The 227,533-nt window shown below is 58.3% G+C and carries 232 protein-coding genes and 2 tRNA genes (2 of these 234 only partly in view); 123 read left to right on the forward strand and 111 right to left on the reverse strand.

Translation table 11 applies throughout. The features are described from left to right. Positions 1-111: the end of an FAD binding domain-containing protein gene (locus EV660_RS05520; RefSeq protein WP_071480746.1), read on the forward strand. The gene continues 678 nt to the left of window position 1, outside the view; the window shows 111 of its 789 coding nt (coding positions 679-789); the start codon falls outside the window, past its left edge; it ends in the stop codon at positions 109-111. A gap of 116 nt (positions 112-227) precedes the next feature. Then, positions 228-929 carry a glutathione S-transferase N-terminal domain-containing protein gene (locus EV660_RS05525; protein ID WP_071480747.1) on the forward strand — a complete coding sequence of 234 codons (702 nt, stop codon included), beginning with the start codon at positions 228-230 and terminating at the stop codon, positions 927-929. A 49-nt stretch (positions 930-978) separates the two neighbouring features. Here the strand turns inward: EV660_RS05525 and EV660_RS05530 are convergent, their stop codons facing one another. The 5 genes from EV660_RS05530 to EV660_RS05550 form a co-directional block, all read right to left on the reverse strand. Beyond that, the gene (locus EV660_RS05530) at positions 979-1,578 is read right to left on the reverse strand and encodes an inner membrane-spanning protein YciB (RefSeq protein ID WP_071480748.1); all 600 of its coding nucleotides are present in this window, start codon (positions 1,576-1,578) and stop codon (positions 979-981) included. A gap of 50 nt (positions 1,579-1,628) precedes the next feature. Beyond that, positions 1,629-4,565 carry a hypothetical protein gene (locus EV660_RS05535; protein ID WP_071480749.1) on the reverse strand — a complete coding sequence of 979 codons (2,937 nt, stop codon included), beginning with the start codon at positions 4,563-4,565 and terminating at the stop codon, positions 1,629-1,631. A 124-nt stretch (positions 4,566-4,689) separates the two neighbouring features. Continuing rightward, complete coding sequence (locus EV660_RS05540; protein ID WP_071482115.1) at positions 4,690-5,979, reverse strand: O-acetylhomoserine aminocarboxypropyltransferase/cysteine synthase family protein; 1,290 nt, start codon at positions 5,977-5,979, stop codon at positions 4,690-4,692. A gap of 134 nt (positions 5,980-6,113) precedes the next feature. Continuing rightward, complete coding sequence (locus EV660_RS05545; protein ID WP_071480750.1) at positions 6,114-7,262, reverse strand: sulfotransferase family protein; 1,149 nt, start codon at positions 7,260-7,262, stop codon at positions 6,114-6,116. Between the two features lie 69 nt (positions 7,263-7,331). Next, positions 7,332-8,579, reverse strand: coding sequence for a lytic murein transglycosylase (locus tag EV660_RS05550; RefSeq protein WP_071480751.1), 1,248 nt, complete (start codon positions 8,577-8,579; stop codon positions 7,332-7,334). Between the two features lie 168 nt (positions 8,580-8,747). Here EV660_RS05550 and EV660_RS05555 point away from each other — a divergent pair, with 168 nt between their 5' ends. Continuing rightward, on the forward strand, positions 8,748-9,974 hold the full coding sequence (locus EV660_RS05555; protein WP_071480752.1) for a lytic murein transglycosylase: 1,227 nt from the start codon (positions 8,748-8,750) through the stop codon (positions 9,972-9,974). 14 nt (positions 9,975-9,988) lie between these two features. Here the strand turns inward: EV660_RS05555 and EV660_RS05560 are convergent, their stop codons facing one another. The 3 genes from EV660_RS05560 to EV660_RS05570 all read right to left on the reverse strand — a co-directional run bounded on the left by EV660_RS05560 (position 9,989) and on the right by EV660_RS05570 (position 12,569). Next, positions 9,989-10,297, reverse strand: a complete 309-nt coding sequence (locus EV660_RS05560; protein ID WP_071480753.1) for a DUF6525 family protein — start codon at positions 10,295-10,297, stop codon at positions 9,989-9,991. A gap of 3 nt (positions 10,298-10,300) precedes the next feature. Further along, positions 10,301-11,512, reverse strand: a complete 1,212-nt coding sequence (gene zigA, locus EV660_RS05565) for a zinc metallochaperone GTPase ZigA (protein ID WP_071482116.1) — start codon at positions 11,510-11,512, stop codon at positions 10,301-10,303. A 127-nt stretch (positions 11,513-11,639) separates the two neighbouring features. After that, positions 11,640-12,569 (reverse strand): class I fructose-bisphosphate aldolase, encoded by a 930-nt coding sequence (locus EV660_RS05570; RefSeq protein WP_071480754.1) that lies wholly within the window; start codon positions 12,567-12,569, stop codon positions 11,640-11,642. Positions 12,570-12,940: 371 nt separating this feature from the next. Between EV660_RS05570 and EV660_RS05575 the strand changes: the two genes are divergently transcribed. The 11 genes from EV660_RS05575 to EV660_RS05620 all read left to right on the forward strand — a co-directional run bounded on the left by EV660_RS05575 (position 12,941) and on the right by EV660_RS05620 (position 21,702). Then, positions 12,941-14,254, forward strand: coding sequence for a tyrosine-type recombinase/integrase (locus EV660_RS05575; RefSeq protein ID WP_071480755.1), 1,314 nt, complete (start codon positions 12,941-12,943; stop codon positions 14,252-14,254). After that, the gene (locus tag EV660_RS05580) at positions 14,251-14,820 is read left to right on the forward strand and encodes a hypothetical protein (RefSeq protein ID WP_071480756.1); all 570 of its coding nucleotides are present in this window, start codon (positions 14,251-14,253) and stop codon (positions 14,818-14,820) included. The genes EV660_RS05575 and EV660_RS05580 overlap by 4 nt, the downstream gene beginning before the upstream one ends. Positions 14,821-14,907: 87 nt before the next feature. Continuing rightward, positions 14,908-15,069 carry a helix-turn-helix transcriptional regulator gene (locus EV660_RS19045; protein WP_084634892.1) on the forward strand — a complete coding sequence of 54 codons (162 nt, stop codon included), beginning with the start codon at positions 14,908-14,910 and terminating at the stop codon, positions 15,067-15,069. After that, positions 15,066-15,350, forward strand: coding sequence for a hypothetical protein (locus EV660_RS05590; protein WP_071480757.1), 285 nt, complete (start codon positions 15,066-15,068; stop codon positions 15,348-15,350). Before EV660_RS19045 ends, EV660_RS05590 begins: the two co-directional genes overlap by 4 nt. Next, complete coding sequence (locus EV660_RS05595; RefSeq protein WP_157798932.1) at positions 15,350-15,577, forward strand: hypothetical protein; 228 nt, start codon at positions 15,350-15,352, stop codon at positions 15,575-15,577. Before EV660_RS05590 ends, EV660_RS05595 begins: the two co-directional genes overlap by 1 nt. Continuing rightward, positions 15,574-17,856, forward strand: coding sequence for a phage/plasmid primase, P4 family (locus EV660_RS05600; RefSeq protein ID WP_071480759.1), 2,283 nt, complete (start codon positions 15,574-15,576; stop codon positions 17,854-17,856). Before EV660_RS05595 ends, EV660_RS05600 begins: the two co-directional genes overlap by 4 nt. 408 nt (positions 17,857-18,264) lie before the next feature. Continuing rightward, entirely contained in the window at positions 18,265-18,612 is a 348-nt protein-coding gene (locus tag EV660_RS05605; protein WP_071480760.1) for a hypothetical protein, read from the forward strand. Further along, positions 18,609-18,749 carry a hypothetical protein gene (locus tag EV660_RS18570; RefSeq protein ID WP_157798933.1) on the forward strand — a complete coding sequence of 47 codons (141 nt, stop codon included), beginning with the start codon at positions 18,609-18,611 and terminating at the stop codon, positions 18,747-18,749. The genes EV660_RS05605 and EV660_RS18570 overlap by 4 nt, the downstream gene beginning before the upstream one ends. Beyond that, a complete protein-coding gene (locus EV660_RS05610) occupies positions 18,746-20,179 on the forward strand; it encodes a terminase large subunit (RefSeq protein ID WP_071480761.1) in 1,434 nt (477 codons plus the stop codon). Before EV660_RS18570 ends, EV660_RS05610 begins: the two co-directional genes overlap by 4 nt. 11 nt (positions 20,180-20,190) lie before the next feature. After that, positions 20,191-21,339, forward strand: a complete 1,149-nt coding sequence (locus EV660_RS05615) for a phage major capsid protein (protein WP_071480762.1) — start codon at positions 20,191-20,193, stop codon at positions 21,337-21,339. Between the two features lie 156 nt (positions 21,340-21,495). Next, positions 21,496-21,702: a hypothetical protein gene (locus EV660_RS05620; RefSeq protein WP_071480763.1), complete on the forward strand. Its 207-nt coding sequence runs from the start codon at positions 21,496-21,498 to the stop codon at positions 21,700-21,702. A gap of 91 nt (positions 21,703-21,793) precedes the next feature. Here the strand turns inward: EV660_RS05620 and EV660_RS05625 are convergent. Both EV660_RS05625 and ssb read right to left on the reverse strand, forming a co-directional pair. After that, positions 21,794-21,867 (reverse strand) — tRNA-Gly (locus EV660_RS05625). Between the two features lie 44 nt (positions 21,868-21,911). Beyond that, positions 21,912-22,394 (reverse strand): single-stranded DNA-binding protein, encoded by a 483-nt coding sequence (gene ssb / locus EV660_RS05630; RefSeq protein ID WP_071480764.1) that lies wholly within the window; start codon positions 22,392-22,394, stop codon positions 21,912-21,914. Positions 22,395-22,570: 176 nt separating this feature from the next. Here ssb and EV660_RS05635 point away from each other — a divergent pair, with 176 nt between their 5' ends. The 6 genes from EV660_RS05635 (at position 22,571) to EV660_RS05660 (ending at position 28,917) form a co-directional block, all read left to right on the forward strand. Then, positions 22,571-23,206 (forward strand): lytic transglycosylase domain-containing protein, encoded by a 636-nt coding sequence (locus tag EV660_RS05635; protein ID WP_071480765.1) that lies wholly within the window; start codon positions 22,571-22,573, stop codon positions 23,204-23,206. Between the two features lie 68 nt (positions 23,207-23,274). Next, entirely contained in the window at positions 23,275-24,516 is a 1,242-nt protein-coding gene (locus EV660_RS05640) for an aminotransferase class V-fold PLP-dependent enzyme (protein ID WP_071480766.1), read from the forward strand. Between the two features lie 26 nt (positions 24,517-24,542). Then, positions 24,543-25,961 (forward strand): cryptochrome/photolyase family protein, encoded by a 1,419-nt coding sequence (locus tag EV660_RS05645; RefSeq protein WP_071480767.1) that lies wholly within the window; start codon positions 24,543-24,545, stop codon positions 25,959-25,961. Between the two features lie 37 nt (positions 25,962-25,998). After that, positions 25,999-27,237 carry an SAM-dependent methyltransferase gene (locus EV660_RS05650; protein WP_071482117.1) on the forward strand — a complete coding sequence of 413 codons (1,239 nt, stop codon included), beginning with the start codon at positions 25,999-26,001 and terminating at the stop codon, positions 27,235-27,237. Positions 27,238-27,319: 82 nt separating this feature from the next. Further along, a complete protein-coding gene (locus EV660_RS05655; protein WP_071480768.1) occupies positions 27,320-27,778 on the forward strand; it encodes a TrgA family protein in 459 nt (152 codons plus the stop codon). Next, complete coding sequence (locus tag EV660_RS05660; RefSeq protein ID WP_071480769.1) at positions 27,775-28,917, forward strand: NUDIX domain-containing protein; 1,143 nt, start codon at positions 27,775-27,777, stop codon at positions 28,915-28,917. Before EV660_RS05655 ends, EV660_RS05660 begins: the two co-directional genes overlap by 4 nt. Here EV660_RS05660 and EV660_RS05665 read toward each other — a convergent pair. The 9 genes from EV660_RS05665 to EV660_RS05705 form a co-directional block, all read right to left on the reverse strand. Next, complete coding sequence (locus EV660_RS05665; RefSeq protein ID WP_269148139.1) at positions 28,902-29,504, reverse strand: nucleotidyltransferase family protein; 603 nt, start codon at positions 29,502-29,504, stop codon at positions 28,902-28,904. The genes EV660_RS05660 and EV660_RS05665 overlap by 16 nt on opposite strands. Next, positions 29,501-30,805: a branched-chain amino acid ABC transporter permease gene (locus EV660_RS05670; RefSeq protein WP_071480770.1), complete on the reverse strand. Its 1,305-nt coding sequence runs from the start codon at positions 30,803-30,805 to the stop codon at positions 29,501-29,503. Before EV660_RS05670 ends, EV660_RS05665 begins: the two co-directional genes overlap by 4 nt. Further along, on the reverse strand, positions 30,802-31,815 hold the full coding sequence (locus EV660_RS05675) for a branched-chain amino acid ABC transporter permease (protein WP_071480771.1): 1,014 nt from the start codon (positions 31,813-31,815) through the stop codon (positions 30,802-30,804). The genes EV660_RS05670 and EV660_RS05675 overlap by 4 nt, the downstream gene beginning before the upstream one ends. A 4-nt stretch (positions 31,816-31,819) precedes the next feature. Next, positions 31,820-32,530 (reverse strand): ABC transporter ATP-binding protein, encoded by a 711-nt coding sequence (locus EV660_RS05680; RefSeq protein WP_071480772.1) that lies wholly within the window; start codon positions 32,528-32,530, stop codon positions 31,820-31,822. 3 nt (positions 32,531-32,533) lie between these two features. Next, positions 32,534-33,076 carry a hypothetical protein gene (locus EV660_RS05685; protein WP_134013904.1) on the reverse strand — a complete coding sequence of 181 codons (543 nt, stop codon included), beginning with the start codon at positions 33,074-33,076 and terminating at the stop codon, positions 32,534-32,536. Further along, positions 33,069-33,860, reverse strand: coding sequence for an ABC transporter ATP-binding protein (locus tag EV660_RS05690; RefSeq protein WP_071482119.1), 792 nt, complete (start codon positions 33,858-33,860; stop codon positions 33,069-33,071). The genes EV660_RS05685 and EV660_RS05690 overlap by 8 nt, the downstream gene beginning before the upstream one ends. Before the next feature lie 113 nt (positions 33,861-33,973). Further along, positions 33,974-35,155: an ABC transporter substrate-binding protein gene (locus EV660_RS05695; protein WP_071480774.1), complete on the reverse strand. Its 1,182-nt coding sequence runs from the start codon at positions 35,153-35,155 to the stop codon at positions 33,974-33,976. 187 nt (positions 35,156-35,342) lie between these two features. Beyond that, positions 35,343-36,902 (reverse strand): glutamine-hydrolyzing GMP synthase, encoded by a 1,560-nt coding sequence (guaA, locus tag EV660_RS05700; RefSeq protein WP_071480775.1) that lies wholly within the window; start codon positions 36,900-36,902, stop codon positions 35,343-35,345. 40 nt (positions 36,903-36,942) lie between these two features. Continuing rightward, positions 36,943-38,172 carry a glycerate kinase type-2 family protein gene (locus tag EV660_RS05705; RefSeq protein ID WP_071480776.1) on the reverse strand — a complete coding sequence of 410 codons (1,230 nt, stop codon included), beginning with the start codon at positions 38,170-38,172 and terminating at the stop codon, positions 36,943-36,945. A 169-nt stretch (positions 38,173-38,341) separates the two neighbouring features. Between EV660_RS05705 and fabG the strand changes: the two genes are divergently transcribed. The 5 genes from fabG (at position 38,342) to EV660_RS05730 (ending at position 42,940) form a co-directional block, all read left to right on the forward strand. Further along, positions 38,342-39,079: a 3-oxoacyl-[acyl-carrier-protein] reductase gene (gene fabG / locus EV660_RS05710; RefSeq protein WP_071480777.1), complete on the forward strand. Its 738-nt coding sequence runs from the start codon at positions 38,342-38,344 to the stop codon at positions 39,077-39,079. A 182-nt stretch (positions 39,080-39,261) separates the two neighbouring features. Further along, the gene (locus tag EV660_RS05715) at positions 39,262-39,495 is read left to right on the forward strand and encodes an acyl carrier protein (RefSeq protein ID WP_071480778.1); all 234 of its coding nucleotides are present in this window, start codon (positions 39,262-39,264) and stop codon (positions 39,493-39,495) included. A gap of 286 nt (positions 39,496-39,781) precedes the next feature. Further along, a complete protein-coding gene (gene fabF / locus EV660_RS05720) occupies positions 39,782-41,047 on the forward strand; it encodes a beta-ketoacyl-ACP synthase II (protein ID WP_071482120.1) in 1,266 nt (421 codons plus the stop codon). Next, on the forward strand, positions 41,044-42,210 hold the full coding sequence (gene mltG, locus EV660_RS05725) for an endolytic transglycosylase MltG (protein WP_071480779.1): 1,167 nt from the start codon (positions 41,044-41,046) through the stop codon (positions 42,208-42,210). Before fabF ends, mltG begins: the two co-directional genes overlap by 4 nt. 286 nt (positions 42,211-42,496) lie before the next feature. Next, positions 42,497-42,940 carry a PRC-barrel domain-containing protein gene (locus EV660_RS05730; RefSeq protein WP_084634894.1) on the forward strand — a complete coding sequence of 148 codons (444 nt, stop codon included), beginning with the start codon at positions 42,497-42,499 and terminating at the stop codon, positions 42,938-42,940. A 49-nt stretch (positions 42,941-42,989) separates the two neighbouring features. Here EV660_RS05730 and EV660_RS05735 read toward each other — a convergent pair whose 3' ends face one another. The 3 genes from EV660_RS05735 to EV660_RS05745 are packed head-to-tail and all read right to left on the reverse strand — an operon-like array spanning position 42,990 to position 45,693. Then, the gene (locus EV660_RS05735) at positions 42,990-43,661 is read right to left on the reverse strand and encodes an orotate phosphoribosyltransferase (protein WP_071480781.1); all 672 of its coding nucleotides are present in this window, start codon (positions 43,659-43,661) and stop codon (positions 42,990-42,992) included. 12 nt (positions 43,662-43,673) lie between these two features. Then, positions 43,674-44,708, reverse strand: a complete 1,035-nt coding sequence (gene pyrC, locus EV660_RS05740; RefSeq protein WP_071480782.1) for a dihydroorotase — start codon at positions 44,706-44,708, stop codon at positions 43,674-43,676. A gap of 49 nt (positions 44,709-44,757) precedes the next feature. Continuing rightward, positions 44,758-45,693 (reverse strand): hypothetical protein, encoded by a 936-nt coding sequence (locus EV660_RS05745; RefSeq protein ID WP_071480783.1) that lies wholly within the window; start codon positions 45,691-45,693, stop codon positions 44,758-44,760. Between the two features lie 445 nt (positions 45,694-46,138). On the opposite strand from EV660_RS05745, the gene EV660_RS05750 reads away from it, so the two are divergent. Next, a complete protein-coding gene (locus EV660_RS05750; protein WP_071480784.1) occupies positions 46,139-47,161 on the forward strand; it encodes a hypothetical protein in 1,023 nt (340 codons plus the stop codon). Positions 47,162-47,165: 4 nt separating this feature from the next. On the opposite strand, the gene rsmA is transcribed toward EV660_RS05750, so the two are convergent. The 3 genes from rsmA to mnmA all read right to left on the reverse strand — a co-directional run bounded on the left by rsmA (position 47,166) and on the right by mnmA (position 50,201). Further along, the gene (rsmA, locus tag EV660_RS05755) at positions 47,166-48,008 is read right to left on the reverse strand and encodes a 16S rRNA (adenine(1518)-N(6)/adenine(1519)-N(6))-dimethyltransferase RsmA (RefSeq protein ID WP_071480785.1); all 843 of its coding nucleotides are present in this window, start codon (positions 48,006-48,008) and stop codon (positions 47,166-47,168) included. After that, entirely contained in the window at positions 48,005-48,970 is a 966-nt protein-coding gene (gene pdxA / locus EV660_RS05760) for a 4-hydroxythreonine-4-phosphate dehydrogenase PdxA (RefSeq protein ID WP_071480786.1), read from the reverse strand. Before pdxA ends, rsmA begins: the two co-directional genes overlap by 4 nt. A gap of 91 nt (positions 48,971-49,061) precedes the next feature. Beyond that, positions 49,062-50,201, reverse strand: coding sequence for a tRNA 2-thiouridine(34) synthase MnmA (gene mnmA, locus EV660_RS05765; RefSeq protein WP_071480787.1), 1,140 nt, complete (start codon positions 50,199-50,201; stop codon positions 49,062-49,064). A gap of 145 nt (positions 50,202-50,346) precedes the next feature. On the opposite strand from mnmA, the gene sciP reads away from it, so the two are divergent. The 6 genes from sciP (at position 50,347) to gluQRS (ending at position 58,277) form a co-directional block, all read left to right on the forward strand. Next, the gene (gene sciP, locus EV660_RS05770; RefSeq protein ID WP_071482121.1) at positions 50,347-50,625 is read left to right on the forward strand and encodes a CtrA inhibitor SciP; all 279 of its coding nucleotides are present in this window, start codon (positions 50,347-50,349) and stop codon (positions 50,623-50,625) included. A gap of 87 nt (positions 50,626-50,712) precedes the next feature. Continuing rightward, on the forward strand, positions 50,713-51,429 hold the full coding sequence (gene ctrA, locus EV660_RS05775; protein WP_071480788.1) for a response regulator transcription factor CtrA: 717 nt from the start codon (positions 50,713-50,715) through the stop codon (positions 51,427-51,429). Between the two features lie 91 nt (positions 51,430-51,520). After that, entirely contained in the window at positions 51,521-53,662 is a 2,142-nt protein-coding gene (gene ligA / locus EV660_RS05780) for an NAD-dependent DNA ligase LigA (RefSeq protein ID WP_071480789.1), read from the forward strand. Position 53,663: 1 nt separating this feature from the next. Then, entirely contained in the window at positions 53,664-55,754 is a 2,091-nt protein-coding gene (gene recG / locus EV660_RS05785; protein ID WP_071480790.1) for an ATP-dependent DNA helicase RecG, read from the forward strand. A gap of 332 nt (positions 55,755-56,086) precedes the next feature. After that, positions 56,087-57,439 carry a methylenetetrahydrofolate--tRNA-(uracil(54)-C(5))-methyltransferase (FADH(2)-oxidizing) TrmFO gene (gene trmFO / locus EV660_RS05790; RefSeq protein WP_071480791.1) on the forward strand — a complete coding sequence of 451 codons (1,353 nt, stop codon included), beginning with the start codon at positions 56,087-56,089 and terminating at the stop codon, positions 57,437-57,439. After that, positions 57,417-58,277, forward strand: a complete 861-nt coding sequence (gene gluQRS, locus EV660_RS05795; RefSeq protein ID WP_232727275.1) for a tRNA glutamyl-Q(34) synthetase GluQRS — start codon at positions 57,417-57,419, stop codon at positions 58,275-58,277. Before trmFO ends, gluQRS begins: the two co-directional genes overlap by 23 nt. Here the strand turns inward: gluQRS and hisI are convergent. Beyond that, positions 58,261-58,629: a phosphoribosyl-AMP cyclohydrolase gene (hisI, locus tag EV660_RS05800; RefSeq protein WP_071480793.1), complete on the reverse strand. Its 369-nt coding sequence runs from the start codon at positions 58,627-58,629 to the stop codon at positions 58,261-58,263. The two genes, gluQRS and hisI, sit on opposite strands and share 17 nt — an antisense overlap. A gap of 63 nt (positions 58,630-58,692) precedes the next feature. Here hisI and EV660_RS05805 point away from each other — a divergent pair, with 63 nt between their 5' ends. Beyond that, positions 58,693-59,151 carry an iron-sulfur cluster assembly scaffold protein gene (locus EV660_RS05805; protein WP_071480794.1) on the forward strand — a complete coding sequence of 153 codons (459 nt, stop codon included), beginning with the start codon at positions 58,693-58,695 and terminating at the stop codon, positions 59,149-59,151. 70 nt (positions 59,152-59,221) lie between these two features. Here EV660_RS05805 and EV660_RS05810 read toward each other — a convergent pair whose 3' ends face one another. Further along, positions 59,222-60,847: an alpha-D-glucose phosphate-specific phosphoglucomutase gene (locus EV660_RS05810; protein WP_244927316.1), complete on the reverse strand. Its 1,626-nt coding sequence runs from the start codon at positions 60,845-60,847 to the stop codon at positions 59,222-59,224. A 210-nt stretch (positions 60,848-61,057) separates the two neighbouring features. Here EV660_RS05810 and EV660_RS05815 point away from each other — a divergent pair, with 210 nt between their 5' ends. After that, positions 61,058-62,854 carry an acetate/propionate family kinase gene (locus EV660_RS05815; protein WP_071480796.1) on the forward strand — a complete coding sequence of 599 codons (1,797 nt, stop codon included), beginning with the start codon at positions 61,058-61,060 and terminating at the stop codon, positions 62,852-62,854. Between the two features lie 17 nt (positions 62,855-62,871). Here the strand turns inward: EV660_RS05815 and EV660_RS05820 are convergent, their stop codons facing one another. The 3 genes from EV660_RS05820 to purB all read right to left on the reverse strand — a co-directional run bounded on the left by EV660_RS05820 (position 62,872) and on the right by purB (position 65,662). Further along, positions 62,872-63,993: a FliG C-terminal domain-containing protein gene (locus EV660_RS05820; protein WP_084634895.1), complete on the reverse strand. Its 1,122-nt coding sequence runs from the start codon at positions 63,991-63,993 to the stop codon at positions 62,872-62,874. Between the two features lie 132 nt (positions 63,994-64,125). After that, positions 64,126-64,290 (reverse strand): hypothetical protein, encoded by a 165-nt coding sequence (locus EV660_RS18575; RefSeq protein ID WP_168800295.1) that lies wholly within the window; start codon positions 64,288-64,290, stop codon positions 64,126-64,128. 64 nt (positions 64,291-64,354) lie between these two features. Beyond that, positions 64,355-65,662, reverse strand: coding sequence for an adenylosuccinate lyase (gene purB / locus EV660_RS05825; RefSeq protein WP_071480797.1), 1,308 nt, complete (start codon positions 65,660-65,662; stop codon positions 64,355-64,357). A 246-nt stretch (positions 65,663-65,908) separates the two neighbouring features. Between purB and EV660_RS05830 the strand changes: the two genes are divergently transcribed. Continuing rightward, positions 65,909-66,529, forward strand: coding sequence for a 50S ribosomal protein L25/general stress protein Ctc (locus EV660_RS05830; RefSeq protein ID WP_071480798.1), 621 nt, complete (start codon positions 65,909-65,911; stop codon positions 66,527-66,529). A gap of 61 nt (positions 66,530-66,590) precedes the next feature. On the opposite strand, the gene hmuQ is transcribed toward EV660_RS05830, so the two are convergent. Continuing rightward, positions 66,591-66,920 carry a heme-degrading protein HmuQ gene (gene hmuQ, locus EV660_RS05835; RefSeq protein ID WP_071480799.1) on the reverse strand — a complete coding sequence of 110 codons (330 nt, stop codon included), beginning with the start codon at positions 66,918-66,920 and terminating at the stop codon, positions 66,591-66,593. Between the two features lie 118 nt (positions 66,921-67,038). Between hmuQ and pth the strand changes: the two genes are divergently transcribed. Genes pth through EV660_RS05850 form a run of 3 tightly spaced genes read left to right on the forward strand, consistent with a single transcriptional unit; the run spans position 67,039 to position 69,203 of the window. Beyond that, positions 67,039-67,725 (forward strand): aminoacyl-tRNA hydrolase, encoded by a 687-nt coding sequence (pth, locus tag EV660_RS05840; RefSeq protein WP_071482123.1) that lies wholly within the window; start codon positions 67,039-67,041, stop codon positions 67,723-67,725. Continuing rightward, positions 67,722-68,759, forward strand: coding sequence for a DUF2332 domain-containing protein (locus tag EV660_RS05845; RefSeq protein ID WP_071480800.1), 1,038 nt, complete (start codon positions 67,722-67,724; stop codon positions 68,757-68,759). Before pth ends, EV660_RS05845 begins: the two co-directional genes overlap by 4 nt. Positions 68,760-68,819: 60 nt before the next feature. Next, the gene (locus tag EV660_RS05850; protein ID WP_071480801.1) at positions 68,820-69,203 is read left to right on the forward strand and encodes a DUF2237 family protein; all 384 of its coding nucleotides are present in this window, start codon (positions 68,820-68,822) and stop codon (positions 69,201-69,203) included. A 1-nt stretch (position 69,204) separates the two neighbouring features. Here EV660_RS05850 and EV660_RS05855 read toward each other — a convergent pair whose 3' ends face one another. From EV660_RS05855 to dksA, 6 genes are all read right to left on the reverse strand, one after another. Then, positions 69,205-69,714 carry a helix-turn-helix transcriptional regulator gene (locus tag EV660_RS05855; RefSeq protein WP_071482124.1) on the reverse strand — a complete coding sequence of 170 codons (510 nt, stop codon included), beginning with the start codon at positions 69,712-69,714 and terminating at the stop codon, positions 69,205-69,207. Positions 69,715-69,779: 65 nt separating this feature from the next. Further along, on the reverse strand, positions 69,780-70,034 hold the full coding sequence (locus EV660_RS05860) for a hypothetical protein (RefSeq protein WP_134013902.1): 255 nt from the start codon (positions 70,032-70,034) through the stop codon (positions 69,780-69,782). A gap of 459 nt (positions 70,035-70,493) precedes the next feature. Next, a complete protein-coding gene (trpB, locus tag EV660_RS05865; RefSeq protein WP_071480803.1) occupies positions 70,494-71,720 on the reverse strand; it encodes a tryptophan synthase subunit beta in 1,227 nt (408 codons plus the stop codon). Between the two features lie 121 nt (positions 71,721-71,841). Continuing rightward, positions 71,842-72,426, reverse strand: coding sequence for a retropepsin-like aspartic protease family protein (locus EV660_RS05870; RefSeq protein ID WP_071480804.1), 585 nt, complete (start codon positions 72,424-72,426; stop codon positions 71,842-71,844). Positions 72,427-72,489: 63 nt separating this feature from the next. Further along, on the reverse strand, positions 72,490-73,656 hold the full coding sequence (locus EV660_RS05875; protein ID WP_071480805.1) for an FAD-dependent monooxygenase: 1,167 nt from the start codon (positions 73,654-73,656) through the stop codon (positions 72,490-72,492). 88 nt (positions 73,657-73,744) lie between these two features. Further along, a complete protein-coding gene (gene dksA, locus EV660_RS05880) occupies positions 73,745-74,167 on the reverse strand; it encodes an RNA polymerase-binding protein DksA (RefSeq protein ID WP_134047583.1) in 423 nt (140 codons plus the stop codon). A 244-nt stretch (positions 74,168-74,411) separates the two neighbouring features. Here dksA and EV660_RS05885 point away from each other — a divergent pair, with 244 nt between their 5' ends. The 6 genes from EV660_RS05885 to EV660_RS05905 all read left to right on the forward strand — a co-directional run bounded on the left by EV660_RS05885 (position 74,412) and on the right by EV660_RS05905 (position 78,971). Continuing rightward, the gene (locus tag EV660_RS05885; protein WP_071480807.1) at positions 74,412-75,254 is read left to right on the forward strand and encodes an AAA family ATPase; all 843 of its coding nucleotides are present in this window, start codon (positions 74,412-74,414) and stop codon (positions 75,252-75,254) included. A 1-nt stretch (position 75,255) separates the two neighbouring features. After that, positions 75,256-75,702, forward strand: coding sequence for a GNAT family N-acetyltransferase (locus tag EV660_RS05890; protein ID WP_071480808.1), 447 nt, complete (start codon positions 75,256-75,258; stop codon positions 75,700-75,702). After that, positions 75,699-77,048 carry a DUF2927 domain-containing protein gene (locus EV660_RS05895; protein ID WP_071480809.1) on the forward strand — a complete coding sequence of 450 codons (1,350 nt, stop codon included), beginning with the start codon at positions 75,699-75,701 and terminating at the stop codon, positions 77,046-77,048. The genes EV660_RS05890 and EV660_RS05895 overlap by 4 nt, the downstream gene beginning before the upstream one ends. 16 nt (positions 77,049-77,064) lie before the next feature. Next, entirely contained in the window at positions 77,065-77,229 is a 165-nt protein-coding gene (locus EV660_RS18580; RefSeq protein WP_168800294.1) for a hypothetical protein, read from the forward strand. A gap of 4 nt (positions 77,230-77,233) precedes the next feature. Then, entirely contained in the window at positions 77,234-78,418 is a 1,185-nt protein-coding gene (locus EV660_RS05900) for a vWA domain-containing protein (protein ID WP_071480810.1), read from the forward strand. Positions 78,419-78,572: 154 nt separating this feature from the next. Continuing rightward, positions 78,573-78,971: a DUF4168 domain-containing protein gene (locus EV660_RS05905; protein ID WP_071480811.1), complete on the forward strand. Its 399-nt coding sequence runs from the start codon at positions 78,573-78,575 to the stop codon at positions 78,969-78,971. A gap of 71 nt (positions 78,972-79,042) precedes the next feature. Here the strand turns inward: EV660_RS05905 and EV660_RS05910 are convergent, their stop codons facing one another. After that, positions 79,043-79,657, reverse strand: coding sequence for a peptidylprolyl isomerase (locus EV660_RS05910; protein WP_084634902.1), 615 nt, complete (start codon positions 79,655-79,657; stop codon positions 79,043-79,045). Beyond that, complete coding sequence (locus tag EV660_RS05915; protein WP_071482125.1) at positions 79,650-80,156, reverse strand: peptidylprolyl isomerase; 507 nt, start codon at positions 80,154-80,156, stop codon at positions 79,650-79,652. The genes EV660_RS05910 and EV660_RS05915 overlap by 8 nt, the downstream gene beginning before the upstream one ends. A gap of 140 nt (positions 80,157-80,296) precedes the next feature. Here EV660_RS05915 and EV660_RS05920 point away from each other — a divergent pair, with 140 nt between their 5' ends. The 4 genes from EV660_RS05920 to EV660_RS05935 all read left to right on the forward strand — a co-directional run bounded on the left by EV660_RS05920 (position 80,297) and on the right by EV660_RS05935 (position 82,684). After that, entirely contained in the window at positions 80,297-81,490 is a 1,194-nt protein-coding gene (locus EV660_RS05920) for a phosphoglycerate kinase (protein WP_071480812.1), read from the forward strand. Between the two features lie 6 nt (positions 81,491-81,496). Next, entirely contained in the window at positions 81,497-81,712 is a 216-nt protein-coding gene (locus tag EV660_RS05925) for a hypothetical protein (protein WP_071480813.1), read from the forward strand. 101 nt (positions 81,713-81,813) lie between these two features. Then, positions 81,814-82,110 carry an FtsB family cell division protein gene (locus tag EV660_RS05930; protein WP_071480814.1) on the forward strand — a complete coding sequence of 99 codons (297 nt, stop codon included), beginning with the start codon at positions 81,814-81,816 and terminating at the stop codon, positions 82,108-82,110. Between the two features lie 331 nt (positions 82,111-82,441). Then, positions 82,442-82,684, forward strand: coding sequence for a hypothetical protein (locus EV660_RS05935; protein WP_134013900.1), 243 nt, complete (start codon positions 82,442-82,444; stop codon positions 82,682-82,684). A gap of 15 nt (positions 82,685-82,699) precedes the next feature. On the opposite strand, the gene cueR is transcribed toward EV660_RS05935, so the two are convergent. The 10 genes from cueR to EV660_RS05985 all read right to left on the reverse strand — a co-directional run bounded on the left by cueR (position 82,700) and on the right by EV660_RS05985 (position 93,839). Further along, positions 82,700-83,083 (reverse strand): Cu(I)-responsive transcriptional regulator, encoded by a 384-nt coding sequence (cueR, locus tag EV660_RS05940; protein WP_071480816.1) that lies wholly within the window; start codon positions 83,081-83,083, stop codon positions 82,700-82,702. Continuing rightward, positions 83,080-85,560, reverse strand: coding sequence for a heavy metal translocating P-type ATPase (locus EV660_RS05945; RefSeq protein ID WP_071482127.1), 2,481 nt, complete (start codon positions 85,558-85,560; stop codon positions 83,080-83,082). Before EV660_RS05945 ends, cueR begins: the two co-directional genes overlap by 4 nt. 120 nt (positions 85,561-85,680) lie before the next feature. After that, positions 85,681-87,225: an FAD-binding domain-containing protein gene (locus tag EV660_RS05950; protein ID WP_071480817.1), complete on the reverse strand. Its 1,545-nt coding sequence runs from the start codon at positions 87,223-87,225 to the stop codon at positions 85,681-85,683. A 76-nt stretch (positions 87,226-87,301) separates the two neighbouring features. Beyond that, a complete protein-coding gene (gene bktB, locus EV660_RS05955) occupies positions 87,302-88,477 on the reverse strand; it encodes a beta-ketothiolase BktB (RefSeq protein ID WP_071480818.1) in 1,176 nt (391 codons plus the stop codon). Continuing rightward, positions 88,462-88,755, reverse strand: coding sequence for a hypothetical protein (locus EV660_RS05960; RefSeq protein WP_071480819.1), 294 nt, complete (start codon positions 88,753-88,755; stop codon positions 88,462-88,464). The genes bktB and EV660_RS05960 overlap by 16 nt, the downstream gene beginning before the upstream one ends. Positions 88,756-88,812: 57 nt before the next feature. Beyond that, positions 88,813-91,056 carry a ribonuclease R gene (rnr, locus tag EV660_RS05965; RefSeq protein WP_071480820.1) on the reverse strand — a complete coding sequence of 748 codons (2,244 nt, stop codon included), beginning with the start codon at positions 91,054-91,056 and terminating at the stop codon, positions 88,813-88,815. 135 nt (positions 91,057-91,191) lie between these two features. Beyond that, positions 91,192-91,614, reverse strand: coding sequence for a GNAT family N-acetyltransferase (locus tag EV660_RS05970; RefSeq protein WP_071480821.1), 423 nt, complete (start codon positions 91,612-91,614; stop codon positions 91,192-91,194). After that, positions 91,611-92,759, reverse strand: a complete 1,149-nt coding sequence (gene dapE / locus EV660_RS05975; protein WP_071480822.1) for a succinyl-diaminopimelate desuccinylase — start codon at positions 92,757-92,759, stop codon at positions 91,611-91,613. The genes EV660_RS05970 and dapE overlap by 4 nt, the downstream gene beginning before the upstream one ends. Beyond that, a complete protein-coding gene (locus tag EV660_RS05980; RefSeq protein WP_071480823.1) occupies positions 92,752-93,114 on the reverse strand; it encodes a hypothetical protein in 363 nt (120 codons plus the stop codon). The genes dapE and EV660_RS05980 overlap by 8 nt, the downstream gene beginning before the upstream one ends. 26 nt (positions 93,115-93,140) lie before the next feature. Further along, positions 93,141-93,839 (reverse strand): SGNH/GDSL hydrolase family protein, encoded by a 699-nt coding sequence (locus EV660_RS05985; RefSeq protein ID WP_071480824.1) that lies wholly within the window; start codon positions 93,837-93,839, stop codon positions 93,141-93,143. Positions 93,840-93,961: 122 nt separating this feature from the next. On the opposite strand from EV660_RS05985, the gene EV660_RS05990 reads away from it, so the two are divergent. The 3 genes from EV660_RS05990 (at position 93,962) to EV660_RS06000 (ending at position 96,675) form a co-directional block, all read left to right on the forward strand. Further along, the gene (locus EV660_RS05990) at positions 93,962-95,065 is read left to right on the forward strand and encodes a UDP-3-O-(3-hydroxymyristoyl)glucosamine N-acyltransferase (protein ID WP_071480825.1); all 1,104 of its coding nucleotides are present in this window, start codon (positions 93,962-93,964) and stop codon (positions 95,063-95,065) included. A gap of 67 nt (positions 95,066-95,132) precedes the next feature. After that, on the forward strand, positions 95,133-95,645 hold the full coding sequence (locus EV660_RS05995; RefSeq protein ID WP_232727276.1) for a flavin reductase family protein: 513 nt from the start codon (positions 95,133-95,135) through the stop codon (positions 95,643-95,645). Positions 95,646-95,715: 70 nt separating this feature from the next. After that, entirely contained in the window at positions 95,716-96,675 is a 960-nt protein-coding gene (locus EV660_RS06000) for an NAD(P)H-binding protein (protein WP_071480826.1), read from the forward strand. Between the two features lie 61 nt (positions 96,676-96,736). On the opposite strand, the gene EV660_RS06005 is transcribed toward EV660_RS06000, so the two are convergent. From EV660_RS06005 to EV660_RS06030, 6 genes are all read right to left on the reverse strand, one after another. Next, positions 96,737-99,442 carry a TRAP transporter permease gene (locus tag EV660_RS06005; RefSeq protein WP_071480827.1) on the reverse strand — a complete coding sequence of 902 codons (2,706 nt, stop codon included), beginning with the start codon at positions 99,440-99,442 and terminating at the stop codon, positions 96,737-96,739. Between the two features lie 102 nt (positions 99,443-99,544). Beyond that, entirely contained in the window at positions 99,545-100,510 is a 966-nt protein-coding gene (locus EV660_RS06010; protein WP_071482129.1) for a TAXI family TRAP transporter solute-binding subunit, read from the reverse strand. A 313-nt stretch (positions 100,511-100,823) separates the two neighbouring features. Next, complete coding sequence (locus EV660_RS06015; RefSeq protein WP_071480828.1) at positions 100,824-101,984, reverse strand: M20 aminoacylase family protein; 1,161 nt, start codon at positions 101,982-101,984, stop codon at positions 100,824-100,826. A gap of 64 nt (positions 101,985-102,048) precedes the next feature. Next, on the reverse strand, positions 102,049-102,729 hold the full coding sequence (gene scpB, locus EV660_RS06020; RefSeq protein WP_071482130.1) for an SMC-Scp complex subunit ScpB: 681 nt from the start codon (positions 102,727-102,729) through the stop codon (positions 102,049-102,051). A gap of 8 nt (positions 102,730-102,737) precedes the next feature. Next, the gene (locus tag EV660_RS06025; protein WP_071480829.1) at positions 102,738-103,520 is read right to left on the reverse strand and encodes a segregation and condensation protein A; all 783 of its coding nucleotides are present in this window, start codon (positions 103,518-103,520) and stop codon (positions 102,738-102,740) included. 51 nt (positions 103,521-103,571) lie between these two features. Continuing rightward, positions 103,572-104,177 (reverse strand): riboflavin synthase, encoded by a 606-nt coding sequence (locus EV660_RS06030; RefSeq protein ID WP_071482131.1) that lies wholly within the window; start codon positions 104,175-104,177, stop codon positions 103,572-103,574. A 177-nt stretch (positions 104,178-104,354) separates the two neighbouring features. Here EV660_RS06030 and EV660_RS06035 point away from each other — a divergent pair, with 177 nt between their 5' ends. From EV660_RS06035 to EV660_RS06045, 3 genes are all read left to right on the forward strand, one after another. Continuing rightward, positions 104,355-105,644: a capsule biosynthesis protein gene (locus EV660_RS06035; RefSeq protein ID WP_071480830.1), complete on the forward strand. Its 1,290-nt coding sequence runs from the start codon at positions 104,355-104,357 to the stop codon at positions 105,642-105,644. Positions 105,645-105,734: 90 nt separating this feature from the next. Continuing rightward, on the forward strand, positions 105,735-106,865 hold the full coding sequence (locus tag EV660_RS06040) for a polysaccharide biosynthesis/export family protein (RefSeq protein WP_311638432.1): 1,131 nt from the start codon (positions 105,735-105,737) through the stop codon (positions 106,863-106,865). A 13-nt stretch (positions 106,866-106,878) separates the two neighbouring features. Continuing rightward, a complete protein-coding gene (locus tag EV660_RS06045) occupies positions 106,879-108,876 on the forward strand; it encodes a capsular polysaccharide biosynthesis protein (protein ID WP_071480831.1) in 1,998 nt (665 codons plus the stop codon). A gap of 111 nt (positions 108,877-108,987) precedes the next feature. On the opposite strand, the gene EV660_RS06050 is transcribed toward EV660_RS06045, so the two are convergent. The 29 genes from EV660_RS06050 to EV660_RS06185 form a co-directional block, all read right to left on the reverse strand. Continuing rightward, positions 108,988-110,661, reverse strand: coding sequence for a ribonuclease J (locus EV660_RS06050; RefSeq protein WP_071480832.1), 1,674 nt, complete (start codon positions 110,659-110,661; stop codon positions 108,988-108,990). Next, positions 110,658-111,446: a type III pantothenate kinase gene (locus tag EV660_RS06055; RefSeq protein ID WP_071480833.1), complete on the reverse strand. Its 789-nt coding sequence runs from the start codon at positions 111,444-111,446 to the stop codon at positions 110,658-110,660. The genes EV660_RS06050 and EV660_RS06055 overlap by 4 nt, the downstream gene beginning before the upstream one ends. 17 nt (positions 111,447-111,463) lie before the next feature. After that, positions 111,464-112,210, reverse strand: coding sequence for a biotin--[acetyl-CoA-carboxylase] ligase (locus tag EV660_RS06060; RefSeq protein ID WP_071482133.1), 747 nt, complete (start codon positions 112,208-112,210; stop codon positions 111,464-111,466). Beyond that, a complete protein-coding gene (gene nuoN / locus EV660_RS06065; RefSeq protein ID WP_071480834.1) occupies positions 112,200-113,639 on the reverse strand; it encodes an NADH-quinone oxidoreductase subunit NuoN in 1,440 nt (479 codons plus the stop codon). Before nuoN ends, EV660_RS06060 begins: the two co-directional genes overlap by 11 nt. Before the next feature lie 11 nt (positions 113,640-113,650). Further along, a complete protein-coding gene (locus EV660_RS06070) occupies positions 113,651-115,192 on the reverse strand; it encodes an NADH-quinone oxidoreductase subunit M (RefSeq protein WP_071480835.1) in 1,542 nt (513 codons plus the stop codon). Continuing rightward, on the reverse strand, positions 115,192-117,156 hold the full coding sequence (nuoL, locus tag EV660_RS06075; RefSeq protein WP_071480836.1) for an NADH-quinone oxidoreductase subunit L: 1,965 nt from the start codon (positions 117,154-117,156) through the stop codon (positions 115,192-115,194). The genes EV660_RS06070 and nuoL overlap by 1 nt, the downstream gene beginning before the upstream one ends. Before the next feature lie 4 nt (positions 117,157-117,160). Next, entirely contained in the window at positions 117,161-117,466 is a 306-nt protein-coding gene (gene nuoK, locus EV660_RS06080; protein WP_071480837.1) for an NADH-quinone oxidoreductase subunit NuoK, read from the reverse strand. A gap of 69 nt (positions 117,467-117,535) precedes the next feature. Continuing rightward, a complete protein-coding gene (locus tag EV660_RS06085) occupies positions 117,536-118,147 on the reverse strand; it encodes an NADH-quinone oxidoreductase subunit J (RefSeq protein WP_071482134.1) in 612 nt (203 codons plus the stop codon). A 101-nt stretch (positions 118,148-118,248) separates the two neighbouring features. After that, positions 118,249-118,740, reverse strand: coding sequence for an NADH-quinone oxidoreductase subunit NuoI (gene nuoI / locus EV660_RS06090; RefSeq protein WP_071480838.1), 492 nt, complete (start codon positions 118,738-118,740; stop codon positions 118,249-118,251). 3 nt (positions 118,741-118,743) lie between these two features. Then, positions 118,744-119,781: an NADH-quinone oxidoreductase subunit NuoH gene (nuoH, locus tag EV660_RS06095; protein ID WP_071480839.1), complete on the reverse strand. Its 1,038-nt coding sequence runs from the start codon at positions 119,779-119,781 to the stop codon at positions 118,744-118,746. Positions 119,782-119,796: 15 nt separating this feature from the next. Continuing rightward, the gene (locus EV660_RS06100) at positions 119,797-120,156 is read right to left on the reverse strand and encodes a hypothetical protein (RefSeq protein WP_071482135.1); all 360 of its coding nucleotides are present in this window, start codon (positions 120,154-120,156) and stop codon (positions 119,797-119,799) included. Positions 120,157-120,215: 59 nt separating this feature from the next. Continuing rightward, on the reverse strand, positions 120,216-122,234 hold the full coding sequence (gene nuoG / locus EV660_RS06105) for an NADH-quinone oxidoreductase subunit NuoG (protein WP_071480840.1): 2,019 nt from the start codon (positions 122,232-122,234) through the stop codon (positions 120,216-120,218). Between the two features lie 2 nt (positions 122,235-122,236). After that, complete coding sequence (locus EV660_RS06110) at positions 122,237-122,668, reverse strand: DUF5333 family protein (RefSeq protein WP_071480841.1); 432 nt, start codon at positions 122,666-122,668, stop codon at positions 122,237-122,239. Further along, the gene (locus EV660_RS06115) at positions 122,665-123,171 is read right to left on the reverse strand and encodes a DUF3291 domain-containing protein (RefSeq protein WP_071480842.1); all 507 of its coding nucleotides are present in this window, start codon (positions 123,169-123,171) and stop codon (positions 122,665-122,667) included. Before EV660_RS06115 ends, EV660_RS06110 begins: the two co-directional genes overlap by 4 nt. Positions 123,172-123,174: 3 nt before the next feature. After that, the gene (gene nuoF / locus EV660_RS06120; RefSeq protein WP_071480843.1) at positions 123,175-124,473 is read right to left on the reverse strand and encodes an NADH-quinone oxidoreductase subunit NuoF; all 1,299 of its coding nucleotides are present in this window, start codon (positions 124,471-124,473) and stop codon (positions 123,175-123,177) included. 21 nt (positions 124,474-124,494) lie between these two features. Beyond that, positions 124,495-124,722: a DUF5337 domain-containing protein gene (locus EV660_RS06125; protein ID WP_071480844.1), complete on the reverse strand. Its 228-nt coding sequence runs from the start codon at positions 124,720-124,722 to the stop codon at positions 124,495-124,497. Between the two features lie 22 nt (positions 124,723-124,744). After that, positions 124,745-125,878: an NADH-quinone oxidoreductase subunit E gene (locus tag EV660_RS06130; RefSeq protein ID WP_071480845.1), complete on the reverse strand. Its 1,134-nt coding sequence runs from the start codon at positions 125,876-125,878 to the stop codon at positions 124,745-124,747. After that, a complete protein-coding gene (locus tag EV660_RS06135) occupies positions 125,878-127,101 on the reverse strand; it encodes an NADH-quinone oxidoreductase subunit D (protein WP_084634904.1) in 1,224 nt (407 codons plus the stop codon). The genes EV660_RS06130 and EV660_RS06135 overlap by 1 nt, the downstream gene beginning before the upstream one ends. Next, complete coding sequence (locus EV660_RS19005) at positions 127,098-127,223, reverse strand: hypothetical protein (protein WP_260162096.1); 126 nt, start codon at positions 127,221-127,223, stop codon at positions 127,098-127,100. The genes EV660_RS06135 and EV660_RS19005 overlap by 4 nt, the downstream gene beginning before the upstream one ends. Continuing rightward, complete coding sequence (locus tag EV660_RS06140) at positions 127,220-127,828, reverse strand: NADH-quinone oxidoreductase subunit C (protein WP_071480847.1); 609 nt, start codon at positions 127,826-127,828, stop codon at positions 127,220-127,222. Before EV660_RS06140 ends, EV660_RS19005 begins: the two co-directional genes overlap by 4 nt. A gap of 12 nt (positions 127,829-127,840) precedes the next feature. Next, a complete protein-coding gene (locus EV660_RS06145) occupies positions 127,841-128,374 on the reverse strand; it encodes a NuoB/complex I 20 kDa subunit family protein (RefSeq protein ID WP_184409747.1) in 534 nt (177 codons plus the stop codon). Continuing rightward, entirely contained in the window at positions 128,365-128,733 is a 369-nt protein-coding gene (locus EV660_RS06150) for an NADH-quinone oxidoreductase subunit A (RefSeq protein ID WP_221232249.1), read from the reverse strand. Before EV660_RS06150 ends, EV660_RS06145 begins: the two co-directional genes overlap by 10 nt. A gap of 232 nt (positions 128,734-128,965) precedes the next feature. Next, a complete protein-coding gene (locus tag EV660_RS06155; protein ID WP_071480848.1) occupies positions 128,966-129,748 on the reverse strand; it encodes a crotonase/enoyl-CoA hydratase family protein in 783 nt (260 codons plus the stop codon). Next, entirely contained in the window at positions 129,748-130,605 is an 858-nt protein-coding gene (locus tag EV660_RS06160; RefSeq protein WP_071480849.1) for a hydroxymethylglutaryl-CoA lyase, read from the reverse strand. The genes EV660_RS06155 and EV660_RS06160 overlap by 1 nt, the downstream gene beginning before the upstream one ends. Continuing rightward, complete coding sequence (locus EV660_RS06165; protein WP_071480850.1) at positions 130,602-131,243, reverse strand: glutathione S-transferase family protein; 642 nt, start codon at positions 131,241-131,243, stop codon at positions 130,602-130,604. Before EV660_RS06165 ends, EV660_RS06160 begins: the two co-directional genes overlap by 4 nt. Before the next feature lie 79 nt (positions 131,244-131,322). Then, positions 131,323-133,254: an acetyl-CoA carboxylase biotin carboxylase subunit gene (locus EV660_RS06170; protein ID WP_071480851.1), complete on the reverse strand. Its 1,932-nt coding sequence runs from the start codon at positions 133,252-133,254 to the stop codon at positions 131,323-131,325. Between the two features lie 130 nt (positions 133,255-133,384). Then, entirely contained in the window at positions 133,385-134,989 is a 1,605-nt protein-coding gene (locus EV660_RS06175) for a carboxyl transferase domain-containing protein (protein WP_071480852.1), read from the reverse strand. A gap of 11 nt (positions 134,990-135,000) precedes the next feature. Further along, on the reverse strand, positions 135,001-135,501 hold the full coding sequence (locus tag EV660_RS06180) for a lysozyme inhibitor LprI family protein (protein ID WP_071480853.1): 501 nt from the start codon (positions 135,499-135,501) through the stop codon (positions 135,001-135,003). Further along, positions 135,498-136,661, reverse strand: a complete 1,164-nt coding sequence (locus EV660_RS06185) for an isovaleryl-CoA dehydrogenase (protein ID WP_071480854.1) — start codon at positions 136,659-136,661, stop codon at positions 135,498-135,500. The genes EV660_RS06180 and EV660_RS06185 overlap by 4 nt, the downstream gene beginning before the upstream one ends. Before the next feature lie 135 nt (positions 136,662-136,796). On the opposite strand from EV660_RS06185, the gene EV660_RS06190 reads away from it, so the two are divergent. The 8 genes from EV660_RS06190 to EV660_RS06225 all read left to right on the forward strand — a co-directional run bounded on the left by EV660_RS06190 (position 136,797) and on the right by EV660_RS06225 (position 145,775). Next, a complete protein-coding gene (locus EV660_RS06190; protein WP_071482138.1) occupies positions 136,797-137,735 on the forward strand; it encodes a nucleoside hydrolase in 939 nt (312 codons plus the stop codon). A gap of 40 nt (positions 137,736-137,775) precedes the next feature. Further along, positions 137,776-138,711 carry a hydrogen peroxide-inducible genes activator gene (locus EV660_RS06195; RefSeq protein WP_071480855.1) on the forward strand — a complete coding sequence of 312 codons (936 nt, stop codon included), beginning with the start codon at positions 137,776-137,778 and terminating at the stop codon, positions 138,709-138,711. A 129-nt stretch (positions 138,712-138,840) separates the two neighbouring features. After that, positions 138,841-139,791, forward strand: a complete 951-nt coding sequence (gene lipA / locus EV660_RS06200; protein WP_071482139.1) for a lipoyl synthase — start codon at positions 138,841-138,843, stop codon at positions 139,789-139,791. A 138-nt stretch (positions 139,792-139,929) separates the two neighbouring features. Then, complete coding sequence (gene rpe, locus EV660_RS06205; RefSeq protein WP_071480856.1) at positions 139,930-140,628, forward strand: ribulose-phosphate 3-epimerase; 699 nt, start codon at positions 139,930-139,932, stop codon at positions 140,626-140,628. Then, positions 140,625-141,284 (forward strand): phosphoglycolate phosphatase, encoded by a 660-nt coding sequence (gph, locus tag EV660_RS06210; RefSeq protein ID WP_071480857.1) that lies wholly within the window; start codon positions 140,625-140,627, stop codon positions 141,282-141,284. Before rpe ends, gph begins: the two co-directional genes overlap by 4 nt. A 7-nt stretch (positions 141,285-141,291) precedes the next feature. After that, on the forward strand, positions 141,292-142,266 hold the full coding sequence (locus tag EV660_RS06215; RefSeq protein WP_071480858.1) for a TDT family transporter: 975 nt from the start codon (positions 141,292-141,294) through the stop codon (positions 142,264-142,266). 71 nt (positions 142,267-142,337) lie between these two features. Beyond that, positions 142,338-143,786 carry an IMP dehydrogenase gene (guaB, locus tag EV660_RS06220; protein ID WP_071480859.1) on the forward strand — a complete coding sequence of 483 codons (1,449 nt, stop codon included), beginning with the start codon at positions 142,338-142,340 and terminating at the stop codon, positions 143,784-143,786. 228 nt (positions 143,787-144,014) lie between these two features. Next, positions 144,015-145,775 carry a SulP family inorganic anion transporter gene (locus tag EV660_RS06225; protein WP_071480860.1) on the forward strand — a complete coding sequence of 587 codons (1,761 nt, stop codon included), beginning with the start codon at positions 144,015-144,017 and terminating at the stop codon, positions 145,773-145,775. 404 nt (positions 145,776-146,179) lie between these two features. Here the strand turns inward: EV660_RS06225 and tsf are convergent, their stop codons facing one another. The 3 genes from tsf to deoD form a co-directional block, all read right to left on the reverse strand. Continuing rightward, on the reverse strand, positions 146,180-147,073 hold the full coding sequence (gene tsf / locus EV660_RS06230; RefSeq protein WP_071480861.1) for a translation elongation factor Ts: 894 nt from the start codon (positions 147,071-147,073) through the stop codon (positions 146,180-146,182). A gap of 83 nt (positions 147,074-147,156) precedes the next feature. Further along, positions 147,157-147,936, reverse strand: a complete 780-nt coding sequence (gene rpsB, locus EV660_RS06235; protein WP_071480862.1) for a 30S ribosomal protein S2 — start codon at positions 147,934-147,936, stop codon at positions 147,157-147,159. Positions 147,937-148,217: 281 nt separating this feature from the next. After that, complete coding sequence (deoD, locus tag EV660_RS06240; protein WP_071480863.1) at positions 148,218-148,925, reverse strand: purine-nucleoside phosphorylase; 708 nt, start codon at positions 148,923-148,925, stop codon at positions 148,218-148,220. 97 nt (positions 148,926-149,022) lie between these two features. Here deoD and hisB point away from each other — a divergent pair, with 97 nt between their 5' ends. From hisB to dtd, 9 genes are all read left to right on the forward strand, one after another. Then, positions 149,023-149,610: an imidazoleglycerol-phosphate dehydratase HisB gene (hisB, locus tag EV660_RS06245; RefSeq protein ID WP_071482140.1), complete on the forward strand. Its 588-nt coding sequence runs from the start codon at positions 149,023-149,025 to the stop codon at positions 149,608-149,610. Between the two features lie 4 nt (positions 149,611-149,614). Beyond that, positions 149,615-150,253 (forward strand): imidazole glycerol phosphate synthase subunit HisH, encoded by a 639-nt coding sequence (gene hisH, locus EV660_RS06250; RefSeq protein ID WP_071480864.1) that lies wholly within the window; start codon positions 149,615-149,617, stop codon positions 150,251-150,253. Between the two features lie 60 nt (positions 150,254-150,313). Then, positions 150,314-151,216: a pseudouridine synthase gene (locus EV660_RS06255; RefSeq protein WP_084634905.1), complete on the forward strand. Its 903-nt coding sequence runs from the start codon at positions 150,314-150,316 to the stop codon at positions 151,214-151,216. A gap of 230 nt (positions 151,217-151,446) precedes the next feature. After that, positions 151,447-152,313 carry a 5-bromo-4-chloroindolyl phosphate hydrolysis family protein gene (locus tag EV660_RS06260; RefSeq protein ID WP_071480865.1) on the forward strand — a complete coding sequence of 289 codons (867 nt, stop codon included), beginning with the start codon at positions 151,447-151,449 and terminating at the stop codon, positions 152,311-152,313. Between the two features lie 44 nt (positions 152,314-152,357). Next, positions 152,358-153,536, forward strand: a complete 1,179-nt coding sequence (locus EV660_RS06265) for a toxic anion resistance protein (RefSeq protein WP_071480866.1) — start codon at positions 152,358-152,360, stop codon at positions 153,534-153,536. 127 nt (positions 153,537-153,663) lie between these two features. After that, complete coding sequence (locus tag EV660_RS06270) at positions 153,664-154,551, forward strand: DUF2927 domain-containing protein (RefSeq protein WP_168800293.1); 888 nt, start codon at positions 153,664-153,666, stop codon at positions 154,549-154,551. A gap of 44 nt (positions 154,552-154,595) precedes the next feature. Then, positions 154,596-155,702 carry an SPFH domain-containing protein gene (locus EV660_RS06275; RefSeq protein ID WP_071480867.1) on the forward strand — a complete coding sequence of 369 codons (1,107 nt, stop codon included), beginning with the start codon at positions 154,596-154,598 and terminating at the stop codon, positions 155,700-155,702. Between the two features lie 121 nt (positions 155,703-155,823). Then, positions 155,824-156,915: a TFIIB-type zinc ribbon-containing protein gene (locus tag EV660_RS06280; protein ID WP_071480868.1), complete on the forward strand. Its 1,092-nt coding sequence runs from the start codon at positions 155,824-155,826 to the stop codon at positions 156,913-156,915. Then, positions 156,915-157,361 carry a D-aminoacyl-tRNA deacylase gene (gene dtd, locus EV660_RS06285; RefSeq protein WP_071480869.1) on the forward strand — a complete coding sequence of 149 codons (447 nt, stop codon included), beginning with the start codon at positions 156,915-156,917 and terminating at the stop codon, positions 157,359-157,361. Before EV660_RS06280 ends, dtd begins: the two co-directional genes overlap by 1 nt. A 14-nt stretch (positions 157,362-157,375) precedes the next feature. Here dtd and EV660_RS06290 read toward each other — a convergent pair whose 3' ends face one another. The 3 genes from EV660_RS06290 to EV660_RS06300 form a co-directional block, all read right to left on the reverse strand. Then, on the reverse strand, positions 157,376-158,071 hold the full coding sequence (locus tag EV660_RS06290; RefSeq protein ID WP_071480870.1) for an HAD family hydrolase: 696 nt from the start codon (positions 158,069-158,071) through the stop codon (positions 157,376-157,378). Then, positions 158,071-159,111 carry an aldo/keto reductase gene (locus EV660_RS06295; protein WP_071480871.1) on the reverse strand — a complete coding sequence of 347 codons (1,041 nt, stop codon included), beginning with the start codon at positions 159,109-159,111 and terminating at the stop codon, positions 158,071-158,073. Before EV660_RS06295 ends, EV660_RS06290 begins: the two co-directional genes overlap by 1 nt. Positions 159,112-159,180: 69 nt before the next feature. Next, positions 159,181-159,447, reverse strand: a complete 267-nt coding sequence (locus EV660_RS06300) for an I78 family peptidase inhibitor (RefSeq protein WP_084634908.1) — start codon at positions 159,445-159,447, stop codon at positions 159,181-159,183. Between the two features lie 142 nt (positions 159,448-159,589). Between EV660_RS06300 and EV660_RS06305 the strand changes: the two genes are divergently transcribed. Beyond that, positions 159,590-160,237 carry an ImuA family protein gene (locus tag EV660_RS06305; RefSeq protein ID WP_071480872.1) on the forward strand — a complete coding sequence of 216 codons (648 nt, stop codon included), beginning with the start codon at positions 159,590-159,592 and terminating at the stop codon, positions 160,235-160,237. Between the two features lie 108 nt (positions 160,238-160,345). After that, positions 160,346-161,734, forward strand: a complete 1,389-nt coding sequence (gene rimO, locus EV660_RS06310) for a 30S ribosomal protein S12 methylthiotransferase RimO (protein WP_071482143.1) — start codon at positions 160,346-160,348, stop codon at positions 161,732-161,734. A gap of 3 nt (positions 161,735-161,737) precedes the next feature. Here rimO and EV660_RS06315 read toward each other — a convergent pair whose 3' ends face one another. Then, a complete protein-coding gene (locus EV660_RS06315; protein WP_071480873.1) occupies positions 161,738-164,077 on the reverse strand; it encodes a Tex family protein in 2,340 nt (779 codons plus the stop codon). Positions 164,078-164,217: 140 nt separating this feature from the next. Between EV660_RS06315 and proS the strand changes: the two genes are divergently transcribed. The 3 genes from proS (at position 164,218) to EV660_RS06330 (ending at position 167,422) form a co-directional block, all read left to right on the forward strand. Then, the gene (gene proS / locus EV660_RS06320) at positions 164,218-165,558 is read left to right on the forward strand and encodes a proline--tRNA ligase (protein WP_071480874.1); all 1,341 of its coding nucleotides are present in this window, start codon (positions 164,218-164,220) and stop codon (positions 165,556-165,558) included. A gap of 82 nt (positions 165,559-165,640) precedes the next feature. Further along, complete coding sequence (locus EV660_RS06325) at positions 165,641-166,786, forward strand: WD40/YVTN/BNR-like repeat-containing protein (RefSeq protein WP_071480875.1); 1,146 nt, start codon at positions 165,641-165,643, stop codon at positions 166,784-166,786. A 69-nt stretch (positions 166,787-166,855) separates the two neighbouring features. Next, positions 166,856-167,422, forward strand: a complete 567-nt coding sequence (locus tag EV660_RS06330; protein ID WP_071480876.1) for a hemerythrin domain-containing protein — start codon at positions 166,856-166,858, stop codon at positions 167,420-167,422. A 23-nt stretch (positions 167,423-167,445) separates the two neighbouring features. Here the strand turns inward: EV660_RS06330 and hisN are convergent, their stop codons facing one another. Next, positions 167,446-168,252, reverse strand: a complete 807-nt coding sequence (gene hisN / locus EV660_RS06335) for a histidinol-phosphatase (protein ID WP_071480877.1) — start codon at positions 168,250-168,252, stop codon at positions 167,446-167,448. Positions 168,253-168,374: 122 nt separating this feature from the next. After that, positions 168,375-168,743 (reverse strand): helix-turn-helix domain-containing protein, encoded by a 369-nt coding sequence (locus tag EV660_RS06340; protein WP_071480878.1) that lies wholly within the window; start codon positions 168,741-168,743, stop codon positions 168,375-168,377. Positions 168,744-169,111: 368 nt separating this feature from the next. Here EV660_RS06340 and EV660_RS06345 point away from each other — a divergent pair, with 368 nt between their 5' ends. The 6 genes from EV660_RS06345 (at position 169,112) to EV660_RS06370 (ending at position 173,971) form a co-directional block, all read left to right on the forward strand. Further along, positions 169,112-170,077 (forward strand): NADPH:quinone oxidoreductase family protein, encoded by a 966-nt coding sequence (locus EV660_RS06345; protein WP_071480879.1) that lies wholly within the window; start codon positions 169,112-169,114, stop codon positions 170,075-170,077. Between the two features lie 142 nt (positions 170,078-170,219). Continuing rightward, positions 170,220-171,005: a Bax inhibitor-1/YccA family protein gene (locus tag EV660_RS06350; RefSeq protein WP_071480880.1), complete on the forward strand. Its 786-nt coding sequence runs from the start codon at positions 170,220-170,222 to the stop codon at positions 171,003-171,005. 275 nt (positions 171,006-171,280) lie between these two features. After that, positions 171,281-171,784: a type III secretion system chaperone family protein gene (locus tag EV660_RS06355; protein ID WP_071480881.1), complete on the forward strand. Its 504-nt coding sequence runs from the start codon at positions 171,281-171,283 to the stop codon at positions 171,782-171,784. A 71-nt stretch (positions 171,785-171,855) separates the two neighbouring features. Beyond that, on the forward strand, positions 171,856-172,668 hold the full coding sequence (gene proC, locus EV660_RS06360; RefSeq protein WP_071480882.1) for a pyrroline-5-carboxylate reductase: 813 nt from the start codon (positions 171,856-171,858) through the stop codon (positions 172,666-172,668). Beyond that, positions 172,665-173,006: a tRNA-binding protein gene (locus tag EV660_RS06365; protein ID WP_071480883.1), complete on the forward strand. Its 342-nt coding sequence runs from the start codon at positions 172,665-172,667 to the stop codon at positions 173,004-173,006. Before proC ends, EV660_RS06365 begins: the two co-directional genes overlap by 4 nt. Positions 173,007-173,017: 11 nt before the next feature. Beyond that, positions 173,018-173,971: a 2-hydroxyacid dehydrogenase gene (locus tag EV660_RS06370; RefSeq protein ID WP_071480884.1), complete on the forward strand. Its 954-nt coding sequence runs from the start codon at positions 173,018-173,020 to the stop codon at positions 173,969-173,971. A 112-nt stretch (positions 173,972-174,083) separates the two neighbouring features. On the opposite strand, the gene EV660_RS06375 is transcribed toward EV660_RS06370, so the two are convergent. The 3 genes from EV660_RS06375 to EV660_RS06385 all read right to left on the reverse strand — a co-directional run bounded on the left by EV660_RS06375 (position 174,084) and on the right by EV660_RS06385 (position 177,351). Further along, positions 174,084-175,889: a M3 family oligoendopeptidase gene (locus EV660_RS06375; protein WP_071480885.1), complete on the reverse strand. Its 1,806-nt coding sequence runs from the start codon at positions 175,887-175,889 to the stop codon at positions 174,084-174,086. 62 nt (positions 175,890-175,951) lie between these two features. Further along, a complete protein-coding gene (locus tag EV660_RS06380) occupies positions 175,952-176,239 on the reverse strand; it encodes a DUF4389 domain-containing protein (protein ID WP_071482144.1) in 288 nt (95 codons plus the stop codon). Positions 176,240-176,259: 20 nt separating this feature from the next. Beyond that, positions 176,260-177,351, reverse strand: coding sequence for an anhydro-N-acetylmuramic acid kinase (locus EV660_RS06385; protein ID WP_071480886.1), 1,092 nt, complete (start codon positions 177,349-177,351; stop codon positions 176,260-176,262). Positions 177,352-177,415: 64 nt separating this feature from the next. On the opposite strand from EV660_RS06385, the gene tyrS reads away from it, so the two are divergent. The 3 genes from tyrS (at position 177,416) to EV660_RS06400 (ending at position 180,139) form a co-directional block, all read left to right on the forward strand. After that, complete coding sequence (tyrS, locus tag EV660_RS06390) at positions 177,416-178,666, forward strand: tyrosine--tRNA ligase (RefSeq protein ID WP_071482145.1); 1,251 nt, start codon at positions 177,416-177,418, stop codon at positions 178,664-178,666. 123 nt (positions 178,667-178,789) lie between these two features. Next, a complete protein-coding gene (locus tag EV660_RS06395) occupies positions 178,790-179,389 on the forward strand; it encodes a L,D-transpeptidase (protein WP_071480887.1) in 600 nt (199 codons plus the stop codon). 150 nt (positions 179,390-179,539) lie between these two features. Further along, positions 179,540-180,139, forward strand: coding sequence for a L,D-transpeptidase (locus EV660_RS06400; protein ID WP_071480888.1), 600 nt, complete (start codon positions 179,540-179,542; stop codon positions 180,137-180,139). Between the two features lie 110 nt (positions 180,140-180,249). Here EV660_RS06400 and trpS read toward each other — a convergent pair whose 3' ends face one another. Further along, a complete protein-coding gene (trpS, locus tag EV660_RS06405) occupies positions 180,250-181,284 on the reverse strand; it encodes a tryptophan--tRNA ligase (RefSeq protein ID WP_071482146.1) in 1,035 nt (344 codons plus the stop codon). Between the two features lie 79 nt (positions 181,285-181,363). On the opposite strand from trpS, the gene EV660_RS06410 reads away from it, so the two are divergent. Beyond that, on the forward strand, positions 181,364-182,038 hold the full coding sequence (locus EV660_RS06410) for a rhomboid family intramembrane serine protease (RefSeq protein ID WP_134013897.1): 675 nt from the start codon (positions 181,364-181,366) through the stop codon (positions 182,036-182,038). Here EV660_RS06410 and murJ read toward each other — a convergent pair. The 3 genes from murJ to EV660_RS06425 form a co-directional block, all read right to left on the reverse strand. Further along, on the reverse strand, positions 182,024-183,583 hold the full coding sequence (murJ, locus tag EV660_RS06415) for a murein biosynthesis integral membrane protein MurJ (protein WP_071480890.1): 1,560 nt from the start codon (positions 183,581-183,583) through the stop codon (positions 182,024-182,026). The genes EV660_RS06410 and murJ overlap by 15 nt on opposite strands. After that, positions 183,583-186,303: a [protein-PII] uridylyltransferase gene (locus EV660_RS06420; RefSeq protein ID WP_232727277.1), complete on the reverse strand. Its 2,721-nt coding sequence runs from the start codon at positions 186,301-186,303 to the stop codon at positions 183,583-183,585. Before EV660_RS06420 ends, murJ begins: the two co-directional genes overlap by 1 nt. Before the next feature lie 89 nt (positions 186,304-186,392). After that, entirely contained in the window at positions 186,393-187,586 is a 1,194-nt protein-coding gene (locus tag EV660_RS06425) for a penicillin-binding protein activator (protein WP_071480892.1), read from the reverse strand. 159 nt (positions 187,587-187,745) lie between these two features. Between EV660_RS06425 and rsmI the strand changes: the two genes are divergently transcribed. The 4 genes from rsmI (at position 187,746) to EV660_RS06445 (ending at position 190,926) form a co-directional block, all read left to right on the forward strand. Continuing rightward, positions 187,746-188,615 carry a 16S rRNA (cytidine(1402)-2'-O)-methyltransferase gene (gene rsmI, locus EV660_RS06430; protein WP_071482147.1) on the forward strand — a complete coding sequence of 290 codons (870 nt, stop codon included), beginning with the start codon at positions 187,746-187,748 and terminating at the stop codon, positions 188,613-188,615. Then, complete coding sequence (locus EV660_RS06435; protein ID WP_071480893.1) at positions 188,612-188,965, forward strand: YraN family protein; 354 nt, start codon at positions 188,612-188,614, stop codon at positions 188,963-188,965. Before rsmI ends, EV660_RS06435 begins: the two co-directional genes overlap by 4 nt. A gap of 90 nt (positions 188,966-189,055) precedes the next feature. Beyond that, positions 189,056-190,000: a glutathione synthase gene (gshB, locus tag EV660_RS06440; protein ID WP_071480894.1), complete on the forward strand. Its 945-nt coding sequence runs from the start codon at positions 189,056-189,058 to the stop codon at positions 189,998-190,000. After that, positions 189,997-190,926 carry an alpha/beta hydrolase gene (locus EV660_RS06445; RefSeq protein ID WP_071480895.1) on the forward strand — a complete coding sequence of 310 codons (930 nt, stop codon included), beginning with the start codon at positions 189,997-189,999 and terminating at the stop codon, positions 190,924-190,926. Before gshB ends, EV660_RS06445 begins: the two co-directional genes overlap by 4 nt. On the opposite strand, the gene EV660_RS06450 is transcribed toward EV660_RS06445, so the two are convergent. Next, the gene (locus tag EV660_RS06450) at positions 190,883-192,406 is read right to left on the reverse strand and encodes a YifB family Mg chelatase-like AAA ATPase (RefSeq protein WP_071482148.1); all 1,524 of its coding nucleotides are present in this window, start codon (positions 192,404-192,406) and stop codon (positions 190,883-190,885) included. The genes EV660_RS06445 and EV660_RS06450 overlap by 44 nt on opposite strands. Positions 192,407-192,566: 160 nt before the next feature. Between EV660_RS06450 and EV660_RS06455 the strand changes: the two genes are divergently transcribed. The 5 genes from EV660_RS06455 to EV660_RS06475 all read left to right on the forward strand — a co-directional run bounded on the left by EV660_RS06455 (position 192,567) and on the right by EV660_RS06475 (position 197,044). After that, positions 192,567-193,445, forward strand: coding sequence for an RNA polymerase factor sigma-32 (locus EV660_RS06455; protein WP_071480896.1), 879 nt, complete (start codon positions 192,567-192,569; stop codon positions 193,443-193,445). Next, positions 193,442-194,239, forward strand: a complete 798-nt coding sequence (locus EV660_RS06460) for a ChaN family lipoprotein (RefSeq protein WP_071480897.1) — start codon at positions 193,442-193,444, stop codon at positions 194,237-194,239. Before EV660_RS06455 ends, EV660_RS06460 begins: the two co-directional genes overlap by 4 nt. A gap of 74 nt (positions 194,240-194,313) precedes the next feature. Next, a complete protein-coding gene (gene coaBC / locus EV660_RS06465; protein WP_071482149.1) occupies positions 194,314-195,504 on the forward strand; it encodes a bifunctional phosphopantothenoylcysteine decarboxylase/phosphopantothenate--cysteine ligase CoaBC in 1,191 nt (396 codons plus the stop codon). Further along, entirely contained in the window at positions 195,501-195,968 is a 468-nt protein-coding gene (dut, locus tag EV660_RS06470; RefSeq protein ID WP_071480898.1) for a dUTP diphosphatase, read from the forward strand. The genes coaBC and dut overlap by 4 nt, the downstream gene beginning before the upstream one ends. Next, positions 195,968-197,044, forward strand: coding sequence for a HesA/MoeB/ThiF family protein (locus EV660_RS06475; protein ID WP_071480899.1), 1,077 nt, complete (start codon positions 195,968-195,970; stop codon positions 197,042-197,044). The genes dut and EV660_RS06475 overlap by 1 nt, the downstream gene beginning before the upstream one ends. Before the next feature lie 15 nt (positions 197,045-197,059). Here the strand turns inward: EV660_RS06475 and purS are convergent, their stop codons facing one another. Together purS and purC are read right to left on the reverse strand one after the other, a co-directional pair. After that, positions 197,060-197,299: a phosphoribosylformylglycinamidine synthase subunit PurS gene (purS, locus tag EV660_RS06480; RefSeq protein ID WP_071480900.1), complete on the reverse strand. Its 240-nt coding sequence runs from the start codon at positions 197,297-197,299 to the stop codon at positions 197,060-197,062. An 11-nt stretch (positions 197,300-197,310) separates the two neighbouring features. Next, complete coding sequence (purC, locus tag EV660_RS06485; protein WP_071480901.1) at positions 197,311-198,072, reverse strand: phosphoribosylaminoimidazolesuccinocarboxamide synthase; 762 nt, start codon at positions 198,070-198,072, stop codon at positions 197,311-197,313. 172 nt (positions 198,073-198,244) lie between these two features. Between purC and EV660_RS06490 the strand changes: the two genes are divergently transcribed. The 3 genes from EV660_RS06490 (at position 198,245) to EV660_RS06500 (ending at position 200,619) form a co-directional block, all read left to right on the forward strand. Continuing rightward, positions 198,245-198,556, forward strand: coding sequence for a DUF1476 domain-containing protein (locus EV660_RS06490; protein ID WP_071480902.1), 312 nt, complete (start codon positions 198,245-198,247; stop codon positions 198,554-198,556). A gap of 175 nt (positions 198,557-198,731) precedes the next feature. Beyond that, positions 198,732-199,763, forward strand: a complete 1,032-nt coding sequence (bmt, locus tag EV660_RS06495) for a betaine--homocysteine S-methyltransferase (RefSeq protein WP_071480903.1) — start codon at positions 198,732-198,734, stop codon at positions 199,761-199,763. Positions 199,764-199,917: 154 nt separating this feature from the next. Then, positions 199,918-200,619 carry a corrinoid protein gene (locus tag EV660_RS06500; RefSeq protein WP_071480904.1) on the forward strand — a complete coding sequence of 234 codons (702 nt, stop codon included), beginning with the start codon at positions 199,918-199,920 and terminating at the stop codon, positions 200,617-200,619. A gap of 268 nt (positions 200,620-200,887) precedes the next feature. Here the strand turns inward: EV660_RS06500 and EV660_RS06505 are convergent, their stop codons facing one another. Continuing rightward, positions 200,888-201,697, reverse strand: a complete 810-nt coding sequence (locus EV660_RS06505) for a ferredoxin--NADP reductase (protein ID WP_071480905.1) — start codon at positions 201,695-201,697, stop codon at positions 200,888-200,890. 225 nt (positions 201,698-201,922) lie between these two features. On the opposite strand from EV660_RS06505, the gene EV660_RS06510 reads away from it, so the two are divergent. Both EV660_RS06510 and EV660_RS06515 read left to right on the forward strand, forming a co-directional pair. Further along, positions 201,923-202,399 carry an Lrp/AsnC family transcriptional regulator gene (locus EV660_RS06510; RefSeq protein WP_071480906.1) on the forward strand — a complete coding sequence of 159 codons (477 nt, stop codon included), beginning with the start codon at positions 201,923-201,925 and terminating at the stop codon, positions 202,397-202,399. Between the two features lie 80 nt (positions 202,400-202,479). Continuing rightward, positions 202,480-203,088, forward strand: coding sequence for a COG3650 family protein (locus tag EV660_RS06515; protein WP_071480907.1), 609 nt, complete (start codon positions 202,480-202,482; stop codon positions 203,086-203,088). Here EV660_RS06515 and EV660_RS06520 read toward each other — a convergent pair. After that, positions 203,078-203,542 carry a DUF1499 domain-containing protein gene (locus tag EV660_RS06520; protein WP_071480908.1) on the reverse strand — a complete coding sequence of 155 codons (465 nt, stop codon included), beginning with the start codon at positions 203,540-203,542 and terminating at the stop codon, positions 203,078-203,080. The two genes, EV660_RS06515 and EV660_RS06520, sit on opposite strands and share 11 nt — an antisense overlap. After that, positions 203,539-204,513: an agmatinase gene (speB, locus tag EV660_RS06525; protein ID WP_071480909.1), complete on the reverse strand. Its 975-nt coding sequence runs from the start codon at positions 204,511-204,513 to the stop codon at positions 203,539-203,541. Before speB ends, EV660_RS06520 begins: the two co-directional genes overlap by 4 nt. A 59-nt stretch (positions 204,514-204,572) precedes the next feature. Here speB and EV660_RS06530 point away from each other — a divergent pair, with 59 nt between their 5' ends. Further along, positions 204,573-205,892: an NAD(P)/FAD-dependent oxidoreductase gene (locus tag EV660_RS06530; RefSeq protein ID WP_071480910.1), complete on the forward strand. Its 1,320-nt coding sequence runs from the start codon at positions 204,573-204,575 to the stop codon at positions 205,890-205,892. Between the two features lie 5 nt (positions 205,893-205,897). Here the strand turns inward: EV660_RS06530 and EV660_RS06535 are convergent, their stop codons facing one another. The 3 genes from EV660_RS06535 to EV660_RS06545 form a co-directional block, all read right to left on the reverse strand. Beyond that, on the reverse strand, positions 205,898-207,292 hold the full coding sequence (locus EV660_RS06535; RefSeq protein ID WP_071480911.1) for an aspartate aminotransferase family protein: 1,395 nt from the start codon (positions 207,290-207,292) through the stop codon (positions 205,898-205,900). A gap of 74 nt (positions 207,293-207,366) precedes the next feature. Further along, positions 207,367-208,059, reverse strand: a complete 693-nt coding sequence (locus EV660_RS06540) for a GntR family transcriptional regulator (protein ID WP_071480912.1) — start codon at positions 208,057-208,059, stop codon at positions 207,367-207,369. Positions 208,060-208,178: 119 nt separating this feature from the next. Beyond that, positions 208,179-209,402: an acyl-CoA dehydrogenase gene (locus tag EV660_RS06545; RefSeq protein ID WP_071482150.1), complete on the reverse strand. Its 1,224-nt coding sequence runs from the start codon at positions 209,400-209,402 to the stop codon at positions 208,179-208,181. Between the two features lie 136 nt (positions 209,403-209,538). Here EV660_RS06545 and radA point away from each other — a divergent pair, with 136 nt between their 5' ends. The 4 genes from radA (at position 209,539) to EV660_RS06565 (ending at position 213,440) form a co-directional block, all read left to right on the forward strand. After that, the gene (gene radA, locus EV660_RS06550) at positions 209,539-210,897 is read left to right on the forward strand and encodes a DNA repair protein RadA (RefSeq protein WP_071480913.1); all 1,359 of its coding nucleotides are present in this window, start codon (positions 209,539-209,541) and stop codon (positions 210,895-210,897) included. A 27-nt stretch (positions 210,898-210,924) separates the two neighbouring features. Further along, the gene (locus tag EV660_RS06555) at positions 210,925-211,476 is read left to right on the forward strand and encodes a CvpA family protein (protein ID WP_071480914.1); all 552 of its coding nucleotides are present in this window, start codon (positions 210,925-210,927) and stop codon (positions 211,474-211,476) included. 78 nt (positions 211,477-211,554) lie between these two features. Continuing rightward, positions 211,555-213,009 (forward strand): amidophosphoribosyltransferase, encoded by a 1,455-nt coding sequence (purF, locus tag EV660_RS06560; protein ID WP_071480915.1) that lies wholly within the window; start codon positions 211,555-211,557, stop codon positions 213,007-213,009. Beyond that, the gene (locus EV660_RS06565; protein ID WP_071480916.1) at positions 213,006-213,440 is read left to right on the forward strand and encodes a DUF1284 domain-containing protein; all 435 of its coding nucleotides are present in this window, start codon (positions 213,006-213,008) and stop codon (positions 213,438-213,440) included. The genes purF and EV660_RS06565 overlap by 4 nt, the downstream gene beginning before the upstream one ends. Positions 213,441-213,477: 37 nt before the next feature. Here EV660_RS06565 and EV660_RS06570 read toward each other — a convergent pair whose 3' ends face one another. Next, the gene (locus EV660_RS06570) at positions 213,478-214,053 is read right to left on the reverse strand and encodes a biotin transporter BioY (protein ID WP_071480917.1); all 576 of its coding nucleotides are present in this window, start codon (positions 214,051-214,053) and stop codon (positions 213,478-213,480) included. Between the two features lie 259 nt (positions 214,054-214,312). Between EV660_RS06570 and rpsF the strand changes: the two genes are divergently transcribed. The 5 genes from rpsF to EV660_RS06595 all read left to right on the forward strand — a co-directional run bounded on the left by rpsF (position 214,313) and on the right by EV660_RS06595 (position 217,317). Then, positions 214,313-214,684 carry a 30S ribosomal protein S6 gene (gene rpsF / locus EV660_RS06575; protein ID WP_071482151.1) on the forward strand — a complete coding sequence of 124 codons (372 nt, stop codon included), beginning with the start codon at positions 214,313-214,315 and terminating at the stop codon, positions 214,682-214,684. A gap of 14 nt (positions 214,685-214,698) precedes the next feature. Next, on the forward strand, positions 214,699-214,926 hold the full coding sequence (rpsR, locus tag EV660_RS06580) for a 30S ribosomal protein S18 (protein WP_025061827.1): 228 nt from the start codon (positions 214,699-214,701) through the stop codon (positions 214,924-214,926). A gap of 12 nt (positions 214,927-214,938) precedes the next feature. Further along, a complete protein-coding gene (gene rplI, locus EV660_RS06585; RefSeq protein WP_071480918.1) occupies positions 214,939-215,544 on the forward strand; it encodes a 50S ribosomal protein L9 in 606 nt (201 codons plus the stop codon). Positions 215,545-215,893: 349 nt separating this feature from the next. After that, the gene (locus tag EV660_RS06590; protein WP_100319262.1) at positions 215,894-216,184 is read left to right on the forward strand and encodes an ArsR/SmtB family transcription factor; all 291 of its coding nucleotides are present in this window, start codon (positions 215,894-215,896) and stop codon (positions 216,182-216,184) included. A gap of 86 nt (positions 216,185-216,270) precedes the next feature. Next, on the forward strand, positions 216,271-217,317 hold the full coding sequence (locus tag EV660_RS06595) for a YeeE/YedE family protein (protein ID WP_071480920.1): 1,047 nt from the start codon (positions 216,271-216,273) through the stop codon (positions 217,315-217,317). A gap of 226 nt (positions 217,318-217,543) precedes the next feature. On the opposite strand, the gene EV660_RS06600 is transcribed toward EV660_RS06595, so the two are convergent. Further along, entirely contained in the window at positions 217,544-218,749 is a 1,206-nt protein-coding gene (locus EV660_RS06600) for an aminopeptidase P family protein (RefSeq protein WP_071480921.1), read from the reverse strand. Positions 218,750-219,000: 251 nt separating this feature from the next. On the opposite strand from EV660_RS06600, the gene EV660_RS06605 reads away from it, so the two are divergent. The 13 genes from EV660_RS06605 to ccrA form a co-directional block, all read left to right on the forward strand. After that, positions 219,001-219,480, forward strand: coding sequence for a UPF0262 family protein (locus EV660_RS06605; RefSeq protein WP_071480922.1), 480 nt, complete (start codon positions 219,001-219,003; stop codon positions 219,478-219,480). Further along, entirely contained in the window at positions 219,481-219,939 is a 459-nt protein-coding gene (locus EV660_RS06610; RefSeq protein ID WP_071480923.1) for an arsenate-mycothiol transferase ArsC, read from the forward strand. Positions 219,940-219,942: 3 nt separating this feature from the next. Further along, on the forward strand, positions 219,943-220,341 hold the full coding sequence (locus EV660_RS06615; protein WP_071480924.1) for a ketosteroid isomerase-related protein: 399 nt from the start codon (positions 219,943-219,945) through the stop codon (positions 220,339-220,341). Beyond that, on the forward strand, positions 220,338-220,925 hold the full coding sequence (locus tag EV660_RS06620) for a GNAT family N-acetyltransferase (RefSeq protein WP_071480925.1): 588 nt from the start codon (positions 220,338-220,340) through the stop codon (positions 220,923-220,925). The genes EV660_RS06615 and EV660_RS06620 overlap by 4 nt, the downstream gene beginning before the upstream one ends. After that, entirely contained in the window at positions 220,922-221,809 is an 888-nt protein-coding gene (locus EV660_RS06625) for a carbon-nitrogen hydrolase family protein (RefSeq protein WP_071480926.1), read from the forward strand. The genes EV660_RS06620 and EV660_RS06625 overlap by 4 nt, the downstream gene beginning before the upstream one ends. Positions 221,810-221,886: 77 nt before the next feature. Continuing rightward, positions 221,887-222,105, forward strand: coding sequence for a translation initiation factor IF-1 (infA, locus tag EV660_RS06630; protein ID WP_071470354.1), 219 nt, complete (start codon positions 221,887-221,889; stop codon positions 222,103-222,105). 3 nt (positions 222,106-222,108) lie between these two features. After that, positions 222,109-222,678, forward strand: a complete 570-nt coding sequence (locus tag EV660_RS06635; protein WP_071480927.1) for a Maf family protein — start codon at positions 222,109-222,111, stop codon at positions 222,676-222,678. Continuing rightward, complete coding sequence (locus tag EV660_RS06640; RefSeq protein ID WP_071480928.1) at positions 222,675-223,712, forward strand: ribonuclease E/G; 1,038 nt, start codon at positions 222,675-222,677, stop codon at positions 223,710-223,712. Before EV660_RS06635 ends, EV660_RS06640 begins: the two co-directional genes overlap by 4 nt. Beyond that, entirely contained in the window at positions 223,709-223,885 is a 177-nt protein-coding gene (locus EV660_RS06645; RefSeq protein ID WP_071480929.1) for a DNA gyrase inhibitor YacG, read from the forward strand. The genes EV660_RS06640 and EV660_RS06645 overlap by 4 nt, the downstream gene beginning before the upstream one ends. A gap of 103 nt (positions 223,886-223,988) precedes the next feature. Beyond that, positions 223,989-224,063: transfer RNA gene (locus EV660_RS06650), tRNA-Phe, on the forward strand. A gap of 188 nt (positions 224,064-224,251) precedes the next feature. Beyond that, entirely contained in the window at positions 224,252-224,674 is a 423-nt protein-coding gene (ndk, locus tag EV660_RS06655) for a nucleoside-diphosphate kinase (RefSeq protein ID WP_071482152.1), read from the forward strand. Between the two features lie 157 nt (positions 224,675-224,831). Continuing rightward, the gene (locus tag EV660_RS06660) at positions 224,832-226,286 is read left to right on the forward strand and encodes a 1-acyl-sn-glycerol-3-phosphate acyltransferase (RefSeq protein ID WP_071480930.1); all 1,455 of its coding nucleotides are present in this window, start codon (positions 224,832-224,834) and stop codon (positions 226,284-226,286) included. A gap of 114 nt (positions 226,287-226,400) precedes the next feature. Next, positions 226,401-227,533: the 5' portion of a crotonyl-CoA carboxylase/reductase gene (gene ccrA / locus EV660_RS06665; protein ID WP_071482153.1), read on the forward strand. It continues 160 nt past the right edge of the window; 1,133 of the gene's 1,293 nt are visible here — the first part of the coding sequence; it begins with the start codon at positions 226,401-226,403; its stop codon lies beyond the right edge, outside the window.

Genomic DNA, 227,533 nt, shown 5'->3' on the forward strand with positions numbered 1-227,533 from the left:
GACCTGAAATGTTCACCTGATGAAATGATCTCGGACTTGCATGGCACGCCGGAATATCGTGCGCATCTGGTGGGTGTTATGACCCGTCGCGCAGTCGCTGCCGCGCGCTGACCTTAACAAAGAGTGTCGCGTACAGAGGGCCCCAGCGGCCCTCTGTTCATTTCATGCCTTGGAATCCGTCCCCAGATGCTTAGCTTGTGCAGCAATCAACGCTGACAGGAGCACGCATGACCATTGATCTGCATTACTGGCCCACACCCAATGGCTGGAAGATATCCATCGCACTGGAAGAAATGGGGCTGCCTTATGATGTTCACTACGTCAATATTGGCGCAGGCGATCAGTTCAAGCCCGAATTTCTGAAGATTGCCCCGAATAACCGGATGCCCGCAATTACCGACCCGGACGGGCCGGATGGGGCGCCAATCTCGATTTTCGAATCTGGCGCAATCTTGCAATATCTGGCGCGCAAGACCGGCCAGTTTGGCGGCAAGACCGAACGCGACCGTATTGCGGTCGACCAATGGCTCATGTGGCAAATGGGCGGGCTTGGCCCCATGGCGGGACAGGCGCATCATTTTCTGAAATACGCCCCGTCGATGGACCCACCCCAAGACCTGCCCTATGCCAAGGATCGCTACCGCAACGAGGTGGCGCGCCTGCTTGGTGTGTTGAACAAGCAGTTGGCTGATAACGAATATGTCGCGGGTGCCGAATACACTATTGCAGATATGGCGATCTGGCCTTGGGCCATTCTTTGGGAGGGACAGCAACAGACGCTGGAGGACAAGCCCCATCTGGCACGCTGGCTGGATCTGGTTGGCGCGCGCTCCGCTGTGCAGGCTGGCAAGGCTCTGGGCGCGGAAAAGCGTTCAAATGTCCAGACCGACCGAGAGGCGCAGAGAGTGCTGTTTGGAAAACGCGACTGATCCTGCACATTCCGGGAGGCGCCAGAATTTATCTGGCCCCTCTCTGGCTTCAGTCGCTGAAATCGCGCTTATAGCGTTCAAACAGTTTCGCTTGCGCCATGAAAAATGCAAATAGTGCGAATGGCAGGACAAATGTTCGGAAATTGACCCAAGCATCGGTAGACATGGTGCGCCACACCAATTCATTGGCGCAAGCCATAGCTGCAAACATCAGCGCCAAGCGTTTTGTCAGCAGCATCCAGCCTTCATGTGTCAGCGGCAGGGCACCTTCCATCACCAGTTCTAGCCAGCTTTGACCGCGCGCAAGGCCAAGCCCCAGCAAAAGCGCAAAGATCATATACACGGCGGTGGGCTTCATCTTGAAGAACCGCTCGTCGTTCAGCCAAACGGTCAGCCCGCCGAAAACCACCACCATGATCAGGGTCACCAGTTGCAACCGGCTCAGCCGTCCTGATAGCTTCCACAGCACAAAGGTTGCCAGTGCCATCAGCGGAATGAAGGCCGCAGTCAGCAAGATAAAGGCATCATATTCTGTACCCGCAACCACATAGCTTTGACCGCGTGTGCTGATATAGCCCATAAAAAACAGAAATACTGGCCCAAGTTCCAGCCCGATCTTTACAGCGGGGGATACCTGCTTCTCCGACATGATGTTTTCCTGCTTGTTTCCTGCGTTGCCGCCTTATCGCGGCTGAAGGCTTAGGATGCAATGCGCAACACGACATCGCGCCCGCGCCGTGTATAGCGCAACTCGTCATCACCGATGGCCGTGACCTGCCCGCCGTCCAGCGTCTCACCCACGCGAACCGTCACGACACGCCCATTCGACAGGCGCACAAGCGCGCGCCGGCTTGACGATGTGCCCATAACCCCAAGCAGATTGATCTGGCGCAGGTTGATTGCGCGCGCTTGTGTCGCCTCGCGCGCGACAGATGCAGATGTTGGAATTGCGGGCGCATCGGGCACAGCGGCCCGTGCGGTCTGGATCGGCTCGGATTGTTGGGGCTGCGCGGGCGTCGGTTCGGGCTGGGCGCTGCGCAAAGTCCGCTGCACTATGGCCGAGAATTGACTTGGCCGTGATCCCGGACGCCGCGATGCTGCTACGGCGAGGTCTGTTGCATCTGCAAAACTGGCTGTTTCGGCCTCTTGCGTATCGGGCATATCGACGACAAGGGCTTCGGGCCGTGCAGCAGGGCGCAGAGCGGTCAGGGAAATTCCGCCAAGCGCAGGCGCATCAAGCGCAGCTTCTTCACTGTCAGCGGTGCCCGGCTCGTCAGACTGGGTCGCTTCGGGTGAAAGCGCTGGTGCGGTTTCCTCGGGGGCTGTTTCAGTCGGTTGGGCTTGTTCGGGGGCAAGCCCTTCTGGCCGGGCGGGTGGGGTTGCAGCAGGTGGGCCAGAGGTGACGGTGATTTGAAGCTGGCTTTCGTCCAGCGGATCGACCGAAGCCGCTTCCGGTACTTGTTCAACCACATCTTCGGGCGGAGCTGCTGTTTCCACCTCTGCCGGTGTTTCAAGCTCTGGTGCCAATCCTTCGGGGCGCGCAGGGGGAACGGATGAAGGTGTCCCGTCCGAGACGGCTATCTCCAGCAGTTCCTCCCCTTCTGGCAAGGCTGGTAGCGCATCTGTCGGCGCTTCTGCTGTTGGTTCATCCTCGATGATCGGCTCTGCCGCGTCTAGAACGGCGGCCTGTTCTGTCTCAGAGCGCAGTGGCGCGAGGGGTTCGGAACCGAACGGGGCCGGGGCAGCCGGCGTTGCAGGCAGGGATGTCGCTTCTTGCGGTGCGAACAAGGCGACCGAACGCAACCCTGCAATACGCCCGGCTTGCATTTCCTCGGTGCCCATTTCCGCTTCGGTAGGTGCTTGTTCCGCCGGGGCTTGTGCGACATCTTCCTCAAGGAGGGCGGGCATGTCGGGGCCGTCCAGCGGGGCTTGCTGTGCTGCATGCTCAACGCCGAGGGACGCTTCGATATCGTCCAGTCCGATGTCAGGGGCGGTGGGTTCCGTGATCTCGGGTTCCAGTGCAGCGGATTGTGACGGCTCTTCAGCGAGTTGCACATCCGATGGCTGTGTCGTGAAGAAATAAGCCGCCCAGATCGCTGCTGCGACCAGCAAAAGACCCACGCCGCCAAGCACCAGCATTGCCCTGCTTGTCCCCGAAGGCTGCATGTCCTGATTGCTGCGCGCGCCGAATATGGTCAGACGCTCTGCTTCGCTGCTCTGACTGCGCGACTGGCCACCATGCGCTTGCAAAGTCTCGATCGGACCCTTGCGAGGGGGCGGCACTTTTGCCTTGTCTGCTGGCTTTGCCTTCGCCTCCGGTTTTGCTGCAGCCACAGGGTCTTTCTTGGCTGGCTTTTCATCTGCCTTGGCAGCCTTGGCCACCGGGGGGGCTTTGGCGGTGGGCGCACCTGCTTTTGATACCGACTGTGTATCAGCCGCGTCGGGTTTCGCGCTCACATCGGCTTTGGTTGCACCAAGCCCGAACGCTGATGACAGAGCAGATTTCGCGCCAAAGGCCTTTTTGCGCAGGCGAGAGGTCAGGTCATCTGTCTGTTCTGTTTTCTTGGTCGCGGTGGCGTCCGATTCCGTGCCGCCCCGGCGCGAGCGGAAAGAAACCGCTTCAGTGGCAGGGCTGGACTCGCTCTGTTCGGTCGTGGTGGTTGCTGTAGAGCTGGCGCGTTTGGCGGCCAATAACTGCGCAAACTTTGATTTCGCGTCGCTCGGCTGGTCTGCCTGTCCATCACTGGTGGGTTTTGCGGCGTTCAGCTTGGCGAACAGAGCTTGTTTGCGTTCCGCCGCTGCTTTCGACTCCGCATCTTTCTTGCGGTCACCGGCTGCTTTCAGTTCTGATTTGTTCGGTGCTGCAGGGGGCTGTGGTGCAGGGCGTTCTGCGGCGGGCGCAGTTACAGCCTGCTTATCGCTTTCATTTGGCTGCGCGGCGGGCTTTTCATCTTTCGGCTTGGTCTTTGGCGCCGCTTTTGGTGCCTCGACTTTGCTTTGCGCAGCATCGGGCAACACGCTTGATGGATCGTCGGCCTTCTGAGGCGTTGCAGCTTTTACGACAACAGGCTCCGGGTCAGGCAAAGTTACATGACCGGCTTCTACCAGCGGAACTGCGTCACGTTGGATGCGTGAGGTGTCGGGCACGAGTTTGCGCGCCCCGCGTGTCGGCCCGAAAAACGGCTCTGTCGTGCTGCGGCCTTTCTGCGCCGCGGCCACTGCCGCAATTGGGTTCAACCCATGCTGTGCTGCAAAATCTTCTGCTTCAACAATGGTTTCGCGCGCGACGACCGCCACTTTTGCTGCATTGCCATCGATAGTCCAATCAAAAACGAGTTCTTCCACCGGATAGGGCGTTCGCCCGGCAAGCTGGCCGCGAATCTCGGTTTCCTGTGCTTCTGCGGTGCGGCCGGAAACCGGCAGGTCACAATACAGGATTTGATCATCCGGGATGACGAGTTTTGTCGTAACGCCCTCAGGGGCGATTGCTGCTGCGATGCGCGACATATCGCGCATCTGTGCATCCATATCCGGCGTATCCAGAGACACAGCGCCCACGCGCAACCATCCGGTTACGTCGCGGTGCCAGAGAGTGACCCCATCATCAGTCAGGCCAAGTGCGAAATTTGGTTTCATGCAGCGGCTTTAGCACAAGTGTTGAACAAAACGGGAGTCACAATACCCTTATCGCCCTACCTATCGCAGATTCTTGCCCATTGCACATTGAAAAACTTGCAATGGGCAAGATACCGCAACTTGGCTATGCGCAAGCCTTGGACAACGCCTGATCGAGGTCCGCGATCAGGTCATCTGCATCCTCCAGCCCGATAGACAGGCGCACGACATCCGGCGCGGCCCCCGCAGCGATTTGCTGTGCTTCGGTCAACTGACGATGCGTGGTCGATGCTGAATGAATGATCAAAGACCGCGTATCACCCAGATTTGCGACATGGCTGAACAGATTGACCGAGTCGATCAGTTTCACACAGGCCTCATATCCTGCTTTCAGTGAGAAGGTGAATAGCGACGAAGCGCCTTTGGGGCAGATGCGGTTGACCCGGTCGTAATAGGGCGAAGAGGGCAGCCCGGCATAGGTCACATAGGCCACACGCTCATCTCGTTCCAGCCATTGCGCAACCTTTACGGCGTTAGAGCAATGCTTCTCCATGCGCAGGGACAGGGTTTCGATGCCCATCAGCGTATAATGTGCAGCCTGCGCGTTCAGCGTCATACCCAGATCGCGCAGCCCTATGGCGATTGCGTTGAAGGTGAACGCAAGCGGGCCAAAGGTTTCGTGAAACTTCAACCCGTGATAGGCGGGCTCGGGCTGGGACAAGGCAGGAAATTTATCATTTGCCGACCAGTCGAATTTGCCTGAATCGACAATCACGCCGCCTGTCACTGTGCCATTGCCGGTCAGGTATTTGGTCATGGAATGCACCACCAGCGTGGCGCCATGTTCTATCGGGCGGCAAAGATACGGTGTTGCGGTGGTGTTATCGACGATCAACGGTACGCCTGCACGGTCCGAGATTGCAGCGATTGCGTCCAGATCCGTAATATAACCGCCTGGATTGGCGATGGATTCACAAAATACAGCGCGGGTGTTGTCATCAATCGCGGCAGCGACCGCGTCCATATCGTCGAAATCAACGAATTTTGCTGACCAACCAAAGCGCTTGATCGTGTGGCTGAACTGCGTGACGGTTCCGCCATACAGACGATTGGACGCAACCACGTTCAGACCCGGCCCCATTAGCGGAAACAACGCCATGATCTGCGCGGCATGGCCTGAGGAACAGCAAATCGCTCCGGCACCGCCCTCAAGCGTTGCCATGCGTTCTTGTAGCGCGGCAACTGTCGGGTTGGTCAGGCGTGAATAGATATAGCCAACTTCCTGCAAGTTGAACAAGGCGGCCGCATGGTCTGCATCCCGAAACACAAAGGCGGTGGATTGATAGATCGGCACCTGTCTTGCGCCTGTTGCCGGATCGGGGCGCGCACCGGCATGAATTTGCAATGTGTCGAAACCCGGTGTTTTTTCTGACATCTGTGTCTCCTCCGCAATGTTGTCTTCGCGCATGACGCTACGCCAGCAAGGCGCGCGACGCAATTGCGGTTTTCTGTGGAGTATGGTGCGCTTGGCATGGCAGCATAGCACAAGAAAATGCTTGCAATGATTGCTCAGCTATTGCTTGCAAGCTCTGGTGCCGGGGTTAGGTCACGGCCCCATTTATCCAGGATCATTTCCTGATAATGCTGCCATGCAGATGCAATCTTTGGGCTAAGTGACTGGCGCGCTTGCCATTTGGACAAGGTGCGCAGGTCGCTGCGCGCCTCTTGCGGCCTTGCCATTGTGTCGGCCCAAGACAGCCCCAGTTGCGCAAGACAGGGTTCAACGATTGCCTGTGGACTGGCCGCCATCTGGTCAAGCTCGATCACACGCCATTGCGCACCCGCACGCTGGCGCCATGCATCTGTCAATTTGCTGTAGCGATGGTAATGCGCCCACAGGGTCGGGAAATCGGTGCTGTAGGCGTGGCCCTGACCGAAGTCATTGCGAAAACAACTCCAGCACACGGCGAGTGGCAGGCGCTGCGTCTCCAGCACCAGCGCATCGGGAAAGATCATCGGGATCAGCCAGCCAAGCCAGTAATTTTCTGGCATCTTATCCACGACAACGGCGGACCCTTGCGCCAATGGCATCACCTCTGCCAGATAGGCCGCGCGCAGCGCCAGCAGTCTGTCATGGGTCAGGGTCTGGATGAAGCGCGGCAGGTTCGGCTCAATAGCCTGCAAAGCTCGCCCCAAGGCAGTCATTTCACCGACTGAGCAAATCTCTGGATGCTGCCCCAGAACCTGCGCCAGAACAGAACTGCCGGAACGTGGCATTCCGACGATGAAGACAAAGCGCGGGGCAACCGGACCAAGCTGAAGGTGCGGTGCATTTGCGACCGCTGCCAAGGTTGCAGCAACAAGTTGCTCTTGTGTGGCCGCGTTGAACTGGACGGGTTTGAGAGCGTTGGCGCGTAGAAACGCTGTAAATGCGGCTTCATGCGCGCCAATATCATCCAGCCCTTTGCCAAGCATGAACTGCACCTGGCTGGCCAGAACCGGAGGCAGGCGTGTATCGCGCGCGAAGGCGCGCAGTCGCGCCAGAACCTTGTCGTCAGGCGTTACTTTTGTGATCGACATATAGGTTTGCAAAGCGCCGATCACACCGGGGTCATGGGCGAAAATACGCAGACACAGCGCGCGCGCGGCATCGAATTCGCCTTTCGATGCCAGCGCTTGCGCCTGTTCCAGCGCGGACTTTACGTCTGCTGCCAGCATAAGATGAATGGAACCTTAATTAAATGAAATCAGTTAGATGAGGTCCGTCGTTAAGTTTTTCTGGCGGACTCATCCGCCAGATCGCAATTGCTCCAGCATGGCGCGCGAAGGTTGGCCAGTGACGGACTGCCCGCGGGCTTGCTGCCATGCGCGTATGGCGGCCTCCGAATTTGGCCCGATCACACCGTCTGCACCTTGGGTGTCAAACCCGGCCTGTGTCAGGCGGCGCTGGATTTCCTGCCGATCGCCGACACGCAGCCCGAACCGGTCGGGTTGGAAATCGCCACGAATGGGGCCGCCGCCGCGCAATCTGTCGGAAAGGTGCCCAATACCAATGACATAAAACTCAGAGTTATTGTAACGTGTGAGGGTCGTGAAATTGCTGAACGTCATGAAGGCAGGCCCGCGCGGGCCATCGGGGATGATGACTGACGCCGCGCCATGATCCGTGACGGGCCGCCCGTCCATGTCGCGTACACCCGCGCTTGTCCATGCCGCGACCGAGCGTGTAGACCCGCGCCCGGTGCTGCCCATGTCAAAGCCATCAGGCAGGCGCACTTCCACACCCCAGGGCCGTCCACGTCGCCAGCCCATCCGGGAGAGGTAATTTGCCGCTGAAGCCAGCGCATCGCTGGGGTCTTCCGACCAGATGTCGCGCCGCCCGTTACCTGTAAAGTCAACGGCATATTCCTGATACGTGGTCGGAATGAATTGGGTATGGCCCATTGCGCCCGCCCATGACCCGCGCAGATTGGCGGCGCTGGTGTCGCCGCGCTGCAAGATGCGCAAGGCGGCTATCAGTTGCGATTCAAAGAACGCGCCGCGCCGCCCCTCGAAAGCCAGCGTTGCCAGCGCGGAAATAACCGGAACATCGCCGCGTTCGGTGCCGTAGCGCGATTCCAGCCCCCAGATTGCAGTAATGACTTCGGCCTCGACATCATAGCGTGCCTCAATGGCGCGTAGGGTGCTGGCATGGCGCGACAGCGCCGCGCGCCCGCCCGCCAGCCGTTCTGGCGAGACAGCGATGCCAAGATAATCCTCCAGCGTGCGGGTGAATTCTGCCTGTCGGCGGTCGCGTGCGATCACATCGGGCAAGAATCCCGCGTTGTTCAGGGCTGGTTCTACAATAGAGGCAGGTATTCCGGCGCTGGTCGCGCGGGTCTGAAACTGTTGCTTCCAGCTATCGAAAGCGGGGTTTGCCTGCGCCCGCATCGGGGCGGGTCGAGCCGGCGCGCTCATCGGTGCGCCGCCGCCCATACAGGCAGACAAGGAAAGGGCCGAAAGCCCAAGTAAACAAAACCGTCTGGAAAGATACATGACACTGCGCGCCCCATTTATGGTGTTTTGGCGACCATATCCGATTGTTCTAGCCCTGTTAAGCGGTGCAAAATCAAAATCGGCAGTATTCCCCGATCTGGCAGGTTTGGTGCTTGGTTTGAGGCATCGCGGCAGGTAGCATCTGGCAATCTGATCGGGAGTGTTCTGATGTCGCGTGTTGTGTTGCTGGTGCTGTCCTTGTCCTTACCGGGATGTGTGGCTGCAAATGTCGAAACCTCGCCGCGGCCAGAGGCGCGGGCGGAAACGAGGGCGTCGGCACCCACGGGCGATTTCGGGGTCTGGCTGGTCGGGTTTGATGCGCGCGCGAGGGCCGCAGGCATTTCACAAGCGACCCTGTCGCAGGCTCGTCCACAAATGCGCTACTTGCCCCAGACCATAACCCTGGACCGGCGGCAAAGCGAGTTCGGCGCGCGGATATGGGATTATCTGGACAGCGCTGTGACAACGGCCCGAATTTCGCAAGGACAAGCGGCGATGCGCCAGCATTCCGGCTTGCTGTCACGGATCGAGGCACGCTTTGGTGTGCCACCTGAAGTGGTTGTTGCCATCTGGGGGATCGAGACATCTTTCGGTGCGAATCGTGGCAACACGCCGACCCTTGCCACGCTTGCAACCCTTGCCAAGGACGGTCGGCGCGGCGCGTATTTCGAAGAGCAGTTGATAGATGCGCTGAAGATCGTGCAGGCGGGCGATATCAGCCCGCAAGCGATGATCGGATCATGGGCGGGGGCGTTTGGACACACGCAATTCATGCCCTCCAGCTATCTGACCTATGCGGTAGACTTCAATGGTAATGGGCGGCGTGATGTCTGGGGCAATGACCCTTCGGATGCACTGGCATCAGCGGCAAATTATCTGGCGCAGCGCGGCTGGACGCGCGGGCAGCCTTGGGCGGTAGAGGTCAGTTTGCCAAGTGGTTTTGATCTGGGCACAACCGGCCAGCGCCAGAGTGCAGAGGCATGGGGCAGGGCGGGGTTACGCCCTGCGGCCGGGGGCGCGCTTGCTTCGGGCATGTCGCGTCTGATCTTGCCCGGTGGTGCGCGCGGCCCCGCATTTCTGGCCTATGCCAATTATGATGTGCTGAAGGAATACAACATCTCTGACGCCTATGTGCTGGCATTGGGGCATCTGTCGGATCGTCTGCGCGGGGCGGGGGCCTTGCGTGGGCAGTGGCCGCGTGGCGACCGCGCGCTAAGCCTGTCCGAACGCACAGAATTGCAGCGCAGGCTGAATGCGCTGGGTCATGATACAGGCGGCATAGACGGGCGCATTGGTCCCGCAACTGTCGCGGCGGTGCAGGCATGGCAGCGGTCGGCGGGTATTCCGCCTGATGGTTATGTCAATGCCGACCTGCTGGCACGATTGCGAAACTGAACGCGCTTGTTGCATCAGCGCATAGCGCGCGGGCTGGGGCGCGTTGCCGTATTCGCGGGGGTGGCTGCCGGGTGACACGCCCCCCAGATTAGGCTGGCATCGCGCGCGATGCAGCGTGCTTCAAGCTCCGAGAGCAATGCGCATGCGCGCCCCTTGTCGCCGCCAGCGCGCAGCAACGCTGCTTTCCAGTGTTTGAGCACCGATTTCGCACTCCAGGGCAAGATCGCGGTTGCAAGCCATTGGCGCAATTCACGTGGAAGCTGGTCAAACTGCGCCATGGGAGAGTGCCTGCGGCCCAATCTGGTCTTGATATTGCGTGCCATCCTTTACGCGACCTTGCGCTGGCCCCATTGCGGGAAGGGGTCCGCAAGCTCTGTCCAGTTCTGGGGGGTGAATTCTGTGGCGTCGATCAGGCAGGCATCCAGCGCGGCTGTAATCGCGGCCTTGTCCATTCCTGCTCCGATAAAGACCAGCTCCTGCCTGCGGTCACCCCAAGGCTCCACCCAGTTTTCGCGCATTTTCGCCAAAGCTTCGGGATGGTCAGGCCAGCGCTCTTGCGGGACGGCGGCCCACCACCCCCCAAGCGGCGCCACGCTGGACATGGCGCCCGCAAGCGAGAATTCGGCGACCCAGTTGGGTCGGGTCGCCACCCAGAAATGCCCTTTGGCGCGGATCACACCGGGCAGATCGCCATTCAGGACATCATGCACCTTTGCAGGGTCAAAGGGCTGGCGTGCGCGATAGACGAAACTGGACACGCCGTATTCCTCTGTCTCGGGGATATGATCGGCAAACCCGTAAAGCTCTTTGGCCCAAAGCGGGTGTTCATGGGCTGTCTCGAAATCGAACAGGCCGGTGTCAAAAATGCGCGCGGCATCGACGCGTGATTGGTCCGTCTCGATCAGTTGGGCATCGGGGTTAAGGGCCTTGATGATCTTGCGCGCGGCATCCGTACGCTCGCGCCCGGCATCACTGACCTTGTTGAGCAGAATGACGTCGGCAAATTCAATCTGCTCGGTCAGCAAATTGACAAGGCTGCGCTCATCCTCATCGCCCAGTGTTTCCCCCCGGTCTGACAGGAAGTCATGGCTGGAGAAATCCTTGAGCAGATTAACCGCGTCCACGACTGTAACCATCGTGTCCAGCCGCGCCACATCCATCAGGCTGTCGCCTGCTTCATCCCGAAACTCGAAAGTCGCAGCCACGGGCAAGGGTTCGGAAATGCCAGTTGATTCGATGAGAAGATAGTCAAACCGCCCTTCAGCAGCCAGTCTGCGCACCTCGGCCAGCAGGTCGTCGCGCAGGGTGCAGCAAATGCAGCCATTGGACATTTCAACCAGCTTTTCTTCGCCGCGCTTTAAATCCACGCCGGCTGCGATCAGGTCGGCATCAATATTCACTTCGGACATGTCATTGACGATGACTGCAACGCGCCGCCCATCGCGGTTATTCAGCACATGGTTGAGAAGGGTGGTTTTTCCAGCGCCCAGAAAACCGGACAGAACCGTTACGGGCAGACGCGGGGCGGATGTGTTCATGTCGGCACCTTTTAAAATGATATAACATAACATTTAAAGGGCGTGTGGCGTGGGCGCAAGGGGGCCAAAGCAAAAAGCGCGCGCCGGGCTGGGCGCGCGCTGAGAAACCGGGCAATGGAAAGCAGGGTTACGCCTTGCCCTTGTAGATATCGACCAGCTTGGCCAGCATCGACAGCGCTTCATCCCGTGGGCGCTGAAAGCTGTTGCGCCCGATGATCGAGCCATTACCACCACCATCGCGAATAGCGCGGGCATCGTCATAAACCGAATCTGCGCCCTTCTTCGCGCCGCCGGAAAATACAACAATACGCCGGCCATTGAAGCTGGACTGCATGCAATGCTTCACGCGCGCAGCCTGAGTGGCGATGTCGATCTGCTGATCTTCATAAACCTTCTTCGCCTCGGGCAGCATCAGATGATCGGTCGAGAGCTTGATCTTGATGATATGCGCGCCCAACAGCGCCGCGATTTGTGCGGCATAGGCTGCAACGTCAATACCTGTCTCGCCATCCTTGGTGATCGCCTCGCCGCGCGGATAAGACCAGATCACGGTCGCAATGCCCTTTGCAGCAGCTTCCTCGCGCATGGCCGAGATTTCCTCGAACATGTCCAAGGCGCAATCGCTGCCGGGATAGATGGTGAACCCGATTGCTGCGCAGCCCAGACGCAGCGCATCATCGACAGAGCCGGTGATCGCCTGATTCTTGCCAGCCGTGTCGGACATGAGCGAATTGGCGCTGTTGACCTTCAGAATGGTCGGGATCTGGCCTGCATAGGTATCGGCACCAGCCTCGATCATTCCAAGCGGCGCGGCATAGGCGTTCAACCCTGCATCGAGGGCGAGTTGATAGTGATAATGCGGGTCATAAGCGGCGGGGTTGGCCGCAAAGGTACGGGCGGGGCCATGTTCGAATCCCTGATCGACAGGAAGGATGATCATCTTGCCCGTCCCGCCCAGCTTGCCCTGCATCAGCATGCGGCACAGATTGGCTTTCACGCCGGGGGTTTCGCCCTCGTAATTTGCGAGTATCTTTTGAACGATGCGGGTAGCGCGCATTCTGGTTCTCCTGTCCGGTGGTTGTTTTCAGGCAGGGTTAATCTGCTGCTTGTGGCGAAACAATGACGAAGGCGCACCTTCGCGCTCAAGATAGCGCAAACACTGACTCGAAAAGCAAAAAATCAACAAAACCGCAGCGCGTAGGCGCAGCTCACAATCTAGGCTAGTATGTCATGAGTTGGAGCGGGTGAAGGCGTTCCAACCGGGGTAAAGTGCTGTAACATGCAGTGTCATAATTCATTGAAATTGCTTACTTTCTGAAAATGCTTGTCGCTTCCTGTTGCATCCTGTAACACCCAATGTTATCTTTTTTGTGGGGTATGATTGCGGGTGCAATTTGCCGTGTTGGAGTTGAAAGGCGGAATCGAACCATGCCGAAGAAAGCAAGAGAGCTATCAGCTAAGGAAGTGCGCGACCTGAAGCACCCCGGCAAAGGCCGCAACGTGGTGTTTCCTGTTGGGGGCGTTGCTGGCCTTCTGTTGCAGATCACACCGACCGGCGCGCGATCTTGGTTGATGCGCACGACAGTTGGAAGCCGCCGCAGGGATATCGGGCTTGGGGGCTTTCCAGATGTGACGCTTGCACAGGCGCGAGAGCGGGCCAGAGAGGCCAAGGACGCGATCAGGCAGGGCATTGACCCTGTAGAGCAAAGGAAGGCCGCACGCGCGGCGCTGGTGGCCGCACAGGCGCGGGGGCTGACCTTCAAACAGGCTTGGGAACGGTTTTCAGCGCAGAAGGTGAAAGAGTTTTCAACAGACCGCTACAGGGGCCAATGGAAAGCAACCGTTGAAACATACGCCTTGCCGGAACTAGGCAAGATGCTGGTCGCGGATATCACGTTGCAGGATATCTTGCGCGTATTGCAGCCCCTTTGGGATGACAAGACCGTAACCGCAGTGAAGGTGCGGGAACGTGTTGAAAAGACATTGGCATGGGCAACGGTAAACGGTCATCGAGAAGGGCCGAACCCTGCTGCATGGCGCGGCAATCTGGAAATGGTGCTGACAGCCCCTTCCAAGGTTTCAGGCGCAAAGAATTATCCCGCATTGCAGATTGATGACGCAGGGCGCTGGTGGCAGGCATTGCAGGCGCGTGAAGGTATGGGCGCAAGGGCGCTGGCCTTCCAAGCATTGACCGCTACACGATCCGGCGCGATCCGCTTTGCGACATGGGATGAAATCGACCTTTCAAAGCGTCTTTGGACGATCCAGCCGGGGCGGCAATCGTCAAAGATACCCGCAAACGAGAGTGCAAAGCGCATTCCCCTGACTGATGACATGGTGGCCTTGCTGGAAGCCCTGCCAAAGGCGCAGGGCAGTGATCTAGTATTCTGGGCACCCAAAGGCGGCGCGCTATCGGATGCTACCTTGGCAAAGGTTATGCGCACGATCCATGAGGCCGATCAGAAGGCGGGCGGCAAGGGCTATGTGGACGCCGCGACAGGTGAAGCCGCAGTGCCACACGGGCTGCGCAGTTGCTTTAGATCGTGGGTTGCAGAGCGCACGGGCTTTGATGCTGACATGGCCGAAATCGCGCTGTTTCATAAGGTGGGATCGAAGGTGCAACAGGCTTATGACCGATCCGATCAGGTGGATAAGCGGCGCGGCATGATGCAGGCTTGGGGCGACTTCCTGAATGGGCGGCAAGCTGAAAAAGTGGTGCAGCTACAGGGGGCGCGGGCATGAGCATTGGCGAAACACGCGGGACGAAACGCGCTAAATATATCGTTACAGGCGGGGCCGTGCCGGATGTTGCCGCAGATATCGAAGCCTTGCGCCTGAAGTATGATTTGCCGCCTTCATTTTGGGAAAGCCTCATTCGTCACTTGCAGGACAAATTTACGGTTGGTCTGGTTCAGCGGGTGCAGGGTGATTTTGAAAGACAAATTGAAGCTGTTGAGAATAGCGCGAAGGAATTCATGGCCGCGTTCACAGCGCTTAACAAGACCAAAGCCGGAAAGAGAATGGCACAGATGGCCGGTCGAGATGTAATCGAAAACCCCGAATTTTACCGAGCCATGAAGGCTTTCCAAAACCTTCAGGAAAGACAGGCTTTTGAAGGATATCCCGCCGGATATTTTCGGCAAACTATTCTGGAAATTTCCACAATGAAGCCTGAATGGCAGGCAACGGAAATCACACGCTTTTGCGAAGCGCTTGAAGCCATATTTCCGAAGCAAATTTTCCCGCCGGATCGTGAACCAACCGCGCGGCGCGATTATGTAAAGAACTGTTTAAAAACAATCGGGTAAACTCCATTCTTAATCAGATTAGTTTACCTTTTGAAGCAATAGGTTTTGTGTGAATATTAGGATGCATCCGTAACAAAAGGGTGCATTATGTTTCTATCTGACAAACAACTAGCGGCGCGATATGCCGTAGCGCGTCAAACGATCTGGCGCTGGTCACGCAAGGGCCGCTTTCCCAAACCCGTAACACTATCGCAGGGCGTCACGCGCTGGCGTCTTTCCGATGTTGAGAATTGGGAGGGGGCGAAATGATGCAAGGCCCATTTATTCCCGATGATGTAGCGGAAGTTTTGAAGAATGCTGAAGCCGTCTTGCAGGCAAAGGCTAAACGCCTTGAGCGCCTCTTGATGATTTACGGCGATGGCGCTGAAGATGTTGAATTGGATGATGGTCAAATCTGGGAATGGGAAGTTTCGATTGATCATGGCGAAGTCGAACGCCTAGCGCAGAACCTTCGCGGAATAGCGGAATTTGCGGGATGGCTTGCAAATTTCACGGTTGATCCAAGTGATGAAGCGGGGGGGCGAGCATGATGACGACCGATCTAGACGAACTTTATAGCGGCTATGTCCGGTTGTTTATCGGCCACCTTGGAAAACAAGACGCGCCACACCGCAACGTTATGGCGGCTGCGATGATGACGGCAGCTTGCGCGCATGAAAGCCATGTGCAGGGCGTCTTTTCTTGCGCGGAAAAGTTGCGTGATCTGGCCGATGAAATCGAGCGCGGCGAAGGGCCAGCGCGGGGGCCGATGCAATGAATATGCAGGACAAGATCAGCGGTTGCGCACAGGCAGCGCAAGAATACGCCGCGCGCGGCTGGCATGTTTTCCCGGTTCCAGTTGGAAAGAAGGAAAGCCACAAGAGCGCCAAATTCAGCAATGGCCGCAAATGGGGCGCGACAGATGACCCGCAAGAAATCGCGCAGGATTGGCGACAATGGCCTGAAGCAAATATCGGGATCGTTTGCGGGCCGAAATCGGGCTTGCTGGTTATCGAGGCCGACACAGAGGCGGGCCACGGTGTAGACGGTATAGGCAACCTTGCCGCGCTGATCGAACAGAACGGGCCTTTGCCTGATACAATCGAAGCGCTTTCACCTTCTGGATCGTGGCACCTGTTTTTCAAATGGCCTGAAGGTTGGGATATCCGCAACAGTGCAGGGCAGGTTGCGCCGGGTGTAGATGTGCGCGGCGATGGTGGCATGGTGGTGGCAGTGCCAAGCGTTAAGCCCGGTCACGACAAGCCCTATCGCTGGAAAAACCCGCCGGGGCTGTTCGACCTGGGCGATTGCCCGGAATGGCTGTTGCGCCTTTGCCTGAAGCCAGAACCCAAACTTTCAGAGCGTGCCATGCCTATGCGCAGCACCGGCAATGCGTGGGCAGAAACCGCCTTGCGTGGCGAAATCGCAGAATTGCTGGCAGCGCCAGAAGGCAAGCGAAACGCCGCATTGAATAAAGCCGCCTTCAGCTTGGGGCAGATCGTGGCAGGGGGCAGCTTGTCAGAAGGGCTAGTAGTGGAACGTCTTACAGTGACAGCGCAAGGAATAGGGCTTGATCCGGTCGAGATTGAACCCACAATTCAATCAGGAATGCAGGCAGGCGCAAAAGAGCCGCGCGCACCGAAATCAGATTTACCCGCTCACACAAGCGACGGTGAACCGCGCCCAAATCAGCGCGATGACGCCTTGGACTTGTCACACGATGCGCTTGCAAATGAAATGGGCAGGCGCGGGTTTAGTCGGAATGCCCGCTATGTGTCCACATGGGGCAAATGGCTGTTCTGGGATAGAACCCGATGGACGGTTGATGAGCGTATGGAACACATGACGCGAACCCGCGAATTTCTGCGCACCCGCGCGGCTGAAATGCTGGCATGGGCAGAACGGAAAGCCGCAACGCTTGATGTTGAAAAGGCCGACAAGCTGCTGAAATGGGCAGAACAGGAAGCCCGAACACTACGCAACAAGAACACGGTTGCAGCGATTGAAAGTCTTGCACGGTCGAACAGTGACAGTGTGGCAAGCCCTGATCTGTTTGATGCTGACCGGCTATTACTTGGAACACCCGGCGGGACAGTTGATCTGAGCACAGGTAAGATGCGCCTTGCACGCCGCGAGGATTACATCACGAAATTGACCAGCGTCACGCCGCAATCAGGAACGCCGCGCCTATGGCTGCAATTCCTGAATGAAATCTTTGACGGTGACGCCGATCTGGTGGCCTTCATGCAACGCGCCGCAGGCTATGCGCTGACCGGGGAGACGCGCGAACATAAGCTACTGTTTCTTTACGGCACAGGCCGCAACGGTAAGTCAGTTTTTCTGAATATGCTGTTCGATATCTGGGGCGATTATGCCAAACGCGCAGCCGCGCAAACCTTCCTGAACACCAACGGCGACAAACACCCGACAGATGTTGCAGGGCTTCAGGGTGCAAGGCTGGTTGCCGGTTCTGAATTGCCCAAAGGTAAGACATGGGATGAAAGCGTAATCAAAGACCTGACCGGCGGCGACAAGATGACCGCACGGTATATGCGCCAAGACTTTTTCGACTTTGACCCACAATTGACCCTGATGATTGCAGGCAACAATCAGCCTTCATTCCGGGGCGTTGATGAGGCGATCAGGGCGCGCGTGGTGCTGGTTCCGTTTACCGTCACGATACCGCCAGAACGCCGCGACAAGCACCTGCCCGACAAGCTGAAGGCCGAGGCGGGGCAAATACTCGCATGGGCTATAGAGGGGGCGCTACAGTGGCAGGAAAAGGGGTTGGACGTGCCAGCCAAGGTTGCAGCGGCATCAAGTGAATACTTTGACGATGAGGATACGCTAGGCCAATTTCTGACAGATGAAACAGAACGCGAGGCAATGGCCTTTGTCACTACATCGTCACTGCACCAACGCTTTGCCCAATGGTGCGATCTGCAAGGGCTGAATAGCTGGACGCTGCGCACGCTTCAGAAGGAAGTCAGATCACGCGGCTATGACGTTACACGCCGCAATATCGGGGCAGGCTTTCTGGGCTTGAAGCTGAAATGAGGGCGAAAGTGTAGGAAGTGTAGGTTCTAGGGTTATCGGGCGTATAGCTAAATCAGAACGTCTTTTTCCCTATACGGTGGATAAGGGGCAAACATACACTTCCTACACTGTGCCGCAAAACTGGGGCGATATGCCTTTGTGAAACATGGTTCCAATGGTCGGAACATATCAAAGGGGCGGTAACGAGGGATTAAGATTTGCTTTCTCTCTCACTGAAATTCAGGGCGATATGTTCAGCGCAACATAACGCATAAAATTGACCCGCTACCCGTCAAAATGCACGGTTCTATTCCCATGACAGGGGCCGCACAGCATCGATAACATTGATAATTACAGGATGCTACATTGCAACCCTATATCATACCCTACAAAAAAGCGGTATGATGTGACTGAAACTAGGGGGCAGATATGCCAGACTTGCCGCAAAGATACAGCGCAGATTGGATTGAAAAGCTGGACGGTCGCACGACACTTGCAAAGGTGGTGCAATCCCGGCTGGCCGAATTGCAGGCTGATCTAGGCGGGCCGGATGCGCTTTCATATCAAGAGCGCAGCTTGACCCGGCGCGCGGTATGGCTGGAAGCCCTGATCGAGAGCCGCGAGACAGCATTGGCGCGGGGTGAAGAAATTGAAGAAGGCGTTCACACGCAATCAATCAATGCCCTGATGGGCGTTTGGAAAGCGCTTGGCCTTCAGCGCCGGGCGCGTGACGTGACCGATCTGGCAACGTATCTGCGCAGCAAGGGGGCCGCATGATGCTGGTCACGATCAGACCCGGACCCGTTTTGCATGTTTGGAAAGATGGGCAAGAGGTGGCGCAGGTGAAGCTATCCATCCCGGCGGCGCTGACCCTGCTGGCCGATCTGGCAACCGCGATCAGGGGGCGCAGATGACCGTCACGATCCGCGATGCAATGACCGATCCGCAGTTATTTGGCGATACCTTTGCAGGCGACAGCTTCAAGGCATGGCGCGCACTGCTATCAGGCTTTTACGGTCTGCCCTTGTCGGATGATGAGGCCGCGATCTGGCAACAGGTCACAGCGCGCACAGAAACGCCACAGGAAGCCCATGACGAACTTTGGCTAGTGGTTGGAAGGCGTGGCGGCAAGAGCCATGCAGCGGCCTTGCTGGCAGTGTTTGAAGCCGCATTCAAGGATCACCGGGATAAGCTGGCCGCAGGTGAGTTTGCAACCGTGATGCTGATTGCAGGTGACAGACCACAGGCGCGCACGCTGTTGCGCTATGTGCGCGGGTTGTTTGAACACCCGATGTTGAAGCCCCTTGTTCAGCGCGAGACAGCCGAAGGGCTGGAACTGACAAACCGTAGCGCGATTGAAGTGCATACGGCATCACACAGGGCAGTGCGCGGCTATACTTGCGCAGCCGTGATTGCAGATGAATTGGCCTTCTGGTTTTCCGATGGTGCGCGGCCTGATGCTGAAGTTATCGCGGCTGTAAGGCCAGCACTGGCAACGCTTGGGGGCAAGCTGATTGCGCTATCCAGCCCCTATGCGCGGCGCGGGATGCTTTGGACAACGTATAAAAACCGTTTCGGCAAAGCTGGCCGGGTGCTGGTGGCACAAGCCCCAAGCCGGACGATGAACCCGACCTTGCCGCAGCGTGTTGTTGATGACGCGTTGAAGGATGACAGCGCGCGGGCGTCTGCTGAATACTTGGCGCAGTTTCGCAGCGATATTGAGGCGTTTCTTTCGGTCGAGGTGGTGGACGCGGTAACGCGTGACAAGCCGCTGGAATTGCCGCCGGTCGAGGGCGTCACCTATACGGCATTTGCTGACCCGTCTGGTGGTGGTGCTGATGAGTTTACGCTTTCAATCGGTCATCGTGAAAAGGGCGTAACCGTTATTGATTTGGTGGTGGGGCGCAGGGGCAATCCGGCACAGATCACTGAAGAATTTTCCGAAATCCTGAAACATTATAGTATAACAAAAGTGTCTGGCGACCGATACGCGGGCGCGTGGGTTGTCGAGCGTTTCGCGGATCACGGGATCATCTATCAGGCCACGGCACCTGCCCGGTCTGAACTTTATCTTGCGCTAGGTCTGGCCGCACGGTCGGGCCAGCTTGAGTTGCCGCCATGCGAGGCGCTGGCGGGGCAGTTAGTGGCGCTAGAGCGGCGCACATCACGCGGCGGGCGGGATCAGATAGATCACCCACCCGGCGGGCATGATGACCGCGCCAATGCGTGTGCAGGCGTGGTGCAGGCACTCGCACAAACGAAACCGGCATTCATCTTTGAAATCGGGGACAGCAAGCGCGGCGCTGTTGCTCCGGCGGGATTGCCGGAAACACACCTTCATTAGGAGTATGCGTCATGAAAGACGATATCGTAACTGAACTGAAGGCCGCGTCTGATCGTGTGAAAGACATGGATGCGCGCCTTGCATATCTTGAGAAAGCCGAGGCGAAATCCCAAACCCCTGCATTCTATCGCGGCGGGGGCGTGGCGTCCGATGGCATGGAGTGGAAAGACGCGAATGTAGCGGATTTTCTGCGCAAGAATGCCTTGCCTGCTGGCATGGAAACCAAAGACTTGAGCATCACGGCAGACGGTCAGGGCGTGACAGTGCGCGGTGACTGGTCTGGACGTATCTTCAAGCTGATCCGCGAATCCAGCCCTATGCGGCAGGTTGCCAGCGTTATGAACACGTCCAGCAACGCGCTTGAAGTGCTGGTGGATCGTGCCGAGCCGCAATCCGCGTGGGTGAATGAGACAGCCGCGCGGGATGAAACCGCAGCTTCTTTCTTGTCGCGTCATTCAATCCCTGTTTTCGAGCACTACGCATTGCCGGTGGCAACGCAACACCTGCTGGAAGATAGTGAAATTGATGTTGAAACATGGTTGCAGGGCAAGATTGCAACGCGTTTCGGGCGTCAGGAAAGCAACGCTTTCTTCAATGGCAACGGCACCGGCGAGCCTAAAGGCATTCTGACATATGACTTTGTGCCGGATGCAGATCACGTCTGGGGCGCTGATCCTGCTGCTTACACCATTGGCGCGATCTATTCGGGCGTAGATGGTGACATTACCAATGGCAGCGTAGATGGCGCAGCGGCGCTGGATACACTGGGCGATCTGGTGGACGCGCTGAAGGCTGAATACTTGCCGAATGCGTCTTTCCTGATGACGCGGGCCATGCGCAACAAGCTGCGCAAGTTGCGGGATGCGGAAAACCGGCCTTTCTATCAGCCGTCACTTTCCGAAGCCATTCCAGACCGTCTGATGGGCTATCCCGTGCGACTGGCCGAGGATATGGGCGCGCTTGATACCGATGTTGCAGGCATCTTGTTTGGCGACTTTGGCGAGGCTTACACGGTCGCAGATCGTGTGGGGATCAGCATCATTCGCGATCAGATCACCCGTCCGGGCTTTGTTCGGTGGTATGCCCGCAAGCGTTTGGGCGGCGCGCTGACAAACCCCGAGGCGGTGAAAGCGTTGATCTTGGGCAGCGAGCCTGAGTGATGAGAACCCTTCCGCGCGGGGACGTGTGCGCGGCGTGGATTAGCCGGATCGTGCCACGCCATGAAAAACACCGGCAGCATGGGGGCGTTTCCGAAGTTGCGTTGACCATGCAGGGGCAGGCTTTCGGGCCTGCCCTTTTTCACAGGAGAGGAACCAATGGCACAAAACCCTGAATTGCACCTATGGCGGGCCGTGCTGGTCGCTGGATTGGATGACGCAGCAAAGGCCAAGACGCCAGCCGATGCGGCATGGATCAGGTCACGCGACTTTGTGCTGGTCTGTCATCTTGCGCAGGTGGACCCGCAAGCCGTGTTGGAAAGATATACGCCAGAGCGATTCGCAAAAATGCCGAAGGTGGCATGAAACAAGCGTTTTTTCGTTGATGGGTATTCAGGCGGGTAAGCCAAAAACCATTCAGAAAAGCCGTTTAATTTCATGCACTTACGGGGATTTTTGGAGCGGGTGAAGGGAATCGAACCCTCGTTGTCAGCTTGGGAAGCTGCTGCTCTACCATTGAGCTACACCCGCATATAGGTCGCAATACTCTGCGCCCCATACCACGTCAAGTCGGTTCAGAACGGGATTTCGTCATCCATATCTGCCGGGCCGGATGGGGCAGAGCCGCGCCCGGAGCCGTAATTGCCGCCGCGATCCTGGCCTCTGCCATAATCGCCACCGCCGCCGCTGCTGCCACCGCCATCTGCGCGACTACCCAGCATCGTCAGTTCACCCCTGTAAGGACGCAGAACGATTTCAGTCGAATACCGGTCTGCGCCAGACTGGTCTTGCCATTTGCGGGTTTCCAGCTGCCCTTCGATATAGACGGTCGAGCCTTTGCGCAGATACTGTTCCGCGATCCGCACCAGCCCTTCGTTGAAAATTGCAACACTGTGCCATTCGGTCTTTTCGCGCTGTTCGCCCGTGTTCTTGTCGCGCCAGCGTTCGGATGTGGCAATGCGCAGATTGCAGACCTTGCCGCCACTGGGAAAGCTGCGGATCTCGGGGTCGCGCCCCAAATTTCCAATGATGATGACCTTGTTGACAGATCCTGCCATAACATTCCCCTTAACGTTTAGCGCGGACCCGAAACCCGAATCCGTTTTGCTATTAGCTGCGCGTTCATTCCTTATCGGGGCGGCATGGTAAAGAAGCAATGAATATGCGCAACCCAACAGTAGGGCGACGAGCAAGATTTGCTGGAAAAAAAATTCTCAACTGGGTAGAGAAGGATATGGAGTCTGTCGTCTCACAAAAATGCCGCTTACACGCGCTGCGACTTGTGCCGCTTCTGGCGCTGGTGAGTACGGTTGTGGCGTCACCCGCAATCGCACAGGGCCTTAATTTATCCGGCGCTGATCGGAACCGGCTGGATACGGTGCGCGCGGCAAGCAGGGTGATAGACGGACGCCTGTCAGAACAATATTCGGCCTCGGCCAGATTGCTACCCAAATCAGCATCGGCGTCGGCAGCGACTAGTATCCCGCGCTATAACGGTGCTTATAACGGTGCCTATCTGGAACTCGCGCGCGCCGCAGCGCGCCGCCACAACATTCCGGAAGATCTGTTCTTGCGGCTTGTACACCAAGAAAGTCGCTGGAACCCCGGTGCGATTTCGTCAAAAGGGGCGATCGGGCTGGCACAGCTTATGCCCGGAACAGCGCAGATGCTGCGTGTCGACCCGAATGATCCGCAACAGAACCTCGAGGGCGGAGCGCGCTATTTGCGCATGATGTTCGACAAATTTGGCGACTGGAGGCTGGCATTGGCAGCCTATAATGCCGGCCCCGGCAAGGTGGAGCAACATGGCGGCATTCCCCCTTATGCCGAAACGCGGGATTACGTGCGCATCATCCTTGGCGCGGGGTAATTTTCGGGCTTGCAGCGGCGCGCCCGTCTGAGCAGATTGGCGAAAATCCTTTTTATCCCGGAGTCGCCATGCCTGCCCTAGACCTTGATTTCGTGCGTGCCCAGTTTCCCGCTTTTGATCATCCCGACCTTCAGGGGCAGGTGTTTTTCGAGAATGCAGGCGGTTCTTACACCTGCAAGCCTGTCATCGACCGGCTGATCCGGTTCTACCATAGCCGCAAGGTGCAGCCCTATGGTGCCTACAAAGCGTCTCGTCTTGCCGGGGAAGAGATGGACGAGGCACGCAGCCGGTTATCGGCCATGATGGGGGTTGAGGTTGACGAGCTGAGCTTTGGGCCTTCAAGCACGGCCAATACCTATGTGCTGGCGCAAGCCTTTGGCGAGTGGTTGGCCCCCGGTGACGCGATTATCGTGACAGATCAGGACCATGAGGCGAATACCGGCCCGTGGCGCAGGCTTGCCGCGCGCGGGGTCGAGGTTCGGGAATGGACGATTGATCCGCAAAGCGGGCATCTGGACCCGGCTGCGCTGTGGAACTTGTTGGATGATAGGGTAAAACTGGTCTGCTTTCCGCATTGTTCCAATGTGGTGGGTGAGGTTAATCCGGTTGCTGAAATTTGTGCGCGCCTGCGCGATGCGGGTGTGTATTCCTGTGTTGACGGGGTTTCCTATGCGCCGCATGGGTTGCCAAATGTGGCGCAACTGGGCGCGGATATATATTTGTTCTCGGCCTACAAAACCTATGGCCCGCACCAAGGGTTGATGGTGATCCGGCGCGCATTGGGCGAGGTGCTGCCCAATCAGGCGCATTATTTCAACGCCGATGTGCTGTACAAGCGCTTCACCCCGGCGGGCCCGGACCATGCGCAAATTGCGGCCTGTGCCGGAATGGCAGACTATATTGACGCGCTGCATGCGCATCATTTCGGTGCCGCGCAGGGCGGTTCCGAAGCGGCACCACACCAGCGCTGCGCAGATATTCACGACCTCATGCGCGATCATGAAATCAGATTGCTGCAACCTTTGCTGGACCATCTTTCAGGCCGCAATGATATACGCTTGCTGGGACCAATGACAGCACAGGGCCGCGCGCCGACGGTTGCCTTGGGTCACGCGCGCCCGGCCGCAGATTTGGCGCAGGCCCTTGCCGACAAGGGAATTATGGCAGGCGGCGGCAGTTTCTATGCCGACCGCGCCCTTCGCGCACAAGGCATTGAGCCCGCGCATGGGGTGCTGCGCTTGTCTTTTGTGCATTATGCAACGCAAGACGACCTTGACCGCCTGTTAACAGCACTAGATGAGGTGTTGTAGAATAACATGGATACAGGTCACAGGTTTTGAGCGACACACGCCCCATTCTATTGTGGTTCCGGCGCGACTTGCGGCTGAGCGATCATCCTGCCTTGAGTGCTGCGGCGCACAGCGGTCGTGCGGTTATTCCCGTGTTCGTGCATGACGAAATCACCCAGCGGCTTGGCGCTGCGCCGAAATGGCGACTTGGGCTGGGAGTTGAGGCATTCGCCGAAAGCCTTGGCGAACTTGGCCTGAAGCTGATCCTGCGCAAGGGGGATGCGCTGGAGGAAATATCCAGACTTGTGGATGAGACAGGTGCCGCTTCGGTGTGGTGGATGCGCCAATATGACCCCGAACAGATCAAGCGCGACACCAAAGTGAAATCCGCCCTTCAAGGTGATGGGGTAGAGGCCAAGAGTTTTCCCGGCCATCTGATGTTCGAGCCTTGGGATGTACAGACCGGACAGGGCAAATTCTATCAGGTCTATACGCCGTTCTGGCGGGCCGTGCGCGCACGCGATGTCCCCGACAGGCTGAGTGCGCCGAACAAGGTTAAAGCGCCTGAGCAGTGGCCGGACAGCGATGATCTGGACGACTGGCGGATGGGGGATGCGATGAACCGCGGGGCCGAGGTCGTACGCCCTTATCTGCATGTTGGTGAGGCCGCCGCGCGACAGCGGCTGGCAATTTTCGCGCGCGACCGGATCGACAGCTATCACACCGACCGCGACCGGATGGACAGTGACGCGACATCCGGACTGTCTGAAAACCTGACATATGGCGAGATCAGCCCCTTGGCCCTTTGGGACGCTGGACAGAGGGCACTGGCCGATGGCAAGGCCGGGGCCGAAACCTTCCTGAAGGAAGTGGTGTGGCGTGAATTTGCGTATCATCTCGTGTATCATACGCCGCATATTACAAATGAAAGCTGGCGCGCAGGGTGGGAGAGTTTCCCTTGGCGCGCCGAGTCCGAGGAGACAATGCGCTGGAAGCAGGGCCGCACGGGTATACAGATTGTCGATGCCGCGATGCGTGAATTGTATGTGACAGGACGGATGCACAACCGCGCGCGGATGCTGGTTGGATCTTACCTGACCAAGCACATGATGACACATTGGCGCGTCGGGCAGGATTGGTTTGCCGAATGCCTTGTCGATTGGGACCCGGCGGCCAATGCGATGGGCTGGCAATGGGTTGCCGGGTCTGGCCCGGATGCGTCGCCCTATTTTCGGATATTCAACCCGGACACGCAGGCCGAAAAATTCGACCCCAAGCGTGCATACCGGACACGCTGGGTGGCCGAGCTTTCCCAATCGCCCCCAGAAACGGCGATGGCATTTTTTGATGCTTGTCCACGTTCGTGGAACTTGCGCCCCGATGCGCGCTATCCTGAACCGGTGGTCGACCTGACCGCAGGCCGGAACAGGGCGTTATCGGCATATGAACAAAGAAAAACAGCCTGAAACGGCGTATACAGGGACATCAGTGCAGATGAATGACATGGCACCAGCATTGCAATCAAAGCAGCCGATTCTGACCACGCTTGATGGGCAGCAGGACTTGCCGCGCTATTTCAAACAGGCCTATACGCGGGCGACTTTGCTGAATAAAGGGCGACTTGACGTTGTCATGCCTGATGGCCGGAAATTCCGTGTTGATGGCACTGCACCGGGCTATGTTGCCGAGCTGCATGTCCGCGACCCCGACCTTTTCGGGCGACTGATCAGAGAAGGCGATGTCGGGTTTGCTGAATCCTATATGGAAGGGGGGTGGTCCACCCCAAACCTGCAAGCCTTCATGGACCTGATCAATGATGACAACCCCGCGCTCTATGATGAGGCGGTGGGAATGCGCATCATGCGTCTTGTCGAACGCGCACGTCATTGGCTGCGTTCCAACTCCAAGACGCAGGCGCGCAAAAATATTTCTTACCATTATGATCTGGGCAATGAGTTCTACGGGCTGTGGCTGGATGACAGCATGACCTATTCATCGGCCATTTTCAGCACCGGACAGGAGAGTCTGGAAGCCGCGCAAGAGGCCAAATATTGCGCGATGGTAGACCGGATGGGGGTGAAGCCGGGCGATCATGTACTGGAAATTGGCTGTGGCTGGGGGGGCTTTGCCGAATATGCCGCTGCCAAGCGCGGGTTGAAAGTTACGGCGTTGACGATCAGTGCGGCACAGCGGGAATATGCGCTGGCGCGGATGGCAAGATCAGGACTGTCCGATCAGGTCGAAATCCGCATGCAGGATTATCGCGACACGGATGGCCATTTCGACGGGATCGCTTCGATCGAGATGTTCGAAGCTGTGGGCGAGAAATACTGGCCGCGTTACTTCAAATCTGTCTTTCAGCGTTTGAAACCGGGTGCGCGTGCAGCGATCCAGATCATCATGGTCCCTGATGAGAGATTTGCCTCTTATCGTAAACATGTTGATTTCATACAAAAATATATCTTTCCGGGTGGCATGTTGGGCGCGCCCAGTCCTGTGCGGGATGTCGCCGAAAAGCAAGGTTTGGAATTTGTCGCCACGCATGACTTTGGCCAAAGCTATAGCGAGACACTGCGCCGCTGGAACCAGAGTTTTCAGGCGCGTTGGCCCGAGATCGAGACCTTGGGTTATGATGCGCGGTTCAAACGTATGTGGGAGTTTTATCTGACATCCTGTGCAGGGGCTTTTCGCAGCGGGACATGTGATGTCACCCAGTTGGTATTGCAAAAACCTAACGCGTAATAAGCACCTATGACGCAAGGGCGGATTGCGCCCGCGGTTTTCGGCGGCTATTCTGTGGCGCATGTACAGATAAAGGTCCGCCATGCCCACGCTTACCAGATTGCTTGCATTCCTGTTGTTTGGCGGTGTGGCTTACTTTTTGGCGTCAAAGTATCAGGGCTTGAGCCCTGAATTTCCAGAATCGCAAACGACAAATCTTTTCTTCGCGGTGGTCGCGGCTTGCGTCGGTTGGACATTTGTAGGTCGGCGTATTACTTCAAATATACTTCGGTCGGTATTTGTTGTGCTGCAAGGGTATATCGCAACCTTTCTTTTGGCGCTTGCCATTGGCGGGCTGTATCAGATCTTCGCCAGAGGCTATCAGATGCGCTACCGCAGCTTTGGTGACGCTCTGGAGGGGAGCGCAAATCAAGGCTGGTCAATCTTGCAGCAGATCTCCACCGTGGATTTTGTGACGGTGATCCTTGGGAGTCTTGTTGCAATAAGCCTTTGCCTGTCTTTCTTCTTCCGGATTGCAGAAGCAAGACGCCTCTCCCAATGAGTCGCCCTGTTTTCCTGTTTGGACCGCTGTCGGATATTTCCGCATCACGAGAGATTATCGGCACAGGGTCAGTGGGGCAGAGCGTGGTTCTGAGTGATCATACGCTCTGCGTGACCGGGCCTGATGTCTTGCCCTGCCTTGTTGCCAGTCCCGGTGCGAACGTGTCGGGAATTGTTGTGTTTCCTGACCATGATAGTCTGCTGAAGCTAGAGAGGTTTCATAATCTGTTCGGGGCAATAGCAGGGCAGGTCGTCTTGCAGACTCACGGGCAGGAAAGCGTCGTTCAGAGTTTTTTCCTGCCTTCTGACAAGGCACCGCATGACGTGGAGGCAGCACCTGTCTGGACCCCGGAGCAGCGCCAGATCATGGGTATGGCCAGTCTTGAAGTTTTGCATCTGGTCGCCAACTACCCGCTGGACGCATTGAAAGCGCGCTGGCCTATGGGGCTGGCGCATGCTGCCTCACGCCGACGCGCCTGTGCCGAACCAGCGCCTGCGCTGCAACGCAATGCTTGGACACCGGAAGATGTGGCCCTTGCACAAGGCAAAAGGCCATATGCATGGTATTTTTCAGTCGCCGAGGATGACTTGCGGTTTCGCAAATTTGACGGCGAGTTCAGCGCGGAAGTGAAGCGTGCGGGCTTTGTCATGTGTGACGCGGTCACAGTGCTGCCCTACGATCCTACGCGCGACGTGGTGATGGTAATTGAACAGTTCCGGTATGGCCCTTGGTTGCGCGGTGCGCGCAACCCTTGGTTATTGGAACCCGTGGCAGGGCGGGTAGATCCGTTTGAAAGCCCGGAAGACTGCGCTTTGCGCGAAACACAGGAAGAAGCGCAGATTACATTGCAGAAAGACTGTCTTTTGCCGGTTGGCCATGTCTACCCCTCACCGGGGGCGATAACCGAGTTTCTGTATCAATATGTCGCCCTTGCGGAACTGCCCGCCGGGTCTGAAGGGGTTTCTGGTCTGGAAAGCGAAGCGGAAGACATTCGCAGCCATATCGTTTCCTTTGATGAATTGATGAACCTGATCCAGTCTGGCGAAGTGACAAACGGGCCGCTAGTGCAATCAGCCTATTGGCTGGCGCTGAACCGCGAGAGGTTGCGCGCGAATGCGCTGGTTCAGGGGCGCGGCTGACCCTTGCGCCACAAGGCCCATTGTTCGGGCGTATCAAGGTCCAGCACAGCGCGCAGGCCGGGCAGGGGGTGCAGACCGGTAGAATGACTGCCCAGCAGCGTTCTTGCACCCATATCGCCAACAAGGTTCTTCATTTCTGGAAATAATGCGCTTGGCAGAATAACCGGATGGCCGGGTTGCCCATCCACTGTGCTGGCGCGCATGGGCTGATTGGGCTGGCGCGCCTGCGCTGCAATCAAGTCGCGCATGTCATCTGCGGTAATGTCGGGCATGTCGGGCAAGGCGACCATGAGTGCCTCAGTGTTCTGTGCCAATGCCCAAGATGCACCTGCCCGCAAAGATGCGGCCAACCCTTCCGACGCGTCCTTGACGGGCAAAATGATCACGGGCAACCCCGAAAGTGCCTGCTGTCGTTCCACGTGCTCCGGGCGAAGGGCCACACCGACATATGGCGTGGCCTGCAAGGCCCTTTGCGTAACAAGCCGCAAGATTGGCTGGCCATCGACAGGCTGCAAAAGCTTGTCTGTCCCGCGCATCCGCCGCGAAGCGCCGGCGGCGGGCAGCAAGATTGCGCAGCGATCACTCACCGTTCGGGGATCAGGCCGCGCGGCGCGAACCGAAGCATCAGCAACAGCGCGATGCCCATTGTCAGCAGTCGCATATAGGCCGCAGACCCAAGCAGATGTTGCTTGAGGTCAGACCCGTCAGCCATGCCCGAAGTCACGATTTCCATGAACCAGCGCCCGGCGGGTTCGACCTGAACCCACAGAAACCAGATCACGAATGCCCCAAGAACTGCGCCCCAGTTGTTGCCAGACCCGCCAACAATCACCATCACCCAGATAAGGAAGGTGAAACGCAACGGCTCGTAGCTGCCCGGCGTCAACTGACCATCCATCGACACCATCATCGCACCTGCAAGGCCACAAACGGCAGACCCCAGCACGAAGATCATCAGGTGGCGGCGCGTGACATCCTTGCCCATTGCACGCGCAGAAATTTCGTTGTCGCGAATTGCGCGCATCATGCGGCCCCAGGGCGAATTCAGCGCGCGTTCAGCCAGCCAAATGAGTATGGCAAGCACGATCAGGAACAATGCGCTATATCCAAGACCAGATACGACCGAAGCCGTTTGCGACACGCTCCAGCCCAAGGTTTCTGCCAATGACTGAACCCAAGGCAGCGGCTGCAACTCGATTGGCCGCGCAACTGGCCGCTCAATTCCGGTGACATTGTTGACACCGCGCGCCAGCCAGCGTTCATGCTTGAGCACGGCAATCACGATTTCCGAAATACCCAAGGTCGCGATGGCCAGATAGTCTGAACGCAGGCCAAGGCTGACCTTGCCCACCAGCCAAGCCACCCCAGCGGCAAATACAGCGCCAACAGGCCAAGCCAGGATGACAGGCAGACCCGCGCCCCCCAAATACCCCTCAGACGCGGGGTTGACCGCTTGCACGGCCTGTTTTGCCGGGCCGAAGACGTAAGATGTCACCAAATAGCCGACAACCAGCACCGCAAAAATTGCCAGTCCACGCATCTTGCTGGGCGCCATACGTTTATAAACGACAACTGCCGCCAGAATGGTTGCGACGCCCAGCATCAGCCCCAGCATGATGCCAAGACCACCAGCCGACCAAGCCTCTGGGATCGGGGGCTGGGCGATCAGAACGACTGCAAGGCCGCCAACCGCAGTGAAACCCATGATCCCGACATTGAACAGGCCCGCATAGCCCCATTGCATATTCACACCCAGCGCCATGATTGCCGAAATCAGGCTCATGTTCAGGATGGTAACGGCAAGCTGGGGGCTTTGGAACATGGCGACCATTGCCAATACGGCAAACATGATAGCGAACAGGCCAAGATCGCGTGCGGTCAGGCTCATAGCACTTTCCCCTTGAAGATACCTGTCGGACGGAACAGCAAAACGATGACCAGAATAGCAAAGGTAACCGCGAACTTATAATCCACCGGAAGCAGTTGCATCATCGAGGTCGGCTCCAGCCCCTCGGGCATGAGATAGGTAAAGACGCGCCGCCAGGCGTAGGTGATGCCCATTTCCGCAAAAGCCACGACATAGGCCCCCACAATCGCTCCGATGGGAGAGCCGAGCCCCCCAAGAATGGCCGCTGCAAACATCGGCAACAGCAGTTGGAAATAGTTGAACGGTCTGAACCCCTTATCCAACCCGTAAAGCGTACCGGCAAGCACTAGCAGGATCGCCGTAATCGTCCATGTGATCATCACAACACGTTCCGGATTGATGCCCGACAACAAGGCCAGATCCTCGTTATCCGAATAGGCGCGCATTGATTTGCCCGAGCGGGTCCGATTGAGAAACCAGAACAAGGCCACCATGACGACCAGCGCCGTGATGATTGTCAGCGCTTGCGCGCTGCGCAGCGCCATGCCTTCGGCCAGCCCCGTGAAATCGCGGAATTCGCGCACTGTGAACAAGAAGCGGTTGCCATCTTCAAACCGTGTCTCTCCCACCCCCATGAACAGGCGGGTGATGCCATTGGTCACGAACATCACGCCCAGCGAGGCCATAACAAGGGTCAGTGGCTTGGCCTTGACCTTGCGGAAATACTTGTAAACCAGTTTATCGGCGGTCAACAAATACGCGATCATGACCAGTAGCCCGAAGGGAATGGCCAGCAATGCGGTTGGCAGACCAAAGGGTTCTGTGATGCCCTGCGCCTGCAAGAAGAAGGTGCCGCCAATCACGGCGGCGGTGCCCAGTGCCATTGTGTCGCCATGCGCAAAATGCGCAAAACGCAGGATTGAGAAGATCAGCGTGATCCCCAGCGCCCCAAGCGCAAGCTGGCTGCCATAGGCAAGGGCAGGGATCAGCATGAAATTGGACAGGCTGACCAACGCGTTTAGCGGTTCCATTGCCTTATCCCCCCAGAAAACTTTTGCGGACCTCGGGGTCGGCCAACAGGGCCTGTCCGGTGTCGGTGTATCGGTTTTCGCCCTGCACCAGAACATAGCCTTTATCGGCAATATTCAGGGCCTGGCGGGCGTTCTGTTCGACCATCAGAATGGAAATGCCAGTACGTGCGATCTCGATGATCCGGTCAAAAAGCTCATCCATCACAATCGGGCTTACACCTGCCGTCGGCTCATCCAGCATCAGAACGGAAGGCTTTGTCATTAACGCACGACCCACCGCGACTTGCTGACGCTGGCCGCCCGACAACTCGCCCGCGGCCTGCCGCCGCTTGTCGCGCAAGATCGGAAACAGCTCATAAACCTGTTCCATCGTGGCCTTGATGTCGTCGTGCCGAATGAACGCGCCCATCTCAAGGTTTTCTTCCACGCTCATGGAGGGAAAGATATTGCTCGTCTGAGGCACAAAGCCCATCCCCTTACGCACGCGGGCCTGCGGGGTCAGGGAGGTGATATCCTCGCCCTGTAGCCGCACGCTGCCTTCGCGCAGCTTCAACATACCAAATACGGCTTTCATGGCCGTCGATTTGCCAGCCCCATTCGGGCCGACAATCACGGCAATCTCGCCTTTTTCGACGGCAATCGTGCAGCTGTGCAGAATATCGGCGCCACCATAACCGCCAGTCATGCTGTCACCTATCAAGAAGGGCTGTGTCATGTCCTAGCCCTCTTCCGCAAGGCGGATCATATCCGAAATGTTGCGCATATTCTGTTCCATTTCACTTGCACTGAAGGCCGCGTCGCCGTCCAGCGCCAGAATGACATGGCGGCCATTGCCTTGCACGACAGCCGTGACCACGACATATTCGTCGTCGTAGTCAAACTCTGTCATCGTGATCATCATTCCACTGACCTGCGGGGTCTGAAAGCTGACGCGGTCCATTATATCGGGCGCCCGCTGCCCCTCCGCGGCGGCTTGCTGGATGAATTCCGCTTCAAGGCTGTCCATGATCGCATCCAGCGAAAGCGCCTCCAGAAGATCAGGCAGAGGCATGACCTCCAGCCAGAGCTGATCGCTTTCCAGAACCAGAGCATCCTCAAAACCAAAGCTCTCTGCACCCTGCCAGACTGTCCCGTCAGCGCAGAGTTCGAAATTCACGGGCAAAGGAATGCAAGGCTCTTGGGCGTCGGCGTGTGAAAGTGACAACCAGCCCGCTATTGCAAGCCCTGTGATCAGGGCCGTCGTTCGACTTGGGCTAGACATGCCCTTCCTCCTTCAAGACCTTGTTTTTCAGTCCTGTACCCAGATACGCTTCGATCACCTGCTCATTGGCCTTGATCTCGTCCAATGTTCCCTCTGCCAGCACCTTGCCTTCAGCCATACAGATCACCGGGTCGCAGATGCGGCCGATGAAATCCATGTCATGCTCGATGACAACAAATGTATAGCCCTGTTCCTTGTTCAGGCGCAGGATGGCGTCGGCAATCGTATTGAGCAATGTGCGGTTCACGCCTGCGCCAACCTCGTCCAAAAAGACGATCTTGGCATCGGTCATCATCGTGCGGCCCAGTTCCAGAAGCTTCTTCTGACCGCCGGAAATCTGGCCTGCCTTTTCATCTGCAATATGGTCGATGGTCAGGAATTCAAGCACTTCATTGGCGCGGGCACGGATGCGCGCCTCTTCCTCGCGCACGCGCGCGCCATGGAACCACGCTGACCACAGGTTTTCACCGGATTGACCGGGCGGCACCATCATAAGGTTCTCGCGCACGGTCATGGAATGAAATTCATGCGCGACCTGAAATGTGCGAAGCAAACCCTTGGAAAATAACGCGTGTGGGGCCAAGCCTGTAATATCTTCGCCCTCCATCAGCACTTGGCCTGATGTGGGTGGCAGCACACCTGCGATCACATTGAAAAGCGTCGTTTTGCCAGCGCCATTGGGACCGATCAGCCCTGTGATAGAGCCTTTCTCGATTTCCAGCGTCGCGCCGTCTACAGCATGGAATCCGCCAAAGTGCTTGTGCAAATTCTCGACACGGATCATGGCCATCGCCATCTACTCCCCTTTGCGGGATGCCTTTTGCGGCTATCTGTGGAAAAACGGCCCGAGGTGTTCCCCCTCGGGCCGCAGGATCCGATATCGGACCCGTTTCAGGATCAGTGGAACTGAACCGTTACATATTCGCCACCTTCGACGACATATTCACGGTAGCTGCCAGCAGCTTCGCCCGGACCGACCAACTCGACATTGGTGGCACCAACATAGTTGACTTCGCCACCATTCGCGAGAATCTCGAGGCCGCGCGCCAGATCACCGGGAAGGATTTCTTCGCCCGGCGCATTGGCCACATTCAGGATATTCGCGGCAATGCCTTCTGGCGTTGCTTCGCCTGCTGCCTGTGCTGCAAGCGCCAGAAGCGCTGCTGCATCATAGCTTTCGCGTGTGTAGCTGGACTGGCCCTGAACTCCGGCTTCTTCTGCCATCGCGTGGAAACGGTCTGCGCCTTCACCTTCGGCCCAAGGGATTGTTCCGATGGTGCCTTCCAGCGCCTCACCCACGGCGGAGATCATTTCGTCGCCATACATCCCGTCACCGATGAAGAAGTTTTCGAATGCACCCAGCTCATAGGCTGTGCGCAGCATCGAGCCACCACCATCGACATAGCCAAGGATCACCAACGCATCGCCACCGGCGGAGGCAAGCTGGCCGACTTCGGCAGAATAATCGCCGCGCGCTTCTTCATGCGCTACTTTTGACGTGATTGTGCCGCCCAATGCAAGGAAGGACTCTTCGAATGCATTGGCAAAACCTGCGCCGTAGTCATTGTTTGTGTAGGTCAGCGCAACGTCAGAGAAGCCGCGCTCCATGACGATGCCCGCCAGGATTTCGCCCTGACGCGCATCTGAAGGCGATGTGCGGAAGAACAGGCCATTCGACTCTGTCGTGGTGAATGCTGGCGATGTCGCCGAAGGCGAGATCATCGGGATACCGGCCGACATTGCGACGTTCTGAAGCACAGCCATGGTCACCCCAGAGCAGTCAGCGCCCATGATCGCCACAACCCCGTCAGATGAAATCATACGTTCTGCTGCGGCCTGCGCTGCGGAAGAGTCCACACAGGTCGAGTCGGCACGTACGGACGTGATTGTCTGGCCGCCAAGGAACATGCCGCTTTCATTGATTTCGTTCCACGCCATTTCGGCCCCATCGGCCATATATGGGGTGATCGATTCAATCGGCCCGGTGAATCCAAGCAGGACACCCATCTTGACCTCATCGGCCAGCGCCATGCCTGCCGAGAATGCCAGAGCCGTACTGGCAAGAAGAAGCTTTTTCATAAGAAATCTCCCATAGATTTGTTATCGTCCGAGTTGAATGTGAACCACGCAACTCCGGCGGTTTGGACCGCCTTGGTAAAATGCCTAGCATGGCGATTTACAGAGTGGAAGAATTTTCGGGCGGGTTTACCACGTCAATTATCTTCCGTTTCAGTGCAGGAAAGATGTTTCCCCTTGATTGTAACCCTCACTCCAGCTCGATTGTCCCGGGCGGTTTCGAGGTGCAGTCATAGAACACACGATTGATGCCGCGCACCTCGTTGATGATGCGTGTCGACGTTTCGCCTAAAAATTCATGCGTAAACGGGTAGTAATCTGCTGTCATTCCATCGACCGAAGTGACCGCGCGCAACGCGAGGGCGAAATCATAAGTCCGCCCATCCCCCATCACACCGACGGTGCGCATCGGCAGGATAGCCGCAAACGCCTGCCATATCTGGTCATACAGCCCATGGCGGCGGATCTGGTCAATATAAACAGCATCGGCGCGGCGCAGGATATCCAGCTTTTCGCGGGTGATTTCACCGGGGCAACGAATGGCAAGACCGGGGCCGGGGAAGGGGTGGCGGCCAATGAAACTGGCGGGCAGGCCAAGTTCCCGGCCCAGCGCGCGCACTTCGTCCTTGAACAATTCGCGCAGCGGCTCAACAAGTTTCAGGCCCATCTTTTCGGGCAGGCCGCCCACATTGTGGTGACTTTTGATTGTGACCGAAGGCCCACCAGAGAAACTGACCGATTCTATAACGTCCGGATAAAGCGTGCCTTGGGCCAGAAACTCTGCCCCCTGAATCTCATTGGCGTATTTCTGGAACACATCAATAAACAATCCACCAATTATCTTACGCTTTGTTTCCGGATCGGAAACACCCTCCAGCGCGCCAAGGAACAGATCGGATTCGTCCGCATGGATTAGCGGGATGTTATAATTGTCGCGGAACATGGTCACGACTTCTTCGGCCTCGTTCAGGCGTAACAGGCCGTGATCGACGAAAACGCACGTCAACTGATCGCCAATCGCTTCGTGAATCAGCACTGCTGCAACCGAACTGTCCACACCGCCCGAAAGCCCGCAAATCACCCGCTTGTCACCAACTTGCGCCCGGATCTTTGCAATCGCTTCTTCACGATAGGCACCCATTGTCCAGTCGCCCTGAAATCCGGCAAGTTTCAGGAAGTTTCCAAGCATACGGGCGCCATGCGGCGTATGATGCACTTCCGGGTGGAACTGAACTGCATAAAATTTGCGCGCCTCGTCTGCGATAATGGCGAAAGGCGCATTCGGTGATGTGGCAATCACATCAAAGCCCGGCGCCAGCGCGGTGACGCGGTCGCCATGGCTCATCCAGACCTGTTCGCGCCCGGCCTCGAACAGACCAGCGAAAATACCATCAGATCTGTGGCCGCTTGCGGGTTCGATATAGGCGCGACCGAATTCCGCATGATGGCCGGATTCAACCCGCCCGCCAAGCTGCGCCATCATGACCTGCTGCCCATAGCAGATGCCGAATAGCGGCACGCCCATTTCAAACAGGTATTGGGGCGCGCGCGGGCTGCCGTCTTGGGGTACCGAACCCGGCCCGCCTGACAGGATAACCGCCTTGGGCTGTCGCGCCCTGAGGAATGCTTCATCCACCTTCTGGAAGGGATGAATTTCGCAATAGACGTTCGACTCGCGCAGGCGGCGGGCTATCAGCTGCGTAACCTGAGAACCGAAATCAATGATAAGGCAGAAATCATGCTGTGTCATGGGCGTTCGCTTATGCCAAAGGTTGCACGCTATCAAGAGGTCACGGGGCGATAGACAGAATTTGCAGGTCCGCGACATTGGTGCCTGTGGCACCTGTAATCAGCAGATCACCCGAAAGGGACAGCGCGCGGTAGCTGTCATTCTGTGCCAGAAGCGCCTCCGGGTCACCGCCTGCGGCACTAATACGCGCGACCGTGCCGCCATCGACAATAGCGCCCGCCGCATCGGTTGGACCATCGCGCCCGTCTGTTCCAGCAGACAAGAAACGCCAGCCAGGCTTGCCTTGCAGCGCAAGCGCGATGCGCAGCGCAAGTTCCTGATTGCGCCCGCCACGCCCGCTGCCGCGCAGGATCACAGTTGTCTCGCCACCAAACAGCGCAAGCTGTTGCCCGCCTGTCCGGGCACAGACCACAATTTGCGCGGCGGCCTGCGCGACATCGCCGACCAACGCATCAGAGAAAATGCGCGCATCTGGTCGTGCCTCAAGCATCGCACTCAGCGATAAGCGATTCGATCCGATAAGCCGGTTTTGCGCCACCGGCAAAGCTGCGGCATTTTCCTTGCGGTTTAGCGCCTCTTGTGCTGCTTGCGGCAGATTGCCCCATAAGCCGTGCTGCTTAAGCATGGAAACAACTTCTGCGCGGGGCATTAGCGGGGCGACCGTGGGACCGGATGCAATTGCGCGCAGATCATCGCCGATCACATCAGACAGAATCAGGGCCGTGACCGGGGCAGGGGCCGCTTGTCGCAAAACACCACCCCCTTTGAGCCGCGAAAGATGCTGACGCACAGCGTTGATCCGCCCGATATCCAGCCCAGCGCCAAGCAGAAGGCGATTTACCTCTGCCTTCTCAGCCAGGGTTAACCCTTCTACAGGGGCAGGCAACAGCGCCGAACCGCCGCCGGATACCAGCACAAGCACCTTGTCCTTTTTGCCTGCCTGCGCCAGCAATTCTTCTGCCACCCCGGCGGCGCGCAGCCCATTCTCATCAGGTATGGGATGGCCTGAAGCGAGAACCTTGGCGCCTGGCACAGGGCGCGAATTCTCGTAATTTGTAACAACCAATGCAGATACTGGCCCGGGTAGGTGCGTCAGCGCGGCCTCGGTCATGGTGCAGGCGGCCTTGCCAAGCCCCAGCACAAACAGCTTACCCGTTTCCGGCAAGGAGATCGGGTTTTCCAAAAGGCTGGTCTGGACTGCCCTGGCTGGATCTGCGGCTTTTACACCAATACCGAACAGCGCTGTCATTTCTTCGCGCGAAAGCAACATTGGCGTCTCCGCTTGATCTGCATCGTTTTCGCAATTCGCAGAGAACCGCTGACAAGCCCGTTAGATATAACACCCTGTCCGCATTCTCAATGGCGTGGCTGACATAGGCTTGTTATAGACGGCGCCGGAAAAGGGCGCATTGGCCCAAATGAGTTAAAAGGGAGAGATCATGTTTGATTTGACAGGGAAATGCGTCCTTCTGACCGGGGCTTCCGGCGGAATTGGGGCGGAAATTGCCCGCAGCCTGCACGCTGCGGGTGCGACTGTAGCGATCTCGGGCACGCGCGAAGGGCCGCTTCAGGCGCTTGCAAGCGAACTTGGCACCCGTATTCATGTCTTGCCCTGCAACCTGTCGGACCCTGAAGCGGTCGAGGCTTTGCCCAAAGCGGCATCCGAGGCGATGGGTGGGTTGGATATTCTGGTGAATAACGCAGGGATCACACGCGATAACCTGATGATGCGCATGACAGACGAGCAATGGAGCGCGGTGCTCGATGTGAACCTGACCGCGTCGATGCGGCTTATGCGCGGGGTCTTGCGTGGCATGATGAAGGCGCGGTGGGGCCGGATCATCAATGTCTCGTCGGTGGTGGGGGCCATCGGCAATCCGGGGCAGGCCAATTACGTTGCCAGCAAGGCGGGGCTGGTGGGCATGTCCAAGGCGCTTGCGCAAGAGGTCGCCTCGCGTGGGATTACAGTGAATTGCGTCGCGCCGGGCTTCATCGCGACCCCGATGACCGACGCGCTGACCGATGAACAGAAAGCAGCCATCAACAACCGCATTCCAGCAGGCAGAATGGGGACACCCACAGAAATTGCCGCCGGTGTTCTGTATCTTGCCAGCCCCGAAGCTGCCTATGTGACAGGCGCGGTGCTGCACATCAATGGCGGCATGGCAATGATCTGAGTGCGGCGCGAATGTATTTGAGACAGGCGCGCCATATGCTATAGGCAGTTTCGGATAGGGTGACATAGCGGCACTTGACCTGCCGCGCCAATGGCCCTAATGGGCTGGCAATGTGATGTCGCAATATGCGGCGGACGAGGGACTTTTCAGGCCGGAGACCGGCAAAACCTAAGGGGAAGAACATGAGCGATATCGCGGATCGTGTAAAAAAGATCGTGGTCGAGCATCTGGGCGTAGACGAAGGCAAGATCACCGAAGGTGCTTCCTTTATTGACGATCTGGGCGCAGACAGCCTTGATACGGTCGAGCTGGTCATGGCGTTCGAGGAAGAATTCGGGATCGAAATCCCTGATGACGCTGCCGAGAACATCCAGACATTCGGTGATGCGGTAAAGTTCATCTCTGAAGCGGCCTGATTGCGGACGCGAGATGTATTATGAAAACGCCATCCCACAGGGATGGCGTTTTTCGTTTCAGTTGATGCGTGTGCTTTGGGTGGTTTTTCGGGGCCACTGACCTTTTGCCGCAAGGCAATCGCTGCACGCAACTTTCGTACCGGCCCGATTCGCTGGGAACGCTCACAGGATTTGCTTTGAAAAGTAAGCGGAGCGTTGCCGCGATATGCGGCTAATGCCTTTTCCTGCGCGCAAAATCCGGCTATCACCCCCTTTGAATAAACACAATCATATGGAGATCGGGTGCATGCGCAGAGTCGTCGTCACTGGGCTTGGGATGGTCACCCCGCTGGCATGCGGCGTCGAGGAAACATGGGAACGTCTGCTGGCAGGGCAATCGGGGGCCGGTCCCATCACCCGCTTTGACGCCAGTCATCTTGCCACGACCTATGCCTGCGAAGTGCCGCGCGGTGACGGAACCGATGGCAGTTTCAACCCAGACAACTGGATGGAAGCGAAAGAGGCGCGCAAGGTTGACGAATTCATCCTCTATGGCATGGCCGCGGCCATTCAGGCGGTGCGCGATTCCGGCTGGATGCCTCAGGATGAGGAAAGCCGCAGCCGCACAGGGGTCATGATCGGTTCTGGCATTGGTGGTTTGTCGGCCATTGCTGATACGGCTGTGTTGCTGAAGGAGCGCGGCCCGCGCCGTGTGTCGCCTTTCTTCATTCCAAGCGCGCTGATCAATCTTGTGTCAGGTCAGGTCAGTATCCGTTACGGCTTCAAGGGGCCGAACCATGCGGTTGTGACCGCCTGTTCGACCGGGGCGCATGCCATCGGAGATGCCGCCCGCCTGATCCAGTGGGGCGATGCGGATGTGATGGTTGCAGGCGGCGCTGAAAGCCCGATTTCCGAGATTGGCATAGCAGGTTTCAACGCTTGCAAGGCCTTGTCCACAAAACGGGCTGATGACCCAAAAGCGGCCTCTCGCCCCTATGACGCGGACCGCGACGGCTTTGTTATGGGCGAGGGGGCAGGCGTTGTCGTGCTCGAAGAATATGAGCACGCGAAAGCGCGCGGTGCCAAGATTTATGCCGAGGTGCTGGGTTACGGCATGTCGGGCGATGCTTATCATATTACGGCACCATCAGAAGATGGTGACGGCGCATTGCGGTCCATGAAAGCGGCGGTGGCACGCGCGGGGCTGGATGCCGCGCAGATTGACTACATCAATGCGCATGGCACATCGACAATGGCTGATGTCATTGAACTTGCCGCAGTTGAACGTTTGCTGGGCGAGGGGGCATCCAAAGCGACAATGTCGTCCACGAAATCAGCCATCGGGCATTTGCTGGGGGCTGCTGGCGCGGTTGAGGCGATTTTTAGCATCCTTGCCATTCGCGACCAGATCGCCCCACCGACACTGAACCTCGATGATCCAGCGGTGCAGACCCCTATTGATCTTGCCCCCAACGCGGCCCGCAAGCGTGACATCAGGATTGCGCTGTCCAACAGCTTTGGCTTTGGGGGCACAAATGCAAGTCTGATCCTTGGGGAAGTGGACGCCGGATGATTCGTCATTTAGTCGCCAATGTGTTCACACTGATGATCGTAGGGCTTATTGGCGTTGCGATCATCATCTCTGCGGGAAAACGCAGTTACTTTGCTGACGGGCCGCTGGCGGAAGCAATCTGTTTCCGTGTGGCACCCGGGTCGTCCCTGCGCGCTGTCTCAACCGGCCTTGCGCAGGAAGGTGCGATTGTGTCCGAGCAGGTATTTCGCATTGGCGCGCAATATACAGACCGGGCCGGCAATCTGCGGTTCGGCTCTTACCTGATCCCGGAAGGCGCTTCGATGGATCAGATCATGGATCTGCTGACGCGCGGGGGGGCATCGACCTGTGGTTCTGAAATCCAGTATCGGATTGGTGTGACACGTATCGAGACGCTTGTGCGCGAATTGGACCCGGCGACTCAGAGCTTTCAGACCGTTGTGCAATTCGCCAGCGATGAAGAACCACCAGAGGACTATGCGCGCTTTGCCGAGGAATCCGACATTCAATACCGCATCACAGTCGCCGAAGGGGCAACCAGCTGGCAGATCTGGGAAGGGTTGCGCCTAGCCGAATTCCTGAGCGGAGAGCCGGGTGATGTGCCGCGTGAAGGCTGGCTTTCCCCTGACAGCTACTCGGTGCAGCGGGGTGCCGACCGTCAGGCGATCTTGGCCGAGATGGAAGCGCGTCAAACCCGCATCCTGACAGAGCTGTGGGAAGCACGCGCCGATGATCTGCCCTATGAAAGCCCGGAAGAGGCTTTGATCATGGCCTCTATCGTTGAGAAGGAAACCGGGCAGGCCGATGAGCGGCGCCAGGTTGCCAGCGTATTTGTCAATCGCTTGCGGATTCCGATGCGGTTGCAAACCGACCCCACGGTAATCTATGGCATAACGCAAGGGCAGGGCACGCTAGGGCGCGGCTTGCGCCGGTCTGAGTTGGACGCGACAACCCCCTATAACACCTATCGCATTGATGGCCTGCCGCCCACGCCCATCGCCAACCCCGGCCGCGCCGCGATTGCAGCGGCCCTTGACCCGGATGACACCCCCTATCTTTACTTCGTCGCCGATGGCACGGGGGGGCATACTTTCACGACCAACCTTCAGGACCATAATCGTGCAGTTGCGCGCTGGCGTGAGATCGAGGCGGAGATGCGCGCGCGGCAAGCGCAGGAAGATTAATTTAGCCAATAGTATTGCGCCAGACTTGAAACGAATTTGACCGGCCATATGGCCGGTCTTTTTTGCATATCCTCCGGGTGGCGTGTCGCACACAAGCGTCCATCGACAGAACACGAGTATGTGCTTTGGGGGGCGTTTTCTGCAGAATATACCTGATCTCAACCACGTTTCCGGCAAATATTTGCCTACAATTTTGCGGCCTACGCGATCAATTCCCATCTAGATACGATGGTAGTTCGATAAGCGGACGCCAGCGTATAGAGAAGTGAATTGAAGGAGGCGACACATGCGACAGATGACAATCGCTACACTGGCGAGTTTCACATTTGCAGGCGCACTGGCGGCACAAGAAGCCGTTGTGACGCAGCAAGGCCCGGATGAATTGCTTGGTGGCTGGGTTCTTGGGTCAGCGGTGCATTCGGTTGATGGAGAGCGGATCGGCTCAATTGACGATATCATCATCGTCGAAGGGGAAGGTCAGATCAGTGCAGCCGTCATTTCAGTGGGCGGCTTTCTGGGTTTTGGTTCCAAAAGCATCGCTGTTGAGTGGCCTGAACTGGAAATAAACTGGGACGCGCGCGAAGTGGTTCTGGATATGTCGCGTGAGGAAATGGAGGAAGCTGAAGAGTATGCGTTTCGCGAACGCGAACTTATTCCTGTCCCCGATGACGATCTTGGCGGTGGTGGCGCAATGAACGGCGATGGTGCGGTTGGCGGCGCCTTGGATTAAAATAATGCGATGCGACGTGGTAGGCCCGGCCCGAAATGGGCCGGTGCAACTATTGCGTTGCGCCCCAATCCCTTGGTGCGCGCAAGAAGGCTTCGACAGCGTCTAGCGTGGCGGTGTCAAAATCTTCGCCGCGGCGCGCTTCGGCCAGCACATCCCACCATGTGCACAGATAGTGCAGTGTAACCCCATGTTCTGTAAGGCGGGGTTCTGTTTCAGGGAAGATCCCGTAATAGAAAATCACGGCCGTATGTGCGCAATCTGCGCCTGTGTCTCGGATTGCATCAACAAAACTCAGCTTTGAGCCGCCATCCGTGGTCAGATCCTCAACCAGCAAGACGCGCTGGCCCTCGGACATTGCCCCTTCAATCCGCGCATTGCGACCGTAACCTTTGGGCTTTTTGCGCACATAGGTCATGGGCAGGGCCATGCGCTCTGCGACAAGCGCGGCGAAAGGGATGCCCGCTGTCTCGCCACCCGCGATATTGTCAAAGGCTTCGAACCCGGCATCTTCCATCACGCGGCAAGTCAGGAAGTCCATGAGGGCCGATCGAATTCGTGGAAAGCTGATCAGCTTGCGGCAGTCGATATAGGTCGGTGCTTTCAGGCCAGAGGCAAAGGTAAAAGGCTCGGCCGCGTTGAAATGCACGGCTTTGATGTCAAGCAGCATCCGCGCAGTCAGGCGGGCAACAGTGGCGCGGTCGGGATAGGTTGACGGGATCATCTTTTGCCTTTCTCAGAGTACACGCCAGTAAAGCGGGAAGCCGGGGTCAAATACGGTCACTGGCCCAGCGCCAGTGTCTATTTTGCTTGGATAGCTGACTGGGGTGTCGCTCTTTTCCAGCGTGAGCGTGGCGTCATTCACTGGCAGTCGGTAAAAGGCCGGACCATTGCGCGAGGAGAATCCTTCGAGCTTGTCCAGCGCGCCCGCAGCCTCAAAGACCTGTGCGAGGATCGACATTGTATTTGTCGCAGTAAAGCAGCCCGCACAGCCACAGGCGGATTCCTTTGCATCATCCGCATGCGGCGCGCTGTCTGTGCCCAGGAAAAACCGCGCGTCACCTGATGTGGCCGCCGCGAGCAGGGCCTGCCGATGCGTTTCGCGCTTGGCGACAGGCAGGCAGTAGTAATGCGGCTTGATGCCCCCAACGAGGATATGATTGCGGTTTATCACCAGATGATGGGTCGTGATGGTCGCGCCCAGGTCGTCAGGCTGGCTTTGGACATAGGCCACTGCGTCTGACGTGGTGATATGTTCCATCACCACACGCAAACCGGGGGTCGTTCTGCGAATTGGATCAAGAACGCGGTCGATGAACACCGCCTCCCGGTCAAAAATGTCGATCTCGGGGTCAGTCACCTCGCCATGTGTCAGAAGCGGGATTCCGGCTTGCGCCATCGCTTCCAGCACGCCGCGCACGCGGTCGAAATCGCGCACGCCCGAAGCAGAATTCGTTGTCGCCCCTGCGGGATACAGTTTCACAGCGGTGATAATGCCAGCGCGATGGGCTGCAACGACATCTGCGGGGTCGGTCGCTTCGGTCAGGTAAAGCGTCATAAGGGGCGTAAAACCGCTGCCGGTGACCGCAAGAATGCGGTCGCGATACGCCTGCGCCTCAGCTCCGGTAACCACAGGGGGTACAAGGTTAGGCATGATGATCGCCCGCGCAAAATGGCGTGCAGTTTCTGCTGCTATTCCAGTCAGCATGGCACCATCGCGCAAATGCAGGTGCCAATCGTCGGGGCGGGGAAGTGTCAAGGTCTGGATCATGAAAGCTGCCTACAAGAGAATCACGACCCAGTTCCAGATCTAATCCGCGTCAGGATGGCTCTTCCAGCAATTCTTCATCGACAATTTCAACCGGATCAGTCCCTGTATTGCGGGCAATAAGTGCCAGTGCATGTTGCGCGGCTATTCGTGTCAGCAATGGGTGGTTTCCGCGCGCAGCCCGTCTGACAAGGCCCATCAGATAAACTTCATCGTCTCTGCGACTGCGCATCAGGTCGGCAAAGCGCTGGGACGATAAACGCCCGCGGATCGCGGCTTCAATCAGAGTGTTGACAAGGCCCATACGGTCAAGGGCTGCTGCCGTCTCGTCGCCAAGCGCGGGTGTCTTGAGCATATTGACAGAAGGGCGGCGGAACAGCGTCGCATGCATCGCATCGAGGGCCTCTGCGGGATCATAAACAATAAAGGCATTGCGCGCGCCATCCAGCATTGCTGGCGCAAACCCGAAGCGACTGCGAAAATCGAGCAGTCGCTGTCTGCGAAACCGGGTCTCCCAAGGGGCGATTTCCGGATCAAGCGTCGCAAGCGGACTGATTGCCAAAACTGTCGCACCGGGGGCCGCCAGGCTGAAGGTGCATGCGGCATAACCATGCGCCCCGGCACCAAAGAAAAGTACCCTTCGAAAGCTGTCGAAGAAACTTGCATCTATCTGAGCATCGAAGAAATCCAGCACGTCGCAATCACGATAGAAATGATCTACGCGCGCAAGGATAACAAGACAGGACCACCCATGTTGCAACGCGATCTCCACAGCGCGAGGGCGTTGTGAGGTAGAGTTTCGCCTTATGGTGTCGACGCTCTCGAAGCTCACGATCAGCGTGTCGTTTCCGTCCAGAAAGAACGCTGCGTGATTGCTGCCCAGCGGCGTGAACGCACCGACTTCATCGCCAATTTCGTCCAGACGGGCCAGCCATTCAGCTTGAGTGCGCGCGGTTGTCAGGTCAATTTCTTCGAAAAACTCTTTCATGACCCGCCATCTGCCTCATCGTCAGAATTACATTCTTTCTTCATCTGCATCCTATCCAAGCGACAGAGCATGACAAGAATTCTCTGAAATCAAACCGCATCGGACCTAGGTGAACGCATTTTTTACAATTTGCTTGTTTCCAGATGTAAATTAATCGTGCAGTTTTGTGTAGATTATGCGAGAATTAACGCCAGCTGTAGATTCAGAATATCTCCAGATGCAATGCTTGGGCCGGGCTTGCAGTGATTTTTGTCACGCGGCCATGAACAGTCTTTCCTCCCTGTACCGCCGATGCGTGTACCGACTTTACCACCTCGGGTTTTCAGCCGAGGTGGTTTTTTGTTGGCGGGTCTGTGCGCTGCGCATCCAGTGATAAGTATTTCTGCAATCACCTGTTGTAGTTATGCCCTGATTGCATAAAATCTGTGCAATCACAGGAGGGAACATGTCGAATATGACACCAAACTGGGCAAAGCTGCGCGAATTCTCCTTTTTGTTGATACTCGCGGCTACTGTATGTCTTACCTGTGTCGGCCTTGCCCCGGCTTATTCCCACCATCTGGAAGGTATGGACGATCCGGACTTTCAAGCGGCCTTGACCCTTTGGTTGAGTGGCGATGAAGAACGCGCGATTCCTGCATTTGCAGCGCTCTCACATAACGACAATGCAGCCAGCCAATTGCTTTTGGGCCTGATCGACAAGACAGCGGCAATTCAGGGGCCCCTGATCGCATCGCTCTCTCGCGAGGAAAGAGTGACCTTGCTGCGTTCCAAAGGTGGGATGTCAGGACAGAACTGGGTTCATGCCGCTGCCAAAACGGCCGTTATCGCGCGAAACTGGGTGTCCTTGTGGCAAATGCGCGGAGGGGTTGAGATCGCGCGCAGCTTTGCACAGAATGAAGAACCCCGTGCAGCGCGCGTCGCCTTGATGGCAGAAATGAACCGCCGTGGAACAGGATTTGCACCTTCCCTGATGTCCGAAGCCTGGTATCCCGACTCGATGCGGCATCTGACCCGATCGCGGACCCTTTCGCCAGATGAGGTCGCTGACCTTCATCCGGGCAACCCGACCCGAAAACTGGCGGGCCTGCCACTTCACGATGCCGATTTGCGTAACTGGTTACAGGAAACGCCCTTGGCGATGCATCTGCGGGCCGCCTGCGACAGACATTGTCCGGAAACGACGGCAGATTGTGTGCTCGCCCTCTACAAAGGCTTCAATAGCTATGACGCGCTGCTTGTAATCGGCAGCCCCAGCGCCCGCCTTGTCCCAGAGTTGAATTTTGCACAAAGCACACGTGGAATCCAGTCGGTGGCACGCCATATCATGGTCAGGCATACAGCCCGGACACGTGATGTCATGCTGCGGCAACTCAGCGAGGTAGATGAATGTACTGTCAGTTGGTTAGAGGACGAGTTTCGCCGCTACGCGCCATCGGCGCGCAACGGTTATATCGCGGGTGAGTAAGCCGTCATTTCACCTCGCCATCAAGGTGACGCGCAAGGCAACACCACGCCTCAAGACCAATTTCCTCGGCCCGTGCCGTTGGCGCGATACCTGATGCGTGCAACAGGTCTTCGATCTGCGGATGCACGCTCTTCAGCGCGGCACGAAGCATCTTGCGGCGCTGATTGAACCCGGCGGCAATTACACGTTCCAATGTCTTCGCATTCGCAGGAAAGCGCGGAGCGTCCAGGCGGGTAATGTGGACAACCGCCGAAGCAACCTTTGGCGCGGGCGTGAAGGCTTCGGGGGGCAGGCTCAGGACAATCCGGGCATTGGCGCGCCATTGAACCATCAGCGATAGGCGGCCATAGGCCTTGCTGCCGGGGCGTGCCACAATCCGTTCAGCCACTTCACGCTGGAACATCAGCGTCAGACTGTCCCAGAATGGCGGCCAAACCTCCGGTGTCATCCAGCGGATCAACAGCTCTGTACCAACATTATAAGGCAGGTTGGATACGATCTTGACCGGCGGGGTCAGATGCTCCAGCACATCAACCGCCAGCGCATCCCCCTCGATCACGGCAAGGCGAGCAGGATAGGCGGCTGCAATTTCGGCAAGGGCTGGCAGACAGCGCGCATCCTTCTCGATCGCAAGAACTTTTCGCGCCCCTTCGGCCAGAAGGCCCCGGGTCAATCCGCCAGGGCCGGGCCCCACTTCCAACACATCGGCACCCGACAGGTCGCCTGCCGCGCGCGCAATGCGGGCCGTCAGATTCAGGTCCAGCAGAAAATTCTGCCCAAAACTTTTCTTGGCACGCAGATCATGGGTACGGATCACGTCGCGCAAGGGGGGCAGATTGTCGATCATCGCCGCCGCTCCGCCATATCCTGCGCCAACCTGATGGCCGCAATCAAAGAGGATGCATCCGCCTTGTTCTGTCCCGCAATATCATATGCTGTGCCGTGATCCGGCGAGGTGCGGATGAAAGGCAGCCCAAGGGTCACATTCACGCCATTCGCAAAATCAATGGTCTTGATCGGGATCAGCGCCTGATCATGATACATGCATATGGCTGCGTCATACTTGGCGCGTGCAGCAGAATGAAACATCGTGTCTGCTGGCAAAGGCCCCGAAAGCTTCATGCCCTGTTGTCGCAACCGCTCCACCACAGGGGTGATCACCTCGGCGTCTTCTTGCCCCATAAGCCCGCTTTCGCCCGCATGCGGGTTCAGCCCCGCCACAGCAAGCTTGGGTTCGGCAATCCCGAAGTCACGGATCAGGCTTGCACGCGTGATGCACAAGGTTTCTTTCAGAAGCGCGGCCGTCAGGCGACCGGGGACATCTTTCAAAGCAATATGGATCGTGACGGGAACGACGCGCAGCTCTCTGCAGACCAGCATCATCACCACCCTGTCAACGCCGGCCAGATCCGCCAGATATTCTGTATGGCCGGGAAATCCGAAACCAGCGCCGGTTTGCAAGGCGGCCTTGTTGATCGGGCAGGTTACAATTCCACTCGCCGCCCCCGCTTGCACCAGTTTGACCGCCCGCGCGATCACCTCAACCACTGCACCCGCATTCGAGGGATCGGGCTTGCCGGGACGGGCAAGTGCAGGAAACTTATGATACAGCACCGGCATGACACCCGGGCGCACATGCTGTGCCTCCAGCGGCGCATCCACAAATTCCCATTGGGCCGCGTCCGGCAGATGCGCCGGATCACCCAACCAGACAAAGCCCGCTTTCGCCCCCAGCGCCTGCGAAGCTTTTACAGCGATTTCGGGCCCGATCCCGGCGGGGTCGCCACATGTCATGATCAACGGGGTCATCTACAAACACCAACCGCCCATTTTCTTGCTCTAAATACTCCGGGGGGTGAATTGGCCGCAAGGCCAAGAGGGGGGCAGCGCCCCCTTTTCTTCACCGTCCCTTCCAGATCCAGCCACCGCCGAAGACGCGGCTGCTGTCGGGGGCGTAGAACACGCAGGCTTGTCCGGGGCTGATTCCCTCTTCGGGTGTCAGCAATTCCACTTCAGCTTCTGTCTCCGACAGGGGGCGGATGATTGCTGGGGCAGGCGGGCGGGTCGAGCGCAGTTTGACTTCCAGATCCCATTCGGGCTGTGATGTGAAGGGCGCGTCCCCCAGCCAGTTGATCTCGCGTATCGGAACGACACGCGTGGCAAGGGCAGTTTTTGGCCCAACGATCACGCGGCGCGCGTCCGGGTCCAGACGCACGACATAAAGCGGATCGGCCAGACCGCCGATCCCTAATCCCTTGCGTTGTCCTATCGTGTAATGGATCACACCGCGATGCGTGCCCAGCACCTGTCCCTGAAGATCGACAATTTCACCCGGGTCGGCGGCACCAGGGCGCAGTTTCTCGATAACAGCAGCATAATTTCCATCCGGAACAAAGCAGATATCCTGACTGTCCGGTTTATCTGCCACGCTCAAACCATGCCGCGCCGCCAATGACCGTGTCTCGGCCTTGGTTTTCAGGTGCCCAAGCGGAAAGCGCAGATATTCCAGTTGTTCGCGCGTGGTCGAAAACAAGAAGTAACTTTGATCGCGCACCGGGTCTGCAGCACGATGCAATTCTGCCCCAAGCGGTCCCATCTTGCGCTGGATGTAATGCCCTGTCGCCATGCAATCCGCGCCCAGATCCTTTGCCGTTTCCAGCAGGTCACGGAACTTCACGCGTTCGTTGCAGCGTATGCAGGGCACAGGCGTTGCCCCGGCCAGATACGCATCTGCGAACTCGTCGATAACCGAGTCGCGGAAATGCGATTCGTAGTCCAGCACATAATGCGGAAAGCCCATTTCCTCTGCGACGCGGCGCGCATCATGAATGTCGCGCCCGGCACAACATGCACCCTTCTTGGCCAGCGCTGCGCCGTGATCATAGAGTTGCAGGGTCACCCCGACGACATCATAACCTTCGGCTGCAAGTTCGGCGGCCACGACAGAGCTGTCCACCCCGCCAGACATGGCGACGACGACGCGCGTTTCAGCGACCGGCTTGGGCAAGCCAAGCGAATTCAGCGGGGTATCATATGGCATTGAGAAAGCTCCGAGAGATTGTTCAAAATATAAGAAAATACTCGGTATTCTCAAGTGCCAGATGCCAATTCGATCAACCGGACATTAATCACAAGGCGCGAGTCTGAGGTCATCCAAAGGGATAAGGGTGAAGAAGGACCTCAAAATGTACATCAAGAGAGTTGAAGGGCCGCGTGCCGTTACCTTGAAAGACGGCAGCGTGCTGACCTTGGCGGATCTTCCGCCAAAAGATACGCGCCGCTGGGTCGCAAGCCGGAAAGTAACCGTTATCAAGGCTGTTGATTCGGGTCTTTTGTCCAAGCAAGCCGCAATGGACAGATATGATTTGTCTGAAGAAGAGTTTGACTTGTGGCAAAACGCTGTCAGGGACCACGGAGTCGAGGCGCTCAAGGTCACTGCCTTGCAAAAATATAGACATGCCTGACGCGAGTTCCTATCTTTAACACGTACGGTAACGGAGAGTTAACGTTTTTGCGAGAGTTTAGGTTAACGCCGTCAAAGGAGAACCCAGATGCGTGTCTTACTAGTTGAAGATGATCCAACCACCTCTCGCAGCATAGAAATGATGCTGACTCATTCCGACTTTAATGTGTATTCGACCGATCTTGGCGAAGATGCGATAGAACTCAGCAAGTTGTATGACTATGACCTGATTCTGCTGGATCTGAACCTGCCTGATATGGAAGGCTTGGACGTGCTGCGTCAAATCCGGCTTGCCCGGATCGACACGCCTGTTCTGATTCTTACAGGTGATACGGATACGAATACAAAGTTGCGTGGGTTCGGTGGTGGCGCGGATGATTATCTGACAAAGCCGTTTCACCGCGAAGAACTCGTTGCCCGAATTCACGCAATCATCCGCCGCAGCAAAGGTCACGCACAGTCGATCATCCGCACAGGCAAGATTGCCGTTAACCTCGACGCCAAGACCGTCGACGTAGACGGGCAGACCGTGCACTTGACCGGCAAGGAATATCAAATGCTCGAATTGCTGAGTCTGCGCAAAGGCACGACCCTGACGAAAGAGATGTTCCTGAACCACCTCTATGGCGGAATGGATGAACCAGAGCTGAAAATCATTGATGTTTTCATTTGCAAGCTGCGCAAGAAACTGACCGAGGCCACTGCCGGTGAAAACTACATCGATACGGTCTGGGGCCGCGGCTATGTCCTGCGCGATCCGGTTGCCAAATCGCTCGAGGTTTCGCGGGATGCGATCTCTGCATAAGCAATCCAGCCCGCCTTTGGGCTGGACCTGACCGTGCCGCAGACCTATCACTTGCCAAATCCAGATGACGTGAGAGGGCAGGGGCATATCAGTGACACAAGGCTCTGGTGCAGAAAGCGCTGACTCAAGAACCGCAGTAGCGGAACTTGAAGAAAAACAGGCAAAGGAAGAACTCGCGCAACTCGCGGCAATGATCGCGCGTGCGGATCGCGCGTATCATGCTGATGACGCGCCGGACATATCGGATGCGGAATACGATGCGTTGCGTCGACGCAATGCAGAGATTGAGGCGTTGTTTCCGCAGCTTGTTCGAGATGATAGTCCATCTTTTCGCGTTGGCGCTGCCCCTTCAGAGGGGTTTAAAAAGATTAAGCATGCGCGCCGGATGCTGTCTTTGGCAAATGCATTCAATGCGCAGGATGTCGAGGATTTTGTATCTGGCATCCGACGTTTCCTTGGCCTGCCCGAAGCTGCAGTCCTGAGCTTCACGGTAGAGCCAAAGATCGACGGCTTGTCACTGTCACTGCGGTATGAAAAGGGCGCGCTTGTCCATGCGGCGACGCGTGGCGATGGCGAAACCGGCGAGGATGTGACCGCCAATGCGCGCACGATCCGCGATATTCCACAGCAGCTGACCGGTGCACCCGACATTCTGGAGGTTCGTGGCGAGGTCTATATGTCCCACGCGGATTTCGCGCAGCTGAATGAACGGCAATCTGCGATTGGCGGCAAAACCTTTGCCAACCCGCGCAATGCAGCGGCAGGGTCGCTGCGCCAGCTTGATTCTGCAATCACCCGCGCGCGTCCCCTGCGTTTCTTTGCCTATGCTTGGGGAGAGGTGTCGCAGCCATTGGCCAGCACGCAGAGTGACGCGATTTACCGCCTTTCAAATCTCGGCTTTGTTACCAATCCGCTGTTCAGCCGCTTCTCGACGCTGGAACAGATGCTTGAAAAATACGAACAGATCGTCCAACTCCGCGCCGAACTGGGCTATGATATCGACGGTGTGGTCTACAAACTCGATGACCTTGCGCTGCAAGATCGTCTCGGTCTGCGCTCAACCACACCGCGTTGGGCTATTGCACATAAATTTCCTGCTGAACTGGCCTGGACAGAGTTGCTTGGCATCGACATCCAGGTGGGTCGGACTGGCGCACTCAGTCCCGTCGCGCGGTTGAAACCGGTGACAGTTGGCGGGGTCGTCGTGTCCAACGCGACATTGCACAATGAAGACTACATTGCGGGTCGCGATTCGCGGGGCCAACCCATCCGGGACGGACGCGATATCCGTCCCGGCGACTGGGTCGAGGTTTATCGTGCCGGCGATGTGATACCGAAGATTCGCGATATTGATCTTGCGCGCCGCCCCGATCACTCGGTCCCCTATACCTTCCCCGAAAGCTGCCCCGAATGCGGCAGCCCGGCAATCCGCGAACCCGGCGATTCGGTTCGACGGTGTAGCGGCGGGCTGATTTGTCCTGCTCAGGCTGTTGAACGACTGAAACATTTTGTCAGCCGCGCTGCTTTTGACATCGAAGGGCTTGGCGCCAAACAGGTAGAGGCCTTCTGGCGCGACGGCTGGATCAAGACGCCGCAAGATATTTTCTTATTGAAAGACCGTTTTGGTCCCGGTCAACCGCGCCAGCTCAAAAACCGCGAAGGCTGGGGCGAGAAATCGGCCCAGAACTTGTTTGACGCGATTGATGACAAGCGCCGCATTCCACTGGCCCGGCTGATCTTTGCGCTTGGCATCCGGCATGTCGGCGAAACGTCGGCGGGGATGCTGGCAGCCCATTATGGCACATGGCAGGCTTTTCGTGATGCGATGCACGAAGCGACCGTGGCAGACAGTTCGGCCCATGCTGACCTGATCTCGATTGATGGTGTTGGCCCGGTGATGGCGAATTCACTGCTGACCAGCTTTCAGGCAGAGGCTGACGAGATTGATGCACTGGTCGCTTGCCTTGAGGTTATCGCGGCCGAGGCCCGCGCCTCTGACAGCCCGGTTGCGGGCAAGACCGTCGTGTTCACAGGGACATTGGAGCGCATGACCCGCGCCGAAGCCAAGGCCCGCGCCGAAGCATTGGGCGCGAAAGTGGCAGGTTCCGTTTCGGCCAAGACTGATCTTCTGGTGGCAGGCCCGGGCGCCGGCAGCAAGGCCAAGAAAGCCGCCGATCTGGGCATTGAGGTCATTGACGAAGACAGTTGGCTGGCGCTGATCGGGGCGGTCTGAGATGGCTGGCCGCCCGGAGATTCTGTTCCCACTCTTCGCAGGGTTAGAGACTTTGGACGGGGTCGGCCCGAAGTCGGCAAAGAATTTCAGCGCACTCCACATAGAGACACCGCGCGATTTGGTTTTTCACCTTCCTCACAACCTGATCGACCGCACGCGCCGCGACAGTCTGCGGGGGCTGGAATTTCCGACCACTGCCACGGTAGAGGTGAGCATCGGCGCACATCATCCACCGCGCAGCCGCGGTCGGCCCTACCGGATCCATGTGCGCGACAGCCTGACCGAATTTCAGCTGGTCTTTTTCCATGCGCGCGGCGACTACCTGCAAAAACTCCTGCCGACGGGCCAGAAACGGCTTGTTTCTGGCAAGGTGGAATTGTTCGATGGGATCGCGCAAATGGTTCATCCCGATCATATTCTGCGCCCGGAAGAAGCAAAAGACCTTCCTCAGGCGGAACCGGTCTATGCGCTTTGTGCAGGGATTAGCGCGAAACTCATGGCCAAGGCCGTCACGGGCATGTTGGCCCGCGTTCCAGACCTGAGCGAATGGATCGACCCTACCTTGAAAGCGCGCGAAGGCTGGCCAGACTGGCGCGACGCAGTTGTAACTGCGCATCAACCGCACCAGTTGAGCGACCTCGCCGCGTCCAGCCCGGCACGGATGCGGCTGGCCTATGACGAATTTCTGGCGCATCAAGTAACCCTTGCTTTGGCACGCGCGCGACAGCGGCGCAAACCCGGCCGGGCAAGCCCGGGGACCGGGGCACTGCAGGGCAAGGTGCTTGCAGCGCTGGACTATGCGCCAACGGGTGCGCAGCGCCGCGCCATTGCAGAGATTGCGGCCGACATGGCGGCACCAACCCGGATGAACCGGCTGTTGCAGGGCGATGTTGGGGCGGGCAAAACTCTGGTCGCACTCATGGCGCTTCTGGTCGCGGTAGAGGCAGGCGGGCAGGGCGTGTTGATGGCCCCGACCGAAATCCTTGCGCGTCAGCATATGGAAAGCCTGACACCTCTTGCCGAAGCCGCTGGAATATCGCTTGCCCTACTGACCGGGCGCGACAAGGGGGCCGAGCGCACGGCGAAACTTACAGCCCTTGCCGAAGGGCGCTTGCAGATAGTTGTCGGCACACATGCCGTATTTCAAAAAGGGGTTGAGTTTTCGGACCTGCGCCTTGCTGTAGTGGATGAACAGCACCGATTCGGTGTGGCGCAACGCGCGGCACTGGCGGCAAAGGGCGAAGGGGCGGATGTGCTGGTCATGACTGCCACGCCCATTCCCCGCTCGCTCGCGCTGGCGCAATATGGCGATATGGATGTGTCCGTGCTGGACGAGAAGCCGCCGGGCCGAAAGCCGGTTCAGACAGCGCTTGTGTCAACCGCGCGAATGGAGGAAGTGGTCGCCCATCTGAAAGTTGCAATGGCAGAAGGGCGACAAGCCTATTGGGTTTGCCCGCTGGTCGAAGAATCAGAGGTCAGCACTCTGACAGCGGCACATGCACGGTTTGAACATCTGCGCGCCACTTTGGGCGAAGGGGAAGTCGGTCTTGTGCATGGCCAGTTACCCCCGGCCGAGAAGGACGCCGCAATGGCCCGATTTGTGGCGGGTGAGACCAAATTGCTGGTTGCGACCACCGTGATCGAGGTGGGGGTGAATGTCCCCAATGCCTCTATCATGGTGATCGAGCGCGCCGAGAGTTTTGGGCTTGCACAGTTGCACCAGTTGCGCGGGCGGGTCGGGCGCGGGGCCGCAGCTTCCACCTGTCTGCTGATGTACGAGCCGCCCTTGGGCGACACAGCGTCGCGCCGCTTGAAACTACTGCGCGACACCGAAGACGGCTTTCGCATCGCCGAAGAAGATATGGCTATTCGGGGTGCGGGCGATCTTATTGGCACGGCCCAATCCGGTTTGCCGCGCTTTCGCGTGGCCGATCTGGAACAACAGGCCGGATTGATGGCCACAGCCCAGACTGACGCGCGAAACCTGTTGCAGGCCGACCCTGAATTGACCAGCCCGCGCGGACAAGCGGTGCGTCGCTTGTTGTGGCTGATGGAGCAGGACAAGGCGATACAGTATCTTTCAGTCGGTTAAGTTCTCTTAATGTTCTTGACTCGCGCGGGGAGATATGAGAACAAATTAGCAACATACGATGGAGGATGCCATGAACCGCAAATCATACCCCCTATTTTGGCAAGATCTGGCTGGTGCTCTTGCACTTGGCGTTCTGGTTTTTGCCACGCTTCATCTTCCGCTGTTTACCTGACTGCCTGAGGGTCAGACTGCCGCCATCACTGCCACGTGTTGTACACTGACCCAGCCTGCCGCCGCCATGCCCGTCCGCATGTGCGGCGGTTTTTTTGTGTGCATCATTTGCCAAAGCCCGACGTACTGTCTATTTCAGGCGCAGCTAAACAGGTGGACATATGACCAAGACACTTCACATCGTGGGCGGCGGCATGGCCGGGTCCGAGGCCGCATGGCAGGCAGCGCATATGGGCGTGCAGGTTGTGCTGCACGAAATGCGCCCGACCCAAGGCACCTTTGCACATCAGACAGAGTATCTGGCCGAGATGGTCTGCTCCAACTCCTTCCGCTCGGATGATGATGAACAGAATGCTGTTGGGCTGCTGCATTGGGAAATGCGTGCGGCAGGCGGGATCATCATGCAGATGGCCGATGAACACGCACTGCCTGCAGGTGGCGCACTGGCGGTGGATCGTGATGCTTTCGCGCAGGCCGTGACCGCGCGCTTGTTGGCGCATCCCAATATTCGCGTTGAACGAGGTGAGGTCAGTGCCTTGCCTGATGACGGACAATGGATCATCGCGACTGGCCCGCTGACCTCGGATGCGCTGGGTCAGGCCATCGCTACCGAAACGGGCCGCGATGCACTCGCGTTTTTCGACGCCATCGCGCCGATTGTCTATTTCGACTCCATCGATATGTCGAAAGCCTGGTTTCAATCGCGCTATGACAAGGGCGAGACGGAAGAAGAACGCAAAGCCTATCTGAACTGCCCCATGACCCGCGACCAGTATGAGGCGTTCATTGACGCACTTCTGGCTGCCGAGAAAACAGAGTTTCACGAGGGTGAAACCGCCGGGTATTTTGACGGCTGCCTGCCGATAGAGGTGATGGCCGAGCGCGGGCGCGAAACTTTGCGTCACGGCCCGATGAAACCAGTGGGGCTGACCAATCCCCACGCGCCGGATGTCAAACCCTATGCCGTGGTGCAATTGCGCCGCGACAATGCGCTTGGCACGCTTTACAATATCGTCGGTTTTCAAACGAAGATGAAGTATGGCGCGCAAGCCAATGTTTTCAAAACAATCCCTGGGTTGGAAAACGCATCATTCGCGCGGCTCGGCGGCATTCATCGCAACACTTTCCTGAATTCGCCCACGCTGCTGGACGATCAGCTCCGGTTACGCTCCAAGCGCAATATCCGCTTTGCAGGGCAGATCACAGGGGTCGAAGGGTATGTGGAATCTGCGGCAATGGGTCTGTTGGCGGGGCGCCTTGCGGCGGCTGAGTTGCTGGGCCTGTCCGCGCCACCACCGCCGCGCGAGACTGCGCTTGGTGCGCTGGTGCATCACATCACCGGGGGCGCGGATGCAAAAACCTTTCAGCCCATGAATGTCAATTTCGGTCTGTTCCCCCCAATCGATGCCAAAGGAGGGCGGCGCGGACGGCGCGACCGGTATAAAGCCTACACGGATCGCGCCAAATCCGCGTTTACCGAATGGTTGGGTCATGCAGGGCGCAATGCCGCCTGAGGGGCGTGTCACCCGCTTTGCCCCGTCTCCAACTGGCCCGCTTCATCTGGGCCATGCCTATGCGGCCTTTGTCGCGGCGGAACGTGCGGGGGCAGGGCGGTTTCTTTTGCGCATTGAGGATATCGACCAATCCCGCTGCCGCGCCCATTTTGAGGCGCAGATTTATGACGATCTGCGCTGGCTGGGCCTGACATGGGCAGAACCGGTCATGCGCCAATCCACGCGCGCATCTGCCTATCGCGCGGCGCTCGCCCGGTTGGCAGCGCTTGGCGTGCTATATCCCTGCCGCTGCACTCGCGCGGATATTCGCGCAGCGCTCAGCGCCCCGCAAGAGAATGCGCCCCAATATGGGCCTGATGGGCTAGTCTATCCGGGAACCTGTCGCGCGCGCAGCATCGCAAAGGCAGGGCCTGATGACGCGCTGCGTCTGAACATGCGTCAAGCCCTTGCACATGTGGGCGCGCTGTCTTTCACTGAAGCGGGGCCATTGCACGCGCCTGGCCAGACGATCGATCCTGACTGGATGATCGCGCAAGTTGGAGATGTCGTGCTGTCGCGCCGCGATATGGGCACCAGCTATCACCTTTCGGTTGTGGTCGACGATGCCGCGCAAGGGATCACCGAGGTAACCCGCGGAGATGATCTTTTCGAAGCAACCTTCATCCACCTCCTACTTCAAGCATTACTCGAACTTCAGCGTCCAAGTTACTACCACCACAGATTAATCCGGGACGAGTGCGGCAAGCGGCTGGCCAAACGCGATGATGCCCGCGCCATCTCTCAGTATCGTAAAGAAGGGGCAACTCCTCAAGATATCCGCCTTATGCTTGGTCTGTAAGAGGGGCCATCAATTCCACCTCATCCCCCTCGCGCACGGCTGTATAAAAGCAGCTTTGCCGCCGGGTATGACAGGCCGGGCCAGATTGTTCGACCAACAGCAACAGGCAATCGCGGTCGCAATCAAGCCTGAAATCTACCAGCTTCTGGACATGGCCCGAGGTTTCGCCCTTGACCCAGAAAGCCTGCCTTGATCGCGACCAATATGTGACCCTTCCGGTCGCCAGTGTCTGTGCAACCGCGTCTTGGTTCATCCAGGCCATCATCAAGACCTGTCCACTGGCATGGTCCTGAGCAATTGCAGGAATTAGACCTTTTTCGTCATATCGTAGGGTTTGCGGATCGAAATTCATGGGCTATGTCCCTATCTGAGCAGGATAGGACATACTGTACCGCGTGACCAAGGAAAACCCATAATGGCTGACAATGCCGATCTGATCAAGCTTTACTCAGGGCGAATTCTGGCACTGGCTGCGGATATTCCGCATCTCTCGCGGTTGGAGGGACCGCAGATCAGCGTCAAGCGCCGCTCGCCGCTATGCGGCTCGACAGTGATTGTTGATCTCGACATGCAGGATGGCCGCGTCAGCCGGTTCGGGCAGGATGTGAAAGCCTGCGCACTCGGTCAAGCGGCAGCGGCGATCCTCGGGCAGTGTGTCCTTGGGCGCAGTGCGCAGGAACTGGCAAAAGCGCGCGACCAGTTACGCGCCATGCTGACCAGCGGCGGTCCGGTTCCTGATGCCCCGTTTGAAGGGTTCGAGGTGCTTTTGCCGGCGCAAGACTATCGCAATCGCCACGCCTCGATCCTGCTCGCGCTGGATGCCGCAGCAGAGGCCAGCGCAAAAGCTCAGGGGCAAACCGAGTCAGCGCTCTGACCCCATTTTCTTGCCGAAAATACTCAAGGGGGTGAATTGGCCAAAGGCCAAGAGGGGGCATTCAGCCCCCTTATGTCACAACATCAGGCCCCTCTCGATTCAGTCGGGTCTTGAGCTCGGTAAGCGCCTGCATTGCAGCGATCACGTCGGACAGGGAATCCTGTGCATCGCGCGTCAGGTCCTCTGCACGAGCTTCGTGGCGTTCCATATAGACCCGCAATGTCGCCCCTGACGTACCCGTTCCGGACAAACGCAAGACCAGACGCGCGCCTTCGGCGAAATGGATCTGAAGGCCCTGCTTTTGGGTAAGCGATCCATCCACGGGGTCAAGATAAGAAAATTCTTCTGCGCGTGCGACGGTCAAGGGACCGAAAACCTGACCGGGCAATGACCCCAGCTGCGCGCGCAGATCAGTAATCAAGGCATTTGCCGCCTCTGAGTCTACTTCTTCATAATCGTGACGAGAATAATAATCGCGTCCGAATTCGCGCCAGTGATCGACCATGACCTGATTTACCGAAACACCCTTGCGCGCAAGAATATTCAGCCACATCAGCACGGCCCATAACCCGTCTTTTTCGCGGATATGGTCAGAGCCGGTGCCCGCGGATTCCTCACCACACAGGGTGGCTTTGCCCGAATCCAGCAGGTTACCAAAAAACTTCCACCCCGTCGGTGTTGCAAAACATGCCATTCCGCGGGCTTTTGCGACGCGGTCCAGCGCACAGGATGTGGGCATCGAGCGCGCGACCCCAGCCAGCCCCTTTGCATAGCCAGGCGCAAGATGGGCATTCGCGGCAATCACGGCCAAGGAATCGGACGGTGTGACATAGATCCCGCGACCAAGGATCATGTTGCGGTCGCCATCTCCGTCAGAGGCCGCGCCGAAATCGGGGGCCGTGTCGCCCATCATTTCCGACATCAGGGCATGGGCCCAGACCGGGTTCGGGTCAGGGTGTCCGCCACCAAAGTCGGGCAGGGGGGTGGCGTTCACAACACAATCGTCAGGCGCGCCCAGCCGGTTGACCAGAATTTCACGCGCATAAGGGCCGGTGACCGCATGCATGGCGTCAAAACGCAGCCGGAACCCACCCGCAATCAGCGCGCGGATTGCGTCGAAATCAAACAGTGTTTCCATCAAAGTGGCGTAATCCGTTACCGGGTCAACCAATTCGATCTCTGTCTCCATATGCCGCGTTTTGCCAGAGAGAGAGAGGTCAATGTCAGGAATCTCGGCGATTTCATATTCGGAAATGGTCGTACTTGCCGCATAGATGGCTTCGGTCACGGATTCGGGCGCAGGCCCCCCATTTGCTGTATTGAACTTCACACCAAAGTCACCCTCGCTTCCGCCAGGATTATGGCTGGCAGACAGGATGATGCCGCCATCAGCGCCGTGCAGGCGGATCAGATGCGAGGCAGCAGGCGTTGAGAGTAGCCCGTTCTGGCCGATGATCAGGCGCGCGGCGCGCGCAGCAACTGCCATCTTCACGATGGTCTGTATTGCTTCTGTATTGAAGAAACGCCCATCCCCGCCCAAGACCAGCGTCTTGCCCTGCACGCTGCCGATGCCGTTCCAGATGCTCTGGATAAAATTTTCCAGATAGCCGGGGGTCATGAAAACTTGCGTTTTCTTGCGCAATCCTGATGTGCCGGGTTTCTGGCCCTCAATCGGTACTGTAGAAATGGTTTTCATCATCGTTACCTCTGGGCTGACATGTCTGAACACACTGTCCGCAGCGCGCGCGCTTTTCAAGCAATGCCGCAGACAAGCGGGGCATTAGCGCAGGTTTATGTCATCTAAACGGCAGAATGGTCATGTAAAAATGGCATTGGCCTGCGCCAGATCAATGTTTCTGGTGTTGGGATTTGCGACACAGTCCGAAGGCAGGAAAGGACATATCAAATGCGGATACTTGTGTTCAATGCAGGCAGTTCATCGCTGAAATTCGGGGTTTTTGACATCCCGCGCGGGGCCGGGCTGGCGCAGATGAGGCAGTGTTTCAAGGGCAGTTTTGACAGGTTCGGGGCAGGGGGCTGCGAATACCGCGCGGGTCTGGATATGCCCAAGCCAGCGCGCGCGCCCCATACCAGTCTTGAGGCCGCAACACTTGCCGTGCCAGATATACTGGCAGAGGCAGGAATTGAAGACATCGAGGCGGTGGCGCATCGCATCGCACATGGTGGCGCGGAATTCACGGGCGCGACCGAATTGACAGCGCCTGTGCTGGATCATATCCGGGCCTTGACCCCGCTGGCACCCCTGCACAACCCGGCCAATCTGCAAGCTGTTGATGTGGCGCGCAAGGTCTGGCCCGATTTACCGCAATGGGGCGTATTTGATACCAGTTTCCACCTGACCAATCCCGCCCGCGCAACCACCTATGCGGTGCCCAAAGCATGGCGCGATGCTGGCCTGCGCCGTTTCGGGTTTCATGGCACCTCGCATAAATATGTGGCGTTTCGCGCAGCCGAGGAACTGGGCAGGGATCTGCGGGATATGCGGGTGATCAGCTTGCATCTGGGCAATGGGGCAAGTGCCTGCGCCGTGGCGCATGGTCAGAGCATTGATTCCTCTATGGGGATGACACCGCTTGAAGGTCTGGTGATGGGCACACGTTCGGGCGATGTGGACCCCGGCCTGTTCGGCTATTTGTCGCGCCAGATGGGACTTGGAATTCAGGAAATCGAGGATGCGCTTTATCGCGACAGCGGGCTGCTTGGCCTGACAGGTTCCGCAGACATGCGCGATGTAGAGGATCGCGCGGCCAAGGGCGATTCAGATGCGCAGCTTGCCATCAATATCTATGCCTACCGCGCGCGCAAATACATCGGCGCTTATGCGGCCGCGATGGGCGGACTGGATGCGCTGATCTTCACTGGCGGCATTGGCGAGAATTCACCTTCCATGCGCAGGCGTATCTGCGACGGGCTGGAATTCATGGGGCTGAAGCTGGACCATGATCGCAACATGGCTGTCGATCTGGTCGGGCAGGCGGCGCCGCAGATTCAGGCATATGGCACGCGGGTCAATGTGCTGGTCACCGAAACAGCCGAGCAAGCCATGATCGCGCGCGAGGTTGCTATGGCCATGTCTGCCCCGCGGGCAGAAGCCTTGCGCATTCCGGTCGCGGTTTCTGCGCGCCATGTGCATCTGTCGCGCGATGCGGTCGATGCCTTGTTCGGGCCGGGATACGACTTGACCCCTGACAAGCCGTTGCGACAGAAGGGCCATTGGGCTGCGCGTGAACGTGTGAATTTGCACGGGCCAAAGGGGACAATCTCGAATGTTGCGATTCTCGGTCCCTTGCGTGACCGCACCCAGATCGAAATTTCGCGTACGGATGGTTTTGCCCTTGGGCTGGATGCGCCCGTCCGGCACAGTGGGGTGCTACAGGGCACCCCAACGGTTCGGCTGCAAGGGCCAGCTGGCCAATATGATAGCGATGGGCTGATCATCGCTGCGCGGCATATTCACATGAATAGCAAGGATGCGCAGCAGATGGGCCTGACCGACGGGGACAGTGTCAGCATTAGTCTGGCGACGACCGGACGCGGGCTGACCTTTGGTGACGTTCTGATCCGGGTTTCGGATAATGCCTTTACCGAAATGCATATTGATACTGACGAAGCCAACGCAGCGGGCATTTCCGGCGCGGTTGAGGGTGAGTTGAGCGGCGAGGCGATATTGCGCGCCACCTGAAAAGAATCCGTCGAGGCCTAATCCTCGACGGATGTAAGGGTAATCTCGCCCGTATCCGCAAGTGACCGAACAGCGGCTGCAATCCGGTTGGCCGCCGCGCCATGTTCTTGTGCAGATGGCGGGGGCAGGGTGAGCGCATCATCCTGCAATGTCTGGGCGGCGCGCTTGGACATGTTTTCCAGCAGAAAGGTAATCGAGGGCTGATCTTCGGGCGAATTGGCCGCGATCATGATCATTATATCACCATCATTGATCGTCCGCATGAGTACAGGAACGTCCCGCGACTGCACCCGGTCGGCTATATCCTTGAAGGTGAAGATGGACTTGCGCACATCGCTGGCGAAAACCTTGTCTGCACTTTCCAGTCGCTCCAGCAGAGAATCGCGCATTTCCGGCGTCGAAGAGTTCAGGATTTCGCCGACACGTTTCTTGGGCGGAACCGAGAAAGCGCGCACCGGTTTTGCGCTGATCTGTTCAGCCAGTGTGGCCCCGATACGCGCGACCGCTTCGGGACCGATTGCCTCGGTCTGTGCGATTCCCAATGCCAAAGACTGCGCCAGGTCGGGGCCAAGCTGAATCAACAAACGCGCGGCCTTTTCCGTGCTGAGTTTTGACAGCAAGACCGCCGCCACCACTTGCGATTCCTGCCTTAACACCGCAAGCAACGTTTCATCATCTGCGAGTTCCATTGCCATCCAGGCATCGTCAAGATCACCGCCACGCGACATGGCGCGTAGTCGTTTTGCGGTGCCTTGATCCATCCTGCCTTCGATCAGCGACAAGGCGGCGTCCAGATTGTCAGGGAATGACAGCCCCACCTGTTCCAGCATATCAATGAATTCTTCGACCACTGCATTCATCGTCGCACGGTCAACCAGCCGCATTCGAGCCAATGTCTGCGCCAGTTCCGCCTGCATATCTTGAGGCAAGCCTGTCAAAGGAATATCAGCGTCTGATGCGATCAATGCGCGCACAATGATCGCGGCTTTCTGAACACCGGTCAGATGGTCGGTGCTGACACGGCCTGCCGCAGGTTGATTGCCGGATTTTGCGCGCATGGAAGCGGGCTTCGTTGCCGTCACCAGATCGTCTGGCAGCTCCATAGCAATGGGCTGAATATCGAAATTTTGATCCGTCATGAGATGGTCTGCGCTAAGTGTCTGGGACACAACGTTACAGGCAAACAGATCAAGAAACCGTTTACAGCGTCAAGAAAATCAAAAAGCGCCCCGATGAGAACCATCGAGGCGCCTTTTACAAATTCCAAAAGCTTAGCTGCTTACCGGTTCAATGCAGGCGGCAGTTGCTGCGTCCCACACCTGACCCTCGGCGCACATGGAAGCGGTTTGCGCGGGCTTCATGCTTGAACACATCGCCGATGCGAGGGCAGGGCTCAGGCTCAAAGCCAGGGCAGCAAGAGTGATTTTCAGTTTCATGTCAGTCTCCTTCTGCTGTGAGATTGACGATAGCACGATTCTTGCGAAAACAATGGCGCCATAGTTATTTTCTGCCAAAAACCCGCGCAAAAATCGTCTCGACATGCTTTGTATGATATTCAAGATCAAATTTTGAGCGTATTTCATCTTCGCCCATGGCCGCGCGCACTTCGGCATCGCCAAGCAATTCTTCTAGAAAATCAGCGCCTTGTTCCCATACCTTCATGGCGTTGCGCTGAACCAGCGCATAGGCGTTTTCCCGACTGACCCCAGATTGTGTCAATGCCAGCAGCACACGCTGCGAATGGATCAGGCCGCGAAACTTGTTCATATTGGCGATCATGTTGTCAGGGTAGACAACCAGCTTGTCGATGACACCCGTCAGGCGGGCCAGGGCGAAATCCAGCGTGATTGTTGCATCCGGACCGATCATCCGCTCGACCGAGGAATGCGAGATGTCGCGTTCATGCCACAGGGCGACATTCTCCATTGCCGGGATCACGGCCATTCGCACCAGACGCGCCAGTCCCGTCAGGTTTTCGGTCAGAACCGGGTTGCGTTTGTGCGGCATCGCGCTGGAGCCTTTCTGACCCTTCGAGAAAAACTCTTCAGCCTCCAGCACCTCTGTGCGCTGCATATGCCTGATTTCAATAGCAATATTCTCGATGCTTGAAGCGATCACACCAAGCGTCGCAAAGAACATGGCATGGCGGTCGCGCGGGATGACCTGTGTGCTGATCGGCTCGGGCTGCAATCCCATCTGGGCGCAAACATGTGCCTCCACGAAGGGGTCGATATTGGCAAAAGTGCCGACTGCGCCGGATATGGCACCCGTCGCAACTTCGGCGCGGGCGGCAGCAAGTCGGTCACGATTGCGCTTCATCTCGGCATGGAAGCGCGCGAATGTCAGGCCCATTGTCGTCGGTTCAGCGTGAATTCCGTGGCTGCGGCCCATGCGGATGGTGAACTTATGCTCCATCGCGCGGCGTTCCAAGGCAGCAAGCAACGCATCAATATCTGCAAGCAAAAGATCAGCGGCGCGCACCAGCTGAACATTGAAGGTCGTATCCAGCACGTCAGAGCTGGTCATGCCCTGATGCACAAAGCGCGCTTCGTCATTGCCGATAATTTCCGCCAGATGTGTCAGAAAGGCGATGACGTCATGTTTGGTAACGGCTTCAATCTCGTCAATGCGCGCCACATCGAATTCGACATCCTTGGCTTTCCAGACAGCGGCGGCGCTGTCTTTTGGGATAACACCAAGTTCGGCTTGTGCATCACAGGCATGGGCCTCAATCTCGTACCAGATGCGGAATTTCGTTTCCGGTGACCAGATAGCAACCATGTCAGGGCGGGAATAACGCGGGATCATTGGGCCAAACCTTTATAAAGCTTCTCGTGCGCCTGATAACGCCTTGCTATACAAGTCGCAAGCTGGCGGTGTCGCTATACATTTGGTTAACATAATACTGATTATGGGCTTTAAGTGTTGAGCTATCAGTTGCCCTGACGCTGCACTTTTGGCCTTTCCAAACTGGCCAATCTCGCCTATAGCGCCCCTACTTGCAGCCCGCACCCTTGGAGGCGGGCTTTTGATCTTGTGAAAAGGAACACGAATATGGCTGGTGAGATTCCAGATCTTGACGCCGAGGTGCGGACGGGGACAGGCAAGGGGGCCGCTCGTCAAGCTCGTCGTGAGCATCTCGTACCCGGTATTGTCTATGGTGGCGGCGCAGACCCGCTGCCCGTAAACTTCAAATACAACTACCTGATTGCCAAGCTGAAGGCAGGCCGCTTCCTGTCGACGCTGTTCAACCTGAAGGTTGAAGGTCAGGAAGATGTGCGCGTGATCTGTCGCGGTGTGCAGCGGGATGTCGTAAAAGGCTTGCCCACTCACGTTGACCTGATGCGCCTGCGCCGGACAAGCCGGATCAACCTGTTTATTCCGGTTGAATTCGTCAATGCTGACAAATGTGTTGGCATCAAGCGCGGCGGCACATTGACTGTTGTCCGCCCTGAAGTCGAACTGAACGTGCTGGCAGGTGACATTCCAGAAAAGCTGGTGGTTGACCTTGAAGGTCGCAAGATTGGTGAAACCATCACCATTTCGGCGATCACCTTGCCCGAAGGCACCAAGCCGACAATCGATCGTGACTTCGTGATTGCAAATATCGCTGCACCGCGTGCGCTGGCTGCGGCTGATGATGACGAAGACGCCGAGGCCGCGACAGAAGAATAAGCGCGTGCCCTGTGCTGACAATAGACGGGGCGCCTTGCGGGGCGCCCCTTTTCCATGCGCCCTACCCTGCGTTGCGCTTGCCTGAAATGCACTGGACAGAATCGTAAATCTCCAGTTCCGGCGGGCCAAGATAAATCTCGGAATGTTCGCGAACGCCCTTGTGAGAGCCGCGGAAATTTTGCGACTTTGCCCATCCGTCAAAGGCAGCCTTGTCACGCCACAGGGTGTGCGACAGATAGATTGTTGCGTCATCGCCAGTGGCGCCACGGAACAAATGGAATTCGATAAAACCATCTAGTTCCGGCAATTTGCTTTCGCGCGATGTCCAGATCTCCTCGAACGCGGCTTCCTGTCCGGGTCGCACCTTGAAGCGGTTGATTGTCAGATACATTTTGCCCCCTGTTCATCTATCACGACACTGTAACCCGGTGTTTTTCAGGTGCAAGCAGGCGCTTTTCACTTCGAACCGCTTTCACTATTGTGCGCGCCAAACAAGAAAGGATCTGGCCATGAAACTTTTTGTGGGCCTTGGCAATCCGGGCGCCAAATACGCCGGTAATCGCCACAATATCGGCTTCATGGCGCTTGACAGGATTGCGGATGAACATGGCTTTGGATCGTGGCAGACCAAGTTTCAGGGCCAGATCTGCCAAGGCAGGTTGGGGGATGAGAAAGTCGCCCTGTTGAAGCCAATGACATTCATGAACCTGTCCGGGCAGGCCGTGGGCGAAGCGATGCGCTTTTACCAGCTTACCCCTTCCGATCTTGTTGTCTTTCATGATGAACTTGACCTTGCACCCGGCAAACTGCGCCTGAAGCAAGGCGGCGGGCATGCTGGCCATAATGGTCTGCGCTCTCTCCATGCGCATATCGGGCCGGATTATGCGCGCGTGCGCCTTGGTATTGGCCACCCCGGCCACAAGGATCGTGTGGCACCCTATGTCTTGTCGGATTTTGCCAAATCGGACCAGCAATGGCTGGACGACCTGATGCGCGGCATCGCCGACGGGGCAGAGGCGCTTGCCAAAGGTGATGGCGCGCGGTTCAGCAATGCGGTAGCCCTTCGCGCGGCCCCGTCGCGCAAACCCAGCCCCCCTGCCCCAAAACCTGCAAAGCCTGCCCCTGCCCCATCGGAAACCACCCAGCAGGATGACCCACGCAGCCCCTTGCAAAAACTGATGGATAAGTTTCGGTGAGTTTTCGCGAACATGCCCGCGCACAGGCCACAGCCTGCGCTGCGCTTGGTTCTCCATTCATGTCGCGCATGTTAAGTATTCTTGCTGAGAAGTTGGCCCCCGGCAGCGCGGTCGCGGATCGCCTGCTGAACTGGCCCGCAGATCGGCTTGGCCCTGATGCCGCCGCCCTGCGCCTGACCGGTGCCTTGCACTATCTGGTTCTTTCCGGCCAGGCCCCGATGCTCGCGCGCCTGTATGAAAAGCCTGACGCTGCCACGGACAGCCAGTTATGGCGTATTGTAGATGCGGCGATGCGGCTGCATGGCGCTGAAATTCTCCAGACACTGGAGCGTGCGCCGCAAACAAACGAATTGCGCAGATCAGCGGTGTTGATTGCGACGGCGCATTGGCTAAGTGCGCGATTTAAACTGCCGCTTGTCTTGTCAGAGCTGGGAAGCGCCGCAGGATTGAATCTGTTATGGGACAGCTACACACTTGAAATCGGCGAAAGCCGATTTGGTGCCAAAGACAGATCTGTGTTGCTAACACCTGCCTGGAGCGGCGACCTGCCCGAACCGGTAATACCTGTGATCCGTGCGCGTGCAGGTGTTGACCTCAACCCACTGGACCCGGGATCTGATCGATTGCGCCTTTTGGCCTATATCTGGCCCGATCAACCGGCGCGCCTTGAAAACACAATACGCGCCCTTGATCTGGCTCAGGAAAGGAGGCCAGAGATTGCGCGCGCCAATGCGATAGACTGGCTGGAGGCGCGATTGGCGCGGCCCATTCCCCAAGCCATTCATCTGGTGTATCACACAATCACCTGGCAATACTTCAGCCCTGAAGATCAGGCACGCGGATTGGCAATGCTGGCGCGCGCAGGTTCGCGGTGCCGCGCGGATGAACCACTCGCCCATTTATCGATGGAGGATGACGGTAACGGGCCTGGCGCAGCCCTTACCCTGCATCTGTGGCCCGAAGATCGACGGTTTGATCTGGGACGTGCAGATTTTCACGGCCGTTGGGTTGATTGGAAAGCCCCTGCCCCATAGGCACTGGATTTCGGTCGCATAGTGGTTAACTGTCCACAACAACACGATTTTAGGGGGCAGATGGACAGTAATTGGGAACCGTCAGTGAATGTTCTGGGTGGCCGGCTGAACATATGTTCCCGCGATCCGGTGACGGGATTTTTCCGTAATGGTCGTTGTGATACATGTGCCGAAGACACCGGACGGCACACTGTTTGTGCCTTGATGACTGCCGAGTTCCTCGCCTTCTCCAAGTATCTGGGAAACGATCTTTCAACCCCACGTCCTGAATACGGCTTTCATGGCCTGAAACCCGGCGATCAGTGGTGCCTGTGCGCCGCAAGGTTCTTGCAGGCGCATCACGAAGGGGTCGCGCCGCGAGTGCTGCTGAAAAGCACACATCAAAGGACATTGGATCTGGTCCCACTCGATGTCCTGAAACGCTACGCCGCTGATATCGAATAACCTATTGTTGTGGTTCAGATTTGTGCTCGTCAGGTTCGTGCATCAAGTCGTCAATAAAAATGCTCATCAACTGCCCCCGGCCAGTGACGCCCGCCTTGCGGTAGATGGCATTCGTCTGCGCCTTTACAGTGCCTTCGGATGTGTTGCGAAACCCTGCAATCTCCTGTGTCGAAAATCCCTTGAGCACCAGTAGCGCAACATCACGCTCTGCCGGGGTCAGCGACCATGTCCCAAAGCTTTCTTCGACGATTTCCATAAAGGCGCTGCTCGCACGGTGCATTTGTGCTTCTGCCTTTCCCAGAACGCGCTGGGCCTGCATCAGTAAAACGCCCGTCATCAACAAGCCGATCATCAAGGCCAGTGCTGCACCTATTTCCATTGCCTCTCGCAGCCGCCAATCAACCGGCTGGCGTTCAACCCTCGTGACTGACAGTGCAATATCGCCGATAAAGAGCAATGCGCCAACCACCTGAATCAGAACCAGCAGCCATGTGATTTTCCTATACTTCACAATGTGCCTCTTTTTCAGAAGACCTGCGAAATACGGGCAAAGCCAATCGGGTGACCACATGCATACTAGTTCACCAAATAAGGAAAGGCGCCACGGTCCAGCACGGTGCCGCCGCGGGGCATCTGGTCTTTCTCCAGGACGGGTGGGCCTGTCGGGCTGAATTCAACCGCGTAATCGCGGATGATCTGTCCTGTAGACAGATCAAGAATGACCTCTCGCCATATCAGATCATTGACTGCGACAAACCGGACGCGGCCTAGCAGGGTCGCCGTCTCGGATACGACCTCAAAGCCCTGCCGGTTCAGGGCCACTTTTATCATTTCTGATGTGACACGTTGTTCCGATGCATGCAGCGGAGCGAAAGAGGAAAGAAAAAATGCGCCAAGAACGATGACATACCGCGCCCATCGCTTCATTTAGAAGCCCTTTACTTCAACAATCACAAAAACAAACATGCGCATCCCGCGCGTAATTTCGCGGGATGCGCTGTACATTTGATACCATTTACACTTCTGGCCCGGTCAACGCATGTCCGATCTGAAATAATTGATCGACCAACTTCAACGCGGGTTAATTCGGAGCTTTTCACAAGAATGCTTATAAATCGTTACTCAAATCAAATCTCCGCACAAACGAGCTAAAAAAACGCTCGAACCAGATAATCGCTTACACAAAACGGTAGCTCTGAAGATAGCTCAGAACCCCGTAATGCATGGTTACAGATGTCGCGCTGCGAAATCCATCGAGAATCCGTTTAAATCGGGCCTATAAACCTTAGTTTATGCGCCCATATCGAAGCCCAGATGCTTGGCAACCGTGAAAATGTCCTTGTCGCCACGCCCGCACATGTTCATCACCAGCAAATGATCTTTCGGCAATTCAGGCGCTATTTTCAACACATGGGCCAGCGCATGGCTTGGCTCTAGGGCCGGGATGATTCCCTCCTGCGCACAGCAGGTCTGAAACGCGCTCAATGCTTCGTCATCCGTGATTGAGACATATTCTGCGCGCCCGACATCCTTCAGCCAGGCATGTTCAGGCCCGATCCCCGGATAGTCCAGACCCGCCGAAATGGAATGCCCTTCAAGAATCTGGCCATCCTCATCTTGCAGTAAATATGTCCTGTTCCCGTGCAAAACACCCGGACGCCCGCCCGTCAGGCTGGCGCAATGTTCCATACGGTCATCAACGCCGCGCCCCCCGGCTTCGACCCCGATGATGCGCACGTCCTTGTCATCAAGGAACGGATAGAACAGCCCCATTGCATTGGACCCGCCGCCAATTGCCGCGATGATCGTATCAGGCAGGCGGCCTTCGCGTTCCATGATCTGTTCGCGGGTTTCCTTGCCGATGATCGACTGGAAATCGCGCACCATGGCCGGATAGGGATGCGGCCCCGCAACCGTGCCGATGCAATAGAAAGTATCGCGCACATTGGTCACCCAGTCGCGCAAGGCATCATTCATTGCATCTTTCAGCGTGCCGCGACCAGATTTTACAGGGACCACTTCGGCCCCCAGAAGCTTCATGCGGAACACGTTGGGGGCCTGACGCTCGACATCATGCGCGCCCATGTAAACGATACATTTCAACCCGAATCGCGCGCAAACAGTGGCGGTTGCAACGCCGTGCTGCCCTGCCCCGGTTTCTGCGATGATGCGCGTCTTGCCCATGCGCATGGCTAGCAGAATTTGCCCCAGCACATTGTTGATCTTATGCGCGCCGGTATGGTTCAACTCGTCACGCTTCAGATAGATTTTCGCACCACCGCAATGTTCGGTCAGGCGCTCGGCGTAATATAGCGGCGACGGCCGGCCGACATAATGCTTCCACAAATCATCCATTTGCGCCCAGAACGACTCGTCTGTTTTGGCGCGCTCATATTCGGCTTCCAACTCAAGGATCAGCGGCATCAATGTCTCAGAGACAAAGCGCCCGCCATAGATCCCGAACCTGCCCTGCTCATCCGGGCCGGTCATAAAAGAGTTGATCAGGTCGTCGGGCATGAGGCTGTGTCCTTTGTCTGAAGTTTGTCTTGTCCTAGCGCCCGTTGGGCCTTCAGACAAGGGAAATGGCGGGCATTTCAAGGCCAAGCACCGACTTGAGAGGGCAAATTGCGCGCCGCCCTCAGCGTTCAAGGATCAATCGGTCGCCCTCGATGGAAATACGCGCATAGCGGCGTAGATAGCCCATCCCGAGAAGAGAGATATCCAGTTCCCCCTCATTCACGAAAGCAGGCACCTGAGTGTCGCGGATTTCAAGCTCGTCATGCAAAAGGGCCACTTCATCCAGCGTCACACGCGCAAGCCCGACTATTCCGTTCGCAGTGCGCGCCTGCCCCAGATATGGCAGGTTTTGAGGGTCCAGCCCGACACGCGCGGCATCTTCCTGTGACAAGACAAGATCAGATGCGCCCGTGTCGATGATAAAGTCCACCGGCGTGCCGTTTACCTGCAATCCCAGATGAAAATGACCATTGCGCCCGGCACGCAAAACCACAGCCCCCTCGCCCGTGACCGAAACACTGCTTTGTTGCGACACATCCTGCCACAGCCCATATCCGGCTGCGACGCCAACGAAGATCAGCCCCCAAAGCAGCAACTGACGCAGGCTCTGTCCGATGCTTTGTGTGCGTGCGATCAGAAAATAGCTGATCAGCACTGTGCCCCAGACACCCAGATATACCAACCGCATTGTCTGATCTGCATCCATGCCACGCGCCCCGCTTGTTCACTCTCTCTACTTGGTGTGCCACTACAGTAAAAACATGCTCTATCACGCCTCCGTGACATCATGGTCATAAATCCATGCAAATTGCCGCAATGGCGCATCCGGAACGATCCTGCCGGAAAGACGCAGCGCAAAATGTGCAAACTGCGCCAAGGGCGGGCGCAAGTGGTAGTTGCGCGCATTGCGGTTGGCAGCCTCAACCACGCGGACCACGCGGTCGCGGCGCGCGGCCTGATATGCGACCAGACCGTCCGAAATACTGCGCGCGCGTGCAAGTTCGCGCGCAAGGACATAGGCATCTTCCAACGCCATATTTGCGCCTTGGGCCATGAAAGGTAAAGTTGGATGCGCTGCATCCCCAAGAATAGCGCAGTTTCCGCGATGCCATTTTGCGGCCACGTTATGCCTAAACAAACCCCAAAGCCACAGTTTTTCAACCTGTTCCAGCCATGCCGGGACCGGACCGCCAAAGCCGGAAAAGGCTTGTTTCAGATGTTGCGGATCATCAGGGTGGTTCCACCCCTCTTGCGCCCATGTTTTGCGTTCTTCGACGGCCACAATGTTGCGTAGCCGACCGCCGCGCAGAGGGTAGCTTACAAGATGCCGCCCGGGCCCCATGAATACCTCTGCCAGTGCAGGGTGTTCCTCAGAGCAGGGCACGAGCGCGCGCCAAGCGACTTGCCCGGTGAAAAAGGGCTGTGTCGCAGGGTCATCTTGCAGATGCGGGCGCATGACAGAGTGTAATCCATCTGCGCCGATAACAAGATCGGCAGAAATAACCTCGCCGGTGCTCAGCGAAACTTGGGGGCGTGTTCCTTGCGCGTCAACGCTGGTGGCCTGTGCAACGAATCGCGTCTCAATCCCGTCGCAAGCGCCCTGCAAAACCGAAATGAGGTCAGCGCGGTGGATCAGGTGGTACTCGGCCCCGGCTTTTGGCAAATTCAACCGCAAGACCTGCTTGCCGTCATGCGCTGCACGCAAAACGACCGCCTCACTGCGCAGGGCATGTTCTTCGAGTGATGCGCCCTGCCCCAGCGCCTGGATAACCCGCGCGCCATTCGGGCTGATCTGTAGGCCTGCGCCCACTTCCAAAAACCCCCCGGCCTGTTCAAGCACCAGAACCGACGCGCCCTGCTGCTTCAGGGCCGCCGAGACTGCCAGCCCTGCAACACCACCGCCGATAACCAGCACTTCAAGACCTGTTAGTTTCATTGCCCCCCCTTGAAATGCAAGACACCGGATGCTGCGTGGCATCCGGTGTCCTCCGTATCATGTTCACCTGTTCCGGTCTGCGCGACCTTTAGTCGTCGCGGTGCACACGTTCATTACGCTCGTGCATTTCCTGTGCTTGCAGTGTCATTGTGGCAATCGGGAGCGCATCCAGTCGCTTGAGCGAGATGCGCTCGCCAGTTGCTTCACAATAGCCGAATTCGCCATTTTCAATGCGCCGCAGGGCAGCATCAATTTTGGAAATCAGCTTGCGCTGCCGGTCGCGCGTGCGCAATTCCAGCGCGCGATCTGTTTCTTCCGAGGCGCGATCCGCAACATCTGGGATGTTTCTGCTGGAATTGGCCAGTTCCGCAAGTGTTTCCTGACTGCCTTTCAGGATATCTTCTTTCCAGACGATCAGCTTACGACGAAAATATTCGAGCTGCCGCTCGTTCATGAAGGGTTCATCTTCAGCTGGTCGGTAGTCTTCCGGTAGGAAAGTTTCTGGTTTCATGCCCCGCTCCTCAGTGTCAGCAGGATCATAAGTGTTGAGGTTAGACATCTTTAATCACCTATATCCCGCACCCTCGCGGGCCGAATAACGGATGCGTTCGGGAATGTCACGCTCTTTCGCGGTTTCTTGCCACCATTGGTTGGAATGGCACAGCAAGTTGGCTTGTCGTGGTCAATGTCAAAGGCTAAGTTGCCAGAAAACGTGCACTCTTTGCGCGTCAACACCCAGTCAAGGCAGGTTTGGAATGCGCTTCACCTCTACCCAGGATTATATTGCGAGTGACGAGTTGCAAATTGCAGTGAATGCTGCCGTGACTTTGCAACGCCCGCTGCTGGTCAAAGGGGAACCGGGCACGGGCAAAACCGAACTTGCCAGACAGGTTTCGGCGTCGCTTGGGCTGCCGATGATCGAATGGTCCATCAAATCGACCACACGCGCGCAACAGGGATTGTATGAGTATGATGCCGTGTCGCGCCTGCGCGACAGTCAGTTGGGCGACGAACGTGTGAATGATGTGAAAAATTACATCCGCAAGGGCAAGCTGTGGCAAGCGTTCGAAGCCGAGCAGCGCGTTGTTCTGCTGATTGACGAGATTGACAAGGCCGATATCGAATTCCCCAACGATTTGTTGCAGGAACTCGACCGGATGGAATTCTTTGTCTATGAGACAGGCGAAACCATTCGCGCCACCCACCGGCCAATTGTTATCATCACGTCGAACAATGAGAAGGATTTGCCCGACGCATTCTTGCGCAGGTGCTTTTTCCACTACATTCGTTTTCCCGATACCGAAACGCTCAAGGCCATTGTCGAGGTGCATTTTCCCGGTATCAAACCCGCACTGCTGACAGCGGCCCTGACCCAGTTCAGCGAGTTGCGCGAAACTCCCGGGCTGAAGAAAAAGCCGTCAACCTCGGAAGTGCTGGACTGGTTGAAGCTGCTGCTGGCCGAGGATCTGAGCGCCGAGGATCTTAAACGTGATGGGCAAAATGCCCTGCCCAAACTGCATGGTGCCTTGCTAAAGAATGAACAGGATGTGCATTTGTTCGAGCGGCTGGCCTTCATGGCACGCCGTCAGGGGCGTTGAGATGTCTATAGTAATCAGAAACTTACGGATAGAAGATAAAGCTGAATGGGAAAAGCTATGGGCGGGCTATCTGGACTACTACCAGTCGCCGCTCGAGCAATCCATTTATGATGCGACCTTCACAGCGCTATTGGCGGAGGATGCTCACAGCCCCAGTGGTCTGCTTGCGCTGGTCGATGATCGGCCCGTTGGGCTAGTGCATTATCTGTTCCATGCCCATTGCTGGCGGCCAGAGGGGATCTGCTATCTGCAAGACCTGTTCACCAGCCCACAGGCGCGTGGGCAAGGTGTCGCGCGCGCCCTGATAGAGGCCGTGTATGCCGCAGCGGATGCGCGCAATGTGTCGGGCGTCTATTGGACCACGCAGGACTTCAACGCGACCGCGCGCAGGCTTTATGATCAGGTCGGCGTTTTGACCCCGTTCATCAAATATGTGCGCCCAGAATGAGGGCCGCCGCACCCCTGATTGCCATGCTGGCCCTGTCAGCTTGCGCTATGCCCGCAACCAGCCCGGAAGTTGATCTGTCCGTGCAATCGCGCGCAATCAGTTCGGCCGCGCTGTTTGGTGCGCCCCGTCCTTATGCGCCTGCGCGCAGCAATGCACAGATTGCGCAGGATATTCTTGAACTTGGGTTCCGGCTGGAATCCGGCCGTGTGATCCCGCAATTCTCGCGTTTTGAAGGCCCGGTCGCGCTGCGCCTGACAGGTCAGGTTCCCCCGCTGGCAGAGATAGAAACTGACCGGCTGATTGCACGTTTGCGCAACGAAGCGCGGCTGGATATTCGTCGCGTGACCGGCGCGGCGCAGATTACGGTGGAGTTCGTGACGCGCGACACGATGCGCAGGCTTGTGCCCGAAGCGTCTTGTTTCGTTTTACCGAATGTCTCCACATGGCAGGAATTCCGCGCTGCACCGCGTGCAGAGCATCTGGACTGGACCCGAATTGCCGAACGTGAAAAGGCGCTTGTGATCGCGCCTGCCGATGCGACCGTTCAGGAAATGCGCGATTGCCTGCACGAGGAAGTGGCACAGGCATTGGGGCCATTGAATGACCTGTACCGGATTGGGGAAACGGTCATGAATGACGACAATTTCCAGACCACTCTGACAGGCTTTGACATGCTTGTCCTTCGAGTCTGGAACCACCCGTCCCTGCACCCAGGCATGACCCGTGCCGAGGTCGGCGCGCGATTGCCCGCCATTCTTGCCCAACTCAATCCACGCGGCGCGGCCAGCCAAGCATTCGGGTTGGACCCGGTCCCCACCCCACGCGCCTGGACTGACGCGATTGAGAACGCGCTTGCATCGCCCACGCGGCGGCGCAGCTTCGCCTTTGCGCAAGCAGCGCTTCGGATCGCCCTAGAGGAACGCTGGCAGGACGAGCGCCTTGCCTTCAGCCTGTTTCTGGCCGCGCGCTTCGCGCCCCCCGGCCAAGGCGAGGAAGCGTTGGATGCGTTGATTAGTGCTGCGTCGATCTATGCGGCCCGACCGGGCGGAGAGGTGCCGCGCGCGCATGTCGAGATGCATCTGGCCGCGCAGGCGCTGGCTGCAGGACAGTATCCACTCGTTCTGCGCCTAACGGAGAATGCAAGCGGGCCTGCCCGCCGAAGCGAGAATGGAGCGCTTTTGTCATCGCTGATGCTGTTGCGCGCACAGGCGCTAGAGCGTATGGGGCGCGACGCAGAGGCAGAAACCTTGCGCGCCGATGCTGTGCCATATGCCTTGTTCGGCTTTGGGTCGAAACAGGCGGCAGAGGACCGGCGCGCGGAAATTACGGCGCTTATCCAGCGCTAAATCAAGGGCTTAAGATATGATTGTTATCATTGGTATGCTTGCAGGCGCGCTTTGGGGCGTACGAAACGCAAAGCAACGCGGCGGCGACCGCAAGGATATGGCGCAATATGGTGTTGTGGGCGTCATCGTTGGCGGACTGTTGGGTTTGTTCATCACAATCGGACTGGAAAAGCTGTTATAAACCCATGTTTCTGAATTTCTTCCAGTGTTTGCGCGACCATGCTGTGCCAGTGTCCCTGCGCGAGTTTCTTGCCTTTCTGGAAGGGGTACAGGCGGGCCTGGTGACTTATGATGTCGAGGGGTTCTACTATCTTGCGCGCATGACCATGGTAAAGGACGAGCGCCACCTTGACCGCTTTGACCGCGCTTTCGCGCAAAGTTTCGAGGGTATGGATGCGCTCAGCCTTGAGCAGGTGCTTGATGCGGTTGATTTGCCATCTGACTGGCTTGAAAAGATGGCAGAAAAACACCTCAGCGCTGAAGAACGCGAAGCGATCAAGGCTTTAGGTGGCTTTGACAAGCTGATGGAAACACTGAAAAAACGGCTAGAGGAACAAAAAGGCCGCCATCAGGGCGGGAATAAATGGGTCGGCACGGCAGGAACATCGCCTTTTGGGGCATATGGCTATAACCCCGAAGGGGTGCGGATCGGCCAGGAGGGTTCGCGCCACCGTCGTGCGGTCAAGGTCTGGGACAAGCGCGAGTTTCGCAATCTTGATGACAGTGTTGAACTGGGTACACGCAATATCAAGGTTGCCTTGAAGCGCCTGCGCAAATGGGCGCGGGACGGTGCGCAGGAAGAACTGGACCTCGATGGAACAATCCGGTCCACTGCCGAGCAGGGCTGGCTGGATGTGCGCACACGTCCGGAACGAAGAAACGCCGTCAAGGTTCTGCTTTTGCTAGATATTGGCGGCTCAATGGATGACCATGTCCGCGCGGTGGAGGAACTTTTCAGCGCTGCAAAGTCCGAATTCAAACATTTCGAGCATTATTATTTTCACAACTGCCTGTATGAATTCGTCTGGCGCGACAACGCCCGGCGTTGGACGGAACGCATGTCCACCTGGGATTTGTTGCGCACCTATGGCAGTGACTGGAAATGCATCTTTGTTGGCGATGCGGCCATGTCGCCTTATGAGGTAAAAATTCCAGGTGGGGCGAACGAACATTGGAATGAAGAGTCGGGCGAGCAGTGGTTGCAGCGCGCGCGCAGTCAATGGCCCGATCATCTCTGGGTCAATCCGACCCCCGAAGCGCATTGGCGCTATACGCAATCCATAGGTATGATTTCCCAAATATTCGAGGGCCGCATGGTGCCGATGACACTTGACGGTTTATCTCAAGGAATCAAAGATTTGGGGCGCTAACTTCAGGTTTAGCATCTATGCGTTTGCGCCTAGAAAACTCCCATAAAAGCAAAATTCCGCTTACCTGATTTGCATCCGCAGACTGTCACTCATAGGTCATGAGACAGCGCGCGGGCCCTCAAGGCCCTGATCGCTGCCAAAACAGGAGATTATTATGGAACTGAAACGCTATCTGAGCACCACCATCCTCGCCGCCGGGCTGGCAATGACACCCGTACTGGCCTCTCAGGCTGCTGCACAAGCGCAAGCCCCTGCGCAGGTGGAAGGGTCCGAGATTGCGATGGAAGAAGGCAAGATTGATGCGTTCATCGTTGCTGCCTTGGCCGTCGCCGAGACGCGTGAGGCGTACATTGCGCAGCTAGAGGGCGTGACTGACGAAGAACAGCAAATGGCGATTGTTCAGGAAGCTGACGCGGCCATTCTGGAAGCTGTGGAAAACACACCAGATATTTCTGTCGACGAATACATCGCAATCGGTGAAGCGGCGACAGTTGACCCGGAACTTGCCGCACAGATTGACGCGCGTTTTGCAGAAACTGCTGGTCAAGAATAATTGCGGTCCTCTGGCCTGATTTCGGGCCAATTCAGGATCGAAGGCCGGGGCAAGTTGCCCCGGCCTTTTTTTTAGCGCTCGATAGTCACGCGCTCCATCCGGTCGGGCTCGCCGATAACGGCCCCGTTGCCGCCAGTGCCCCGCTTGATTGCGTCAAGCACATCATAGCCATCGACCAACTGCCCCACGACCGTGTACTGGCCATTGAGATGGGGTGCAGGCGCGAACATGATGAAGAACTGGCTGTTGGCGCTGTCAGGGCTTTGTGACCGTGCCATGCCAACGACACCGCGTTCAAAGGACTGTTCGGTGAATTCGGCCTGAAGATTGGACAAATCTGACCCGCCGGTTCCCCACATGCGCGGGTTGCCATCTGGCCGACCATGCTGCACATCTCCGGTCTGCGCCATGAACCCCTCGATCACGCGGTGAAATACTACCCCGTCATAGGCCCCCTGTTCGGCCAGCGTGACAATACGCTCTACATGATTTGGGGCAAGGTCATCACGCAATGCAACACGCATGGTGCCAGTCGCTTCGCCCGCAGTCGCTATCACCATGACAGGGCCGGAATTATCTTCGGGCACCGCCGTATCGGCATTCACACTCATCAGGTTCAGATAAGACGCACCCAGAATACCCACCCCAAGCGCGAAGATTCCTGAAAATATCAGTTTATCACGCATCGGCTGCCACCTTGACGCTGATCATCTTGTCAGGGTTCGCAGGCGGCTCGCCCCGGGTTATGGTGTCGACATGTTCCATTCCCGAAATGACGCGGCCATACACAGTGTATTGGCGGTTCAGGAAGTGGTTATCTGCGAAATTGATGAAAAACTGGCTGTTGGCGCTGTCGGGATTCTGGGAACGGGCGGCGCCCAAAGTGCCCCGGTCATGCGGCACGCCCGAGAATTCTGCCTTCAGGTTCGGCAGGTCCGACCCGCCGGTGCCTGCGCGGCGAATGTCGAAATTGGCCTCGGTATTGCCATTGGCGACATCCCCTGTCTGGGCCATGAAGCCGTCAATCACGCGGTGAAAAACAACATTGTCATAGGCCCCAGCGCGTGCAAGCTCTTTCATCCGGGCGCAATGGCCTGGCGCAACATCGGGCAACAGTTCGATTGTGACTGTTCCGGACTTCAGCTCCATCAGGATGGTGTTTTCGGGGTCTTTGATCTCGGCCATGTGGCACTCCTTACTTTGCAGTTGCGCGCATTCTACTGCGCGCGGCAGCGCAGGAAAACCCCTGATGACGCCGCAGCCCATTGACCAAACCCCCGGTTTCGCGCGACATAGCGACAAACTTGGTGCAAAGGGGCGGTACGATGGCGTTCAAGACACTTGATGATCTGGAATTCACGGGCAAGACCGCATTGGTGCGGGTCGATATCAATGTCCCGGTTGAAAATGGCAAGGTCACCGATGCAACCCGGATTGAGCGGATTGTCCCAACCATCCAGCACATCACCAAGGCCGGGGGCAAGGTCGTGCTATTTGCGCATTTTGGGCGGCCCAAAGGGGCGCGCGTGCCTGAAATGTCGCTATCGGTCGTGCTGCCTGCGCTGGAGGCGGCGCTTGGCCAGCCAGTGGCCTTTGCCGAAGATTGCATCGGGGCGCCAGCCAAGAAAATTGTCGGCGCAATGCAGGCGGGTGACGTGGCCTTGATGGAGAACACCCGCTTTCATGTGGGTGAAGAAAAAAATGATAAGCTTTTAGCGGCTTCAATGGCGGCTTTGGGTGATTTCTATGTCAATGACGCCTTCTCTGCGGCGCATCGCGCACATGCATCAACCGAGGCGATCGCGCATCTGCGCCCCGCTTGTGCCGGACGCCTGATGGAGGCCGAACTCAAGGCGCTGGAAGCCGCGCTGGAGGCCCCTGCCCGCCCGGTTGCTGCCGTGGTCGGCGGCGCAAAGGTTTCCAGCAAGCTGGATCTGCTGTCAAACCTGATTACCAAGGTCGACCATCTGATCATCGGCGGCGGGATGGCGAATACATTTCTGGTCGCCAAAGGGTTGGAGATTGGCACCTCTCTGGCGGAACGCGATATGGCCGATACAGCCCGCGAGATCATGGATAAGGCGAGTAAGGCAGGGTGCACATTGCACCTGCCGGTGGATATTGTGGTGGCGCGCGAGTTTGCAGCCCATGCCGCGCATGAGGTGCTGCCGGTCGATCAATGCCCCAGTGATGCGATGATCCTTGATGCCGGGCCCGACAGCGTCACCGCAATTGCAGACGTGTTCGCAAAATGCCGCACATTGGTCTGGAACGGCCCGCTTGGAGCCTTCGAGATTTCGCCTTTCGACGCCGCAACCAATGCCGCAGCCAAGGAAGCCGCGCGCCTGACACGGGAGGGTGTGCTGGTTTCAGTCGCTGGCGGCGGTGATACAGTTGCCGCGCTCAACAAGGCCGGTGCCGGATCGGATTTCAGCTATATCTCGACAGCGGGCGGCGCATTTCTGGAATGGATGGAAGGCAAGACACTGCCCGGCGTGGCTGCCTTGGAAAAAGAGTAAAAGCTCATGGATACATTGATCTGGATCGGAGCTGCGATTTCACTTGCAGGCGTCGCCGGACTCGTTTGGTGCATCATCTATGTGATGAAGCTGCGTAAACAATCGCTTGAGGATGCCGAGATGCGCACGCGCATGCAAAAGGCCGTCATGATGAATTTCGCAGCGCTGACGGTATCAACATTGGGCCTGATGGTAGTCGTTATCGGCATTTTTCTGGGGTAAAACTGCTCGAATCTGCAAGTGCAGGATTCCCATGCGCCCTGACTTGTGTCATATTCGACTGCAAGAGCGCCGGACAAGGCGCAGGCAGTACAGGCATAGTCATGAAACGCAGCACACCGGCGATTGGCCCGTTGTTTTACTTTGGAACAGCTATTGTGCTGGGCCTATATTTCACCTTTGCCGCCGTGCAAGGGGCATTTGGCCTGTTCAACCGTGTCCAGATCGAAGCCGAGGTCACCACCCTCAAGGCGCAGCGCGACAAACTTCGGATCGAACTGGCCGAAGTGGAAAACCGGACCCGGCGACTGTCCGATGATTTTCTGGACCTTGATCTGCTGGATGAACGCGCGCGCTTTGTGCTGGGGCTGGCGCGGCCTGATGAGGTCATCATCCGCTAAAGCGCAAGCAGATTAAATCCTCCCCTCTGAAAATTTTGTGAAATGTGATTCAGATCATTTTCACGCCTTGGCTGATTAAACTATAAGCGTACACGCGGAGAATGGCCGAGCGCGGACCTGTGCCTTTGACATGCGTGAATGCGGCCCTGTAAACTGATCACAGGCACATCTATGGGTTGTTCGGCAATTGCCCATAACGCGTAATCCTATTGTTTGCCGCGCGTCATATTCTTGTTTCAGGGCGTATGCTAAGCGTCATGAAATCTGGAATGCGAGCATCACCAAACACGGCGCGATACTCGACAGTGCCACATCAGGGGAGGAGAGGACGATGTTTGACCCAATATCGCTATGGATGCAAAGCACCGTCATGTGGATGAAGGTTTTCAAGCACCAGCATGAAGCCTATCTGCGTGTTTTGGGGGCTGTTGCCGAAAAGATTCCGCATGAAAATGCCGCTGAATGCGCGCGCGAAGCCGAAGCGGTGAAACGGACCGTGCGCGCCAGCGCAAAGGTCAGCAAACCCAGGCAAACGAAGCCCGCACCAAAACCTGCGGAACTGGTAAGCGCATAACGCGGTGAGTGTTTTCTAGCGGGCAAGATCACGCAAGATCGGACAATCCGGTCTACTGTCACCTGCACAGGAGTCGATCAGATCAGCTAGCGTGCGGCGCATCTGACCCAATTCTTCCAGTTGCTGGTCAATGCGTGCCAGATGCGTGCGTGCCAGCGCTTTAACATCTGCACTGGCACGCGTGTCGTCGTGATAAAGCGCCAAAAGCTGGCGGCATTCCTGCACAGAAAACCCCAGCGCGCGTGCACGGCGCAAAAACGCGAGGCGGTGCAAGTCCGATTCCGAAAAAATTCGGTACCCATTGGTGTCGCGCTTTGGCTGTATCAGTCCGATATCATCATAGAAGCGTATCGTCTTGGGCGGCAGACCAGAGCGCTTTCCAACTTCAGAGATATTCATGCCGGGGTTCCCCTTAGATGATGTGGTGCCATGTATCGCAGGCGCAACGCATTGGACAACACACAGACCGAACTGAACGCCATTGCCCCGGCAGCCAGCATGGGCGACAGCATCAGGGCAAATGCAGGGTAAAGCACACCCGCAGCGACCGGAATCAAGGCAGTGTTATAGGCAAAGGCCCAGAACAGGTTCTGGCGAATGTTCTTCATGGTCTGGCGCGACACACCCAGTGCCGTAAGGACCGCCTCTGGCGCGCCAGAAATCAGCACCACATCTGCCGTCTCAACGGCAATATCGGTGCCGGTTCCAATAGCAATACCCACATCAGCTTCGGCAAGGGCGGGGGCATCGTTGATACCATCACCAACAAAAGCCAGCTTGGCACCATGCGCGCGCAAGCTCTGCAACGCATCAACTTTACCCTTGGGCATGACCTCGGCCACGATATGGTCTATTCCCAATTCCCGACCAATCGCGTCGGCGGCATCCTGCGCGTCACCTGAAATCATTGCCACATGCACGCCCTGCGCCTTGAGCGCGGAAATCATTTCTCGTGCGCCCTGTTTGGCCTTGTCTGCCACAGCCAGCAGCGCAACAAGCTGCCCGTCAACCGCCAGATACAGGGGGCTACGCCCTTGCTGCGCCAATTGTTTTGCCTGCCCCGCCAGCGGCGAGATATCCACACTCTCCTGCATCATCAGCCGCGCCGCGCCCAGAAGAACGGTCCGATCTGCAATGACGCCGCGAACCCCAAGCCCGGTCAGTGATTTGAAACCTTTGACTGCGGGCAGCGTCAGTGTTTTCTCTTCCGCCGCACCACGAATGGCGCGCGCGATGGGGTGTTCCGATGTCTGCTCCATCGCGGCAGCAAGACGAAGCGCTTCATCCGTGTCCCATTCACTGGTCGTCTCGATGTCTGTCAGGATCGGGCGTCCTTCGGTCAGGGTGCCAGTCTTGTCAAAGGCCACGATCTGCACCTTGTCCAGCAGTTGCAATGCCGTGCCTTTGCGAAACAGGACGCCCAATTCGGCAGCCCGCCCTGTCCCAACCATTACCGAAGTTGGCGTTGCAAGCCCCATCGCGCAGGGGCAGGCAATGATCAGAACAGAGACACCCGCAACCAGCGCAAAGGTCAGGTCAGGTCCGAACAACAACCAGACCAGCACAGTCATCGCAGCTATGCCAATGACGACAGGGACAAAAACCATTGTCACCCGGTCAACCAACGCCTGAACAGGCAGCTTGGCACCCTGGGCGCTTTCGACCATGCGGATAATCTGTGACAGCATGGTTTTCGCGCCAGTATGCGTGACCTCCATGCGAAAGGCACCTGCCCCGTTAACTGTCCCACCAATCACTTCGGCCCCGGCATGTTTGGTCTCGGGGATCGGCTCTCCCGTGATCATGCTTTCATCGATCACGGCATCTTCAGAAACAAGAATACCATCGGCGGGTATGCGCTCTCCGGGACGGAGTTGTACGATATCGCCCGCGCGCAGGTCATCAATCGCAATCTCAATAACTGAGTCATCGCGGATCACGCGCGCGACGCGGGGTTGCATCCCCACAAGCCGCGCGATCGCGGCCCCGGTACGCCCCTTGGCACGCGCTTCCAGCCAGCGGCCCAGCAGGATGAGGGTCACGATCACGGCAGCCGCCTCGAAATAGACCGCGCGCGCTGTTTCAGGCAGGAGCGTCGGCATAAATGTCGCGACCACCGAATAGGCCCAGGCCGCCAGCGTGCCGATAGCCACAAGGCTGTTCATATCAGGCGCGCCCCGCATCAGTGCTGGCAGGCCGGTTGTGTAGAACCGCCGCCCAGGCCCGGCCAGTACGGCCGTTGTCAGCACGAATTGAACAATCCACAGGGTTTGCATACCGATCTGATGATGCAGCCAGTGGTGAAAGGCCGGCACAACATGCCCGCCCATTTCCAGAATAAACACTGGCAAGGTCAGCCCCGCCGCAAGCAATAACGCTCTGCGCAAGGCCGCTGCCTCGGTGTTATGGCGGGTTTGCGGGTCCACGGGGGCTTGTCCATCATCCAGCAATGTAGCCGGATAACCTGCCTTCGTCGCAGCATCCACGAGCGCCGAGGCATCGCCCTGCCCTTCGATATGTTCGATCTGTGCGCGCCCTGTTGCCAGATTGACCGTGGCACGCAAGACCCCCGGGAGTGACTGCAAGGCGGTTTCGACGCGCGCAACGCAAGATGCACAAGTCATCCCGTCCAGCGACAGTTCAATTTGACCCGTGCGCAGCGGATAGCCCGCGCGCTGCATCTTGCGGCGCAAATCATCCATATCGACTGTGGGGTCAAGCAACACGCGGGCTTCATGGGTGGCCAGATTCACCGAAGGTTCGTGCACACCTGCAATGTCAGACAAGGCCGCTTCCGCACGTCGCACGCAGCCTGCGCAACTCAGGTTGCCCAGTGGCAATCTGCGTTCTTCGGTTTCCTGATTCTGAACCGTCATCAGCATTTCTTGCCCCGTATCTTGTGACCTCTGCGTATCACATGGCCCTTCCAGTTTGTGGAAGGTCAAGGGCGATCATATTCTTAATTTGAAAATAAATCTGCGCGTTATTGAACCGCGTTACAAATCAAGGCTCAATTGATCGGGATGCGCGGCCTTGCGGCGCGCGGCGCGTATCGCAGTCGTGCTGGAACGGTCCGTGTGGCGCGCACGGGAGGCATGTTTATGCGCCACAGCCTGCGCAATATCATGAAATCCTGCCTGTTTGCGCAAGCCCCATAGTGCATCGCGCGCCGCTGCGCCTGCTTTTGCGACATCGACCACTGGCGGGGGGTAGCGTGTGTGCAGGCTGGCTGACCCTTCTGCCCATGTCCAGGGCGTATGCAGATGCGCGGCTGGCACATGTGCAAGCTCTGGCACCCATCTGCGGATAAACTTTCCATCCGGGTCCTGATCCATGCTTTGCTTGATGGGATTATAGATTCGGATTGTATTGATCCCGGTCGTGCCGGACTGCATTTGAACTTGCGACCAGTGGATCCCAGGCTCGTAATCGGTGAACAGCCGCGCCAGCACGGGACCCGTCGCGCGCCAGTCCAGCCAAAGGTGATAGCTGGCAAAGGACATCAGCATGGCCCGCATCCGGAAATTCAGCCAGCCGGTCGCGCGCAGATAGCGCATGCAGGCATCGACAAAGGGCACGCCTGTCTCGCCAGTTTCCCAAGCGCGCAGCAGGTCGGCGTCAGGCATGCGCGGGCGTAAACCCTCATGCGCGGGGTGCAGGCAACGATGCTCGATTGCAGGTTCATCCTCAAGTTTCTGGATGAAGTGATCCCGCCATGCCAGCCGCTTGGCGAAGCTGTTCAGTGAAGCTTGCCAGTCGGATGCGGCTGGATGATTTTTGCGCGCAGTCACACGCGCCTGTTCGACCTGCCGCAACGAAAGAACGCCAAGCGCAATATACGGCGACAGGCGCGAGCACGCCCGCTCTGCCGACAAGGGCGAGGACATCGCCGCACGGTAGCGCTCTCCCCGCACCGAGAGAAACGAGTCCAGCGCACGCTCGGCAGATGCCTTGCTCCCGTTCTGGCGGTGTGGACAGGGATCAGGGGTCAGGCGCAAAGCGCGTGCATCGGGCAAGCGTTCCAGACCCGGTGCATCTGGCACAACAGGGGCCAGCGCTGGTTGCGGGTCTGCGCTGGCGCGGCGCATGAAGGCATTGCGTTGCGCTTGCCATCCATCGCGCGAGCGAAGTCTGCGCACAACACCCGAGTGCGGCACTTCCTGCCAGTTCACCCCCGACGCGGCTGCCCAGGCCGCCACCCGCCTGTCACGCGCATAGGTCCAGCTATTGCCCGTTTCTTCGTGACTTATGATCCGCGTGATCCCATGTGCCTTACACAGCCGCGCCAACTCAGTGACTGCATCGCCCATGCGTATCACAAGTGGCTGGCCCATTGCGGCCAGATCAGCGCGCAGGCTTTCCAAGGCCTCGGCAGTGAAGGCCCATTGACGCGCAGATGTGTCAGGCAATGCCCAATAGTCCGGTTCGATTATATAAACAGGCAGCACATAGCTGCCCGCCAATGCCAGCGCAGGATGATCCGATACGCGCAAATCGCGTTTGAACCATAGCAAGACAACATCATGAGGCGCGGGTGACATGGTGGTGAGACATAGCGCCTGCCAAGATACGGTCAAGCACTATGTTCTCTTAACGTTCTTGCGGATGTGATCCCGCTCAGACCCGTTCCAAGGCCAGCGCAATCCCTTGCCCGCCCCCGATGCACATTGTGACAAGCGCGCGTTTTCCACCGATGCGCACTAATTCATGCAAAGCCTTGATAGTGATGATCGCGCCAGTTGCCCCTACCGGATGCCCAAGCGCAATGGCGCCGCCATTCGGGTTGACGCGGCTTGCATCCAGCCCCAGCGCCGCGCTGACGGCCAGGGCTTGCGCAGCAAATGCCTCATTCGACTCGATCACGTCAAAATCACTGACTGACGAACCGATACGCGCACAAAGTGCCTCAACAGCCGGCACGGGGCCAATGCCCATGACCTCCGGGCGCACGCCCGCATGAGCATAGCCGACGATGCGCGCCAAGGGTTTCAGGCCAGCTTTCTCGGCCGCATCGGCACGTGCCAGAACCAGTGCCGCCGCGCCGTCATTTATGCCGCTGGCATTGCCCGCAGTGACAGTCCCGCCTTTCTCGAATGCCGGGCGCAGTCCTGCCAATGCGTCCAGCGTGGTGGCTTTGGGGTGTTCATCCGTGTCGAACACCACCTCACCCTTGCGGGTTTTCACGGTGACAGGGGTAATCTGATCCTTAAAGCGTCCTTCCGCGATTGCCTGTGCAGCGCGGGTCTGGCTTTGCAGCGCGAATTCATCTTGCGCCTCGCGCGTGATGTCATGCTCGCGCGCGACATTCTCAGCCGTGACGCCCATATGCCCGGTGCCAAACGGGCAGGTCAGTGCGCCCACCATCATGTCAACCGCACGTGTATCGCCCATCTTGGTGCCAAACCGCGCGGATTGCAGGATATGGGGCGCGCGGCTCATGCTTTCGGCACCACCAACAAGGGCAAACCCGGCATCCCCAAGCATAAGCGCCTGCATCCCCGACACGACCGCCTGCACACCAGAGCCACACAGCCGGTTGACATTCATGGCGGGAACACTGTCCGGGACCCCTGCCCCCATTGCAGCGCGACGCGACAGATACATGTCGGCGGGATCGGTGGCGATGACGGTGCCAAAGACCACATGGCCAATCTGGGCGGGCTCGACGCCAGACCGGGTCATTGCCTCGGATGCGACAATCCGGGCAAGCTCGATAGGTGTGACTGAGGCGAGAGCGCCGCCGAAACTGCCTATTGCAGTGCGCGCATTGCCCAAGATTACGATATCATCCATAACAAATCCTCTCCCTGATATGTCACAACGCTAATACAGCCCGCCCCGCCAATCCAGCGCAACGCTGCGTTCATGACATGCAGAAATTTCTGCCGCCCCTCTGGGTATGGATGATCGACATTTGTTTCAGCAAAGTGGCCTAGAACATTGATGTCACGGTAGGGGGGCAGACGGTGGATAATTTCGACAAGCCGCGCAGTGTCGGGCCGCGGTGCGGCAATGCGCGGCGGGCTGAAGCCCTTAATTCCGCGCAGTTGGATGTCCGCGAAGTTCCACACCGCTTAATGTCGGATCCATGTTCACTCAGATCCAGACCGATTGCATCGCGCTGAGCGCTAGCCGCGATTGCGTTTCACCTTCTTTTTGGCCTTGGCCTTCCCTTTCGCCCCTTTGGATACGGCACGCCGCACAGGCCCCTTGCGCCCGCGTCGCCCGCTGCTTCGCGCTGGCGCTTCCCCCTCGACTTCCAGCAACTCCAGCGCCAACCCGCCTGTGACAGGTTCCGCTTCGGCCAGCTTGACCTTGACACGTTGGCCCAGACCGATGCGGAAACCGGTTTTTTCGCCTTCTAGCGCTTGTGCCTCGGCGTCATGGCGGAAATACTCGTCACCAATAGACCGGATCGGTACCAACCCGTCTGCGCCAGTTTCATCCAGCTTCACAAACACCCCGAACCGCGCCACGCCCGAAATGCGGCCAGTGAATTCCGCGCCGACACGGTCAGCCAGATAGGCGGCAAGATAGCGGTCTGCCGTATCACGTTCCGCCGCCATAGAGCGGCGTTCGGCTTCGGATATCTGTTTGGCCGTTTCCTCAAGATTTTCGATATCCCAAGGGCTTAGCCCGTCATCCCCCCATTTATGCGCAGATATGAGGCCACGATGCACAATCAGGTCGGCATAACGCCGGATGGGCGAGGTGAAATGCGCATATTCACGCAAGGCCAGCCCGAAGTGTCCGAAATTCTGCGGTGCGTAATAGGCCTGCGTCATCGAGCGCAATGTGGCCATGTTCATCAATTCGTCAAACTCGGTCCCTTCGGCCTGCGCCAGCAACTGGTTGAAATGCCGCGTCATCAGCACTTGTCCCTTTGCCAGCGCAAAGCCCGATTCCCGCGCCAATTCGCGCAGCGCTTCCATTTTTTCGGGGCTGGGTTCTTCATGCACACGATACAGCAGCGCCGACCCTTTCTCGCGCAGCGTCTCGGCTGCGGCGACATTGGCCAGCACCATGAATTCCTCAACCAAACGATGCGCGTCAAACCGTTCCTTGAAGGCCACGGATGTCACACGCCCCTCCTCAGACAGGACGATCTGGCGTTCTGGCAAGTCCAGATCCAGCGGCTGGCGGCGCTGACGCGCGCGGGTCAGCGCGCGATAGGCACCAAACAGGTCAGACAACACCCCTGCAAGTGGCGCTGTCGCTTCATCCAGCGTGCCTTCATCTGCGGCCTGCGCCTGTTCATAGGTCAGTGACGCAACCGAACACATCATGGCGCGAAAAAACGCGTGACTGCGCTTGTTGCCTTGCGCATCAATCACCATGCGCAGCGCGATACAGGGGCGGTCCACCCCTTCATGCAGCGAACACAAATCCCCCGACAGGATGTCTGGCAGCATTGGCACCACACGGTCGGGAAAATAGGTGGAATTCCCGCGCCTGCGCGCTTCCCGGTCCAGTTCTGAATTGGGCCGGACATAAGCCGCAACATCGGCAATCGCGACCCACAGGATATAGCCGCCCTCATTCTTCGGGTCGCTATCAGCCTCGGCCAGGATCGCGTCATCATGGTCGCGCGCATCCCAAGGGTCGATGGTCATGAGCGGCAGCGCACGCAAGTCGCGCCGCCCTTTTTCGGGGACTGGTCCCGCCTTGTCCGCCTCGGCCACTACCGCGTCGGGGAACGCATCGCGAATGCCATGCTGGTGAATGGCAATCAGCGACACCGCTTTTGGGGCAGTGGGATCGCCAAGCCGTTCCACCACTTTCGCGCGACTAGGGCCAAATCGCCCCTTGGTCACAGGCTCGGCATGGACCAACTCGCCATCTTCTGCGCCGCCAGTCTCTGTCACACTCCAGAAACGATCCGCCCCTTTGTCGATCGGCACGATCCGCCCGCCCTGCGCCTCTTTGCGGAAAATACCCAAGATGCGGGTGGGGTTGGCCCCCAGCTTGCGGATCAGTTTGGCCTGATAATCATAATCAGGGCCGCGAATTGCCTCCAGCTTGGCCAGCACGCGGTCACCCTGCCCCAATGCCGGATCACCCGGCTGCGTCAGGAACAGAATCACAGGGGCCGCGCCTTCACCACGCCACTCGACAGGGCGCGCGAACAGGTCGCCTTCGGCATCTGGCGCGTTGATTTCCAGTACTGTGACTGGCGGCAGCGCATTGCCGCCCCGCACGCTTCGATGGCGCGGGGCAAGCGTGCCCTCGGCCTCCAACTCGCGCAACATGACCTTCAGATCAATCTTTGCGCCGCCCTTTATGCCAAACGCCTTGGCAATATCGCGCCGCGTTGCACCGGGGTTATCGGCCAGCCACAGGCGAATATCATTGATAGATGGAAGCTGTTTCACTTGAACGCCCTCGCGCAAGGCAGGCGCAAGGCCCGGATGTATGCTGGATAGTTAAGGCGGGACAGGCACAAGCCAGAAATTTCACGTATCATCGTGGTGCACTAGCACGCAAACCGCGCGGCGTCACCGCCCTTGTCACAGGGCCCGCACCATGTTGCGGTGCACAATGCCCGCGTCCAGAAATTCCGGCCCTTCTGCCACAAAGCCCAGATTTTCGTAAAATCCGATGGCATGGATTTGCGCGCCCAGTTTCGCATGCGTGACCCCATCGAGAGTACGCAATGCCTCAAGCGAGGCATTTATCAGTGCAATCCCAATGCCTTGCCCGCGCCAGTCGTGCAAAACACAAACGCGCCCGATCTTGCCTGTATCACCCGCAACAAGAATGCGCGCACAGCCGACCGCTTGCCCGTCAACCCGCGCCAAGAGATGCAAGGCCTCGCTATCGCGCCCGTCTACTTCTTCTGCTTCGGGGACATTCTGCTCTTCGATAAAGACGATCCGCCGCAGAGCGTGGCAAGTTGCCAGATCATCTGTCAAACTCACGTCGAGTTTCATGTAAAATAATCCTGCAGAATGCGCGAATATACCGCTTTAAGCTGATGTATTTGTTCTATTTCTGCAAATTCATCAACCTGATGCATGGATGTGCCGACCAGCCCGAATTCCACCACAGGGCAATGGTCCTTTACAAAGCGCGCATCCGATGTGCCCCCCGATGTCGACAGCACTGGCGCGACCCCGCATTCGGCCTGCACGGCAGAAGCGACCAGATCAGACAGAGGGCCGGGTGGTGTCAGAAAACTCTCGCCCGAGATATGCACCTCAAGATCTAGCAATACACCGCTGTCTTTGCTTGCTTTTTTTGCCTCCACCTTCAGCCATTCGGAGAGGGATGCCCCGGAATGCAGATCATTGAACCGAATATTCAATGTCGCGCGTGCCGTGGCGGGGATCACATTCGAGGCCGGATTGCCCACATCAATTGTGGTCAGTGCCAGCGTCGAAGGGTCAAAATGTTCGGTGCCCTTGTCCAGTTCATGCTGTGCCAGCCTGTCAAGATAGCCCACCAGCACCGGCAACGGGTTGCGCGCGCGGTGCGGATAGGCCGCATGGCCCTGCTTTCCCCGTGCTGTGACATGGGCTGTCATGGACCCGCGCCGCCCGATCTTGATCATCTCGCCCATCGTCTCCGGGCAGGTCGGCTCGCCAACAATACAGGCACTCATGGCCTCGCCCTGTGCTGCCATCCAGTCAAGAATTGCTATGGTGCCATCGCGCCCCGGCCCCTCTTCATCGCCGGTAATGGTCAGAATCACCGCGCCATCCGGGGGAGTATTACGCACAAAATCAACGGCCGCCGCTGCAAATGCAGCAACGCCGGATTTCATATCGCAGGCCCCGCGCCCCCAGATCCGGCCCTCTGCACGCTCTGCCCCGAAAGGTGCGCGCGTCCAGTCATCGGGGTTGCCCAGCGGCACCACATCTGTATGACCATTGAAACCAAAGGTCCTTGGGTTGCCCTTGCTGCCCCAGCGCGCAAACAGATTGGGCGTGCCGTTGCGGTCAACCCTTGTGCAGTCAAAGCCTGCATCGGAAAGCAGCGCTTCAAGCACCACCAGCGCGCCCCCTTCTTCCGGTGTCACTGAAGGGCAGCGGATCAGTTCGGCTGTCAGGTCCACCGGGCAGACAGGTTCAGTCATTCTCGGCCTCATCCGTGAAATAGGTTTTTTGCGCTACAATCACGGCATTCTCATTGAGTGCGCGCGCCATCAATTCGCGTTCCTCGTCGGGAATATGATCACCTGCCGCAAGGCGTTCATCAAGCGTGCCGTAGCTGGTCACATCCAAAGGCGCGACACCTGCGGTCTTGAGAACGGCCACGGCTTCGCGCACGGCCTCTGCCTCGTCTACGCCCGTAGCATATAGTAACAAGCCCGCACCCGTTGCACCTTTGGGCAGATCATCGTCAGGGCTACGCCCCAGTTCCACCAGCAATGTATAAACCTGCTGCGGACGTTTTTCTGCGGTCGCGGGTTTCTTGGGGGGCTTGGTCATGAGCGTATCCTTTCGGTATTTCCCTGTCAGGAAAGCGCGCGCAAGGCAAGCCCCGCCATCCGCGCGCCCCAATGCGCATAAAGTTGTGCACCGGGATGAAACCCGTCACGTGCCAGTAGCGCGCAGCTCGGGGGTAAATCAAAACCGACATGCGTTGCATTTTCAGATGCGCAAACCTGCTGCAACACCCGATCAAGGCGCGCGGCCCTATGCCCAAGATGTGTGCGCAGCGGCTCGGGAAAAGCTGGAAACGCGCCCAGTGGCGGCACCGCAGATGCCAATATACACCCGACACCGTGGTTGCGGCGCAAATCCTGCATCAAACCCGTCTGTTCGCGGGAAAAGCGCATAGCGCTGGTATGGCGCAGCACGTCATTCACACCCAGCGCCAATACAGCGACATCGAACTGCCCGGCGCCATTCAGCCGTGTTCTTGCAACCCGCGTTGTCACACCCGAGCGCGCGACCAAACGCCAGTCCACCTGTGAATATGGGGTCATGTGCCGCAGCATCTGGCCAATCAGGGCTTCATCCTGATGCCCTACGCCCACCCCCGCCGCAGAGGAATCGCCCAAGACAAGCAGGCGCAGCCTTATGCCCTGCCCCACGCTGCCCTCGCGCGGGCCGACCGCTTCAGGCAGGCGTTCAGCCTGCAAGATCAGACCAAGCGCCTGTGCCGCAAGGACAGGTGCAAGAATAAGGGAAGGCAGGCGTCTTTCCGTCATCGTGACATGATGGCGCGATTGACAGGGCTTGTCACGCACTGCCTGTGTCGTGTCGGGTCTGGCCCACAGGTGTTGATTTCGTTAAAGCTATCGCAGAACATAGACCAAAGGCGGAAGTTGCCATGCCCCATACCATCGCACAAATTGCGCAGACCCTAGGGTTGCAAGCCGAAGGCGCGCTGGATTTGACGATCACCCATGCGGCAGAACCCGCACAGGCAGGGCCGGATGCGCTCGCAATGGCGATGAACCCGAAATATGCGGCTGGTTTGTCGGCAGGTCGGGCACAGGCAGCCATGCTTTGGGCCGGGGCGGATTGGCGCGCGCTTGGGCTGAAAGCCGCAGTCTTTGCCCCACGCCCGCGCTGGGCGATGGCAGGGGTTAGCGAAATACTCGATCCCGGATATGATTTTGGCGGGGCCATCCATGCGCAAAGTTTCATCCACCCCACCGCCGAAATTGGCGAGGGCGCGCAAATCGGCCCCTTCACCAGCATCGGTGCGCGCACAAGGATTGGCCCGAATGCCCGCATTGCGGCAAACGTCACCATCGCCGAAGATGTCGAGATCGGCGCGGATGCGATCATTCATGCAGGCGCGCGGATCGGGGCGCGGTGTCGCATTGGCGCGCGCTATATTGGCCAGCCAAACAGTGTTGTCGGCGGCTGCGGGTTCAGCTTTGTCACGCCAGAACCGTCAGGCGCCGAAGATGTGCGCGCCACGCTTTCGGGTGAACGGCAACTCAGGCAACAGAAGTGGCAGCGCATCCAGTCGCTGGGCGCGGTCGAGATTGGTGATGATGTGGAAATCGGGGCCAATTCCTCGGTGGATCGCGGCACCATCCGCAACACGATCATCGGGTCTGGCACCAAGATCGACTCGGTCTGCCAGATCGGCCATAATGTGCAGATTGGCGAGGATTGCATGATGTGTGGCATGGCGGGGGTTGCTGGCTCTGCCCGGATCGGAAATCGGGTGTTGCTGGCAGGCAAGGTTGCGGTCAATGACAATATCTTCATCGGGGATGATGTGATCGTGGGCGGGGCCAGTCGGGTATTCACAAATGTCCCTGCGGGGCGCACGATGCTGGGCGACCCGGCCACAAGACTTGAAACGCAGATGCAGATCCGCAAGGCATTGCGCCGTTTGCCAAGGATTGCAGCACATGTGGCGAGCCTGCAAGCCGCTGTATTCGGGACACAAAAATCCGGCAAAAACGGGCAATAATGACACTTGCCGGCCACGCGTAGCGGGTTACCTCCCGCGCAGGTGCAACAGGCAGGGATGTGACGGGATGGACGGGTCATTCATGGGCGAACACAGCTTTTCTCCAGATGCGGAAAACGCGCGCGCTTTGCGGGATGCTCTGGGGCGCTTTGCAACCGGGGTTACAGTTGTGACCACGCAGAGCGATCAGGGGCCGCTGGGGATTACGGCCAACAGCTTTGCCTCGCTTTCGCTTGACCCTGCCTTGGTCCTGTGGGCCCCCGGAAAATTTTCGCGCCGCTTTGAGGCATTCACGGCAGCGGAACACTTTGCCATCCATGTTCTGGGCGCAGAACAGATGGACCTCGCCCGCCATTTTGCGCGCGACGGTCTGGACTTTGACCTGCCAAACATCACCAAAGGCGTTGGCGATACGCCATTGCTTGCAGGCTGCCTCGCCCGGTTTGAATGCCGCCGTCATGCGCTTTACCCCGGTGGCGACCACGCAATCGTTGTGGGCGAGGTACTCCGCGTCAGCACCAACGAGGGTGCAGGGCTTAGTTTCTTTGCGGGAAGTTATGGGGCCATCGCCACTGATTGAAATGCATGGGACTTGTGTAACTTGCTGAAAAAGGACAGGGTTGCGCCACTCTACTAACAGGTTTGGTGTGATGTCTTTGCCCCCTATTCTTTTGCTAGGTGCCACTGGAACAATCGGACGGGCCACGCTTTCTGAACTCCTGGCACAGGGTTTTGACGTGACCTGCCTTCAGCGCAAAAACAGCGCATCGAAATTGCCTGATGCCGTGAAATCCGTTGAGATCGAACTTGCTGACGCCAAGGCACTTGAGCGTTTATTCTCGCAACTTGGCGGGGCCGTTATCATCTCCTGCATGGCGTCGCGCAGCGGTCGCAAGCAAGATGCCTGGGCGGTGGATTTTCAGGGGCATCTGAATGTGCTTCATGCGGCCAAGGCTGCAGGCATTGCGCAATTCATTCAGCTATCGGCCATTTGCGTACAAAAACCCCTACTGGAGTTTCAGCGTGCGAAACTCGCCTTCGAGGCAGAGTTGACGGCCTCTGGCTTGCGCTGGTCGATCGTGCGGCCGACTGCGTTTTTCAAATCCCTCTCGGGACAGGTAAAGCGTGTTCAGGCGGGCAAGCCATTCTTGCTGTTTGGCAATGGTGAACTGACGGCCTGCACCCCCATTAGCGACCGCGATCTGGCACGTTATCTGGTTGGCTGTATCAATGCACCAGATCGCATGAACCGTATTTTGCCTATTGGCGGCCCGGGACCAGCCCTGACACCGCGAGCGCAGGGTGAATTGCTGTTCAAGGTGGCGGGGAAACCGCCCCGTTTCCGGCATGTTCCTGTGCGCCTGATGGACGCGATCATTGCGTCCTTATCCGCCCTCGGACGGATCAGCCCAAAAATGGCCGAAAAGGCGGAATTTGCACGGATCGGGCGGTATTATGCAACCGAATCCATGCTGGTCTGGGATGAACACGCTGGCCGATATGACGCAGACGCCACCCCCGCTTTTGGCGAAGATAGCCTGGAACAGCATTACCAGCGCCTGATACGTGGCGAGGTGGACGCAGATCTGGGCGACCATGCGATGTTCTAGTGTTCGGCGGGTTGCGCCCTTGGTTGTGAACCGCCTGCCCGAATTTGGGCAGACGGTCAAATCAGAATGCCGGTTGGGTCTGACGCCGTCGCTGCAACAAGATCACGCCCAACAGCAACAATAGCGCCGGAATATAAAAGAGTTGCTCTGGCATCCGGTCTGCGGGACGGAGTACGGCGGTAAGCTCGACCTGCTCGCTTCCATAAAAGTCGAAATCCCCAAGCGCTCTTTGGAAGGGAGAGCCAAACATAGGCTCTTCCAGCACCATCCGGTCAGATTCGGGCATCAGGAACAATCCGGTATCACTTACCCGCTGTTCGGCGGGTGTATCATCCACATCCAGAACCAGCGTTACGGATCTGGATGCGCCGGTGTTGAAATCCGGCCCTATGACTTCAAGACGCAACTGGTCGCCAGCTTCAGCCTGTTCCAGCACCTCTTCGAATTGTAGCCCGGAAAGCCGGTTAAACTCTGGCTGTACGCGGTCCAGCCAGAAATTCGGCACGAAGAGTGTGAAGGCCACTAGCAGAAGGGCCGCCGATTCATGCAGTCTGGAACGTGCAAGGAAATAGCCCTGTGTCGCAGCGGCGAAGAGCAGCATTGCAAAGGTCGCAATGACAAATATGAAGGCCGCTTGCAGCAACCCGGTCGTCGTTCCAAGGTCAACGCCATAAAGGATCAGGGTTGGATTGTAGATGAACAGGAATGGCAATGCGAGCGTTCTCAGACTGTAGAAAAACGCCTGAAAGCCGGTTCTGATCGGGTCGCCACCTGACACGGCAGAGGCCGCAAAACTCGCCAGCCCAACGGGCGGCGTGACATCTGCCATAAGCCCGAAATAGAACACGAACAAATGCGCAGCGATCAGCGGAACGATCAGCCCTTCCTGTGCACCAAGCGACACAACTACTGTCGCCATAAGCGATGACACGACGATGTAGTTTGCGGTCGTTGGCAGGCCAAGCCCAAGGATCAGCGAGAACAGTCCCACCAGCAGCAGCATCAGGAACAGGTTTCCAAGCGCCAGCATCTCGACCAGCCCGGCAAGCTCTGTGCCGATGGGTGTGCGGGTGACGGTCGCAACGATAATCCCTGCGGCACCGGTTGCCACAGCGATGCCGATCATGTTGCGCGCGCCTGCGATCATGCCGTCAATCAGGTCGGCAACCCCAAGGCGGAACTGTTCAATAAAATCCCCCTGCCCGCGCAACAGCGATTTCAGAGGGCGCTGCGTCAGAATGATGAACAGCATCGTCATGACAGCAAAATACGCCGATTTTGCGGGCGACTGACGCTCCACCATCAGGAACCAGATCAACACGACAATCGGCAACAGGTAATGCAGCCCGGTCGGGAAAACTTCGCGCATCACGGGCAGTTTGATTTCCTTGGCTTTCGGGTCGTCCAACTCAAGGTCAGGACGCTGCGCGGCAACAAACAGACAGCCCAGATAAACCCCCAGCAACGCCAGCAGGGTGAGCAGATTTGAAATCCCCGGCACCACCTCTCGCAGCAGCCCGACACCCGCGATCACGCCGTAAAACCCGGCCCCTGCGACGACAAAGCCGACAGCGGTTTTCAAGAACATTGTCAAAAGGTTTGCACCCGTCCCCAAGGCCGGGATGCCATTCTTCAACGCTTCAAGATGCACGATATAGATCAGTGCAATATAGGAAATCACGGCAGGAATGAACGCGTGCTTGATCACTTCAAGATATGAAATGCCCACGAATTCGACCATCAGAAAGGCCGCCGCCCCCATGACAGGCGGCATGATCTGCCCATTGACCGAAGACGACACCTCAACCGCGCCCGCCTTCTCCGAGGTGAAGCCCACGCGCTTCATCAGCGGAATGGTAAATGTGCCCGTCGTCACGACATTGGCGATGGAGGAACCAGAGATCAGCCCCGTCGCACCAGAGCCGACAACCGCCGCTTTCGCGGGGCCGCCGCGCAAATGTCCCAGCCCTGCAAAGGCCAGTTTGATGAAATAATTGCCAGCACCCGCCTTATCGAGCAGCGCGCCGAACAGAACGAACAGGAACACAAATGCCGTTGAAACGCCCAGCGGAATACCAAAGACGCCTTCGGTTGACAGCCATTGCGTGTTGATGATGCCGTTGAAGCTGCGCCCCTCATGGGCGATCAGATCAGGGATCAGCCAGCCCTGCCCGAAATAACTATAGGCAAGAAAGATGCTGCCGACGATGGTCAGCGCAGGGCCAAGGGCGCGGCGTGATGCTTCCAGCAGCAAAACAAGCCCGATCGTCCCGACAATCACCTGCGGAAAGATCGTTGGCCCGATCAAACCTTCGAAATTGTTCAGAATAGGGACATCTGCGGTCGGCACCTGCGTCAGTCGACCCTGCCGCGCAGAGCCGGAAATCTCCCGCGAAAACCAGAAAACATAGAATGCGGAACCCGCCGCAACGAAGGCCAGAACCCAATCATAAAGCGGGATATAGCTGCGCGGAGAGCTTTTGAACGCCGGATAAGCCAGAAAGGCAAGGAACAGCGCAAATGTCAGATGCATTGGGCGGGTCATGTCAGAACCGATCACCCGCACATAGGGAATGTGCTGCGCAAGCGAGAACTGGGGATCAGCGATCCAGATCTGAAAGCCCGACCACAGAAAGGCGACTGTCGCAATCAGCAAGGCAACGCCACGGTTCTTGGGGTTACGTCCGCCTGAATCCGTGCTGGCTACAAGATCTTGCAGCTCCTCATCCGAGAATTGCCGCGTCTCCGGCTTTTGCGCAGTCGACATACGCCCGTCCCCCATTGATGAAGAATTTTCTTGAATTGCTGACGCAACACGAACCGCGCGGCGCGTCCGAACGCGCCGCGCGGAAGGTCGTTAAAGGTCAGATCACTCGATCAGACCAGCTTCGCGGAAATACCGTTCTGCACCCGGATGAAGGGGCGCTGACAGGCCGTCGCTCACCATTTCGCTTGGGTCCAGATTGGCAAGTGCAGGGTGCAATGCCGTGAACTGGTCAAGGTTCTCGAAGATTGCGCGGGTGACCTGATAGCCCACTTCCTCGCTGACTTCGTCCGAGCTGACAAAGGTCGCGCCGACACCAAATGTCGTGATGTCTGAATCAGTGCCGCGATACATTCCACCCGGGATGGTGGCCATCCGGTAGTAATCACGCTCTTCGACAAGGGCGCGGATCGCGTCATTATCGACATTCACCAGTACAGTGTCACAAGCGGTTGTCGCTTCCTGAATTGCGCCAGAGGGGTGGCCGACAGTGTAGACGATTGCATCGACATTGTTGTCGCAAAGCGCCAGTGACTGTTCAGCAGGCGGCAATTCGGTTGCCTGTGCAAATGTGTCCAGCGTCCAGCCCATTGCTTCCATCACCACATCCATGGTGCCGCGCTGGCCAGAGCCGGGATTGCCGATATTCACGCGCTTGCCTTCCAGATCATCAAAGCTTGTGATCCCTGCGTCCGCGCGGGCAACAACCGTAAAGGGTTCCGGATGCAGCGAAAAGACTGCGCGCAGCCCCTCAAATGCCCCGTCTTCTTCAAAACTGGAGCTGCCATTGAATGCATGGTACTGCCAGTCAGATTGCGCCACGCCAAACTCCAACTCGCCCGAACGAATGGCGTTGATGTTGAAGATCGACCCGCCGGTTGATTCGACGCCACACCGGATGCCATGCTCGGCACGGTCGCGGTTTACCAGACGGCAGATCGCGCCACCTGCGGGATAGTAGACGCCGGTAACGCCCCCTGTCCCGATGGAGATGAAGGTTTCCTGCGCAAGTGCAGTCGTTCCCATCATCATCCCGGCGGCGACAAGGCCAGCTGTAAGGGGTTTATTCATGTGATCCTCCATGTTTTTGGGCTGCAAAACAAATGCAGCAAAAGGGTTCTGTTGCCGCCCCGGTAATCTTACCGAACAGCACGTCCCATGCCCCAAGTGGACTGCGACATCACATCGGAGTCAACCCTGAAACAGAGTTTGCAAGCGAACGAATCCCAAGCATCTGTTATTTCTAGTTAAAAGAAGAAAACTTATCGGCGATAACGTAACGTAAGCACCTATTGAGGTCACCTCAAAGCGCTTTGATTCCGGTGTAAACAGGGTATAAATGGTGGGCGGATGGCAATCTTTTCAGCATATCAAACGCTTGGGGTCATGATGCTAGTCTGGTTTCCGCAATGCCCACGAACCAACTGCATCCATATGGAATCGTCTCGTCATTGAAGTCATATTCCGGGTGGTGCAGCCCCGGCCCATCGCCTGCCCCCAAAACAATATAAGCGCCGGGGCGTTCTTCCAGCATATAGGCAAAATCCTCTCCGCCCATGTTATAGCCTGCATCAAGGCACTGATTGGAAACGGCTAGAGCGACTTCGCGCGCAATCTGTGTTTCGGTGTCGTGATTGACCATGACCGGGTACCCTTGCATGAATTCCACATCTGCGCGCGCGCCAAATGCTGCTGCGGTTGCGCGTGCGATGTCATGCAAACGCGCTTCGGCCATCTGCCTTATCTCCGCGTTGTGAGTCCGGATGGTCCCGCGCAATTCCACACGCTGCGCAATGACGTTATGCGCCTGCGTATCGGTGCGCACGCCGCAGACGGACAAGACGATATTCTGCGTCGGGTCCGTATTGCGGCTGGCAATGCTTTGCAGGGCAACAATCAGGTGACTGGCGGCAAGCGTCGGGTCAACAGTTGCATGGGGTTTGGCCGCATGCCCCCCGCGCCCTTCGACTGTGATCCGAAACTCATCACAGGCGGCATAAAACGCCCCCGACCGTATATTGAACTCTCCCAATGGGTGGCCCGGGCGGTTGTGCATTCCATAGACTTCGTGAATGCCGAAACGATCCATCAGACCAGCATCACACATGACCTTGGCCCCTGCCCCGCCTTCTTCGGCCGGCTGGAATATGACCGCTACCGTACCGTCAAAATTGCGCGTTTCGCACAGGTACTTCGCAGCCCCCAACAACATGGCCGTATGCCCGTCATGACCGCAGGCATGCATCTTGCCGTGATGAATGGAAGCATAAGGCTTGCCCGTTGCCTCGGTTATCGGCAGCGCATCCATATCGGCACGCAAGCCCACCACACGACCAGATTCGCGGCTGCGCCCGTGGATCAGCCCCACCAGCCCTGTTACCGCGATTCCTTCCACCACCTCGTCACAGCCAAATTCGCGCAATTTTTCAGCAACAATACTGGCCGTGCGGTGGCATTCGAAATGCAGTTCCGGATGCGCGTGAAAATCGCGCCGCCATGCAGTGATCTCGGGCAGCAATTCGGCAAAACGGTTGCGGATGGGCATATTGGACCTGACAGGTTTGTGGTATCAGCCGAAAGCTAATGCGACATATGCGAAGCTACAAGGATCAATCCTCGAACAGTTCCGATTGCCCGTGTTCCGGCCCGTCCTCTGCCTCGTCATCGGGCACAACGCTTTGGCCGGGTGGGGGGCGGTTGTCCAGAAGCCCGGCTTCGCGCAATTCCTTCAAGCCCGGCAGGTCGCGCGCGCTTTCCAGCCCGAAATGGTCCAGAAATTCATCCGTCACGACAAATGTGACGGGCCGTCCGGGCGTCATGCGACGACGCCCAAGCCTGATCCATTCCAGTTCCAGCAACTGGTCTATCGTGCCGCGCGACACGGCAACACCGCGAATCTCTTCAATCTCGGCGCGGGTGACAGGCTGGTGATAGGCGATGATTGCCAGGGTCTCGATTGCGGCGCGCGACAATTTGCGTGTCTCGACCCGTTCGGCCTGCATAAGCCATGCCAGATCGGGCGCCGTGCGCAAGGCATAGGCGTCGCCCACGCGAAGCAGATTGACCCCGCGCCCGGCATAGCGTGACCGCAAATGCACAAGCGCCTCGGCCGGGTCGCAGCCCTGAGGCAGTCTTTCGGTTATCTGCGTCAGTGTCACAGGTTCCGCGCTAGCAAAAAGGATCGCCTCGATCATGCGTTCCTGTTCAGCCAGTGGCGGGGCGGCGAACAGGCTTGGGCTGTCATTGTCAGTTCCCAAAGGGTGAGGCGTATCAGGGATGTCATCACTCATCATGACCCTCACTGACCGGCCTTGCGCCGTAAATGCAAGGGCGCAAATGTATCAGACTGTCGCAATTCAATCTGGCCCTGCTTCGCCAGTTCCAGTGTGGCTGCGAAGGTGGAGGCAATCGCAGACCGCTTGCGGGCAGGCGCACTGCGCCAGCCTTCAGGCAGATAGGTTTGCAGGCTGGTCCAGTCCCCTGCCCCCGGCACCAGCCGCGACAAGCGTTCCAGCGCGGCCTCGTATGGATAAATATCAGACCGGTCAAAGGCATAAGGTCTGAATTCATCGCGTGTACGCAGCCTTGCATAAGCCCGCATCAGGTCCAGCAGGCTGGCCTCGAATACCGTTTTGCGATTGATCCCCAAAGCCTCGGGCGCGCCGCGAACAAAGAAATCTCGCCCCTTCTGGTCGCGCCCCATAAGGCGCGCGGCCGCCTCTCTCATGGCTTGCAGGCGTTCGAGCTGAAACGCCAGATGCGCCGCCAGTTCTGCACCGCTCGGCCCTTCTTCGGTCGGATCAGGCGGCAGCAGCAGCCGCGACTTCAGATAGGCCAACCACGCCGCCATGACCAGATAATCGGCCGCCAGTTCAATCCGCAAGGCGCGGGCACGCTCCACAAAGCCCAGATACTGTTCTGCCAGATGCAGCACAGATATGCGCCGCAAATCGACTTTCTGCGTGCGTGACAGGGTCAGCAACAGATCAAGCGGTCCCTCAAACCCGTCCACATCGACAATCAGCGCCTCGGCATCGCGCCGTGCGGATACACTGTCAACCCTGTCGAATGTGTCGGTCATGATACGCCTTGATTTGCCGCAAGCATACGCTGCCGCCGGACGCGATGTCCATCATACTGTGGACAGATGCCGCTCCCAGTCGCGCAGCCGCGCCACATAGCGCGCAAGCGTATCAATCTCCAAGTTTATCAGATCACCCAGCGCAACATCGCCCCAGGTTGTGACCTGTTTGGTATGCGGGATCAGGTTAATGCCGAATTCAGCGCCAGACACCTCATTCACCGTAAGCGACGTGCCATCCAGTGCGACAGAGCCTTTGGGCGCAATAAAGCCAGCCAGATGGTCCGGCGCGCGAAACCGCAACCTTGTACTGCCGCCCTCCAGTTCCAAACCGACAACTTCGGCCACGCCATCCACATGGCCAGAAACGATATGCCCGCCCAATTCATCCCCGACCTTTAGCGCGCGCTCCAGATTGACGCGCTTTCCGGGTTTCCATTGGCCCAGATTGGTTTTTGACACCGTTTCGGCAGAGACCTGCACTTCGTACCAGTCCGGCCCTTTTGTCACGACTGTCAGGCAAACCCCGTCAGAGGCAATGGACGCCCCCAGATCGACGCTGGACATGTCATACCCCGTCGAGATGCGGGCACGAAGATCGCCTTCTTGCTGCAAGGCAACGATTTTGCCGATATCTGTGATGATCCCCGTAAACATATCCGTTCCCTTCGCAATGCTACATCTGCGGCACAGGTAGCCTGCCCTCAACTTGATGACAAGCGCGCCATAAATCCACCGCATTTTACCATTATTGTATCCGCCAGAGCATCAAAGCAATGAACGATATCTTATGCAGAACATACTGTCATAGATCAGGGTTACTGGAACGATTTCATGAGTGTAAACGGTGATGACAGGCGATTTCTGTTCTTGCAGGGGCCGCATGGCTGGTTCTTCAACCGATTGGCACACGGATTGCGCGCGGCAGGTGCTCAAATCTGGCGCGTTGGCTTCAATCAGGGGGATGCGTTCTTCTGGCGCGACAAGGCCAGATACATCCCTTTCTGCGAGATGCAGGATAAGTGGCCCGCACGCATCCGCGAGATCATCAAGCAACACAATATCACGGATATTGCCCTTTATGGCGATATACGCCCCATTCACGCGCAGGCCATCGACGCGGCCCGCGAGATGGGCCTTACAATCCATATCTTTGAGGAAGGCTATCTGCGCCCCTACTGGATCACATATGAGCGCGACGGTACAAACGGCAATTCTGCCCTGATGAATATCGACCTGCCGGAAATGCGCAAGGCGCTGGAAAAATACGACCTCGAATTGCCCGATCCGCCGGCACATTGGGGGGATATGCGCCAGCACATTTTCTACGGCGCGCTTTATCATTTCTGCGTCATGGCCTTCAATCGCAAGTACCGGAATTTCAAACCACACCGCGATCTGAGCGTGCGCCAGGAATTCCTGCTCTATATCAAACGGCTCTGGTTGATGCCGCTGCACTGGGCCGAACGCCATATTGCCAGTTGGCGAATACGCAATGGTGGCTTCCCTTATCATCTGATCCTGCTTCAACTGGAACATGACAGCAGTTTTCGGGCGCACAGCCCGTTCGCCTCGCAAACGCAATTTCTGGAAAAGGTATTTTCAGGTTTCGCCCGGGGCGCTCCGAAGCACCATCATCTGGTGATCAAGGCGCACCCGCTTGAGGATGGGCGCGCGCCCATCCGGGAAACCATGCGGCAGCTTACCAGGGCACATGGTCTGGAGGGGCGTGTGCATTTTCTGCGCGGCGGTAAACTTGCGCGGCTGTTAAACCATGCCCGTTCTGGTGTGACGGTCAATTCGACAGCAGCACAACAGGTTTTGTGGCGCGGTATGCCACTGAAGATTTTTGGCCGCGCAGTCTATGACAAGCCCGAATTCGTATCAGATCAGTCAATCCGCGCCTTCTTTGCCCGCCCCAAACGCCCAGATGCACGCGCGTACCGGGACTACAGACATTTTCTGCTTGAAACCTCGCAAGTTCCGGGGGGCTACTATTCTTTGGGTGGACGGCGGCAACTCATGCGACATCTGGTAGATATGATGCTTGCCAAGGATGACCCCTATACCGCGCTGATCCGCGGTGACGCGGCCCCAAGGCAACAGTTGCGCATGGTCCGTTAGGGGCTAAACTGTTTCAACTCTTGGCGTTTTCACAGAAAAGCTGTATCGTCACACAAAATCTGAGGCATACCCCAAGAAGGAGCCCGAGCAGTGTTGGCAATATCTTTTCCCCTGGGCCGCGTTCTGGCCCTGTTTGCGGCTGTGTTTGCAGTCGCTTCCTGTACTGTGTCACGCGATGGTCCATCCAAGCGACAAATCTTCGAAGGCTCGGTCATGCGCTCGGGCGATGCGCATATTATCATGGTGAATAAACGCGTCAGCGAAGCCTCCAATCGGATCGAAGCGTTGGGGTTCAGCCATGCGTTGCGCTCTGGTGCGTTGATGGGCGGCGACACCATTCGGCCCGGCGATATCATCCGGTTGAATGTATATGAAAACGTGCCCGAAGGCTTGCTTGCGCCCTCTGAGCTGAACAACGCCGTGATCGAGGAAATTCAGGTCGATGATGCGGGATTCATTTTCGTTCCCTATGCAGGGCGCGTTCGCGCTGCAGGCAATACGCCAGACGCGCTACGCCGCATCATTACCCAGTCACTCGACGAACAGACACCAGACCCGCAGGTCATGGTTGCTCGCGCCCCGGGTGACGGAGCAACTGTTTCTGTTGCCGGTGGCGTAGGTGCGCAAGGCGTTTACCCTGTGACCCGCGCCAGCAATCGCCTCAGCTCCATGATCGCTACCGCTGGTGGCCTGAGCATTCCGCTTGAAACCGCACAAGTTCTGGTGACCCGTGGCAACCGGCAGGACTCGGCATGGCTACAGGACATCTATTCCGATCCATCGCTCGATATCGCCATGCGCGCAGGCGACCGGATACTCGTACGCGAAGACCAGCGCGCCTTCACCGTCCTTGGGGCAACAGGCAGTGCAAACCGCATGACCTTTGACACCCGCCAGATTTCCGCCATCGACGCCATTGCAATGGTGGGCGGGCTTGACCCGCTGCGCGCAGATCCGACAGGTGTGTTCATCTTCCGTGACGAAGTCCCGGAAGTTGCTACCGAAATTCTTGGTATTGGCCAGTTTGTCACCGATGTGCGTTTTGTCTATGTGCTGGATCTGACCGCGCCGACAGGCATGTTCAATGCGCGTGACTTCAAGATCCGCGACGGCGACACAATCTTTGTCACTGAAGCATCTTCGGTCCTGTGGGCACGACAGATCTCTGCGCTGACTGGCTCGCTAACCGCTGCGACGAATATCCGACGCTCGCTGGAATAACAGACAATCTGCAATGGACCCTGCCCCGCCAGCCCGCATCTATGCCTATTCAGGCGGGTTTCTTGGCCCCGATCGGCAAGCACGCCGTATTCGTCGGATCATGGAACTCGCGGGGCACCCTTTGCGCATCGGCTTGCCGGGCAAGGCAGATAAAGTCGCGGTCTGGGGGCATGCCAAGCGTGCTGCGCGGGGCGAGAAAATTGCAGCGCGCCGGGGCGCGGGTCTGTTGCGGATCGAAGATGCGTTCTTGCGCTCGCTCTTCCCCGGCCGCGCCGGAGAGCCGACACTTGGCTTGCTGATTGACCATCAGGGCGCATATTATGCGCCAGCAAAACCCTCTGGCCTTGAAACCCTGCTTGCCACGCATCCATTGGATGATCACGCTTTGCTGGAGCGGGCGCGCCTGGGCATGGCACGTATCAAAGCGCTCCAACTGTCAAAATATTCAGCACATGACCCCGACCTGCCTGCCCCAAAACCCGGCTATGTCCTGATCGTCGATCAGGTGCGCGGCGATGCCTCGCTGACACATGGGGGGCTGGATGGCGCGCTCTCGCCGCATCTGTTCCGGGAAATGCTTGTTCAGGCACAGATCGACTTTCCCGGCGCGCGGATCATCATCCGCACACATCCCGAAACGCAACACGGATACAGGGCAGGACACTACACTCCAGCAGATGCAACACAGGACAAGATCACCTTGCTTGATGATCCCGTGTCGCCCTGGGAATTGCTGGAAGGTGCGATTGCAGTCTATACAGTGTCGTCACAGTTGGGGTTTGACGCAATCTTTGCAGGGCACAAACCGCGGGTATTCGGCCTGCCCTTCTATGCCGGCTGGGGCCTGACAACCGATCTGACTCCGCATCCAAGGCGTCGGCGCAGGCTGACACGCGCGCAGCTTTTTGCCGCTTCTATGTTGCTTTACCCGCATTGGTATGACCCTTGCCGTGACCGTTTGTGCAGTTTTGAAGATGCGCTGGATCATCTGGAGGCACTGACGCGCGCATGGCGCGAAGACCGCAAGGGCTATGTTGCGCTGAACATGCGGCTTTGGAAACGGCGCCATCTGCAAATTTTCTTTGGTCGCTGGGAAAGGCTGCGCTTTGCGAAAGCGCCCCAACGTGACCGACAGCCAATGGTCTGGGGCATGGCGGATGGGCCAGAAAATGCAATCCGGGTCGAAGATGGCTTTTTGCGCTCACGCGGCCTTGGGGCCGAACTGACCCCACCTCTGTCTTTGGTCGCAGATGATATTGGGCTTTACTACGACCCGCGATCCGCCTCGCGCCTCGAAACACTTATTGCATCCCCGCCTCCCCCCGGCAGCACTACGCGCGCGCAGGCTCTCATCACACGGATCAGGAAAGAACGCCTGAGCAAATACAACCTCTCGTGCATGACCCCGGACCTGCCCGAGGGCTACCGTATCCTTGTGCCCGGCCAGGTCGAGGATGACGCCTCCATTCGCCTTGGTGCCGGTGATATCTGCACCAATCTGGCCCTGCTTGCCGAAACCCGTCGCCACAATCCGCAGGCCATGATCCTCTACAAACCTCACCCGGATGTCGAGGCCGGCCTCAGACCCGGTGCCATCCCCCAAGGCGAGGCTATGCGCCTTGCCGATCTGGTTCTGGATCGCGCTGACCCAACCTATCTGCTCGATCACGTCGATGAAGTCTGGACAATGACCTCGACGCTGGGCTTCGAAGCACTCTTGCGCAATGTGCCCGTGACCACCCTTGGCGCGCCTTTCTATGCAGGGTGGGGGCTGACACGAGATCTGGGCGCGATCCCCGAACGCAGATCCGCACGTCCAAGTCGCGATGCGCTCGCCCATGCAGCGCTGATTGCCTATCCGCGCTATGTCGATCCCGTCTCTCATCTTCCCTGCGCGCCCGAAGTAGCGCTCGACCGTCTTGCCATGCATGACAGCGCCCGCAGACCCGCATTGCGCATGCTTGCAAAACTACAGGGCCTGTTTGCAAGCTTCGCACCGCTCTGGCGCTAGATCTTCATTTTCTTGCCGAAAATACTCACGGGGGGAATGCAGCAAAATGCTGCATGGGGGGCATGCCCCCCCAAAAAAACAAACCTGGCCGAAGGCCGCAATCAGATCACCTCAGTCATTCATCATGCGGCTGACGACTATGGTCACTTCAGGCTTCTTGCCAATCTCTTCCATGACCACTTGGCGCACGACCCGGCGCAGCCCGTCGTTCAGCTTGTCATCATCTGCCAGCACCTTATGGCCTGCTCGTGCGACAAATTCGTCGAGTTCGGCCTCAATGACTTCATTCAGCAGCTTGCCCCCCCGTGCCTCAGCGCGCAGCCCTGCGATTTCTGCCCAGGGCGCACCAAGCGCCTCATTTTCTTCATCGAGGATCAATGTGACAAAAACATGTCCCCCAATCGCCATACGAATGCGGTCGCGGATAATCCCGTCCATCGCCCCGATCAGGCGACTGCCATCCAGATAGACGCGCCCGGTCGGCACCTCATCCACCAGCCCCGGCACATCATCCGTCAGGTCCAGCACAGACCCGTTGGGCACTACGGCCGACCGCATCCCGCGCGACAGCGCCAGTTTGGCATGTTCGCGCATCATGCGGTGTTCACCGTGAATCGGGATCAGCATTTTCGGTGCAATAAGGTCATGCATCGCAACAAGATCAGGCCGATTGGCATGGCCAGAGACATGATAAAGCCGCGCGGCATTGTCCAGCACATCAACGCCCATTTCGGACAGTGCATTGACCACACGGCCCACGTCACGCTCATTGCCCGGGATCGTCATAGAGGAGAACAGGAATGTATCCCCCTCTTTCATGCTCAGTCCCATGTAATTGCCCCGCGCCAGTTGCGCCGAGGCCGCGCGCCGTTCCCCTTGCGATCCCGTAACGATCAGCAGCAGGTTCTCGCGCGGGATGGACTTTGCCTCTTCGGGGCTGACGGTATCGGGGAAATCGGTCAGAATTCCGGCCTCTTTAGCAACTTGTGTCATGCGCAGCATTGCGCGCCCCATCAGACAGACAGAGCGGCCCGCCTCTTGCGCGGCAACCGCCAGCGTTTTCAGGCGCGCAACATTCGACGCGAAGGTCGTCGCAACAACCATGCCTTTCGCATCGCGCATCAATTGTGCAATCGGGGCATTCAATGTGGCTTCAGACCGGCCCGGATTTTCGTTCATCACATTGGTGCTGTCACAAAACAGCGCCTTGACCCCTGTACGCCCGATCTCGGCCAGCAATACCGGGTCATGCGGTTCACCGACACCGGGGGTTTCATCTGCCTTGAAATCACCTGAATGCACAATCCGTCCCGCCGGCGTATCGATGATCAGCCCAGCGGCTTCGGGCAAGGAATGGGCAACCGGGAAAAACTGCACGCGAAAGGGGCCAAGCTCCAGAGCTTCGGGGGCCTTGCCCACGGTAATCACCTGTTGCGGGTCCTGTCCGGCATCCTGCATTTTCAGCCGGGCAATGCGGGCGGTGAAATCCCGCGCATAAACCGGAACCTGCAACTTGTCCCATAGCAGCCCCACCGCACCGACATGATCTTCGTGCGCATGGGTAATAATGATCGCTTCCAGCCTGTCACGACGTTCTTCCAACCATGTGATATCGGGCAAGATCAGATCGACACCGGGGCTGGAATCCATATCCGCAAATGTCACCCCAAGGTCCACAAGGATCAGGCGCTCGCGCCCCTTTGGGCCATAACCGAACACATAAGCGTTCATGCCCACTTCACCTGCGCCCCCAAGGGGAATGTAGATCAGCCTGTCCTTGCTCATGATCGCTCCTCGATACCGTTTGTCTTGTTATAGGCGTGAATAACGCGAAGACCATGCAGTGTCAGATCATCCTCAACCCTGTCAAACAGGTTTTCGGCCTGCGCAAACAGCGGTGCCAATCCACCGGTGCCGATCACCGTCATCGGCTTGCCATATTCCTGCTTGATCCGGGCAGTGATACCCTCGATCAAACCGATATAGCCCCAGAACACACCTGACTGGATGCATTCGACCGTATTGGTGCCGATAACCTTGTCCGGGCGCGAGATATCGACATGTGGCAGGGCGGCGGCCCCCTGATGCAGCGCTTCCAGCGACAGGTTCACACCCGGTGCGATAACCCCGCCCACATAGGCCCCGTCATGGGCCACCACATCGAAATTCGTCGCTGTTCCGAAATCGACCACCACGACATCACCGCCAAAACGCTCAAAAGCCCCCGCCGCATTGGCCAACCTGTCGGGACCGGGCTTGACCCCTTCATCCACGCGCGGCGCGACTGGCAACAGGCATTCAGGCTTGCCGACAACAAGCGGACGGCAATTGAAATAGCGGTCACACAAAACCCGAAGGTTGAAGACCACACGCGGCACGGTCGAAGAGATGATGACATCGGTAATGTTCAACTCCACCCCCTTGATCCGCATCAGGGTGGACAGCCAAACGAAATACTGGTCCGCCGTGCGCATATGCTCGGTCGAGGTGCGCCAAGTGGCAAGTACCTGAGCGCCATCCCAGACCGAAAACACCGTATTTGTATTGCCGCAGTCGATGGTCAGAAGCATGTTGTGCCCCCCCGGTATCAAGAGAAAAAAACTTCTGCCGCAGGGATCGCACGTGTCTCTTGCGGCATCTGCAGCAACAAAGCCCCGGATGAGTCGATCCCGACAAAGGTACCCTCAAAGCTCTGGGCAACAGTGCGCGCGACAATGGGCTGGCCAAGCCGCGCCGCGCGGGCCAGCCATGCCTGACGGACCGGGCCAAAGCCGAATGTTGAAAGCTGCGCGTCCCAGCGCGCATAAGCGGGTGCCAGAATACCCAGAAACTCTTCCGGAGTAATCTGGACACCTGTTTCCGCCAGCAAGCTGACAGGGGTCAAAGCGCCCTCCTCCGGTTCTGGCGCGTGTCGCAGGTTTACACCGATGCCTATGGCCAGATGGTTAACCCGCGCGTTCTCGCCCACACTTTCCAACAAGATTCCCGCCAATTTGCCACCATGCAACAGCACGTCATTTGGCCATTTGATGGCAAAGCTGTCCGGCCTGCCGGTCACGGCAACAAGCGCCTCGTCCAGCGCCAACGCTGCGACAAAGGAACGTAATGCAACCTGATCAGGCGGTCCATCAGGCCGCGCGACATAGGTCGCAGAAAAATTGCCGACAGGATCGCTCCAGGCGCGCCCGCGTCGGCCGCGCCCTTTGGTCTGGCGGTGTGCAAGTATCCAGACAGGGCCCGCTAGCGACCCGACCCTGCGCGCCGCCTCTGCATTGGTGCTATCGATTTCGGGCAGGATGATCCGCCCGACACCTTCGGGCCAGTTACTTGACAAGGGCTTCTGCCGCGAGCGCTGCCAGACCTTCGATCCCAAACAAGTTGATCACGCCAAGCACCATGATCGCGGCAGAGACCACAAGAAGTGTCGCCTGAACTGGCGCGCGTACTGTATCCATCGGCTCGATCTCTTCGCCGAAATACATGTAATAGACGATGCGCAGATAGTAGAACGCCCCGATAACCGATGCGACCACACCCGCAACGGCCAGCCATGTCATGCCCGCCTCGACCGCGGCCCAGAGCACATAGAACTTGCCGAAGAAGCCCACCAATGGCGGCACGCCCGCAAGGCTGAACATCAGGATCAGAAGTGCCAGCGCGCGCAAGGGTTCGGCCTTGGAATACTGGCCCAGGCTGTCGATATCGGTCACCGGCTTGCCGTCACGCGACATGGTCAGGATAAAGGCAAAGACACCGATATTCATCGTCACATATATCGCCATATAGACCAGCATGGCCTGAACGCCTTGCTCTGTGCCCGCTGCCAGCCCGACAAAAGCAAAACCCATATGGCTGATCGAGGAATAGGCCATCAGACGCTTGATATTGCGCTGCCCGATTGCGGCGATTGCGCCCAGGAACATCGACGCTGTCGCCAGAAATGCGATGATCTGCATCCAGTCGCCGGGCACTGCACCAAAGGCTTCATGAACAACGCGTGCAATCAGAGCCATCGCGGCCACTTTCGGCGCGGTTGCGAAAAATGCCGTGACAGGCGTTGGCGCGCCTTCATACACATCAGGCGTCCACATGTGGAATGGCACTGCTGAAACCTTGAAGGCCAGCCCGGCCAGCATAAAGGCAAGTCCCATCAATAGCCCCAAAGACATGCCGTCTTCGGAAATGGTCGAGATGATGCCCGCGAACAAAGTGGTCCCAGAATAGCCATAGGCCAGCGAGGCACCATAGAGCAGCAGCCCCGACGCCAGCGCGCCCAGAATAAAGTATTTCAAGCCCGCTTCGGTTGACCGCAACGAGTCGCGGTTCATCGTGGCAACCACATACAGCGCCAGTGATTGCAACTCCAACCCAAGGTACATTGCAATCAGATCCCCGCTTGAGACCATCAGCATCATGCCGACAACCGAAAGTGCGATCAGGATAGGGTATTCAAAGCGCAGCAATCCGGCCGCACTCATATAGCTTTGGCCCATCACCATCACCACAGCGGCAGCAAACAGGATGACCATTTTCGAGAAATGCGCGAAGGCATCAGAGATATACATCCCGTTAAAGGCAGTCGTTGCCTCCAGCCCCATGGACCCGGCGTAAAGACCCAGCAACACCATCATCCCGGCGGTCGCCCAAAGGATCGGCTCTGCCAGTTTGTCCTTGCTGCCATAAACACCCACCATCAGCGCCGCCATGGCGAACAACGCCAGCACGATTTCGGGCAGGGCCGTGTAAAGATCAGCTCCGATCATCGCGAGACCTTTCAGTTCTGTACAAGCTGGGATGCGGCCTCATGGGCCTGCAATGCCAGCGTATGCCCATCGACCAGCGCGCTGACCGAAGGACCAATGATATCTGTGACAAGCGCCGGATAAACGCCAAGGATCAGTGTCATCGCGACCAATGGTGCGATCAGCAGCTTTTCGCGACGGTCCATATCCTTGATGCCCTTGAGCGATTCCTTGATCAACTCGCCCATGACCACACGACGGAACAGCCAGAGCGCGTACCCTGCCGACAGGATGACCCCGGTTGCAGCGAAGAAGGCAACCCAGGTATTGACCTGAAACACGCCCATGAAGGTCAGGAATTCGCCGACGAAACCCGATGTACCGGGAAGCCCGACATTCGCCATGGTGAATAACAGGAACACCGCCGCGTAAATCGGCATCCGGTTGATCAACCCGCCATAGGCAACAATCTCGCGCGTGTGCATCCGATCATAGATCACCCCAACCGCAAGGAAAAGCGCGCCAGAGATGAAGCCGTGGCTGATCATCTGGAAAATCGCACCATCCAGACCCTGCTGGTTCGCGGCGAAGATGCCCATGGTCACAAAGCCCATATGCGCCACCGAGGAATAGGCGATCAGCTTTTTCATATCCTCCTGCATCAGCGCGACCAGCGAGGTGTAGACGATGGCAATCGCCGACAGCCACAGCACCAGTGGCGCAAAAATATCGGAGGCGACCGGAAACATCGGCAACGAGAAGCGCAGGAAGCCATATCCGCCCATTTTCAGCAGCACCGCCGCCAGAATGACCGACCCGGCGGTCGGGGCCTGTACGTGCGCATCCGGCAGCCATGTATGCACCGGCCACATGGGCATTTTCACCGCAAAGGACGCAAAGAAGGCCAGCCAGAGCAGCGTTTGCATGCCGCCGATGATCTGCCATCCTGCAAGGCTGAACGCCTCGGTGCTGAACTGGTGCTGCAACAATGTGGGAATGTCGGTGGTGCCTGCATCAACATACATCGCGATCATGGCGACCAGCATCAGGACCGAGCCGAGGAACGTGTAGAGGAAGAATTTGAAGGCCGCATAGATGCGATCCTTGCCCCCCCAGATGCCGATGATCAGGAACATCGGAATCAGACCTGCCTCAAAGAACAGGTAGAACAGAACCAGATCCAGCGCCGTGAAGACCCCGATCATCAGGGTTTCCAACAGCAGGAATGCAATCATGTATTCCTTCACCCGATGCGTCACATTCCAGCATGCACCAATGGTTATGGGCATCAGGAAGGTGGTCAGCATCACAAACAGGATCGAGATGCCATCCACCCCCATCTTGTAGGTAAAGCCCATGATCCACTCATGCTCTTCGACAAACTGAAAACCTGTGTCTTGCGGGTCAAAACCCACCAGCAGGATCAGCGAGGCCGCGAATGTCGCAAGCGTTGCGACCAAAGCCACCCATTTGGCATTGCTCTGTGCAGCCTCATCTTCGCCACGCAGGAATATCGCCAGAATTGCAGCCGCGATTGCCGGGGTGAAGGTGATGATCGACAAAAGGTTCAGCATCAGTTTGCCCCCCCTGTCAGAGTGACAAAGGTGACGATCACGACAATCCCCAGAACCATTGCGAACGCATAGTGAAAGATAAACCCGGACTGCGCGCGACCGGCAAGCTTGGTGAAGAAGGGAATGATCCCCATCGCCAGTCCGTTGATCCCGCCATCAATCACGGCACCATCACCCTTTTTCCACAGGAACCGACCGAGGAATTTAGACGGACGCACGAACAGGAATTCATACACTTCATCAAAATACCACTTGTTGAGCAGGAACCTGTAGGCACCGGGAAAGGTGTCTGCCAGTCGCTTGGGCAAAGATGTGTCGCGGATGTAGAACATATAGGCCAGCCCCAGACCAAACAGCATGGCCACGAAGGGCGACACCTTGACCCATGCGGGAACGTAATGGGCCTGCGTCACAAGATCATTGCCTTCAGCCATGAAGATCGCAGCCCCGAAATAATCGCGGACTTGTTCGGTCGAACCGAAGAAAGGACCATAGAACGCCATCCCCGCCAGCACGGACCCGACAGCCAGAACAGCTAGGGGGACCAGCATGACAGTGGGGCTTTCATGTGCGTGCTCATGCGTGTGCTTGTCGCCCCTTGGCGTGCCCCAGAAGGTCAGGAACATCAGCCGCCAGCTGTAGAAGCTGGTCATAAAGGCCGCTGCAACCAGTGCCCAGAACGCATAGCCCGCACCCGCAGCAAATGTGGATTCGATGATGGCATCTTTGGACACGAAACCGGCAAATCCGATCATCGTCAGCGGAACGCCCACACCAGTAATGGCCAATGTACCGATCAGCATTGCGTAAAAGGTGTAGGGCAGCTTGTCTTTCAGCCCGCCATAATTGCGCATGTCCTGCTCATGATGCATGCCATGAATGACAGACCCCGCACCAAGGAACAGCATGGCCTTGAAGAAGGCATGTGTCAGCAGGTGGAACATGGCGACGGAATAGACGCCCACGCCAGCGGCAACGAACATGAAGCCAAGCTGCGAACAGGTCGAATAGGCGATCACGCGCTTGATGTCATTCTGCACAAGGCCCACTGTCGCTGCAAACAGCGCCGTCATCGCCCCGATGAGGACGACAAATTCCATGACCTGTGGGGTGTATTCCATCAATGGCGACATACGCGCGACCAGAAACACACCCGCGGTAACCATTGTCGCAGCGTGAATAAGTGCCGAAACAGGTGTCGGCCCTTCCATCGCATCAGGCAACCATGTGTGCAAAAACAACTGCGCCGATTTACCCATGGCACCGACAAACAAAAGAAATGCAATCAGATTGGCCGCATTCCATTCGGTCCATAGGAAACTGACCGTTGTTTCCGCCAGCATTGGGGCTGCTGCAAACAGGTCGTCATACTGGATCGAGTCGACCAGAAAGTAGATCACCATCAGCGCAAGGATCAGTCCCATATCGCCAACACGGTTGACGATAAAAGCTTTCATCGCAGCCGCGCCCGCAGATTGCTTGCGGAAATAAAAGCCGATCAGCAGATAAGAGGCCAGCCCCACACCTTCCCAACCGAAGAACAGTTGGACAAGGTTATCCGCCGTAACCAGCATGAGCATGGCAAAAGTAAACAGCGACAAATAGGCAAAGAAGCGCGGACGATAGCTTTCGTTTTCCTTGAAATTATCGTCATGCGCCATGTAACCGAAGCTGTACAGATGCACCAATGCCGAGACTGTGGTGATCACGATCAGCATGACGGCGGTCAGGCGATCCAGACGGATGGCCCAATCCCCGACAAGCGATCCGCTATCGATCCAGCGCATCAGCGTGATTTGCTGAACTGATCCGTCATGCGTCAGGAAAATAACCCATGACAAAATTGCAGAGAGGAACAACAGCGCCGTCGCCACGATCTGGGCCGGACGCTCGCCAATGACGCGCCAGAACAGTCCAGCGATTATGGCACCGAACAGGGGCGCCAGAAGAACAGTTACAGCCATCCGCTCAGCCTTTCATCACATTGACGTCTTCGACAGCGATCGTGCCACGATTGCGGAAGAAGCAGACCAGAATTGCCAGACCAATCGCGGCCTCGGCCGCTGCAACTGTCAGCACGAACATGGTGAACACCTGGCCTACCAGATCATCGAGGAAAGACGAGAAGGCAATCAGATTGATATTGACCGACAACAGCATCAATTCGATCGACATCAGGATGATGATGATATTCTTGCGGTTCAGGAATATCCCGAAAATACCGATGACGAACAGCGCCGTCGCCACGGTCAGGTAATGTTCAAGTCCAACCATCAAGTCCCTCGTTTTCCGTTCTTCCGGGGTCGCTTCCGGACCCTCGTACTTGTAATCGCAGCGCCAGCCTCAGCCCAGCCCTTGCCCTGATTTCACGTCCTTCAGCTCCATCGCCTTGGCCGGGTCGCGCTGCATCTGCGCGACGACATCCTGACGCTTCACATTCTTGCGGTGGCGCAGGGTCAACACGATAGCCCCGATCATTGCCACCAGCAGGATCAGACCAGAGACCTGAAACAGCAGGAAATACTGGTCATAAATGATCATGCCCAAGGCCTTGGTATTGTGCATTTCGGCAATGTCGGGTGTGGGTGCCTGCCGCAGGCTGCGTGCGCTCTCGGCTTCCTGCCAGGACCCGAACAAAAGCGCCATCTGCATCAGCAATACAATGCCGATAATGCTGGCAATCGGAAAATAGCGCGCCATCTCTCCCTTGAGGGCCGCAAAATCGACATCCAGCATCATGACCACAAACAGGAACAGCACCGCAACCGCGCCGACATAGACGATGATCAGCAACATCGCGATGAATTCCGCGCCCAGCAGAATAAAGAACCCCGCTGCCGACAGAAAGCACAAGATCAGCCACAGAACCGAATGGACCGGATTGCGCGATACGGTAACAAGAAATCCCGCACTCAGCAGCGTGATCGCCAAGGCGTAGAATGTGATATCGGTAATCCCCATGTCCCTCGGGTTCCCTTTTGTCGTGTCTGACGCGTCAAGCGCCCGGTGTCATTCATGCGCAGCGCTGCAACCGGCATGTGCCGGTATGCCAGCGCCTATCTGTAAGGCGCGTCAATCTCAAGGTTGCGGGCGATCTGGGCTTCCCAGCGCTCGCCATTCTCCAGAAGCTTCGCCTTGTCGTAAAACAGTTCTTCGCGTGTCTCGGATGCGAACTCGAAATTCGGCCCCTCGACAATTGCATCTACTGGACAGGCTTCCTGACAGAAACCGCAATAAATGCATTTTGTCATATCAATGTCGTATCGCGTTGTCCTGCGTGACCCGTCCTCGCGCGGCTCTGCGTCAATGGTGATCGCCTGCGCAGGGCAGACTGCCTCACATAATTTACATGCGATACAACGCTCTTCCCCGTTCGGGTAGCGCCTCAGCGCATGTTCACCCCGAAAGCGCGGTGACAACGGCCCTTTTTCATGCGGGTAGTTCAGCGTTGGCTTAGGAGCGACAAAGTACTTCATACCCAAGCCAAAGCCGCGAATGAAATCCGTCATGAGGGCGTATTTTATCGCTCGGTTCCAGTCAAAACCCATGACTTACCCTCCTATCGCCCAGCGGGCCCAGAAGCCGCCAAGCACCTCGAATTTTGCCAAGAACGAAATAACGACAACCCAGACCAGCGATAATGGCAGAAACACTTTCCAACCGATCCGCATCAATTGGTCATAGCGGTAGCGCGGTACGATCGCCTTGACCATTGCGAACATGAAGAAGAAGAATGCCATCTTCAGGAACATCCAGTGGAACCCGTCCGGCAGACCCGGAATTGGCGACAGCCAGCCGCCGAAGAACAGCAGCGAAATCAGCGCACACATCAGGAATATGGCGATATACTCACCTGCCATGAACAGCAGATAGGGGGTCGAGCCATATTCCACCATGAACCCGGCAACCAACTCGGATTCCGCTTCGGGCAGATCAAATGGCGGGCGGTTCGTTTCAGCCAGCGCTGAGATGAAGAACAGCGCCACCATTGGCAGGTGTGGCAACCAGTACCAGCCCAGCAAACCATGACCGGTATCTTGCGCTGCAACGATGGCGCCAAAATTCATGCTGCCGGTCGAAATGATGACACCAATGATGATCAGGCCCAGCGACACTTCATAAGAAATCATCTGTGCCGCAGACCGAAGCGAGCCAAGAAACGCATATTTGGAGTTGGACGCCCAGCCCCCCATGATCACGCCGTATACTTCTAGGCTGGCAATGGCAAAGACGAACAGGATCGCCACGTTAATATCTGCCAGGACCCAGCCGTCATTGAACGGGATCACGGCCCAAGCCAGCATGGCCAGGACGAAACTCAACAACGGCGCAAGGAAATAAACAGGACGGTCCACGCCTGCCGGAATCACCACTTCCTTGACAACGAATTTCAAAGCATCAGCAAATGTCTGCAAAAGCCCCCAGGGACCGACGACATTCGGCCCACGGCGCATCTGCACCGCGGCCCAGACCTTGCGATCTGCGTAGACCAGAAAAATCAGGCTGATCATCACGAAGCCAACAACAAGCAGAGATTGCGCCGCGATCAGCACGGTAATCCCCAGTCCGGTTTGCAGAAACTCTGTCATTCGTCCCTCAATTCCTCACACCGTGGGGATGCCTTGTTCCCGGCAATCATCCACAATCACTTCTGCGTCCAGGTTGCGCATTCCCGCCGGAATATCTGGTGAAATGACAAAGCCGCCATCCCCGACCCAAACATCCCCGGAACGGCGAACATTCGTGCGCACATGTTGCGCAAAACCGTAGCCGCGGATTAACGTATATTGCGCCGCAGCACAACGCGCATAGGTCACAACATCGGCCCTGTCGCGCGCGCCCCGCATCCGCACGACAAAGCTTACCGTGTTATTGTCCAGCAGCAGCGTTTGCACACCCAGATATTCAGCATTTTGCGGCGGCGACAGCGCCGCACGCGCGCCCGTTTCCTCGGCGCAGCCCATCAGGCCGCCAGAAGCGACCAGAGCCAGACCAAGGGGGGTGAGTGCGCGCGTCAATGTTCTTACTCTGCGGCCAAGGGCGTCTGCTGGCGTTGCTTCGCCATCGCGGAAAGCTCTGCCATCAGGCTGGAGGCACGCGCAATCGGGTTGGTCAGGTAGAAATCCGTCACAGCATTGCGGAAATCAGCCTTGCCCAATGCCGCCGGCGCAATGGCCTGCCATTCATTGTCCGGTACAATATCAATATCGGCCAGATGCGGATGAGCAGCCGTCAGATGCTTGCGCAGAGCGCCGATATTGTCAAACGGCAGGGTCGCGCCCATTTCGCCCGACAATGCGCGCAGAATGGCCCAGTTCTCCTTGGCCTCTCCCGGACCAAAACCCGCGCGCAAGGCCAGTTGCGGCCGGCCTTCGGTATTCACGAACAGACCCGGTTCTTCAGGATAGGCCGCGCCCGGCAGAATGATATCCGCCCGATGTGCGCCCCGGTCACCGTGGCTGCCCTGATAGATCACAAAGGCACCCGGCGCGATGTCGATTTCATCGGCTCCCAGATTGTAGATAACCTCTGCCCCATCGGTCGCCGCAGCAATGCCGCCCTCAGTCGTGCAGCCAATATCCATGGCGCCGACGCGGGACGCGGCTGTATGCAGGACCAGCAACTTCGCCCCCGATTTCTCGCAGATCGACTGCACCATCGCGAGAACGGCCGCGCCATCAGCTTCACGAAGCGCGCCCTGCCCGACAATCACAATGCAGTTCTTGTCTTGAAGCGCTGACATATCAAGCCCTGCAACCTGTTCCAGTGCCGCGCGATCGGTTCCCATATGCTCGTATTCATAGGTCAGGTCTGCTGCCGCGCCGACGAGTGTCACATCTGCGCCATTCAACCATGCCTTGCGAATACGCGCATTCAGAACAGGTGCTTCACTGCGCGGATTGGTCCCCACAAGCAGGATCTTGTTGGCATAGTCGATATCTTCAATCGCCGCTGTTCCGACATAGGCCGAACGATTGCCCCCAGGCAGCTTTGCGCCATCGGTCCGACACTCCACTGTGCCGCCCTGCCCTTCAATCAGCAGTTTCAGCGCATAGGCCGCCTCGACCGAGACCAGATCCCCGATCAACCCGGTCACTTTCTTGCCCTTCATCGCGCTGGCGACAGCAGAAAGTGCCTCGGGCCAGGATGCTGGGCGGAGCTTGCCATTCTCCCGAATATAGGGGCGGTCAAGGCGCTGACGCTTCAGCCCATCCCAGACATAGCGCGATTTGTCCGACAGCCACTCTTCATTCACGCCATCATGGTTGCGTGGCAGAATACGCATGACTTCGCGGCCCTTAGTATCCACGCGAATGTTGGACCCAAGCGCATCCATCACGTCAATGGTTTCGGTCTTGGTCAATTCCCAAGGCCGCGCGGTAAAGCTGTAGGGCTTGGAGACCAGCGCCCCAACCGGACAGAGATCAACAATATTGCCGACCATTTCCGACTCGATCAGCGCACCCAGATAAGTGGTGATTTCGGCATCCTCGCCGCGACCGGTCTGGCCCATGACGGTCTGGCCCGCCACCTCGGTGGTGAAGCGCACACAGCGCGTGCAGGAAATGCACCGCGTCATATGGGTTTCTACCAAGGGACCAAGCTGCAAATCCTCGACCGCGCGCTTGGGCTCGCGGTAGCGCGAGAAATCGACACCATAGGCCATAGCCTGATCTTGCAGATCGCATTCGCCGCCCTGATCGCAGATCGGGCAATCCAGCGGGTGGTTGATCAGCAGAAATTCCATCACCCCTTCGCGGGCCTTCTTGACCATGGGTGAATTGGTCTTAATCACCGGCGGCGCGCCCTCTGGTCCGGGGCGCAGGTCTTTGACCTGCATGGCACAGCTTGCCGCGGGTTTGGGCGGACCGCCCACAACCTCAACCAGACACATGCGGCAATTGCCTGCAATCGACAGGCGTTCATGATAGCAGAAACGTGGAATTTCGATCCCTGCCTCTTCACAGGCCTGTATCAGGGTCATTTCTGGCGGAACTTCGACATCCTTGCCGTCAATGATGATCTTGCGCAACTCTGACATTTTCACCTCTCCCGCAACTGGCGGCCTAGCGCAGAGCGTTCGGCGATCTGGGCGCTTGCATAGGCGCAGACGGATGCCTCATCTTCAGGCTCCACGCCTTCACGTTGCAAATGCGCTTTCACGATACCTTCCAGACGCGCTTGTTCCTGCTTGTCTTCCACAAAAGCTTCGATCTGCGACCGACTATAACCCATATTTCGTGCGCGATTATACAGCGTCAGAAAGTAATTCACCCGCGCCAGACGGCCCGGTGGGCTGACATTGGGGCAAGTATCGACCACATGCTTGATAAGCGCGGCGGTAAACAGGCCATTGTAAATCTCGGGCGTGTTTCGCAGCGTTTCGTTCACTTCGGTCTGGGTGGTCGCAGCGCTGGCCACGGCCGAACCGGTGACAAGAAGCGCAGTCGCCATTCCCAATAGTTGCTGTTTCATTGTGCTAACTCCGTCGCGGCTGTGCATGACCGCCGCTTCCATAACTGCGCCTCGTCCAGCCAATCCCAACCGAACGCATAGGCGCTTGCCCCATTTGCGCGCAGATGTTCCAGCCGCTCCAGCCCCTCTTCCAGCGTCGGACGGTGCCCTTGCGGCACCCACCACATGACAAAATGCATCTTGTGCAACACTTCGAACCAAGCCGCGCGGCGCTGGTAGAACTGGCGGTGTACGGTGTTCCAGACGAATTGTTCCAAAGATGCGATATCCGTCCACACAGTCAGATTGGCCACAGATTGCGGATCACCTGCAATGCAATTTTCCGTATTGCCCGTGCCCGGCGTCCCAGAACCTTCCATCATCCAGACAAAGCCCGGCATCCGCTTGCCCAACCCATTGACCTTGTCCAGCGCACCCATGAACTCGGCCACGCGCGGATCATCGGTCGGCGCCAGAAGGCGCCCGATATTCAACTCCGCAAGATGGTGGCCTGCATGTGTCATGGGTTATTCTGCTGCTACCTTTGCCGACCGCCCGGCTTTTTGACTGGCGATGCGATCTTCGATCACGTCACGGAAATTTCGGATAAGCCCTTGAATGGGCCATGCCGCTGCATCGCCAAGCGCGCAGATCGTGTGCCCCTCGACCTGCTTGGTCACATCCCAAAGCATGTCGATTTCTTCAACCTCTGCCTCGCCGCGCAGCAAGCGGTCCATGACCCGCATCATCCAGCCCGTCCCTTCGCGGCACGGCGTGCACTGGCCGCAGCTTTCATGCTTGTAGAATTTGGACAAACGCCAGATTGCCTTGATGATATCGGTCTGCTTGTCCATGACAATCACCGCCGCCGTTCCAAGGCCAGAACTAAGGTCGTTGCGCAGATAGTCGAAATCCATCACCGCATCGCGCATCTTCTCGCCGCGCACACAAGGCACCGAACTGCCACCCGGAATAACCGCCAGAAGATTATCCCAACCGCCACGAATGCCCCCGCAGTGCTTCTCGATCAATTCTTCAAAACTGATCGACATGGCCTCTTCCACCACACAAGGGCGGTTCACATGGCCGGAGATGGCAAACAATTTGGTGCCCGCATTGTTCGGGCGGCCAAAGCCTGCGAACCATGCCCCGCCACGGCGCAAAATTGTCGGCACGACGGCAATCGATTCCACGTTATTCACAGTGGTCGGGCAGCCATACAGCCCTGCACCGGCAGGGAAAGGCGGCTTCATCCGCGGCATGCCCTTCTTGCCCTCAAGGCTTTCCAGAAGAGCAGTTTCTTCGCCGCAGATATAGGCCCCTGCGCCATGATGCAGATAGAGGTCAAAATCCCAGCCGGAGCCGCACGCATTCGGGCCAACCAGCCCCGCGTCATAGGCTTCGTCAATCGCGTTCTGCAAGGCTTCTTTCTCGCGGATATACTCGCCGCGAATATAGATATAGCAGGCATGGGCATTCATCGCGAAAGACGCGATCAGACACCCCTCGATCAGTGTATGCGGATCGTGCCGCATGATTTCGCGGTCTTTGCAGGTGCCGGGTTCGGATTCGTCGGCATTCACGACCAGATAAGACGGACGCCCGTCGCTTTCCTTGGGCATGAAAGACCATTTCAGACCGGTCGGAAAACCCGCGCCGCCACGCCCGCGCAGCCCCGATTGCTTCATCTCGTCGATGATCCAGTCGCGACCCTTTGCCAGCAAGGCCTTGGTCCCGTCCCAATGCCCACGCGCACGCGCCCCTTTGAGAGAGCGGTCATGCATCCCGTAGAGATTGGTAAAGATACGATCCTTGTCATCAAGCATGTGCTAACCCTTGTCTGCCGGCTATTTTCCGGCCTTCCCTTGTCGCCAGATGCGAAACGTTACGATCAGTGCCCAGCCAAACGCCGCCAGCGCCGAAAAATCTATCAGAAATGCGTAGCGCGGGTCCCAACCGAACTCGCGCCCCATCCATCCCAAAACAACCCAGGCGACGATCGCTGACGCCATCACCACCCCGACAAGCCGAGCTTGTCGGGCGAGTGCCATGTCGCGGGACGAAGGTTTCGCCATGCGTTCCCATCCTCATGCGCAACTATGTGCGCTTCGAAAATTCTGTCTCGCCGCCCTCGGCAAGGGTTTTGGCCTGTGCGATCCAGTCGTCACGTTCGATACGGCCCTTGAACTTCAAGCGCGTATCAACCCAGGCAATCTCAGCCGGTGTCCAGCTTGCAATCTGCCAATAATGCCAGACGCCCAACTCATTAAGCACCCCTTCCAGCTTGGGGCCGACCCCCTTGATCTTCTTCAAGTCATCCGCAGCGCCCCGCGGGCTTTTGAGCATCTCGGGTTCAGCCTCTGCCTCAGCGGCCCCTTTGGCGACCGCTTCGGGCTTGGCCTTGGGTTTGTCCTTGGCCGCTTGCTTGCTGACGCCCGTATCATCGACCGGCTGCTTTGCACCGGGCTTCGGTTCATTCTTTTTTACCGTAGCACTGCTGACAGGCTTGGGCTTGGCAGGCTTTTTCGCCTTGGCAATCCAAGGCGTGATCAAAGGCACTTCGGTGCCATCAATCCGCTTGAGCGTATCGCCGATCCGCGTTGCCAAAGCGACCGAACCATTTTGCGACTCGCCGGTAAATTCCTTCAGCGACGTCACACCGCCCAACGGTTCGGAAGCAAATCGACCGTTCTGAGGCCCCGGTGTCGGCACCTTGCCTGCGGCCATATCGTCAAGCAGTTTGGCAAAACCCTCGGCCGTCAGATCTTCGTAATAATCCTTGCCGATCTGCGCCATGGGCGCGTTTGAGCAAGCCCCCAGACACTCCACCTCTTCCCAGCTGAATTTGCCATCGGGCGACAACATGTGCGCGCGCGGTGCAATCTTCTGCTTGCACACTTCGATCAGGTTTTCAGCGCCACAAATCATGCAGCTTGTTGTGCCGCAAATCTGAATATGAGCAACAGAGCCAACAGGTTGCAGCTGGAACATGAAGTAAAATGTCGCCACTTCCAGCGCCCGGATATAAGCCATACCCAGCATTGACGCGATATGCTCGATCGCGGGTCGGGTCAGCCACCCCTCCTGTTCCTGAGCGCGCCACAGAAGCGGAATAATCGCGCTAGCCTGACGGCCTTCGGGGTATTTGGCAATCTGCCCTTCGGCCCATGCCTGATTGGCAGGCGTGAAGGCAAAGCTTTCGGGTTGGTCTGGGTGCAAGCGGCGCAGCATTAGCGGTCAATCTCTCCGAACACGACATCCATTGTGCCGATAATGGCGGCCACATCGGCCAGTTGGTGCCCTTTGGCAACGTAATCCATGCTTTGCAGATGCATGTATCCCGGCGCACGGATCTTGGCGCGGTAAGGCCGGTTGCTTCCATCGGCGACCAGATAAACGCCGAATTCGCCTTTTGGCGCTTCTACAGCGGCGTAAACCTCGCCTGCGGGCACATGGAACCCTTCTGTATAAAGCTTGAAGTGATGGATCAGCGCTTCCATCGAGGTTTTCATCTCTCCGCGCGGTGGCGGTGTGATCTTGCCCCGCGCCAGAACATCGCCCTGCCCTTCGGGTTCGCGCAACTTTTCAATGGCTTGCTGCATAATGCTGACACTTTCGCGCATCTCGGCCATGCGGCACAAATAGCGGTCATAGCAATCACCATTCTTGCCCACCGGGATCTTGAAGTCGAATTCGTCATAGCATTCATAAGGCTGCGCGCGGCGCAAATCCCATGCAAGGCCCGATCCGCGCACCATCACCCCTGAATAGCCCCAATCCAGAATATCCTGTTCGCTGATAATCCCGATATCGGCATTGCGCTGCTTGAAAATCCGGTTCTCGGTCAGCAACCCGTCAATATCATCCAGCATTTTGGGGAATTCATGCGTCCAAGCCTCGATATCGTCGATCAGGTCAGACGGCAGGTCCTGATGCACGCCACCGGGCCGGAAATAGGCCGCGTGCAGGCGCGCACCACAGGCGCGCTCGTAAAAGATCATCAACTTCTCGCGTTCCTCAAACCCCCAAAGCGGTGGCGTCAAGGCACCCACATCCATGGCCTGCGTGGTCACGTTCAACAGGTGGCTTAGGATGCGCCCGATCTCGGAATACAACACCCGGATCAGCGAGGCGCGGCGTGGCACCTCTACCCCGGTCAACCGCTCGATCGCCAGGCACCAGGCATGTTCCTGATTCATTGGCGCCACATAATCCAGCCGGTCGAAATAAGGCAGATTCTGCAAATAGGTGCGGCTTTCCATCAGCTTTTCAGTGCCACGGTGCAACAGCCCGATATGCGGGTCACACCGATCCACAATCTCGCCGTCCAGTTCCAGCACAAGGCGCAAAACACCGTGTGCTGCCGGGTGTTGAGGGCCGAAATTGATGTTGAAATTGCGGATCTTCTGTTCGCTGGTCTGCGCGTCTTCAAACCCCTTGGAGCCGTCCATCATTTCTGACCCTCCGTCTTGCGCGGCATATCAGATATGCGGTCCCAGAACCGCCGCCGCAGAAATGGCAATGCCAAAAGCGGGCCAAAGATCGCAAGCCAGAACCCTCGCTTGAGCGCGGTCATTTCGCAGCCTCCTTCTTCTCGTCACCGGGAAGAATGTAATCAGCCCCTTCCCAAGGGGACATGAAATCAAACTGCCGGTATTCCTGCACCAGTTGCACAGGCTCATAAACGACGCGCTTGAGTGCGTCATCATACCGGACTTCGGTATACCCTGTTGTCGGAAAATCCTTGCGCAACGGATGGCCACGAAACCCGTAATCCGTCAGGATACGACGCAAGTCCGGATGGCCAGAGAATAGAAGGCCAAACATATCAAATACTTCGCGCTCGAACCAATTGGCTGATGGATAAAGCGCCGTTAATGACGGGGCAATTTCATCTTCGGCCACAGGCACTTTCACACGAATGCGGTGGTTCAGATACATTGACAGGAAATGATACACCAACTCGAAACGCGGGCGCCGCCCGGGCCAGTCAACCGCCGTGATGTCAACCAGCGTCGAGAATTTCAGGCTTTCATCCTGCTGCAAATGACGCACCAGCTTTACCAGCTGCGGCGCAGTCGTCCTGATTGTCAATTCTTCATTCGCAATTTCATGGCTGACAAGCGCATCGCCCATGCGCATTTCAAGCATGGCGGCCAGTTCTTTCAGTGCATCCGACATCTCCGCGCCCCCTTACCTGACCAATGTCCCGGTGCGGCGAATTTTCCGCTGCAACTGCAATATCCCATACAGCAACGCCTCAGCCGTTGGCGGGCAGCCGGGCACATAAATGTCCACCGGTACGATCCGGTCGCACCCGCGAACCACTGAATAGCTGTAATGGTAGTACCCACCGCCATTCGCGCAAGAGCCCATCGATATCACATAGCGCGGCTCTGGCATCTGGTCGTAAACCTTGCGCAGGGCCGGCGCCATCTTGTTGGTCAGGGTTCCCGCCACAATCATCAGGTCCGACTGGCGCGGGCTTGCGCGGGGTGCCGTGCCAAAACGCTCCAGATCATAACGCGGCATGGAGGTATGCATCATCTCGACCGCGCAGCAGGCTAGACCAAACGTCATCCAGTGCAACGAGCCATTGCGCGCCCAGTTGATGATATCTTCGGTCGAGGTCAGCAAGAACCCCTTGTCCTGCAACTCTCTGTTCAGCGTCTGGGTCGCAACCTCGCGGTCAGCACCCGCTGTATTCGCTCCGGTCATCACTCCCATTCCAGCGCTCCCTTCTTCCATTCATAGGCAAAGCCTACGGTCAGAACCCCAAGAAAGACCATCATCGACCAGAAACCCGTCATTGACATATCCGAGAAGGCCACGCCCCAAGGGAACAGAAAGGCAATCTCCAGATCGAAAATGATGAACAGGATTGCCACCAGATAGAAGCGCACATCGAATTTCATGCGCGCATCGTCAAATGCGTTGAACCCGCATTCATAGGCCGAGACCTTTTCCGGGTCGGGGTTGCGCACCGCAATCACAATCGCGGATAACATCAGAAGCAACCCAAGGGCCACCGCGATGGCAAAAAAGATCATGATCGGCAGGTAGGATGCGAGTAGGTTTTCCACCATTGGCTCCTTCTTCGCGCGGCGGGTGGCAAAATGTGCCGCGTATTGGCTGCCCTTCATCTACTCTCGTCAATAAGCAGGGTCAACTGAACTAGACGCGACGCAAGCCGAAAAACGCGCTTTGGAATACGTTTGTATACGGAAAAATCAATTAATATTGCAGACAACCCTGCGACAAATGGCTTGGATTTGCCAAATGCCCCCAGCGCCCATGAAGATGTGATTCCACGTCAGGTCACTCTGCCCAGTCCGGTTTGCGGCGCTCGAAAAACGCGGCAACCCCCTCGCGCGCCTCTGGCCCCTCCCAACAGGCGACCAGTTCCCTGATCGAATGCTCGACCGCATCCGCACCGATACCCGCCCCCAAATCCTGTGCCAGCCGCTTTGCGCGCGCAACTGCGCCGGGTGCGCAGTCCAGATAGGGGGCTATCTCGGCCTCTATGGCACCATCCAGCGCATCAAGCGGTACTGCGCGCGCCAGTAGCCCCAGTTCCATAGCCTCCGTCGCATCGAATATACGCGCCGACATGAACACGCGCCGCGCCATCGCCTCCCCCATACGCGCCAGCACATATGGCCCGATGGTTGCGGGGATCAATCCAAGCCGTGTCTCGGTCAGGCCAAATCGCGCATCTTTCACGCCGATTGCGACATCACAGACCGCCATCATTCCCACACCACCGCCAAATGCTTGCCCCTGCACCTTGCCGATCAACGGTTTGGGCAAGCGATTAAGCGCGCTCAGCATCGCGGCAAGTTTGCCTGCTTCAACCGCGCGTGTTGCGCTGTCGGCACGCATCTGGTCCTGCATCCAGCCCAGATCCCCGCCTGCGCAGAAACTCTTGCCGAGCGCGCGCAGAACCACCACGCGCACGTCTTTATCCTGTGCCAGAATATCAGCTGCTTGTGTCAATTCCGCGATCATGACGGCATCCAGCGCGTTATGCTTCTCTGCGCGCGCCAAGGTCAGAGTCGCGACCCCACGCGCATCTGTCGAAATCGAAATCGTCTGAAACATCAGCCCTCTCCTCGACACATGTCTTTGGCCATCCGGGCTGCTTGTGCCAGCACGTCGCGGTTCAGCCCGGTCCGCCAGCCCATTCCGGTCAGCCATTCATGAACAAGCTCGGTCGCCACATTGCCCGATGCGCCAGGCGCATAGGGGCACCCGCCCAGCCCACCAACGGCGGCATCAAAAACCCGCACCCCCTGCGCAAGCGAGGCTTCGATATTCGCCAGCGCCATGCCGCCCGTATCGTGGTAGTGTCCGGCCAGTTGTCGCGCAGGCACCTCTTGCAGGACAGCGCGCAGCATCATGTCAATGCGCTCTGGAACCGCCTTGCCAATCGTGTCCCCCAGGCTGATCTCGTAACATCCCATCGCCAAGAGCTGCCCGGCAAGACGCGCCACTGCCGCAGGGGGCGTTGGACCGTCAAAGGGACAATCGCTCACACAGGAAATATAGCCTCGTACCGGGATACCCGCCTGCCCTGCGGCCTGCATCACAGGCGCGAACCGGGTCAGGCTGTCCGCAATTGAACAGTTCAGATTGGCCCGGCTGAACCCTTCCGAGGCAGAGGCAAAGATCGCGACTTCATCCGCGCGCGCGACAAGGGCAGCATTCAAGCCGATCAGATTTGGCGTCAGCGCAGCATAGCGCACCCCGTCCCGGCGTTTGATCCGGCGCAAGACATCACCTGAATCTGCCATCTGTGGCACCCATTTGGGGCTGACAAAACTTGCAATCTCGATCCGGCGAAAACCGGCATGGCTCAGGCAATCGACAAGCGCCACCTTCTCCTCGGTCGGGATCAGGCGCTTTTCATTCTGCAATCCATCCCGTGGCCCGACCTCGAATATCTCGACCTCGTTCATCTGTCTTCCTTCTCGGGCTGCGGATAGAACGGACGCGTGTAGATTTCGGCAACCCCATCGCGTGCAAGAGCGCGCTGAAAGGCGGGCCTTGCCTGACAGTTTTCCAGATAGGCAGCCGCCCCCGGCGGCAATATGACGAAGCGCTGCGCAATCCAGACGGCATAACCCGTTGCGATATCTGCCACGGTAAAGTCTCCCGCCGCCCACTCGGGCCCGACGGCGCGCAACGCCGCCTCAAGTCGCATCGCTTCCAGCCGCATCACGGTGTCTGAGCGCATCCACGCCTCGCGCAGGACAATATGATGCTGCGTCAGATTGGCCAGATGCGCGCCAAGGGTTTCTGCATAATGCAAAGCTTGCAAAAACTGTGCCCGACCTGGCTGCCCTTCTGCCACACGTAACTGTCGCCCATGCCCTTCCGCGAGATACAGCAAAATCGCGCCGCTCTCACACATCTCAAGCCCATCCACTTCCAGCGCGGGAACGCGCCCGGCTGGAGAACGCGCCAGATGATCGGGCGCGCGCAGGGACTTGTCGAAAAAGGAACAGCGCCGCAACTCATAGTCAAGGCCCAACTCCTCCAGCGCCCAAAGCACCCGAAAAGAACGCGATTGGCTGACATGCCAAAGCCGGATCATGGATTGCCCCCATTTTCTTGCCAAAAATACTCAAGACCCGGCCTGAAACATTGTGCAACATAACAGGATAGGCGCAAAATCATGCCTCATCCTCCAGCACCACCAAGGCCGTCCCCGCCTCGACCTGCGCACCGGGCTGTGTCAGAACTTCGGCGATAGTGCCTGCGCGCGCAGCCGTTAAGCTGTGCTCCATTTTCATTGCTTCCAGAATCGCAAGACGGGTGCCGACCTCAACCGTATCGCCCGCAGCGACAAATACCGCCTTGACAAGACCAGGCATGGGGGCAAGCACCAGAGCCGAGGCGGCCTCCGCGCCTGCCTTGCGCTCTAGCGGATCGCGCAAAACAAAGTCACAGGATGTCGCCCCGAACAAGGTAATGCGCCCTTCTGCGCAAAGCCCGCGCACCAGACCTGGCGCGCCCTCAACGCGCAAGGCGTCGCCCTGTGCACGCACCGATATGTCGCGGTCATCCAGCTTGATGCGCGCTTGTCCGGGGCCCGTCACCGCTATGCGCAACGGGCCCACATCTTCCAGATCAACCGACTGCCAGATCAGCCCGGACTGTGAGAAACCTGTCAGCGGATCGGTCAGATACGGCAGATCTATCGCCAGTGCCGCAGCCGCCGCAATTTGCCACAGTTCCGGTTTTGCGTCACGGCACAACATGTCAAGATCGCGCGCGATAAGCCCGGTATCCACATCTCCGGCGCGAAAGCCGGGATGACGCGTCAGGGCCGACAGAAAGCCGAGATTGGTCACTGTTCCTGAAACTTCCGTGTCAGCCAATGCCGCTTCCAGACGTTTCAATGCGACCACCCGCGTCGGGCCAAGCGTGATGACCTTGGCAATCATCGGGTCATACCAGGGGCTGATCTCGTCGCCGCTGCGAACCCCTGTGTCATTGCGCGCGACCTCACTGAACCGCAAGTGCCGCAAATGCCCTGTCGCGGGCAGGAATCCTGCAGGCACATCTTCGGCATAAAGGCGCGCCTCGAACGCGTGGCCCGATATCGACAGCGCACCCTGCGTCATCGGCAGCCCCTCGCCCGCAGCAACCCGCAACTGCCACTCGACCAGATCAATCCCGGTAATGGCTTCGGTCACGGGATGCTCAACTTGCAGCCGGGTGTTCATTTCCATGAACCAGAACGCGTCAGGGCGCAGACCGCGCGCACCATCGACAATGAATTCGACCGTGCCCGCCCCCTTATAGCCAATCGCCCGTGCGGCGCGCACCGCAGCCTGCCCCATCTCGGCGCGCATTTCCTCTGTCATTCCCGGCGCGGGGGCTTCCTCAATCACTTTCTGATGGCGGCGCTGAAGCGAGCAATCACGCTCGAACAGATGTACGGCGTCCACACCATCGCCAAATATCTGAATCTCGATATGGCGGGGCTTGAGGATGAATTTTTCGACCAGCACAGCATCATTTCCAAATGCGGTCGCAGCCTCGCTTTTGGCACTGCTGAGGGCCTGGGCGAAGTCTTCCGGGCGTTCAACCAACCGCATCCCCTTGCCACCGCCGCCGGCAACCGCCTTTATCAGAACCGGATAGCCAATCGCATCGGCAGCCCCTGCAAGATGTTCCGGTTCCTGATTGGCACCATGATAGCCCGGCACCACAGGCACGCCCGCATCCTGCATCAGGGCCTTGGCGGCATCCTTCAGGCCCATTGCGCGAATGGCGCTTTGGGACGGGCCGATAAAGACCAGACCAGCTTCCTCTACCGCCGCGACAAATTCGGGGTTTTCCGACAAGAAGCCGTAACCCGGATGAATCGCCTGCGCGCCCGTATCAAGGGCCGCCTGAATGATTGCCTGCCCGCGCAGATAGCTGTCGCGCGGGGCAGGCCCGCCAATCGCCACCGCCTGATCGGCAAGTGCGACATGCATCGCCGCCTTGTCTGCCTGAGAATACACTGCTACGCTTTTTACCCCAAGCGCGCGTGCAGAGCGAATGATGCGGCAGGCAATTTCACCGCGATTGGCAATCAAAATCTTGTCGAACATGGGTCGAATTTCCTTTGGTCAGCGCCGGGGGGCCAGCCCCCCGGACCCCCCGGAGTATTTGAAGCAAGAAAATGAACCCTCTGTCCTCTCTGTGCTTTCTGATTTGTCTGCCCCGGGGGGGTGGGGACATCTACATGCGGAAAACGCCGAAGCGGGTCTGGTCGATGGGCGCATTCAAGGCCGCCGAAAGCGACAGGGCAAGTATCTCGCGGGTTTGACGCGGATCGATGATCCCGTCATCCCATAGTCGCGCAGAGGCATAGAGCGGATGCGATTGTCTTTCGAACATCTCGATCGTCGGTCGTTTGAATTCGGCTTCGTCTTCAGCACTCCAGCTTTCGCCAGCGCGGTCCAGCGCATCGCGTTTTACCGTGGCCAGCACCCCTGCCGCCTGAGCGCCGCCCATGACCGATATCCGCGAATTCGGCCATGTCCAGAGAAAACGGGGGCTATAGGCACGCCCCGCCATGCCATAATTCCCCGCACCAAACGACCCGCCGACCAGCAGGGTGATCTTTGGCACGGATGTCGTCGCCACCGCTGTCACCATCTTGGCCCCGTGGCGCGCAATGCCTTCATTCTCGTATTTGCGCCCCACCATAAAGCCCGTGATATTTTGCAAGAATACCAGCGGGATGCGGCGCTGGCTGCACAGTTCAATGAAATGCGCACCCTTCACCGCCGCTTCGGAAAATAGCACCCCGTTATTGGCGACAATCCCGACAGGGCAGCCCATGACATGGGCAAATCCTGTGACCAGCGTCTCGCCAAAGCGGGGTTTGAATTCATCAAAGCGCGAGCCATCAACCACACGCGCAATCACTTCGCGAATGTCATAGGGCGTGCGCAGATCCGCAGGCACAACGCCGAAAATCTCGTCCGGGTCATAGGCCGGGTCTTCGGGGGTTTGCCACTGCACGGTTGCAGGCTTCGTGCGGTTCAGGTGACTGACCGCGCGGCGCGCCAGTGCCAGTGCATGGGCGTCATCTTCGGCCAGGTAATCGGCCACACCCGAGAGGCGGGTATGCACGTCGCCCCCACCCAGATCTTCGGCAGTGACAACCTCGCCGGTGGCGGCCTTGACCAGTGGGGGGCCAGCCAGAAAAATCGTGCCCTGATCCTTCACAATGATGGTCACATCCGACATCGCAGGCACATAGGCCCCGCCAGCAGTACAAGACCCCATCACAACCGCAATCTGCGCGATCCCTTTGGCCGACATTTGCGCCTGATTGTAGAAGATGCGTCCGAAATGGTCGCGGTCGGGGAACACCTCATCCTGATTGGGCAGGTTGGCCCCACCGCTATCGACCAGATAAATGCAAGGCAGATGGTTTTCGGCCGCAATTTCCTGCGCGCGCAGATGTTTCTTGACCGTCATCGGGTAATAGGTGCCACCCTTCACAGTGGCATCATTACAGATAATCATGCATTCCTGCCCGCTGACGCGGCCAATGCCCGCAATCACCCCCGCACAGGGGGCCGCACCACCGTAAAGCCCATGCGCCGCCGTGCTGCCGATTTCCAGAAAAGGGCTGCCCGCGTCCAGCAGATTGGCCACACGATCACGTGGCAGCATCTTGCCGCGCGACACATGACGGTCGCGCGCTTTTTCGCCCCCGCCCATACGGGCAAGGGTTCGCGCTTCCTCAATCTCGGCCAGGGCGGCAAGATGGGCTTCGCGATTGGCGCGGAACTGGTCAGAGCCGGTCAGCACGTTTGATGTCAGTTTCATTCTGCCCCTCCCTAGCGCCCTGCGTGGAATACCGACCACAGATATACCGTCTGCTCTGCCGTCATCTGCATCATGCAGCCCAGAAAGGCGGGGCTGGAGCCGGTGCCGCCATGCCATTGTGCCGTTTCAAACCCGCAGCGCGCATCCCGAAAGCCGATCCAGCCGCGCTGCATATCGCGCAGCGCATCAGCCAGCGCGGGCGCACCCTGCAAGCGGTTCGCATCTTGTTCAAGATACTCGCTGCGCAAGGTCTGATAGGCTTTGTTCAGCTTTACGTCCCACTGATCAAACTCGCCTTCAAGGCAGAACGCCATGCCCGGCGTCGTCTCGCCCATGGGTTGTTCCATACAGCCATAAGCCGCGCGTCCAATGCAGTCAGACGATGCGGCAGGGTCTTCCAGCGAAGCAAGACACGTTTCCAGCGGGGTGGGATCAAAGCGCATCTCCTGTGCTGTAACCGGCATCGTCCCCAGCACCAGAGCGGCGCAGGCTGACCCTGCCAGCACCTTCATTGCATGGCCCCCATCAATTCACGTCCCACCAGCATTCGCCGTATCTCGGACGTGCCCGCGCCAATTTCCATCAGCTTGGCATCGCGGAACAGGCGGCTGACCGCGCTGTCATTCATGAAACCGGCCCCGCCCATGGCCTGTACGGCCTGATGGGCCTGCTTCATGGCCTCTTCAGACGCATAGAGCACGCAGGCCGCAGCATCGGCGCGCGTCACCTCGCCCCGGTCGCAGGCTTTGGCGACCTCATAGACATAAGCGCGGGCCGAATTCATCGCGGTATACATATCGGCGATCTTGCCCTGCATCAGTTGAAAGCTGCCAATCGGCTGGCCGAACTGGTGACGGTCGCGCAAATAGGGCATGATTTCATCAAGGCAGGCCGCCATGATGCCGGTGCCGATGCCTGACAGCACCACGCGTTCATAATCCAGCCCGGACATCAGCACGCGAACACCGCGCCCTTCCTCTCCCAGAATATTTTCGAAAGGCACTTCGACATCCTGAAACACCAGCTCGGCAGTGTTGGACCCGCGCATCCCCAGCTTGTCGAAATGCGGACTTGTCGAGAATCCGATCATCGACTTTTCGATCAGAAACGCGGTGATCCCCTTCGACCCCGCCTCTGGGTCGGTCTTGGCATAGACAACCAGCACATCAGCATCAGGTCCATTGGTGATCCAGTATTTCGTGCCGTTCAGAATGAAGCGGTCATTCTTCTTCTCGGCGCGCAGTTTCATGCCCACGACATCAGACCCGGCACCCGCCTCTGACATGGCCAGCGCACCGACATGTTCACCTGAAATCAGCCGAGGCAAGTAGCGCGCGCGTTGGTCATCTGTGCCATTAAGCTTGATCTGGTTCACACAAAGGTTGGAATGGGCCCCATAAGACAGCGACACCGAAGCAGAGGCCCGGGCGATTTCCTCTACCGCAATGACATGTGCCAGATAGCCCATGCCAGCGCCGCCCATATCTTCGGGCACTGTAATGCCCAGCAGCCCAAGATCCCCCATCTCGCGCCACAGATCATTTGGAAAGGCATTGGTGCGGTCAATCTCTGGGGCCATCGGCTTGACGCGCACTTGCGCCCAGCGATGCACCATGTCGCGCAAGGCATTTATATCCTCGCCCAGATCAAATGTCATTGATGCCGTGAACATTACACCCCCCTATAAATGAACACTTGTTCATTTCTTAAGCGCGACCTACCCCATTCGTCAAATGAAATCAGATGCCCCGGTTGCGCTTGGTTCAACTTGCGCGCATTCTGGCGCGAATTCAACGAAGAGGTGTACATGAGCGCGCGCAAGATCATAATTGACACAGACCCCGGCCAAGATGATGCCGTAGCGATTTTGCTGGCGCTTGCCTCGCCTGAACTGGATGTGTTGGGGATAAGCTGTGTGGCCGGAAATGTACCCCTCCCGTTGACTTCAAAGAATGCAAGGATTGTCTGTGAACTGGCGGGGCGCACCGATATCAAGGTCTATGCCGGTTGTGACCGCCCGATTGCGCGCCAATTGGTCACTGCCGAACATGTGCATGGAAAAACCGGGCTGGACGGGATGGACTTGCCCGACCCGACAATGGCGCTTCAGGATCAACATTCGGTCGATTTTATCATCGAAACATTGCGCCGCGAAGCGTCGGGCAGCGTCACGTTGGTCCCCATCGGACCGCTGACCAATATCGCCACCGCAATGGAACGCGCGCCCGATATCATCTCGCGCATTCAGGAAATCGTGCTGATGGGCGGGGCTTATTTCGAGGTGGGCAACATCACCCCGACAGCCGAATTCAACATCTATGTTGACCCTGAGGCGGCCAAGATCGTTTTCGGTGTAGGCGCGCCGCTGACCGTGATGCCACTGGATGTAACCCACAAGGCGCTGACCACCCGTGCGCGGGTCGAGGCGTTTCGCGCACTTCCAGGGCGCGTTGGCCCTGCCGTGGCAAGCTGGACAGATTTCTTTGAACGCTTCGACAAGGAAAAATACGGCTCTGAAGGGGCGCCACTGCATGATCCCTGCACCATCGCCTATCTGCTGAAGCCCGATCTGTTTTCCGGGCGTCACATCAATGTCGAGATCGAGACGGGATCAGATCTGACCCTTGGCATGACCGTGGCCGATTGGTGGCGCGTCACCAAACGGCCAGCCAATGCGCGTTTCATCGGCGATCTGGATGCGGACGGGTTCTTTGCGCTGCTTATCGAGCGTCTGGGCCGGTTATGAGAGCGGCAGCGGCATTCCACGGTGCCGCATCGGCACAAAGATGAAGATCACGCTTAAACAACTGCTCTATTTCCGCGCCCTGGCCGAGGCGCGGAATTTCGGGCGCGCGGCTGAGATTGCCAATGTCACGCAGCCAGCACTTTCCATGCAGATCAAAGAGTTGGAGGCCATTCTTGGCGTAACATTGGTGGAACGGCTGCCGCGCGATGTGCGCCTGACCCGCGAAGGGCGCACCGTGCTGGAGCGTGCAGAGCGCGTGCTGGCCGAAGCGATGGAACTGGAGGCGACAGCCCATCGTGAGAATCTGGGGGCCGCGCTGAATGTCGGGATGATCCCGACAGTCGCGCCCTATCTGCTGGCCGGCACACTGGCGCGACTGCGCGCGGCCGATATTACCCGCGAACTTCGCCTGCGCGAAGCACAGACAACGGACCTGCTGTTGGCGCTGCGTGATGGCAGGCTGGATGCGGTTGTGCTGGCAGACCCGCCCCGCGCGCCGGACCTGTTTTCCGCGCCACTATTTGAAGATCGTTTTGTACTGGCGGGATCGAAGGCGCGACTGGCGGCGCTTGGGACGACATCGGAAGTGCTGCGCCCGATGGCCTTGCGGCCTGAACATTTGCTGCTGCTGGATGAGGGGCATTGCCTTGCCGATCAGGCGCTTGAAGTCTGTAGTCTGGACCGCCGCCAGACGCGGCTTGACCTGGGCGCCTCGTCACTGGCCACGCTGTGCGGGTTGGTGGCGCAGGGCTTTGGGCTGACCTTTCTGCCGGAAATCGCCCTTCCGGCCGAAACTGCGGCAGCCCCGGACCTGCGCTTGCGCCGTTTTCAGCCCCCCGAACCCGCGCGCCAGCTTGCACTTGTGCGCAGACAGGCCAGCGAAGGCGGGGCATGGTTCAATGATCTTCACAACCATCTCTGTGCCGCCGGGCAAGACTTGCTGGCACGCGCACGCAGCGTGGCACCGCCCCTGTAGCGCATGATCTGTGCATGAGCATGCGGGCGGTCATGTGTGCACCGCATGGCTGACACCTACGCGCAACGTTGTTTTTCATTCCAACTGGGGCTATGTGACACTCAGCCAGCATCCAATGGAGGGGAAGCCTTGCGCGACTTGAAACTGCCCGAACAGCGCCACCCGGAAAAGGCCCGCCGCCCTGTGCAGGCGCAGCCGAAGAAACCCGACTGGATTCGTGTCAAGGCACCCGGCGGCAAGGGCTATGCCGAAACCCACAAGATCATGCGCGAGAACAAGCTGACAACGGTGTGCGAGGAAGCAGGCTGCCCCAATGTGGGCGAATGCTGGTCGCAAGGCCACGCCACCATGATGATCATGGGCGAGATCTGCACGCGGGGCTGCACATTTTGCAATGTCGCCACTGGCAAACCGCAGGATCTGGATGCGTTCGAACCGGGCCGGGTGGCCCATGCGGTCGAAAAGCTTGGGCTGAAACATGTGGTGATTACCTCAGTGGACCGCGATGATCTGGACGATGGCGGGGCCGAACATTTTGCCCAGACCATCCGCGCTGTGCGCCATCGCAGCCCCGACACCACGATCGAGATCCTGACGCCTGACTTTCTGAAATGTGCGCCTTCGGTTCTGGAAGCCGTCGTCGCGGCCAAGCCCGATGTGTTCAACCATAATCTGGAAACCGTGCCGGGCCTTTATCCCGAAGTGCGCCCCGGTGCGCGCTATTTCCACAGCCTGCGCCTGCTGCAACGGGTCAAGGAACTGGACCCGACGATGTTCACCAAATCAGGCATCATGGTCGGGCTGGGCGAGGACCGGCAAGGCGTGCAACAAGTGATGGATGACATGCGCGCGGCTGATGTGGATTTCATTACCATCGGCCAGTATCTGCAACCCACGCCGCGCCACCACCGCGTGGACCGTTTTGTCACACCTGACGAGTTCAAGGCTTATGAGAAAGCGGCATGGGGCAAAGGGTTCATGATGGTTTCAGCCACCCCGCTGACACGCTCAAGCTACCACGCGGGCGATGACTTCGCGCGGTTGCGTGCCGCTCGCCTTGCTCAGGCGGCAGGTGCATGATGCAGGCTGCGGCGTGCGCTGCTCAGCGGCGGGAGTATTTGACGCAAGAAAATGATGGCACAGCCCCATAATGCGAGGCGTGCATTTCACCGTCGAGGCCGCTAAGAGACTGCAAAAGCCGATTCAGGAGTGTGCTTCATGAGCTTTTCACGCGCAATCAAGATTGCCCCATCCATTCTGGCAGCCGATTTCGCCAATTTCGGCGCGGAATGCCGCGCAGTCGAGGATCAGGGCGCAGATTGGGTCCATGTCGATGTGATGGACGGGCATTTCGTCCCCAACATCACCTTTGGTCCAGCAACCTGTGCGGCGATCCGGCCCCATATCAGGGGCGTGATGGATGTGCACCTGATGATTGCTCCGGTGGACACGTATATCGAGGGGTTTGCAAAGGCAGGCGCTGATATCATCTCGGCGCATATCGAGGCCGGTCCGCATATTCACCGCACATTGCAGGCGATCCGGGTCAGCGGGGCAAAAGCCGGGTTGGCGATCAACCCTGGCACAGGGCTGGACGGGTTGGAAAACCTGCTGGACATGATTGATCTGGTTTGCGTGATGACCGTAAACCCCGGTTTTGGCGGACAGAGATTCATTGATATGAGCGATAAGGTCAAACGCCTGCGCGCCCTGATCGGGGCGCGGCCCATCCATATCGAGATTGATGGTGGCATGACACCTGAAACAGCGCCCCTGATGGCACGCGCGGGCGCAGATGTGCTGGTCGCGGGATCGGCCGTGTTCAAGGGCGGCTCGGTCGATAATCCGGCCCCATATGGCGCGAATATCCGTGCGATCCGATCCGCAGCCCAGGCGGCGCTTGGGGTGGAAGTGTGATCCGCGCGGTCGTTTTCGATCTGGATGGAACGCTGATCGACTCAGCCCCCGACATCTGGCAGGCAGCCAACGCAGTGTTGACGGAAGAAGGTTTGCCGTTGGTCAGCTTCGAGCAATCGCGCGGCTTCATCGGGCGCGGCGCGCGTGTGTTTGTGGAGCGGATGGAGCTTGCTGTCGCCGGGGTCAATGACCCCACACGCACGGACCATCTTCACACCCGATTCCTGCATTTCTATGAGCGCGCACATGAGAATACGCGCATCTACCCATATGTCGCAGAGGCGCTTGAGCGTTTGCGCAGCGACGGGGTTCGGCTGGGGCTGTGCACAAACAAGCCCTTCGCCCCGACTGCGGCCGTGCTAAAGCATTTGCATTGGGCAGATTTTTTTGAAGCAGTCATCGGCGGGGATAGTCTGCCCGTGTCCAAACCGGACCCTGCGCCCTTGTTGGAAGTGGTTGGACGCATGGGGCTGAGATTACCAGAAATCGCCTATATCGGCGACAGCGAAACCGACTCCGAGACCGCGCAACGTGCGGGCGCGCGGTTTGGGCTTTATACCGAAGGTTATCGCAAGGCAGCCCCAGAGGCGCTATTTCATAATTTCCTGTTCAACGATTACCGGCACTTGTCTGACCGGCTGGCCCAGTTGAATTGAGCATCACATGACCCGAACGCGACGCCCCCTGCCCCCGCCGCTGAAAATACCCGCGCCCGGCTTTGGACGGCGCACCCCGCCGGCGCTGTTTCCACCCATTTTCGGCTTGTTCGGGCTGGGTCTTGGGTGGCGCGCGACCGGTTCTGTGATCGGGGATATAATACTCGGCGCGGTCACATTGCTGTTCGTGTTTGCGTTTGTGGCCTATCTGGCCAAACCGCTGCGCAGGCCTTCTGTCCTGATCGAAGAGATGGCCATTCTGCCCGGACGGGCCGGGCTGGCCGCTGCCAGCCTGTCGCTGATGCTAATGGCGGCAAGTCTTGCCCCTGTTGCGCCTTCACTGGCAACGCTGATTGCCGGTCTTGCCTTTGTCCTTCATCTGGCTTTGGTTGCGGTGCTGATCCTTGTGCTACGCACAGCCCCGGCGGAGGCGCGCGTGGTCACGCCGGTGTTTCATCTGAGTTTCGTGGGCTTCATTATTGGCGGTGTTGCCGCGAATGCGCTGGGCTATCACGATGTGGCGAAATGGCTGCTTTGGGCGATGCTGCTGCCTGCGGGCATTATCTGGGGGATCAGCGCGCGCCAGCTGGTGCAGCGCGTTCCGCCTGCGCCGATGCGGCCCTTGTTGACTATCCATCTGGCCCCTGCCAGCCTGTTTGCAATTGTGGCACAGGGTGCCGGGCTTGAAACCGTTGCCTATGCCTTCTGCGCGCTGGCCGCCGCCATCGCTGCCGCACTTCTGGTGTCGGTGCGGTGGCTGACAGAATCCGGGTTCACGCCATTCTGGGGGGCATTCACCTTTCCGGTCGCGGCTTTTGCGACAGCGCTTTTATCCGTGTCACAAGGACAGGGGCTGATGGGCGGGTTTGGGCTGGTGATTCTGGGCTGCGCCACGCCTTTAATTTTCTGGATATCTTATCGTATCCTCAAGCTCTGGCCCGGGGGCATGCTTGCGGCCAAAACCAATGCCGCAGAGGCGTGAGAGGGGTTTTCATTTCCGTGCAGACGTGAAAAAGGAACCTGCCAAACGATCCACCCAAAAGGAGACCGGTCATGGAGATTCGTGAGGCGTTGACCTTTGATGATGTGCTGTTGGTGCCAGCCGCATCGAGCGTATTGCCGACACAGGCGGACACATCGACTTTTGTCACGAAAACCATCCGGTTGAATATTCCACTTCTGTCCTCGGCAATGGACACAGTGACCGAGGCGCGCATGGCCATTGCCATGGCGCAATCGGGCGGTATGGGGGTGATCCACCGCAATTTGGACATCGAGGCGCAGGCACAGGATGTCCGGCGCGTCAAACGCTTTGAATCTGGCATTGTCTATAACCCGATCACACTGACCCCCGACCAGACGCTGCGCGATGCCAAGGAATTGCAGGCGCGCTACAATGTGACCGGGTTTCCTGTTGTCGATGACAAGGGGCGCGTGCTGGGCATTGTTACCAATCGCGACATGCGCTTTGCCAGTGAAGATAGCACCCCAGTCAAGGTTATGATGAGTTCAGATAATCTGGCGATCCTGCGCGAACCGGCGGACCGGGATGAAGCGCGCAGCCTGATGCAGGCGCGCCGGATCGAGAAATTGCTGGTTACCGATAGCGAGGGTCGTCTGACCGGCCTGCTGACCCTGCGTGACATTGACCGTGCGGTACTGAACCCGACCGCGTGCAAGGATGAACTGGGCCGCCTGCGCGTTGCGGCCGCGTCCACCGTTGGGGATGCGGGGTTCGAGCGGTCAATGGCGCTGATTGATGCAGGGGTTGATCTGGTGGTGATTGATACGGCGCATGGCCATTCCGAAGGGGTCGCCATCGCGGTCGAGCGGATCAAGGCGCAGTCAAACACTGTTCAGGTCGTGGCTGGCAATGTCGCAACGGCCGAGGCAACGCGCGCACTGATCGATGCGGGCGCAGATGCCGTCAAGGTCGGGATCGGGCCAGGATCGATCTGCACCACGCGGGTTGTAGCGGGGGTAGGCGTGCCGCAATTGACCGCGATCATGGATTGTGCCCAAGCGGCAGGTGATATTCCCGTCATCGCCGATGGCGGCATCAAGATGTCTGGTGATTTCGCCAAGGCCATCGCGGCGGGTGCGTCTTGTGCCATGGTCGGCTCTGCCATTGCTGGCACGGATGAGGCGCCGGGCGAAGTGATCCTGTATCAGGGTCGCAGCTTCAAGAGTTATCGCGGCATGGGCAGCCTTGGCGCGATGGCGCGCGGCTCAGCCGATCGATATTTCCAGAAGGATGCGGCCAGCGACAAGCTGGTGCCAGAAGGGATTGAAGGGCAAGTCCCCTACAAGGGCGCAGCCGGGGCCGTGATCCATCAGCTTGTGGGCGGTTTGCGCGCTGCAATGGGCTATACTGGCAATGCAACCGTGGCCGAGATGCGCGGCAATTGCAAATTCGTGCGGATCACAAATGCCGGACTGAAAGAAAGCCATGTGCATGATGTGCAGATCACGCGCGAAAGCCCGAACTACCGGATCGGCTAATCTTGTTTGAAGACAGCAGGCTTGGGGGCTATTGGCGCAACCAGCCTGCTGTGATGCTGAACGCGCGCAGCGCGTTTGCGCAGATTACGTCGACCTGCTGCGCCTTTTGCCCGCAAACACATTCAATACTTGCAATATATATTTTCGACCGCATATATAGCCGACATATCGTGTTGAGTTGCTTTCAGCAGCTTTTCCCACCCACGCAACGATGTCAGGTTCCACAATATGCTTAGCCGTTTTCTGCCTTTCATGTCATGGGCACGCAACTACAATCGGGCGAATATGCTCAATGACATGATTGCGGCCGCTGTTGTGACCATCATGTTGGTGCCACAAGGCATGGCCTATGCCATGCTGGCCGGGCTTCCGCCTCAAGCTGGCCTGTATGGCGCAATGCTGCCTTTGCTGCTCTATGCGGCCTTTGGTACCTCGAATTCGCTCGCCGTTGGCCCCGTGGCCGTTGTGGCGCTGATGACCGCAGCCGCCGCGGGCACGGTTGCAGAGATTGGCGGGTCGGAATATCACCTTGCAGCGCTGTGGATCGCGCTGATTTCGGGGATGATGATGCTGGTTCTCGGGCTTTTCAAATTGGGGTTTCTGGCAAATTTCCTCAGTCACCCCGTCATCTCCGGCTTTATCACGGCGGCGGGGATTTTGATTGCATCCAGCCAGTTGCGCCATTTGTTGGGCGCCGACATCAGCGGCAAGACCTTGCCAGAAGTGATCCCCTCGCTTCTCAGTAATTTTAGCGGGCTGTCCCCCATCACCCTTGCATTATCCGTTGTAACGCTTGCCTTTCTGTTCTGGTCGCGCGCCGGACTGGCGCGGCTGCTGGGGCGGATGGGCGTGTCTGCACCTTTGGCGAAGCTTCTGGGCAAAACCGGCCTGTTGATTGCGGTGGTTGCGTCAACACTGGCTGTCTGGGCTTTCGGGCTGGACCAGATGGGGGTGGCCTCGGTCGGTGATATTCCGCGCGGTCTGCCAGAGTTTGGGCTGCCCGCCTTCGAGGTCGAGCTTATCCACCTGCTTCTTGCCCCGGCTGCGATGATTGCAATTGTAGGCTATGTCGAATCCATCTCGATTGCGCAGACCTTGGCTGCAAAGAAACGTCAATTCATCGACCCTGACCGGGAATTGGTTGCCTTGGGGCTGGCCAATCTGGGGGCCGGTGCGAGCAATGCGATGCCCGTGACCGGCGGGTTGTCGCGCTCGATCGTCAATCATGACGCGGGCGCGTCCACACCTGCCGCAGGGGCCATTACTGCGCTCATGATCGGGGTGGCGGTGCTGGTCCTTACGCCGCTCATGTTCTATCTGCCCCGCGCGACATTGGCAGCGATCATCATTGTGGCGGTGTTCTCGCTTCTGGATTTCCGCGCCCTGCCCCGGACCTGGCGCTATTCACGCGCGGATGGTGCCTCCATGGCGGCAACGATGGCGGTAACGCTGCTTGTCGGCGTGGAACAAGGGCTTCTGGCCGGGGTCGGCTTGTCGCTGCTGCTGTATCTCTACCGCACCTCGCGCCCGCACATGGCGGTGGTCGGACAGGTTCCGGGCACCGAGCATTTCCGCAATGTGAACCGGCACGCTGTGGTGACCGACCCGACCATCTTTTCCATTCGTGTCGATGAATCTCTCTACTTCCCCAATGCCCGCGCGCTGGAAGACAGGATCGTGCAGGCGCTGGCCGATACACCGGACCTGCGCCATGTGGTCTTGCAATGTACGGCGGTGAATTACATCGATGCTTCCGCCCTTGAAAGCCTTGAAGCGATCAATGAACGACTGAATGCAGCAGGCGCACAGTTTCACCTGTCCGAGGTCAAGGGCCCTGTGATGGACCAGCTTGAGAAAAGTCACCTGCTGCATGAACTGACCGGCGCGGTGTTTTTGACACAATATGACGCCATGCTGGCGCTTTCTCCCGATGTGACGCGCGATTGCGTCACGTCAGAGCGATGCGAGACGCAGCTGGACAGAGTGTGACAGGTTTGAGCTTTAGTCCTGAGGTTCTGTTTTGGGTCCTTGAGAGAGAGAAACGATGAGGATTGTGTTTTGAGGGCTTTGGGGACGATGGACGAACGCACCAAGCGCGGAATCAAGGCCGAAGGCCGCCGCGCATCGCCGGGCCGCCCGCACGGCACGGCGATTGGGCTGACGCCAGCGCAAGGATCTCATCTTTCAGGTGCTTGGCCAGAATAAAGCGCTACAGATTGAGGGGAGGAACGCCGCACCGCGCCCCGACGCTACGCGGCTTTGTACCCTGCTTGGCTATGTCCGCAAATTTCCGCATTGCGGACATACCCGGCAAACTCCCTCATCGCCCTATGCTTAACAAACAAAAACGGCGCCCGAGGTGGGCGCCGTTCCTGTTTCCAAGGTAAGAAACCTTAGCTGTTCATCTTCGCCACTTCTTCGGCAAAGTTCTCTTCTTTCTTCTCGATCCCTTCGCCGACACCCATGCGGATGTAGCCGAGAATCTCGACGCCCGCATCCTTTGCCGCCTGAGCAACAGTGATATCTGGGTTCATGACAAACTTCTGGTTCACCAGCGTGTTTTCTTCGAGGAACTTCTTCATCCGGCCAGGGATGATGTTGTTCTGAATCACGGCTTCGGGCTTTGGCTTGTCTGCGGTGGCGTTTTCTTCCAGCGCCTTTTGCGTCTGAACCGTGCGCTCGCGCTCGACCAATGTGGGGTCAAGTGCGTCTTCATTCAGCGCAAGCGGGCTTGTCGCCGCGATATGCATGGCGATCTGCTTTCCAATGCCGTTATCGGCACCTTTCAGTGCGACCAGAACACCGATCTTGCCCATGCCGTCTGCGGCAGAGTTGTGTACATAAGCGGCAACTGCGTCACCCTCGATCATTTCCATGCGGCGCAGGGTCAGGTTCTCGCCGATCTTGGCAATCGCTTCGGTCACAACAGTTTCGACCGGCTTGCCGCCAACAGTCGCGGCTTTCAACTCATCCACATTCGACACGCCAAGCGCGGCTGTGGTGATTTGCGAAACCATGCCCTGAAATTCGGCATTCTTGGCAACAAAGTCGGTCTCTGAGTTGATCTCGACCGCGACACCCTTGCCGCCGTCAACACTCACACCGACCAGACCTTCGGCAGCCACGCGGTCAGCTTTCTTGGCAGCTTTGGCCAGACCTTTGGTGCGCAGCCAGTCAAGTGCTGCGTCCATATCGCCATTGTTTTCTGTCAGCGCCTTTTTGGCGTCCATCATGCCTGCGCCAGTTGCTTCGCGCAGTTCCTTCACCATTGCAGCGGTGATTGTCATGGGTCTATTCTCCTGAAGAAATGCAGTGTGACAGGGCGATAAAACACGCGCCTGTCACAAATTCATGTCATGTGCCCGAAACGTTACGCTTCAGTCGACTCGACGCCAGCTTCGGCCAGAACTTCCTCGACCGGAGTTTCTTCCAAAGCGCCAAGGTCGATGCCTGCTGCACCCATCTGTGCGCTCATCCCATCAAGGGCCGCACGCGCCGCCAGATCGCAATATAGCGCAATCGCGCGTGCCGCGTCGTCATTGCCGGGGATGATGTAATCCACACCCTCGGGCGGGCAATTGGTGTCAACCACAGCAACAACCGGAATGCCCAGCTTCTTGGCTTCCAGAATGGCCAGATCTTCCTTGTTGACGTCGATCACGAAGATCAGGCTGGGAAGGCCGCCCATGTCGCGGATACCACCAAGCGAAGCTTGCAGTTTTGCCTGCTCGCGCTCCATGCCAAGACGCTCTTTCTTGGTCAGGCCCTCTGCGCCGCTTTCCAGCTGCTCGTCAATCGCCTTCAGGCGCTGGATCGACTGTGACACTGTCTTCCAGTTGGTCAGCGTGCCGCCCAGCCAGCGGTGATTCATGTAAAACTGCGCCGAACGCTCGGCTGCATCTGCAATCGACTTGGCCGCTTGGCGCTTGGTGCCAACAAACAGGATGCTGCCGCCCTTGGCAACAGTTTCGCGAATGACATTCAGCGCTGCGTCCAGCATCGGCAGCGTCTGTGTCAGGTCGAGGATGTGAATGCCATTGCGCTCGCCGTAGATATACGGGGCCATGCGCGGGTTCCAGCGTTGTGTCTGGTGGCCGAAGTGAACGCCAGCTTCCAAAAGCTGACGCAACGTGAATTCAGGAAGCGCCATATCGTTTTCCTTTCCGGTTTGCGCCTGAGCAGAGGATTTCAAGGCTCTCGCCTCAACCGGTGGACCTGCGGGGTCTGTCTGTCCTGCAAGCCCGGCCTCTGCCTGTGAAGTGCGGCTGCCTTAGCGCCTGTTGTGCAGGGATGCAAGACAGTTTTGTCAATGCCCTGCCCAAATGCGCCAGCAGCCTTGATCTAGCATGATGGGCCAGCGGCACCGCGTGTCCCGGTTTTTCAGCAATCCAATGCCGTCACGCGGTAAATGCCGTCACGCGGTAAATGCCGTCACGCGGTAAAGGCAGCCTCCAGCGCCAGTTCGATCATATCTCCGAAGCTCTGCTCGCGCTCTTGTGCAGACAAGGCCTCATAACTCAGAAGATGGTCCGACATGGTCAGCACTGCCAGCGCCCGCACGCCAAATCGCGCCGCAACGGCATAGAGTTCTGCGGCTTCCATTTCGACGCACAAAACGCCGTGGCGTTGCATGATCTCTGTCAGGTCCGCGCGTTCATCGTAGAACACATCCGAGGAATAGACATTGCCGACATGGGCGCGCAGGCCGTGCGATTGCGCGACAGAATGCGCGGCCTGTAACAGCCCGAAATCGGCACAAGGGGCGAAATTCAATTCCCGAAATATGCCGCGCGACGGCATTGTGACCGTGGTGCAGGCCTGTGCCAGAACAATATCCCGAATCCCGACACTGTGCTGCATGGCCCCGGCAGAGCCCACACGGATCAGGGTTTTTGCGGCATAATCGCGGATCAGCTCATTGGCATAGATCGACGCTGATGCCATGCCCATGCCAGAGCCATGTATCGTCACCCGCTGCCCGCGCCATGTGCCGGTGAACCCTAGCATCCCGCGCACCTGATTGACGCACACGACATCGTCCAGAAAATTTTCAGCGGCCCATCTGGCGCGCAAGGGGTCCCCCGGCATGAGAACAGTTTCGGCAATCTGGCCCGGTTCAGCCCCGATATGAATGGTCATCTGCGTCCCCTTTGTGTTTCAGCGCGCAGATTGCCCCCTTCCCCCGCGCGACGCAAGCGCCTATACCTCGGCGCGGAAAACCGCCAAGGAAAGCCCGATGCGCACAGCCAAGATTACCCGCAAGACCCATGAAACCGACATTACGGTTGAAATCGATCTGGACGGCACTGGCAGCTATGATTGTCAGACCGGGGTGGGTTTTTTCGACCATATGATGGACCAGCTTGCACGCCATTCGCTGATCGACATTGCGTTGCGCGCGACAGGTGATCTGCATATCGACGACCACCACACGGTCGAGGATTGCGGGATTGCACTTGGGCAGGCGCTGGCGCAGGCGCTGGGTGACAAGCGCGGCATCCGGCGCTACGGCGCATGCAATCTGCCGATGGATGACGCACAGATTGCCTGTGCGCTGGACCTGTCAGGCCGCCCGTATCTGGTCTGGAATGTCGATTTCCCGACCGCGAAAATCGGGACGTTCGACACTGAACTGGTACGCGAATTCTTTCAGGCGCTGGCCACACATGGCGGGATCACCCTGCATATCGACAAGCTGCACGGCTTCAATTCACATCACATCGCAGAAGCAGCCTTCAAGGCGGTGGCGCGAGCATTGCGCACGGCTGTCGAAACGGACCCGCGCAAGGGCGATGCCATCCCTTCGACCAAAGGAGCGCTCTGATCAGATGCTGACAGTTCTGGTCGATTACGACAGCGGAAACCTGCATTCCGCCAGCAAGGCCTTTCAACGCATGGCGCAGGAGGTTGGCGGCGGCGATGTTCTGGTCAGTTCCCGCGCCGAAGATGTGGCCCGTGCGGACCGGATCGTGTTGCCCGGGGACGGCGCCTTTCCTGCCTGCCGCCGCGCATTGGGCGCGGTGGATGGGATGGTGCAGGCGCTGGAAGAAGCAGTGCAGCAGCGCGCCGTGCCTTTCATGGGCATCTGCGTGGGCATGCAGATGCTGGCCACGCTCGGGCGCGAATATGACGATGTGGCCGGACTGGACTGGATTGGCGGCGAGGTTGTGCGTATCACGCCGCAAGACAGGGCGCTGAAAGTGCCGCATATGGGCTGGAATGATCTGGTGATTGACCGCGCGCATCCTGTTCTGGACGGGATTGCCAGTGGCGACCATGCCTATTTCGTGCATTCCTACCACTTCCTTGTGGCCGATCCCGCAGATCTGGTGGCGCATGTCGACTATGCTGGCCCCGTGACAGCAATCGTGGCGCGCGATACGATTATAGGAATGCAGTTCCACCCCGAGAAATCGCAAGCCGCAGGGTTGCGGATGATTGCGAATTTTCTGACCTGGGCGCCATGAATACACCCCGGGGGCTTTGCCCCCGGACCCCCAGGATATTTGGACAAGGATGAAAGACGCATGGTCAAGTCAGACACGAGCGGCGCGCCGAAACCTTCCGGCGATCGTATTGCAAAGGTTCTGGCGCGTGCGGGCGTGGCCTCGCGCAGGCAGGCCGAGATCCTGATTGTCGAGGGGCGGGTTTCAGTCAATGGCAAGCGTATCGACAGCCCCGCGCTGAATGTGACGCCAGAAGACCGGATCACGGTGGATGGCAAACCCCTGCGCGCGCCAGAGCCGGCGCGCCTATGGCTGTATCATAAGCCACTGGGTCTTGTGACCACGACACGCGATGATGAAGGGCGACCCACAGTATTTGACAACCTGCCGGAGGGATTGCCGCGTGTTGTCTCTGTTGGTCGGTTGGACCTGAATTCGGAAGGGCTGTTGCTGCTGACCAATGATGGCGCGCTCAAGCGCAAGCTGGAACTGCCCAGCACGGGCTGGTTGCGCCGGTATCGTGTGCGGGTCAATGGCGCGCCCACAGACGACATGCTGGCCCCGCTGCGTGATGGCGTGGTCATCGAGGGCGAACGGTTTCAGCCCATGATCGTCTCGATCGACCGGCAGCAAGGGGCGAATGCCTGGCTGACGATCGGCATCCGTGAAGGCCGCAACAGGGAGATTCGGCGCGCGCTGTCGCAGGTTGGGCTGAGCGTGAACCGGCTGATACGCATCAGCTATGGGCCCTTTCAGCTGGGGACTTTGGCCAAAGGTGCGGTTGAGGAGGTCAAGGCGCGGGTGTTGCGCGAGCAACTGGGCCAGTCGAATGACACCTCACAACAGGGCGATGGTCCCAAGCCCAAAGGGCGGACAAGACCCGGCCCTGCGCCGATCCGCAGTGGCAAGCCCCGGAAAGACGCCCCGGAAGGCGCGAGTGCAGCAAAACGCCCGTCGCGTAGCCGGACGGGGCGCAAAAGCTGATCAGCACGCCACACCGCACGGGATATTGTGGCGGGTTGCTGCCTTTGTGGCGCGCGCGCAGACAATGTTTCGTCCAAGGTCTCTTCAAAACGACTTCGAGTTGACATATACCTTGTGCATTAACGATGTATTCGGAGTGATTGCGCATGACGACCACAGGGTTACAGAAGATTTCCTTTACCCTGTTGGTGGCATTGGTGATTTATGTCGCGATAGTCGGGGGCTAGGGGATGAGCCAGCGTTTCAGCGGGCGCTACAGCCCGAATGCCGCAAACCAGCCCAATCGGGCAGCAATAGCACGGCCGCATCCTGTCGGCGCGCGGGTGAATATCCTGTTTGTTCTGCCCTTTGCGTTTGCCATCCGCGCGTTTTTTCAAGACCCGACGGGCCTGGCGCTGAACCTTGCAGCCTTCGGCTGCCTGCTGCTCTGTGCCTGGCTGACCCGTGAAGGCGTGCTGGCGCAGGCCGCCTATGACGCGCGCAAAGTGGCGCGCAAACCCGCCATTCCCCGCAAGATTTTCGGGGCTGTGCTGATGGGCGCGGGGCTGGGACTGGCCGCCCTGACCGGCGGTGTGGTGCCTGCCGTGATCCTCGGCGCGCTTGGCGCTGTTCTGCATCTGGGGGCGTTTGGCCCCGACCCATTGCGCGACAAGGGCATGGAGGGGATCGACACGTTCCAGACGGACCGCGCTGCACATGCCATTGAGGAAGCCGAGAACAACCTGAATGAAATGACCAGCGCAATCAAGCGCAGTGGCGACCGCGCGCTTGCCCGCCGGGTCGAGAGCTTTGCAGCCAATATCCGCCCGCTGTTTCGTGTTATCGAGAATGACCCCCGCAGACTGAATTCCGCACGCCGGTATCTGGGCATCTATCTGGTCGGCGCGCGCGATGCGACAGTGAAATTTGCGGATATTTACGCACGCAACCAGGACAGTGCTGCCCGCGTTGAATATGAGGCGCTGCTTGATGACCTCGAAAGCCGGTTCGCGTTGAGGCGCGACGCTTTGCTGGCAGATGATAGGACCGCGCTTGATATCGAAATCGAGGTATTGCGCGAACGTCTGGAACGCGAAGGGCTGCGAACGGGCGGCTGAAACATCGGAATTGACACAGAACAGTTAACACAGAGGGATTATCAATGTCGCAGAAACTCCGTGAGCAAGCCGAAGCCTTGACACAAGAAATCAACGCGGTTGTCGACACGTCATTGGCAGATCCCTCAGCGGAACTGGTGGTGCTGGACGCTGCGTCCGATCATGATGCCACAGTCATAAATAGCCGCATGGCCGAGATCGACATGTCGCAAACCAGTTCGATTATCGGTTTCGGTGCGCGTGCGCAGATGGATTTGCAAGAGATCAGTCAGTCGATGCTGGCCGATGTGAAGAACAAGGACCTTGGCCCTGCCGGAGATGGCTTGCGCGAAATGGTCACAACTTTACGCGGTTTTTCGGTCAGCGAACTGGACACGCGGCGCAAGCGCAGCTGGTGGGAACGCCTGACCGGCAAAGCGGCCCCGCTGGCCAAGTTTCAGGAACGCTATTCAACTGTGCAAGGCCAGATCGACCGGATAACCGGCAATCTTCTGACGCATGAGACAACGCTGCTGAAAGATATCAAGGCACTCGACAAACTCTATGAAAAGACGCTGGAATTCTATCACGAACTGGCGCTTTACATCGCGGCTGGAGAGGCGAAGCTCAAGGAGCTGGATGCCAAGGATATTCCCGCCAAACAGGCCGAGGTTGAGGCCGCGCCCGAGAATGATCAGGTGCTCAAGGCACAGGAGTTGCGCGACCTGCGCGCCGCGCGCGATGATCTGGAACGCCGGGTGCATGACCTGAAACTGACACGGCAGGTAACGATGCAATCACTGCCCTCGATCCGGCTGGTGCAGGAAAACGACAAGTCGCTGGTGACCAAGATCAATTCAACCTTGGTCAATACTGTGCCACTTTGGGAAACGCAGCTTGCTCAGGCCCTGACCATCCAGCGTTCGCGCGAAGCGGCGCAGGCCGTGCGCGCCGCGAATGACCTGACCAACGAGTTGCTGACCTCAAATGCAGATAACCTGCGCAGCGCAAATCGGGAAGTCCGTGAAGAGGTCGAACGGGGTGTGTTCGATATCGAGGCGGTGAAGAAGGCAAATGACACCCTTATCGCCACGATTGAGGACAGTTTGCAGATTGCAGATGCCGGGCGTGCGAAACGTGCCGAGGCAGAGGCGGAACTGGTCAAGATGGAAGCCGAGCTGCGCCAATCCCTGTCATCTGCACGCGCACGTGGCGACGATGGCGCAAACCGCACTGACGTGTGAACTGATGCAAGAAACCCGGTCAATATTTGCCCTGCCCCTGCCACCGCGCGCATGTCAGACACGCCACGCGGTGACGGGGCGAATATTGGCCCTGGCCGCCGGTCTGTGTGTAGTGGGCTGCACATGGATGCCCCAGAGCATGGAGACGGCAAGACCCGCCGCAGTCACCGCACCTGTCGCGCCACCAGAACGCGCGCAGATCGACATCACCACCCCGACAGATGATGTGACCGCATATTTTGCCGCCCTGGAGCAGCGCCGCCTTGGGGACGGGTTACTGCGCAGCGAACCCAACCCACGCGACCTGCCCTATTCCGCGCGTGACCTTGAAGAGATGTTCGTCAAGATCGCGCTCTACGAAGAATACAGCTTTTCTGGCAACCGTATCATCGAACGCGCGACCCCAACTGTGCTGCGGCGCTGGCAGGCACCAGTGCGGATGGCGCTGGATTTTGGCGAGTCTGTCCCCGCTTCGGTGCAAAGATCAGACACAAGTTTTCTGTCAGGCTATGTCAACCGGCTGCAACGGCTGACAGGACATCCCGTATCGCTGGTCGAAGGCGATGCAAATTTCCATGTTCTGGTTGTGAATGAAGCAGAGCGCCGCGCCCTGCCCGCGCGACTGTCGCAGTTGGTTCCGGGGATTGATACGCTCACGCAGCGTCTGATACAGGACCTGCCGCTCAGCGTGTCCTGTCTTGTGCTTGCTTTTTCGCGCAGCGGCACAGATCTTTATACCGATGCCATCGCGATCATACGTGCAGAACTGCCGGATCTGTCGCGGCGCGCCTGCTATTATGAAGAATTGGCGCAAGGCATGGGCCTGCCAAATGACAGCCCACGCGCGCGCCCCTCGCTGTTCAACGACACATCCGAATTCGCGGTGATGACATCACTGGATGAAAACCTGCTGCGCATTCTTTACGATTCGCGCCTGCGCCCCGGCATGGCCGAGCGCGAAGCCCGCCCCATCGTGCGCCGCATCGCCTCAGAGTTGATGGGCGGCGAAAGTTAGGCAATACTGCCGTTCAATTTGGTGATCACAACAAAGGTGCCGTCATGGTTTTCAACTTTCTGAAAGGTCAGTTCATCGATGTCATCGAATGGACAGACGACACCCGCAACACGATGGTCTATCGGTTCGAGCGGTATGGAAATGAAATCAAGTATGGCGCCAAACTGACAGTGCGCGAAGGGCAACTGGCCGTGTTCGTGCATGAGGGCCAGCTTGCCGATGTGTTCGAGCCGGGCATGTATATGCTGGAAACGAACAACATGCCGATCATGACCAGTTTGCAACACTGGAGTCATGGCTTCAATTCGCCGTTCAAATCGGAAATCTATTTCATCAATACCCGGCGCTTCGCAGGGTTGAAATGGGGCACGCAGAACCCGGTCATGCTGCGCGACCCGGAATTCGGGCCGCTGCGACTGCGGGCTTTCGGGTCTTATGCCGTGCGGGTGCAAGACCCTGTCGCCTTCATGCGCGAGATTGTCGGCACTGACGGCGATTTCACACAAGAGAAAATCGGCGGACAAATCCGCAATATCGTGGTGCAAAAGGTTAGCCGCGTTCTGGCCGCAAGCGGTATTCCGGCACTGGATATGGCCGCCAATACCAAAGACCTGTCCGATGTCATCGGCAAGGCCATTGCGCCGACACTGTCCGAATACGGACTGGAAATGCCGGAGCTTTATATCGAGAATATCTCGCTTCCACCTGAGGTGGAGAAGGTCCTTGACCAACGCACCAGCATGGGGATTGTGGGCGATCTGAACAAGTTCACCCAGTTTTCGGCTGCCCAAGCCATGCAGAAAGCCGCGGAAAGCGGTGATGGCGGCATGGGTGCGGGCCTGGGGGCTGGAATGGGCATGGGTATGGGCATGGGCATGGCACAAGCTATGGGCCAGTCGATGGGCGGCCAACAGGCGGCAGGCCCTGCTGCACCTCCGCCGCCACCGCCCCCTGCATCTGAGCAGATGTGGCATGTCGCCGAGAATGGCCAGACCCGTGGTCCGTTCCCGCAGTCACAGCTTGCCCAGCATATCACCCGCGACACATTGGTCTGGTCCGAGGGGCAATCCGGCTGGCAAAAGGCAGGCGAGATTGCGGCACTGAAACACCTGTTCCCCGCCACACCCCCGCCGCCACCACCCATAGGCTAGGCCCCTAGGGTCACGTTGCGCACGGGGTTTGCGCAGTTATTTGAGTATTTAAGGCAAGAAAATGATAACTTGCCAATTGGTTCACAGACCCGTCTGAAGGCGGGCAGTTGCAGGACAGGCAATGGCACCCACTCAGCAAGAACACCGGTTTCCCTGTGCGCAATGCGGGGCCTCGTTGCGGTTCACCCCCGGTGAGGCGCGGCTGAGTTGTGCCTATTGTGGTCATGAACAGCCCATCCCGCAGATGGATGACGCGACACGTGTGACGCAGCTACAATCGCTGGATTATCACGAGGCCCTTGCAAATGCGCTGCCACCCGAAGACATTGAAGAAACCAAGGTGGTGCAGTGCAACACCTGTGGCGCGCAGGTCGAGTTCGAGGAGAATGTCCACTCCGCCGAATGCCCCTTTTGCGCAAGCCCTGTGGTGACCGATACAGGCACGCATCGCCATATCAAGCCACATGCGGTTCTGGCGTTCAAACTGAACGAGCGCGACGCGCACGAGAAAATGTCATCCTGGCTGAAAGGATTGTGGTTCGCGCCCTCGACCCTGGCCAAATATGCGCGCAGCACAGGCAAACTGAACGGGCTATATGTGCCCTACTGGGCCTTCGATGCCGCGACGCAGTCCAGCTATTCAGGCCAGCGCGGGACATATTATTATGTGTCGACAGGCAGCGGAAAGAATCGACGACGAGAGCGGCGCACGCGCTGGAGTCCGGCCTCGGGGCGGGTATCGCGGCGGTTTCTGGATGTCCTGGTCATGGCCGCGCAATCGCTGCCGCGCGCGAACATAAGGCGGCTGGAGCCTTGGACACTTGCCGATCTACAACCCTATAGCGCCGATTACCTGTCGGGCTTTCGGGCCGAGGGCTACACCGTGCCCTTGCCCGACGGGTTCGAAATTGCCAAGGAACGCATGGACGAGCAGATCCGCGCCGATATTCGTCGCGACATCGGCGGCGATGAACAGCGCATCACGTCGGTGAATACCAGTTATGACGACGAGCGGTTCAAGCATCTGTTGCTGCCCATCTGGATGGCGGCCTATCGCTACCGGGGCAAAAGCTATCGTTTCATCGTCAATGGCCAGACCGGGCGTGTGCAGGGCGAGCGGCCCTGGTCCTGGCCCAAGATTGCGGGCGCGGTGCTGGCTGGTCTGGCGTTTCTGGTGCTGGCGTTCTACATCGCGGAAATGGGCGGGTTCTGATGCGTGCATTGGTTCAACGTGTTCAGTCGGCACGGGTCGATGTGGCAGGCGAGGCCATCGGGGCTTGCGGGGATGGTCTGTTGATTCTGGTATGCGCCATGCAGGGCGACGACACCGAAACAGCACAGGCGCTCGCACAAAAAATCTACAAGCTGCGGATATTTCGTGACACAGCGGGCAAGATGAATCTGGCGCTGAAAAATACTGGCGGCGCTGCGCTGGTGGTCAGCCAGTTCACCCTTGCCGCCGATACACGCAGCGGAAACCGCCCCGGTTTTTCCAGCGCAGCCCCGCCTGCCGAGGGGGAGCGGCTGTATCTGCATTTCGCCCAGGCGCTGCGCGATCTGGGCGTCACGGTCGAGACAGGGCAGTTCGGGGCGGAAATGGCAGTGCATCTGGTCAATGACGGGCCGGTGACGATCTGGCTGGACACTGCCTCAGGCTGAAAGCCGCGCGGTTGTCACACCAGCGCCTGTGGCAGATGCCCGATATCTGGCAGGACAAGATCTGCATAAGGGGTCAGATCGTCCCTTCCCGCCATGCCCGTAAGTACAGCGACAGTCTGCATCCCTGCCGCACGTCCAGCGACAAGATCATGCGTGCTGTCACCGACCATGACGACATGTGCAGGGTTCAGCCCCGCAAACTGCGCAAACCCAAGCAACATGTCGGGCGCTGGTTTTGGTGTGAAACCACTGTCATACCCAAGCACATGAGCAAATTGAGACAGGATGCCAGCGCGCGCAAGATGGTCCCGCGCGATGGATTCAGCGTCATTCGTGGCAACCCCCAGCACCAGGTTGCGCCCGCGCAACTGCTGCATCAGGGGCGCAAGCGGGACTGGCGGCACCATCGCGGCTTGGGCCGCGCTGCGAAAAAGATAGGCTTTCAGCCTATCCGCAGACCAGCCGTCGGGCAACAAAGGGGCCAGCAGGCGCACAGGTTCGTCCATCGTGCCAGCAATGACGGGCGAGTCGGGCTGAAACTCCCCGCGCTCAGGATCGAACCTGATCGCCTGCGCCATGTCTGTGGCGCGCGCCGGATCGCCATCAGACAGGTGTTGCAGCACTTGCGCCGCCCATGCCGACCAACTGGCCGAGAAATCAAACAGGGTTCCATCCTTGTCAAACAGGACCGCTGTTACGCCCGTCAGCATCAGAACACCATCGGCATGGCGCGGTTCACCTGGTCGATTGCCACAGCAACTTCTTTCTCCAGAACAACATCAGCCCCTTTCAGGATATGTTCCAGCTGTTCGACAGTGGTTGCCCCGATAATGGGCAGCGTGGTTGCCGGACGCCCACAGGTCCATTGCAGCGCCATATGCACCGGGTGCAGCCCGAATTCATTGGCAATGGCCAGATAGCCTGACACGGCCTCGAACACGCGCCCTGTCACGCGCCCGCCCAGATCGGGGTTCAGCGCGCGGCGCGATTGTTCTGGTGTGACATTGCCGGCATATTTGCCCGTCAACAGCCCCGCAGCCAAAGGCGAATAGGCCAGCAGCGGGATATTTTCGTTCACACAGGCCTCGGCAAGATCGAGGTCGAACATCCGGCACAGCAGCGAATACTCGTTTTGCAGGGTCAGGACCCGTGGCAAACCGTCAGTTTCAGCCAGATGCAACCATGTGGTCAAACCCCAGGCACTTTCATTCGACAGTGCGAGATGGCGAATCTTGCCCTCTGTAATCAATGCCTGCGCACAGGTCAGGATCTCGCGCATATGGTCCAGTGTTTCCTCGCGGTTCTGGCCCGAGGGGTCAAAACTCCAGCTTTTGCGAAAATGGTAGGAACCGCGATTAGGCCAATGCAGCTGATAGATATCAATGCATTCCGATTGCAGGCGCTGCAACGATGCCTCTACAGCTTGCCGCATCCGTGTCGCAGAAATCGGCGCACCATCCTTGACGGCATTGGACCCTGCGCCTGTGATCTTGGTGGCAACCACCATATCGGCAGGTTTGCGGCTGGCGATCCAGCGGCCGATAATCGCTTCTGTCTCTCCGGCGGTTTCCAGCCGCACCGGGTTGACCGGATACATTTCTGCCGCGTCCAGAAAGTTGATTCCTGCCTCTTGCGCCATGTCCAGTTGGCGATATGCATCCTGTTCACTGGTCTGGGTGCCGAAGGTCATGGTGCCCAGGCAATAGCGCGACACCACCAGATCCGAATGTCCAAGTTTCAGTTTTTGCATGGCGAAATATTCCCCGTCTGTGTTCTCGGGTGCAATCTAACCAGTTTTGAGCGCAGGAACAGCGGGAATTCATCCACAATAGATTCGCGTTATGATGCGGTCTTCATCATGCTCGACATTCAGCCGGGTTGGGTTCCAATCCATCGTGACGGCCATCCCTGGGCCAATGATGCGGTTGGGCTGGGGCAGGCTCTCCTCGTCCAGATCAGTTAGCGGCGCGCCGATATATGACTGGATGTCGTCAGCGATACAGGTGCCGGACATAGGGTCATCGGCGGCTTGTTGTGTCTGGCACGCAGCAAGCAGCAACGCCCCGATTGCAATGACCCTTATCATCTCGATGAACTCCCTATTTTACCAACATCAACTCAAGCCTAGCAAATCCGGTTCCCGCCTGCACCCGTGTTCAAAGCAGACAGGAACAATCTTGCCTAAGGGTGGGTCTGTGCTAGATTGAAACAAAAAGAGAACATCCGTCATGTCCTTTCAATCTGTCACCTTGTCGGAAACGCCTGCCATGCAGCCCTTAGCGCAGATTTTGCGCCTGGCCCCCGGGCGGACGCATGAATTATGCGGACCTGCGCGGCAGGTTCTGGCGGCGTGGGTCATGGCACAACACCCCGCAGGAACCCCGGTCATCTGGATACGCCCGTCCTGGAAAGGGAATCGCCTGCATCCGCAAGCCTTGTGTGACTGGACCAGCCCGGAAGGGCTGATCATCGTCGAAACCGCGCGCGAGTCAGAGGCTTTGGGCTGCGCAGAGGAGGCTTTGCGCTCTGGGGCGGTGGCGTTGGTGATGGTCGAGCTTGGCAGCCCACTTGCGCTGACCCCATTGCGCAGGCTGCATCTGGCGGCGCAAACGGGGTTAGAGCGTCGCCGCGTGCAGGCGCGCGACAGCACTGTTATGGGGCTGATTCTGACCCCTGAAAACGGCGGATCCGCAGGTGTGGAAAGCCGTTGGCATCTGGCCCCCTGCCCGGCATCGCCGCGCCCCGGTGACACAGGATTCCACCCCGCTTGGGTATTGCAACGCCTGCGCGCCCGGACTCTGCCCCCCGCCACATGGACCGTGCACAAAACACCGGGACAAGCCGCCCTGCACGGCATCATGCACAAAGCCCAATAAACTTGTTTGTCCTGCCACGCGTCACGCATCGGAGCTTTCGCGCTATGCCCGTCGAAAAACCTGTGTGAAAGGCTTTCCAGAACCGCAACGCCAGCGTATATGCCGCGCATGAGCCAGAACCCAGCCGATCTTCGCCCCGACCTTGCCCCCCGCGCGCTGTTGCGCGAGACGCCGCGTGCCGGACAACCTACCATTGGCATGGTCTCGCTTGGCTGCCCCAAGGCGCTGGTGGACAGCGAACGTATTCTGACACGGCTGCGCGCCGAAGGCTATGGTATCAGCGCTGAATACGCTGGTGCAGATGCCGTGATCGTCAATACATGCGGGTTTCTGGACAGCGCCAAGGCCGAAAGTCTGGACGCGATTGGCGAGGCGCTCAGCGAAAACGGGCGCGTGATCGTCACCGGCTGTCTGGGGGCGGAACCCGAATACATCACCGGCGCGCATCCCAAGGTGCTGGCCGTGACAGGTCCGCATCAATACGAGGCTGTGCTCGATGCCGTGCATGCCGCCGTGCCGCCCAGCCCCGACCCGTTCATTGACCTGATGCCAGCCACCAGCGTCAGCCTGACCCCGCGCCATTACAGCTATCTGAAGATTTCTGAAGGGTGCAACCACAAGTGCAAGTTCTGCATTATCCCCGATATGCGCGGCAGGCTTGTCAGCCGCCCCGCCCATGCCATTTTGCGCGAAGCCGAAAAGCTGGTCGAGGCAGGCGTTCGGGAATTGCTGGTCATCAGTCAGGATACCTCTGCTTACGGCGTCGATATCCAGCATAAATCCGACCGCGGCCACCGCGCCCATATCACTGATCTTGCGCGTGATCTGGGCCAACTGGGGGCATGGGTGCGGTTGCATTACATTTACCCCTACCCGCATGTGCGCGAATTGATCCCGCTGATGGCCGAAGGGCTGGTTCTGCCCTATCTGGACATTCCGTTTCAACATGCCCATCCCGATACGCTTAAGCGCATGGCGCGCCCGGCTGCGGCGGAACGTACGCTGGACCGGATCGCCGAATGGCGCAGCATCTGTCCTGACATCACCCTGCGCTCGACCTTCATCGTCGGCTATCCGGGAGAGACAGAGGCAGAGTTCCAGACCCTTCTCGACTGGATGGACGAGGCGCAACTCGACCGCGTGGGCTGTTTTCAGTATGAAAACGTCGCAGGCGCGCGCTCGAACATGCTGCCGGACCATGTGCCCGATGAAATAAAGGCCGATCGTTGGGAGCGTTTCATGGCCAAGGCGCAGGCCATTTCAGAAGCGAAACTTGCCGCCAAGATTGGCCAGCGCATGGATGTGATCGTCGATGATATCGACAGTGACGGCATCGCCACATGCCGCACCAAGGCAGATGCCCCCGAAATCGACGGCAATCTGTTTATTGACGAAGGCACCGACGCAATAAGCGTCGGCGATATCGTCACGGTCGAGGTGGACGAGGCGGGCGAGTATGACCTTTGGGGCCAGTTGGTCAGCGCGCCGCGCCCCTGAAGCTCAGGTCTTGCCGCGCATGGCCTGCAACAGCGCCGCGCCCAACGCGCCCTGACTGTCTGACGCTTGCGGCTTGGCCTGTTTTGCAGGCGCGGCCACAGGTTTGGCGGCTTTGCCTCTCTGCGGTGCGCGCGGGCGTTCATCATTGTGCGCACGCGCGCCACCCTCGCCCGCGCCGCCATCCTTGCGCATACTCAGCCCGATGCGCTTGCGGGCCACATCCACCTCGGTCACGCGCACCTTGACGACATCACCGGCCTTGACCACCTCATGCGGGTCTTTCACAAAACGGTCGGCCAACTGGCTGACATGCACCAGCCCGTCCTGATGCACCCCAATATCGACAAAGGCACCAAAGGCCGCAACATTGGTCACTGTTCCTTCCATCTGCATACCGGCGCGCAAGTCTTTGATATCATCCACCCCATCGGTGAATCGCGCGGTCACGAAACTGGGGCGCGGGTCGCGGCCCGGTTTTTCCAGCTCGGTCAGAATATCGCGCACGGTTGGCAAGCCGAATGTCTCATCTACGAAATCCTGCGCGCGCAGCCCTTTCAAAGCCTCCGGTTGGCCCATGATCGCACGAATATCACGCCCGCAAGCCTGCACGATCCGGCGCGCAACACCGTAAGCTTCGGGATGGACAGACGTGGCATCCAGCGGCTCGGCACTGTCACGGATACGCAGGAAACCCGCGCATTGCTCAAACGCCTTTGGCCCCAGTCCCGGCACTTTCAACAAACTTTTGCGGCTTGGAAACGCGCCTTGCGCATCGCGATGGGCAACCACGGCCTGCGCCAGTGACGCGCCCAGACCCGCCACCCGCGCCAATAGCGGGGCCGATGCGATGTTCAGATCAACCCCCACCGCATTCACCGCATCTTCGACCACGGCATCAAGGCTTTGGGCAAGACGGCGCTGGTCAACGTCATGCTGATATTGCCCCACGCCGATGGATTGCGGCGTGATCTTCACCAGTTCTGCCAGCGGGTCTTGCAGCCGCCGTGCGATGGACACAGCCCCGCGCAGGCTGACATCCAGATCGGGAAATTCCCTGGCCGCCAGTTCAGAGGCCGAGTAAACTGACGCCCCCGCTTCTGACACGATTACGCTTGTAGGCCGCGCCGCCCCCTGTGGCATGGCCTTCAATGCATCGGCCACCATGCGTTCAGTCTCGCGGCTGGCAGTGCCGTTGCCAATGGCGATCAACTCGATCTTGTGTTGTGCGATCAGTTCCAGAATCCGCGCCTGCGCGCCGCGCAGATCGTTCTTGGGCTGGAACGGATACAGCGTGTCGGTTGCCGCCAACTTGCCTGTCGCATCGACCACCGCAGCCTTGACACCAGTACGGATACCGGGGTCCAGCCCAAGGGTCGGGCGCGGTCCGGCCGGTGCAGCAAGAAGCAGGTCTTTCAGGTTGCGCGCAAAGACTGCAATCGCGTCTTCATGCGCGCGCTGGCGCAATTCGCCCATCAGGTCACTATACATCGAAAGGCTAAGTTTCACGCGCCATGTCCATGCTGCTGCCTTGCGCAGCCATGCATCTCCCGGCCCATTGCCCGGTATGCCGATTGCGGCTGCGATCATGGCCTGCACCCGCTCCAGCCCCGCCTCCGGGTCAGGTGCAATGTCGATCGTCACGACCTCTTCCTTGGCGGCGCGCAAGATCGCCAGCGCGCGGTGCGAGGGGATCGTGGCCCAGTTTTCACGATGGTCGAAATAATCCGAAAACTTGGCACCTTCGGCCTCTTTGCCCGGCAGGACGCGCGCCGCGATGAAGGCTTCCTTGCGCATGAACTCGCGCAGCTTGCCCAGCAGGGCGGCATTCTCACTCAAGTCTTCGGTCAGAATGTCGCGTGCACCATCCAGGGCGGCTTTAACTGTGGGCACCGCTTCGGTGACATATGCGCCAGCCAGCGCCTCCGGCTCTGCCATGCGGTCAGACAGAATCGCCTGTAGCAACGGCTCCAGCCCGTTTTCGCGCGCGATCATCGCCTTGGTCCGGCGCTTGGGCTTGAAGGGCAGGTAAATATCTTCCAGCGCGGCTTTTGTCTGGGCGGAGGCAATGGCTTGTGCAAGGGCATCGGTCAGCTTGCCCTGCTCGCGGATCGACCCCAGAATCACACCGCGCCGCGCCTCCATCTCGCGCAGATAGCTCAGCCGGTCCGACAGGTTGCGCAACTGGGAATCGTCCAGCCCGTCCGTCACTTCCTTTCGGTAGCGCGCGATGAAAGGCACCGTTGCGCCGCCGTCCAGCAACGCAATCGCGGCCGCGACCTGTGCGGGACGGGCATTGATTTCGGTGGCAATGGCTTGGGTGATACGCTGCGTTGGGTCTTGCACAAGAACTGTCCTTCTACTGTCGGCCCCTGTCTTAGTCGCTCTCGGCTATGCCGCCAAGAGGGGGCAGGCGACACATCTTGCCCCTGCCCCCAGTCTCGCCTAAACCCAAGGGCGTATCGTCATTCATGAAAGGCATATCCATGCGCCTGACCCGCTACTTCCTGCCTGTGCTCAAAGAAACCCCGTCCGAGGCGCAGATCGTCTCTCACCGGCTGATGCTGCGCGCAGGCATGATCAAGCAAGCAAGCGCCGGAATCTATTCTTGGCTGCCGCTGGGTTACAAGGTTTTGCGCCGGATCGAACAGATCGTGCATGAAGAACAAATCCGCGCGGGACACATCCCGATGCTGATGCCAACTATTCAATCCGCTGATCTGTGGCGCGAATCCGGCCGCTATGACGATTACGGCGAGGAAATGCTGCGCATCAAGGACCGGCATGGGCGCGATATGCTGTTCGGGCCGACCAATGAGGAACTTATCACCGATATTTTCCGCGGCCATGTAAACAGCTACAAGGATTTGCCGCTGACGCTGTATCACATCCAATGGAAATTCCGCGACGAGATCCGCCCGCGTTTTGGCGTGATGCGCGGGCGCGAATTCCTGATGAAGGACGGCTATAATTTCGACCTCGACAAGGAGGCGGCATTGCACGCCTATAACCGCCATCTGGTCAGCTACTTGCGCAGCTATGAACGCATGGGCCTGCAAGCCATCCCGATGCGCGCCGATGGCGGGCCGATTGGCGGCGATTATACGCATGAATTCCTTGTACTGGCCGAAACAGGCGAATCCGAGGTGTTTTACGATAGCGAGATCACAGACCTGAAATTCGGTGACCGCGCGGTCGACTATGACTCTGTGCCCGAATGTCAGGCTGTGCTGGAAGAATTCACCAGCCGCTATGCGCGCACCGATGAAACCCATGACGAGGCTGTGTTCCACGAACAGGTTCCCGAAGCCCGGCGCCGCACAGCGCGCGGTATCGAAGTGGGGCAGATCTTCTACTTCGGCACCAAATATTCCGAGGCAATGGGCGCAACCGTTGTCGGCCCGGATGGTCAGCGAAGCCCTGTCCATATGGGCAGCCACGGCATTGGCGTGTCACGCCTGCTGGGCGCGATCATTGAGGCCAGCCATGACGACAAGGGCATTATCTGGCCCGAAGGGGTGACGCCATTCCATTGTGGAATTGTCAACCTCAAGCAAGGCGACGCGGCGGCGGATGCAGCTTGTGAAGGGCTGTACAAGGCACTGCTCGCCAAGGGGCTGGAGCCACTGTATGATGACCGCAATGAGCGCGCAGGCGCGAAATTTGCCACGATGGATCTGATCGGCCTGCCGTGGCGGATGACGGTCGGGCCGCGCGGACTGGAAAAGGGCGTGGTGGAACTGACCTCGCGCCGCACGGGCGAGAGTGAGGAACTCAGCCCCGACGCCGCGATTGTTCGCATTTCGCAAATTTACGCCCAGATCTGAGCGCAGAATACGCTTCGCTTGACTGACCCCGTCCAAGGCGCGACATTCTGTCGCAGTCCAATTCAAGGCATGGGGGTCAGCTATGGCGCGGATGGTACTTCTGGGAACGACCAAGGGGGCATTCATCCTGCGTCAGCAAGGGGATGGTCGGTTCGACGTATCCGGCCCGCATTGCGATGGCTGGCCGATAAATCACGTCATTTGCCAGCCGGGGACCAGCACGCTCTGGGCTGGCGGCGGGGGCGAGTGGTTTGGTGCGGGGGTCTGGACGTCGAAAGATGGAGGGGACACATGGACCTTGTCGCGACTGACATCGGGACAGATGGATGAATTTGCGGCCCAGGACGCTGATTTCGCCGCCATGATCGGATGGCAAGCACAGGACTACCCTTTTGGTTCAGAATTCAGCCAGATCTGGTCGCTGCATCTGGTCGGGGATGTCCTCTATGCTGGCACAAAACCCGCCGATCTGTTGGTCAGCCACGATCAGGGCGCAAGTTTCGCGCGCGTCGCTGGCCTTGGCCAGCACCCCTCGCGCCCGGACTGGAACCCGGGTGCCGCTGGCTTGATCCTGCATTCCATCGCCTCAGACGCGAATAACCCGCAAAAGCTGTGGGTCGCGATTTCTGCCGCCGGGGTTTTCGCGACAGAGAACGGCGGCGCAACATGGACAAGGCGAAACCGCTTGTCCAATGCACAAACGGACACCCACCACCATCACCACCCTGCCGCACCCGCTGGCGGAGAGACAGGGCATTGTGTGCATAATCTGGTTCGCGCGCCCACAGGTGCAGGCGATCTGCTCTATCAACAAAATCATCACGGGGTCTGGCGCAGTCAGGATGGCGGGCGCAGTTGGGAAGATCAGACCGATGGTCTGCCGTCTACCTTCGGGTTTCCGATTGCCGTCCACCCGCGCGATCCCTTGAAAATATGGGTCTTGCCGTTGAATGGCGATATGCTTGGCCGCTATCCGCCCGATGCACGGGCCGCTGTCTGGCATTCTGCCGATGGCGGCGAAACATGGCAAGAACAGCGCGCGGGCCTGCCGCAAGAGGCTTGCTTTTTCACGGTCCTGCGTCAAGGCATGGCCATTGACGACGCATCAGACCCCGCGCTTTACTTCGGCACCAACACCGGATCGGTCTTCGCCTCTTTCGATGAGGGGCGACAATGGCATGAAATCGCGCGCCACCTGCCCACCATCCAGAGTGTCGAGGCGATGTGACCGCTCTGCGTCATTGACCCTGCAAAACGAGGGATTATCTGCCTTCTCAAACCAAGATAAGGACAGAGAATGCCCCCTACCGATTTGGCCCAGCGTGACGGGCTGCCCGATGCATTGCGCGTTTTGCTGGAACAGTACCCGCGCGAAATCTGGGAAAGCCACCACAATTTCGACGGGCTGACACGCTTCTGGCTGGAACGCCATCTGATGTTTCGCCGCGCTTTGGCGCAGTGGCAGGAGGACACGCGCGCTTTTCTCGACAAGGGGCGTGACCCGCGCAAGCATGGACAGATGACCGCACGACTGGGGGGCTTTCTGATCAACGAATTGCATGGCCATCACCAGATCGAGGACGCACATTATTTCCCCGTTCTCAGCGCCAGCGAGAAACGACTCGCACATGGCTTCGATCTGCTGGATGCAGATCACCACGCGCTCGACCGGGAACTTGCCGATCTGACTGAAGCGGCGAATACCCATTTGCGCAGCCTGCAAGACCGCAACGCCGATACCAATACCAGTGCAGGCGCAATGCTCTCGCGGCTGGAAGGTTTCGAGACATTCCTGAACCGTCATCTGCTGGATGAAGAAGAACTGGTTGTGCCAGTCATCCTGCACCACGCGCTGAAGTTCTGATTCGCCCCGCGCTTTTCAGCTGTCTAACCCCGAAGCAATTCCAGCGCTTGCGCGTGCAGGGCCTTGTTGGCGGCGGCAACAACTTGCCCGCTCTCGCCAAAAGGCTGCCCCTGCCAATCCGTGACAATCCCCCCTGCGGCCTCGATCACCGCAATCGGTGCGGCGATGTCATAGGTGTTCAGCCCCGCCTCGATCACCAGATCGACATGTCCAGCGGCAAGCAAGGCATAGGCGTAACAGTCCATCCCATAGCGCGTCAGGCGCACAGTTTGCGACACACGCATGAAGGCGTCGCGTTCTGCCTGGGTGCCAATTTCGGGAAAGGTGGTAAACAAGACAGCATCTTGCAGGTCAGACCTATCACCCGTGCGCAGGTCTTTGCGACCTTGCGGACCAGAAACCCAAGCCTGTCCCAGCCCGCCAAGAAAACGCTCTGAGATATAGGGCTGGTCAATCACCCCCAGAAATGGCCCATTCTCATCCGCAAGGGCAATCAAAACCCCCCAGCAAGGTGTGCCCGCCAGAAAACCCCGCGTTCCATCAATCGGATCAATAATCCACGTAAAGCCCGACTGACTGGGTTTGGACGCCAGCTCCTCGCCCAGAATCCCATCTTCTGGCCGGACCTTTTGCAAAACCGCGCGCATGGCTTCTTCAGCGGCCCTATCTGCCTGAGTAACGGGGTCAAAACCGTCCACCGACTTGTTGGCCGCCCCTAGAACGGGATTGCGAAACCAAGGCAGAATGACGTCACGCGCTTCATCCGCAAGTCTTTCCATCAACGCCACAAATTCGCCATTCTGGGAAGGGGTCGGTCGCTGTTGGGGCATCAGGCATATCCATAAGCAGATTTCATGGCTGCCTCAGTTGCAGTCTTCACAATGAAAATCAACGGCAGATAGGTATCTGCCGTTGCTAAAAAGGATTTGGTAATTACAACATCTTTAAAAATTCAAGATGCGGCGCTCACGTCGCCAAGAGATTGGGCAAGGTGCAAAAAGCGCCTGCGCTGCCCTTCCGGAATAGCGTAATAGCTCCGGAGGAGTTCCAGTGTTTCTTTCTGTTGCAAGACCTGATCTTCGACGCCACTGTCGTCCTGCCCCTCGGACAGCCCTTCGAAAAAATAGCTGGCCGAAACGCCCAGAGCACGCGAAATGTCCCACAATCTGGAAGCAGAGACCCGGTTCATGCCGGTTTCGTATTTCTGGATTTGCTGAAACTTGATTCCAACAGCTTCAGCCAATTGCTGCTGGGTCATCCCCACCATCCACCTGCGCTGCCGAATTTTCTGGCCCACATGTGAATCCACCAAATGCGTCATTTTAACCTCATATAATTATGTTATGCCGTTAATGCTTCGACAATTCCTGTTCGTTTTGCACACTCACCTCACTCACACTCTACACAAAAAAAACTTACACGAACCTCATACCGCTATATCGCATCCCACCGGCATTCCATCTCATGACGCGAGCAATCCGCGCACCGTTCAAATCAGAGTTGTGACGGAACAGACCCTCACTTGGAAGACAATCTTCCGATCAATCTTAACGATTTGCAAAATGCAACGCATCTTGCAAACAATCACAGGGCGATCATCGCGCTACGCAAAACCCTCTTAGGTCTATATCCTTGCGCTGCGCCCCGCACTCGGTAAACCTGTCGCGCATCAGAGGAAGGAAGTTGTGCATGCGCGCCGTATTATTGAACGACATCAACACCACCCCGAAACTTGTCGAAATCGATTCGCCCGCGCCGGCGGCCGGTGAAGTCGTCATAGACGTGACGGCCTGCGGATTGAATTTTGCAGATCTTCTGATGACGCGCGGGCAGTATCAGGAACGCCCAGAACTCCCCTTCGTGATGGGAATGGAAGTCGCTGGTACGATCGCCTCGGTTGGCGCAGGTGTCGAAACGCTACACGCGGGAATGCGCGTTGCAGCTTTCACAGGCCGGGGTGGCCTGGCGCAACAGGTGTGTTGTCCCGCGGCCTGGTGTGTCCCCATAACTGACTCCATGCCATTCACAGAAGCGGCAGGTTTTCTTGTGGCATACGGAACCTCGCATCTTGCACTCACCACACGCGGCCAGTTGCAGGCGGGTGAAACCTTGCTGGTGCTGGGTGCCGCTGGCGGTGTCGGCCTGACGGCCGTTGAGATAGGCAAGGCCTTGGGCGCGCGCGTGATTGCAGTTGCGCGCGGGGCCGAGAAGCTAGAGATCGCGCGCAAGTCAGGCGCAGACATCTGCCTTGACAGCGAGGGGCTGGACCTGCGCGCCGAACTCAAGGCGCTGGGCGGGGTCGATGTTGTCTATGACGCGATCGGAGAGCCGCTTGCCACCCCTGCCCTGCGCGCGCTGCGCCCCGAAGGACGGTTTCTAGCTATCGGATTCGCGGGCGGGACCGTGCCGCAATTTCCCGCAAATATCCTGCTGGTAAAGAATTTGACAGTGATTGGCCTGTATTGGGGAGGCTATCTGAAATTCGCGCCACACAAACTTGCCGCCTCACTCTCGACCCTGATGGCATGGTATGCAGAGGGGAAACTGCACCCGCATATCAGCCATGTGCTGCCCCTGGACAGATTTGCAGAAGGATTGGACTTGTTGCGCAATCGAAAATCAACCGGAAAGGTCGTGATCTCCATAGCCAAATGAACGCGACTCAGGCAGTCAATTGTTTTGAGTTCAATTCCTGTCTATTTTACTTCGGAAATGCTTGAAACCTGTGGCCGACTTGACGATATTGTAGCCAAGACAGATCGGGGCTCCCCGGGCTGCACCATTTACGGAGGTAAGTATGTCAGAATTCAACACGATGCGTGCACAGCGGGTCAGCACCACGCGCGCCGCTGAAATTGATGCGGGCCTGCGCGCCCATATGAACAAGGTCTACGGCACAATGTCCGTGGGCATGCTGATCACGGCAGCGGCCGCATGGGCAATTTCCGGCCTTGCGACAACCACTGATCCAAGCGCGGCTGTTGCGCAATTGCCAAACGGCACGCTGCTCAATTCACTTGGCGGCGCCATCTACATGTCACCCCTGCGCTGGGTGATCATGTTCGCGCCGCTCGCATTCATCCTGTTCGGCTGGGGCGCGTTGATGCGTCGCGCATCTGCGGCCGGCGTTCAGCTTGGCTTTTTTGTCTTTGCATCAGCAATCGGCCTGTCGCTCAGCTCGATCTTTCTGGTCTTTACCAGCTACTCGATCACGCAGACATTTCTGGTGACCGCGATCGCCTTTGGTGGCCTTAGCCTGTATGGCTATACCACCAAGAAAGACCTGTCCGGCATGGGCACGTTCCTGATCATGGGTGTGATCGGCCTGATTGTGGCGATGATCATCAACCTGTTCATGCAAAGCCCGGCGATGATGTTTGCCATTTCGGCAATCGGCATCCTGATCTTTGCGGGTCTGACAGCGTTTTATACGCAGACGATCAAAAGCGAATATGTGGCACATGCCGCTAGCGGCGATCAGGAATGGCTGGACAAGGCCGCTGTAGATGGCGCACTCAGCCTCTATATCAGCTTCCTGAACATGTTCCAGTTCCTGCTGATGTTCCTTGGCCAGCAAGAGTAACAGCGACCAAAAGTTACCGACAGGGCGCGCCAGTGGCGCGCCCTTTTCTTTTGGGCAGGGCTAATATAGCGCCCCGACATTCCCCCGAACCATCGTCGGAATTGCCACGAAACGCACAGTTATCCCCAACTATATTTGGGCAGACGCAGATTCCGCTTTACAGATCGTATATTTCCGCACACCATATATGGTAGGCACAATCAAAAGTGCGGAAATTTGTAGCGGTCCTTACTGTGTCTTGCGGTGCAAGACCCAACCAACACAAAGAGGCGGGTATGTCAGCAGCAGAATTTTTTCTTTCATCCGACAGCCTTCATCCTATCGACATGGTCGAAACCCTTGCCGAACATCACGCTTGGGATTTCGACCGCATGAACGAAGACCAGATCGCCATGGCGGTCGAGGGGCAATGGCGCACCTATTCCATAAGTCTGGCACTTGCCCCGCGCGAAAACATGTTGCGGCTGGTCTGCACCTTCGAAATGGACCCGCCCGAAGCGGCAATGCCTGCACTTTATGAAACACTCAGCCGCGCCAATGACATGGTCTGGTCAGGGGCGTTCAGCTTTTGGGAAACACAGCGCCTGATGGTCTGGCGCTACGGCCTGTTTCTAGCCGAAGATCAACCCGCAGATATAGACCAGATCGAGCGTATGATTACCGCTGCCCTCATGGCGTCAGAGCGGTTTTACCCAGCTTTTCAGCTTGTTGCATGGGCGGATCATAGCCCGACAGCGGCGCTGGATATGGCACTTGCCGAGGCGGTCGGCCGCGCATAACCCCCCGCGCCCCCTTGACCCTCTGACGTCCCGGCGTAACAAAGGGACAGCTCAGAACAGGGATAGCGCGAATGGAATTTGACCAGATTGCCCGCAATGGCATGGTTCTTCTTGGTTGTGGGAAAATGGGTTCAGCGATGCTGGAAGGCTGGCTTGCCCGTGGTGTGTCAGCAGACTCAGTGTACGTAATTGACCCAGCCCCATCGGACTGGCTTCGCAGCACCGGGGTAAATCTGAACACGGCCTTGCCTCCATCGCCCGCTGTGGCCATTCTGGCCGTAAAGCCCCAGATGATGGGCGATGCCCTGCCGCAGCTTCAGGCTTTTGGAAACAGCACGACATTGTTCATCTCGATCGCGGCTGGAACATCGCTGGCGCGGTTTTCTGAGGTTCTTGGCGCGGGCACCCCGATCATCCGCGCAATGCCGAACACGCCCGCGGCGGTTGGCTGTGGAATCACCGCGCTGATCGGCAATGCCAGCACGTCAGAGGATGACATGGCACTGGCCGAAACCTTGCTTGCAGCCGTTGGCACAACTGTAAGATTACAAGACGAATCGCAGATGGATGCCGTAACAGGGCTGTCCGGCTCTGGCCCCGCTTATGTGTTTCATATGATAGAGGCGATGGCGCAAGCCGGCGAGGCCGAAGGGCTTGCTCCTGACCTGGCCATGCAGCTTGCGCGCGCCACGGTGATTGGTGCCGGTCAACTTGCCGCCGGGTCTGACCAGACAGCCGAACAATTACGCATCAATGTCACCAGCCCCAAAGGCACGACGGCCGCCGCGCTGGAGGTCTTGATGGACAGCGACACCGGCCTACCGCCGCTGATGACACGCGCCATTGCCGCTGCCGCTGCGCGTTCGCGGGAACTGGCACAATGACGGCACAGATCAGCTTTGATGATTTCCTGAAGGTCGATATCCGCGCAGGGACAGTCACCCGCGCCGAAGCTTTCCCCGAGGCGCGTAAGCCTGCAATCAAACTCTGGATAGATTTCGGCCCGGAGATTGGCATCAAGAAATCATCCGCCCAGATTGCGGCGCTCTATACGCCCGAAGATCTGGTGGGGCGCATGGTGATGGCTGTTGTTAATTTCCCACCGCGACAGATCGGGCCATTCATGTCCGAAGTGCTGGTGGTTGGGGCCAGCGACAAGCAGGGGCAGATTACACTGATGGCCCCCGACCATGACGTGCCCCCCGGCGCGCGTCTGCATTGAGGCAAGTTGAAATGAGCGAATTATACATCACCCGCACCCTGCCCGACAAAGTTCTGCGTGCAGCAGAGGCGCATTTCAACGTGACCCTGCGGGCGCAAACCACCCCGCTGAAGAAAGGCGAAATGCGCGCCGCGCTTGTCCTGTATGATGTGGTGATCCCGACCTTGGGCGACATGTTCGCAGCCGATGTGTTCGAGGGGATGGAGGATGCGCGCTGCCGCCTGTTGGCGAATTTCGGTGTGGGATATAACCATATCGACGTTGCGGCGGCCCGCGCAGCAGGCATTGCCGTGACCAATACCCCCGGCGCTGTGACCGATGCGACCGCCGATATTGCCCTGATGCTGATGCTGATGTCTGCGCGCCGCGCTGCTGAAGGTGAACGCCTTGTGCGCGCAGGCAAATGGACCGGATGGCACCCGACCCAGATGTTGGGTCTGCATCTGGGTGGCAAGACCTGCGGCATTGTCGGCATGGGCCGAATTGGTCAGGCAATCGCTCGGCGGGCACATTTCGGGCTGGGCATGGATGTGATTTATCACAATCGCTCGGCCAAATCTCTGGACATGCCCGCGCGTCAGGTCGGCTCTCTCGAAGAGCTTTTGGGCGCGGCGGATTGCGTTGTGCTGGCGGTACCGGGTGGCAGCGAGACACGCCATCTGATTGGCGCGAAAGAGCTTTCGGCAATGCGCCCGCATGCCCATTTGATCAATATCGCCCGTGGAGATGTGATTGAAGAAGCGGCCCTGATCGCTGCGCTTGAAAGCGGCAAAATCGGGGGGGCGGGGCTGGATGTCTATGAAAAGGAACCGCAGGTTCCCGAAGCCTTGCGGAAGCTGCAGAATGTGACGCTGTTGCCGCATCTGGGCACAGCCGCATTGGATGTGCGCGAGGAGATGGGCTTGATGGCTGTCGAGAATGCCATCGCGCATATCCAAGGGCGCGCGCTGATCAATCCGGTCTGATGCTGTAATCTGATTTTTTCACCATGCGGAAAACCATTTCATTTTGACATGTTGCTGGACAGCAAAAAGGGGGCCAGACGGCCCCCTTTTTCATCGGGTCATTCGCGGAAGATTACTCCATCGCTTCCAATTCATCGATGAAGCCTGCAATCATTTCTAGCCCCTTGTCCCAGAAGGCAGGATCAGACGCATCCAGCCCGAAGGGCGCGAGCAGGTCTTTGTGATGCTTGGACCCGCCAGCGGAAAGCAACTCGAAATACTTTTCCTCAAACCCTTCGGGCGCATCTTCATACGCTGCATAAAGTGCGTTCACCAAGCCGTCACCGAAAGCATAGGCATAGACATAAAACGGTGAATGCACGAAATGCGGGATATAGGCCCAGAACGATTCATACCCGTCCATGTAGTCAAACACTGGCCCAAGGCTTTCGGCCTGCACGCTCATCCATAGCGCGTTGATATCTTCCGGCGTCAATTCCCCGCCACGGCGCGCATCGTGCAATTTGCACTCAAAGTCATAAAACGCAATCTGGCGCACAACTGTATTGATCATGTCCTCGACCTTGTCAGCAAGCAAGACCTTGCGTTCGGCCTGTGACTTTGCATTGGCCAGCATCCGCCGAAAGGTCAGCATCTCGCCAAAGACGGACGCGGTTTCCGCCAGTGTCAGGGGTGTAGAAGACAGTAATTCCCCCTGCCCGGCCGCAAGCCGCTGGTGCACACCATGCCCCAGTTCATGCGCCAGCGTCATCACATCGCGCGGTTTGCCCAGATAGTTGAGCATCACATAGGGGTGCGCTTCGGTCACTGTGGGGTGCGCAAATGCGCCCGGTGCCTTGCCGGGTTTGACCGCAGCATCAATCCAGCCTTGGGTAAAGAACGGCTCTGTCAGTTCGGCCAGCTTGGGCGAAAAGCCTGTATAGGCTTCCATCACTGTGGCGCGGGCTTCATCCCAACTGATCTTGCGCGGCGCTTCCATTGGCAAAGGGGCGTTGCGGTCCCAGATTTCCAATGTCTCCAGCCCCAGCCATTTGGCTTTTAGCGCGTAGTAACGGTGGCTCAGGCGCGGATAGGCGGCCACGACAGAATTGCGCAGGGCCTCGACCACCTCGGGTTCTACATGATTGGCCAGATGGCGCGCGGTTTGTGGCGTGGGCATCTTGCGCCAGCGGTCTTCGATTTCCTTTTCCTTGGCAAGCGTGTTGTGCACGCGGGCAAAGAGCTTGATGTTCTTGCCAAACACCTCGGCCAGCGCGCGGGCCCCCGCTTCGCGGCGCGCTCGGTCGGCATCTGTCAACAGGTTCAGCGTGGCTTCCAGACCCAGCGGTTCTTCTTCGCCAGCAACCTCGAATTCCAGCCCGGCCATTGTTTCGTCGAACAGGCGGTTCCATGCGGCGGCCCCGACTGTCGACTGGTCATGCAGGAATTTCTCCAGCTCATCCGATAGCTGATAGGGCCGCATGGCACGCATACGTTCAAACACAGTGCGGTAGCGCGCAAGATCGGCATTCGCGGCCAGCAACGCCTCGAATGTTGCATCGTCAATACGGTTCATTTCCAGCGAAAAGAACACCAGCGGAGTGGTCGCAACGGTCACCCTGTCCTGTGCATCAGACAGAAATTTAGCGCGCTCGGGATCAATCGAGTTCTGGTAATAGCGCAATCCTGCATAGGACATCAGGCGTCCGGCGATGATGTCGATCTTCTCATAACGGCGCACGCAGTCCAGCATTCCTGCGGCATCAAGTTGCGCAAGCTTGCCTTCATAGGTTCTCGCAAAATCTGCGCATTCCGTTTCAAGAAAATCAAAATCGCGCGCCAGTTCGGGCGCATCGGGCGCGGTATATAGCGCGCTCAGATCCCAGTCGGGCAAGTCGCCAAATTCAGTTGTCGTGCAGCTTTGCTGATCGAGGGCCATAAGTCTTCTCCGCTAAGGTTACGCAGAACACTTAGGTCGCATCCTGTCCGCCCGCAACCGCTTCAGCCCAACTCCTTGAAGGGCCAGGGCTTGGCGTCGCTGGAAATCGACAGATAACGTGCGGCCTTGGCCACCCAATCACCCACCAGACACCCGAATTCGGCAAGGCGTTCATTCGGGTTACGGTTGTCGATCAGAACAATGATGAACTGGATACAGGCGATCAGGAACAGGATGGATTGCGCAATCGACACCATCGCCGCTAGGATCAGCATATAGACAAGCCGCTTCCAAAGCTCTTCTTCAGGGCGGAATGTCGCGTCGGACTGGTTCATATCACTTTCAGACATCGCTACCTCCATCAGGAAAATCACGGCGTGCTGATCTGCCCCCCACCGACCGCCGCCGCGACCCCTGTTGTCGACGGGCAGGAGGTAGGAAGGCCGCGCGCCACGCGCATGGCCAGATAAGCGAAAGCTTGCGCCTCGATCATGTCGCCGTCAAGGCCAACCGACTCAACAGGCAGAACAGGACAAGGCAGATGGGCAGCGATCCGCGCCATCAGATCGCTGTTATGTCGCCCCCCGCCACAAACCAGCACCCGCGCGGGCATTTCGGGCATATGGTCAAACCCGGCCCCCACGGCTGCGGCACAGCATTCGCTTAGCGTTGCCAGCGCATCTGCATCTGACAGATGCGCCACGCGCGCCAGCATATCCGCAAAGCCGCGATCAAGCGATTTTGGGGGCATTCGGAAGAAGAAAGGCTCTTGCAAAAAGGCGTCGACAATGGCGTGGTCCACCATACCGCTGGCCGCAAGCGCGCCACCTTCATCGAGGGCGCGCCCCAGCCGTATGTTGCATAGGTCATCCATTGGCGCATTGGCGGGGCCTGTGTCAAAAGCCAGCAAGGCGCCCTGCTCTTCTGGTTTTGCCTTGCGCGGGTCCACCCAGGTGACATTGCCAACCCCGCCAAGGTTCAGAAAGACCAGCGGCGCCTCGGCCTTGATATGTTGCGCAAGGGCGAAATGATAGAACGGGGCTAGTGGCGCGCCCTGCCCGCCAAGCTTCACGTCGGATGTGCGAAAATCCCACACCACCGGATAGCCAGCGACCAGTGCAAGTACGGCGCCCGACCCGGCCTGATGCGTGCCGCGTCCGCGGGGGTCATGCGCCAGAGTCTGGCCATGAAAACCAGCAAGTTCAATACCGTCGAAGCGGGCCATAATTTCGGCATGGGCAGTCTCGATGATCTCGGACACCTCCTCGAGTTCGGGCACATCGGGCCAACAGCCCATCACGGTGCGCAACAGGCCACGCTCTTCTTCGGTATAGGGCCGAAAAGAGGTTGGACCAAAAGCGCGGATCACCTCTCCATCTGTTTCCAGAACCGCCGCATCGACCCCGTCAAACGAAGTGCCCGACATCAGCCCCAGCACGCGCTTGAATTCACTTTTCAACATGGGCTTTCCCTTGACACCTTGCGACGATATAGAACGCGCATTCTGCCAGCCGGGACAAGCGAAAATGACCTACACGCCAAAATCAGATTTCATCCTCACGATGCAGGAGCGTGGCTTTCTGGCCGATTGCACCGACCTGCAGGGCCTGGACGAGGCACTGATCAAGGGCGTTGTCCCTGCCTATATTGGTTATGACGCCACTGCAAAATCGCTGCATGTAGGGCATTTGCTGAATATCATGGTGCTGCGCTGGTTCCAGAAAACGGGCCACAAACCGATCACATTGATGGGCGGCGGCACGACCAAGGTGGGCGACCCGTCTTTCCGGTCCGAAGAGCGCCCGCTGCTGGACGCGGCAGCGATTGATAGCAATATCAACGGAATGCAGCAGGTTTTCGCAAAATACCTGACCTATGGTGACGGCCCGGCCGATGCGATCATGCTGAATAATGCCGAATGGCTGGACGGGCTGAACTACCTGGATTTCCTGCGCGATGTGGGGCGGCATTTCTCGGTCAACCGGATGCTGAGCTTTGAGTCGGTCAAGTCGCGGCTGGACCGTGAACAGTCGCTCAGTTTTCTTGAATTCAACTACATGATCCTGCAAGCCTATGATTTTGTAGAGATTTACCGCCGCCACGGCTGCCTGTTGCAGATGGGCGGGTCGGACCAGTGGGGCAATATTGTCAACGGGATCGACCTTGCCCGCCGCATCGCTGATGCCGAGATTTTCGGACTGACAACGCCGCTTCTGACCACTTCGGACGGGCGGAAAATGGGCAAATCGCAAGGTGGGGCGATCTGGCTCAATGCCGATATGCTCTCGCCCTATGAATTCTGGCAGTTCTGGCGCAACACCACAGATGCCGATGTCGGGCGTTTTCTGAAGCTATACACCGAACTGCCGGTGGCAGAATGCGACCGCCTTGGCGCGCTGCAAGGCTCCGAGATCAACGCGGCAAAAATCATTCTGGCCAATGAAGTCACCACACTGTGCCACGGGCCAGAGGCTGCCCAGACAGCCGAGGCGACCGCGCGCGATGTGTTTGAGAAGGGGGGTTTGGGTGAGGATTTGCCGACACTAACCCTCGATCACGATGAGTTGGCCGAAGGGCTTTCGGTTGCGCAACTCTTCGTGCGCGCGGGTCTGGCGAAATCGGGCAAGGATGCCAAGCGCCTGATCGCCGAAGGGGGCGCAAAACTCAATGATCAGCCGGTCACAGATGCGGGACACATGATTGGCATGCAGGACCTGAAGGAACCGCTGAAACTGACAGCAGGGAAGAAACGCCATGCATTGGTGACGCGCGGCTGAGCAAGCGTTTGAAAAACGGGCATATTTGCGACAGTTTTACCAACCCCACGATCACGTGACTTGTCATTCTGCGCCTTGGCGGGAATATGTTTAACATATTCATATAATTCGGAGTGTGAGAGCATGACCAAATTCAACCATTCACGACGCGCGATCCTGTCAACCGGCGCTATGGCACTGGGCGTCGTTGCGATGCCTTCGATCCTGCGCGCGACAGAGCTGCCAGAATACGAAGACGAGAATAATGTCAGGACCGCGCGCCGCAATGTGATGGGCTTTCGCAATCATGACTGGCGCGATCATTTCTCGAATCTGCGCCGGGGTGCGATTCTGTGTGATACGCATTCGCGCGCTGTGCATTTCTGGTCCGAAGATGAAAGCACTTATCTGGCCTACCCGACCTCTGTGCCAATGACTGAAGATTTTACCCGCCGCGGCATGACTGAGGTGACCCTGAAGCGCTACCAGCCAACGTGGATTCCGACACCGAACATGCGCAAGCGCGACCCGTCGCTGCCTGAGCGCGTTGAGGGGGGCGACCCCAAGAACCCGATGGGCACACGCGCGATGAACCTGAGCTGGCAGTATTACCGTGTGCATGGAATCGACGATCCCGCTAAGGTTGGGCGGCGCGCTTCGAATGGCTGTTTCGGGCTGATCAACGCCCATGTCGAAGAGCTTTATGAACTGGTCGAAGTCGGCACCCAGGTCCGTGTAATCTGACCAGTTTTGAACATTCCCGGCCTCGTGTTCGACCATCGAGGCTTGTCACCATCACGCAACACCGAGGCCGTTCCCACGGCCTCGTGACTTGATTAATTTTTTTGGGCGAACACATATAGACAAAAATCCAATGATTCGGAGAATTTGGATATGTCTGATTCGAAACTGACCCGGCGCGCAATCGTCACGACAGGTGTTGCAGCCCTCGGTTTACTCGCATTTCCTGCAGTTCTGCGCGCTCAAACTCTGCCTGATTATGAACCCGAAAACAACGCGAACACTGCGCGTAGGAACGTTATGGGGTTCCGCAACCATCACTGGCGCGATCACTTCTCGAATCTGCGCCGTGGCGCGATCCTGTGCGACACCTACTCGCGCGCGTTGCACTACTGGTCCGAAGATGAAAGCATCTATCTGGCCTATCCTTGTTCGGTGCCGATGACAGAGGAATTCACCCGTCGCGGCATGACTGAAGTCACATTGAAGCGATTTGAACCGACATGGATTCCAACACCCAACATGCGCAGGCGTGACCCGTCACTGCCCGAACGCGTTGAAGGGGGGGATCCGTCCAACCCGCTTGGAACCCGCGCGCTGAACCTGAGTTGGCAATATTACCGCATTCACGGCATTGATAACCCTGCGAAAGTCGGGCGGCGGGCCTCGAACGGGTGCTTCGGTATGCTGAACCAGCACGCAGAACGGATTTATGATCTGGCGGTCATTGGCACACAGGTTCGGGTGATCTAGGGGACCATAGCGCCCTTGATTAACTCTCTGAGTTGTCCAGCGACGGCCCCGGCACCCTGCCAGCACCCGAAACAAAAGCCCCGGAGTTTTACCGGGGCTTTTTTGTATGATCATTTGCGAGAGCGGATAAGCCCCACAATTTCGCGGGTGTTTTGCAAAATCGGCTCTGCGATTGCGTTCGCTCTCTCTGCGCCCTGCCCCAGAATCCGGTCAATCTCTGCGACATCCTGCATCAGGCGGCCCATCTCGGCGCTGATTGGCGATAGTTTTGCGACTGCCAGTTCGGCCAATGCGGGTTTGAACACGCCAAAACCCTGCCCGCCATATTGGCCAAGAACCTCGGCCGGGGTGACATCTGCAAGGGCGGCGTAGATATTGACCAGATTGCGCGCCTCTGCGCGCCCCTCCAGCCCTTCGACGGTTTCTGGCAAGGGTTCCGGGTCAGTCCGCGCCTTGCGGATCTTGGATGCAATCGCATCTGCATTATCGGTCAGATTGATGCGCGACTGGTCCGACGGGTCGGATTTCGACATTTTCTTTGTGCCATCGCGCAAGGACATGACACGGGTCGCGGCCCCTTCGATCACAGGTTCCACGATGGGGAAGAAATCCACGCCGAAATCATGGTTGAATTTGATGGCGATGTCGCGTGTCAGTTCCAGATGCTGTTTTTGATCCTCGCCCACGGGTACATGAGTCGCATGATAGGCCAGAATGTCAGCGGCCATCAGGTTGGGATAGGCGAACAGCCCAACGCTGGCTTCTTCAGCATGTTTGCCCGCCTTGTCCTTGAACTGGGTCATGCGCCGCAACCAGCCCATGCGTGCAACACAGTTGAAAATCCAGGCCAATTCCGCATGAGCGGGCACCTGGCTTTGGTTGAACAGAATCGAGCGCGCAGGGTCGATGCCAGAGGCGATGAAACCCGCCGCAAGTTCGCGCGTGGCGTGGCGCAGATTGGCAGGGTCCTGCCAGACCGTGATCGCATGCAGGTCAACGATGCAATAGACCGTTTCGATCCCTTCATCCTGCGCGACAGCAAAGCGCTTGAGCGCGCCAAGATAATTTCCCAGCGTCAACCCGCCCGAGGGTTGGATTCCTGAAAAGATACGCTGCGCAAAAGCCTTGCTTGGGGCGTCGGACATGTGAAAACTCCTGACTGGCAAACTTGCCTGCGCTGCATTAGCCTTGGGCGCATTCAACGTCAACCAAAGCTCCGCACAGATGACACTCGACACAAGCACCAGATCGCCCCTAAACCCCTTGCCTGTCACGGTCTGGGCGGTGGTGCTGGCCATCGCAGGGGTCGAGCTGGTCTTGTGGGCGGGCGCGCATGGGTTGGTGAACTGGGCAGGAAGTGCAGGGTGGCGTGCGCAGGCCCTTGTGGCGATTGGTATCACCCCCGACCTGCAAGGCTGGATGCTGGACACACGGCAGGCACCACCGGAACATTTGCTGCGCTATCTGGGCTTCGGCTTTGTGCATCTTGGCCCGCTGCAAGCCGCGCTGGTCGTGGTGATCACAGCCGCGCTTGGCAAATATTGCGCCGAGCGTCTGGGGTCATGGCGGGTGCTTTTGCTGTTGGCTTTGTCGCAAGCGATGGGGGGCTTTGCCTTTGGGCTGGTTGCACAGCCGGGAACATGGCTGATCGGGGGCTATCCGCTGATTTTTGCGTTGGCGGGGTGCTATGCGGCGCTGGTCTGGGCCAGCGGGGATGATGGCGGGGCACGGATCAAAGCGCTTGCGCTTGTGGGCGTGTTGCTGTCTGGCCGGTTGGCTTTGGCCGCGTTCATGGGGGGCGGTGCAGATTGGGTGGCCGATCTTGTCGCCTGCGCTGCAGGCTATGCGCTGGGCCACTTCCTGCGCCCCGGTCTTGTTGCGCGCTTAAGACGGGTTTGACCGACGCGCCCGAGAGAGCGAGGCCCGCATTTCGCCAAAGCTGAAGGCCCCGATAACCTGCGCCACTGCAAAATATACCACACTGCCGCCTGCAATTATTGCCAACAGGGCCAGGTAGCGCTTGCCAGATTGCACCAACCAGTCAGCCATCAACATATGCAACCCATAAAGCGCTGCGCCCATTGCCAAGGATGCAACCAGAATTCGCCAAGCCCGTGACTTCATCTGGTCGTCCAGCTGCGCTGCCCGCCCCATCCCGCGAGAGCCGAGCCAAAGCTGCAAGACCATCATCCAGGCCGCAAGCGTGGTGGCCAGAGCCGCAGCAGTGAAGCCCATGACCGGCATCAGCCCTATGGCAATCGCCGCATTCACGAACATCGACACAAGCGCATATTTGAACGGGCGTTTGGTGTCGTGGCGCGCGTAGTAGAGCGGCTGAAGCACCTTGTGCAACACAAAGGCAGGCAGGCCAAGCGCATAGATCGACAGCGCAAGCGCCGTGGATTGCGTGTCCAGCGCCGTCCATGCGCCGCGCCCGAACAGCACCGATACAATCGGCGTTGAAATCACGACCAGCGCCATCGCCGAAGGCAGGGTCAGAAACAGCGAGAATTCCAGCCCGCGGTTGAAACTGTGCTGCCCTGCCCCTTCATCGCCCGCGCGCAGGCGGCGTGACAATTCAGGCAGCAGCACCACACCGACAGCAATGCCCACAACCCCAAGCGGCAACTGATACAGCCGGTCCGCATAGGACAACCAAGAGACCGCGTTCTCCGTGAAACTGGCCACCTGCCGCCCGACAATCAGGTTGATCTGCACCACCCCGCCCGCCAGCACAGCCGGGGCGGCGATGATTGCAAGGCGCTTGAGTTCGGGCGTCAGTCTTGGGCGGCGAAACCGCATCGCAAAGCCCGCACGCCGCACGGCGACCCACAGCATCACAAGCTGCGCAACACCCGCAACCGGCACGGCATAGGACAAGGTCAGGCCCATTGGCCAGCCAGCCCGGTCTGCCAGTATCATGGCGCCGACAAACACCACATTCAGCAAGACCGGTGCCGCCGCTGCCGCGGTGAACCGGCCCACCGCATTCAACATGCCCGAAAGAAGCGCGACCAGCGAGATGAAGAAGATATAGGGGAACGCCACGCGCCCGAACAGCACAGCCATGTCGAAGCGTTCATCGCGCGCAAAGCCCGCCGCCATACCCCACACCAGAAACGGCATTGCAATCACGGCAAGGGTCGAGAAAACCAGAAGCACCGCCGCCATGCCCCAAAAGGCATCGCGCGCGAAACTCTCGGCATCTTCGCCCGCTTCGTGTTTCTTTGCGAAAATCGGCACGAATGCGAAATTGAAGGCCCCTTCGGCAAAGAACCGGCGGAACATGTTGGGCAGAGAGAAGGCCACGAAAAACGCGTCTGTGACTGGCCCCGCCCCCAGATAGGAGGCCATCATCACATCGCGGACAAAACCGAATACCCGGCTGAGTAGCGTCCATAACCCCACTGTCAGGAACCCAGCAACCAGCCGGATGCGTGCCATCAGCTTGCGGCCCGTTGCGCACCCGCCGCAATGGCCGCGCGCAGCTTGCGCTCCAGCGCTTCTTGCTTGGGTCTGGCATGTAGTTTCAAACCGAACATGTCTTTCACATAGAAGGTATCAACGGCCTGGACGCCATAGGTCGCAATCACCGCGCTGGCAATATAGATATTCGCATCCGCCAAAGTGCGCGCAAGATCGAACAGCAAACCCGGCCTGTCGCGGGTATCCACCTCGATAATGGTATAGATTTCAGAGCCTTCGTTGTCGAAGCTGATATTTGTCGGCACCCGGAACGCGCGTTCACGCTTCTTGACCTTGTCGCGGTCGGCCAGCGCTTCACCCGCGACCACTTCGCCAGCAAGTGTCTTTTCGATCATCTTGCGCAAACGCGGCAGGCGGGCCGCGTCATACGGGTGCCCCTCGGCATCCTGTATCCAGAACACGGCTGTCGCAAAACCATCCTTGGTTGTATAGGTGCGCGCATCGACGATATTTGCACCGACCAAAGCCAGCGCGCCCGCGAATCTTGCGAATATTCCGGGATGGTCTGACAAGACAAAGCAAATGCGGGTCGCGTCACGGTCAGGGTCCGGGTGCAGATCAACGCGGATTTCATCCGCTGCGATCCCTTGCAGCATCCGCGCGAAAACCTGTTGCGTATCGGTCGGCAAACCCTGCCAATAGGGGGGGTAATGACGCGCGATCTCGGTGCGCAGATCCGCGCGCGGCCAGCCCTCAAGGGCCTCTCTCAAGGCGCGCTTGGCTTCATCCGTGCGGTTTTCGCGGTTCAGCGCTTCCAGACCGTTTTCAAGCGCATTCGCAGTTTCGCGGTAGAGCGTGCGCAGCAGTTGCGCTTTCCAGTTGTTCCATGTGCCCGGCCCCACACCGCGTATGTCGCAGACTGTCAGCACCGTCAGCAAATCGAGCCGCTCGCGGGTTTTGACCAGCTTGGCGAAATCTCGCACGGTGCGCGGGTCCGAAATGTCGCGCTTCTGGGCAGTATCGGCCATCAGAAGGTGATAACGCACCAACCATTCGACAGTTTCGCATTCAGCCTTTTTCAGGCCAAGACGCGGGGCGACGCGGCGCGCGATCTGTGCCCCCAGAACCGAGTGATCCTCTGGCCGGCCCTTGCCGATGTCATGCAACAGCAGCGCGACATATAGCACACGCCTGTTCACACCCTGTTCCAATATGCGCGAAACGACGGGAAGTTCTTCTTCCAATTCCTTTCGCTCGATCTGCGAAAGATGGCTGATGCATTGGATTGTGTGTTCATCCACCGTGTAATGGTGATAGACATTGAACTGCATCATTGCCACGATCGGCTCGAATTCCGGGATAAAGGCCCCCAGAACGCCCAGTTCATTCATGCGGCGCAAGGCACGTTCCGGGTTGGCATGTTTTAGCATCATGCGCAGAAATATCTTTTGAGCTTCGGCGCTTACCCGCACATCCTCATCTATCAGATGAAGATTTGCTGCAATCAAGCGCATTGCGTTGGGATGAAGCAGGAATCCGGTGACAAGCCCTTCTTCAAAAAGCCGCAGCATATTCAGCGGGTCCGCAACAAACGCTTCGGGGTCTTCGATATCCAGCCTGTTCTGTACAACCTTAAGACCGTGGCGCATCGTTTTGCGTTTATTCAGAAAATGCCGCAAAATAGGTTCGCGTTTTACATGGCGCGCTTCAAGTTCGGTCAGGAAAATGCGGGTCAGGTCACCAACATGGGTGGCATGGCGGAAATAATCTTGCATGAAATGCTCGACTCCGCGCCGCCCACCGTGATCGCTATACCCCATGCGTTCAGCCACACCGACTTGCAGATCAAAGGTCAACTGCTCGACCGGGCGTCCGGCCAGATGGTGCAGGTGGCAGCGCACGGCCCAGAGAAATGTCTCTGCGGCGCGGAATGTCTCATACTCCTCGGCTCGGAAGAAGCCCAGCCCCACCAGTTCCTCGGCCTGATCGACCTCGTGAATATATTTGGCAATCCAGTAGAGTGTCTGAAGGTCGCGCAGCCCGCCTTTGCCTTCCTTGACATTCGGCTCCAGCATATAGCGCTGGTTCCCGATCTTGCTGTGACGCTCGGCCCGTTCGGCCAGTTTCGCCTCGACAAAATCGGCATGGGTCTTGGCGAAAAGCTCGCTCCACAAGCGCGCGCGCAGGGTTTGGGCAAGCTCTGCATTTCCGCAAAGAAACCGCTGCTCCAGCAAGGCTGTGCGGATGGTCACATCCTCGCGGCCCAGTCGCAGGCATTCGTTTATCGTCCGGCTGGCATGGCCCACTTTCAGGCGCATATCCCACAGAATATAAAGCGACGATTCGATTACCTTCTCGACCCAGCCGGTCACTTTCCACGGCACCAGAAACAACAGATCAATGTCCGAATGCGGTGCCATTTCGGCGCGCCCATAGCCCCCGACAGCCAGCACCGCGATCCGCTCCCCCTCAGATGGGTTCGGATTGGGGTGAAGGTGCGATTGCACAAGCTGCAAGACCAAGGTCACGAATGCATCGGTCATCCAGCTATTGGCCGAAACGAAAGAGCGCGCGTCTCGCGGGTGTTTTGCGAACATCGCTTCAAGACGCTCTGCCCCCAGCTTCATAGCGGCCTTTAATTCGGTCACGATGATGCCGCGCTGGACCTTGCCGTCATTGCTTTCTGCCGCATCAAGTGCCTGAAATATCCGCGCGCGCAAGGCGTCCAGATCAAGCAAATCCTCTTGCGGAAACAAGGCAGGCGCGTTTTCCCTCAGCCGGGGCTGCGGTTTCGCGTGATGGGGACCAACGGTTGCCTGTGGCGTTCTCAGGACCCACCCCCTGCGAAACTGCGCGGCGCAGGGCTCAGCACATTCACACGCTGGTCGCGGATTTCGGCAATGGCCAGACCGCGTTCGTTGCTGCCATCTGCACGCAGGCGGAACACCCCCGTCACGCCCGCAAAACCGGACCCTTGGGTGAGGGAGGCCGCAGAAAATGGCGCGCTGCCCCCACGGCTGGCAAGTGCACCGACGGCGGCAATCCCGTCATAGGCCAGCGCGGCAACGGCGTTTGGGGTTGCGCCATATGCGGCCCTGTAGCGCGATTCGAATTGTGCCGTCAGGGTCGGATCAGGCAAGGCAAACCAGCCGCCCTGCAAACCACTCAGCTGCAAGGTCGCGGGCGGAATGTCCCAACGCGTCAGACCCATATACTGAAAACTGCTGGGCGATATGCCGTTCTCCGGCAGCAATTCGGCAAGCAGGGGCAAGGCACCGGCAGAATTTGCTGTCAAGAAAATGCTTTGCGCCCCAGACGAGCGCGCGGTTGAGGAGATGCGTGGCAGCGCATCAACAATGCCCTGCTGCGAAAAAGCGTAGGATTCCGAAGCGACAATGCTGGCGCCCGTACGCTGCGCGGCGCGCTGCATGGCGCGTTCAGCGACTTCACCGGCCTGGCTTTGCTCTGACAGGATCATGACACGGCCCCTGCCCTGCGACGCTGCATAGGTCAGGATGCGCGTGGCTGTCGGCTCGAACATTGGCCCAAGCAAGAACACATTGCCGCCCGCCACATCGGGGTTGTTGGAAAAGCTCAGGACATTAATACCAGCCTGCGCGGCCACAGGACCAACAGCGCGGGCTGAATCTGCAAACAGCGGACCAACAATAATCTGCGCCCCATCATTGATGGCACGCGCCGCCAGCGTGGCCGCCTGGCTGGCAGAGCCGCCGGTTTGATAGATCCGCAGGTCAATCTCGACCCCCTGAAGATCAGCAACCGCAAGGCGTGCTGCGTTTTCAAGGTTGCGTGCAAGTGTGTTGCGTTCCTCATCTGCGCCGCCGCCCGGCACCATCAGCGCCACAGCGACAGGCCGCGACCGATCCGCCCCTGGTCCCCCACCTATCGGCCCGATTGCGGGCACGTCGCAGGCAGCAACCGCCATTGTGGCCGCCGCGCTCAACAAAAGCGACCGCCGTGACAAGCCGTTGCTACCACCGGTTCGGGACAGATTACGCATCTCACCTCCACTAAATCTTGAATGACCTGTTCTGAGGTTGCACATTAAGCAAGGGCAGGCTTGAAGTAAACGCTCTGCATGAACACTGCTGCCATGCTGGCACATACAGGAAGTTAATCGCCGATGCCCGAAGACAAGGACGACACAAACCCACTGGATATGGATGTGCGGCCCGGCACAAGATTTGCACCCGGCCTGTATCTGATTGCGACGCCGATTGGCGCGGCGCGGGACATAACCCTGCGCGCGCTGGACCTGTTGAGGGGTTGTGACATCTTGGTGGCCGAAGATACACGCAGCTTGCGCAGATTGATGGAAATACACGCAATCGCGCTGGATGGGCGCCGCGTGCTGGCCTATCACGACCATAACGGCAGCCAGATGCGCCCGCGTTTGATTGAGGCGGTGCAGCAGGGAAAATCGGTGCTGTATGCATCCGAGGCGGGAACCCCTTTGGTCGCCGATCCCGGTTTTCAATTGGCCCGCAGCATGATTGCCGAAGGTCTGCCCGTGATCGCAGCCCCAGGCCCTTCTGCAATGCTGGCCGCGCTGACCGTCGCGGGACTGCCAAGCGACCGTTTCTGCTTTATGGGGTTTGCGCCAGCACAGGCGGGCGCAAGGCGCAAGTTTCTGCAAGAAGCCGCAGCCATTCCGGCAACGCTGATCTTTTACGAGTCGCCCAAGCGGATTCACAAATTCTTAGACGAATTATGCGAGATATTAGGCGCGGAACGGATGGCGGCATTGTGCCGCGAATTGACAAAAAGGCATGAGGAAATCTTGCGTATGCCGCTTGATGACATGGTCCAGGCCCTTGCCGACAGGACATTGCGCGGTGAAATCGTGGTCGTGGTCGATCGTGGCGAAAAGCAGGTGGCCGATGCACAAACGCTGGAGGATGCCCTTGCAACAGCACTTGGCGAAATGCGGCTGAAAGAAGCGGTCGCCCATGTTGCGGCCACTCTCGACCTGCCACGGCGGCAAGTATATCAGGCCGCGCTGGCGCTTGAGAAAGACAGGCCGGATTGAGGCAGGCGCGCAATTATCAGGCAGGACTGGCGGCCGAAGCGTCGGTTCTGCGCTGGTATCTTGCCGCCGGGTACCACCTGCTCGCACAGCGCTATAGGGGAACACAGGGCGAGATAGACCTGATCTTACAACGCGGGGATGAGGTGATCTTTGTCGAGGTCAAGAAAAGTCGTTCCTTCGACGCTGCGGCCTTGCGGCTGGGACCGGCGCAAATTGCACGGATCATGCAGACCGCGGGCGAGTTTCTGGGAACGCAGCCGCGCGGCCAGTTGACGCCCACGCGCTTCGATGTGGCCCTTGTTAATTCAATCGGAGACGTATCGATTCTGGAAAATGTGCTGACCGCCTGAGGCACCGCCCCATTGCAACCCCTCTCAGCATCCGGCATCTAGAAGTTTAACGGGCTGCTTTTGGCCCAGTGTAAAAGACAAGAGGATCACATGGTGCTGCGCGTCGCCTTTCAGATGGACCCGATTGAAGCTGTTGATATCGATGCCGACAGCAGTTTCCGCATCGCGCTAGAAGCGCAAGCGCGTGGACACGAACTGTTTGTCTATACGCCGGACAAGCTGGTTTTCCGCGAAGGGCGCGTGATGGCGCTTGCCCGCCCGGTGACGCTGCAAAAGGTCAAGGGTGCGCATGTCACATTCGGCCCTGAAGACATGATTGATCTGGCCGGGATTGACGTTGTCTGGCTGCGGCAGGACCCGCCTTTCGACATGGGCTATATCACCTCTACGCATTTGCTGGACATGGTCCACCCTGCAACCTTGGTAGTGAATGACCCATTCTGGGTGCGCAATTACCCCGAAAAACTGCTGGTCCTGCAATTCCCGGACCTGACCCCACCCACAATGATTGCGCGTGATCTTGCCACGATTCGCGATTTCAAGGCCGAGCATGGCGATGTGATCCTCAAGCCGCTTTATGGCAATGGCGGCGCTGGCGTGTTCCGGCTGGACCCGAATGACCGCAACCTTGCCTCGCTGCATGAGTTGTTCACCGGGATCAATCGAGAACCTTTGATCGTACAGAAATACCTGCCCGCCGTCAGCAAGGGCGACAAGCGCATCATTCTGGTCGATGGCAAGCCTATCGGGGCCATCAATCGTGTCCCCGCCGCAGGAGAGACGCGCTCGAACATGCATGTGGGTGGGCGGCCAGAGCCTGTGACGCTGACCGCACGCGATCAGGATATCTGTGCCGCAATCGGCCCGCTGTTGCGCGAAAAAGGCCAGATTTTCGTGGGTATCGACGTGATTGGCGACTACCTGACCGAGATCAACCTGACCTCGCCCACAGGCTTGCAGGAATTGGAGCGCTTTGACGGGGTGAATGGCGCAGAATTGATCTGGCAGGCAATCGAGTCGCGCCGCACGTCATGAGTTGGCAGCTCAAGGTCATGCGCGTTGTCCTGCGCCATGCTGTGCGCCGGTCGCTGGGACGACAGCCTGACAGCATTGCCGCGCGCAAATGGTTCGAGCGTGGCGCCTGGCTGAACGCGCGGGGGCGGCCCTATCTGGGCTTTACGCCTGACACGCTGGCTTGTGATGGGCACGAGGTGGAGATGCTATGGACCGCCCTGCCCGCAACCGGTGAGTCGTTCTTGCTGTATTTCCACGGCGGCGGCTATGTGATGGGCAATCCGCGCACCCATGCGGCACTTGCGACATACCTGACCCGCAAGACCGGTTTGCAGACCTGCCTGCCCGATTACCGGCTTGCACCAGAACACCCCTTCCCGGCCGCCTTTGACGATGCGCTTTGCGTTTGGCAAGGCTTGCTGGACCGCGGCATCAAGGCCGAGAACATCATTCTGGGCGGCGATTCGGCAGGCGGTGGGCTGGCGCTGGCGCTTTTGGGGCATTTATGCGCCACGGATCAGCCGCGCCCCGCCTGTGTGTTTTCGTTTTCACCCTTCACGGACCTGTCGCTTTCGGGCGCGTCGATTGAGTCGAATGCAAAAAGTGAATTGCTGCTGCCTGCCCAACGCCTTGAACAGTTGCGCGACCGCGTTCTGGCCGGAGCAGACCCGCGCGACCCGCGCATCTCGCCGCTTTTCGCGCGCTTCAGGGGCGCGCCGCCCGTGTTGATACAGGTCGCGCGCAGCGAAATACTGCGCGACGATTCCCGGCGCATGGCAGAGGCTCTTAAGCGCGCTGGCGTCGAAGTAACCTTGCAGGAATGGGGCAACCTGCCCCATGTCTGGCAATTTTTTCACGGCTGGTTGCCCGAAGCACGCAAAGCCCTGACAGATGCTGCGGATTTCATCCGCTTACAGCATCGGCCATCCCCATCAGACGGTAGCTGATCGCTTCGGCCATATGTGGCGCACGAACTCCCTCCACACCATCGAGATCAGCTATCGTGCGGGCCACACGAAGCAAGCGGTGATAACCGCGCGCAGTCAGGCCGAAACGGTCCGCCGCGCGTGTCAGCAACGCGCGCCCTTCGGCATCGGGCGTGGCAATTTCTTCCAGTAGCGCGCCTTCCGCATCTGCATTGACCCGCAAACCCTCATAGCCAGCAAACCGCGCCCCCTGCACGCTTCGGGCCGTTGCCACCCGCGCAGCGACTACGGCTGAACTGTCGCCCGATGCAGGCAAGTCCAACTCGTTGAACGCCACAGGCGGCACATCGACCCTGAGATCGAAGCGGTCCATCAGCGGGCCGGAAATACGCCCCATGTAATCCTCACCGCAGGCGGGTGCACGGGCACAGGCGCGGGCGGGTTCGGACAGGTAACCGCATTTGCACGGATTGGCCGCAGCAATCAGCAAGAACCGGCAAGGGTAGCGGATATGCGCATTGGCGCGGGCCACGACCACCTCGCCTGTCTCGATGGGCTGGCGCAAGGTTTCCAAAACCATTCGCGGGAATTCCGGCAGTTCATCCAGAAACAGAACCCCATTATGTGCCAACGATATCTCGCCCGGCTTCGCGCCTTTGCCGCCCCCCACAATCGCCGCAACCGAGGCTGTGTGATGGGGTTCGCGGAAAGGGCGCGCACGGGATATGCCGCCCTGTTCCAGCAGGCCAGAGATGGAATGCACCATAGATGTTTCCAATGCCTCGGCCGGGCTGAGATCGGGCAGGATGCCGGGCATGCGCGCCGCCAGCATGGACTTGCCTGATCCGGGCGTGCCGACCATCAGCATGTGGTGCCGCCCTGCCGCCGCGATTTCGAGCGCGCGCTTGGCGCGTTCCTGCCCTTTGACATCGAACAGATCGCGCGCGGCGATGTCGCGGACAACCTCGCCCGGTTTGGCAGGCGAAAGCGGGGCCTGCCCGGTATAATGGCAGATCACCTGCGCCAGTGTCGCAGGGGCGAAGACCCGCGTATCTGCGACCCACGCCGCCTCTGGTCCACAAGGCGCAGGGCAGAATAACGTGTGCCCGCCTTCTGCCGCTGTCATTGCGGCCGGCAAAGCACCCGTCACCGCGACCAATGCCCCATCCAACGACAATTCGCCCAAAGCGACTGTATCCGATACTTCTTCCGCCGGGATGATTTCGAGCGCGGCCAGTAGCGACATTGCGATGGGCAGGTCGAAATGTGACCCCTCTTTCGGCATATCGGCAGGCGACAGGTTGATCGTGATCCGCTTGGATGGCAAGGCCACTGAAAGCGCGGCAAGTGCTGCCCGCACGCGCTCTTTGGCTTCTGACACGGCCTTGTCTGGTAACCCGACAATCTGGAACGATGGCAAACCGGGCGACAAGGCGCATTGCACCTCGACAAGGCGCGCCTCAATCCCGACGAATGCTACAGTCAAGGCCCGAGCGACCATGTTCACTTCCACTAATCCCGCCAACATGGTTAACGCGGCAACCCTTTAAAAAGGGTTAATTCAGGCAAAAGCGGAAAATTTGAAATAAATAGGCGCGCCAAGTGAACCAAATGACATTTTTCTGCGTAGACAGGTAAACTTAAGCGCGCAGGGGGAAAAGATGGCACTGGATTTTTCCGACGACCGCAGAATGTCACGTAAGGCCATGAAGGCGGAGTTGCTGGATGCCGAGACAGAATTGCAACTGGCACGCGCCTGGCGCGACAACCGCGATGAACAGGCGCTGCACCGGCTGATAACCGCGTATATGCGGCTGGCGATTTCCATGGCGGGTAAATTCCGGCGCTACGGTGCCCCCATGAATGACCTGATACAAGAAGCGGGTCTAGGCTTGATGAAAGCAGCCGAGAAGTTCGACCCTGAACGCGGGGTCAGGTTTTCCACCTACGCTGTGTGGTGGATCAGAGCCAGCATTCAGGATTATGTGATGCGCAACTGGTCGATGGTGCGTACCGGCTCCACCTCCAGCCAGAAGACGTTGTTTTTCAATCTGCGTCGGGTTCAGGCCAAGTTCGAGCGTGAAGCCATGGCGCGGGGTGAGCAACTGGACCCACATCAGTTGCGGGAAATGATCTCTCGTGAAGTGGGCGTACCCTTGCATGATGTCGAGATGATGGAGGGGCGACTTTCCGGTTCTGATTTCTCGCTGAATGCGATGCAATCGTCTGATGAAGACGGGCGCGAATGGATTGACGCGCTGGAAGACGAGTCCCCGCAGGCCGGAGCAGAAGTCGAGCTGGCGCATGACACCGCGCAATTGCGCGATTGGCTTGTTGCCGCCATGAACGGGTTAAGCGAGCGCGAGCGCTATATCGTGCGCGAGCGCAAGCTGCGCGAAGAGCCGCGCACATTGGAGTCGCTGGGCGAGGAGCTTGGACTGTCTAAGGAACGTATCCGTCAGGTTGAGGCAGCCGCGTTTCAGAAAATGCGCAAAAGTCTTGAAACCCAGTCAAAGGAAGTGTTTCACTTTCTGACATGAGATACTTCTTAGCTTGTGCAATTGTGGCGACCTCTCCGGCCTTTGCCGAATTGATAGAACCGGACGAAGTTGCGACCTTGCCATCGGCAGATGTCATTTTCCTTGGTGAAGTTCATGACAATCCCGCGCACCATGAGGTGCAAGCCCGTGCGATAGAGGCCATAGCGCCTGCGGCCCTCGTATTTGAGATGCTCACAGATGCACAGGCAGATGCGATGCCCGCTCAACTCTTGCCCGAAGCAGAGTTGAACGAGGTCTTGGGCTGGGATGGGACTGGTTGGCCGGATTTTGCGTTATACTACCCTTTGTTTGAAGCAGCCCCAACGGCACAGGTGTTCGGCGCGGCCCTGCCCCGCGAAGCGGCCCGTGCAGCCATGGGACAGGACGCCGATCAGGTATTTGCTGGCGATGCCGCCCGCTTTGGCCTGCTGGCCCCCTTGCCCGAAGACCAGCAAGCCGCGCGCGAAGACTTACAGGCCAAGGCACATTGCGATGCCCTGCCCGAAGAGATGCTGCCGGGAATGGTGGCGATTCAGCGCCTGCGCGACGCCATGTTGGCCGAAGCTGCGCTGCGCGCATTCGAGCAGACGGGCGGTCCGGTTGTCGTCATCACCGGAACGGGCCATGCCCGCACCGATTGGGGCGCGCCTTATTTGCTGGAACAGGCGGCACCGGAGGTCACGCGGCTCTCAATTGGTCAATTCGAGATTGCTCCCGAAGACGCCCCGCCATTTGACTACTGGATCGTGAGTGACCCGCACCCCCGGCCTGACCCTTGCGAAATGTTCCAATAACCGCGGCGGGGCTTTCGTTTCTTCAAGCAAGGGCGTAAGTCTTGGGCGGTGTTCATCATTCAGAAGGCGGTGCCATGCTGGCGGGAAAACGTGTCACGCTGATTATTGGCGGGGGAATTGCGGCGTATAAATGTCTGGACCTTATCCGCCAGTTACGCCGCGCGGGTGCCGAAGTGATCCCTGTGCTGACACGTGCAGGCACTGAATTCGTGACCCCGCTATCTGTGGCGGCCCTTGCAGGACGGCAAGTATATCAGGACCTGTTTGACCTGAAGGACGAGGCCGAGATGGAGCATATCCAGTTGTCGCGTGCCTCTGACTTGCTGGTTGTGGCGCCCGCGACCGCCGATATGATGGCAAAAATGGCGGGCGGTCACGCCAATGATCTTGCAACAACCTTGCTCTTGGCAACCGACAAGCCGGTTTTGATTGCGCCTGCGATGAACCTGCGCATGTGGTCACATGCGGCCACACAGCGCAATCTGGCCCAATTGCGCGCCGATGGGGTGGCCGTTATCGGCCCGAATGAGGGCGACATGGCTTGCGGCGAATTCGGGCCGGGCCGCATGTCCGAACCGGAAGAGATATTGACCGCGATTGCTGGCCTGTTGCGCGCTGGTCCCTTGTCAGGCAAGCGCGTGCTGGTCACGTCTGGCCCGACGCATGAGCCGATTGATCCGGTGCGCTACATTGCCAACCGGTCCTCCGGGGCGCAGGGCACCGCGCTGGCAGTCGCGTTGCGCGATCTGGGCGCCGAGGTTGTTTTTGTCACCGGGCCAGCCAGCGTCGCGCCACCAGACCGGGTGGAATTGCACAAAGTTGAAACGGCGCAGCAGATGCTTGAAGCGGTGCAGACAGCGCTGCCGGTTGATGCCGCCGTATTTGCGGCAGCCGTGGCCGATTGGCGGGTTGAAGGCAGCCACGCGCAGAAGATCAAGAAAACCGCACATGGTATTCCGGAAATGAAGTTTTCAGAGAACCCCGACATTCTTGCGACCATTTGTGCACATCCCACGCGCCCTGCGCTGGTGGTCGGGTTTGCGGCGGAAACACAGGATGTCATTGCACATGCGCGTGACAAGCGCCTGCGCAAAGGGTGCGACTGGATCGTTGCGAATGACGTGTCGCCAGCCACCGGCATTATGGGCGGCAGCAACAACACTGTGCATCTGATCACTGAAACCGGGGTCGAAGACTGGCCACCGCTTCCAAAAGCCGAAGTCGCGCGCCGTCTGGCCGCGCGCATGGCAAAGGCGCTGGCATGAGTGTGACTGTCAACTTCCTGCGCCTGCCCGAGAGTGATCCGGCAGTGCCCTTGCCCAGCTATGCAACGCCCGGCGCGGCAGGGGCCGATATTCGGGCCAATCTGCCGCCAGAGTTACGTGCCTCTGGCATGGTTTTGGCGCCTATGGCGCGTGCCATTGTCCCAACCGGATTAGCCTGCGAAATACCAACCGGCTTTGAGATGCAAATCCGCGCGCGATCTGGTCTGGCGTTGCGGCACGGCATCACATTGCCCAATGCCCCGGCAACAATCGACAGCGACTATCGCGGCCCGATTGGGGTGATACTGGCCAATCTTGGGGCAGATCCGTTTTTGGTAGAGCATGGCGCACGGATTGCGCAGATCATCTTAGCACCAGTGGTACAAGCCGGATTTCAGGAGGTCACAACCCTTGACGAGACAACGCGCGGTGCCGGTGGATACGGCTCTACAGGGGTGAAGTAATGGGGTTTGTGCTGTTCCTGATGGCCGCGCTCTGGGGGCTTGGCTGGGTTATGAAGACACCTGCGCGCGCGCGTCTGGTCATGATTGGGCTGGTGTATCTGGCGGTAGTGCTGGCGCATCTGGTCTTGCCGGAAACTGCCGAATTGCGGCGTGCAACAGGGGGCGATGTGCGGCCCTGGTTGGTGCTGGGCGGGGTTGCGGCACTGGTGTTTGGCTACATGCGCGTTGTGGGCCGGTTACGAAAACGCCACCAAAGCGCGACCGAGGCCACCGCGCCAGATCAGCCATCACCAGCCTTTCGAGAGGCAGAATTAAACCGTTATGCCCGTCATATCGTTCTGCGCGAGATCGGGGGGGCGGGACAGAAAAAGCTCAAGGCCGCCAAGGTGCTGGTTATTGGTGCGGGCGGCTTGGGCTCTCCCGCGCTGCTATATCTGGCAGCGGCGGGTGTGGGCACCATTGGCGTGATTGATGATGATCTGGTCGATGGTTCCAACCTGCAACGCCAGATCATTCACCGCGATGAGATGATCAACACGCCCAAGGTCTTTTCGGCACAAGCCGCCATGACGGGCCTGAACCCGTTCATCACCGTCCGGCCCTACCATCGCCGCCTGACGGAAGAGATCGCGGATGACCTGTTTTCCGAATATGATCTTATTCTGGACGGGACCGATAATTTCGATACGCGCTATCTGGTCAATCGCGCGGCTGTCGCGGCGGGCAAACCGCTGATTTCCGCCGCGATTACCCAGTGGGAGGGCCAGATCAGCCTGTATCACCCTGCCAGCGGAGCGCCATGTTTCGAATGCCTATTTCCAAACCGTCCCGCAGCGGGTCTTGCCCCCTCCTGCGCCGAAGCAGGCGTTATAGCGCCCTTGCCGGGGGTTTTAGGGGCGATGATGGCCGTGGAAGCGATCAAGGAAATTACCGGCGCGGGCACCGGGTTGCGCGGGCGGATGCTGATACATGATGCGCTTTATGCAGAAACGCGCCCCGTGAGGATCACGCGGCGCGCTGATTGTGCATGCTGCAACTCTGTCCAGACGACGCCCGACCTTGCCCTGAGCAAGTGATCGGTCTGCTGCAAATCAGGCAGGTTCGATCCGGTAGCTTTCGATGACAGTATTCGACAAAAGCTTTTCGCACATGCTGCGCGCCTGATCGACAGCCTTGTCGGCATTTTCCTCGGCCAGATCGAGTTCGATCATCTTGCCCTGGCGTACCCCGTTCACGCCTTCGAACCCCAGCGCAGACAATGCGTGACGGATCGCTTCGCCCTGTGGGTCAAGCACTCCGGGTTTCAAGGTTATAAAGACACGCAGTTTCATGGGGACGCCTTTCAATTCATCAACTTTGGTTTGCTAATCGGAGTCGGTGACTTGGGCATAACCCCCAAACGCCGCGCAACTTCGGAATAAGCATCGGTCAGGCTGCCAAGGTCGCGGCGGAACACATCCTTGTCCAGCTTCTGGCCGGTTTTCATATCCCACAAGCGACAGCTATCCGGGCTGATCTCATCGGCAACGATAAGACGCTGCATCTCTCCGTCGAACTGGCGGCCAATCTCGATCTTGAAATCCACAAGTTTGATCCCGACCGCCATCATGACGCCTGACATGAAATCATTCACGCGCACAGCCAGCCCGACCATATCATCAAGATCCTGATGGCTGGCCCAGTTGAAGGCAAGAATCTGATCCTCGGTAACCAGTGGATCGCCGAGCGCGTCATCCTTGAAATAAAATTCGATAATCGGGCGCGGCAGTTGCGTGCCCTCTTCAATGCCAAGCCGCTTGGACATGGACCCTGCGGCGACATTGCGCACCACCACTTCCAGCGGAATGATCTCGACCGCGCGGATAAGCTGTTCGCGCATGTTGATCCGCTTGATGAAATGCGTCGGAACGCCAATCTGGCCCAAGCCTGTCATGAAAAATTCTGACAAGAGGTTATTCAACACACCCTTGCCTTCGATCACATCGCGCTTTTCGGCATTGAACGCGGTCGCGTCATCCTTGAAATACTGGACCATTGTCCCCGGCTCCGGGCCTTCATACAGGATCTTGGCCTTGCCTTCATAAATCTTGTTGCGGCGTGCCATAAAGCTCTCCGGTTCTGTTTGGGGGTGGCGCATAGCTGTGGCTGCCCTATAGCCCAGCCGTGTCAACACCGCAAGGCAGCGTGTTTAGGTGCACGGGTCCGGTTTTCGCCTTGCAGCGCGGCGCTGCAAAGGCCATATTTCAATAAATCTTTTGACGAGGACGAGGCACGATATGAGCACCTTCAGCGAGCGTGAACGCGCATTCGAGAATAAATATGCCCATGATCAGGAAATGATGTTCAAGGCAATTGCACGGCGCAACAAGAAACTTGGTCTTTGGGCTGCGGGTCTACTGGGCAAGACCGGGCAGGCCGCCGAAGATTACGCAATAGAAGTGATCCGTGCCGATTTCGAAGAGGCGGGCCATGAAGATGTGGTGCGCAAAGTCTCGGCTGATCTTGCAGGCCACGCGGATGATGCGACCATCCGCGCCAAGATGGCCGATTTCCTGTCCGAGGCGAAGGCAGAGCTATCGGAAGGCTAAATCAGGCACCAGTTCCGCAGTCAGTAGCGAATGGGCCAGCTTTTGCGTGTCCATGAAAATCTGTCATTATCCTTATGCGGAATATGAAATTGCGTCATGCGACCCACTATGACAAGACGCAGCCAAATCTGCGCAGACCGCAGGTCTTGCGCCACGTGACCGTGAAAGGCATGACATGAGCGATGCACTCTCTGACCTGCTGGGAAAGCGCGATTGGCTTCTGGCCGATGGCGCGACTGGCACAAACCTGTTCAATATGGGGCTTGCGTCGGGCGATGCGCCTGAATTGTGGAACGCCGATGAACAGGACAAGATCCGCACACTGTATCGCAACGCGGTCGAAGCAGGCTCTGACCTGTTTCTGACCAACACATTCGGCGGCAATGCCAGCCGCCTGAAACTGCATGACGCGCAGGGCCGCGTGCGCGAGTTGAACCGGCTGGGCGCAGAACTCGGGCGCGAGATTGCGGATAAAGCAGGTCGCACCGTCATCGTGGCGGGGTCGGTCGGGCCGACAGGCGATATCATGGCACCTATGGGGTCGCTGACACATGAACTGGCTGTCGAAATGTTCCATGAACAGGCCGAAGGGCTGAAAGAAGGCGGGGCAGATGTGCTTTGGGTCGAGACGATCTCGGCCCCCGAAGAATACAAGGCCGCCGCCGAGGCTGCGGCGCTGGCGGGGATGCCGTGGTGCGGGACCATGAGCTTTGACACCGCAGGCCGCACGATGATGGGCGTCACCTCTGCCGCGATGTCGCAAATGGTGCATAAGCTGAAGCACAAGCCGCTGGCATTTGGGGCCAATTGTGGTGTGGGGGCGTCTGATTTGCTGCGCACAGTGCTGGGCTTTGTCGAGGCGGGGAGCGAATTGCCGATCATTGCCAAGGGCAATGCTGGCATTCCGAAATACCATGACGGGCATATTCATTATGATGGCACGCCTGCTTTGATGGCCGATTATGCCGTGCTTGCCCGCGATTGCGGCGCACGCATCATCGGCGGGTGCTGCGGCACGATGCCCGAACACCTGCGCGCCATGCGCCAAGCGCTGGAAACACGCGCACCCGGCCCGCGCCCCACGCTAGAGGCGATCACGCAGGCGCTGGGGGGCTTCTCTTCTGCCGTGGACGGCACAGAAGAAGGCAGCGACACAGACAACCGCCGCGCACGCACCAGCGGTCGCCGTCGGCGCAGTGACGCGTGATGTGACCGGTATTTTACGCAAAATCTGTTGCGACAGGTCGTCTGAATGCAGGGCCATGTCGCAATTGGGACAGTGCCTTGCGGCAATCTGTCCGAAATCGGATGAAGTCCATAGTGTAACCGCCGCAGCCGGCATGCCTTGAAAGGTAGCTTTCATGTCTGAAGAAGACGATATCATCCTTGCTGATCTTTCTGACGACGAACTTGTCGAACAGATGATGGATGACCTTTATGATGGTCTGAAAGAAGAGATCGAAGAAGGTGTCAACATCCTGCTTGAACGCGGCTGGACGCCGTATGACATTCTGACCAAGGCGCTGGTGGCAGGCATGACCATCGTCGGCCATGATTTCCGCGACGGCATTCTGTTTGTGCCCGAAGTGTTGCTGGCAGCCAATGCGATGAAAGCGGGGATGTTCATTCTCAAACCCTTGCTGGTAGAAACCGGCGCGCCACGCATGGGCAAGATGGTCATCGGCACGGTCAAGGGCGATATCCATGACATCGGCAAGAACCTTGTTGCCATGATGATGGAAGGTGCGGGTTTCGAGGTCGTCGATCTGGGGATCAACAACTCGGTCGAAAGCTATATGGAAGCGCTGGAAAAGGAACAACCCGACATTCTGGGCATGTCCGCGCTTCTGACCACGACAATGCCCTATATGAAGGTGGTGATCGACACGCTGATCGCAGAGAAAAAGCGCGACGATTACATCGTGCTGGTGGGCGGTGCGCCCCTGAACGAAGAATTCGGCCGCGCGATCGGGGCAGATGCCTATTGCCGCGATGCCGCTGTTGCCGTGGAGACAGCCAAGGATTTCGTTGCGCGCAAACATAACCAGATGGCGGCGGGCTGACAGCACGCCTAGTGTTCGCCACCTGACGAAAGGTTCCCGCATCCGATCCGATGCTTTCACGAGAGGCGGCTATGCGGGACTTTACGGACATAGCGATGCCCGGCGGCCTTCGGCCTTGATTCCGCGCCGGTTAAAGACCGCAACGTCCCGCCAAGCAGTTATAGGTATCTTGTGTCAGACGGCAAACACCAGCGTAAAACAGAAAGCGGGCTGCCCCAAGGGTCAGCCCGCTTTTTGAATATTTATGGCAAGAAAATAAAATTGTGGTTCAATCCACGAATGCCTTTTCCACCACATATTCGGCAGGGGCGGAATTCGCCCCCTCTGTCAGGCCCGCATCTTCGAGGATTTTCTTGACATCGAGGTTGAAAGCAAGCGAGCCGCAGACCATCGCGCGGTCCATCTTCGGGTCAAGTGGCGGAATGCCAAGATCGGTGAATACTTTTCCAGACGAGAGATTGTCGGTAACGCGGCCCATATAGGTGCTGTTTTCGCGCGTGGTGGTGGGGTAGTAAAGCAGCTTGTCGCCCACCAGTTCACCAATCAGCGGATCATCTGGTAGTGCGTCGATCAGCTCGCGGCCATAGGTCAGTTCGGCAGCCTCGCGGCAGGTATGCATGACGATCACCTGCTCATATTTTTCCCATGTTTCAGGGTCGCGCAAAAGCGAGGCAAAGGGCGCGATCCCTGTGCCCGTGGCCAGCATCCATAGCCGCTTGCCGGGCAGCAGTGCATCCAGAACCAGCGTTCCGACGGGTTTCGGACGCAGGATCAACTCATCCCCCGGCTGGATATGCTGCAAGCGCGAGGTCAGCGGCCCGTCAGGCACCTTGATGGAGTAGAATTCAAGCTCTTCATCCCAGGAGGGGGACGCGATGGAATAGGCGCGCAGCAGAGGTTTGCCATTGTCGCCCAGCAAGCCGATCATCACGAACTCGCCCGACCGAAAGCGCAGCGACCGGGGCCGCGTGCAGCGAAACGCAAACAGGCTGTCTGTGTAATGGGTCACAGATGTCACCGTCTGCGCATCTGGCAAGGTGGGGGTGGGTTTGGGTGCGATTGCGCTTTGTTCGGTCATTCGTTCGGCTTTCACTTGGAAAAGGGCGCGTGATCCTGCGCGAGAGATGTCGGCTTTGGCTAACTGTCACGGCCTGTTTACGCTTTGATTCATATCAAGATCAAGAGCAGCCTTTCTCACAGACCCCCGAGAATGTAAAATTTAATTCCGCAATAATCGCTTAAAACTTGCCCATATAAGAAAATTTTTCTATATATGCGCAGGATACAAGAAAGGAATGCGTTCATGGCCCATGATCTGGACGAATTGGACCGCCGGATCCTGATTGAATTGCAACAAGATGCAAGCCAATCCCTGGATGATATCGCGCGCAAGGTCAGTTCCAGCAAGACACCCGTCTGGAATCGTATACGCAAGCTGCGTAAGGCGGGCATCATCACGCGCGATACAGTCCTGCTGGACCCGGAAGCCCTTGGGCTGGAAGCATGTTTCTTCGTCCTGGTACGCACCTCTGCGCATGAGGCCGACTGGCAGGCGCGATTCCTGCAAGCCGTGCGCGCGCGCCCCGAAGTGATGGAGGCGCACCGACTGGCAGGCGATATCGACTATATCCTGAAAGTGCGGGTCCCCAATGCGCGGGCCTATGACCGTTTCTATCAGGCGCTGATTTCCGAGGTCACCATTCACAATGTCACGGCACTTCTATCGATGGAGGAGATCAAGTTCACGACCGAAATGCCCCTCGATCACACGAAAAGCTGATCACCTTTGGACAAATTTCCTTTAGCATCTGTTGGTTTCTGACCTATCCTTCCCGCATTCAGGGTTATCAGGAGCATATTATGCGCAGATTACTGGCCTCTTGTATTTTCATCACAATGGCGTCTGTGGCGCAGGCACAGCCCTTTCCGCAACTGTTTGATGTGCAGGATGTTGCAAGCGATGATGTGCTGAATGTCCGCGCAAAGCCGACTGCCAGTTCAGAGATCATCGGCACGCTGGCGCATGACGCCCAAGGTGTCGAGGTCGTTGCGGGCAATGACGAAGGGACCTGGGGCCGTGTGAATACTGGCGAAGGGTCTGGCTGGGTCAATCTACGATACCTGAGCGCGGGCCGGGTGCATATCGACAATTACAACCTGCCAGACGGGCTGTTTTGCTATGGGACAGAGCCGTTCTGGTCCGCCTCGAATATCGGCGGTGCGCTGCATTTCGACACGCCTGATATGCCGGGGCAGGATCTGCCCGTCTGGATCGCGCAGGATAGCGGCATTGCCGAGGATCTGCGGCGCATGGTTCATATGGGCGGCATTGGGGGACCAGCCAGCGCATTCATCTATCCTGCAAGCTGCAATGACGGGATGAGCGACCGCGAATTCGGGCTGGCGATAAGCCTGATGACTGCGCCGGATGCGCCCTTGCTGAGCGGGTGTTGCACACTCAATCGTTAAGTGCCGGGTCATCCAGCGCGGCGATCCAGCGTTCGAGGCGCGCGCGGTTATTGCCCATATCGGAATGGCCGAATCGCGCACGCGCGAATGCAAGCAGCATGGCCCCCTCGCCTGCCGGTTCGATCAGGATGGAGGTATAATCCGGGTAGCCCATCAGCTGCGTGCGGGTCAGATATGTCATATGCCCTGCCTGCACGGACCCTGCCAGCAGTGTGGCGCCATCGGCGCGGGCCACTTCATCAATCCGGGTGGCCAGCGCATCCGGGGCCAATTGAAACACCCGAGGCATGGCATCGCCCCCGACCATGCGGATCAGATGAAAATTCGGTGTGGAGGGGCGCGTGACAAGGCGCGGATCTTCGTGCCAGCGCGCAGGATCAGACGGGGCAAGCCGGATATAGGCCGCCAGGGCCAACGCCGCAGCCACCACACCCAGAAGGATCAGTTTGATCATGCGCGCCCCATCTCCTGCAAAGCCCGACAATAGATGCAGATCAGTTCCATACCGACATGCGCGCCCATGACCGCCGTCACACCTGACGGATCATGCGCAGGAGAGACTTCGACCACATCGCCACCTTTCATGTTGATGCCTGCCAACTGGCGCAGGATGACCGCCACCTGATTGGGGGTCAAGCCATTCCAGACAGGGGTACCGGTTCCGGGCGCGAAAGCCGGGTCCAGGGCATCTATGTCAAAGCTCAGATAGCATGGGGTCTGCCCCACGATTTCACGCAGCTTTGCGGCCACAGCCTTTGGTCCGGCCTCGTGCAACGCAAATGTGTCGATCACATTCATTCCCAGATAGTCCGTGCATTCTGTACGAATACCGACCTGCACCGATGTCGCGGGGTTCACCAAACCTTCGCGCACTGCCTTGTACATCATCGTGCCGTGATCCATGCGCACAGGGTCATCATCCGGCCACAGATCGGAATGCGCATCAAACTGGATCACGCTCATCGGGCCGAATTTCGCCGCATAAGCGCGCAAGATCGGTAATGTGATGTAGTGATCGCCCCCAAGCACAAGCGTGCCTGCCCCTGCTTTGAGGATCGTGGCAATATGTGCGCGCAGCGTTTCGGGGAAATCCTGTATCCGCGCGAAATCGAAGGCGAGATCGCCGTAATCAATGATGCTGTATTCGGATAACGGGTCAAACCCCCAGCCATAGGGCGGATAGCAGGGTTGCAGGCAACTGGCCTCGCGGATGGCGCGCGGCCCCATTCTTGTTCCAGCCCTGTGCGAGGCGGCCTGATCGAAAGGCACCCCCGTCACCGCCAGATCCACGCCGGTCAGATCCGTTGTATATGTGCGGCGCAAGAAGCTGGTCGCCCCGCCAAAGGTGTTTTCAAAGGCCAGCCCCTGCAAGCCTTGCCGCAAGAATGCGCTATCCGAGTCCGCGCCGGGTTTTTCAAATGCCATCTGGTTTTCCTCTGGCCTGTGGTGTTTTAACTGTAGCTTGAGAGATCAGGGACAACCCCATGCTGTATGAACCGACGGGATATGACCATAGAGACTGGCCGCAAAGCTACTGGCGCGCCAGCTGTGTCGGCCTGCCGGCCTTTCCGCCGCTGGATGGCGAAACACAGGCCGAGGTGGCGATTATCGGTGCGGGCTATGCCGGGCTGAATGCGGCGCTGGAACTGGTCGAGCAGCACAGTGCAAATGTGGCTGTGCTGGAGGCAGCGCAGCCCGGCTGGGGCGCATCGGGGCGCAATGGCGGGTTCTGCTGCCTGGGGGGCGCAAGGCTGGATGCGGGCCAGATAACCCGCCGTCTTGGGCAAGACGCCGCGACGGAGTGGAACCGGTTCACGCATGACGCGATTGCGCGTGTGCAAGACAATCTGACCCGCTACCAGATCGACGCCCAGACCACCGAGCCGGGAGAATTGACGCTGGCGGCAAGCCCACGCGCTTGGGCGAAACTGCAAGCCGAAACGCTTGATGAAGGCGCGGCGCGGCTCGATCGTAACGCGTTGCGCGAGGCAGGGCTCAACAGTTCTACCTATCTTGGTGGGGTCTACAATCGGGCCGGTTTCGGGCTGCACCCCTATGCCTATGTCACAGGGCTTGCACGTGCGGCACAAACCGCAGGTGTGCGCCTTCATGGTGACAGCCGCGTGACCCGGATCACACCTCAGGCGGGCCACTGGCGGCTGGATACCGCGACCGGGTCGGTTGTTGCAAGGCAGGTGCTTGTGGCCAGCAATGGCTACAGCAACGAGCATCTTGTCCCCTGGCTGGCGCGGCGCATTCTGCCCGCCATCTCGAATGTGATGGTCACGCGCCCGTTGACCCAGCAGGAACTGGAGGCGCAAGGCTGGACCCGGCATCTGATGGGCTATGACACCCGGTTTCTGCTGCATTACTTCCGTCTCTTGCCTGACAATCGCATGATGTATGGTGCCCGCGGGGGGCTGTCCTTCGAGCCTGTTTCCGTTGCGCAGTTTGCCCAGAGGGCGCGCGCAGAATTTGATTTGACTTTCCCCCATTTCAAACAGGCCGAAACAGAGTTTTCGTGGAATGGTCTGGTCTGCATGACAGCCACGCGCGCCCCGTTCATAGGCCCTGTCCCCGCGCAAAAAGGGCTTTGGCTTGCGCTGGGCTGGCATGGCAATGGTGTTGCCGCTGCCTCTGAGGGGGGGCGCTGTGCGGCAAGGGCGATGATCGGCAACACCCAAGCCGTCCCGGCGCTTGCGCGCCGCCCCCTGCCGCGCTTTGTCGCCCCGCGCAAATGGGCGCTTGCGGCCGCAATGGCAGTTGCAGGGCTGATCGACGGGCCGATGAAGGCCCGGGCCTGACAGGCTCAGGCCGCAGCCTGCAACATACCCTCGCGCCGAAGATGGTCATGGGTCTGATCCAGTGTCTTGCGTGCCCGAGAGATCAGCGCGTCAATATCGTCGGGTGTGATCACCAGCGGCGGCGCGATGATCAGACGGTCGCCGACATGGCGCATGACCAGATTATTGCCAAATGAATATTCGCGCGCGACAAAGCCGACCGTTCCCGGATCAGAGGCAAAACGCGCGCGGCTGGCCTTGTCCGGGGTCAGCGCAAGACTGGCCATCATGCCGCGCGACACAGCCTCGCCAACCAGCGGGTGATCGGCAAGTGAGGCCCATGCTTTCGCCAAATAAGGCGCTGTCTCGGACTGCACGCGCGCGACGATACCCTCCTCTTCCATGATACGCAGGTTTTCCAGCGCCACAGCCGCCGCGACCGGATGCCCGGAATAGGTATAGCCGTGGTTGAATTCATCCTGCGCGATCGTATGGGCCACCTCGTCACAAACGATAGAGCCGCCAATAGGCTGGTAGCCAGAGCTTAGCCCCTTTGCGATGGTCATGATATGCGGTCGGATGTCATAGCTTTGCGATCCAAACCAATGGCCCAGTCGGCCAAAGCCGGTGATCACCTCATCCGCGATCAACAGGATGCCATATTTATCAACAATGCGCTGGATTTCCGGCCAATAGCTGTCAGGCGGAATGATGACGCCCCCTGCCCCTTGTACTGGCTCGGCAATGAATGCGGCGACATTCTCTACGCCCAGTTCGAGGATCTTCTCTTCCAACTGGCGCGCTCGGGCCAGACCAAATGCCTCTGGCGTCATATCGCCCCCCTCGCCCCACCAATAGGGCTGGTCGATATGCACGATTCCGGGAATGGGCAGCCCGCCTTGTGCGTGCATGGCCGCCATGCCGCCAAGCGACCCACCGCCCATGGTCGAGCCGTGATAGCCGTTGCGGCGTGCAATGATCGTGCGGCGCTCGGGCTGGCCTTTCAGCGCCCAGTATTGCCGTACCATGCGGATATTGGTGTCATTTGCCTCTGACCCGGAGCCTGCAAAGAACACATGATTCAAGTCGCCGGGCGCGAGTTCCGCCAAACGGGCGGCCAGTGTCAGGGCTGGCACATGGCTGGTTTGAAAAAATGTATTGTAATAGGGCAATTCGCGCATCTGGCGCGCTGCCGCCTCGGCCAGTTCCTCGCGGCCATAGCCGATATTGACACACCATAGCCCCGCCATGCCGTCGATCAGTTCTGCACCGTCACTATCGGTCAGGCGCACACCACTGGCACGCGTGATAATGCGCGCGCCCTTTGCCCCAAGCGCGGCATTTGCCGTGAAGGGATGCATATGATGGGCCGCGTCCAGTGCCTGAAGCTCTGCCGTGGGTGCTATATTGGTCAGTGTCATAAAATGTTTCCTTCAGCGCAGCATTTGCGCACAGGATACCCTGCTTATGGGGCGCGTCAAGCAATTTGATCAAATTATGAAGGTAGGCCATAAACCCCTGCTTCAAGCCCCGCCTGAATATTGGCAACGCCTTGGGCAATATCGGCCGCAATCGCCGCCGACAACGCGGCCGGATCGCCTGCCTCGATGGCCGAAAGGGCGCGTTTGTGGTTATCGGGCTGTTGCAAATCCCGCCCCTGCACAGCGCCCCCGCGCGCGCCCTCCAGCCCAAGACAGACAACACGAAGCGACGGGCCGAAGCGCAACCATAATGACGCAGCGACCGCTTCCAGAACATGTGAGCCGGCACAGGCATAAAGCGTAAAGTGAAACCCGTGATTCTCGCGCAGATAGGCGGGCGTGTCGCCGCGCGCGATAGCGCCGTCCAACCGGGAATCGATTGCGTGCAAGCGCGCAACTATGTCGTCACTGCATTCAGGCAGCGCTTGCTGCGCAAGTCTGACCTCGACCGCTTCACGCATATAGCCCAGATCCGCCAAGGCACGCATATCCAGTTTTGGCACACAGACGCGGCGGTTGCCCAGCAATTGCAGCGCGCCCTCTGCGATCAATCTACGGATGGCCTCGCGCACGGGGGTCATTCCCAGGCCAAGCTGCTGCACCAGCCCCTCGATCGTGACCGCAGCACCCGGCGCCAACTCGCCAAACAACACCATGTCACGCAATGAAAGATATGCAATCTGATGCGCAGGCAGCCGGTCGGTCATATCTTTTCTTCCATCAAATTCCTACAACACGCATTCGCGCATTTTCTTGCTTCAAATACTCAAAAAAACGCCGGGCGTCAGCCCGACGTTTCCATCTGTTGCCAATGTGCAAGGCAGCATCAGAAAAAGGCCTGCAGCCCGGTCTGCGCCCGCCCGAGGATCAACGCATGGATATCGTGGGTGCCTTCATAGGTGTTCACTGTCTCAAGGTTCATCATATGGCGGATCACCTGATACTCTTCCGAGATGCCATTGCCGCCATGCATGTCGCGGGCCATGCGCGCGATATCCAGCGCCTTGCCGCAATTATTGCGCTTGATCAGGCTGATCATTTCGGGTGCTGCCTGCGCGTCATCCATCAGGCGGCCCACTTGCAATGCGGCCTGCAAGCCCAGCGTGATTTCAGTCTGCATATCGGCCAGTTTCTTCTGGAAAAGCTGCGTCTGGGCCAATGGCTTGTTGAATTGCTTGCGGTCCAGCCCGTATTGGCGCGCGGCATGCCAGCAGGACTCAGCCGCCCCCATCACACCCCATGCAATGCCGTAGCGTGCACGGTTCAGACACCCGAATGGCCCTTTCAGCCCTGCGACATTGGGCAAAAGCGCATCTTCGCCCACCTCGACCCCGTCCATCACGATCTCGCCTGTGGTTGAGGCGCGCAAGGACAGCTTCCCCTCGATTTTCGGGGCAGACAGCCCTTTCATCCCCTTTTCCAGCACGAATCCCCGAATCTTGCCGTCATGCGCATCGGATTTCGCCCAGACAACAAAGACATCCGCAAAGGGGCTGTTGGAAATCCACATCTTGGTGCCCGTCAACCGGTAGCCGGTCGCCGTCTTTTCTGCGCGCGTCTTCATCCCTGCCGGGTCAGAGCCAGCGTCAGGCTCTGTCAGTCCAAAGCAGCCGATCAACGCACCAGAGGCCAGCCCCGGCAGGTATTTCTGTCGCTGCGCTTCCGAGCCGTAGGCATAGATCGGATAGATCACCAGTGACGATTGCACAGACATCATTGACCGATAGCCCGAATCCACGCGCTCGATCTCGCGCGCGATCAGCCCATAGGTCACATAAGACGCGCCAAGCCCGCCATATTCTTCGGGCAGTGTGGCACCAAGCAATCCCGCCTCCCCCATCAGGCGGAACAATTCCGGGTCCGATGTCTCGTCGCGATAGGCGGCAATGACCCGCGGTTGCAGCACAGTCTGCGCGAATTCATGCGCAGCATCGCGCAGCATACGTTCATCTTCGGTCAGTTGGGTTTCCAGCCGCAAGGTATCTTCCCAGTTAAACTTTCCCAGATCAGGCGCATCCTTGGCTTTGAGCGCAGGTTTGTCGAGTGGCATGGCAACCTCCTTGCATCGCATAACGGTTGGCAACAGGATATATCGAACCTCTCGCCCATAAGAAAGATGAAGACGCATGAATTCGCTTGGGCGCGATGGCGCTTGCGATGGGGCGCGGCGATTGCAATAACGGCGCATGGCCAAATCTCTTCCCCAGTTTTCCTGCACAGCCTGCGGCGCGACCCATCGCAAATGGGCCGGGCGCTGCGAAGCATGTGGTGCCTGGAACAGTATTGTTGAGGATAAACCCGTTTCCGCTGGTCCCGGCACGCGCCTTGGCAAAGGGCGCAACATCGCCTTAAGCACACTTGCTGAATCCGAGGCGCCACCGCCGCGCAGCGCATCAAACATGGCGGAACTCGACCGCGTTCTGGGAGGCGGGCTGGTCGCGGCGTCTGCCATTCTGGTGGGGGGTGATCCGGGCATCGGCAAATCGACCTTGCTGCTGCAAGCGGTCGCGGCTTTTGCCAATTCCGGTCTGAGTTGCATGTATATTTCGGGCGAGGAGGCCGCCGCACAGGTCCGGCTGCGCGCCGCGCGTCTGGGCTTGGCACAGGCCAAGGTGCAACTGGGCGCTGAAACCAGCTTGCGCGACATTCTGTCAACGCTTGATACAGAATGCCCTGATCTGGTGGTCATTGATTCGATTCAGACCATGTGGCTCGATACGGTCGAATCGGCCCCGGGTTCTGTCAGTCAGGTGCGGGCCGCCGCGCATGAGCTGGTCAGTTTCGCCAAGCGTCGCGGGGTATCTGTGGTGCTGGTGGGCCATGTCACCAAAGAAGGCCAGATCGCGGGGCCGCGCGTGGTCGAGCATATGGTCGATACGGTCCTCTATTTCGAGGGAGAGCGCGGTCACCAGTTTCGGATCCTGCGCGCTGTGAAGAATCGTTTTGGCCCTGCGGATGAAATTGGCGTGTTTGAAATGACCGGCGCGGGTCTGGCCGAAGTGTCCAACCCCTCGGCGCTGTTTCTATCCGAGCGCGGCACCCCTGCCCCCGGTTCGGTTGTGTTTGCAGGCATTGAGGGCACGCGCCCGATGCTGACAGAAATTCAGGCGCTGGTTGCCCCCTCAACGCTGGGTACCCCGCGTCGCACTGTCGTGGGGCTGGATTCGGCGCGGCTATCCACCATTCTCGCCGTGCTGGAGGCGCGTTGCGGCATTCCCTTTGCGGGCATGGACGTGTTCATGAATGTTGCCGGGGGCATTCGTGTGCATGAACCCGCCGCCGATCTGGCCATTGCTTGCGCACTTCTTTCTGCGCGGGAAGATATTGCTTTGCCCGCCGAAACAGTTGTTTTTGGGGAAATAAGTCTGTCTGGCGCGCTAAGACCTGTCAGCCAGACCGAAAACAGGTTGAAAGAAGCGCAAAAACTTGGTTTTTGCGAAGCGATTGCACCCCGGCTGCTGAAACCTGCCACGATACCGGGTATTGTATTGAAGGAAATGCCCGATCTGGCAGAAGTGGTCGGGCAGGTATTTGGCGCTGGTTGAGTGTGGCGCATGAAATAGGAGACGGGCATGGAAGGCTTTAACATCGTTGATGCCGGCGTTGCGGTGGTCATCATCGTGTCAGGCATCCTGGCATATTCGCGCGGCTTCATGCGCGAGGCGCTGGCCATCCTCGGCTGGGTCGCGGCCGCCGTGCTGGCCTTCATCTTTGCCCCGGCAGTGCAGCCATTGGTGCGCGAAATCCCCTATCTTGGCAGTTTTCTGGGCGATAGCTGCGAATTGACTGTGATCGCGTCTTTCGCGGTGGTCTTTGCAGTGGTGCTGGTTCTTGCCGCCCTCTTTACCCCGCTGTTTTCGTCATTCGTGCGCAATTCAGCGATTGGGGGTGTGGACCAAGGCGCAGGCTTCCTGTTCGGGATCGCACGGGGGATATTGCTGGTGGCCATTGCGTTGCTGGTCTTTGACCGCGCGGTTCCGCAAGGATCAGTCGAAATGGTCGAGCAATCGCGTTCCGCATCCGTATTCGCCCAGCTTTCGGGCAACCTGAATGAGGCCGTTCCAGAGGATGCACCAAACTGGCTGGTGCAAAAATATGAGGAACTGGTGTCGAATTGTCGCTGATGTGAGGCGTTCAGCGCGTGACAGCGCTGAACAGATGCGTTACAGCGTCGCAATCTGCCAATGATATGCGAGTGCTCCATGCTCAGCCATCCGTTCGATGACGACAAGCTGCGTGAAGAATGCGGCGTTTTTGGGTGTATCGGGGTCGAGGATGCGGCGAATTTCGTAGCCCTTGGACTTCATGCCCTGCAGCATCGCGGACAGGAAGCGGGAGGGATCATCACGCATCATCCTGAAACCGGTTTTCACTCTGCCCATAGGTTCGGGCTGGTCCGCGACAACTTCACCAAATCAGGTGTGATCGAATCGCTGCCCGGCTCTATCGGGATCGGGCATGTGCGCTATTCCACGGCGGGGTCCAAAGGGGCCACGCAGATCCGTGATGTGCAGCCTTTCTTTGGTGAATTTGCCATGGGCGGGGCGGCACTGGCGCATAACGGCAATATCACCAATGCCGATTCGATTCGGCGTGAATTGATCGAGCGTGGATCAATCTTCCAGTCCAGTTCAGACAGTGAATGCCTGATCCACCTCATGGCACGGTCGTTTCAGAAAACCATTCCGGAACGGATGAAAGACGCCCTGCGCCGTGCAGAAGGGGCGTTTTCCATCGTGGCGATGACGCGCACCAAACTGATTGGTGTCCGTGACCCGCTGGGCGTGCGCCCGCTTGTGCTGGGGCGTTTGCATCAGGGCTGGGTTCTGGCATCCGAGACATGCGCGCTGGACATTATCGGCGCTGAGTTTGAGCGCGAGATTGAACCGGGTGAAATGGTTGTGATCAGCGAAAAAGGTGTTGAAAGCGTTCAGCCCTTTGCCGCGCAAAAATCGCGCTTCTGTATCTTTGAACACGTCTATTTTTCGCGCCCTGACAGCTTTTTCGGTGGCCGTTCGGTCTATGAGACGCGCCGCCAGATCGGGGTGGAACTTGCCCGCGAAACCCCGGTCGAGGCCGATCTGGTTTGCCCTATTCCCGATAGCGGCACACCTGCCGCGATTGGGTATAGTCAGGAATCCGGCATACCTTTCGCGCTGGGGATCACGCGCAACCAGTATATGGGCCGCACCTTTATCGAGCCGTCACAGGCGATCCGGTCCATGGGGGTCCGGCTGAAGCTGAACGTGAACCGCGCGCTGATCCGGGGCAAGCGGATCATTCTGGTAGATGATTCGGTTGTTCGCGGCACAACCAGCCAGAAGATCAAGGAAATGATCCTTGAGGCGGGCGCGGCCGAAGTTCATTTCCGTATCGCCTCGCCCCCGACAGCATGGCCATGTTTCTATGGCGTCGACACGCCAGAGCGCGAAAACCTGCTTGCGGCGAATATGACCGAAGAAGAAATGCGCGACCATATCGGGGTGGACAGCCTGAAATTTGTCACACTGGACGGGCTGTATCGCGCCGCAGGCGAAGCGGGGGGCCGCAACAATAGCTGCCCTCAATATTGCGATGCCTGCTTCTCGGGGGAATACCCGGTAGCACCGCATGACATGATCGAGCGTGGCTTCACCCCCAAACAAGCGGCGGAATGACCGAAGGCATTTCGTTCCGCCCGCATCACTTCCTGTGCACGCTGGGGTTTCAGGGCAAAGGCTATTCCGGTGCTTTCACCCAGAATATGGCTGCAATCGTAAACCGGCTTCGCGCGCCTGACGGCGGCGCGGTTCGGATACAGGTCACATATCAGGCCGATAGCATCTGCGCCCCCTGCCCCCACAAGCGCGGTTTATCCTGTAAGGAAGCTGCAAAGATCAACACCCTCGACACGCGCCACGCGGATGCATTGTCATTGCGCGATGGCGATAGCCTGACATGGGCCGAGGCACAGGCGCGTATCGTGGCGCGCGTGCCGCAAGGGTCGCTTGAACAGCTCTGCGGGGGCTGCCAATGGCTGGAGCTTGGCTTGTGTGAAACCGCATTGTCAGCCTTGCACATGCGCCACAAGGAAAAAGGGCGGGGATAATCCCCGCCCTTTCAACGTTTTAAAACATGTGTCTCGTTTAGCCAAGGCGCGATTTCAGCGCGGCAAAAGCGCCGGTGACGATCAGGGCAGCGGCGGCTGCCTTGACGAAGGCACCCAGAACAAACGGCACTGCACCCGCAGCAATCGCGCCATTCATATCCAGCGGCGTGATCGTCCAGAGCCACAGAACACCGGGCACGAACAGCAAAAGGCCGGGAACCAGTGCAGCCGCGAACAGGCGCAGAAAACCACGGTTCAGACCGCGCTCGACCATCAGCCCTGTCAGCCATGCCATCGCAACGAAGCCGATCAAAAACCCGCCTGTCGGCCCGACAAGATGAACCGCCCCTGCAGCGCCGCCAGCAAAGAGCGGAAAGCCCATCGCGCCCTGCGCCAGATAAACGATCAGCGTCGCCCCTGCCAGCCTTGCCCCATAGGTCAGCCCGATCAGCGAAATCGCCAATGTCTGCAATGTCATTGGCACCGGGAACATGGGCACGCTGACTTGTGCGGACATGCCCACCAGAACGGAACCGAAAAGAACCATCGCCACTTTACGCAGGATCGTGTCATTGCCACCAAGCGCTGTGACCAAGGGAGTAGAGTGAGCCATCTAGGACACCTTTTGTTGAAGCGAGTTTGTCACGTTATGCGACAGCAGGGCCTTCGTGGCAAGAGTGTGCAGCAATCTGGGAGCGCGTGTTTTGCAACACTGGCCCGCGCCTGCCCCCTTTTGCTTGCGCTTGTGCGCCGAAACCGCTATTGCGCAGCAACCTTCCGCCAGTTTTGGAACCGGTGCAGCTCTCGTAGGCAGGGGTGGAAGGGTGGAACCTGTCTTTTGAAATGCACCCATGACACAGATTGGAGATCGCATGCCGCTATACGAGCATGTCATGATCGCGCGTCAGGACCTGTCGAACACACAGGCCGAAGCGCTGATTGAACATTTTGGCGCTGTTCTGGCCGATAATGGCGGAACACTCGTGGATCACGAGTATTGGGGCGTCAAGACAATGGCCTACAAGATCAACAAGAACCGCAAGGGGCACTATGCCTTTCTGCGCACCAATGCCCCTGCCGAAGCAGTGCAGGAGATGGAACGCCTGATGCGTCTGCATGATGACGTAATGCGCGTGCTGACCATCAAGGTGGATGCGCATGAAGAGGGCCCCTCGGTCCAGATGCAGAAACGGGATGACCGCGGCGAACGTGGCGACCGTGAACCGCGTCGTCGGGCATCGTGAAGGAGATCTGAGATATGGCTACAAAACCGTTTTTCCGCCGCCGCAAGGTTTGCCCCTTCTCTGGCGACAACGCGCCCGCAATCGACTACAAAGACACACGTCTGCTACAGCGCTATATTTCCGAGCGTGGCAAGATCGTGCCTTCGCGCATCACCGCCGTATCAGCGAAGAAGCAGCGTGAACTGGCCCGCGCCATCAAGCGCGCACGGTTTCTGGCATTGCTGCCCTACGCTGTGAAATAAGGAGAACGACACATGCAAGTTATCCTTTTGGAACGCGTGGCCAAGCTTGGCCAGATGGGCGACGTGGTCAACGTCAAGCCCGGCTATGCGCGCAATTACCTGCTGCCACAGGGCAAGGCCCTGCGCGCGTCCAACGACAACATCAAGTCGTTCGAAGTGCGCAAGGCAGAACTTGAAGCCCAGAACCTCGAAACCCGCAAGGAAGCGCAAGCCGTTGCTGCGCGTCTGGAAGGCGAGACCTATGTCGTGATCCGTCAGGCATCTGACGGCGGCGCGCTTTACGGGTCTGTCAGCCCGCGTGATGTTGCCGATCTGCTGGCAGAAGCTGGCGTCAAGATTGATCGCCGTCAAATCGTGATCACGACACCGATCAAGGTTCTTGGCCTGCACACAGCGCTGATCAACCTGCACCCCGAAGTGGATGTGGAAGTTGGTCTGAACGTCGCACGTTCGGCAGAGGAGGCAGAATTGCAAGCCTCGGGCAAGTCGATTCAGGAACTGGCTGCTGAAGAAGAAGCCGCTGCTGAATTCGAAATCTCTGAACTGTTCGACGACATCGGTGCCGCTGGCATGGATGAAGATGACCAGCGCGGCAGCGACGAGCAGCGCGAGTCCTGAAGCCTGCCTAAGGTAGAAAAGTCAAATGCCCGCCTAAATGGCGGGCATTTTTGTGGAATGTTGTTCTATTTTCTGGTCAATCTTCGGTATTTTATCACAAGTCTCTCGCGTTTAAGGGGATTTCCCGCTTATTCGTCTTGCTGAACTTGTTAAAGCAGCACTTGCGCTATACATATTCACTTAATTGAACATATCAAAAACAACCCGGATAACTGGCCGCAATACGGCCTATCTCGACAGGATGCACACCATGTCGCTTCAAACTGACCTTGCCGATGACGAGAGCCTAGAACTCGACGCAGCCCAGTATGGTGAAGATGCGGGCTGTTCCGAACTTGAACCTGTGGACATGCTGGAACAGGCGCAAGCCGCGTCATGTTTTCTGAAAGCGCTTGCGCATGAGGGCCGCTTGATGATTCTGTGCCATCTCTCCTCTGGTGAGAAATCGGTGACAGAGCTTGAGAACCTGTTGAAATCGCGACAGGCTGCGGTCAGCCAGCAACTTGCGCGGCTTCGGCTGGAAGGGATTGTATCCAGCCGTCGCGAAGGCAAGACCATCTACTATGCCCTGCACGACCCCAAGGCCGCGCGCCTGATCGGGGTTGTGTATGATATGTTCTGCGCACAAGAAAAGTCCTGATTTTCCGTGACGCTGTGGCGTCTCATGGCTATACTCGAACCGAGGGGAGCGTTTAGAAGCCGGGCGCTCCTGCGGAGGAAATAACCATGTGGGATGTGTCACCCTCAATATTGGCGGGTGTTGCGGGTGCGATTGGAGGCATAAGCCTTGGCTATGCCGCGCGAATGGGCGATTTCTGCACCTTGAACGCCATCGAGAGTGCGGCCTATGGCGGCGACCAACGTCGCGCGCGGCTTTGGGGCGTTGTGCTGGGTGTTGCGATCCTTGTGCTGTTTGCTGCCGAGGCGATGGGTTTCGCGCTGATTTCCCAAAGCCCGTATCACCTGATCGCCTTCGACCCGTTGGCGGCCATTTTTGGCGGGCTGATGTTCGGCTATGGCATGGCGCTTGCGGGCAATTGTGGTTTTGGGGCGCTGGTGCGGCTGGGTGGCGGTGACCTGCGGTCATTTCTGATCGTGATGATGATGGCAGTCGCTGGTTTCATCACACTGGCAGGGCCGCTTTCCCCCCTGCGCGTGGCGCTGTTTCCACAGATCGAAGCAGACAGCCCGCAAGGATTCGCGCATGCTTTTGCCGCGATGACGGGGCTTTCGCCATTGCTGGTTGCGGTGCCTGTGGGATTGCTGCTGATCGGGGTCGGCCTTGCGCATCCGCATTTGCGCCAGTCCCCGCGCACGATTGCATGGGGTGTCGTGGTCGGGGTGTCACTGGCCTATGCGTTTATCGCAACATCGGTGCTGCGCATGGGAACACTGGAAGCCATCCCCGTCGAAGGCTTCACATTTACTGCCCCTCTTGGCCGGACGATCCTGTATCTGATGACCTCTAGTGCGGGGGGGCTGAATTTTGCAGTGGGTTCTGTTGTCGGTGTCGTTGCGGGTGCGGCGCTTGCGGCTGCATGGCGCAAGCGCTTTCGCTGGGAAGCCTGCGAAGACCCGCGCGAATTGGGCCGTCAGGTTGCTGGCGCCTGTCTGATGGGTGTTGGCGGTGTGATCGCCGTTGGCTGTTCTGTGGGTCAGGGTGCGTCGGCAATGGCGACGCTGGCGTTTTCGGCACCACTGGTGTTCATCAGCATCGTTGCAGGCGCGATGTTCGGGCTTCGGCAGCTTTTACGCGGATTCCAATCGGCCTGAGCTGAGCTTTAGGGCAAAAGCTGACGCCCGACAGGCACGAAGATACCTCTCGCGCGATTCCCTGCAACGCGGAGCAAAGGGCGTCAGCCCTCTGCTGCCGCCCTCACCCGCATGACGCAAACATCCGAGTGCCAAACGGGAACGCCCCCACAGCCTTGAAAAAGGCCAAGGTCGTGGGGGACGAACAGAAGCGCTGGCCTCAGAGGGTCACCAAACGCACCAGCGCTCAAGCAATAACATTGGCCTCTGGTCCATAGGGGAAGCCGGTTATATTCTCGGCCCCATCTTCTGTCATGATGACAATGTCATGCTCGCGATATCCGCCAGCGCCGGGTTGGCCTTCGGGGATTGTCAGCATCGGCTCCATCGAAATGACCATGCCCGGTTCCAGCACCGTGTCGATATCTTCGCGCAACTCCAGCCCTGCTTCGCGCCCGTAGTAATGGGACAGCACACCAAAGGAATGCCCATAGCCAAAACTTCGATATTGCAGCAGGTCATGTTCTGCGAAAAACGCATTAATCGCGGCGGTCACCTCTGAACAACGCGCCCCCGGTTTTAGCAACGACAGCCCCAGTTCATGCGCAGCAACATTGGCCTGCCAGATGCGCAGGCTGTCGGCATCAACATCGCCCAGAAACAGGGTCCGCTCCAATGCCGTATAATAGCCTGAAATCATCGGAAAGGTGTTCAGCGACAGGATATCTCCATGTTCCAGCTTGCGCGATGTGACCGGGTTATGCGCACCATCGGTGTTGATCCCGGACTGGAACCAGACCCAGCTATCGCGATATTCGGCCTGTGGAAAGCGACGCGCAATCTCCAACTCCATTGCATCGCGGCCCGCCATCGAAATGTCAATCTCGCGCGCACCGGGCCGGATTGCATCGCGGATTGCGGCACCGCCCAGATCGGCAACATTTGCCCCGGCGCGGATAAGGTCACATTCAGCCGGTGATTTGCGCATTCGTTGCTGCATTGTGGCCGGGGCCAGATCCATCTTGGCCACAGGGGCCAGAAACGCATCCAGCAAGCCTGCCTGCGCCAGTGTCAGATGGTCGCCTTCATACCCCACGCGCCGCCCCTGCCCGGCGACGTGGGCCACGGCGCGCCAGAAATTATCGCGCTCCCAGTCTGTATAGGTCAGGTTGTCGCCATATCCGCGCCGCCACGGCTGCGCGCCGTCTATGCCCGCGCTAAGCGTGACGCTGTCCTGCATGGTGACCACCAGCCCATAGGGCCGCCCGAAACTGCAATACAGAAAACCCGAATAATACGCGATATTGTGCATAGAGGTGAAGACCGCCACCTCAACCCCTTCGCGCGCCATGATTGCGCGCAGTCCCTGCAAGCGCTGCGCATATTCTTCCGGCGCGAATGGCAACACGCGGCTGCCTTGGTGGAACCTGAAATATTGTGGACGGTCTTGCATCGCCCCCTCCTGTGTCTTGTCGGGGCTGATGGCATCTGACCCAGCCCGAGAGAGACCCCGGCGTTCAGGGCCGCACACACCCAATGCAGGTGCATCTCTGGGTTGGGCCGCGATTTGCGACCTTTGACCACGACGCCATCGCGGTCAATCAAGAGAGTAAACTAGGAAAACAACGACTGACAAGACCGGATTGCTTGCGAACCGCTTTCAGACAGGGCATCACATCACAGAGTAATTGAGTAAGAAGCCCCATGAGCCGAATCTGCCAGATTGAGATAGATGATAGCGGGTTGCCGACCCCAACACCCGAGATTGAACAAGAACGCAAAGTTGCGGTTTTTGACCTGCTGGAAGATAATTCCTTCAGGCTGCTTGCGCGCGAAGGGCAAAAAGCGCCTGAAGGCCCCTTTGCCATGCGCCTCGCCATACGCGACCGGCGCCTTGTTATCGCAGTGAATGACGAAGCCGGGGCCGCTTTGGGTGAAGTTTTGCTATCCCTTGGCCCGTTCCGGCAGGTGGTGAAGGATTATTACCAGATCTGCGGCAGCTACTTCGATGCTGTCAAACGCCTGCCACCAAGCCAGATTGAAGCCATCGACATGGCGCGGCGCGGTATTCACAACGAGGGTGCGCGCATTTTGCAAGAGCGACTGGAGGGCAAGGCCGATATGGATATCGACACCGCCCGCAGGCTGTTTACCCTGATCTGCGTTTTGCATTTCGGGGGCTGAATGGCGAACCGTTTCCCTTCTTCGGTACTGTTTTGCTGCGACCACAATTCAGTGCGCTCGCCCATCGCAGAAGGGTTGATGAAAAAGCTCTATGGTCAGCGCGCCTATGTCCAGTCAGCAGGCGTGCGCAATGACCGCGAAGTGGATGGGTTTTCTGTGGCCGTCAGCCTTGAAGAAGGGGTGGAACTGGACCGCCATCGCGCCCGTTCGTTCGAGGAGATGGTGGATTGGGGCGATGACCTGTCAGGGTTTGATCTGATAGTAGCCTTGTCACCTGCCAGCCAGAGGCAAGCGCTGGAACTGACCCGCTTTGCCCATATAGATGTGGAATACTGGCCGATCATGGACCCGTCCGGCCTTGGCGAAACCCGCGAGGCCAAGCTTGCCGCCTATCGACAGGTGCGCGATCAGATCAAGGAACGACTACTGGCCCGCTTCGGGCCACCGACAGAAGGGTAGAGCATGAGCCGCGAGATTATCGAACGTTACTTCAACGCTTTCAATTCAGGCGACACGGACACCATGCTGGCTCTGGTCAGCGATAATGTGCAGCATTTCGTCAATCAGGGCGATATGCGCGAGGGGCGCGGAAAATTCGCAGAGTTTTGCGGCCATATGGGCGTCAGCTACCGCGAGGAGCTGCACGATATGGTCGTCTTCGTTACTGAGGATGGCACACGCGCGGCAGCAGAATTCACCGTGCATGGCGAATATCTGCAAACTGATCCCGGCCTGCCAGAGGCCAATGGCCAGAAATATGTCCTGCCGGCGGGGTCGTTCTTCTCGCTTGAAGGGGGCAAGATCACCCGCATCACCACATATTACAACCTGCAAGACTGGATCTCACAGGTCAGCGCATGACATTGCGGTTTGAAGCCCTTAGCGGAACGCAAAGCGCGCCTGTCATTGACGGGCTGGCCGCTTTGCGCATCAAGGTTTTTCGGGACTGGCCGTATTTATATGACGGCGATCTGGACTATGAGCGCAGCTATCTGCAAGCTTACCGTGACAACCCGCGCGCGATTATCGTGGCGGCCTTTGATGGGCCGGAACTGGTTGGCGCGTCAACCGGGCTTCCGCTTGCAGATGCAGATGCGGAATTTGCGCAGGCCTTTCGGAACACTGACCTGGACATTACCAAGATCTTCTACTGTGCCGAATCTGTTCTACTGCCGCAATATCGCGGGCAAGGCGCGGGCCATCGCTTCTTTGACCTGCGCGAAAATCACGCGCGCAAGCTTGGCTATACAAAAGCCGCGTTTTGCAGCGTGATCCGGCCAGCCGACCACCCTGCCCGCCCGGACACCTATCGCCCCCTCGATGCCTTCTGGCATGCGCGGGGCTATGCACCGTTGGAGTCGGTCATAGCCCGGTTCAGCTGGCGCGATCTTGGCGCGGAAGAAGACAGCCTCAAACCCCTGCAATTCTGGATGAGGGACTTATGAAAATCGCAACTGCGGCCTACCCGCTCGACTTTTTGCCCGATTGGGCAGCCTATCAGGCGAAAATCTCGGATTGGGTGGCACGGGCCGCCGATGACGGGGCAGATTTGCTCGTCTTTCCCGAATATGGGGCGATGGAACTGGCAAGCCTTGGCGGCGCCGCTGTCGCAGCCGATCTGGAAGCCGCGCTGCACGAGGTGATGCGCCACAGCGCAGCGGTCACGGATTTGCATTGCGCGCTTGCGCGGCAACACGGCGTTCACATTCTTGGCGCAAGTGGTCCCGCGCAGGATGTCAGCGCCCGTCCCGTGAACCGCGCAGTCCTGTATGGCCCTGACGGGGTTATCGGGCATCAGGACAAGCAGATCATGACCCGGTTCGAGCGTGAGGAATGGGACATCGCGCCCGGCAGCGGGTTGCGCGTGTTTGACACCGCGGTTGGCAAGCTGGGCATCGTGATCTGTTATGACAGTGAATTCCCGCTTCTGGCGCGCGCATTGACAGAAGCTGGCGCAGAAATCTTGCTGGTCCCGTCAGCCACTGAAGCTTTGGCAGGCTATACGCGCGTCAAGGTGGGTGCGATGGCGCGAGCGCTTGAAAATCAATGTGTTGCGGTGCATTCGCCGACAGTCGGCCCGGCCGAGTGGTGCCCTGCGGTGGATCAGAATACAGGCGCCGCCGCTATCTACGGCCCGCCCGATCTGGGCTTTCCTGAAACTGGTATCGTGGCGCAGACAGCGCTCAATTCACCCGGCTGGGCCATCGCAGAGGTCAGCCTAGAGGCCATTGCGCGCGTACGCCGCGAAGGTGCGGTTCTGAACCATGCGCATTGGGATGAACAGCAAGCACGCATTTCATTGCCCGTTGAGCACTGCAAACCCCTATAAAAGGCTTGAAAACCCCGCGTATTGCGCGCATTTAAGCGTCGCACGGTTTCCGTGCGACGTGCAAAGATGGAGTTACCATGGCCAAGGAAGAACTGCTCGAATTCCCCGGTGTCGTGAAGGAACTTCTGCCAAATGCGACATTTCGGGTCGAGCTGGAAAACGGCCATGAAATCAACGCACATATGGCAGGCAAGATGCGCAAGAACCGCATCCGTGTTCTGGTCGGCGACAAGGTTCAGGTGGAAATGACCCCCTATGACCTGACAAAGGGTCGTATCAATTACCGTTTCAAATAAGCCATGCGCCTGATTCTAGGCTCTGGCAGCCCACGCCGAAAAGAGATTCTGGCGGGGTTGGGAATCATTCCTGACGCAGTAATTGCGGCAGATATAGACGAGACGCCGCAAAAGGGCGAACTGCCCCGCCCCTATTGCGAACGCGTGACACGCGCCAAGCTGGACGCAATCGCCTCGGACCCCGATGATATCGTGCTGGTGGCTGATACCACGGTTGCACTGGGCCGTCGCATATTGGGCAAGCCCGAGAATGCCGCACAGGCGGCGGAGTATCTGCTCAAACTGTCTGGACGACGACATAATGTCATAACCGCACTTGCTGTGCGGCGCGGGGCACAACACTGGGCGCGCACGCAAGTCACAGCGGTCAAGATGAAACGCCTCTCGGATGTAGAATTGAACGACTATCTTGCATCTGGCGAGTGGCAAGGAAAAGCAGGCGGATATGCTATTCAGGGCCGTGGCGGGGCTTTCATTCCGTGGATACAGGGGTCATTTACCGGCGTGATGGGCTTGCCGGCGATGGAGACAGCGCAAATCTTGCGCGCCGCAGGGCTGAGGTGGGACACATGAAAGGCAGCGTGATCGCACTGGACCAGTTTCAAGGCCGCGAAGCGGCTGCGCGTATGGTCGACGGTCGTCTGGTAGACTTGCTGATCGCCGCAGATGACGACACGCTTGCCCCTGAAACGCTGTGCCGGGGCAAACTGGGTCGCCCGGTCAAAGGTCTTGGTGGTGCGTTTGTGGACTTGCCTGGCGGCCAGAGTGGCTTTCTGCGCCAGACCAAAGGGCTGCGGCCGGGAATGTCGCTGCTGGTGCAGGTAACCGGCTGGGCAGAGTCGGGCAAGGCCCTGCCACTTGGCACCCGCCTGATGTTCAAAAGCCGCTATGCGATCATCACGCCAGACGCGCCGGGGCTGAATGTCTCGCGCCAGATTGACGACCCTGCGCGACATGCCGAGTTGTCGCAACTGGCACAAGACGCCATGTCAGGCGCAGACCCGGCACTTGGGCTTATTCTGCGCTCGGCCTGTGAGGGGGCCGACGATGACGACATTCTGGCAGACATTGCGCAAATGCGCGATCTGGCCGAAGCTGTGCTCGTCGACACCGAAGGCGCGCCCGAAATCCTTGTGGATGCGCCCTCCCCGCATCTGGCCGCATGGCGCGACTGGCCAGAACCCGACACGCTGGACGACACAACGGGCAGCTTCTCGCGTCATGACGTGACCGAAGCGATCGAGCTTTTGCTACAGCCTGAAACCGGCCTGCCAAACGGGGCGTCGATGGTGATCGAACCCACCCGCGCCCTGATTGCCGTCGATGTCAACACTGGCCCCGACACAAGCCCAGCAGCAGGGTTGAAGGCGAATATCGCCTGTGTGCGCGACTTGCCGCGCCAATTACGCCTGCGCGGCATAGGTGGTCAGATCGTGATTGATTTTGCGCCCTTTCCCAAAAAAGAGCGCCAGATCCTCGAACAATCCCTGCGCGCCGCCTTTCGCAATGACGGGCGCGATGTGTCGCTGGCGGGATGGACACCGCTGGGAAATTTCGAACTGACCCGCAAACGCGACCGAATGCCCTTGAAACTGATGCTGAGATGAAATGCCCAATCTGCAAAAAGCCGGCAGATCCGGCATATCGCCCGTTTTGTTCACGGCGCTGCGCCGATGTGGATCTGGCACGATGGTTCCGTGAAGATTACGCAATTCCGGTGCCCTTGACCGAGGAAGATGATGACCCGTCTGATCCGGTCGGGAAAGATGATCAAGCTTAGCGACAGTTTTTTTTCAAAGCCTCTGGACAGTACCGAATCCCTGCAATAAGACACCCTCACCCAGCGCGAAACAGCCGCGCTTCGCATCGAAAGATGCACCCGTGCCCGGGTAGCTCAGGGGTAGAGCAGTGGATTGAAAATCCTCGTGTCGGTGGTTCGATTCCGCCCCCGGGCACCACTCTTAACACGGTTTAAGGTCGGTTGCAGTCTTTGCTTGACCGCTGTGATGTGTTCGGTCCGAATATTTTGAATTTGAGCAAATCCACCCGTTCCATCGGCGTGAAGGCTTCCCTCTTCCGTTGTGGCATGGTAAGGGCCGCGACGACTGGGCGCGACGCTCGGATTGACATTTTTCTGGAGAATACCATGGCTACTGAACGTACGCTGTCGATTATCAAACCCGACGCGACCAACCGCAACCTGACCGGCAAGATAAATGCCAAATTCGAAGAAGCGGGTCTGCGCATCATCGCGCAAAAGCGCATTCATCTGACCAAGGCTCAGGCTGGTAAATTCTACGAAGTACATGCCGAGCGCCCCTTCTATGATGAATTGTGCGAATTCATGGCCTCTGCCCCCGTTGTCGCGCAGGTTCTGGAAGGCGAAGGTGCAATTGCCAAGAACCGCGAAGTCATGGGCGCGACCAATCCCGCCGATGCCGCTGCTGGTACGATCCGCGCGGAATTTGCGCAGTCGGTTGGCGAAAACTCGGTTCACGGGTCTGATGCGCCGGAAACAGCCGCTGCCGAGATTGCCTTTTTCTTCTCTGGTCTGGAACTGGTCGGCTGAAGCCACTCAGCGCGCGACAGCCCCCTTCTCGGGCACTGCGCGGTAATGTTTGTGTAATAGACGCTGGCCCCGGATATGATCCGGGGCCATTTTTGTAAAACACGGGCTAACCTGTTGTGGCATTTACCAATGCCCGCTTTCCTGCAAGATAGTGATCATGTTCCAGACTGTAACTTTGCCCCTCTGGGCGCTGATTCTGATCCTTGCGTTTGCTGCGGTGACGTTCGCATCGCATTTTCTATTCCCATCGGTTCGCTGGTTCTTCCGCCGCAGGATGGAACGGGCCGTTGCCAAATTGAACAACAGGCTGCAACGCCCGATTGAACCGTTCAAGATCATGCGCAGGCAAGATCAGGTGACACGGCTGATCTATGATCCGCAAGTTATGGAAGCGGTGCGCGATTATGCCCGCGAAGAAGGTGTGCCGCCTAATGTCGCCTTTGAGAAGGCGCGATCCTATGCCCGCGAAATCGTGCCGGGCTTCTCAACCGCCACATATTTCGGGTTTGCGATCAAACTGGCGCAACGGATCAGTCAGGGGCTGTATCACGTAAGGATCGGGGGCGCAGACTCCCCCGGCCTGCAACAGATTGATTCGCGCGCAGCTGTGGTTTTTGTGATGAACCACCGCTCCAACATGGATTACGTGCTGATCACATGGCTTGCCTCCAAGCATTCGGCGCTGAGCTATGCGGTTGGTGAATGGGCGCGGGTCTGGCCGCTCAAGGCGTTGATCCGGGCGATGGGGGCCTATTTCATTCGCAGGCGCTATTCCAATCCGCTATACCGTGCCATCCTTGCACGCTATGTGCAAATGTCTGTCCAGCAGGGGACAACACAAGCGATCTTTCCCGAAGGCGGGCTAAGTCTGACCGGCACTGTTGGCAATGCCAGAAAGGGCCTGCTGCATTACATCGTTCGTGGCTTCAAGCTGCACGAGGGGCAAGACGTGGTTTTCGTACCTGTCGCCCTGAATTACGACCGTATACTTGAAGACAGGGTGCTTATTTCAGCGGGTTTGCAGGGCATACGGCGGTTCCCCGTCAGGGTGAAAGTTGTTATTGGTTTCACCCTGCGCATCATCTGGCAAAAGCTGCGCGGACAGTTCACGCCCTTTGGCTATGCAGCAGTGTGCTATGGCGCGCCCCTCTCCCTGCGCGAGTTTTTGACACATGAACCCGATGCAAGCACCGAGACACTGGCCGATCATCTGATGCAGCGTATTCGTTCTGCTGTGCCGGTATTGCCGGTACCCTTTGTTGCGGCGGCCCTTGTGCGCTGTGGCGGCGCGTGTTCGCGCGCGCAACTGCTTGAGGAATGCGACCGGCTGCGCGCTGATCTGCACAATCGCAAGGCTTGGCTTCATTTGCCACAAGAGCCAGAGAAGGAACATGTAACGCTGGGGCTGGCCGCCCTGAGCTTGCGTGGAATCATCAGCGTCGAGTCGGATCACATCACGACAACCCCGGGCGAGGAGCCTGTGCTTGGCTTCTATGCTGCCTCAACCTTGCAAAGATGCGATGCGCAGATAGGCATTGCCGCTGATACGGGCCAAACACTCCAGGACCCCGACACACACGAAGACATAAAATTACAAAATGTGATTAAATAGGGTTGCATTGTTGCGTGCGCGCTTTTATCGATACTGCAAGCGCGGCATTAATTTCTGCAACGCAGCACAACCCACCGGGCTACGGCCCAACAGATATTGCGAATGGAGGCACTCATGGCTCTGGACACTCAGGACGGCATTGCGCATTACGACGCGCCGGAAAAAGACCTTTATGAAATCGGCGAGATGCCTCCCTTGGGCTATGTGCCAAAACAGATGTATGCATGGGCCATTCGACGCGAGCGTCACGGCACCCCGGAAAAGGCCATGCAGGTCGAAGTGGTCGATATCCCCACACTTGACAGCCATGAGGTGCTGGTTCTGGTGATGGCGGCGGGCGTCAATTACAACGGTATCTGGGCCGGTCTGGGCGAGCCGATCTCGCCTTTTGATGTGCACAAGGCACCATTCCATATTGCCGGATCAGATGCTTCGGGCATTGTCTGGGCTGTCGGGTCTGCAGTCAAGCGCTGGAAAGTGGGTGATGAGGTCGTGATCCACTGCAATCAGGATGACGGTGATGACGAACACTGCAATGGCGGCGACCCAATGTTCTCGCCCAGCCAGCGGATATGGGGCTATGAGACGCCAGACGGGTCTTTTGCGCAATTCACCAATGTGCAGGCCCAGCAGCTTATGCCGCGCCCCAAGCACCTGACATGGGAAGAATCAGCTTGTTACACGCTGACACTGGCCACCGCGTACCGCATGTTGTTCGGTCATGAACCCCATGATCTGAAGCCGGGTCAGAATGTGCTGGTCTGGGGGGCGTCCGGGGGGCTTGGGTCTTATGCAATCCAGTTGGCCAACACGGCGGGCGCGAATGCAATCGGCGTGATCTCTGACGAAAGCAAGCGTCAATTTGTGCTGGATCAGGGCGCGAAAGGTGTGATCAACCGCAAGGACTTCAACTGCTGGGGCCAACTGCCAAAGGTGAACACGCCCGAATATAACGAATGGCTGAAAGAAGCGCGCAAATTCGGCAAGGCGATCTGGGACATCACCGGCAAGGGCGTGAATGTCGATATGGTGTTCGAGCATCCGGGCGAAGCAACCTTCCCCGTCTCGACACTGGTTGTCAAAAAGGGTGGCATGGTTGTGATCTGCGCAGGAACCAGCGGGTTCAACTGCACTTTCGATGTGCGCTATATGTGGATGCACCAGAAGCGCCTGCAAGGCAGCCATTTCGCGCATCTCAAACAGGCATCTGCCGCCAATCAGTTGATGATCGAGCGCCGCCTTGATCC

This window comes from Roseinatronobacter bogoriensis DSM 18756 (assembly GCF_004366635.1).
GTDB classification, from domain to species: Bacteria; Pseudomonadota; Alphaproteobacteria; order Rhodobacterales; family Rhodobacteraceae; genus Roseinatronobacter; species Roseinatronobacter bogoriensis.

Coding starts and splice junctions, on each gene's coding strand:
- EV660_RS05525 (WP_071480747.1), top strand. CDS start 228: ATGACCATTGATCTGCATTACTGGCCCACACCCAATGGCTGGAAGATA.
- EV660_RS05530 (WP_071480748.1), bottom strand. CDS start 1,578: ATGTCGGAGAAGCAGGTATCCCCCGCTGTAAAGATCGGGCTGGAACTT.
- EV660_RS05535 (WP_071480749.1), bottom strand. CDS start 4,565: ATGAAACCAAATTTCGCACTTGGCCTGACTGATGATGGGGTCACTCTC.
- EV660_RS05540 (WP_071482115.1), bottom strand. CDS start 5,979: ATGTCAGAAAAAACACCGGGTTTCGACACATTGCAAATTCATGCCGGT.
- EV660_RS05545 (WP_071480750.1), bottom strand. CDS start 7,262: ATGCTGGCAGCAGACGTAAAGTCCGCGCTGGAACAGGCGCAAGCGCTG.
- EV660_RS05550 (WP_071480751.1), bottom strand. CDS start 8,579: ATGTATCTTTCCAGACGGTTTTGTTTACTTGGGCTTTCGGCCCTTTCC.
- EV660_RS05555 (WP_071480752.1), top strand. CDS start 8,748: ATGTCGCGTGTTGTGTTGCTGGTGCTGTCCTTGTCCTTACCGGGATGT.
- EV660_RS05560 (WP_071480753.1), bottom strand. CDS start 10,297: ATGGCACGCAATATCAAGACCAGATTGGGCCGCAGGCACTCTCCCATG.
- zigA (WP_071482116.1), bottom strand. CDS start 11,512: ATGAACACATCCGCCCCGCGTCTGCCCGTAACGGTTCTGTCCGGTTTT.
- EV660_RS05570 (WP_071480754.1), bottom strand. CDS start 12,569: ATGCGCGCTACCCGCATCGTTCAAAAGATACTCGCAAATTACGAGGGC.
- EV660_RS05575 (WP_071480755.1), top strand. CDS start 12,941: ATGCCGAAGAAAGCAAGAGAGCTATCAGCTAAGGAAGTGCGCGACCTG.
- EV660_RS05580 (WP_071480756.1), top strand. CDS start 14,251: ATGAGCATTGGCGAAACACGCGGGACGAAACGCGCTAAATATATCGTT.
- EV660_RS19045 (WP_084634892.1), top strand. CDS start 14,908: ATGTTTCTATCTGACAAACAACTAGCGGCGCGATATGCCGTAGCGCGT.
- EV660_RS05590 (WP_071480757.1), top strand. CDS start 15,066: ATGATGCAAGGCCCATTTATTCCCGATGATGTAGCGGAAGTTTTGAAG.
- EV660_RS05595 (WP_157798932.1), top strand. CDS start 15,350: ATGACGACCGATCTAGACGAACTTTATAGCGGCTATGTCCGGTTGTTT.
- EV660_RS05600 (WP_071480759.1), top strand. CDS start 15,574: ATGAATATGCAGGACAAGATCAGCGGTTGCGCACAGGCAGCGCAAGAA.
- EV660_RS05605 (WP_071480760.1), top strand. CDS start 18,265: ATGCCAGACTTGCCGCAAAGATACAGCGCAGATTGGATTGAAAAGCTG.
- EV660_RS18570 (WP_157798933.1), top strand. CDS start 18,609: ATGATGCTGGTCACGATCAGACCCGGACCCGTTTTGCATGTTTGGAAA.
- EV660_RS05610 (WP_071480761.1), top strand. CDS start 18,746: ATGACCGTCACGATCCGCGATGCAATGACCGATCCGCAGTTATTTGGC.
- EV660_RS05615 (WP_071480762.1), top strand. CDS start 20,191: ATGAAAGACGATATCGTAACTGAACTGAAGGCCGCGTCTGATCGTGTG.
- EV660_RS05620 (WP_071480763.1), top strand. CDS start 21,496: ATGGCACAAAACCCTGAATTGCACCTATGGCGGGCCGTGCTGGTCGCT.
- ssb (WP_071480764.1), bottom strand. CDS start 22,394: ATGGCAGGATCTGTCAACAAGGTCATCATCATTGGAAATTTGGGGCGC.
- EV660_RS05635 (WP_071480765.1), top strand. CDS start 22,571: ATGGAGTCTGTCGTCTCACAAAAATGCCGCTTACACGCGCTGCGACTT.
- EV660_RS05640 (WP_071480766.1), top strand. CDS start 23,275: ATGCCTGCCCTAGACCTTGATTTCGTGCGTGCCCAGTTTCCCGCTTTT.
- EV660_RS05650 (WP_071482117.1), top strand. CDS start 25,999: ATGGCACCAGCATTGCAATCAAAGCAGCCGATTCTGACCACGCTTGAT.
- EV660_RS05655 (WP_071480768.1), top strand. CDS start 27,320: ATGCCCACGCTTACCAGATTGCTTGCATTCCTGTTGTTTGGCGGTGTG.
- EV660_RS05660 (WP_071480769.1), top strand. CDS start 27,775: ATGAGTCGCCCTGTTTTCCTGTTTGGACCGCTGTCGGATATTTCCGCA.
- EV660_RS05670 (WP_071480770.1), bottom strand. CDS start 30,805: ATGAGCCTGACCGCACGCGATCTTGGCCTGTTCGCTATCATGTTTGCC.
- EV660_RS05675 (WP_071480771.1), bottom strand. CDS start 31,815: ATGGAACCGCTAAACGCGTTGGTCAGCCTGTCCAATTTCATGCTGATC.
- EV660_RS05680 (WP_071480772.1), bottom strand. CDS start 32,530: ATGACACAGCCCTTCTTGATAGGTGACAGCATGACTGGCGGTTATGGT.
- EV660_RS05685 (WP_134013904.1), bottom strand. CDS start 33,076: ATGTCTAGCCCAAGTCGAACGACGGCCCTGATCACAGGGCTTGCAATA.
- EV660_RS05690 (WP_071482119.1), bottom strand. CDS start 33,860: ATGATCCGTGTCGAGAATTTGCACAAGCACTTTGGCGGATTCCATGCT.
- EV660_RS05695 (WP_071480774.1), bottom strand. CDS start 35,155: ATGAAAAAGCTTCTTCTTGCCAGTACGGCTCTGGCATTCTCGGCAGGC.
- guaA (WP_071480775.1), bottom strand. CDS start 36,902: ATGACACAGCATGATTTCTGCCTTATCATTGATTTCGGTTCTCAGGTT.
- EV660_RS05705 (WP_071480776.1), bottom strand. CDS start 38,172: ATGTTGCTTTCGCGCGAAGAAATGACAGCGCTGTTCGGTATTGGTGTA.
- fabG (WP_071480777.1), top strand. CDS start 38,342: ATGTTTGATTTGACAGGGAAATGCGTCCTTCTGACCGGGGCTTCCGGC.
- EV660_RS05715 (WP_071480778.1), top strand. CDS start 39,262: ATGAGCGATATCGCGGATCGTGTAAAAAAGATCGTGGTCGAGCATCTG.
- fabF (WP_071482120.1), top strand. CDS start 39,782: ATGCGCAGAGTCGTCGTCACTGGGCTTGGGATGGTCACCCCGCTGGCA.
- mltG (WP_071480779.1), top strand. CDS start 41,044: ATGATTCGTCATTTAGTCGCCAATGTGTTCACACTGATGATCGTAGGG.
- EV660_RS05730 (WP_084634894.1), top strand. CDS start 42,497: ATGCGACAGATGACAATCGCTACACTGGCGAGTTTCACATTTGCAGGC.
- EV660_RS05735 (WP_071480781.1), bottom strand. CDS start 43,661: ATGATCCCGTCAACCTATCCCGACCGCGCCACTGTTGCCCGCCTGACT.
- pyrC (WP_071480782.1), bottom strand. CDS start 44,708: ATGATCCAGACCTTGACACTTCCCCGCCCCGACGATTGGCACCTGCAT.
- EV660_RS05745 (WP_071480783.1), bottom strand. CDS start 45,693: ATGAAAGAGTTTTTCGAAGAAATTGACCTGACAACCGCGCGCACTCAA.
- EV660_RS05750 (WP_071480784.1), top strand. CDS start 46,139: ATGTCGAATATGACACCAAACTGGGCAAAGCTGCGCGAATTCTCCTTT.
- rsmA (WP_071480785.1), bottom strand. CDS start 48,008: ATGATCGACAATCTGCCCCCCTTGCGCGACGTGATCCGTACCCATGAT.
- pdxA (WP_071480786.1), bottom strand. CDS start 48,970: ATGACCCCGTTGATCATGACATGTGGCGACCCCGCCGGGATCGGGCCC.
- mnmA (WP_071480787.1), bottom strand. CDS start 50,201: ATGCCATATGATACCCCGCTGAATTCGCTTGGCTTGCCCAAGCCGGTC.
- sciP (WP_071482121.1), top strand. CDS start 50,347: ATGTACATCAAGAGAGTTGAAGGGCCGCGTGCCGTTACCTTGAAAGAC.
- ctrA (WP_071480788.1), top strand. CDS start 50,713: ATGCGTGTCTTACTAGTTGAAGATGATCCAACCACCTCTCGCAGCATA.
- recG (WP_071480790.1), top strand. CDS start 53,664: ATGGCTGGCCGCCCGGAGATTCTGTTCCCACTCTTCGCAGGGTTAGAG.
- trmFO (WP_071480791.1), top strand. CDS start 56,087: ATGACCAAGACACTTCACATCGTGGGCGGCGGCATGGCCGGGTCCGAG.
- gluQRS (WP_232727275.1), top strand. CDS start 57,417: ATGCAGGGCGCAATGCCGCCTGAGGGGCGTGTCACCCGCTTTGCCCCG.
- hisI (WP_071480793.1), bottom strand. CDS start 58,629: ATGAATTTCGATCCGCAAACCCTACGATATGACGAAAAAGGTCTAATT.
- EV660_RS05805 (WP_071480794.1), top strand. CDS start 58,693: ATGGCTGACAATGCCGATCTGATCAAGCTTTACTCAGGGCGAATTCTG.
- EV660_RS05810 (WP_244927316.1), bottom strand. CDS start 60,847: ATGAAAACCATTTCTACAGTACCGATTGAGGGCCAGAAACCCGGCACA.
- EV660_RS05815 (WP_071480796.1), top strand. CDS start 61,058: ATGCGGATACTTGTGTTCAATGCAGGCAGTTCATCGCTGAAATTCGGG.
- EV660_RS05820 (WP_084634895.1), bottom strand. CDS start 63,993: ATGACGGATCAAAATTTCGATATTCAGCCCATTGCTATGGAGCTGCCA.
- EV660_RS18575 (WP_168800295.1), bottom strand. CDS start 64,290: ATGAAACTGAAAATCACTCTTGCTGCCCTGGCTTTGAGCCTGAGCCCT.
- purB (WP_071480797.1), bottom strand. CDS start 65,662: ATGATCCCGCGTTATTCCCGCCCTGACATGGTTGCTATCTGGTCACCG.
- EV660_RS05830 (WP_071480798.1), top strand. CDS start 65,909: ATGGCTGGTGAGATTCCAGATCTTGACGCCGAGGTGCGGACGGGGACA.
- hmuQ (WP_071480799.1), bottom strand. CDS start 66,920: ATGTATCTGACAATCAACCGCTTCAAGGTGCGACCCGGACAGGAAGCC.
- pth (WP_071482123.1), top strand. CDS start 67,039: ATGAAACTTTTTGTGGGCCTTGGCAATCCGGGCGCCAAATACGCCGGT.
- EV660_RS05850 (WP_071480801.1), top strand. CDS start 68,820: ATGGACAGTAATTGGGAACCGTCAGTGAATGTTCTGGGTGGCCGGCTG.
- EV660_RS05860 (WP_134013902.1), bottom strand. CDS start 70,034: ATGATAAAAGTGGCCCTGAACCGGCAGGGCTTTGAGGTCGTATCCGAG.
- trpB (WP_071480803.1), bottom strand. CDS start 71,720: ATGCCCGACGACCTGATCAACTCTTTTATGACCGGCCCGGATGAGCAG.
- EV660_RS05870 (WP_071480804.1), bottom strand. CDS start 72,426: ATGGATGCAGATCAGACAATGCGGTTGGTATATCTGGGTGTCTGGGGC.
- EV660_RS05875 (WP_071480805.1), bottom strand. CDS start 73,656: ATGAAACTAACAGGTCTTGAAGTGCTGGTTATCGGCGGTGGTGTTGCA.
- dksA (WP_134047583.1), bottom strand. CDS start 74,167: ATGAAACCAGAAACTTTCCTACCGGAAGACTACCGACCAGCTGAAGAT.
- EV660_RS05885 (WP_071480807.1), top strand. CDS start 74,412: ATGCGCTTCACCTCTACCCAGGATTATATTGCGAGTGACGAGTTGCAA.
- EV660_RS05890 (WP_071480808.1), top strand. CDS start 75,256: ATGTCTATAGTAATCAGAAACTTACGGATAGAAGATAAAGCTGAATGG.
- EV660_RS05895 (WP_071480809.1), top strand. CDS start 75,699: ATGAGGGCCGCCGCACCCCTGATTGCCATGCTGGCCCTGTCAGCTTGC.
- EV660_RS18580 (WP_168800294.1), top strand. CDS start 77,065: ATGATTGTTATCATTGGTATGCTTGCAGGCGCGCTTTGGGGCGTACGA.
- EV660_RS05900 (WP_071480810.1), top strand. CDS start 77,234: ATGTTTCTGAATTTCTTCCAGTGTTTGCGCGACCATGCTGTGCCAGTG.
- EV660_RS05905 (WP_071480811.1), top strand. CDS start 78,573: ATGGAACTGAAACGCTATCTGAGCACCACCATCCTCGCCGCCGGGCTG.
- EV660_RS05910 (WP_084634902.1), bottom strand. CDS start 79,657: ATGCGTGATAAACTGATATTTTCAGGAATCTTCGCGCTTGGGGTGGGT.
- EV660_RS05915 (WP_071482125.1), bottom strand. CDS start 80,156: ATGGCCGAGATCAAAGACCCCGAAAACACCATCCTGATGGAGCTGAAG.
- EV660_RS05920 (WP_071480812.1), top strand. CDS start 80,297: ATGGCGTTCAAGACACTTGATGATCTGGAATTCACGGGCAAGACCGCA.
- EV660_RS05925 (WP_071480813.1), top strand. CDS start 81,497: ATGGATACATTGATCTGGATCGGAGCTGCGATTTCACTTGCAGGCGTC.
- EV660_RS05930 (WP_071480814.1), top strand. CDS start 81,814: ATGAAACGCAGCACACCGGCGATTGGCCCGTTGTTTTACTTTGGAACA.
- EV660_RS05935 (WP_134013900.1), top strand. CDS start 82,442: ATGTTTGACCCAATATCGCTATGGATGCAAAGCACCGTCATGTGGATG.
- cueR (WP_071480816.1), bottom strand. CDS start 83,083: ATGAATATCTCTGAAGTTGGAAAGCGCTCTGGTCTGCCGCCCAAGACG.
- EV660_RS05945 (WP_071482127.1), bottom strand. CDS start 85,560: ATGACGGTTCAGAATCAGGAAACCGAAGAACGCAGATTGCCACTGGGC.
- EV660_RS05950 (WP_071480817.1), bottom strand. CDS start 87,225: ATGTCACCCGCGCCTCATGATGTTGTCTTGCTATGGTTCAAACGCGAT.
- bktB (WP_071480818.1), bottom strand. CDS start 88,477: ATGGATGATATCGTAATCTTGGGCAATGCGCGCACTGCAATAGGCAGT.
- EV660_RS05970 (WP_071480821.1), bottom strand. CDS start 91,614: ATGAAACTCGACGTGAGTTTGACAGATGATCTGGCAACTTGCCACGCT.
- dapE (WP_071480822.1), bottom strand. CDS start 92,759: ATGACTGAACCTGTCTGCCCGGTGGACCTGACAGCCGAACTGATCCGC.
- EV660_RS05980 (WP_071480823.1), bottom strand. CDS start 93,114: ATGACCAAGCCCCCCAAGAAACCCGCGACCGCAGAAAAACGTCCGCAG.
- EV660_RS05985 (WP_071480824.1), bottom strand. CDS start 93,839: ATGACGGAAAGACGCCTGCCTTCCCTTATTCTTGCACCTGTCCTTGCG.
- EV660_RS05990 (WP_071480825.1), top strand. CDS start 93,962: ATGCCCCATACCATCGCACAAATTGCGCAGACCCTAGGGTTGCAAGCC.
- EV660_RS05995 (WP_232727276.1), top strand. CDS start 95,133: ATGGACGGGTCATTCATGGGCGAACACAGCTTTTCTCCAGATGCGGAA.
- EV660_RS06000 (WP_071480826.1), top strand. CDS start 95,716: ATGTCTTTGCCCCCTATTCTTTTGCTAGGTGCCACTGGAACAATCGGA.
- EV660_RS06005 (WP_071480827.1), bottom strand. CDS start 99,442: ATGTCGACTGCGCAAAAGCCGGAGACGCGGCAATTCTCGGATGAGGAG.
- EV660_RS06010 (WP_071482129.1), bottom strand. CDS start 100,510: ATGAATAAACCCCTTACAGCTGGCCTTGTCGCCGCCGGGATGATGATG.
- EV660_RS06015 (WP_071480828.1), bottom strand. CDS start 101,984: ATGCCCATCCGCAACCGTTTTGCCGAATTGCTGCCCGAGATCACTGCA.
- scpB (WP_071482130.1), bottom strand. CDS start 102,729: ATGAGTGATGACATCCCTGATACGCCTCACCCTTTGGGAACTGACAAT.
- EV660_RS06025 (WP_071480829.1), bottom strand. CDS start 103,520: ATGACCGACACATTCGACAGGGTTGACAGTGTATCCGCACGGCGCGAT.
- EV660_RS06030 (WP_071482131.1), bottom strand. CDS start 104,177: ATGTTTACGGGGATCATCACAGATATCGGCAAAATCGTTGCCTTGCAG.
- EV660_RS06035 (WP_071480830.1), top strand. CDS start 104,355: ATGAGTGTAAACGGTGATGACAGGCGATTTCTGTTCTTGCAGGGGCCG.
- EV660_RS06045 (WP_071480831.1), top strand. CDS start 106,879: ATGGACCCTGCCCCGCCAGCCCGCATCTATGCCTATTCAGGCGGGTTT.
- EV660_RS06050 (WP_071480832.1), bottom strand. CDS start 110,661: ATGAGCAAGGACAGGCTGATCTACATTCCCCTTGGGGGCGCAGGTGAA.
- EV660_RS06055 (WP_071480833.1), bottom strand. CDS start 111,446: ATGCTTCTGACCATCGACTGCGGCAATACAAATACGGTGTTTTCGGTC.
- nuoN (WP_071480834.1), bottom strand. CDS start 113,639: ATGATCGGAGCTGATCTTTACACGGCCCTGCCCGAAATCGTGCTGGCG.
- EV660_RS06070 (WP_071480835.1), bottom strand. CDS start 115,192: ATGCTGAACCTTTTGTCGATCATCACCTTCACCCCGGCAATCGCGGCT.
- nuoL (WP_071480836.1), bottom strand. CDS start 117,156: ATGGCTGTAACTGTTCTTCTGGCGCCCCTGTTCGGTGCCATAATCGCT.
- nuoK (WP_071480837.1), bottom strand. CDS start 117,466: ATGGTTGGACTTGAACATTACCTGACCGTGGCGACGGCGCTGTTCGTC.
- nuoI (WP_071480838.1), bottom strand. CDS start 118,740: ATGGGTTTTGACTGGAACCGAGCGATAAAATACGCCCTCATGACGGAT.
- nuoH (WP_071480839.1), bottom strand. CDS start 119,781: ATGACAGAGTTTCTGCAAACCGGACTGGGGATTACCGTGCTGATCGCG.
- EV660_RS06100 (WP_071482135.1), bottom strand. CDS start 120,156: ATGGGCTGCGCCGAGGAAACGGGCGCGCGTGCGGCGCTGTCGCCGCCG.
- nuoG (WP_071480840.1), bottom strand. CDS start 122,234: ATGTCAGAGTTGCGCAAGATCATCATTGACGGCAAGGATGTCGAAGTT.
- EV660_RS06110 (WP_071480841.1), bottom strand. CDS start 122,668: ATGAAACAGCAACTATTGGGAATGGCGACTGCGCTTCTTGTCACCGGT.
- EV660_RS06115 (WP_071480842.1), bottom strand. CDS start 123,171: ATGACACATGCAGGCCACCATCTTGCGGAGTTGAATATCGGGCGCCTT.
- nuoF (WP_071480843.1), bottom strand. CDS start 124,473: ATGCTTGATGACAAGGATCGTATCTTTACCAATCTCTACGGGATGCAT.
- EV660_RS06125 (WP_071480844.1), bottom strand. CDS start 124,722: ATGGCGAAACCTTCGTCCCGCGACATGGCACTCGCCCGACAAGCTCGG.
- EV660_RS06130 (WP_071480845.1), bottom strand. CDS start 125,878: ATGCTGCGCCGCTTGCACCCAGACCAACCCGAAAGCTTTGCCTTCACG.
- EV660_RS06135 (WP_084634904.1), bottom strand. CDS start 127,101: ATGATGGACGGCTCCAAGGGGTTTGAAGACGCGCAGACCAGCGAACAG.
- EV660_RS19005 (WP_260162096.1), bottom strand. CDS start 127,223: ATGACCGCGCTCAAGCGAGGGTTCTGGCTTGCGATCTTTGGCCCGCTT.
- EV660_RS06140 (WP_071480847.1), bottom strand. CDS start 127,828: ATGTCGGATGCACTGAAAGAACTGGCCGCCATGCTTGAAATGCGCATG.
- EV660_RS06145 (WP_184409747.1), bottom strand. CDS start 128,374: ATGGGAGTGATGACCGGAGCGAATACAGCGGGTGCTGACCGCGAGGTT.
- EV660_RS06150 (WP_221232249.1), bottom strand. CDS start 128,733: ATGGTGGAAAACCTACTCGCATCCTACCTGCCGATCATGATCTTTTTT.
- EV660_RS06155 (WP_071480848.1), bottom strand. CDS start 129,748: ATGTTTCAGACGATTTCGATTTCGACAGATGCGCGTGGGGTCGCGACT.
- EV660_RS06160 (WP_071480849.1), bottom strand. CDS start 130,605: ATGAACGAGGTCGAGATATTCGAGGTCGGGCCACGGGATGGATTGCAG.
- EV660_RS06165 (WP_071480850.1), bottom strand. CDS start 131,243: ATGATCCGGCTTTGGCATGTCAGCCAATCGCGTTCTTTTCGGGTGCTT.
- EV660_RS06170 (WP_071480851.1), bottom strand. CDS start 133,254: ATGTTCGACAAGATTTTGATTGCCAATCGCGGTGAAATTGCCTGCCGC.
- EV660_RS06175 (WP_071480852.1), bottom strand. CDS start 134,989: ATGAAACTGACATCAAACGTGCTGACCGGCTCTGACCAGTTCCGCGCC.
- EV660_RS06180 (WP_071480853.1), bottom strand. CDS start 135,501: ATGAAGGTGCTGGCAGGGTCAGCCTGCGCCGCTCTGGTGCTGGGGACG.
- EV660_RS06185 (WP_071480854.1), bottom strand. CDS start 136,661: ATGTTCACGGCATCAATGACATTTGATCTGGGCGAGGATATAAATGCC.
- EV660_RS06190 (WP_071482138.1), top strand. CDS start 136,797: ATGAGCGCGCGCAAGATCATAATTGACACAGACCCCGGCCAAGATGAT.
- EV660_RS06195 (WP_071480855.1), top strand. CDS start 137,776: ATGAAGATCACGCTTAAACAACTGCTCTATTTCCGCGCCCTGGCCGAG.
- rpe (WP_071480856.1), top strand. CDS start 139,930: ATGAGCTTTTCACGCGCAATCAAGATTGCCCCATCCATTCTGGCAGCC.
- EV660_RS06215 (WP_071480858.1), top strand. CDS start 141,292: ATGACCCGAACGCGACGCCCCCTGCCCCCGCCGCTGAAAATACCCGCG.
- guaB (WP_071480859.1), top strand. CDS start 142,338: ATGGAGATTCGTGAGGCGTTGACCTTTGATGATGTGCTGTTGGTGCCA.
- EV660_RS06225 (WP_071480860.1), top strand. CDS start 144,015: ATGCTTAGCCGTTTTCTGCCTTTCATGTCATGGGCACGCAACTACAAT.
- tsf (WP_071480861.1), bottom strand. CDS start 147,073: ATGACAATCACCGCTGCAATGGTGAAGGAACTGCGCGAAGCAACTGGC.
- rpsB (WP_071480862.1), bottom strand. CDS start 147,936: ATGGCGCTTCCTGAATTCACGTTGCGTCAGCTTTTGGAAGCTGGCGTT.
- deoD (WP_071480863.1), bottom strand. CDS start 148,925: ATGACCATTCATATCGGGGCTGAACCGGGCCAGATTGCCGAAACTGTT.
- hisB (WP_071482140.1), top strand. CDS start 149,023: ATGCGCACAGCCAAGATTACCCGCAAGACCCATGAAACCGACATTACG.
- hisH (WP_071480864.1), top strand. CDS start 149,615: ATGCTGACAGTTCTGGTCGATTACGACAGCGGAAACCTGCATTCCGCC.
- EV660_RS06255 (WP_084634905.1), top strand. CDS start 150,314: ATGGTCAAGTCAGACACGAGCGGCGCGCCGAAACCTTCCGGCGATCGT.
- EV660_RS06260 (WP_071480865.1), top strand. CDS start 151,447: ATGAGCCAGCGTTTCAGCGGGCGCTACAGCCCGAATGCCGCAAACCAG.
- EV660_RS06265 (WP_071480866.1), top strand. CDS start 152,358: ATGTCGCAGAAACTCCGTGAGCAAGCCGAAGCCTTGACACAAGAAATC.
- EV660_RS06270 (WP_168800293.1), top strand. CDS start 153,664: ATGCCCCAGAGCATGGAGACGGCAAGACCCGCCGCAGTCACCGCACCT.
- EV660_RS06275 (WP_071480867.1), top strand. CDS start 154,596: ATGGTTTTCAACTTTCTGAAAGGTCAGTTCATCGATGTCATCGAATGG.
- EV660_RS06280 (WP_071480868.1), top strand. CDS start 155,824: ATGGCACCCACTCAGCAAGAACACCGGTTTCCCTGTGCGCAATGCGGG.
- dtd (WP_071480869.1), top strand. CDS start 156,915: ATGCGTGCATTGGTTCAACGTGTTCAGTCGGCACGGGTCGATGTGGCA.
- EV660_RS06290 (WP_071480870.1), bottom strand. CDS start 158,071: ATGCTGACGGGCGTAACAGCGGTCCTGTTTGACAAGGATGGAACCCTG.
- EV660_RS06295 (WP_071480871.1), bottom strand. CDS start 159,111: ATGCAAAAACTGAAACTTGGACATTCGGATCTGGTGGTGTCGCGCTAT.
- EV660_RS06300 (WP_084634908.1), bottom strand. CDS start 159,447: ATGATAAGGGTCATTGCAATCGGGGCGTTGCTGCTTGCTGCGTGCCAG.
- EV660_RS06305 (WP_071480872.1), top strand. CDS start 159,590: ATGTCCTTTCAATCTGTCACCTTGTCGGAAACGCCTGCCATGCAGCCC.
- rimO (WP_071482143.1), top strand. CDS start 160,346: ATGAGCCAGAACCCAGCCGATCTTCGCCCCGACCTTGCCCCCCGCGCG.
- proS (WP_071480874.1), top strand. CDS start 164,218: ATGCGCCTGACCCGCTACTTCCTGCCTGTGCTCAAAGAAACCCCGTCC.
- EV660_RS06325 (WP_071480875.1), top strand. CDS start 165,641: ATGGCGCGGATGGTACTTCTGGGAACGACCAAGGGGGCATTCATCCTG.
- EV660_RS06330 (WP_071480876.1), top strand. CDS start 166,856: ATGCCCCCTACCGATTTGGCCCAGCGTGACGGGCTGCCCGATGCATTG.
- hisN (WP_071480877.1), bottom strand. CDS start 168,252: ATGCCCCAACAGCGACCGACCCCTTCCCAGAATGGCGAATTTGTGGCG.
- EV660_RS06340 (WP_071480878.1), bottom strand. CDS start 168,743: ATGACGCATTTGGTGGATTCACATGTGGGCCAGAAAATTCGGCAGCGC.
- EV660_RS06345 (WP_071480879.1), top strand. CDS start 169,112: ATGCGCGCCGTATTATTGAACGACATCAACACCACCCCGAAACTTGTC.
- EV660_RS06350 (WP_071480880.1), top strand. CDS start 170,220: ATGTCAGAATTCAACACGATGCGTGCACAGCGGGTCAGCACCACGCGC.
- EV660_RS06355 (WP_071480881.1), top strand. CDS start 171,281: ATGTCAGCAGCAGAATTTTTTCTTTCATCCGACAGCCTTCATCCTATC.
- proC (WP_071480882.1), top strand. CDS start 171,856: ATGGAATTTGACCAGATTGCCCGCAATGGCATGGTTCTTCTTGGTTGT.
- EV660_RS06365 (WP_071480883.1), top strand. CDS start 172,665: ATGACGGCACAGATCAGCTTTGATGATTTCCTGAAGGTCGATATCCGC.
- EV660_RS06370 (WP_071480884.1), top strand. CDS start 173,018: ATGAGCGAATTATACATCACCCGCACCCTGCCCGACAAAGTTCTGCGT.
- EV660_RS06375 (WP_071480885.1), bottom strand. CDS start 175,889: ATGGCCCTCGATCAGCAAAGCTGCACGACAACTGAATTTGGCGACTTG.
- EV660_RS06380 (WP_071482144.1), bottom strand. CDS start 176,239: ATGTCTGAAAGTGATATGAACCAGTCCGACGCGACATTCCGCCCTGAA.
- EV660_RS06385 (WP_071480886.1), bottom strand. CDS start 177,351: ATGTTGAAAAGTGAATTCAAGCGCGTGCTGGGGCTGATGTCGGGCACT.
- tyrS (WP_071482145.1), top strand. CDS start 177,416: ATGACCTACACGCCAAAATCAGATTTCATCCTCACGATGCAGGAGCGT.
- EV660_RS06395 (WP_071480887.1), top strand. CDS start 178,790: ATGACCAAATTCAACCATTCACGACGCGCGATCCTGTCAACCGGCGCT.
- EV660_RS06400 (WP_071480888.1), top strand. CDS start 179,540: ATGTCTGATTCGAAACTGACCCGGCGCGCAATCGTCACGACAGGTGTT.
- trpS (WP_071482146.1), bottom strand. CDS start 181,284: ATGTCCGACGCCCCAAGCAAGGCTTTTGCGCAGCGTATCTTTTCAGGA.
- EV660_RS06410 (WP_134013897.1), top strand. CDS start 181,364: ATGACACTCGACACAAGCACCAGATCGCCCCTAAACCCCTTGCCTGTC.
- murJ (WP_071480890.1), bottom strand. CDS start 183,583: ATGGCACGCATCCGGCTGGTTGCTGGGTTCCTGACAGTGGGGTTATGG.
- EV660_RS06425 (WP_071480892.1), bottom strand. CDS start 187,586: ATGCGTAATCTGTCCCGAACCGGTGGTAGCAACGGCTTGTCACGGCGG.
- rsmI (WP_071482147.1), top strand. CDS start 187,746: ATGGATGTGCGGCCCGGCACAAGATTTGCACCCGGCCTGTATCTGATT.
- gshB (WP_071480894.1), top strand. CDS start 189,056: ATGGTGCTGCGCGTCGCCTTTCAGATGGACCCGATTGAAGCTGTTGAT.
- EV660_RS06445 (WP_071480895.1), top strand. CDS start 189,997: ATGAGTTGGCAGCTCAAGGTCATGCGCGTTGTCCTGCGCCATGCTGTG.
- EV660_RS06450 (WP_071482148.1), bottom strand. CDS start 192,406: ATGGTCGCTCGGGCCTTGACTGTAGCATTCGTCGGGATTGAGGCGCGC.
- EV660_RS06455 (WP_071480896.1), top strand. CDS start 192,567: ATGGCACTGGATTTTTCCGACGACCGCAGAATGTCACGTAAGGCCATG.
- EV660_RS06460 (WP_071480897.1), top strand. CDS start 193,442: ATGAGATACTTCTTAGCTTGTGCAATTGTGGCGACCTCTCCGGCCTTT.
- coaBC (WP_071482149.1), top strand. CDS start 194,314: ATGCTGGCGGGAAAACGTGTCACGCTGATTATTGGCGGGGGAATTGCG.
- dut (WP_071480898.1), top strand. CDS start 195,501: ATGAGTGTGACTGTCAACTTCCTGCGCCTGCCCGAGAGTGATCCGGCA.
- EV660_RS06475 (WP_071480899.1), top strand. CDS start 195,968: ATGGGGTTTGTGCTGTTCCTGATGGCCGCGCTCTGGGGGCTTGGCTGG.
- purS (WP_071480900.1), bottom strand. CDS start 197,299: ATGAAACTGCGTGTCTTTATAACCTTGAAACCCGGAGTGCTTGACCCA.
- purC (WP_071480901.1), bottom strand. CDS start 198,072: ATGGCACGCCGCAACAAGATTTATGAAGGCAAGGCCAAGATCCTGTAT.
- EV660_RS06490 (WP_071480902.1), top strand. CDS start 198,245: ATGAGCACCTTCAGCGAGCGTGAACGCGCATTCGAGAATAAATATGCC.
- bmt (WP_071480903.1), top strand. CDS start 198,732: ATGAGCGATGCACTCTCTGACCTGCTGGGAAAGCGCGATTGGCTTCTG.
- EV660_RS06500 (WP_071480904.1), top strand. CDS start 199,918: ATGTCTGAAGAAGACGATATCATCCTTGCTGATCTTTCTGACGACGAA.
- EV660_RS06505 (WP_071480905.1), bottom strand. CDS start 201,697: ATGACCGAACAAAGCGCAATCGCACCCAAACCCACCCCCACCTTGCCA.
- EV660_RS06510 (WP_071480906.1), top strand. CDS start 201,923: ATGGCCCATGATCTGGACGAATTGGACCGCCGGATCCTGATTGAATTG.
- EV660_RS06515 (WP_071480907.1), top strand. CDS start 202,480: ATGCGCAGATTACTGGCCTCTTGTATTTTCATCACAATGGCGTCTGTG.
- EV660_RS06520 (WP_071480908.1), bottom strand. CDS start 203,542: ATGATCAAACTGATCCTTCTGGGTGTGGTGGCTGCGGCGTTGGCCCTG.
- speB (WP_071480909.1), bottom strand. CDS start 204,513: ATGGCATTTGAAAAACCCGGCGCGGACTCGGATAGCGCATTCTTGCGG.
- EV660_RS06530 (WP_071480910.1), top strand. CDS start 204,573: ATGCTGTATGAACCGACGGGATATGACCATAGAGACTGGCCGCAAAGC.
- EV660_RS06535 (WP_071480911.1), bottom strand. CDS start 207,292: ATGACACTGACCAATATAGCACCCACGGCAGAGCTTCAGGCACTGGAC.
- EV660_RS06540 (WP_071480912.1), bottom strand. CDS start 208,059: ATGACCGACCGGCTGCCTGCGCATCAGATTGCATATCTTTCATTGCGT.
- EV660_RS06545 (WP_071482150.1), bottom strand. CDS start 209,402: ATGCCACTCGACAAACCTGCGCTCAAAGCCAAGGATGCGCCTGATCTG.
- radA (WP_071480913.1), top strand. CDS start 209,539: ATGGCCAAATCTCTTCCCCAGTTTTCCTGCACAGCCTGCGGCGCGACC.
- EV660_RS06555 (WP_071480914.1), top strand. CDS start 210,925: ATGGAAGGCTTTAACATCGTTGATGCCGGCGTTGCGGTGGTCATCATC.
- purF (WP_071480915.1), top strand. CDS start 211,555: ATGCTCAGCCATCCGTTCGATGACGACAAGCTGCGTGAAGAATGCGGC.
- EV660_RS06565 (WP_071480916.1), top strand. CDS start 213,006: ATGACCGAAGGCATTTCGTTCCGCCCGCATCACTTCCTGTGCACGCTG.
- EV660_RS06570 (WP_071480917.1), bottom strand. CDS start 214,053: ATGGCTCACTCTACTCCCTTGGTCACAGCGCTTGGTGGCAATGACACG.
- rpsF (WP_071482151.1), top strand. CDS start 214,313: ATGCCGCTATACGAGCATGTCATGATCGCGCGTCAGGACCTGTCGAAC.
- rpsR (WP_025061827.1), top strand. CDS start 214,699: ATGGCTACAAAACCGTTTTTCCGCCGCCGCAAGGTTTGCCCCTTCTCT.
- rplI (WP_071480918.1), top strand. CDS start 214,939: ATGCAAGTTATCCTTTTGGAACGCGTGGCCAAGCTTGGCCAGATGGGC.
- EV660_RS06590 (WP_100319262.1), top strand. CDS start 215,894: ATGCTGGAACAGGCGCAAGCCGCGTCATGTTTTCTGAAAGCGCTTGCG.
- EV660_RS06595 (WP_071480920.1), top strand. CDS start 216,271: ATGTGGGATGTGTCACCCTCAATATTGGCGGGTGTTGCGGGTGCGATT.
- EV660_RS06600 (WP_071480921.1), bottom strand. CDS start 218,749: ATGCAAGACCGTCCACAATATTTCAGGTTCCACCAAGGCAGCCGCGTG.
- EV660_RS06605 (WP_071480922.1), top strand. CDS start 219,001: ATGAGCCGAATCTGCCAGATTGAGATAGATGATAGCGGGTTGCCGACC.
- EV660_RS06610 (WP_071480923.1), top strand. CDS start 219,481: ATGGCGAACCGTTTCCCTTCTTCGGTACTGTTTTGCTGCGACCACAAT.
- EV660_RS06615 (WP_071480924.1), top strand. CDS start 219,943: ATGAGCCGCGAGATTATCGAACGTTACTTCAACGCTTTCAATTCAGGC.
- EV660_RS06620 (WP_071480925.1), top strand. CDS start 220,338: ATGACATTGCGGTTTGAAGCCCTTAGCGGAACGCAAAGCGCGCCTGTC.
- EV660_RS06625 (WP_071480926.1), top strand. CDS start 220,922: ATGAAAATCGCAACTGCGGCCTACCCGCTCGACTTTTTGCCCGATTGG.
- infA (WP_071470354.1), top strand. CDS start 221,887: ATGGCCAAGGAAGAACTGCTCGAATTCCCCGGTGTCGTGAAGGAACTT.
- EV660_RS06635 (WP_071480927.1), top strand. CDS start 222,109: ATGCGCCTGATTCTAGGCTCTGGCAGCCCACGCCGAAAAGAGATTCTG.
- EV660_RS06640 (WP_071480928.1), top strand. CDS start 222,675: ATGAAAGGCAGCGTGATCGCACTGGACCAGTTTCAAGGCCGCGAAGCG.
- EV660_RS06645 (WP_071480929.1), top strand. CDS start 223,709: ATGAAATGCCCAATCTGCAAAAAGCCGGCAGATCCGGCATATCGCCCG.
- ndk (WP_071482152.1), top strand. CDS start 224,252: ATGGCTACTGAACGTACGCTGTCGATTATCAAACCCGACGCGACCAAC.
- EV660_RS06660 (WP_071480930.1), top strand. CDS start 224,832: ATGTTCCAGACTGTAACTTTGCCCCTCTGGGCGCTGATTCTGATCCTT.